Source organism: Neotabrizicola paludis (genome assembly GCF_044142105.1).
In the GTDB taxonomy this organism is placed as follows: Bacteria; Pseudomonadota; Alphaproteobacteria; order Rhodobacterales; family Rhodobacteraceae; genus Pseudogemmobacter.
The window spans coordinates 677,406-896,398 of the sequence record NZ_JBGTYM010000001.1 but is presented as its reverse complement, the minus strand read 5'-3'; the positions used below and the strand labels follow the sequence as shown (position 1 = coordinate 896,398).

Here is a 218,993-nt window from a genome sequence, read left to right as displayed (position 1 = left end):
ACAAGCCAGCGCACCTCCGCCTCGGTCAGCGTGCCGCCGAAATCGCGGCCAAGGTCCTGAAGCGATTTGGCATCGCCCAGAACCTGTACCGCCTCGCCGCCATAGGCGCGGATCAGGCGCGTGGCCCAAGGCTTTGTTAGGAAGGGATATTTCACCAGAAGCGCCTCGATCAGCGCGGCCACGCCATCGGTTGGGAAATCGCCACCCGGCAGGGCAGCGCGCGCGGTCCAGGCGGGTTTCAGACCGGGGAAATGCGGGCCAAGTTTCGACAGCGCGCTTTCGGCGAGGCGGCGGTAGGTGGTGATCTTTCCGCCGAAAACATTCAAGAGCGGTGCGGCCGCCCCGGATTGGGGCGAATCCAGCGACAGCACATAGTCGCGCGTCGCCGCCGTGGCCGATTTCGCCCCGTCATTATAGAGCGGGCGCACCCCGGAATAGGTCCAGACCACATCGGCCGGGGTGACGGGCCGGACGAAATACTCGCTGGCGAAGCGGCAGAGATAGTCGCGTTCCTCATCGGTGCAGCGCGCCTCGGACGGGGCGCCGTGATGGTCCTTGTCGGTGGTGCCGATCAGGGTGAAGTCCTGCTCATAGGGGATGGCGAAGATGATCCGGCCGTCCGAGCCCTGGAAGAAATAGCAGCGGTCGTGATCGTAGAGCTTCTTCGTCACGATATGGCTGCCGCGCACCAGCCGCACGCCCTCGGTCGAGTTGATGCGGGCGACGTTGCGGATCACATCCTCGACCCAGGGCCCGCCGGCATTGACCAGAGCGCGGGCACTGTGCGTCTGCGGGCCGTCGGGGCCACGCGTGGTGATCTTCCACAGCGCGCCGTCGCGCCGAGCCTCGGTCACGCGAGTGCGGGTCAGGATCTGCGCGCCGCGCCGGGCGGCATCACGGGCATTCAGAACGACAAGGCGCGAATCCTGCACCCAGCAATCGGAATATTCATAGGCTTTCGCGAAACGCGGTTGCAGCGGGCCGCCCGCGGGATCGCGTTTCAGGTCGAGCGTGCGGGTGGCGGGCAGGATCTTTCGCCCGCCCATCGTGTCGTAAAGGAAAAGGCCCAGCCGGATCAGCCAGTCGGGGCGGCGCCCGCGCAGCCAGGGCATGGTCCAACCCAGAAGTCGGGCCGTGGGCGTGTCGGTGTCAAAGCGCATCTCGGGCGAAAGCGGCAGGACAAAGCGCATCGGCCAGGAGATATGCGGCATGGCGGCGAGAAGCGTCTCGCGTTCCTCCAGCGCCTCGCGGACAAGGCGGAACTCGAAATATTCCAGATAGCGCAGCCCGCCGTGGAACAGCTTGGTCGAGGCGGAGGAGGTGCCCTGTGCCAGATCGCCCTGCTCGGCCAGCGTCACGGAAAGCCCGCGTCCGGCGGCGTCGCGGGCGATGCCGCAGCCGTTGATGCCTCCGCCGATGATGAAGAGATCGACCGTTTCCGGTCTGTCGCTGGCTGGCACGTCGGGTCTCCTGTTCATGGCCAAGGCTGCGGCATCGCGGGCCGCGCTGTCAACAGGTTCATTTTCGTTTTTTTTCGTTTTACCAGTCAAGCGAAACTTTGCGCGCGCAGAAACTGGTGTCAGCCGTGCAATCAAAGGGTTGTTGGCGATGTCTTCGCGCGCGCAGCGAAAATCCGCGCGAAAACGAAGCTGTGAATGCCGCACGGCACGGGTGACAGAAGGCGCGAAAGGTGCGAAAACGCGGGAATACGCGACGACGAGGGTGCAATGGCGCTGAGTTTCCGGCAGGGCGAGATTCTCGAAATCGCACGCAGCGAGGGCAGGGTGATCGTGGAAGATCTGGCCCAGCGCTTCGATGTGACCTTGCAGACGATCCGCCGCGATCTGGCCGAATTGTCCGAAGCGGGGCATCTCGACCGCGTCCATGGCGGGGCGGTGGCGCGGATGGGCGTGGCCAATATCGCGTGGGAAAGCCGCCGCCGGATGAACGAGGATGCAAAAGCCGCCATTGCGCGCGCCTGTGCGGCGGCGATCCCCGACAATTCCAGCCTGATCCTCAACATCGGCACCACGACCGAGGCGGTGGCGCGGGCACTGTTGAATCACCAGAACATCACCGTCATCACCAACAACATGAATGTCGCCAATATCCTGGTGGCCAATCCGGCCTGCGAGGTCGTGGTGGCGGGCGGTGCGCTGCGCCGGCAGGATGGCGGGCTGGTGGGCGAGCTGACGACGCAGTTCTTCGCGCAGTTCAAGGTCGATATCGCCGTGATCGGCACTTCGGCGATCGACGCGGATGGCGATCTTCTGGACTTCGATCTGGCGGAAGTGCGGGTTTCGAAAGCGATCCTTGGCCGGGCGCGCAAGAGTTTCCTGGTCACCGACCATTCCAAGTTCGACCGCTCGGCCCCGGCGCGCCTTGCCTCGTTGTCGGAGATCACGGCCGTCTTCACCGACCGCGCGCTTCAGCCCGATCTGGCGCGGAAATGTGCGGAATGGGGCACTGAGGTGCATATTGCCGGGGCGTGATTCTCCCCTGGGTTGTTCTTGACCCGCATCCTCCGACCGATGCGCGCAAAGTCGCGCGGAATTGTTGCATCCGGGCGGTCTGGGCCATGCGGGATCAATTGACAGGTCGGGGGGCGCCGTCTCAATCTGACGCCGCAGGCGCCCGCCTCCGGGGGCTGCATGGCGGGGCTGGTCTCCGTCCTGTGGACCGGAGACGGGGCAAGCCAAAAAACGCATAACAGGCGGGATCCACCCGCCATGACAGACCTGCGCGTCCCAATGGACGCCGACATGTGTCAACCAGGGAGAACGACCTTGACCATGACTTCCAATCTCAACCGCCGCCGCTTCCTCAAGGCTTCGGCGGCCGGTGCCGGCATTTTGGCCGCGCCTGCGATCATCTCGTCCAAGGCGCTTGCGTCCTCGGGCGAGCTGAACTTCACCGGCTGGGCGGGCTATCCGCTGTTCGCCGAAAAGGTGTTTCCGGCCTTCGAGGCCGCCACCGGCATCAAGATGAACTTCTCGGAACTGCCCGATCAGGACACGATGTTCGGCGCGGCCAAGGTCGCCCTGGAAGCGGGCGGCATCGACATGATCGAGCCGACGATCGACCGTTGGGGTGGCTGGAACTCGAACGGGCTTCTCGGCCCGTGGGATCCGGCCAAGCTGGCCATGGACAATTATCTGCCCGGTCTGGCCGACGGCTCGGCGGGCGAGCGGTCGCGCGATGGCGACAAGCTGATGTATATCCCCTCGGTCTGGGGCACCGAATCCCTTGTGGTCAACGAGGCAGATGCCAAGCTGTCCTCGCCGCCCTCGCTGGGCGATCTGTTCAGCCCCGACAACCAGGCCGTGTTGCGGCCGCATTCGGCGCTGGCCGCGATGGGCCGCTGGCTGGACGCGACCGGCAAGCTGCCGCGCCCGTGGATGGATGGCTATTCCGACATGGCCGCGATGACCGAGCTGTGGGACATCGCGCTGGCCGAGGCGATCAAGGCCAAGGGCAATGTGGTGCAGTGGTGGTCGGGCGAGAACGAGGCCAATGCCGGCTTCACCGCCAATGGCGCGACCGTGGGCCTGTGCTGGGATTCGACCGGCTACAACCTGCGCCAGGACGGCTACAAGTACATCGCTCCGGTCGAGGGCGCCTTCGCCTGGCACCAGGGCTTTGTCCTGATGAAGAACGCCAAGAACGTCGACCAGGCGCATGAATTCGCCAAGTGGATCTCGACCGGCGAAGGGTCTGCCATGTGGGCGACCGCCTTCTCGGCCAACCCGGTCGGCAAGGGCTCGGGCGAGTTCATGGACCCGGCGGTTTCGGAATATTACAACGGCACCTTCAATGACGAGGCGCTGGCGAAGCTGTGGTGGTGGCCGGAACAGTCGGCCGATTTCATCGCCAAGCGCACCGAATACGCCGACAAGTACAAGGCGGCCTGATCCGGTGCAGGGAATGGCGCCCGGGGTCCGCCCCGGTGCGCGAAAGGGCGGCGGGATTCTCCCGCCGCCTGTTTTTTGTTCACTTCCCCGACACATGCCGGTTACACAGGCTTGGCAGAAGGGCGCGGCACGCGCGCCCCTCGCGCCTGGAAGGAGAAACCGAAATGATGACCACCCTGAATCGCCGCCGCTTTCTGGCGGGCTCTGCCACGCTGCTTGCCGCCCCCGCGATCGTCTCGCGCGCGGCGCTTGCCTCTTCGGGCGAACTGAATTTCATCGGCTGGGCCGGATATCCCGAACTGGTCGAGAAGATCCTGCCGGCCTTCACCGCCGCGACCGGCATCAAGGTGAACTTCAAGGAAGTTCCCGATCACGAGACCATGTATGCCGAATCGAAGATCGCCATGGAGACCGGCGGCATCGACATGATCGAGACCACGATCGACCGCTGGGGCAGCTACAATGCCAATGGCCTGCTGCAAGCCTGGGATGAATCGAAGCTGGATCTCGCCGCCTATCTGCCGGGCCTGGCCGACGGCGAAGCAGGCGAGATGTCGCGCCTGGATGGCGCCCTGATGATCGTTCCCTCGGTCTGGGGCACCGAAGCCTTGGTCGCGTCGGAAGCCGATGCCAAGCTGTCCTCGCCCGCCTCGCTGGGCGATCTGTTCAGCGCCGACAACCAGGCCGTGCTGCGTCCGCATTCGACCCTGGCCGCGATGGGCCGCTGGCTTGAGGCCACCGGAAAGCTGCCGAAGCCCTGGCGCGAAGGCTACAAGGACATGGCGGTGATGACCGAGCTGTGGGACATCGCGCTGGCCGAGGCGATCAAGGCCAAGGGCAACGTGATCCAGTGGTGGTCGGGCGAGAACGAGGCGGTCGCGGGCTTCCAGGCCAATGGCGGCACCATCGGCCTGTGCTGGGATTCGACCGGCTTCAACGTCCGCAATGACGGCTTCAAATACATCGCCCCGGTCGAAGGCGCCTTCGCCTGGAATCAGGGCTTCTCGGTCCTGAAGAACGCCAAGAACGCCGATGCGGCCGCCGAACTGGCCAAGTTCGTCGCCACGCCCCAGGCGGCGGCCGACTGGGCGACCGCTTTCAAGGCGAACCCGGTCGCCAAGGGCGCGCCTGAATTGATGGATGCCGATATCGCGGCCTATTACGCTGGCACCTTCGACGAGACCGCGCTGAAATCGCTGTGGTGGTGGCCTGAGCAGACCGCTGAATTCGTCGCCAAGCGCGGCGAATATGCCGACAAGTACAAGGCAGCCTAAGCGGCAACCCGAGAGGCGCCTTGCGCCCTGAGGTTGAGAAAGCGCCGGGCCTTTGGCCCGGCGTGCCCTTATTCTGGGCAGTCACGTCGGCCCCGAGTGGACAAGTGCCGTGAAAGCCATTGCGGTCGCCGGAACACTCGGCATAGCCTGCCAAAAAAAGCGTCAATCATGACCAGACGACGGGGAGACACCGCGCGATGAGCGCCGCAATTGAACTCGATAATGTCTGCTGCGATTTCGGAACCTTCCGGGCCGTGGACAATGCGAATGTCGCCATCAAGCCGGGCGAATTCTTTTCCTTCCTTGGCCCGTCGGGCTGCGGCAAAACCACGATCCTGCGCATGATCTCGGGCTTTATCGAGCCGACGGGCGGGGTAATCCGAATCGGTGGGCAGGATGTGAAGGGCAAACGCCCGAACCAGCGCCCCACCGCGCTGATCTTCCAGAACCTGGCGCTGTTCCCGCTGATGCCGATCTGGGAGAACATCTCGTTCGGGCTTGAGGTGCGCGGCGTCGACAAGGCGGCGCGGCGGGCCAAGGCCGAGGAACTGCTGCGGCTGGTCGATCTGCCCGGGGCTGCCGACAAGATGGTCAGCCAGTTGTCCGGCGGCCAGAAGCAGCGCGTCGCCATCGCCCGCGCCCTGGCGGTGGAGCCGAGCGTGATGCTGCTGGACGAGCCGCTGTCGGCGCTTGATCTCAAGCTGCGCCAGCATATGCGGGCGGAATTGCGCGCCATCCAGAAGCGGACCGGCGTGACCTTCATCTACATCACCCATGACCAGGGCGAGGCGCTGGCCATGTCGGACCGGGTGGGCGTCATGTCCCAAGGCCGCATCCAGCAGATCGCCGACCCGCGCGAGATCTACAACAATCCGGTCAACGGCTTCGTCGCGAGCTTCGTGGGCGAGAACAACATATTCGAGGGCACGCCCGGCCCGGTGGCCGATGGCTTTGCCGGCTTCGACACGCCCGAGGGCCGCTTCCGCGCCCGCATCGCCCCCGAGGCGGTGGGCAAGCCGGTGAAGCTTTATGTCCGTCCCGAACACACCGTGCTGACGACCGCGCCGGGGACCGAGAACTCGGTGCCGGTGACGGTGACCGAAGTGTCCTTTGAAGGGGCCTTCATCTCGGTCCTGAGCGAGACCGAGACCGGCAAGAGCGTGGTGGCCGAGATCCGCAATGATGGCGCCGCGACGGTGCCGCAGATCGGTACGCAGCTTCACGCGGGTTTCGCGGCGGAACGGGCGGCGCTTTTGCCCGACGCCAACGTGCGGGGCTGACGCCATGCAGGACATGCTGCGCCGCTATGGCATGGGGCTGACGCTGACGATCTGCCTCCTCGTCGCCTTCTGGCTGTTGATGCTGGTGATCGTTCCCAACATCACGCTGTTCGAACAAAGCTTCCGGCCCTATCTGCCGGTGACCGAGATCGGCGGGCCGAAGGATGTCTATTCCTTCAACAACTTCCTGAAGGTCTTCAACGGAGACACGCAGGTGACGCTTCTGGGCTTCACCTTCAACATTCCGGTCCATGTGCTGACCTTCTCGCTGACGATCCTGTACTCAATCCTGGTGACGGTGCTGTGCTTCTGCCTGGCCTATCCGCTGGCCTATTACATGGCCAAGATCGTCAACCCCAAGACCCTGCCGACGCTTCTGCTGCTTCTGTTCATCCCGCTCTGGGTGTCCGAAGTGCTGCGCGCCTTTGCCTGGTGGATCATCCTGGCGCTGAAGGGGCCGTTGAACTCGCTGTTCCTGTTCATGGGCGTGATCGACAAGCCGGTGCGCTGGATCGTCGACTATAATGGCGTGATCATCGGCCTGGTCTATACCTATGTCCTGTTCATGCTGTTCCCGATCTACAACGCGATCCAGTCCTTGGACACCAACCAGATCGAGGCGGCGGAAGACCTGGGCGCACCCTGGTGGAAGATCCACCTCAAGATCGTGATGCCCCATGCCAAGCCCGGCATCGCCAGCGGATCGGTCATGGTGTTCATGCTGTCGGCCGGTTCGCTTCTGGTGCCCTCGATCCTGGGGTCCACCACGTCGCAATGGTTCACCCAGACCATCGACCAGTGGTTCAAGGACGCGCTGGACTGGAACACCGCCTCGGCCTATGCGCTGCTTCTCCTCATCCTCTGCACCGTCTTCGTCTCGCTGGCCATGTGGGTCTTCAAGGTGAAGCTGTCGGACATCGCGAAATAGGGGCGGGCACATGCACAAGTTCAGATTGGGGCTTGCCCATCTTTATACCTTCCTCTTCCTGATCTACCTGCTGGCGCCGCTGGCGGTGATGTCGGGGGCGGCGTTCAATGACAGCAAGCTGCCCTCGATCGTGCCCTGGCGCGGCTTCACCTGGCGCTGGTTTGCCGAGCTTTGGGCCGATGAGCGGATGCTGATCGCCTTTGGCAACACGCTGGTCGTGGCTGTGGCCGTCGCGGTCCTGTCGGTGATCGTCGGCACCGCTTCAGCCATCCTGATCAACTCGATCTCGGGGCGGCTGCGCACGGCGCTGTATGGCATGATGATCTCGACCATCCTGATCCCGGGCGTGGTGATCGGCATCTCGACGCTCTTGATGTGGACCAAACTGGGCGGGCTGATCTTCGGGGCGGATGACAGGATGTTCCCCTTCATACCAGGCCTGCATCTGAGCGTGCTGGGCCAGGTCAGCTATATCGCCGCCATGGTGATGCTGCTGGTTCTGGCGCGGCTGCAAAGTTTCGATGGCGGGTTGGAAGAGGCGGCGCTGGATCTTGGCGCGAGCCATGCCCAGGTGATGCGCCGCATCCTGCTGCCGCATCTTTACCCGGCGATCGGGGCCGGGGCGGCGGTGGCCTTCTTCCAGTCGATCGAGAATTTCAACGTCACCCAGTTCACCCGCGGCGGCAAGGACACGCTGACCGTCTATGTCTTCTCGAAAGTGCGGGCGGGGATCACCCCCACGATCAACGCGCTGGCCTTCCTGCTGATCTGCATCACACTGGTGCTGGCGGTCTGGTACGAAATCGCACGGCGCAGGCGCGCCCGGATCGAGGCGGCGCGTGAGGCCGAGGCGCGGCGGGCCGAAGCCATGGCCGAGATCACCGGGGCGGCGTGATCGCGCGAGCGCCCGGGGGCACACCCCCGGGCCTCCGTGGAGACTTTCGACCAAGACGAAGGGGTCAGCGCGCGAGGAGCGTGCTGACCAGGTCTGAACCGGGATCGGCCAGCGCGTCGATCACGTCGAAATGGTGCCGGTCCGGCGCGGCGGTCCAGGGGCAGGACCATTCTTCCGACAGCGTGCGGGCCTGCCAGAGAAAGGCAGGCCTTTCCTGCGCGCCGACCCAGACATGGGCGCTGGTGCCAGGGCGCAGGGTCAGGCGGGCAGGGCTTTCGCTGGCCGCCTCCTGCGCATCGATCCGCAGGGTCTCGTTCATCCGGGTGGCGATCAGCGGCCCAAGCTCGGACAGGGGCGAGATCGGCACGACGCGGGCGACGGGCAGATCTAAATCGGCGCAGCCCATCCGGGCGGCAAGGTGCCCGCCCGCGCTGTGCCCGGTGACATGGATCGGGCCGGGCGACAGCGTCGCGACATGGCGGATGGCCCTGGCGATCTCCTGCGTCATGTCCGCGATGCGGGCCGCGGGGGCCAAAGTATAGCCGGGCAGGGCGACGGCCCAGCCGCGCGCCAGCGCACCGGCGGCGAGATGCGAGAAATCGGCCGGCGCGAAGGCCATCCAATAGCCGCCATGGACAAAGACCAGCGTGCCCTGCGATGTGCCCTCCGGCACGAATAGGTCGAGCCTCTGGCGCGGGGCCGGGCCATAGGGCAGGTCGAGCCGCGCGCGCCGGCCAAGGGCGGCGCGGAACGCGGCGGCTTCGGACTGCCAGCGGAGCGGAACCGCTTCGGCGCCGGAGATGAAGGCGCCGTTCGCATAGTCGCGGTCGGCATCGGGCCAGGCATAGGGGATCATGGTTTGCGCGCTGCGAGATGGGTGGGGCAATGTTCGCCCGTGTCGAGAACCGGGATCATCCGCTGCCAGATCGCGATATTCTGGGCGACGAAATCCGGCCCGACGATCTTTGCCGCCTCGGCCCCCGTCGCGCCCTGCATCCGCGCGACCTCGCGCCGCGCCTCGTCGCGATACCAGGCATTGCGCGAGGTGATCGTGATGTCGGTGAAGCCATTGGCCTCGAAGGCCTGCCGGTAGCGGGCGGGCGTCGCCATGCCGAAATCCAGCCCCTCGGCGGCGATATAGGCGGCCATCTGGGGCGAAATCTCTTCCGTGCCGATCAGCCAATCCGAGGCCAGCAACCAGCCACCGGGCTTCAGCACCCGGGCGACCTCGGCCATCAGGGCGTGCTTGTCGGGGATATGGACGATGGAATCTTTGGAAAAGACCACATCGAAGGTTCCGGGCGGAAAGGGCAGCGGACCGGGCGCGGCTTTCACCAGACCGATCCGTGCGGTCAGCCCGGCAGCCTGCACCAGCGCCCGGGCGCGCGACAGGACCGGGTCTTCCACATCCAGCCCGGTGACGAAGCCTGCGCCATGATCCTGCACCAGCGCCAGATCTATGCCGCCCGCGCCACAGCCGATATCCAGCACCGATTTGCCGCGCAGGTCATGGCCTTCCAGCACGCGGGCCACCTCGGCCTTGCCGCCGGGCGACAGGAAGCCAATCCCCCAGACCGCCTCGAGCATGGCGATCATCCGGGGCGGGTAATGGTCTTCCGATGCGCTCACATCACGGCTCCGATCTGCCAGGGCACGAATTCCGCCCCGCCAAAGCCGAGCTGTTCCGACAATGTCCGCTCGCCCGAGGCGACCGCAATGATTTTCTCAAGGATCTCGCGGCCCTTTTCCTCGATGCTGGTGCCGTCAAGGATATCGCCGCAATTGATATCCATGTCCTCTTTCATGCGGCCATACATCTCGGAATTGGTGGCAAGCTTGATGCAGGGGCTGGGCTTGTAGCCGGAAACCGAGCCGCGCCCGGTGGTGAAGACGATCATCGTCGCGCCACTGGCGATCTGGCCGGTGACCGAGCAGGGGTCGTAGCCGGGGCTGTCCATATAGGTGAAGCCGGGCGTGGTGATCGGTTCGGCGAATTTGTAGACGCCGGACAGCGGCGCCGTGCCGCCCTTGGCGACCGCGCCCAGGGATTTCTCAAGGATCGTCGTCAGCCCGCCGCGCTTGTTGCCGGGGCTGGGATTGTTGTCCATCTCGCCCTCGTTGCGGGTGGTGTAATCCTCCCACCACCGGATCCGGTCCAGCAGCTTTTCGCCCACCTCGCGGCTGACCGCGCGGCGGGTCAGCAGATGTTCGGCGCCGTAGATTTCCGGGGTTTCCGACAGGATCGTCGTGCCACCCATCGCGACCAGCAGGTCCGAGGCATGGCCGAGGGCGGGGTTCGCCGTGATGCCGGAATAACCGTCAGAGCCGCCGCATTGCATGCCGATCATGAGATGCGAGACCGGGACGGGCGCCCGCCGCGCCCGGGCCGCGACCTGCGCCATTTCGCGCAAGACGCCAAGCGCGCGGTCGATGGTGGCCCGCGTGCCGCCTTCGCCCTGGATCGTCATGTAGCGGAAATTGCCATCAGGGCGCAGGCGGCCCTGACCGACAAGGTCTGGCACCTGCATGACCTCGCATCCCAGGCCGACCAGAAGAATGCCGCCGAAATTCGGGTTACGGGCATAGCCCTTCAACGTGCGCATCAGGGTCTGGTAGCCCTCGTTCGAGCCGGACATGCCACAGCCGGTCTGGTGGACGATGGGGACGATGCCATCCAGTCCGGGCAGGGCGGACAGATAGGGGTCGCGCTCGGCCGCCTCGGCGATGAAGCGCGCGACCGAGCCGGAGCAGTTCACCGAGGTGAGGATGCCCAGATAGTTGCGGGTGCCGACCGTGCCGTCGGCACGATGATAGCCCTGGAAGATGCGCGGCGGCAGCGGCGTGACCGGGCGCAGATCGGCGCCGATGGCATAATCGTCGCTATGCGGCGCCATGCCCAGATTGTGGCTGTGAATATGGGCGAAGGCCGGGATTTCCGCCGTCGCCTGGCCGATGATCTGGCCATAGCGGATGACATTCTCGCCCTTGGCCAGTGCATGGGTTGCAATCTTGTGCCCCCTTGGTATGGGCTGCACCAAAGGGCCATCCAGCCCGGCTGGCCGGCTGCCCGCCGCAAGATCGGAAAGTGCTATGACCACATTATCCGCGGCGTTGAGCCGGATGATCCCCTCGGCCATCTTGTCCCCTTTCTTGACAGGCGACTGCGTTCGCCTAACATGTTAGCATGTTACAGCCGATGTCTCCCGCTTCTCAAGTGGAACCGCAGCGCGCCCTGATGCCGCTGGACAGGTTTGTCGGCTCTTTGGGGCAACGGGTCTATCAATGCCTCCGCCAGGCGATCCTGTCCTTGGTCTATGGACCCGGAGAAATCCTGCGCAAGCCCGAGATCTGCGAGGCTCTGGGCGTCAGCCGCAGCCCGGTTTCGGATGCAGTGGCGCGGCTGGCGGCCGAGGGGCTGGTGGATGTGGTGCCGCAGGCGGGCACTTTCGTCGCGCGGTTCTCGATGGAGGAGATCCGCGAGGGCGTCTTTCTGCGCGAGGCGATCGAGCTGGCCGCGATCGAACGGGTGGCGGACACCGTGACGGAAGAGCAGTTGCAGCTTCTGCGCCGCAATCTGACGGTCCAGGCGGCCTTGGTTCGGGATGGCGATATCCCCGGCTTCTATCAGTCTGATGCGGCGATGCACGAGCTGCTTTTGTCCTTCACCGGCTTTCGCAAGCTGGCGCAGGTGTCGGAAACTGCCTGGCTGCATGTGAACCGGGCGCGGCAGCTGATCCTGCCGGTGCCCGGCCGGGTCGAGGCGACGCTGGAGGAGCATCGGGCGATCCTTGCAGCCCTGGAATCGCGCGATCCGGCGGCGGCGCGGGCGGCGGTGAAGCTGCATCTGTCGCAGCTTCTGCGCTATCTGGAACCGCTGGAGCGCGACCGGCCCGATCTTTTCCGTCCGGGGAAATGACCAGCTGGGGATGATCCTGCCATGACATTGCTCAACCGCCCCCGCTATGCCACCAGGCTGAACGCCTTCAAGACGCGGGGCGGCGGGATTGCGCAGATGCTGGCGGCGGCGGGGCAGGTGGGCGGGCTGGATGCGGCCGACCTGAATTATCCCGACCATTTCGACGGGCAAAGCCCGGAAAGCCTGTCGCGGCTGCTGGCCGATCAGGGCATGGCGCTGAACGGGCTGGCCATGCGCTATTACACTGATCCCGGCTTCCGGCTGGGGGCCTTCACCCATCCCGAGGCAAGGGTGCGCCGCGCCGCCATCGACCAGACCAAACAGGGCATCGACGCCTGTGCCGCGATGGGCGGGCAGGTGATGACGCTGTGGATGGGGCAGGACGGGTTCGACTACGCATTTCAGGTCGACTACGCCCGGCTCTGGGATCTGACGCTGACGGCCCTGGCCGAACTGGCCGACCACCTGCCCGCGATGGACATCGCAATCGAATACAAGCCCAACGAGCCGCGCGCCTTCGCTCTGATGCCCGATATGGCCAGCACGCTTCTGGCGCTGCGCGATCTGGACCGGCGCAATCTGGGGGTGACGCTGGACTTCGCCCATGTGCTTTATGCCGGAGAGATGCCCGCGCAGGCGGCCGAAATGGCGCTGCGTCACAGCCGCATCCTGGGGGTCCATCTTAATGATGGCTATGGCAAGCGCGATGACGGGTTGATGGCGGGCGCGGTGCATCCGGTGCAGACGGTCGAGCTTTTCGTGGCGCTGATGCGCGGCGGCTATGACGGGGTGATCTATTTCGACACTTTCCCCGACCATTCCGGCCTGAACCCAGTGGACGAGGCGCGCGAGAACATCCGCCTGACCGAGAGGCTGCGCGCGGTGGCGGCGCGATTGGCCCAAGATGCCGCTCTGGCCGAGGCGCAGGCCCGGCAGGATGCGGCGGCGGTCAGCCGGATCGTCACGGGGACGCTCTATGGCTAGGCCGGTCGTCCTTGTCGCGGGCTCGCTGCATCTGGATACGATCGTCGCGGCGCCGCATCTGCCCGCGCCGGACGAGACGGTGACGGGCAGCAGCGTGACGCAGGCTTTCGGCGGCAAGGGCGGCAATCAGGCGGTGGCGGCGGCCCGGATGGGCGCGCGGGTCATCATGGCGGGTGCGGTGGGCATGGATGCTGCCGCGTCCGTGCTGCGCGCGACCCTGCAAGCGGCAGGGGTGGATCACGCGCCGGTGCAGGCTGTGCCCTGCGCCTCGGGCATGTCTGTCGCCATCCTTGACCCGCAGGGGACGTATGGCGCGGTGATCGTTTCGGCGGCAAATTTGGTCTTCGATCCGGCGCAGGTGACGTTCCCCGCAGGGCTGTCGGTGCTGGTCTTGCAGAACGAGATCCCCGAGGGGGCAAACCTTGCGCTGGCGCGGCGGGCGGCAGGGGCGGGCGCGCGGGTGATCCTAAATGCCGCCCCAGCGCGTGCGCTGTCGCCCGAGCTGCTGGCGCTGTGCGACCTTCTGGTGGTGAACCGGGGCGAGGCGGCGGCGCTCCTGGGCGGAACCCACAGCCCGCGCGCTGCGGCGCAGGCTTTGGCCAAGCTGGGGCCGAAGGAGGTGATCGTGACCCTGGGGGGTGACGGCGTGGCGGCCTTGTCCTTCGTGCAACCGGCCTTCCCGACCCGGGTCGTCTCGACCCATGGCGCGGGCGACATGTATGTGGGCGCGCTGGCGGCGGAATGGGCGCGCGGCGTCGGGCTTGAGGCCGCCAGCCGCTTTGGCCAGGCCGCAGCGGCGCTGCATGTCGCGGCAGGGCCTGAGGGGCGCGAAACGATCACCGAGGCGCGGGTGCGGGCACTGGCGGATTAGCCGATCGGCGCCTCCGGCGCGATCAGCCCCTCGTCGCGCAAGGCCCGCCAGAGATCCCCGGGGATCTCTGCCGTCGCGGCGCGCAGATTGCCTGCCATCTCAGCCGGGCTTTGTCCGCCCGGAATCACACTGACCACGGCGGGGTGCAGCAGGGGAAAGCGGAAGGCGGCGTCGATCAGCCTTGTGCCATGGGCGGTGCAGAGCGCCTGCAAGCGGGCCGCACGCTCCAGCACCCATTCCGGCGCCGGGCCGTAATTCCAGGTCGCCCCCGGATGCGGCCCGCGTGCCAATATGCCGGAATTATAGGGCCCGCCGATCACCACACCCACGCCCCGGCTTGCGGCAAGCGCCATGAAGGGCAGGCTCTCTTGTTCCAGCAGCGTGTACCGTCCGGCCAGCAGGAAAAGATCGAAATCGCCGCGCTCCAGCAGCCACAGACCCGGCTGCCAGTCGTTGATCCCGGCGCCGAAGCCCGCGATCACGCCTTCGTCACGCAGGCGCAGCAGCGCGCGGTAGCCGCCGGCCATGAACTGGTCGAGCCGCGCTTGCAGCGCCTGCGGCGTGCCATGGTTGAAAAGGTCGAGATCATGGGCATAGAGGATGTCGATGCGGTCCAGCCCCAGCCGTTCAAGGCTGAACTCGACGCTGCGCAGCACGGCGTCATGGCCGTAATCATATTCCTCGCGCCGCGAGGGCACCTCGAACCATTTCCCGGCACCATCACCCTGGCCCGGCGGCACCGCATGCAGGATGCGCCCGACCTTTGACGACAGGACATATGAGCTGCGGTTCTTGCCGCGCAGGAACGGGTTCAGCCGCGTCTCGGCCAGGCCCAGGCCGTAAAGCGGCGCCGTATCATAATGCCGCACGCCGCCCGCCCAGGCAGCATCCAGCGTCTCGCGCGCCTCGCTTTCCGAGACCGCGCGGAACAGGTTGCCGATCGGGGCCGAGCCGAAACCCAGCTCGGTGAAGCGCAGCCCGCCCGTGCCATGGCGGTCCCATAGTCTTGTTGCCAGCATCGCGGCCTCCCTGTCGCTGACATGCTAGTGTGCAAGCCCTTCCCGGCCAATCCCTTTCGCGTTAGCGTGGTCGAAGCAGGGAGGATCACATGTCGCGTTTCAAGGCCGTTTTCGGGACGGGTAAGCCTGTTATTGCCATGGTGCATCTTGGCGCGATGCCTGGCACACCGCTGTATGATGCCAAAGCCGGGGTGGAGGGCATCGTCGCGGGCGCAAGGGCCGATCTGCGTGCCCTTCAAGCGGCAGGCGTTGATGCGGTGATGTTCGGCAACGAAAATGACCGGCCCTATGAACTGAAGGTCGATATCGCGTCGACCGCCACGATGGCGGCGGTGATCGGCCGGTTACGCGACGAGATCACCGTGCCTTTCGGGGTGAATGTGCTATGGGATCCGATGTCGACCATGGCGTTGGCCGTGGCGACGGGCGCCGCTTTCGTGCGCGAGATTTTCACCGGCACCTATGCCAGTGATATGGGCGTCTGGGCACCCGATGCGGGCGCGGCGCGACGCTATCAGGCGCGGCTGGGTATTTCCGGTGTGGCGACATTGTACAATGTTTCCGCCGAGTTCGCGGGATCTCTTGATCCACGTCCTCTGGCGGACCGGGCACGGTCTGCGGTGTTTTCCTCGGTCCCGGATGCGGTTCTGGTCTCGGGCGCCATCACCGGCGAGGCGGCGGAGATGCGCGATCTTGAGGCGGTGAAAGCCGCGCTGCCGCAGGTGCCGGTGCTGGCCAATACCGGCGTGAAGCACGCGACCGTGGCCGATGTGCTGCGCGTGGCGGATGGCTGCATCGTCGGCTCGGCCCTGAAGGTGGGCGGCGATACCTGGGCGGCGGTCGATCCCGACCGGGCCAAGGATTTCATGGAGCGGGTGCGCGCGGTGCGGGGGCGGTGATGGGCAAGGTTATTGGAAGAAATTCGCAAACTCCTTCGAAGGAAGCTGCGGGAAGCGCCCGATGATCCGCGATATTCTGAAGGAGCTGATGTTGATCCCCGGGCTCTCGGGCCATGAAGATCGGGTCGCGGCGGCCATCGCTGCCCATCTGGACCGGCTGGGCCTGGCGCATCGGTCGGACCGGCTGGGTAATCTGTCCTGCGATCTGCCCGGCGATCCGGCCCTGCCGCGGGTGATGATCTTCACGCATATGGACCAGTTGGGCTTTGTGGTGCGCAAGATCGAGGCCGACGGGCTGATCCGGCTGGAGCGGCTGGGCGGCGTGCCGGAACGCGCGCTGGCGGCGCAGGCGGTGGTTCTGTGCACCGCGCAGGGCGACCTGCCCGCCGTGATCGCCAACAAGTCGCATCACGCCACCACGCCCGAGGAGAAATACCGCGTCCTGCCCTATGCAGAGCTTTACGTCGATGCCGGATTCTCAAGCCGTGACCAGGCCTTGGCCGCCGGAGTTCAGATCGGTTGTCCGGTGTGCTACGCCCCCCGCGTGCTGGATCTGGCGCAGGGCCGTATCGCAGGCACCTCGGTTGATGACCGGGCGGGCTGTGCGGCGCTTCTGGCGCTGGCGGCGGCGCGGCAGGGCAAATCCGGCCCGCCCCTGACGCTGGTCTGGTCGGTGCAAGAGGAATACAACCTGCGCGGCGTCCTGCCCGCGGCCCAGGCGGCCGCACCCGATATCGCCCTGCAGATCGACCTGCTGCTGGCCTGCGACACACCGGATATGGCGGCGCGCGGCGAGGTGACGCTGGGCGGCGGTCCCGGCATCTCGCTCTATTCCTTTCACGGGCGCGGCACGCTGAATGGCGTGATCCCGCATCCCGCCCTGGTCCGGCTGGTCGAGGACGCGGCGCAGGGCGCCGGGCTGCCCTTGCAGCGCAGCGCCCATACCGGCGCGCTGACCGACCTGTCCTATGTCCAGTTCCTGGGCGCGCAGGGTGTGGCCTGCCTCGATGTCGGTTTCCCGATGCGCTACACGCATTCCGCTCTGGAAGTGGTTGATCCTGAAGACATATCAGGACTTGTCGTCCTCTTGGGCGCGGTGCTGGATGCCATAGGGCCCGACCTGAAGCTGGAGCGTGGCGCATGACGCTGTTCCTTGGCCTTGATATCGGAACCTTCGAATCCAAGGGTGTGCTGGTCGATGAGACCGGTGCGATCCGCGCCGAGGCCCGCCATCCGCACAAGATGCTGGTGCCGCAGCCCGGCTGGGCGGAACACCGGGCAGAGGAAGATTGGTGGGGCGATTTCGTCAGCATCACCAACGCGTTGCTTACCACTCCTGACATCAGGGCAGAAGAGATCGCCGCCATCGCCTGTTCCGCCATCGGTCCCTGCATGTTGCCGGTCGATGCCACCGGCGCGCCCTTGACGAATGGTGTCTTGTACGGTGTCGACACCCGCGCCATCGCGCAGATTGCGCGGCTGAATGCCGAGATCGGCGAGGCGCGCATCTTCGCAAGCTGCGGCAATGCGCTGACCTCTCAGGCCGTGGGGCCAAAGATCCTCTGGCTGCGGGACACTTCGCCCGAGATCTTCGAAAAAACCGCCATGGTGCTGACTTCGACAAGTTATCTGGTCTGGAAGCTGACCGGCGCCTATGTGATCGACCACTACACCGCCGCCAATTTCGCGCCGCTTTACGATGTACGACAGCAGGGCTGGACCGATGCGCTGGTCGATATCCTGCCGCTGGATCGGCTGCCGCGCCTGATGTGGTCGACCGAGATCGCGGGCCACGTCACCGCCGAAGCCGCCGCCGCCACCGGCCTGCCTGCGGGCATCCCCGTCACCTGCGGCACGATCGACGCGGCGGCCGAGGCGGTCTCGGTCGGCGTGGCCAGCCCCGGCGAGATGATGGTGATGTATGGCTCGACCATCTTCACCATCATGGTCACCGACCGGCCGCTGCGCGACGCGCGGCTGTGGTATGCGCCCTGGCTGTTTCCGGGCATGCATGGCTCGATGGCGGGGCTGGCGACAAGCGGCACCCTGACCCATTGGTTCCGCGACACGCTGGCGCCCGGCGCGGATTTCGGCATCCTTGCCGCCGAGGCGGCGACCAGCCCCAAGGGGGCGAAGGGCCTTCTGTGCCTGCCGCATTTTTCGGGCGAGCGCACGCCGCTGCATGATCCTGCGGCGAAAGGCGCCTTTTTCGGCCTGAACCTGACTCATACGCGCGGTGATCTCTATCGCGCCGTGCTTGAGGGCATCGCGGCCGGCACGGCGCAGATCCTGGACTGCTACCAAGAGCTTGACGCCGTGCCGGACCGCCTGCGCGCCGTGGGTGGTGGGGTGCAAAACGCGGTGTGGTTGCAGGCGACCTCGGACTTTGCGGCCCTGCCGCAAGAGCTCTGCGCCCGCTCGATCGGGGCCAGCTACGGCGATGCCTTCCTGGCCGCCCTTGCCATCGGCGCCGCCAGGCCCGCTGATATCGCAACCTGGAACCCGGTCGCGCGGCGGGTCGAGGCGGAAAGGGTCCCGGCCTATGACCGGCAATATCCCTTGTGGAAAAGGCTTTACACGCAGACGCGGGACATCTCCGCCGAGCTTTAGGCCTGCCCCATCACTTTGGCTGCAAATATACCCGCCAGGGCCGCCGCCCTTTCCGCGGGGGCCGCGGGCCGACTTATTTCACCGCACCGGCCGCCATGCCCTTGATGATATAGCGCTCCAGCGCCACGCCGATCACGATCAGCGGCAGGATCGCGGCGAAACTCAGCGCCGCCATGCTCCACCAGGAAATGCCCTGACTGCCGGTCTGGCTGGCGACCATCACGGGTAAGGTATTGGCATGGGTCGAGGTCAGCAGCGCCGCGAAGAAATATTCGTTCCAGGTCAGCACCAGCGACAGGATGAAGGCCGCGACCATGCCAGGGAGCGCGATGGGCAGGATGATGGTCAGGAAGGCCCCCCAGATCGACAGGCCGTCGACCAGGGCCGCCTCTTCCAGCTCGGTCGGGATGGTGGCGAACTGGTCCTTCATGATCCAGATGACGATGGGCAGGACCGACAGCGTATAAAGCAGGATCAACCCGATCCGCGTGTCATGAAGCGCAAGCTCGCGGTAAAGCACCAAGAAGGGCAGCGCCAGCACGACCGGCGGCAGGATCAGCTGCGAGAGGAAGAAGAAGGAGATATCCGAATTCTTCATGAAGCCGAAGCGGTAGGAAAACCGCGACAGGCCATAGGCGGCAAGGCTGCCCAGAGCCACGGCCAGCGCCGAGGAGGTCAGCGACACGATGGCGGAATTCCAGAACCGCTTGAGGAACTCGGCCCGCACCGTGCTTTCCTGACCGATGGTCTTGGGCGACAGGCCGATCGATTCCCAGCCTTTCCATTTCGGCGCGAAATCGACATAGGGAACCATGTTCCCCTTCATCACATCCGGCGCCATCTTGAAGCTCGTAGTGGCGGTCCAGTAGATCGGGAAGAGGCAGATCACCGCCCAGAGGATCAGCGCGCCATAAATCGCGCTGCGGCTGGCCCACCATTTGATCCGATAGCCGCGATCAGCCTCGGCATCCTTGAAGATCTGGGTCGTGTCGGTTCCGGTCACAGGCGCGGCCTCATCCAACGGTCGGCAAGTTTCATCAAGACGGTCATCAGGATCACGATGATCACCAGATAGACCATGGCCAGCATCGTGCCGTAACCGACATTCGAGCGCTCGCGATATTCCCGGAAGATGAAGCTGGTGACCGTATCGGTCGCGCCCCCGGGGCCGCCGCTGGTGATGTTGATCACGATATCGGCGAGCTTCAGCTTGAAGATGATGCGGATCATCACGGCGGTGATCGAAACCGGCAGCATCAGCGGGAAGGTGACCTCCCAGAAACTTTTCCACCCGGTCGCGCCGTCCACGCGCGACGCTTCCTGCAATTCTTTGGGGATCGCCTGCAAACCCGCCAGAAGCATGATCATCATGAAGGGGATGAAGGTCCAGGCGTCGAGGATCATGATCGTTGCCTTGGCCATCCAGGCGGTCTCGAAAAAGGCCGGATTCTCCCATCCCAGGGCGCGGGCAAGCCGGGCAAGGGGGCCGAAGCGCGGTTCCAGCATCGACTTGCCGATCATCCAGGACACCGCGACGGGCGAGAGCATCAGGGGCAGCAGGAAGGCGACGCGAAAGAACTTGCGCGCGCGGATCTGCCCCGCAAGCAGCAGGGCAAGGCCGAAGGCGATGGCATATTCGACAAGGATCGCCAGCAGATACCAGACCATGTTGCCAAGGGCGTTCCAGTAGAACGGGTCGTGCCACATCTGCACCAGGTTGTCGGTGCCGTTGAAGACGCGGCCCGTGGGCGACGACAGGTTCCAGTTGGAAAAGGCGATCATCAGCCCGAAGAGAAGCGGGAACACCGTCAGCGAGACCACGAACAGCGCCGCGGGCAGCACGAAGAGCGTGCGCTTGCCGCGCTCGCCATGGATCAGCACCTGACCGGCGCAGAGGCAAACCGACCACAGGACGTAGGCGTAAAGCGTGGGCCGCCAGTTCTGGAAACCGAAATCGTGCTGGCCCAGGGCCTGGAGCATCTGCGCGCAGCCAAGCCCGGCCAGCAGCGCCGCCGAGCCCCAGATCAACCCCTGGCCCAGCATCCGCCGGGCTGGGGAAATATTGTCGTTGGTCACGACATGGAGAAGGTCGCCTTCGCTCATGACTAACATGTTAGCAACCGCGCTTCAGCCTATCTAGGGAAATCCTTCGCGCGCTTGCCTTTTCTGCTGCGCGCTCATAAATGATATATTATAACAGTATGATTGGGGTGCGACGATGGAAAACAGCTGCGATGTGGCAGTGGTGGGCGGCAGTTTCGCGGGGCTGAGCGCGGCCCTCATGCTGGGGCGGGCGCGGCGCCGGGCGGTGGTCTTTGATACCGGTCTGACCCGCAACCGCTTTGCAAGCCACGGCCATGGCGTAATCGGGCTGGACCATCGCGCCCCGGCCGAAATCGTAGCGGCGGGACGGGCCGATCTGGCGCGCTATCCCACGGTGCAGGTCGTCGATCTTGCAGTCACGGGGATCACGGGAGGCGAGGGGGCGTTTGCCCTGACCGATGCGGAGGGTAGGGTGTGGCAGGCCAAGCGGGTGATCCTGGCCCATGGCATGCGCGACATCCTGCCCGACCTGCCGGGACTGGCCGAAGGCTGGGGCCATTCGGTTCTGCAATGTCCCTATTGCCATGGATTCGAGGCGGCCGACCTTCCGACCGCTGTGCTGCTGACCCATCCGGGCGTCCTGCATATTGCCCAGATCGTCACCGACCTGACCGCCGACATGGTGCTTTTCGCCAACGGTCAGGACCTTGCGCCGGAGGTGGCGCAGATGCTGGCCGCCCGTGGCATCGCAGTGGAGCCTGAGCCCGTGGTCGCGGTCGAGGCGCCGGGCGGGGCGCTGCGCGCCGTCGTTCTGGAAGGCGGGCGGCGCGTGCCGCGTGCGGTTCTGTATCTGACGACGCGGCCCGAGCTTTCCGTACCTTTCGCGGCGGAACTTGGCGCTGCGCTGGACGAGGGCCCCTTCGGCCGTCACCTCAAGGTGGACATGCTGCAACGCACCAGCATTCCCGGTCTGTTCGCCGCGGGTGACATCACCCGGCCCTTTTACGGCGCGCCGGTTTCCTTGGCCGAAGGCAATCGGGCCGGGGCGGCGGCGCATCAGTCGCTGCTGGGCCTCTTGCCACCGATGCAATAGGAAAGGGCGCGCCGAGACGCGCCCTTCCGGCCTGCCAGGGATCGGAGGTCACATCCCCAGGCTGGCCTTATACAGCTTGATCTGGCTGTCGCGGCCGATCTGATCGGTGATCTTCTCCCAGGCGGCGGCGATGGCATCTGCCGTCTCCTGTGCCGATTTGTACTGCCCGGCATAGCCCTTGGCCAATTCGTCCTCGGCCACCGAGTAATATTGGAAGATGCCCGGAATCCGCGGCTCGATCGCGGCATTGGGGTGGTTGTAGCTGTCGAGATTCGAGCCGAGATAATCCTCGATGAAGGCGCGGTCATAGCCCGCCGCTTCCCATTCGTCGTACTGGAAGTGGCTGTTGCGATAGGGCTGGAAGCCCGACGGGTAGGCCGCCGTCCACAGCGACAGGTCCTTGCCGCCCAGATGCGCTGCCGCCGACCAGGCCGCCTTGCGCTTCTTCTCGTCGCCCGAGACGCGGCTGGTCACATAGACGCCCCAGCCGATATAGGCCATCAGCGGTGCCTCGTTCGCGGTCTCTTCCCAGGCGGCGGCGGTGTGGTTGTAGCGCCGGTCCGAGCCGGGGTTGATGCCGAAGCCGACCACATCGCCCACGACCGACGTGTCCGAGGTGCGGGCCGAGGATCCGACATCGCCCCACCACATCAGCATCGAGCCGGTGCCGGCCAGGAACTGGCTGAAGGCGGTGGTGCCGGGGTCGGCATTGATCTGGTCGGGCGGGTAGACGCCGGCGGCGATCAGGTCCATCACGTCCTGGAAGGCCTGCACCCAGCCCGGGTTGTTGACCATGGGCTTCATCGTGTCCGGCTCGAACAGCCAGGCGCGGTTGTCTGGCATCTTGACATAGGATGTCGCCCGGTTGGCCACGAAGTAGAAGCCGAAGCCGCCCCAGCCTTTCAGCGGGTCAAGATAGCCATAGGCGGGCAGGCCGGTCAGCGGGTCGGTCTGGCCCTTCAGCGCCTTGGAGACTTCGTTCACCTGCTGCCAGGTCTTCGGCACCTCGGCCCCGCCGATCGCGCCCTCGCCGAAGTAATCCTTGCGATAGCTGAAGGTGTGGCAGTCGCCGTCGATGGTGACGCGGTATTTCTTGCCATCCCAGGTGCCGACCGGCGGCTGCAGATAGCCCACAAGGTCGGTATCGTCGATCTGTGTTGCCACCCAGTCGGGCATCTCGTCCAGCAGGCCGCGGCCCGCCGTGTCGCCCTCGAAAGGCGCGCCCATTTCGATGATGTCGAAATCGACCGTGCCGGTCGCGATCGACTGCTGCAGGCGCGCGTTGTAATCGGCTTGCGCCAGGTCGATCCAGTTGATCTTTGCGCCGGTATAGGTCTCCCACGGCTTCAGGAAGCCGCGGAACAGCAGGTTGTGCAGGTTCTGGTTGTTGAGCCCCATGAAGGTCAGCTCGACCCCCGCGAATTCGCCCTCGGCCACATTCGCCTTGGTGGCGGCCAGGCACAATTCACCCACCTTCTGCCAGTCGGCATCCGTCGGGCTGCCCGCGCCAACGCCCGGAATGGCCAGGATCTGGGCGCGGATATCGTCTTGCGCCAGCGCGCGGTTGGCGGACAGCGGCACGGCGGCCAAAGCCCCCAGCGCCGTCGCGCCTTTCAGGAAGCGGCGGCGGCTCAGGCTTGCGGCATAGCGGTAGAGTTCGACTTTCACTTCAACTTCCTCCCATTGGCCCCCGTCCTGGCCGGATGCGGCTGGCGGGTCTGTTGTGGTTGACGTGTCTGGGTCTGGCAGGGCGGGGGCCGGGGGGCGGCGATCCATGCGCCGAAGCCCGGCAACCAGCGGCATGCGGGGCCTCCCCTCCCCATCTGTCCCCTGTCCTTGAACGCAGCTTCGCAGGGGCGCGGCATATCTGTCAAGCATCTAACATGTTAGTATGTTCAGCCGGGCTGGACAGGGCTTTCGCCGCTGGCTTACAGTCGGGGCAAGGGATGGGGGGCAGGGATCATATGGCCGAAGTGACGATCCGCGCGCTGCGCAAGATGTATGGCGGGCTACAGGTCATTCATGGTCTGGATCTCGACATTGCCGATGGCGAATTCGTCGTTCTGGTCGGGCCTTCGGGCTGCGGGAAATCCACGCTGCTGCGCATGATCGCCGGGCTTGAGGAAGTGTCGGCAGGCGACGTGATGATCGGACCGCGCCGGGTGAACAACCTGCCGCCCTCGGAACGCGACATCGCCATGGTGTTCCAGAGCTACGCGCTTTACCCGCACAAGACCGTGGCGGCCAATATGGGCTTTCCGCTGAAGATGCGCGGCATGGCCAAGGGCCAGATCGACGCACGGGTGGCGCGGGCGGCCGAGATCCTGGGCCTGACGCCCTATCTCGACCGCTATCCCCGCGCCATGTCGGGCGGCCAGCGCCAGCGCGTCGCCATGGGCCGCGCCATAGTGCGCGACCCGCAGGTGTTTCTGTTCGACGAGCCGCTGTCGAATCTGGATGCCAAGCTGCGCGTGCAGATGCGGGCCGAGATCCGCGAGCTGCACCAGCGGCTGAAGACCACCACCGTTTATGTGACCCATGACCAGATCGAGGCCATGACCATGGCCGACAAGATCGTTGTCATGCAGGGCGGCAGGATCGAGCAGGTCGGTGCGCCCTTGGACCTCTATGACCGCCCCGCCAACACCTTCGTCGCCAGCTTTATCGGCAGTCCGGCGATGAACATGCTGCCCGGTGTGGCTGAGGCAGGGGGCGTCCGCGTCGCCGGCGGTGCCCTGCTGCCGGTGCCGCCCGCGGTCAAGCTCGCCGCCGGGCGCGAGGTGATCTATGGCATCCGCCCCGAACATCTGGCCGTCGGGCCGGGCCTGTCGGGCAAAGTGGCCGTGGTTGAGCCCACGGGTTCGGAAACCCATGTCATCCTGCGCCCCGAGGACGGCGGGGCAGAAGTGGTCGCGCTGTTCCGCGACCGCGTGGCGTTCCGCCCCGGCGACACGCTTGCCCTGGCGCCGGAAGCGGGCAAGGTGCATCTCTTCGACAAGGGTTCGGGAGTGCGGCTCTAGGGGCTGACCCCGGGGGCTCTGCCCCCGGACCCGCAGGATTTCGACCAGGATGAAGGGGCAGGGAGGGGGTTTCTGATGCTCAAGGGAATAGACAACCGGCTGAATGCCGAGGTTCTGGCCTGCCTGCGCGCCATGGGCCATGGCGATGTGCTGATCGTGGCGGATACCAATTTCCCCTCGGATTCCGTGGCGCGGGCCACGGTGACGAGAAAGCTTCTGCGCATGGAGAACCTGACCTGCGCCGAAGCGGTGGAGGCCATCCTTTCGGTGCTGCCGCTGGACACGTTCGTCGAGGATTTCGCGGGGCGCATGGAAGTGGTGGGCGCGCCGGAGGAGGTGCCGCCGGTGCAGGCCGAGGTGCAGGCCGCGATCGACCGCGCCGAGGGCAAGCCGCGCAGGATGGTCTCGATCGAGCGATTTGCCTTTTACGACATGGCGCGACAGGCCTATGCGGTGATCCAGACCGGCGAGCGTCGCTTCTACGGCTGTTTCATGTTCCGCAAGGGCGTGATCCCGCCCGAAGCCTGACAGGAAAGACCAACATGACCAAACCCATCGTGATCCTCGGCATCTTCGTCGCCGACACCGCCTATCGCGCCGAGCGCATGCCGAAGATGGGCGAGACCATCCTTGGGCGCAGCTTCGTGCTGGGGCCGGGTGGCAAGGGCTCGAACCAGTCGGTCGCCGCCGCCATGGCGGGGGGGCGGACCCATTTCATCACCCGTCTGGGCAAGGACGATTTCGCTGCCATCGCGCGTTCGACCTGGGAAAAGGCGGGGGTGCGGCCCGAAGTGAGCGAAGATGGCGAAAGCTATACCGGGGCCGCTTTCATCTTTCTGGAAGAGGCCACCGGCAACAATGCCATCATCGTCTCGCCCGGCGCTGCCGCGCGGATCTCGGCGCAGGATCTGGAGGAGCGGGCCGATCTGATCCGCGGCGCCTCGGTCTTTGTCACCCAGCTGGAACAGCCGATCGAAGCGGCGCGGGCCGGGCTGAAGATCGCGCGCGCGGCCGGGGTGACGACGATCCTCAACCCAGCCCCGGCGGCGGCGCTGGATGATGCGCTCCTGGCGCTGTGCGACTACCTGACCCCCAATGAATCCGAGGCCGAGGGTCTGACCGGCCTGCCGGTCACCACCCTGGCCGAGGCCGAAGCGGCGGCGGATGCGCTTCTGGCGCGCGGCGTCGGCGCGGTGATCATCACCCTGGGCAGCAATGGTGCGCTGTACCGCGACAAGACCCGTTCAGTCCATGTGCCGGTGATCAGCGCCGGGCCGGTGGTGGAAACCACGGGCGCGGGCGATGCCTTCAACGGCGGCTTCGCCGTCGCCCTGTCGGAAGGCCGTGACGTGGTGGAGGCGGTCCGCTTCGGCTGCGCCACCGCCGGGATCAGCGTCACCAGGCCCGGCACCGCGCCCTCGATGCCGTCCCGGGCCGAGATCGACGCGCTTCTGGCGCGGCAGTGACGCCGGCGCGCTGCCGCCCGATTTTTATAGAATTGTCACACAAGAGTTACAGAACCGCAGCAGAACCACCGCAGAACGGACGGGCCCGGGAATCGGGCTCCTGAAACCCCGAAAGCGGATGGTGCCATGACGGTCCTCCTTGTCATTCTTGTACTGCTGGCCCTTTCGGCTGCAGGCTTCGTCCTGGGGCGGCAGCGCGCGCTGCTGCTGTCCGGGCGCAACCCCAGGCTCCTGCATTCGCTGCCGGGCTATTACGGCTGGCACGCCGCGCTGATGGCGCTGATCCCGGCCATGCTTCTTCTGATCCTCTGGGTCATCGTGCAGCCGATCCTCGTGCAGCGCGACGTGACCGATACGCTGCCTGCGGCGATGGTCAGTGACCCGGCCGCGCTGGAGCTGACCATGGCCGATGTGCGCCGCCTGGCCGGGGGGCTGGATGCCGCCGTCGCGGGCGGCAAGATGACCGAGCAGGAAGCGGCCATGCTGCGGACCGAATTCACCGATGTGCGCGGCAAGCTGGCCTCGGTCGGCGTCGCGCTGGGCTCGGATGTCAACAAGGATGTCCTCGCCGCCGCGCAGGAATATCGCGAGATCACCAAGACCGTCTCCTTCTGGCGCGCCGTGATCGTGATCGGAGCGGGCGTGATCGGCCTTGGCCTGGCGCTCGCCTGGACCAAGCCCGATTTCTGGGCTCGCAACCGGGTGGAAGCGGCGCTGATGGGCCTGCTGATGCTGGCCTCGACCATCGCCATCCTGACCACGGTCGGGATCGTCTGGTCGCTCTTCTCGGAAAGCGTGAACTTCTTCCGGCAGTATCCGCTCAGCGAGTTCTTCTTCGGCCTGACCTGGAGCCCGAACTTCCGCGGCGGCTCGGAGCTTGGCTTCCTGCCGCTCCTGTGGGGCACGCTGTACATCACCGTCATTTCGATGATCGTCGCGGTGCCACTGGGTCTTTTCGCCGCGATCTACCTGGCCGAATATGCCTCAAAGCGCGTCCGCGCCTGGATCAAGCCGCTGATCGAGGTCATTGCCGGCATCCCGACCGTGGTCTTCGGCCTTTTCGCGCTTGTCACCGTCGGCCCCTTCCTGCGCGATTACTTCGCCCAGCCCCTGGGTCTTGGAAATTCCGGCTCTTCGGTGATGACGGCGGGGATCGTGATCGGGATCCTGAACATTCCTTTCATCTCCTCCCTGTCAGATGACATCATCAACTCGGTGCCGCAATCGCTGCGCGATGGCAGCTACGGCATCGGTGCCACCCGCGCCGAAACCATCAAGCAGGTGATCCTGCCCGCCGCGCTGCCGGGCATCATGGGCGCGGTGCTTATGGCCGCCTCGCGCGCCATCGGCGAAACCATGATCGTGACCATGGGCGCAGGCGCCGCCGCCAAGCTCAGCCTCAATCCCTTCGAGGCCATGACAACGATGACGGTGAAGATCGTGGGCCAGCTGACCGGCGACACCGATTTCGCCAGCCCCGAGACGCTGGTGGCCTTCGCTCTTGGCATCACCCTTTTCGTCATCACGCTAGCGCTGAACATCCTGGCGCTGTGGATCGTGCGCAAATACCGGGAGCAATACGAATGACCGATCTTTCGTCAGCAGGCGCAGCCCCCCTGCGCACGGTCACGAAGCGGTCCATCCTGACCGCCTCGCCCGAGATGAAGCGCCGCAACGCGGTGGAAAGACGGTTCCGTCTCTACGGGCTTGTCGCCATCGCGCTCAGCCTCTCGATCCTGGCGCTGATGCTTTTCATCATCTTGCGCGACGGCAGCTCGGCCTTCGTGCAGGCCAAGCTCAGCTTTCCTGTCACGCTGGACGCCGCCGTGCTTGACCCCAAGGGCAATGGCAACCGCGACGAGATGACCAAGGTCACCACCATCGGATATGGCAAGGTTCTGGGCAAATCCTTCGTGGCCGCGCTGGCTGCCAAGGGGATCGACACTGCCGACATGCCGGAAAAGGACGTCGTCGCGATGATTTCCAAGGATGCAGCCGGCGATTTGCGCGCCCGCGTCCTGGCGGATCCCGCGCTTCTGGGCCAGACCATCGACGTGACCGTCCTGGCCGGTGGCCGCATCGACGGCTACATGAAGGGCCGCGTCACCAAGATCACCGCGAAGCGCGACGGCAATGTCACCCCGGAACAGCTCGAGCTTGCCGACCGGCTGATCGCCGCCGGCATGCTGGCGAAGAAATTCAACCTGCAATTCCTCACGCTGCCCGATGCCTCGGACCAGCGGCCCGAGGCGGCGGGTCTGGGCGTGGCGCTCGTGGGCTCGCTGTACATGATGCTTCTGGTCGCTGTGATGTGCGTGCCGGTCGGCGTCGCGGCCAGCATCTATCTTGAGGAATTCGCGCCCAAGAACCGCTGGACCGACCTGATCGAGGTGAATATCTCGAACCTCGCCGCCGTGCCCTCGATCGTGTTCGGCATTCTGGGTCTTTCGGTCTTCATCAACTTCATGGAGTTCCCGCAATCCTCCGCGCTGGTCGGCGCGCTGGTGATCTCGCTGATGACCCTGCCCACGATCATCATCGCCACCCGCTCGGCCATTAAGGCGGTGCCGCCCTCGATCCGCGACGCGGCCCTGGGCATCGGTGCGTCGCGGATGCAGACCGTGTTCCACCATGTCCTGCCGCTTGCCATGCCCGGCATCCTGACCGGCGCCATCCTTGGCCTGGCCTCGGCCCTTGGCGAAACCGCGCCGCTGCTTCTGATCGGCATGGTGGCTTTCGTCGACAACTACCCGGGCGCGCCGATCGAGGGCTTCGGCGATCCGGCCACCGCGCTGCCGGTGCAGGTCTATTCCTGGGCCTCGCGCTCGGACCCCGCCTTCATCGAACGCTCGAATGGCGCGATCATTGTGCTTCTCGTCTTCCTCCTGGTCATGAACGTGGCCGCCATCCTCCTGCGTCGCAAATTCGAACGCCGCTGGTAGGTCACACAGGAACAAACGGATATGAACATGAACGACATGCGAATGACGGACGCTTCCGTGGACATGAACCAATCGAAAATCTCGGCCAAGGATGTGCAGGTCTATTATGGCGAGAACCACGCCATCAAGGATGTCTCGGTCGAGATCCTCGACAAGGCCGTGACCGCCTTCATCGGGCCGTCGGGCTGCGGGAAATCCACCTTCCTGCGCACGCTGAACCGGATGAACGACACCATCCCGATCTGCCGCGTCGAGGGCAAGATCCTGCTGGAGGGCGAGGATATCCGGGATCCTCGCGTCGATCCCGTGCAGCTTCGCGCCAAGGTCGGCATGGTGTTCCAGAAGCCCAACCCCTTCCCGAAGTCGATCTATGACAATGTCGCCTATGGCCCGCGCATCCACGGTCTGACCCGCAACAAGGCGGAACTGGACGAGGTGGTCGAAAGCTCGCTGAGGAAAGCCGCGCTGTGGAACGAGGTGAAAGACCGTCTCCACGCGCCCGGCACCGGCTTGTCGGGCGGACAGCAGCAGCGCCTCTGCATCGCCCGTGCCGTGGCGACCTCGCCCGAAGTCCTGCTCATGGACGAACCCTGCTCGGCGCTTGACCCGATCGCCACCGCCCAGGTGGAAGAGCTGATCGACGAGCTGCGCACCAATTTCTCGGTGGTGATCGTGACCCATTCGATGCAGCAGGCCGGGCGCGTCAGCCAGAAGACCGCCTTCTTCCACCTGGGCAACCTCGTGGAATATGGCGACACGACCCAGATCTTCACCAATCCGCATGACCCGCGGACCGAAGCCTATATTTCCGGCCGGATCGGCTGACGGGAGACAGTTGATGGAACAGCATATCGTGTCCGCCTTCGACCGCGACCTCGAAGGGGTTCAGGCGCAGGTGATGAAGATGGGCGGCCTGGTCGAGAAGGCGCTTCTCGACGCCGCCGAGGCGCTCGAGCGCCGCGACGAGGCGCTGGCCGAAAAGGTCCGCGCCGCCGACAAGGCCATCGACGAGATGGAAGAGCTGATCCAGACCGATTGCGCCCGGATCATCGCGCTGCGGGCGCCCAATGCCACCGACCTGCGCACCGTCCTCACGGTGATGCGCATGGCCTCGGCGCTGGAACGCTCGGGCGACTATGCCAAGAACCTGGCCAAGCGCAGCCTGGTCCTGATGCAGATGTCGCCGGTGAATGGCGCGCCGGGCGCGGTGCGCCGCATGGCCAAGGCCGTGGTTTCGCAACTGTCCGACGCGCTTGACGCCTATATCGCCCGCGATGCCCAGAAGGCGGCCGAGGTCCGCCGCCGCGACCAGGAAGTCGACCAGATGTATAACGGGCTCTTCCGCCAGTTCCTGACCTATATGCTGGAAGACCCGCGCACGATCTCGGCCTGCATGCATCTGCATTTCATCGCCAAGAACATCGAGCGCGTCGGCGACCACGCCACCGCCATCGCCGAACAGGTGATCTACCTGGTCGACGGCAAGATGCCCGTCGACGAACGGCCGAAGCTCGACAGCGTCGGCACGGCGACCGACTGATCGGGCAGGGAAGGGGAAGTCAGCCAATGGCTCAGGACAGCAGACCGACCGTGCTACTGGTCGAGGACGAACCCGCGCAGCGCGAGGTTCTGTCCTATAATCTCGACGCCGAAGGGTTCCGCGTCGTCTCTGCCGACAATGGCGAGGACGCGCTGATGCTGGTGGACGAGGAAGCGCCCGACATCATCATCCTTGACTGGATGATGCCGAAGCTCTCGGGGATCGAGGTCTGCCGGCGGCTGAAGATGCGGCCCGAGACGCGGGCGATCCCGATCATCATGCTTTCGGCCCGCGCCGAAGAGGTCGACCGCATCCGCGGGTTGGAAACCGGTGCCGATGACTATGTCATCAAGCCCTATTCGGTCCTTGAACTCATGGCCCGCACCCGCGCCCAGTTGCGCCGCGTGCGGCCCTCGACCGCCGGGGTGGTGCTGGAATTCGACGATATCCGTCTCGATCCCGAAACCCATCGCGTCTACCGCTCGGACAAGGTGCTGCGCCTTGGCCCCACCGAGTTCCGCCTGCTGACCACGCTGATGGAAAAGCCGGGCCGGGTCTGGAGCCGCGAGCAGCTTCTCGACCGGGTCTGGGGCCGCGACATCTATGTCGATACCCGCACCGTCGATGTCCATGTCGGCCGCCTGCGCAAGAGCCTGATGCAATTCGGCGGCGAAGATCCCGTGCGCACCGTGCGCGGCGCGGGCTACGCGCTGGGCTGAATGCGGCCCAGGCTGACGAAGGCAGGGCCGCAGGTCTTTCTTCTGTTCGGAAATATCCCGGGGGTGCGGGCCGCAGGCCCGAGGGGGCAGCGCCCCCTTACGCCGCCAGCGTCTCGCGCAGGGCCTGCAGGAAGATCCCGGCATGGTCGGGCTGGAAGGGCAGCGGCGGGCGGATCTTCAGCACATGGCCCTGTGGGCCGGTGGCCGAGATCAGCGCGCCGCGATCGCGCAGCCCGTTGACGATCCGCGCCGCCTCCGGTGCCGAGGGCGCGCCGTCGCGCAAGATGTCGACCGCAAGGAACAGACCCGCGCCGCGCACCTCGCCCAGCCGGTCATCGGCGCGCGCCATGGCCTCCAGCCCGTCGCGGAAGATCTGGCCCGTCGCCGCCGCATTCTGCCGCAGGCCTTCCTCCTCGATCACCGTCAGCACCGCCAGCGCCGTTGCCGCCGCCACGGCATTGCCGCCGAAGGTGTTGAAATAGCGCGCCTGCACACCGAATTCCGCAACGACCTGCGGCTGGATCACCAGCCCCGCCACCGGATAGCCATTGCCCATCGGCTTGCCCAGGGACACCATGTCGGGCAGCACGCCATGGCGCTGGAAACCCCACATCTGCCCGCCCGTCCGGCCAAATCCCGGCTGGACCTCATCGGCCAGGAAAAGCCCGCCCTCGGCCCGGATCGCCGCTGCCGCCGCCGCCAGGAAACCCGGCGGATCAAGCCACAGCCCGTCCGAGGAAAACACGGTATCGAGGATCAGAAGCGCGGGCTTGATGCCCCTGTCCCGCATCCGTGCGCAGGCGGCGGTGACGGCTGCGGCAAAGCCCTGCGCCACGCCCTGCGGGTAATTGGCGGGCGAGGGGGCGGGGATGGCGAAGACCTCGGGGCCGGGTGCCACCGCCGGGCCGATCGACATCGACATCTGCGCCGTGGCCAGCGTCACGCCGTGATAGGCATTGTCGGTGACGATCACCCCGGTCCCGCCGGTCGCCGCACGGGCGATGCGATAGGCCAGGTCATTGGCCTCGGACCCGGTGCAGGTAAACATGACATTGGAAAGTTCAGCCGGGAAATGCGCCAGCAGCCGCTCGGCATAGGTCAGGACCGTGTCATGCAGATAGCGGGTATGGGTGGCCAGCACCGCGGCCTGCCCGGCCATGGCCTGCACCACACGGGGATGGGCATGGCCCACCGAGGCCACGTTGTTGTAACAGTCCAGATAGGCCCGTCCCGCCGCATCGTAGAGCCAGACCCCCGCGCCGCGCACCAGATGCAGCGGGCGTTCGTAGAACAGCCGATAGGCCGGACCCAGCAGCCGCGCCCGGCGTTCGACCAGCGCGGCTTCCTCGGGCGGCAGGGCGGTGCCGGGGACAAAGGCATTCACCATCTGGACGGGGCGGTCAGTCATCATTCCTCCGGTCTGGCGGCAAGGGTCAGGGCATGGGCCAGCGCGTCGCGGCCCAGGTTTTCGAAAGCGGCAAGCCCCGCCCTGGCATTGGCGGAATTGCGCAGGATGTATTCGGCATTCGACGGATAGCGCGCCGCGCGCCAGCCCGAGATCACGAGGCTCGTCACCATCCGCGCGGCGATCAGCTCGGGCAGCAGCGCAACTTCGGTCCCGGACAAGGCGATCCGCGCCGCATAGCCCTGGATCAGCGCACAGGGGCCGCCCAGAGGGTCGGCGGGATCAAGCTGATAGGCCGCGGCCACCGCCAGATCGCAGATGCGCGGCGTGCGCACCATGTCGCCAAAGTCGATGACGCCGGTGATGCGGTCGGGGTCGTCCGCCGCGGTCAGGATATTGTGGCGGTTGAAATCGCTGTGGCAGACCTGCCGGGGCAAAAGCGCAAGCTGCGGCGCGACCTGCGCCTCGAATCTCTCGATGAAATCCCCGGCCCAGGCCGCAAACCCGCGATCGGGCAGATCGGGCAGCATCGCCGCAAGGCGCGGCAGGCGCTGGATGTCCCACAGGATCACAGGATCGGCCCCGGCGCCGTCATAATCGGCCAAGGCCAGCGTCAAGCGCGCCAGCAGCGCCCCGATGGCCCGCGCCTGCGGGGCCGAAAACGGGGTCTGCGCCTGCGGCTTGCCCTCCAGCCAGCTCATCAGCCGCAGCCGCCCCTGGGGCAGATCGACCCAGAGATCGCCCGTCGCCGTCGGCACCACGCGCGGGACCGGCAGGTCGGGATCGGCCTTGGCCACATGCATCAGGGCCTTGCTTTGAAAGGCCGTCAGCGCCATCGGCTCGGCCGGATTGGCCAGCTTCACAGTGAACCGCCCCTGCGGCCCGTCGAGCCGGTGGTTCAGGTCGCGCTCGGCGGTCAGCGCGGTGAGATCGCCCTCCAGCCCCCAATGCCGTGCCAGATGCCCAAGAATCTCTGTCTGCGACAGGCGGGGCGGCGGGTGCGAAAGGATGTCGGAGAATGCTTCGGATGCGGTATCGGGGGACATGGTCTGCCTGTGCTGTCGCGGCAGATGATCACAGGCCAAGCCACAGCGCCAGCCCTTGGCTTGCCGTCCGGCGCAGTCTGGGGCAGGCAGGACATGCAGGGGAGGGGCAGGATGGACTGGCTGGAATTCGGGTTTGCGCTGGCGCTGTTTTTGGTGTCGCACCGCCTGCCGGCGCTGCTGGGGATCAAGGATCGCCTGATCGCGCGTTTCGGACGGCGGGCCTATGGCCTGGCCTATTCGGTTCTGTCGCTGGCGCTGTTCGCCTGGGTGATCGCGGCGGCGGGCCGCGCGCCTTTTGTGCCGCTCTGGGACCAGCAGGGCTGGATGCGCTGGCTCGTGAACCTGACCATGCCCGCCGTTTTCCTGCTGGGAAGCTGCGCCGTCGCCGCCGCGAACCCCTTTGCCTTCGAAGGCAGGAAACAGGGCTTCGATCCGGCCCATCCCGGCATCGCGGGCCTGACGCGCCAGCCGCTTCTTTGGGCCATGGCGTTTTGGGCCAGCGCCCATCTTGTCGCCAATGGCGATCTTGCCCATGTGATCCTGTTCGGCGCGATGCTGGCCCTGACGCTCAGCGGCATCGCCCTGATGGAGCGCCGGTCGCGGCGCAGCCTCGGCCGCGACTGGCCGCGCCTTGCCGCCCATACCGCGCTGATCCCCGGCGCGGCCCTTCTGTCCGGCCGCTGGCGCCCGCGCTTTCGCCCGCCCTGGCGCCGCCTCGCCGTGGCGCTGCTGATCTGGGCGGCGGCGTTCCACCTGCATGAACCCCTGATCGGTCTCTGGCCCGGCCCCTGATCGCGCCCTGATCACCCTATGCCGGCGCATTCCGTCTTGCCTCTGCCGCCGGGCCTGTCAGGAATGGCGGCAACCAGCAAAAGGGGCGTTTCATGAGCATGGTTCAGGTCTTCGACGGGCATAACGATCTTCTCCTGCGGCTCTGGCAGGATGCTGCCCGACGCGACGAGATCTTCCTGACCGGCGAGGGCAAAGGCCATCTTGACCTGCCCCGCATGAAGGCGGGCGGCTTCGCGGGTGGGCTTTTCGCCATCTACATCCCCTCGCCGCATGAGGGCGATGCGCCCGATTACATGCACATGATGGACAACCCGCCCTATGACCTGCCCTTGCCCGCCTTGATCGAGGCCGCGGCGGCGCAGCCCTGCGCCCTGGGGCAGGCCGGGTTGTTCCACTGGATGGCGCGGGCCAGCCAAGGCGCCTTCCGCGCCTGCACCACCGCCGCCGAGATCCGCCGGGCCGCGGCCGACGGCGCCGTTGCGGGCGTGCTGCATATGGAAGGGGCCGAGGCGATCGGCCCCGATCTGGATGCGCTGCATGTTTTCCATGCCATGGGCCTGCGCTCGCTTGGCCCGGTCTGGAGCCGCCCGACCATTTTCGGCCATGGCGTGCCCTTCCGCTTTCCCGGTGACCCCGACACCGGCGACGGCCTGACGGCCGAAGGCGAGGCACTGGTCCGCGCATGCAACGCGCTGAAGATCATGCTCGACCTCAGCCACATGAACGCCAAGGGCTTCCGAGACGTGATGCAGCTCTCCGACGCGCCGCTGACCGCCACCCATTCCAACGCCTGGGCCGTCACCCCGTCGACCCGCAACCTCACCGACTGGCAGCTTGACGCCATTGCCGAGACCGGCGGCCTCGTCGGCCTGAACTTCGCCACTGTCTTCCTGCGCGAGGATGGCCGCGATTCGGCCGAGATGGGCTGGGAGCCGGTGATGCGCCATCTCGACCATCTCCTGGCGCGTCTGGGCGAGGACGGCGTGGCGCTGGGATCGGATTTCGACGGGGCGACAGTGCCGCAGGGCATCACCGATGTCGCGGGCCTGCCGAATCTGATCCAGGCCATGCGCGATCACGGCTTCGGCGAGGCGCTGATCCGCAAGATCGCCTTCGACAACTGGCTTGCCCATCTGGAGCGCACCTGGGGCGCCTGACACCCCGTATGTCCCGCATCCTTTAATCCAAAGTCTTTTACTCGGGATTGACAAATCCAAGTCAATCGGTCAGGAATTGACCGAACCGCCCAGCCATGTCCGTCCCGGTCAAGCAAGGCCCGAACGCGTAAGACCAGGACCCGATGGAGAGCGGCAATGACCAAGATCGAAAGGGCCGGGCGGAGCCATCCGCTGGCCGAGATGCTGATGGATCTGACACCTTCGGCGGGGGCCTTCCCGCTGTCGCTGATCGAAGCGCTGATCGAGCGCAGCCAGATGCCGGCCCTGCCGGCGGGGGGGCAGAAATGAACATGCGCCCCGAGCCGATGCTGACCCCCTGGCTGAGCGCCGATGCCTCGCCCGTGCATGAGGCGCGGGTCCTGACCGAAGGCGGAAGTCTCGCGAAAATCCTGCTCGACGGGCAGGTCTATACCTTGCGGATCACCCGTCAGGGCAAGCTGATCCTGACGAAATAGGGGGCTTCTGATGATCGTCTGCCACTGCATGGCCATCTCGGACCGCGACATCACGGCGGCGGTCACCTGGATGCGCGCCGCCGACCCTGCGACGATCATCACCCCCGGCAAGGTCTACCGTGCCCTTGGCAAGCGCGCCGATTGTGGCGGATGCCTGCCCCTTTTCCTTGACACGATGCGCGGCTGTGCGAGTTTTGCGGTAGCCACGGGCAGCATCGCGGATGCGCCCCAGCCGATCCCGATGCTTCGCAGGACAAAGGAAGGGCAGCATGAAGGGCGACCCGAAAGTCATCGAATTTCTGAACGCGGCCTTGCGCTCTGAGCTGACGGCGGTCAGCCAGTACTGGCTGCATTTCCGGCTGCAGGAGGATTGGGGCTATGGCCGCATCGCCGCCAAAAGCCGCGCCGAATCGATCGAGGAAATGCATCACGCCGACAAGCTGATCGCGCGGATCATCTTCCTTGAGGGCCATCCCAACCTGCAAAAGCTGGACAGCCTGCGCATCGGGCAAAACCTGCGCGAGACGCTTGAGGCCGATCTTGCGGGCGAACATGACGCGCGCACCCTCTATATCGAGGCGCGCCAGCATTGCGACAAGGTGGGCGACTATGTCAGCCGCGCCTTGTTCGACGAGCTGCTGACGGATGAGGAAGGCCATATCGACTTCCTCGAGACCCAGCTTGCCCTGATGGATGACATCGGCCCGCAGATGTATGGCCAGTTGAACGCCAAACCGGCCAACGAGGCGGAATAGTCGGAAAGGCGGCGGTGCGTGTTCGTTTGCCCCGCCGCTCTCCGGCCGCTTACGTCACCCCATATTTCTGCCGCGCCTCGGCAAAGGACAGAAGCCGCCCCTGCGCCTCGTCCCACAGATGCAGCCGCGCCTGCGCGATGCTTTCGCGGATGGTCAGGCGCTGCGCCTCGGCCAGGCTGCGATGTTCGCGCAGCACTTCCGGCAGCCGGTAGAACGGGATGCGCGAATAGAGGTGGTGAACATGGTGGATGCCGATATTCCCGGTCAGCCAGCGCAGGGGTTGCGGCAGGACGTAATGCGAACTGCCCTCCAGCGCCGCATCATGCAATTGCCAGTCCTCGCCCTTGGCCCAATGCGTCTCTTCGAACTGATGCTGCACATAGAACAGCCAGACCCCGATCGTCGCCGCGATCACCGAGGTCGGCAGAAAGATCAGGAGCACCGGAAGAAACCCGCCGAACCAGACGATCAGCCCCAGCGCGATGGCGATCATCGCATTGGTGCCCATGGCCGAGGTCCAGTAGCGCCAGCCCGCCCGCATCAGCCCATAGGGCAGGCGGTTCTGCAGGATGAACAGATAGCTCGGACCCAGCACGAACAGGACAAGGGGATGGCGATAGAGCCGATAGGCCAGCCGCCCCAGCGGCGATCGCGCACGGTATTCCTCGATCGTCAGCGTCAGCACATCGCCGATGCCGCGCTGGTCCAGATTGCCGGCATGGGCATGGTGGATCGAATGCGACCGCCGCCACACCGCATAGGGCGTCAGCGTCAGCACCCCGAGGACGCGACCGAGCCAGTCCTGCGCCTTGCGGTTGCGCAGGAAACTGCCATGGCCGCAATCATGCTGGATGATGAAAATCCGTACCAGAAAGGCCCCGTTCAGAATGGCCAGCGCCAGCGCGAGCCAGGGGCTGACCGAGAGCGCCATCCAGGCCAGCGCCCAGAGCGCCAGAAAGGGCGTCACGGTCGCCGCCAGCTCGAACAGGCTGCGCCCGGTCGAGGGTTCACGGTAGCGGGCAAGGGTGGAAAGCCAGTCGCGGGCAGAGCGGGTCGGTTCGGGTCTGTCGGTCATCAAGGCCTGTCAGGTATCGCCAAGGCGGCTTGGCGGTTTCATTGGCGCACCCGAAGGGTGGCCCCCAGCGGTTAAGGAATGCTGACCCGTCTGACAACCGCCAACATGTCGCGGCCCCCGCGCCGGGCGGCGGCGAAGGCCGTTCAGCCGCCGGTATGGCTCATGTGCCGGGTCATCTGGCCGCGGATCACCTGCCGGGAATAGTCGAAGTCATGGCCCTTGGGCTTGCGCGCGATGGCGGCGCGGATCGCGGCTTCCAGCGGCGCATCGTCGCCCGGATGCGCGCGCAGCGGTGCGCGCAGATCAGCCATGTCTTCCTGCCCGAGGCACATATACAGCTCGCCCGTGCAGGTCAGCCGCACCCGGTTGCAGCTTTCGCAGAAATTATGGGTCAAGGGCGTGATGAAGCCGATCTTCTGCCCGGTCTCCTCCAGCCGCACATAGCGTGCCGGCCCGCCCGTCCGCTCGGCCAGGTCTTCCAGCGTGTAGCATTGCGCCAGCCGCGCCCGCAGATCCTTGAGCGACCAGTATTGGTCCAGCCGCCCCGGTTCGATCTCGCCCATCGGCATGACCTCGATCCAGGTCAGATCATGGCCCTCGCGCGCGCACCATTCGGTCAGCGGGATCAGCTCATCCTCGTTGAAGCCTTTCAGCGCCACGGCATTGATCTTGACCCGCAGCCCAGCCGCCTTGGCCGCCGCGATCCCGTCCAGCACCTGCGGGAGCCGGCCCCAGCGCGTGATCTCGGCAAATTTCTTCGCATCCAGCGTGTCGAGCGAGACATTGATCCGCCGCACGCCCAGATCGACAAGCGGCTGGGCGTATTTGGCAAGCTGGCTGCCATTCGTCGTCAGCGTCAGTTCCTTCAGCGCGCCGCTTTGCAAATGTCGCGCCATGGCTTCGAAGAAGGTCATAATCCCCTTGCGCACCAAGGGTTCGCCCCCGGTGATGCGCAACTTCTCGACCCCCAGCCGCACGAAGTTGGAACACAGCCGGTCCAGCTCCTCAAGCGTCAGCAGCTCGGCCTTGGGCAGGAAGGTCATGTGTTCCGCCATGCAATAAGTGCAGCGGAAATCGCAGCGGTCGGTGACCGAGACCCGCAGATAGGAAATGGCGCGGGCGAAGGGGTCGATGAGCGGGGCGCGGGTCATGGCAAGGAAAGTAGGCCCGGCGGGGCGCTGCCACAAGAGGAAAGCCCGTGGTTGCGGGGCAGGGGCCTTGCGACTATCGTCTTGGCCATGATCACACGCATCGCCCCCCTCCTCGTGCTCCTTGCCGCCCTGCCGGGCTGCGAGGCCCTGAAATCGCTGGGCAAGGGGGAAGACAAGGCCCCGCCCGGCGATCTCGCCACCGAATTCGCGGCCCCGGTCGAGACCACCTCGCTTGAAGGCATGGGGGCGGGACAATCCGTCGCGGCGCTTGACCAGACCAGCGCGGCCGAAAAGTCCGCCGCCCTCGCCGCGCCCGCGCAAGGCGGCGAACGCGCGCTCGGCAAGGCCGTGGTGGCGCTGGGATCGCCCGCCGAACAGGGGCTCTGGGTGCAGACCGCGCTGGTCAGCGCGCCGACGAAGGGCCGTGTGACCGCCTCCAACGGCCAGTCGCTTGCGGTCGAGCTGCGCCCGGGCACGGGCGGCGCGCTGATGTCGCTTGCCGCCTATCAGGCGCTGGGCATCGCGCTGACCGAATTGCCGGAAGTGACCGTCTACGGGCCGTAGGCCCCAGACCGCCGCAGCAATGCCGCACCGCACCGGGACTTCGGGGCAGGGGCCTCTGCCTCGCGGCGTTCTTCTGTTCCTCAAATATCCCCGCCGGAGGCTCCCACCGCAGCGGCAGGCGCCCGGGATCAGTATTCCGCGCCGCCGCCCTGCCATTCGCGGGCAAGATTGCCGAAGCGCGTGAAGCGGCCCTCGAAGGACAGCGGCACTGTGCCGATCGGGCCATGGCGCTGCTTGCCGATGATGACCTCGGCGACGCCATGGCATTTCTCCATGATCTCCTGCCAGGCCGCCATCTTGTCCAGCTCGTGATCGGCGGGCTTTTCCCGCTCGCGGTAATATTCCTCGCGGAAGACGAACATCACCACATCGGCATCCTGCTCGATCGAACCCGATTCCCGCAGGTCCGACAGTTGCGGTCGTTTGTCCTCGCGGCTTTCGACCTGGCGCGACAGCTGCGACAGGGCGATCACCGGGATGTTCAGCTCTTTGGCGATGGCCTTCAGGCCCTGGGTAATCTCGCTGACTTCCTGAACCCGGTTCGCCTCGGACGATTTGGACGAGCCCTTCAGAAGCTGAAGATAGTCGATCATCAGCACGTCCAGACCATGCGTCCGCTTCAAGCGCCGCGCCCGCGCCGCAACCTGCGAAATCGGCAGGGCGGGGGTGTCGTCGATGTATAGCGGGCAGCTTTCCAGATCCTTCGCCGCATCCACGAAGCGGCGGAACTCGGTCTCGGTCATGTCGCCGCGCCGGATTTGTTCCGAAGGCACTTCCGAGGCTTCCGACAGGATCCGCGCCGCCAACTGCTCGGCGCTCATTTCCAGCGAGAAGAACCCGACCACCCCGCCTTCGACCGCGCCTTCCGACCCGTCGGGCTTGCGGCCACGGCGATAGGCCTTGGCGACGTTGAAGGCGATGTTCGTCGCCAGCGAGGTCTTGCCCATCGAGGGGCGCCCGGCCAGGATCAGGAGGTCGCTTTCGTGCAGGCCCCCCAGCTTCTTGTCCAGATCCACGAGTCCGGTCGAAATCCCGGCCAGCCCGCCGCCGCGCTGATAGGCGGCGTTCGCCACATTCACCGCATCGGTGACGGCCTTGAGGAAGGACTGGAAGCCGCGCTCGGCCACGCCCTGTTCGCCCAGCTTGTAAAGCCGCTGCTCGGCTTCGGTGATCTGCTCGCGCGGCTCACTGTCAAGATCGACCTTGCCCGCCCGGTCTGAGATGTCGCGGCCCAACTGGATCAGCTCCCGCCGCACCGCGAGGTCATAGATCATCTGGGCATAGTCGCGCGCGGCGAAGCTGGAAATCGCCGCCCCGGCCAGCCGCACCAGATAGGCCGGCCCGCCCAGTTCCTTCAGCCCGGCATCCTCTTCCATGAAGGCTTTCAGCGTGACGGGCGAGGCCAGCGCGTTCTTCTGGATGCGCGCGGCGGCGATCTCATAGATGCGTTGATGGACCGGGTCGAAGAAATGCGCAGGCTTGATCAGCGCCGCCACCCGGTCATAGATGTCGTTATTGACCAGGATCGCGCCCAGAAGCTGTTGTTCCGCCTCGATATTATGCGGCAGCGCCTCGGTCGCCGATGCGTCCGAGACTGCCGGAACGCCCGGTCGCAGGGTTGCGACTTCGCTCATGCCTTGACCCCTAACTTCCCTCCGGCGCGTCTTTTCATCCGCGCGCCTCGGGTCCTGTGATGCTCTGATCCGCCCGCCGCGACAACCGCTGATAAGTCAGGGGGTAAGTCGGGGGACAGCTTCATTTTAGGCGAAATGCCCCGAGTCGGCCACAAGCGATTGCGGCTGCCTGGTGTAAAGATCACAAGCCGCAGCGCGGCGACTCGTGATTGCCCACAAAGCGTCCCCAGCGTCGCCCCCAGGGCGGCACCCGCTCAGGCGGGTTTCCGCGCGTCCTGCCAGGCGCGCGGCGCCTTGAGGAAGGCTTCGACCCCGTCCAGCGTCTCGGCATCGAACGACCCTTGCGCCCGCGCCTCGGCCAGCATGTCCCACCAGGTGCAGAGATGGATCAGCTTCACGCCATGCTCGCCCAGCCGCGCCTCGACGCCGTCGAAAATGCCGTAATAGAAGATCACCGCCGTATGGCCGCAGGTCGCGCCGGTCTCGCGGATCGCATCCACGAACGAAAGTTTCGAACCGCCATCCGTGGTCAGATCCTCGACCAGAAGCACCCGCTGCCCCTCGGTCATCGCACCTTCGATCCTTGCATTGCGGCCATAGCCTTTCGGCTTCTTGCGCACATAGGTCATCGGCAGGGCCAGCCGTTCCGCCACCAGCGCGGCAAAGGGAATGCCCGCAGTCTCGCCGCCCGCGATATTGTCGAAGGCCTCGAACCCCGCTTCGCGCAGCACCGTGACCGCCAGGAAATCCATCAGCATCGACCGGATGCGCGGATAAGAGATCAGCTTGCGGCAGTCGATATAGGTCGGCGAGGGCAGGCCGCTCGCCAGGGTAAAGGGCTCGCGCGCATTGAAATGCACGGCGCCGATTTCCAGGAAGGCGCGGGCGGTCAGCCGGGCAATCTCTTCCTTCGGCGGGAAGCTGGCTTGGATCATCTTCGTCCTTTCCGGTTTGGCCCGAATTCTGGTGGAAAACTCACAAATACCTGATTTTCGCAGAAAATCAGAACTCAGCTCTCCACCTGCCAATGCACGGGAAAGCCGGGATCAAAGACGGTCACCGGACCGGCCTCGGTAAAGATTTTCTCGGGGAAGCCATAGGCCACCTCGCGCTTGACCAGCCGCAGCCTGGCCTCGTTCACCGGCAGCCGGTAGAAGGCGGGGCCGCTCAGGCACGCGAAAGCCTCCAGCCGGTCCAGCGCACCCTCTTCCTCGAAGACATGCGCCAAGAGGGGCATCGTGTTCGTCGCGGTGAAACAGCCTGCGCAGCCGCAGGCATGTTCCTTCAGCGCATCGACATGCGGCGCGGAATCGGTGCCAAGGAAATAGCAACCCTTGCCAGAGGTCGCGGCCTTGCGCAGCGCCAGCCGATGCTTTTCGCGCTTGGCGACCGGCAGGCAATAGTAATGCGGCTTGATGCCACCGACCAGAATATGGTTGCGGTTGATGATCAGGTGATGCGTGGTGATCGTCGCCGCCAGAGTGTCGCCGCCCGAAGCCGCATAATCCGCGCCTTCTTCGGTGGTGATATGCTCCATCACCACCCGCAACCCTGGCAGGCGGCGGCGCAGCGGGTCCAGCACCGTGTCGATGAACACCGCCTCGCGGTCGAAAATGTCGACTTCGGGCGTCACCACCTCGCCATGGGTGCAAAGGGGCAGGCCGATCTCGGCCATCTTCTCCAGGACCGGCATCACCTTGGCCAGATCGCGCACCCCGCCATGCGAATTGGTCGTGGCACCCGCCGGATACAGCTTCACCGCCTTGACCAGACCCGAAGCCGCCGCCGCCGCCACATCCGCCGGATCCGTGTCCTCGGTCAGATAGAGCGTCATCAAGGGCTCGAAATCCGCGCCCTCGGGCAGGGCGGCCAGGATGCGGTCGCGATAGGCGGCGGCCTGATCGCCCGTCACCACCGGCGGCACGAGATTCGGCATGATGATCGCGCGGGCGAAATGGCGCGCGCTTTCGGGCAGGACACCCTGAAGCATCGCGCCGTCGCGCAGATGCAGGTGCCAGTCATCGGGGCGGCGGATCGTGATCTCTTGCATGCCGCCCGCCTAGCGCAAAGTGCTCCGATTGGCGAGAGGCAAAAGCCGCCGCGCGGGCATGCAAGGTCAGGCCAGCCCGCCCTTTCCCCCGACGCCAGATCCGGGGCAATCTGGACGCGACCCAATGCCGGAGCCCCCATGACCAAAACCCGCCTCGCCGCGCTTGCCGCCGCCCTTCTGCTGCCCTTGCCCGCCCAGGCCCTTGACCCGGTCTGCGATGATGTCACCACTCAGGCGGGCATGAATGATTGCGCCTATGACGATTGGCAGACCCAGGATGCCCTGCTGAACGACGCCTATGCCGAAGCCATGGCGCTGCTGAAAAACTGGGATGCGGATCTGCCGGCCAATCTTCAGGGCGGCGCCGACAAACTGCGCGAGGGGCAGCGCGCCTGGATCACCTATCGCGATGCCGCCTGCGCCGCCGAAGGCTATGCCATGCGCGGCGGCTCGGCCGAACCCCTTCTGGTCTATGGCTGCATGGCGCGACTGACCGAATCCCGCACCAAGGATTTGCAGGATATGGTCGCGGCCTATCGCTAGGCCGCCTCAGCCGCCCGTCAGCTCGGCCAGCCGCCGGGCGAAGCGCGGCGCCTTCATCCGTCGCGTGACCGAGCGGCAGATCATCGCCTCAAGCCGCGGCCGCTTGGCTGCTGCGGCATCGGCAAGAATCTGTTTCAGATAGGCTGGATAACTGCGCCGCGCCCGCCACAGCCTTGCATATCCGCTGCGATCCAGCATGCCGGCCATCGCGATCTGCAGCAGGGGATCGAGAATCCCCATCGCCGCCAGCGCGGCCTGCGTCGCCTCGCCCGTGCGATGCGCGTTCAGCACCGTTGTCCAGGGGCGGCGGAACAGCGCGGCATGCGCGGCATCATTTCGGTTCAACGGGTCATGCACCAGCCAGACCCGCGCCGCGCCTTCGGTCATGTCGGGCGCATAGCCATAGCGCGAGGTGAAATCCAGCCGCCGCGCCGCAAGATCGCGCCGGTCCCAGCCGACCATGGCGGGGTCCATCGTCGCCCGCGGCGCGACCAGAAGCGCCCGCGCGCCCGGTGCCGCCACCACGTAGGCCGCTGCCGCATAGCCGCCCGCGCCTGCGCCATGGAACAGCACCTGGTCGAAATCGTCGAAGAACGCGTCATCGACCAGACGGTCGAAATAGCCCCAGACCGCCCGGTCGCGCCAGAATGTCTCGCCCTCGGCCAGAATGGTCAGCAGGGACCAGCCATGGCGCTGACACAGCGACCAGGCGGCGGGCATGTTGCCCGCCCGCGCCCGCAGATCCTCGGCCCGTTCGAATGTCACCAGAAGGCTGGTGCCCGTCTCGGCAAAAAACGCCCAATGGCGGCTGCCCAGACGTTCGAGATAGCCATCCTCCTCGGCCACCTCTTCCATGGCGGACATCCAGCTGTCGGGGGTCTCGATGTCTTTCTCCACTAGATCGGCCATCAAAAACGCTTTCGGGCTTGCAGGTCCGGACGAGGCAGGGCGTGCTGCCCTTTTCGCAACTCGGCAGGCTGACGGCAAGCCATTTGCACCGCGTCCGGCCAATCGCCGCCCAGACAATCGCGCAAAATTGTTTCGCTTGCCTTAAGCCCCGGCGGGGTCGTCGCGCCTTGCCTTTTCCCGCGCCGCCACGCCATGCGACCAGACCAGCCGCGCCGCCTCTGCCGTCAGCACGCGGCTGGGCGCGGCCATCAGCAGGCGGCCGAAAAACGCCCGCCACGGCTCCTGCACCATCAGCTCGGCGAATTTCGCCCGCCGCCAGGCAAAGGCCGCCTCATGCAGCGGCCCCAGCACCTTGTCGGCCCGCAGCGCCGCGCGCAGCCCGGCACTGTCCAGCGCCAGGATCGAACGGTCCTCCTCGGCGCTGAAATTGCGCTCGACCCAGTAGCCCAGATCGGCGACCGAGGAATCGCGATTGGCCCGGCCCCGGTCGGCCTTGACCAGAAACCCTTCCATCGACCCCAGCGCATAGTGATTGAGCTGGCACAGCGCATAGTGATCTTCGCCCAGATCCGAGAAGATGCGCGCCGCATGAAAGGCCGCGGGCAATTCCGCGCCTGAACCGTCGATCCAGCGCTGCCCCGCCATCCGCGCCCGGTCCGGCGCGCGCGGGCGATGGACGCCCAGCTTGCCGTAAGCCCCGTCATTGCGGAACAGCGTCTTGACCAGCATCGCCCGCCAGGGCCAGTGCAGCACACGCGGCGCGGCGCGCAGGAAGGTTTCGGTCACCGGGCGGTCCGCCTGTGCCACCACGCCGCCATTGCCGAAAAGCCGCCATGTCAGCGGAAAGGCCGTGGCCTGCGGCGCCGCCGCGATCAGCGCCGGGACGGTGCGGTCCCCGGCATGGATGTTCACGAACTCGTCGATATCCAGCACCAGTACCCAATCGGCGGCGCGGGTCAGGGCATGGCGGTCGGCATGTTTCAGCGCGGCCCATTGCGGCCCTTCCTCATGCGGGCCGTCATTGCGCACATGGGTCAGCCAGCCCATCTCTTGCAGCCGGTCCAGCATCAGATCGGTGCCGTCGTTGCAATCATTGGAAAAGACAAGGAAATCGGTAAAACCGCAGGCGCGGTGATGCGCCAGCCATTCCAGCAGGAAGGCGCCCTCGTTGCGCAGCACCGTCACCGCCAGACAACGCATCACGCCGCCCCCCGGATATTCGCCGCAAATTCGCGCCCGATGGTCAATGCTGCGCCTCGCCCTCATGCTGTACGGTAAAGAAGAAATCCGGCGCGATCTCGCGCTCATGCAGATCCGCCGGAATCACCTGCGGCCCGGCATTGAACACGGCCGAGCCGAAATGCGCCTGCATCCGGCACAGTCTTTCCATGCGCGGCCCGGTCAGTTCCTCATAGAAGCGCTGATAGGTCTCGGTCGCGCGCAGTTCCGCGATCTTCGCCCTGTGGCAGCGCACCGAATACGCATGCGCGGCGGCGATCTCGGGGTCGGCCATCAGCCGGTCCCATTCCGCCTGCAAGGCCGGGATCATCCGCTGGATCGAGCGGTCCTCCTGCGCGTTGTGATTCATGCGGAACCAGTAATTCAGCCCCTGGTCGCGGTCGACATGGTTGACCCGCCCGCGGTCGCGCTTGACCAGAAAGCTCTCTGCCGAGCGCACCGCGTAATGGTTCAACTGCACCCAGTCATAGCCATAGGTCTCAAGCGTCGAGCGCCAGCCATTGCGGAACATCTCTTTCGGCATTTCGCGGCCCGACCCGTTCAGCCAGCGCACCTGATCCCAAAGATCGGGCTTCAGCCCCTTGGGCCGGTGCACGCCCAGCTTCTTGTAAATCTCCAGCGTGCGGAACAGCGTCTTGAAGCCCCAGGCCTGATGCGGCTTGCGCACCAGTTCCGGCGCGCAGCGGGTGAATTGCTCCAGCAGGAAGCGGTCCTCATAATCCCGCACCTCGCCATTGCCGAACAGTCGCCAGGTCAGCGCGATCATGTTGGCGCCGGGCAGGGCGGCCTCCATCGCCGTGAAAAGCGCTTTCAGCGTTCCGTCGCCCAACTTGACGTCGATGAATTCATCGACATCCATGCAGATCGCCCAATCCGCCGCCTGCAAGACCGCCTCACTCTCCGCCGCTTGCAGCGCCGCATGCTGCGGCTTGAGGTCCATGTCGCGAAACGGGTTTTCACGCCATTGGCACAGGCCCTTGCCGGCCAGCATCTGCAGCATCGTGTCGGTGCCGTCGCTGCAATCATTGGTGTAGATCAGGAAATCCGTCACCCCGATGGCGCGGTGATAGGCCAGCCATTCCAGGATGAACGGCCCCTCATTCTTCATCGTGGTGACGATCGCCACCCGTCGCGTGGCGGGCGCCTGGCCAGAATCCGGGGCAGGGGCCGCTTTGCGGGCCGAGGCCGGGGGGCGCACCGGCCGCGCGCCCAGGGCTTCGGCCAAAGCCAGAAGCCCCGCATCCTCGATCAGGGCGGTCTTCGGGGCCAGAGGCGCGCCGTCGGCCGCCGCAACCCGCAGCGCCATGCAGCGCCAGAAGGGCAGCACCTGCCGGGGATTGGCGAAGGAAATCCGGGTCTGCCGCCAGGTCTGTTCCAGCCCCAGCTTTTCCGGCGCGCAGGCCCAGCGGGCGCTGCCCCGCCGCATGTCGAAGGGGCGGCAGACATGATCGCCGAACCCCGCCGCCTGTCCCGCCCGCAGCCGCCAGGGATAGGCCCGCCGCCCGGCCAGCAGCACCGTCCCCGCCGTTTCCGCCGCCTCGAACGCGCTTGGCCCATCAGGCGGGGGCAGGATATCGCAAGCTTCAAGACTGACAACCGACCGCGCCCGCGCCAGGTAGCGCCATTTCATCCATTCATAAAGCACCGCCTCGTCCAGCGGCGATCGCCATTCATCCGGCTCGGGCGGCGCCATCCGGTCCTTGCCCGGCGCATCGGGCGCAAGGAACGGGTGCGTCTCCGGCCCGATCCCGGCCTTGCCCGAAGGCAAGGTCAGCTGCAACAGCCGCAGCGGCATGATCCCGGCGCAGGCCGCGCACAGCGCTTCGGCAAAGCCATCCCCCTCTGGCGCGCGATTGACCACCAGCGCCGCCTCGGCCCCCATTTTCCCATGCCAGCTCAGGCTTTCGGCGATCTGTCCCGGCGTCTCGGCCACCCGCAGCAGCAAGAGCACCCGCTTGCCCACGAAAAGCCCGTCCTGTGCACTGGCCACCGGCACCACCACATCAGAGCCATCCGCCAGTCCCAGCCGCAGCGCGCCTTCGCGCCCCGGCAGCACCGCCATCAGCCCGCCGGAAATCTCGCGCAGTTCCGCAATCCCGGCGGGCAGCAGCGCGGAAGACTGCGCCCCGCCGCCAAAGAACAGCCGCAGCCGCCCGTCGCAGCACAGAAGCCCGTCGATGAAGCGCGGCAGACCGGGCACATCCAGGGCAAAGGACGGCGCCCGGTCGACGCCGAACCCTGCTTCCCTGTCACCCTGATCCGCCACCGGCCCGCCCCCTGTCCGACCGGGCGATCTGCCGCCGCCCTGATCCTGTCCTAGCACCAACCGCGCCGCCGTCCCAGCATCTTGCCAATCCAAGCCCGCAAAACCCGCCGAAAATCGCGCCGATTCCTGCGCATTTCCCCTTCGCGCTGCCAGATCCGCCCGCTATCGTGCTGCAAAAGGAAACAATGCCCGAAGGGCCGCACCCGATCATGACCCCCGAATACCGCATTGCCGCGCTCTGGATCGGCGGGCCGCTCAGCTTTCTCGAACAGCTCTGCCTCGTCTCCTTCGCCCATGCCGGCCAGCATGTGACGCTTTACAGCTACGAGCCGGTGCAGAACGTGCCTTCGGGGATCGAGCTGGCCGATGCCAATCAGATCCTGCCGCAGCAGGGCTATCTGAAACATGCCAAGACCGGCTCGCCCGCGCTGCATTCCGATGTCTTCCGCTATCACCTTCTTGCGAAATGCGACCGCACCATCTGGGCAGATACCGATGCCTATTGCGTGAAGCCCTTCACCACGCCCAACGGGCATTTCTACGGCTGGGAATCGAAGAAGCATATCAATGGCGGCGTGCTCGGCCTGCCGCGCGACAGCGAAACCCTGCGCCTGTTGCTCGAGCACACCTCCGACGCCTGGTCGATCCCCTCCTGGTATGGCCCGGAATACGAGGCCGATCTGCGCGAAAAGCTGGCCGCCGGAATCCCCGTCTCCGCGGCCGACCAGCCCTGGGGCGTCTGGGGGCCGCACGCGATCACCCACTTCCTGCACCGGACCGGCGAGGCGCGCTTCGCCCTGCCGCGCGTGGCGCTTTATCCCGTCGCCTTCAAGGACCGCCGCCTGATCCTGCGCCCGGCCTGGGACGCCTCGGAGATGATCACCGGCGAGACGCTCTCGATCCATTTCTACGGCCGCCGGATGCGTCGCCGCATCGTCAGCCACGAACCGGGCGGCATCCCCCGGCCGCGCAGCCTCTTCGGCCAGCTGTTGAAGAAACACGGCATCGACCCGCGCGCGGCGCCCATCCCCCTCAAGCCCGGCGATCCCGGCTATGGCGCCGATGACGACGGGGACGAGGACGCCGCCTGATCCCTTGCCGATGGCACGTGGCGGAGGAGAAAGGTCTTCCGAAGCGGAAGACGTTCGGAAGACCTGCGGAAGACGTTCGGAAGACACAGGGGGGCGGGGCGGTTTTCGCCCTCGGGCAGGCAGGGGCATGAGCTTTCCTCATGCCCGGCCCGGCCCCTTGGCTTAGTAAAAAGCCTGCAAGCCGGTGATCGCCCGGCCCAGGATCAACGCATGAACATCATGCGTGCCCTCGTAGGTGTTCACCGTCTCCAGGTTCACCATATGGCGGATCACCTGGAAATCCTCGGAAATCCCGTTGCCGCCATGCATGTCGCGCGCCCAGCGGGCGATATCCAGCGCCTTGCCGCAATTGTTGCGCTTGATCAGCGACACCATCTCGGGCGCGGCATTGGCCTCGTCCATCAGCCGCCCCACCCGCAGGCAGGCCTGCAGGCCCAGCGAGATCTCGGTCAGCATATTGGCAAGCTTGAGCTGGAACAGCTGCGTCTGCGCGATCGGCTTGCCGAACTGCTTGCGGTCCAGGCCATAAGCCCTTGCCGCGTCGAGGCAAAACTCGGCAGCGCCCATCACGCCCCAGGCAATGCCATAGCGGGCACGATTCAGGCAGCCAAACGGGCCCTTCAGCCCCTCGACATGCGGCAGCAGCGCCTCTTCGCCCACTTCCACATTGTCCAGGACAATCTCGCCGGTGACCGACGCGCGCAGCGAAATCTTGCCGCCCACCTTGGGCGCCGACAGGCCCTTGGTGCCCTTGTCCAGCACGAAGCCCTTGATCTTGCCGCCATGCGCCTCGGACTTGGCCCAGACCACGAAGACATCGGCGATGGGCGCATTGCTGATCCACATCTTGGACCCGTTCAGCACATAGCCGCCCGAGGTCTTCTTCGCGACGGTCTTCATCCCCGCTGGGTCCGATCCGGCATCCGGTTCGGTCAGGCCGAAACAGCCGATCCATTCGCCCGAGGCCAGCTTGGGCAGGTATTTTTTCCGTTGTTCTTCCGTGCCATAGGCATAGATCGGATACATGACCAGCGAGGATTGCACCGACATCATGCTGCGATAGCCGCTGTCGACCCGCTCCACTTCGCGCGCCACCAGCCCATAGGCCACATAGCCGGCACCCAGCCCGCCATATTCCTCGGGGATCGTCACGCCCAGCAGCCCCATCCCGCCCATCTCGGCAAAGATCGCCGGATCGGTCTTTTCCTCGCGGAAGGCGGTGATCACGCGGGGTTGCAGCTTTTCCTGCGCATAGGCGCGGGCACCGTCGCGCAGCATGCGTTCTTCTTCCGTCAGCTGGTCCTCCAGCCGGAACGGATCGCTCCAGTCGAAACGGCCCAGATCGGGGGCATCCTTGGATTTCAGCTTGGGACGGTCGGTCATTGGCGCGCGCTCCGGCAGGGAATGTCAGTCACTCTCAGGATAGACTTGCCGCATCCCCGGGCGAAAGGCTATCGAAACCGCGTCACATCACTATGAGGAAAGCTCATATGATCCCGCGCCGCTATCTGCCCTCTCTACCCTCGCTCCTTGCCCTCGAAGCGCTGGACCGTCTCGGCACCGCTTCGGCCGCCGCCACCGAATTGGCGCTGACCCAGGGCGCGATCTCCAAACAGCTGCAGGTGCTGGAAGGTCAGTTGGGCGTGGCCCTGATCCTGCGCGAAGGCAACCGGCTGATCCTGACGCAAGCCGCGCGGGAATTCGTGGCAGAAGCACGCAAGGCGTTGAAAATAATGACGGACGCCTCGCTTGCCCTGCGGGCCAATCCGCGCGGCGGCACGCTCAACCTTGCCATCCTTCCGGCCTTCGGCATGCGTTGGCTGGCCCCGCGCCTCGCCGGCTTCGCCCGCGCCCATCCCGAGGTGACGGTGAACCTCTCGACCCGCCTGCGCCCCTTCGATTTCGCGCAAAGCCCCTTTGACGCCGCCATCCATTACGGGCGGCAGGATTGGCCCGGCGCGGCATATCTAAAACTCATGGACGAATCGATCCTTGCCGTTGGTACGCCCGCGCTGGTGCCGCAGCCCCTGGCCCGCGCCGAAGCGGTTCTCGACCTGCCGCTGATGCAACTTGAAAGCCGCAGTGGCGATTGGGCGCGCTGGCTTGCGACGCAGGGCGCGGCCCGCCCGCGCCCGCCCGCCATGCTGTTCGACCAATATGCCACCATGACCCAGGCGGCGATCCACGGCCTTGGCCTTGCCCTGCTGCCGACCTTCCTGATCGAAGAAGATCTGGCGGCGGGCCGCCTTGTCCCGGCCTTTGGCGGACCGATCCCGGCTCATGCCTATTGGCTGGTCTGGCCTGAGGCGCGTCCCGAACGCGCACCTCTGACCTCCTTTCGCCGCTGGCTGGCGGCAGAGGCCGCCCAGGAAACGACCGCATGACACCTTGGTCGCAAGCGCGCATCTGCCGCCTTGACCCCGGCGCATGGCCGCAGCAGCATCGCGGCCCGAGGAGCCCGTGATGACCAGCCTGCCGCAATCCATCGACGCCACCGAGACGCTTCTATCGGGTCAGGGCTATGTCGCCTCGCGCGCGCTGGCGACCGTGGTATTCCTCGCGCTCAAGCTTGGTCGCCCGCTGTTCCTGGAAGGCGAGGCCGGCACCGGCAAGACCGAAATCGCCAAGACCCTCGCCGCCGCCCTCGGCCGCCGCCTGATCCGGCTGCAATGCTACGAAGGGCTCGATGCCACAACTGCCGTCGCCGAATGGAATTTCGCCGCCCAGATGATCGCGATCCGCACCGCCGAAGCCGGTGGTGGCACCGACCGCGACCAGTTGCAGACGGAACTCTTTACCGAAGATTACCTGATCGCCCGCCCGCTTCTGGAAGCCATGCGCCCTCAGCCGGGCGGCGCGCCCGTCCTTCTCATCGACGAGATCGACCGCACCGACGAACCTTTTGAAGCCTTCCTGCTCGAGGCCCTGTCGGATTTCCAGGTCACCATCCCTGAATTGGGCACGATCCGCGCGCCCGAACCGCCCATCGTCATCCTGACCTCGAACCGCACCCGCGAGGTGCATGACGCGCTGAAACGCCGCTGCCTCTACCACTGGGTCGACTATCCGGGTTTCGCGCGGGAGTTGCAGATTCTCCATGCCCGCGCCCCCGAGGCACAAGAGGCGCTGAGTCGGGAAGTCGTTGCTTTCGTTCAGAAACTTCGCGGCGAAGACCTGTTCAAGAAGCCGGGTGTGGCCGAAACCATCGACTGGGCCAAATGCCTTCTCGCGCTCGATGTCATCTCCCTTTCGCCCGAAGTCATCGCCGACACGCTGGGCGCGATCCTGAAATACCAGGACGATATCCAGAAGCTTCAGGGCTCTGAGGCCAAGCGCCTGCTCGATGAGGTGAAGAAGGAACTCGCCCCGGCATGACCGGGACCCGCCCCTTCTTCTCTTTGAAACTATCCCAAGGGGGTCCGGGGGTGTGAACCTCCCGGGACATCCGCAAGCGCCATGGTAGATTTCCGCGATCTTCCCCTTCCTGAAGACGGCAAGCTGGCCGAGAACATCGCCCATTTCGGCCGGGCCCTGCGCCGGGCAGGCCTGCCGGTCGGCCCCGGCCGGGTGCTGGACGCGATCCGCGCCGTCGCGGCGGCGGGCTTCACCCGGCAGGACGATTTCTTCCATACGCTTCAGGCGATCTTCGTCTCGCGCCCCGAGGAGCGGGTGCTTTTCGCCCAGACCTTCCGCCTGTTCTGGCGCGATCCGCGCTATCTTGAGCATATGATGAACCTCATGCTGCCCCAGGTGCGCGGCGTGCAGGAGGAAAAGCCCGCCGCCCCGGCCGAGAAACGCGCCGCCGAGGCACTTCTGGCCGATGCGCCGCGCCCCGACCTGCCGGGGGCCGAGCAGGAACCGCCCGAACAGATCGAGGTCGATGCCACCGCCACCGCCTCTGCCGAGGAACGGCTCAGGACGCTCGATTTCGAACAGATGTCGGGGGCCGAGATCGCCGAAGCCAAGCGGATGCTGGCCAAACTGTCGCTGCCGGTCGCGCCCCTCCGCACCCGCCGGGCAAGTCCCGCCGCCCAAGGCGCGCTGCCCGATCTGCGCCGCACCCTGCGTCAAAGCCTGCGCCGGGGCGGCGAGATCACCGAGATCGCGCGCAAAACGCCGGGCGAGCGCTGGCCGAACCTTGTGGTTCTCTGCGATATTTCCGGCTCGATGGCCGATTACAGCCGGATGGTGCTGCATTTCGTTCATGCTGTCGCCAACCGCAAGGGCCAGGGCTGGGCGCGGGTCCATGCCTTCACCTTCGGCACGCGGCTGACCAATATCACGCGCCACCTGCGCGCGCGCGACGTCGATGCCGCGCTCAAGGCGGCCGGGGCCGAGGCCCAGGATTGGTCGGGCGGCACAAGAATTGGCGCGGCGCTGCATGCCTTCAATCGCGACTGGTCGCGCCGTGTGCTGGGGCAGGGGGCGGTGGTCCTTTTGATCACCGACGGTCTGGATCGCGACGATACCGGGCTTCTGGCGCGGGAAATCGAGCGGCTGCATCTGTCCTGCCGCCGCCTCATCTGGATCAACCCCTTGTTGCGCTGGACGGGTTTCGCGCCGAAAGCCGCCGGCATCCGCGCTATGCTGCCCCATGTCGACTGCTTCCGGGCGGGCCACTCCATCGCCTCGCTGCAGGCGCTGGGAGAGGCGATCTCGCAGGCAGGCGACAGCGGCGACAAGGCAAGGCTGATGGCGGCGCTGCGCGATCACGGCGGCGATCACGCGTCGCTCACGGATAGGCGATAACCGATTGGAACCTGCTGTAAGTTTAGGCGTTGATATCGCATAGCGACCGCCCGCGGCCCATCTTCGGTCCGGCAAACACGCAATCAGCCGGGCGGTCGGCGGGTGACCCGTCACCCTCTCGCCGCCCCCGCAACGAAGGAAATGGAATGCGCAAGCTTCTGACCTGCACGACGGCCCTGTCGATGGCGCTGTCGTCTTTCTCAACCCTCCCCGCCAGCGCCCAGACCCTTGTCGAAGACGGTTCTGTGCTTGGGCCGGATGGGGCTGTGCTTTGCGTGCCGACGACCGATGTGCCCTGCGATCTTGACGCGATCACCAAAGAGCTGAAGGAAAAGGCCGATGCTGAGGCAGCGGCCCAGGCCGAGGCGGAAGCTGCCGCCAAGGCCGAAGCCGACGCGCAGGCTGCGGCAGAGGCCCAGGCTGCGGCCGAAGCGGCCGCCAAGGCCGAAGCCGACGCGCAGGCTGCGGCAGAGGCCCAGGCTGCGGCCGAAGCGGCCGCCAAGGCGCAGGAAGAGGCCGATGCCGCGGCCAAGGCGGCCGCCGATGCAGCGGCCCAGGCTGAAGCGGAGGCACAGGCGAAGGCCGAGGCTGATGCCCAGGCGGCTGCCGAGGCGGCGGCACAGGCCGAAGCGGAAGCCCAGGCCAAGGCGGAAGCAGAAGCCCAGGCGGCCGCCGATGCAGCGGCCCAGGCTGACGCGGATGCTCAGGCCCAGGCTGAAGCGCAAGCACAGGCCGACGCCCAGGCCCAGGCGGATGCCGAGGCGCAGGCCCAGGCCGAAGCCGATGCCAAGGCGGCGGCGGATGCCGCGACTGCGGCCAGCGAGGCCGAGGCCACCCCGGCCCCCGAAGCCGCGCCCGAGCCGACCCCGATGCCCGAAGCCACCGCCGAAACTCCGGCTGCGGAGCCCGAGGCCACTCCGGCCCCCGAAGCCCCTGCCGAAACCACGGCCGAGGCCCCCGAACCGACGCCCGTGCCGGAAGCCACGACCGAGGTCGAACCCGTGCCAGGCGCCGATGTCGCAACCGAGGGCACTGTCGAGGGCGAAGTGACGGGCGATACCGCCGGTCAGGCCACGGTCGATGGCCAGGTCTCGACCGAGGCTGAAGCCACGGCCGAAGCGACCGCACCGACCGAACCGGTCGATGTGCCGGAAGTCTCGGAAGAGGCTGCCCAGACTCTGTCGGAGATCTTCGCGATCCCGTCCTCGGAACAGGGTGAATCGGCCACCAGCGTCGAAGGCCTTGCCGCCGCCGCCGCTGTTGCCGCCGCTGGCGCGGCTGCCGCTCCGGGCACCGAAGCAGCCCCGGCAGATGGCAGCACGGCGGAAGGCACTGCTGCCACCGACGCCAGCGCCACGGCCCCGGTTTCGGTGCAGGAAGAAACCGTGACCGCCGAAACCGCCCGCTCTTCGGCCGAGGAATTCACCGCGGCCCCGGTGGCGGTGGCGAGTGCGGATGGTAAGAAGAAGAAGGACAAGCTGTCGGATCTGGAAAAGGTCGGCCTGCTTGCTCTGGGCGCGCTTGTCGTTGGCGCGGTGATCAACCAGGGTCAGAAGGACCAGCGCGAGGTTGTCCAGAACACCGGCGACCGCGTGATCGTGCAGAACCCGGATGGCAGCTACACCGTCTACAAGGACGATGACGCCATCCTGCGCCAGCCCGGCGTGCAGACCCGGACGGAAACCTATCGCGACGGTTCGACCCGCACGGTGGTCACGCGCGAGGATGGCAGCCAGGTCGTCACCGTGCGCGACGCTTCCGGCCGCGTGCTGCGTCGTTCGGTCTTTGACCGGCAGGGCATCGAGCGCATCCTGATCGACGATCTGGCGCCGGAAGAGCCGATCATCATCTCCGAACTGCCGCGCCCGCGCGAAGATCGGGTGACGATCTCGACCTCGGACAGCGATGCCGCGCTCAAGGCAGAACTGGCCGCGCTGGATGCCGAGAATATCGGCCGCAAGTTCAGCCTGCGCCAGATCCGCGACATTCGTGAAGTGCGGGCGCTTGCAGCGACGGTCGAGGTCGATTCGATCACGTTCGACACGGGCTCGTCGGTCATTCGTACCACCGAGGCGAAGAAGCTGGCCGATCTGGGCCGCCTGATGCAGCAGCTCCTGGCGCAGAACCCGCGTCATGTGTTCCTGATCGAGGGCCATACGGATGCCGTGGGCTCGGCTTCGTCGAACCTGCTTCTGTCCGACCGCCGCGCGGAATCGCTGGCCAAGGCGCTGACCGAATATTTCGACGTGCCGCCGGAAAACCTGGTCGTGCAGGGCTATGGTGAGTCGGAGCTGAAGGTCGAGTCGCTGGGTGACGAGCGGGCGAACCGTCGCGTAAATGTGCGCCTGATCACGCCCCTGATGCGCACCGCCGATCTGTAAAGATCGATACCTCATGAGACCCGAAGACCCCGCACCGCCAAGGCGCGGGGTCTTCGACCTTTTGACACTGTGAAACATGGGGCCAAACGCCCATATTCTCCGGGCAAGGGAGACCCGCCATGACCGCCGATCACGACAGCATCCCCGAAATCGCGCTGGGCTGGCATCGCGCCGGCAAGGGTGCGGCGCTGGCGACGGTGGTCGAGACCTGGGGCTCTGCCCCGCGCCAGGCCGGCTCGCAACTGGCGATTTCCGGTGAAGGCGAGATCATGGGTTCGGTCTCGGGCGGCTGCGTCGAAGGCGCGGTGGTGACCGAAGCGCTTGAGGCGCTGGCCGATGGCCGCCCCCGGCTTCTGACCTTTGGCGTCAGCGATGACACGGCCTTCGCGGTGGGCCTGGCCTGTGGCGGCACGATCCGGGTTCTGGTCGAACCCGTGGGGCAGGGCGCGCAGGCGCTGCCCGAGGCGATGCTGGCCGAACTGGTCGCGGCGCGGGCCAAGCGGCAGGCGCTGGCCTATGGCATCACCCTCGACACCTGGGCGCGGCAGATTCTGCAGCCCGGGCAGGACGCGGCGGCGGATGCCCGTTTTCGAAGCGACCGTTCAGGGATCGAGGAAGACGGCCGCTTTACCGCCATCCACAACCCGCCGCTGCGCCTGATCGTGGTGGGAGCGGTTCACATCGCCCAGCCGCTTCTCGCGATGGCGCGGCTGGCGGGGTATGACCCGACCCTGATCGATCCGCGCGCGGCCTTTGGTTCGGCGGCGCGCTTTCCCGGCGAGACCATTGTCGAGGAATGGCCGGACGAGGCCCTGGCGGCCCTTGCCCCCGATGCGCGCACGGCGGTGGTCACACTGACCCATGACGCCAAGCTGGACGATCCGGCCATCCGCCTCGCACTGCGCGCGCGGATCTTTTATCTCGGCTGCCTTGGGTCGACCCGCACCCATGCCAAGCGGGTGGAACGTCTGCGTGCCGAAGGCTTTACCGAGGACGAGATCGCCCGCATCCATGCGCCGGTCGGCCTCGACATCGGCGCCAAGACCCCGGCCGAAATTGCCGTCTCGATTCTTGCGCAGATCACCCAGCGGCTGCGGCAGGGCTGAGATGCGCTTCGGATCAGTGCCTTTGGATCAGGCCGAGGGGGCGATCCTTGCCCATTCCGAACATTTGCCGCAGGGCCGGTTGCGCAAGGGGCAGGTGTTGGGGCCGAAGGAAATTGCAGCGCTTCGCGAGGCGGGTATTCCCGAGGTTGTCGTGGCCCGGCTGGAACCCGGCGACGTCACCGAAGACTTGGCCGCCGCGCGGCTGGCCGGCGCGCTGGTGCCCGATCCGGCGGGGCAGGGGCTGATGCCGTCGGCCGCCTTCACCGGGCGGGTGAACCTGAACGCGACCGGCCCCGGCGTGGTCGAAATGGATGTGGCGGCGATCCATGCGCTGAACCTGATCCACCCGGCGATCACGCTGGCAACCCTGCCGCCCCTGCATCGGGTCGAGTCCGGGATGCTTGTTGGCACTGTAAAGATCATCACCTATGCCGTGCCGGATTCCGCGCTGGGCTCGGCCTGCGCCGCTGCCCGCGAAGCGATCCGCATCCGTCCCGTGGCTCTTGCTACTGCGGGGCTGCTGCTGACCGAAGTGCCCGGCATGGACGACAAGCTGATCCGCAAGGGGCGCCGCGCGATCGAAACGCGTCTCAAGGCCCTGGGCGTGTCGCTGGCCGAATGCCGCAGCGTGGCGCATGACGAAGCGGCGATCGCGACGGCTTTGAAGGGCCTGCCGGGCGAGATGCTGCTGATCCTGACCGGATCGGCAACGTCCGACGCCCATGACACTGCGCCCGAAGGGCTCCGCCAGGCCGGGGGCGTGGTGGAGCGTTTCGGCATGCCGGTCGATCCCGGCAATCTGCTGTTCCTTGGCCATCTGGACGAGCGCCCGGTGATCGGCCTGCCTGGCTGCGCGCGCAGCCCCGCCTTGAACGGGGCTGACTGGGTGCTGGAGCGGATCGCCTGCGGGCTGCGTCTGGATGGCGATGCGATTTCCGCCATGGGGGTGGGGGGGCTGTTGAAGGAAAGCCCCGTCCGCCCGCAGCCGCGCGAGCCGCAGGACTAAAGCGCCTGCACAAGCTGGGCCAGGATAGAGGTCCAGCCCTTGATATGGCCATCCCGCGCGCCTTCATTGGCAAAGCGGTCCTGCCGCAGCACCAGCCGCGTGCCGTCGCCCTCGGGCGTCAGGGTCAGCGTCACCACGCTTCCCTCGACCGAATGGGGCGATTGCCACGTGAAGCGCAGCCGGTGTGGGCGCTGCAGTTCCAGATAGGTGCCGTGATGCGGAATGTCCTTGGACCCGTCATTCATCACGATGCGATAGGCGCCGCCCACGCGTGCGTCGACCGAGGCTTCCGGCACTGACCCGCCCTCGCAGGGTGACATGAAGCGGGCCAGGAAATCGGGGTCGAGCCAGGCGTCATAGACGCGGCCGGGCGGGGCGGGAAGAAGCTGATCCAGCGTCAGGCTCAGTTCGGCGGTCGCGATCTGGGTCATCGGAAAACTCCTGTGTCAAAGCGGTGGACAGCGCCTCAAGCCGAAGCGCCCAGATCGAACGCAGCCCCGCAAACCATTGATCCATCTTCGCCAGGGGCGCGAGGTCGATCTCGATCATATGGGTCCGCCAGACCGTGCGCCGCCGCACCAGCCCCGCCTTTTCCAGCGCCATGATATGGCGCGAGATGGCGTTCAGGCTTTGCGCGAATTGCGCGGCGATCTCGGTCACCCGCGCCGGGCCATGCTGGGCGAGATAGGTCAGGATCGCCCGGCGGGTCGGGTCGGCGGCGGCCCGCAGGACATCGCCCAGCGGATCGGTCTCAGGAGAAGGGGGGATTCGTTCAACCATTCATGTGAATTACAGCGGATCACGCCATCGTTCAACTTATTTTGTGAATGAAGGCGGGTGCGCAGCAAAAAGGGGCCCCGAAGGGCCCCTGCGTGTCGTCAACATGTCGCGTGCCGTCAGCGCGGCGCGACCATCATCACCATCTGGCGGCCTTCGAGCTTGGGCATCGACTCGATCTTGCCCTTCTCGGCCACGTCGGCGGCCACACGGTTCAGAAGCTCAAGCCCAAGCTCCTGGTGGGCCATTTCGCGGCCGCGGAAGCGCAGCGTGACCTTCACCTTGTCGCCTTCCTCAAGGAACTTCACGACCGAGCGCATCTTCACGTCATAATCATGCGTGTCGGTGCCGGGGCGGAACTTGATTTCCTTGATCTCGATGATCTTCTGCTTCTTGCGCGCTTCGGCTTCGCGCTTCTGGGTCTCGTACTTGTATTTGCCGAAATCCATGATCTTGCAGACCGGCGGTTCGGCATTCGGGCTGATCTCGACCAGATCTAGCCCCGCCTCTTCGGCCAGCGCCATGGCACGCGCCGGTGTCACCACGCCGATGTTTTCGCCGTCTGCCCCGATCAGGCGGATTTCCGGTGCGCGGATACGGTCATTGATGCGCGGCCCGGTTTCGCGTTGCGGCGGGGCGTTGTGAGGTCTGCGTCCTATGGCGGTCGTCCTTCATTCGTTGCAAAGATCGGCGCAATCTATCGCCGCCGTCCGGGCCTTTCAACCCGCGTTCCTTGGGGAATCGCGGCCAAATCGGGGAATCTGCGCTGGCTCTGCCCGGCAAGCATCTGGACTTCCGGTCTTTTCAACCGTCCCCGCAGATGCCATATGCTGTGTCATCCGGCCCTCCTGCCGGGATAGGGAGCATGACACATGAACAAAAGCGTGATCATCGGGGCCATCGTCATCATCCTGGCGGCGGGTGGCTACTATCAGTTCAGCTACAAGCCGGCGCAGGAAGCGGCCGCGGCAGCTGAGGAAGCGGCCAAGAAGGCCGCGGAGGAGAAGGCCGCCGCCGAGAAGGCCGCAGCCGAAGCGACGCCCGCACCAAGCGCAGAAGCGACCCCCGCACCGACCGCAGAAGCGACGGCCGCTCCCACCGCGGAACCCACGGCAGAGCCGACCGCCGCCCCGACCGCAGAGCCCACTGCGGCGCCCACGGCGGAACCGACGGCAGCCCCCACGGCCGAGCCGAGCGCGGCGCCCGCCGCCGATCCGGCGGCCGCCCTTGATCCGGCCAATTTCAACGCCGATGCGGTGATCGCGGTCATCGACGGTTCGAGCCTGGACGCGGCCACCAAGACCACGCTGAAGACCGCGGTCGAAGCGGCGAAGGCCAATCCGGCCCTGGTGGCCGACACGATCGCGCAAGTGAAGACCGCGCTGGGGATGTGATCCTCGCGCGATAGGCAAAGAAAAGGCCGCAAGGATTTGTCCTTGCGGCCTTTTTCTTTGTAGGAAAGCCTTGGTTCAGATGCCGTCGCCGACGAAGGCCTTTTCGACAACAAAGTCCAGCGGCTCGGAATTGGCGCCCTCTTGCAGGCCGAAGCCTTCCAGCACCTTCTTGACGTCATGGTTGAACGCCAGGGAACCGCAGACCATGGCGCGGTCTTCCTCGGGGTCCATGAGCGGCAGGCCAAGATCGGCAAAGACCTTGCCGGAGGTCAGGTTGTCGGTGATCCGGCCCATATATTGCGACGGCTCGCGCGTCGTCGTCGGGTAGTATTTCAGCTTGTCGCCCACCATCTCGCCAATCAGCGGATCGTCCTTGAGGCTTTCCACAAGCGTGCGGCCATATTCCAGCTCGGCCACTTCCCGGCAGGTATGCATCATGATGACCTGGTCATATTTCTCCCAGGTCTCGGGTTCGCGCAACAGGCTTGCGAATGGGGCAAAGCCGGTGCCGGTCGCCAGGAACCACAGCCGCCGCCCGGGCAGCAGCGCGTCATGCACAAGCGTGCCGACGGGTTTGGGGCGCAGGATGATCTCGTCGCCCGGCTGGATATGTTGCAGCTTCGAGGTCAGCGGCCCGTCCGGCACCTTGATCGAATAGAATTCCAGTTCGTCATCCCAGGCGGGTGAGGCGATGGAATAGGCGCGCAGAAGCGGTTTGCCATTGTCGCCCATCAGCCCGATCATCACGAATTCGCCCGAGCGGAAGCGCAGGGACGCCGGGCGCGTCACGCGGAAGGAAAACAGCCGGTCGGTCCAGTGCTTGACCGAGGTGACGGTCTGGGCATCGGGAAGATGCGGCTTGGCGGGGCGTTCGGCGGGGGCGGCAGGGGCATTCATCGGGGCAAGCTCCGTCATCGGGCGGGTCTTTCTTAGGCCGAGGCCGGTCCTGAGGCCAGCCCGTTTACCTGCGGCAAATTTCATTTGCACGCATACAATATTTCCGGGGACAGGTCTATGCGTCAGGCGCGCAGCCGGGCCTGATAGTCATGCGCCTTCCAGTTCGCGCGGAAGAGCCACTGGTCCTGCGGCTGGCGCGCGGCGACCTCGTCCGGGATCTCGGCCCCGTCAAAGCCCACCCGACGCAGCATGGAATACTGGTCCGCGATCACCGGACCGATGGCCAGAAGCTGCCCGGTATAGCCCACCATGCGCAGCCGTCGCCCGATGGTGAAGGCACGGCCGTCGTTGAAGGCCGGAAAGGCCACGCGGATCAGGGTTATACCATCCAGACGGCCTTCAAGCGCTGCGGGATCGTCGGTATGGGCCAGATCCAGCGCCGGGACGCCGGGCGTCCAGTCGGCCAGCGCCGGAATGTCGCGCGCGGGCGCCGGTGCAAAGCCGGTATCGGTGACGATAACGCTCATGCCGCGTTCTCCTTCGGTAATCTTACGGCCTTGCCGTCGATGAAATGAATTCCGCATTCTGTCTTGTCCTGCCCGCGCCAGCGTCCCGCGCGCGGATCCTCGCCGGGTTTCACCGGGCTGGTGCAGGGGGCGCAGCCGATCGACGGATAGCCCTTGGCGACCAGCGGGTGCCGGGGCAGGCGGTTGTTGACGATATATTCCTCAAGATCCTCGCGGCCCCAATGGGCCAGCGGGTTCACCTTGATCCGGAAATCGCCCTCATTCTCGAAGAAGTCGAGCGTGCCGCGTTCGGAATTCTGGAACCTCTTGCGCCCGGTGATCCAGCCGTCAAAGCCTGCCAGGGCGCGCTCCAGCGGCTCGACCTTTCGCAGGTTGCAGCAGCTGTCGGTGTTGAACTGGTGCAGGGTATTGTCGGGATCCTCGAAATCCAGCTTTTTCGGATTGGCGCGGATGGTGCGGATGTCGCACAAGGGCAGGCTTTCGGCCAGCTGGCGCTGATAATCCAGCGTCTCCTGGAACAGCATCCGCGTGTCGACGAACAGCACCGGCGTCTCGGGCGCGATGACGGAGACGAGATGCAGCAGCACCACCGATTCCGCCCCGAAGGACGAGACCAGCGCCACCCGGCCCAGATCGACATCCTTAAGCGAATGCTCCAGAACCGCCGTGGCCGAATGGTGGCGATAGCGCGCATTCAGCGCCGCCACCCGATCGGCCACCGGCCCGGGGTGAAGATCACGCGGCATCGCGCGCGCTTTCGCCATAGAGAGCTTCCTTGAACGGCTCCAGCCCCAGACGGCGCACCGCCATCAGGAAGGTCTCGCCCGCGCCATCGCGCTTTTCCAGATAGGTGCGCACCAGCCGTTCGATGGCAGGCACAACCTGATCATAGGCAAAGCCCGGCCCCATCTTGTCGCCGATGGCGGCGGTCTCGGTGCCGTCGCCGCCCAGGGTGATCTGGTAATTCTCCACCCCCGCGCGGTCGAGACCCAGGATGCCGATATGGCCGACATGGTGATGGCCGCAGGCATTGATGCAGCCGGAAATCTTGATCTTCAGCGGCCCGACTTCATGCTCCAGATCCAGTGCCTGGAAACGCTCGGCGATCTGCGTCGCGATCGGGATCGACCGGGCCGTGGCCAGCGCGCAGTAATCCATGCCCGGGCAGGCGATGATGTCGGAGATCAGGCCGACATTCGCCGTGGCAAGCGCGGCCTGCGACAGCGCCGCATGCAGCGCCGGCAGGTCCGACTTGTGGACATGCGGCAGGATCACGTTCTGCTCGTGGCTGATGCGGATTTCCGAATGGCCAAAGCGCTCGGCCAGATCAGCGATCAGCCGCATTTGGTCGGACGAGGCATCGCCTGGGGTCTGGCCATGGGCCTTGAGGCTGATGGTGACGATGGCATAGCCCGGCGCGCGGTGGGGGGCGAGATTGGTGTCGGCCCAGGACCGGAAGGCGGGGTCGGCCTTGTAGAAATCGTCATAGGCGCCGTCGGGCGCATTGCGGAAGGCAGGCGTCGCAAAGGCGGCGCGGATGTCGTCCAGAAGACGCTGGTCATTGCCGCCGAACAGCGGGCGCAACTCGGCAAAGCGTTCCTCGATCATCCGGGAAAGCTCTTCTTTCCCGGTCTCATGCAGGGTGATCTTGATGCGCGCCTTGTACTTGTTGTCGCGTCGGCCCAGCGTGTTGTAGACGCTGAGCACCGCCTCGACATAGGGCAGCAGATCGGCCACCGGCAGGAAGTCGCGGGTGACCTGGCCGATCAGCGGCGTGCGGCCAAGCCCGCCGCCCACCAGCACTTCAAAGCCCGGTTCTCCGGCCGCATTGCGCACCATCCGCAGCCCGATGTCATGGGCGCGGGTCACGGCGCGGTCATTCGGCGCGCCGGTGATGGCGATCTTGAACTTGCGCGGCAAGAACTGGAATTCCGGGTGATCGGTCGACCATTGCCGCAAGAGCTCCGCATAGGGGCGCGGATCCTCGATCTCATCCGCGGCGGCACCGGCGAAATGGTCGGCCGTCACGTTGCGCACGCAATTGCCCGAGGTCTGGATGGCATGCATCCCCACATCGGCCAGCGCCGACAGGATCGCGGGCACATCGGGCAGTTTCGGCCAGTTGAACTGGATGTTCTGCCTGGTGGTGAAATGGCCATAGCCCTTGTCCCAGGTGTCGGCGATATAGGCGAGTTGCCGCATCTGGCGCGGATTGATCGTGCCATAGGGGATCGCCACCCGCAGCATATAGGCGTGCAGCTGCAGATAGAGCCCGTTCATCAGCCGCAGGGGGCGGAACTCGTCCTCGGTCAGGCTGCCATCCAGGCGGCGTTCCACCTGATCGCTGAACTGGGCGACGCGGGCGCGGACGAAGGCTTCGTCAAAATCGGCATAGTCATACATTGCGATAGTCCGCCTGTTTGCCATGGGCATAGTTCGAGGGGCCGCGGGTGCGGAATTCCTCGCGGAAATGGGTGGGTTCCGGGCCGTTCGGGCCGGGCCGGGCATCGGCCAGATAGGCGCCGACAACCTGCAGCTTCTGGGCCGAGGCATGCAGCAGCCGAAGCTGGGCATGGGCCTCGTCCTCGATCAATTCGGCCTCGTGGTGAAAGGGCGACCAGCGGTCATCGACGGTCTGATAGACGACATCGCCTTCGCGCAGGCGGTTGGCGGTGATGACTTTGGGAATGTAGCGGCGGCTCATGCCTGGGCCTCGGACAATTGGGAGAGGGCGTCAATGGCCGCGCGCGGGGCGAGGCCGAGAAGAAGGATGGCGGGGCCGGTCGCGGCGGCGGCAGAGGCGGCAAGGCTCGCCAGCGTCGCCGCGCGGATACATTGATCGGCACGGCCGGCGTTTTCCACGATGGTCACCGGCGTCTCGGGGCGCGCGCCATGCATCATAAGGCGGCCCTGAAGGAAACGCGCGGCGCGCTTTGCCATATAGATCGCGGCCACTTCGCCGGGGCGGGCCAGCGCCTTCCAGTCCTGCTCGGCAAAACCTTCCATCACATGGCCGGTGACGATGCGCAGCCCGGTGTTGCGGCCGCGCTGGGTCAGGCCCTGGCCGATGGCCGCGGCGGCGACCGATGCCGTGGTCAGCCCCGGCAGGATGCGGAAGGTCAACCCGGCGGCGGTGATCGCCTCGATCTCTTCGTCCAGCCGGGCGAAAATGCCGGGATCGCCGCCCTTCAGGCGCACGACCCTGCGCCCCGCCAGGCCCTCAGCCACCAGCACGGCATGGATATCGGCCTGCGCCGTCGAGGGGCCGAAGCCCTCCTTGCCGACATCAACACGCCGCGTGCCTTCGGGGATCAGCGCCAGAACCTCGGCTCCGACCAGCCGGTCATGCACCACCACATCGGCCGCCCGCAGCGCATCAAGCGCGCCCAGCGTCAGATGCTCGGCCGCGCCCGGGCCGGCGCCGACGAAAAGGATGGGGGGGCTGATTGTCATTTCCGGGACCCTTTGCTTGTGCAGAATATAGGACATTTTCCCGCATCTGCGCCATTCCCCCTTGCAGATAAGGATGATTGTTCTGATACTTTCGCCTGCGGGAACCAGAGTTCCGCCACAAGGGGGATTTCGGGAATGGCAGCCGCGCTGGACGATCTGGACCGGAAAATCCTGTCCGAACTGCAGAAGGATGCGGAACAATCGCTGGACGAAATCGCCCGCAAGGTGGGCTCGTCGAAGACCCCGGTCTGGAACCGCATCAGGCGGATGAAGGAGCAGGGCGTGATCGCCCGCACCACCGCCATCCTCGATGCCGAGGCGCTGGGGCTTGAGGCCTGCTTCTTCGTCCTGATCCGCACTTCGGAACATGAGGCGGACTGGCAGCGCCGCTTTCTCAAGGCGTTGAAAGAGCGGCCCGAAGTGCTTGAAGCGCATCGGCTGGCCGGCGATATCGACTATATCCTGAAAGTGCGCGTCAAGAACGCGCGCGCCTATGACACCTTCTATCAGGCGCTCATTTCCGAAGTGCGGATCTACAACGTCACGGCGCTGCTGAGTATGGAAGAGATCAAGTCGACCACCGTCCTGCCGCTGTGATCCGGCACCCCTTCATTTTGGCCTGAAATACTCCGGGGAAGGCCGGGGGGCAGAGCCCCCCTTACCGCGCCACCATGAGGCGTTTCAGCCCGTGGAAATGGTAGACATCGGCATAGCGCGGCGGTTCGGTCATGCGCAGATCCGGGCAGCGTTGCAGCAGGATGGGCAAGGCGATCTGCAATTCCAGCCGGGCCAGCGGCGCGCCGACGCAGAAATGCAGGCCCGCGCCAAAGCTGGACGAGGGTTTCACCGGGCGGTCAGGCTGGAATTCGCCGGGCTTCTCCCATTGGCCGGGGTCGCGGTTCGCCGCCCCCAGCAGAAGCCCGACCTGGTCACCGCGCTTGAAGCGGTGGCCCATGGCGTCGATGTCGTCATAGGCCCAGCGGGTGAACATGTGCAAAGGCGGGTCGTGGCGAAGGATTTCCTCGACCGTGGCCTCGACCTTCTCGGGCATCAGCAGCGCGGCGGCATCGGGCCGCGACAAGAGCGTTTTCATCCCGTTGCCGATGGTGTGCACCGTCGCCTCATGGCCCGCATTCAGCAGAAGAATGCAGGTCGAGATCAGCTCGTCGGTCGACAGCTTGTCGCCTTCGGCCTCGGCGGCGATCAGATGGGTGATCAGGTCATCTGCGGGGCGGGCACGGCGCGCCTCGACATAGTCGCGCAGGAAGGCCACGAAAGCCTCGGTCGCGGCCACCGCGGTCACTTCATCCGCCGCGCTGCGCCCCGCGCGATACATTGTGACCATGGCGTTGGACCAGGCAAGAAGATCGGGTGCGCGTTCTTCCGGTACGCCCAGCAACCGCGCGATGATGCGCACCGGCAGGGGTTGGCCGAAAGCGGCAAGAAGGTCGAACGGGCCCGAGGGGAAGGCGTCGATCAGCTCATGCGACAGGGCCGCGATCTCGGGCGCCAGCCCCGCGATGCGGCGCGAGGTGAAGGCGCGCAAGACAAGGCTGCGCAGGCGCGTGTGGCGGGGCGGCTCCAGTTCCAGCATGGAATGGGCCTCGACCGCATAGAAGGGCGCCAAATGCGGCGGGATCGCGGGCGCGAAGTCCGGCGGCGCCTCGCGGCCGAAGCGGCGGTCGCGGAAGATCGCGTTCACGGCCGCCCAGTTGCCGCTGCAGACGAGATTGTATTCTTTCCACAGGAAGAAGGACCCGGTTTTGCGGGCGCGGTCATAGAACGGATAGGGGTTCTGGACGAAGTCGGGATCGGCAGGGTCTTGGGACAGGATGGGCAGGGTCATTTCTTGGGTCCGTGGGGGACGCGCGGACGGCTCTGGGCGATGATCACCCCCAGGACGACGACCGCCGCGCCGGCCGTCTGCGCCCAGTTCCACGGACCGTTCATCAGGAAGACGATCAGCATGACGTAGAATGGCACGGCGTTCATATGCATGGAAGCCGCGCCGATGCCAAGACTGCCCACGGCGATGATCCAGAGAAGCTGGCTGATCGCCAGAGAGCCGACCGAAAAACCGAGAAGCCCGCCGATTTCGCGCCAGCCCATCGCTGCCCAATCGGGTGCGGGCGCGCCAAGCGCGGCATGAAGCAGGGCGGCGACGCTGGCGCAGATCGCAGCTCCCATGACGGTAATAGCCGATCGGCCCAGCGGCGTCAGTTCGGGAAAGCTTTTCACCGTGGCGCGCGAGCCCCAGGTATAGGCCAGGACCGAGGCGAGCGCGGCGGCGGCGCCAAGGCCAAGCGACAGCCCGCCCAGGCCGGTGGCAAAGGCCATAACGCCCCCGGCAAGCGAAAGCAGCAGGCCAAGGGCCAGCCGCAGGGTGAATTTCCGCCCGTCGAGCAGGCATTCCAGCGTGATGCCGATCACTGGCATCGTGGCCGAAACGACGGCGACGGTGACGGCATCGGTGGCGGCCTGCGCGGTGACGATAAAGACTGAAGCCAGGCCGATCGCCACACCGCCCACCATCATGCCGCGCCGCCAGGGCGCCGAGATTACGGCGCGCGGCCCCTCGAGCGCGATCCAGAGCGCGACAAGGACGCTGCCCGCCAGCAGGCAGCGCAGCGCGGTCAGCACCAGCGGCGGAAGATGCGGGATGACCAGATCGGCGGCGGGCAGGCCCGCGGCCCAGACCAGCATCGACAGAAGGCAGATCACATTGGCGCCGACCGGACCCAGGCGGGGTGGCGTGGCGACAGGAAGCGGCGCGGCGGCGGGATTGAGCGACATATCCAGCAGGTCGCATGGCCGCGTACGCCGGTCTGGCCCGGGCGCGACAGATCGTGTCGGGCTTATGCCGCGGCGAGGGCCGCGACGATCGCGCCGAAATCGGCGGCCTTCAGGCTGGCCCCGCCCACCAGCGCCCCGTCGACATCGCCGATGGCGAAGATCTCGGCCGCGTTCGAGGGCTTGACCGAGCCGCCATAGAGCAGCCGCATCTCTGCGGCCTCCTCGCCAAAGCGGGCAGCCAGGCGGTTGCGCAGGAAGGCATGGACTTCGGCGATCTCGGCCAGGGTGGGGGTGCGGCCGGTGCCAATGGCCCAGACAGGTTCATAGGCGATGACGGTATTGGCCCCCGTGGCGCCTTCGGGCACCGATCCGGCCAACTGGCTGCCCACCACGTCCAATGTGCGGGCATCGTCGCGCTCGGCCTCGGTCTCGCCGACGCAGATCACCGCGCTCAGGCCGGCAGCCCAGGCGGCCTGGGCTTTGGACAGGACAAGCGCATCCGTCTCGCCATGGTCGGCGCGGCGCTCGGAATGGCCAAGAATGACATAGGATGCCCCGGCATCGGCCAGCATGGCGGCGGCAATGTCGCCGGTATGCGCGCCCGAGGCCTTGGGGTGGCAATCCTGACCGCCAAGCTTCAGGGCAGACCCCTTGGTAGCCCAGGCGGCCTGGGCGATCAGCGTGGCGGGGGGGCAGAGCAGCATCTCGCAGGCGGGATCGGGATGGGCGGCAAGCAGCGCCTTCACTTCGGCCAGCGACGCCGCCATGCCGTTCATCTTCCAGTTCCCTGCCGCAAGCTTGCGCATCCTGTTCTCCTGCCCCTCGGTGTCGGGGCGACACTAGCCCGGCGTGGCAGCCAGAGGCAACGCTTTGGGCCGCAAGACGGCCAACGGAACGGATTTTTGCGCGAAAACGGGGCGCGGGTCGCTCAGACGGCCGGACTGTCCTTGAACTTGATCGACTCGCCGCAACCGCAGGCTTCGGACACGTTCGGATTGCGGAAGGTGAACTTCGATTCCAGCAGCGAGGTTTCGTAGTCGATCTCGGTGCCGATCAGGAACATCTGCGCCATCGGCGCGATCAGCACCCGGGCGCCATCCTGTTCCACCACCTCGTCCAGCGGGTTCACCTCGGACACATAGTCCATTGTGTATTCCATTCCCGCGCAGCCGCCCTTCTTGACGCCGATGCGCAGGCCCTGTTTGCCGTCGCGCGTCATCAACCGGGCGATGTGCCTGGAGGCGGTGGGCGTCAGGGTGATGGCGGCCTTGCCGGGAATGCCGAACATGCGTGTTCTCCTTCTGCGTCCAATTTAGGGCTTTGTGGACAGAATTCCAAGCGGGGGAAGAGAGGTCAGCAAGGCAAGCGTGGCATATCCCGCGATCAGCGCCCAGCCGACCGAGGCGAGCGTGCCAATGATGACATATTCCGACAGCGCCCGGTCATCGCGCACCGCGCCGAAACGCAGGATCGACTTGGCGGCGATCAGAAGACCCACACCTTCGGGCTGGCGCAAGACGAGGAAGGCGAAGATCAGGCCGCGCTCCATCAACCCGATCAACCGACCGGCACCGGGCAGGCTTTCTGCGGTGACGGTCGCGGGCAGGCGCTTGGCCAGGGGCGCCATCAGGAAGCCCACGGCAAATCCGCCCGCGCGGGTGGCCAGGATGCCGCCGGCGACAAGCGCCATCAGCGGCGGCAGCAGGGACAGGTTGGCCCAGAGGCCGCTGGCGAAAAGCTGGGGCTGCCAGTAGGCGAGGCAGCAAAGCGTGACGAGATGCAGCGCCTGATCGGCGAGATAGGCGGTCAGGCCCTCGCGCACCCGGGTCTTGCCAAGGTCGATGGCGGCATGGAGCGCCGCGAGCCAAACCAGTGAGAGAGCGAAAAGCCCGGTCGTGGCGATGGCGGTCGCCAGGATGATCGCACCATGGGCCGCCAGCCCCTGCCAGCGGTGCTTGTTCGCGACCATCCAGCCGGTCTGAAACACGAAATCGGCAAGGACATGGGCGAGAAGGAGGGCGGCGAGGGTCTCAGCCAAGGCGGGTCTCTTCCGGGAGGTAGGCCGCGAAGAACGCCGCCATGGTCTCATCCAGCAGAGGGTAATCCGCAGCCTTCAGGCGGGCATCCACGGCCTGTCGGGTGATGCCCAGTTGGCGGGCGATGGCCTCGTTCGAAAGGCGTTCGTCGGCGGGCGTCGCGGGATCGAGCTTCAGGGCGATGGCTTCGGCCTGGCTGCGCGACCAACGGGCGACCAGTTCTGAGGCGACGGTCAGGGCAAGCTGGCGGAACCTGTCGACCCCTTCGCCCGCCATGGCGAGAAGCCGCCCCTGCGGCATCGCGTCAAGCGCATGGCCCGAGGCAGTGAAGGCGGGACCCATGGCGGTGGAGAGGTCGCGCGCATCCGTCGGATATTCCTCGCCGATTCCGATGGCGATGCGGCTGCCAAGGGCGGCGTCATCGGCCCGCAAACGGGACAGGATCAGCAGGCTCGCCCAGAGAAAATCCGCAGGCTGAAGCAGGCGTATTTGCCAGCCGTCGCCGCGATAGCGGGTGAAATCGGTGCGGGGGCCGATTTGCGTGGCGCAGCTGCGTATGATGGTCATCGAAGCCTCGATCGCCGCGGGCGGGGCGGAGGTCGAGCCGATCAGATCGCCGGTCAGAATGGCTACGGTCTGCGTCATGTGCAAAGTATTTCCCTTGCGTCTTTGTGATGCAAGGAAAAATGTTTGCTTTTCGAATATGCAAGCCAGAACGTTTGCGTAAGGGGTCGATTCGGCCCTACATGAACCCAAGTTCCAGCCGCGCCTCGTCGGACATCATGTCCATGCCCCAGGGCGGATCGAAGCTCATATGGACATCGACCTGTTTCACCCCGGCGATGGGTTCCACGGCATCCGAGACCCAGCCCGGCATCTCGCCCGCCACGGGGCAGCCCGGCGCGGTCAGGGTCATGGTGATGTCGACGTCATTCTCGGGGCTGATCTCGATCGTGTAGACAAGGCCGAGGTCATAGATATTCACCGGGATTTCCGGGTCGAACACGGTGCGGCAGGCCTCGACCACCTGGTCGTAAAGCGGGTGGTCCGTGGTGGAGGGCCGGATGAGCGGCGCGCCTTCGACCTGGCTGTCCATGGGTTCGGATCCTGCGGCAATGCGGTGGGTAGTTGACCGATTATATAGGGAATGTACGGCCAAGGTCCAGATGCGGACCTAAAGCAGGTGACGCGCAAGGCCTGTGCGGCGAAGAACAAGGGTCACCACGACCGATCCGGCGACGGCGAGAAGCCAGACCACCGGATTTGACAGGTCGGTATGGCGGAAGAGAAGCGCCACGAAGCCGACATGCAGGAAGTAAAGCCCATTGGCGAGATCGGCGGTCAGGCGGGTCTGCGCCGCGCCAGGCGCCGTGAGCGCCCAGAGCGCCAGGGCGGGGGCCGCGAGGGCCAGGCTGGCCAGTGTGTCATGCGAAACGCTTTGCGGCAGGCGCGCGAGGAGGAGGGATTCCGTCACGACCGCCGCAATGCCGACAAGGGCTGCCACCCCGGCCGCGCGGTTCGAGACCTTCGCGGGCCAGTCCTGCCGGGCCATGAGGAGACCCAGAGCCGCATAGGGCAGGCAGAGGAACAGCGCGTTGCGGTTGGGCGAAAGCGGATCGGCGAAGACGTCGGGGATGCTGATGAGGTCAAGCGCCCGCAGATAGGGGATGGCCGCTCCGATGGCCCAGGTCAAACCGGCCAGAGCGAAAAGCGCTCGGTCAGAGATCTGGCGCAGCGCGACAAGGAGCGCTGCCGCGATGGCCAGTCCCATCAGATACCACAGATGCCAATAGCCCAGGGCAAGAAGGAGGCCTTGCCGCCACGGCTCCAGCCCCATCAGGAGCTTCCAGTAGACCGGCAGGTAAAGTGCCATCCAGATCAGGTAGAGCGCCAGCACATGGCGCACCACCCGCCAGCTGCGCCCAGAGACGATGGCCGCGTGCAGGAAATAGCCGTTGAAGACCAGAAAGACCGGAACGGCGAGGCGATAGAACCCCTCGCCGGTCAGAAGAATGGCGGTGCGGCCGAGATCGGCGAAGGGATTGGCGTGGATGCCCACGACCAGAAGCGCCATCGCCAATTTCAGCAGATCGACCGCGTACGCGCGTCCTGCGGCCATGTTCGGGCTCGCTTCGTTGTATCTTGAAGCCCTGGTTCAGCCTGCCCTAGAACGGAATCTCGTCATCCATGTCGGAGGACCGGCCACCGCCACCGCCCTGGCCACCGCCCGAACCGCCACCATAGCCGCCCCGGCTGCCGCCACTGCCGCCCGCGCCACCGCCCGAGCCGCTGCCGTAATCGTCGTATCCGCCGCGGTCGTCATAGCCGCCGCCCCCGGCACCGCCGCCGCCTTCGCCGCGGCCGCCCAGAAGCGTCAGCTCGCCCCGGAACTGGCGCAGCACGACCTCGGTCGAATAGCGGTCGGCCCCGGACTGGTCCTGCCATTTGCGGGTTTCCAGCGCGCCCTCGATATAGACGGTCGAGCCTTTGCGCAGATATTGTTCGGCGATTTTTGCAAGGTTTTCGTTATAAATCGCAACGGTATGCCATTCGGTCCGCTCCTTGCGTTCGCCCGAGCTGCGGTCGCGCCAGGTTTCCGATGTGGCGATGCGCAGGTTCACCACCTTGCCGCCGTTCTGGAAGCTACGCACCTCGGGATCGCGGCCGAGATTGCCTACGAGAATCACCTTGTTGACCGATCCGGCCATATCTGTCCCCCTGTCTGGTCTCATGCCGCTGGCAGCATCGCGCGGCGTGGTTAACGAAAGGCTTACACGGGCGGGGGAAGCCCTGCAACCAAGCTGCCATCCGGGTGGCGGGGCCTGGCGCGTGAGGGCGATGAGCGGTCTGTCGCCGATCCGGGTGGGGTAGGGAAGCCCGTTTTCGGTCATTCCCCGCTGGAAAAGCAGGCAGCTTTCCGTATAGTGCGGCAGCGCAGGGGCGGGGGCTTCTGCCGATCTTGCTTTTGCCAATCGCCAGAGAAAGTGCCGCTCCGCATGACGCGCCCCAGGTTCTCGATTGTTCTTGCGGCCGGTGCGGCGCTGATGACGGCTGCGCCTGCCGATGCCGACCAGTTGACGCTGTTCGGCGGCACCAAGTCGCGCAATACGATCTTCAAGTCGCAGACCGCGCTGCTGGATGGCAAGCTGGCCAAGCAATATTCCGGCTCGGTCAAGCTGACGCCCGAATACAAGGCGGGCAAGGCCACGAAATCGGACGAGACGGTCCCGACCTATCGCGGCAATTACAAGGGTCAGTATCTGGAGGTTGCCCGGGCGGCGGCGGCCAAGCATGGTGTGCCGGAAGACCTTTTCCTGCGTCTGGTTCAGCAGGAAAGCGGCTGGAATCCGGGTGCGGTCAGTCACAAAGGGGCTTCGGGCCTGGCACAGCTGATGCCTGCCACGGCGGTGAAGCTGGGCGTCGACATCGACGATCCGAATGAAAACCTTGAAGGCGGCGCGCGTTATCTGCGCATGATGTACGACAAGTTCGGCAGCTGGAAACTGGCGCTGGCGGCCTATAATGCCGGGCCTGGCGCGGTCGAGAAGCATGGCGGCGTGCCACCCTTTGACGAGACGCAGAATTACGTCAAGGCGATCCTCGGCTGAGACCGGGCGCAGACCTTCGATCAATCGGAATGGGGCAGGTATGGGCGCGGGACCGCGCCCGGTTACATCCCCTTGTGTTGCGTGGGCGCGCGGGCGCGTGTATCACCTCCTCGACGCTTAGAAGAACCAAACGGGGTGCAGGATGCGCAGGGTTGTCGTCACGGGACTGGGGATGGTCACGCCGCTGGCAAGCGGGGTCGAGGAAACCTGGTCGCGGCTGATCGCCGGGCAATCCGGCGCAGGCGCGATCACGCGGTTCGACACTTCGAACGTGACCACGACCTATGCCTGCGAGATCCCCTTCGGCGATGGCACGAACGGCACGTTCAATCCCGATGAGTGGATGGAGCCGAAGGACCGCCGCAAGGTCGATGATTTCATCCTCTACGGCATGGCCGCCGCCGCGCAGGCGGTGAAGGATGCCGGGATCGAGGATCTTTCGGCCGAGGAAAAGCTGCGTACCGGGGTCATGATCGGCTCGGGCATCGGCGGCCTGGGCTCGATCGCCGAAACCGCCAAGCTGATCGAGGAGAAGGGGCCGAAGCGGGTCTCGCCCTTCTTCATTCCGGGCGCGCTGATCAACCTGGTCTCGGGCCAGGTGTCGATCCGCTTCGGCTTCAAGGGGCCGAACCATTCGGTCGTCACGGCCTGCTCGACCGGCGCCCATGCCATTGGCGATGCGGCCCGGCTGATCATCTTCGGCGATGCCGATATCATGGTGGCGGGCGGGGCCGAGAATCCGATCAGCGAGATCGGCATCGCCGGGTTCAACGCCTGCAAGGCGTTGTCGACCAAGCGGGCGAATGAACCCGAAAAGGCCAGCCGGCCCTACGATGCCGATCGCGACGGGTTCGTGATGGGCGAAGGCGCGGGCGTTGTGGTGCTTGAGGAATACGAGCACGCCAAGGCGCGGGGCGCGAAGATCTATGCCGAGGTTTTGGGCTATGGCCTCTCGGGCGACGCCTATCACATCACCGCGCCGTCGGAAGATGGCGAGGGCGGCTATCGCAGCATGGAAGCGGCGCTGAAGCGCGCCGGGCTGACGCCGGACCGGGTGGATTACATCAATGCCCATGGCACGAGCACCATGGCGGACACGATCGAGCTGGGCGCAGTGGAGCGGCTGATGGGCGACGCGGCGGCCAAGGCGACCATGTCCTCGACCAAATCCTCGATCGGGCATCTGCTGGGGGCTGCGGGCGCGGTGGAGGCGATCTTCTGCGTCCTGGCGATCCGCGACCAGGTGGCACCGCCCACGATCAACCTGGACAATCCGGCCGTGACGCCGAAACTTGACCTGGCGCCGAACAAGGCGGTCCAGCGCAGGATCGAGGTGGCGCTGTCGAACAGCTTTGGCTTTGGCGGAACCAATGCGAGCCTCGTGCTGGGCCGGGTCGGCTGATCCATGTGGAAATCCATCGCCTCGAATGCGCTGACGCTGTTCATCGTTCTGCTGGTGGCAGCAGCCGCGCTCGTGGCCTGGGGCCGGAATGAGTTCAAGAAACCGGGACCGCTGACCCAGGCGATCTGCGTGCAGGTGGACCGGGGCGCGTCGCTTTCCGCGGTGAGCCGGCAGCTGGCAGAGCGCGGGGCAATCACCGATCCGCGCATCTTCCGCATCGGGGCGGATTATTCGGGCAAGGCGAGCGATCTGAAATTCGGCTCCTATCTGATCGTGGAAGGGGCCTCGATGGCGGATGTTCTGGCCGCCGTGACGGCGGGGGGGCAATCGACCTGCGGGCAGGAGGTGAATTTCCGCATCGGCGTGGCGAGCGCGGATGTGATCCTGCGCGAGTTGGACCCCGCCACCAACCGTTTCGTGGAAGTGGCGAAATTCGACCCGGCAAGCGAGGCTTTGCCTGCCGCGTATCTGGAAGCGCGCGAGGATGCCGATCTGCGCTATCGCGTGACCCTGGCCGAGGGCGTGACCAGCTGGCAGGTGGTCGATGCGCTGAAGCGGGCCGATTTCCTGGACGGGACCGTGGCGACCGTTCCGGCCGAGGGCGCGCTTGCCCCGGACAGCTATGATGTTGACAAGGGCAGCGGCCGAGCGGCGCTGATCGCGCGGATGGAGGCGGAGCAGACGGCGGTGATGGCCGAGCTGTGGCCGCTGCGCGCCGAGGGCCTGCCCTATGACACGCCGGAAGAGGCGATGATCATGGCCTCGATCGTCGAGAAGGAGACCGGCATCGCCGATGAGCGCCCGCATGTCGCAAGCGTCTTTGTCAATCGGTTGCGGCAAGGGATGCGGCTGCAGACGGACCCCACTGTCATCTATGGCATCACCAAGGGCGAGGGCGTGCTGGGCCGCGGGCTGCGCCAAAGTGAACTGCGCCGCGAGACGCCGTACAATACCTATGTCATCAATGGCTTGCCGCCGACGCCGATTGCCAATCCGGGGCGACTGTCGATTCAGGCTGCGCTGAATCCCTTGCAGACCGAGGATCTGTTCTTCGTCGCCGATGGCTCGGGTGGACATGCTTTCGCCAAGACCTTGGAAGAGCACAATCGCAATGTCGAGAAGTGGCGGGCGATCGAGGCCGAACGGGCAGCGGCGGGCGAGGATGATGGCGCGACCGGCGTGCAGGGCGAGTAGTCCGGGACGGAAAGTTAACAGGGTCTTACCGGAGCGTTCGGGTAAGCTGTTGGTATCGTTGTATTTTGAGCTTGACTTGGCGCGCGGTCTGATGTAGACCTTGTGACATGATAGCAGAAGTGTCGAAAGCGGCCGGGGGCGACCCCGGGCCGCTTTTTCTTTTCGCGGTTCCCATGGCGGTGGAGAGCGGCACGAAGGGCGGGCGCAGATGACCATCAGGTTCAGCGATGGAGAGGATGGGTCCGACAAGGCAGGAGGGGCCCAGGGGGCGGCGGCGAGCGAAGGTCTTGATCCCTTTGCCGAGGATGTCCTGGCGTTCACCGAGGCGCTGTTTCGCGTCGCGCAGGATGACTTGAATTCCGCTTTGGGTGCGATCCGCGAAGGCCGCTTCGAGGCCGCCAAGGCGGGCAAGGTCGCGGCACACGATCTGGCCGAGATGGGCCGTCAGGTTCTGGAGGGACGAAGGAATGTTGACAAACTCCGCAAGCAGATTGCCGGGGCTGTCGGAACCTGGGGCGAGCTGGATCTCGACCAGGCGCGCGATGAAATCGGGCGCCGTCTGGCTTGCCTCCGCGACGCCAGAGGAGATTGACGATTTCCTGGGCGGCTTGAGCGAGAACGCGCTGCTGGCTCTGCCCTGGATCTTCGACTTCTGGGCCCTGCCGCATCAATTGCCGCCCGAAGGAGCGTGGAAGAGCTGGGTGATCCTGGGCGGTCGCGGGGCGGGTAAGACGCGGGCCGGGGCGGAATGGGTGCGGGCACAGGTCGAGGGGCCGACGCCGACTGCGCCGGGACGGGCGCGGCGCATCGCTCTGGTTGGCGAGACATTCGATCAGGTCCGCGAGGTGATGGTCCTGGGGGAAAGCGGCATCCTGGCCTGTTCGCCGCCCGATCGGCGGCCGAAATGGGTGGCAACGCGACGCAGCCTGGAATGGCCGAACGGTGCGGTGGCCACGGCCTTTTCGGCCCATGACCCGGACAGCCTGCGGGGGCCGCAATTCGATGCGGCCTGGGCCGATGAACTGGCGAAATGGCCCAAGGCGCAGGACGCCTGGGATCAGCTGCAATTCGCGCTGCGGCTGGGTGAGCATCCGCAACAGGTGGTGACGACGACGCCGCGGAATGTGGGGGTGCTGAAGTCGATCTTGCAGAACCCCTCGACCGTGATCAGCCGCGCGCCGACCGAGGCGAACCGGGCCTATCTGGCCAAGAGCTTCCTGGCCGAAGTGGAGGCGCGCTATGGCGGGCAGTCGCTGGGGCGGCAGGAATTGCAGGGCGAGTTGATCGAGGAAATCGAAGATGCGCTGTGGACGCAGGCGATGATTGTCAGCGCACAGGGGCGCGACGAGCCCGAGCAGATGCGGATCGTCGTGGCGGTGGACCCGCCGGTGACCTCGGGGCCGAAGTCGGATGCCTGCGGGATCGTGGTGGCCGGGGCGGACACGCGGGGGCCGCGCAAGGACTGGCGCGCGGTGGTGCTGGCGGATCGCTCGGTGCGTGGCGTCTCGGCCGATGGCTGGGCGCGGGCGGCCCTGGCGGCGATGGAAGAATTCGGCGCCGACCGTCTGGTGGTTGAGGTGAACCAGGGCGGCGATCTGGTCGAGCAGGTGATCCGGCAGGTCGATGACACGGTGCCGGTGCGCAAGGTGACGGCGATGAGGGCCAAGCGGCTGCGAGCCGAGCCGGTGGCGGCCTTGTATGAGCAGGGGCGTATCGCGCATCGCCGGGGGCTGGGGGCGCTGGAGGACCAGATGGCGCTTATGGCGCGGACTGGCTGGCAGGGGCAGGGCAGCCCCGACAGGCTGGACGCGCTGGTCTGGGCGCTGACCGAGTTGATGATCGCACCCTCGAGCGGCGCGCCGGGGGTGCGGAGCCTGGGGAGGTAGCGCAGGCGGATGTCGCCGGTGCTCAGCCCCGGACCCCGGGCATTGGGGCCAAGATGAAAGTGCTGCGGCTGTCGACCAGGCGGCCCGGTATCGGCTTGCCGGTTGAAAGGAGCGGAACGTGTTCGATTTCCTGAGAAAGAGCGGGCCAATGGCGGCGGACCGCGCCGAGAAGAAGGCCAGCGCGACGGGCCGGGTGATCGCCTGGGGCAATGCGGGCCGGGTGGCCTGGAGCCCGCGCGATGCGGTTTCGCTGGCGAAGAACGGGTTTCAAGGCAATCCCATCGGCTTTCGCGCGGTGCGACTGATCGCAGAGGCGGCGGCGGCATTGCCGGTGATCTGCCAGGATGCCGAACGGCGCTATGACGCGCATCCGGTGCTGGCGCTGCTGTCGCGACCCAATGCGGGGCAGGGGCGGGCCGAGTTGCTGGAGGCGGCCTATGGGCATCTCTTGCTGTCGGGCAATGCCTATGTCGAGGCGGTGCCAGGGGCGGAAAAGCTGCCGGGCGAGCTGCATGTTCTGCGCGCCGACCGGATGTCGCTGGTGCCGGGGGCGGATGGCTGGCCCGTCGCCTATGACTATTCGGTGGGCGGGCGGACGCATCGTTTTCCAGTCTCAGAGGGGCTGAGCCCGATCTGCCACATCAGGAGCTTTCACCCACAGGACGACCATTACGGTCTGTCGCCGATGCAAGCGGCGGCAGTGGCGGTGGATGTGCACAATGCCGCAAGTGCCTGGTCGAAGGCCCTTCTGGACAATGCGGCGCGGCCCTCGGGGGCGATCGTCTACAAAGGGTCGGATGGGTCGTCGGTTCTGACGCCCGAGCAATATGACCGGCTGGTGGGCGAGATGGAATCGCATCATCAGGGCGCGCGCAATGCCGGGCGGCCGATGCTGCTGGAAGGCGGGCTGGACTGGAAGCCGATGGGGTTCTCGCCCAGCGATATGGAGTTCCATGAGACCAAGCTGGCGGCGGCGCGCGAGATCGCCATCGCCTTTGGCGTGCCACCGATGCTGTTGGGGATACCGGGAGACGCGACCTATGCGAATTATCAGGAGGCGAACCGCGCCTTCTACCGGCTGACCGTGCTGCCCCTGGCGCAGCGGGTGCTGGCGGCACTGGCGCATTGGCTGGCGATGTTCAGCGGCGACGCGGTGGAGTTGCGGCCCGATCTGGACCAGATCCCGGCACTGGCGATCGAGCGGGATCAGCAATGGGCGCGGGTTGGCGCCGCCGAATTCCTGACGGTCGCGGAGAAGCGGGCGCTTCTGGGTCTGCCGCGGGTGGCGGACGAGGAATGACGACGCGCAAGGAGGGCAATGGCTCGCGTTTCGTGCTGGACAGTTTCGATAGCGCCCATGCCCGGATCGAAGCGAATGAGCGGGTGATGGAAGAACGCTGGGCGGCGCTGGATTACCGGCTGACGCTGATCGATGCGGCGCTGGAGCGGCTGGAGCGGCGCCTGTGGCTGGGCGTCTATGGCGTGGCGGCCTTTCTGCTGACGCAGGGGGTCGAGGTTCTTCTCAGGGCGGCGACGAAGTGAGGTGAGGTGATGGACGGCATATCGGGCGCGCCCGAGCGGAAATACCACCGGCCCGAAGCGGGGCTGGAAGTGACCGAAGGTCGGGTCGTGGCGGGCTATGCCTCGCTTTTCGGCGTCAGGGACCAGGGCGGTGACGTGGTGGCAAAGGGGGCGTATGGCGCCTCGCTGGCACGGCTGATCGCCAAGGGTGGGCGGGTGAAGATGCTCTGGCAGCATGACCCGGCCCAGCCCATCGGGGTCTGGGATGAGGTGCGGGAAGATGCACAGGGTCTGTGGGTCAAGGGCCGCATCCTGACCGAAGTGGACAAGGGCCGCGAGGCGGCGGCCCTGTTGACGGCGGGGGCGATTGACGGGCTGTCGATCGGCTATCGCACCGTGAAGGCGGAGCGCGATGGCAAAGGACGCCGCCTTTTGCAGGAGCTGGAGCTGTGGGAGGTTTCGCTGGTGACATTCCCCATGCTTCCCGAGGCGCGGGTGGCGGCCAAATCTGAAGATCTGGCTTGTCTGATGCGCGAATTGGCAGACGTCTTCGAGGACGCGCGCCGGAGCCTGGCCGAGCGCGGATAGCGCAAGGGACCTTTTCCTTCAACACGAGGGTTCGACGATGACCGAGAGAGAGGCTCGGGCCGGGGAAGGCTTGTCCCAGGTCCATTCGCCGGCGGCGGAGGTGAAAACCGCGATGTCCGGTTTCTTGCAGGAGTTCAAGGGCCTGCAAGCCGAAGTGAAAAAAGCGCTGCAACATCAGGAAGAGCGACTGACCATGCTGGATCGGAAAACCATCACTTACGGCCGCCCGGCCCTTTCGGCCGCGTTGGAGCTGGATGCGCCGCACAAGAAGGCGTTCGATGCCTATCTGCGGACCGGCGACGATGACGGGCTGCGCGGCCTGACGCTGGAAGGCAAGGCGATGTCGACCTCGGTCGCGGCGGATGGTGGCTATCTGGTCGATCCACAGACGGCGGACCGTATCCGGTCGATGCTGGTCTCGACCTCATCGCTGCGCGCCATTGCCACTGTGGTGCAGGTCGAGGCGGTGTCGTTCGATGTGCTGATTGACCGCTCGGAAGTCGGCTCGGGCTGGGCCACGGAAACCACTTCGACGGCTGAAACGGCGACGCCGACCATTGAGCGCATCTCGATCCGCCTGCACGAACTTTCGGCCATGCCGAAATCGAGCCAGCGGCTGCTGGATGACAGCGCCTTCGATGTGGAAGGCTGGCTTGCGGGCAAGATCGCCACGCGCTTCATCCGTGCCGAGGCCGCCGCTTTCGTCAATGGCGACGGCATCGACAAGCCCAAGGGCATCCTTCTGCCTGCCAAGGTCGCCAATGCGTCTTGGAGCTGGGGATCGCTGGGCTATATCGCGACCGGCGCCGCGGCGGATTTCGCGAGCAGCAACCCGGCTGATTGCATCATCAACCTGGTCTACGCGCTGGGCGCCGACTACCGCGCCAATGGCACTTTCGTGATGAATTCGAAGACGGCCGGTGCCGTGCGCAAGATGAAGGATGCCGACGGTCGCTTCCTGTGGTCGGACGGTTTGGCGGCGGGTGAGCCGGCGCGGCTGATGGGCTATGCCGTCCTGATCTGTGAAGACATGCCCGATGTTGGCGCCAATACCTTCCCCATCGCCTTCGGAGATTTCGCGACGGGCTATACGGTGGCGGAGCGCCCGGATCTGCGTATCCTGCGCGATCCCTTTTCGGCCAAGCCGCATGTCCTGTTCTACGCCACCAAGCGTGTGGGCGGCGATATCACCGACTATGCCGCGATCAAGCTTCTGCGGGTCGCGGTCTCGTAAGGCCTCACATCCTCCGTGCCGGTTCGGACGCAGATCCGGGCCGGTCGCGACGTGGCGAGCGAGGAGCGAGGGACCAGAGATGATGTTGACCGAATTGACGACCGTGCCGCGGGCGGCGCTGCCGCTGGCCGAGCTGAAAGAGCATTTGCGGCTGGGGGCGGGGTTCACGCTGGCAGCGAACCAGGATGGCCTTCTGGAGAGCCATTTGCGGGCGGCGATGGCGACGATCGAGGGCCGTATCGCCAAGGTGCTGATCGAGCGGCAGTTTCTCTGGCAGATCGATGATTGGCGCGACCCGGCCGAACAGGCTCTGCCGGTGGCTCCGGTAAGCGCCATCGTCAGCCTGACGCTGGTGGATGGGAACGGGGTGTCCGCCTTGGCCAATGAGGCGACCTACCGGCTGGTTGCGGACATTCACCGGCCACGGATCGCGGGGCGCGGCTTGGCCTTGCCCGCGGTGCCGGTCGAGGGACGGATCGAGCTGGTATTCGCTGCGGGTTTCGGCCCGGTCTGGAGCGACGTGCCCAGCGATCTGCGTCAGGCGGTACTGCTGCTTGCGGCGGAATTCTACGAACATCGCAACGATGATGGTACGGCGCAGCCGGGATTGCCGTTCGGAGTGATGGCGCTGATCGAGCGGTGGCGGCAGGTGCGCATCCTTGGGGGTGGGACGTCCGGGGGGCGGACATGAAAACCCCGCATCTGAACCGAGCGCTGGTGCTGGAGCAGGAATCGCGCAGCTCGGACGGCGCGGGCGGCTATGGGCGGAGCTGGCAGGCTTTGGGCACGCTTTGGGCAGAGATCGTGCCGGGCAGCGGGCGCGATCCGAGCGGAGAAGAGGTCATCCTGTCTTCGGTGCCCTACCGGATCACCGTGCGGGCGGCCCCGCCCGGAGCGGTCACCCGGCCGAAACCAGAGCAGAGGCTGCGCGAGGGCAGCCGCGTCTTCACCATTCTTGCGGTGACCGAGTGCGACGCGGATGGGCGCTGGCTGGTGTGCTTTTGCCGTGAGGAGGCCCCGAAATGAGTTACGGCGCTGCGGCGGCTTTGCAGTCCGCTGTTTTCCAGTCGCTGACATCGGCGCCCGCGCTGGCGGGGGTGGCGGTCTATGATGCAGTGCCTCCCTCGCCCGCCGGGACCTTTGTTCTGGTCGGTCCTGAAGAGGTGCGGGATGCAGGCGACAAGAGCGGCGCGGGGGCCGAGCATCTGGTGCAGATCAGCGTTATCAGCGATGGGACCGGGTTTCTGGCGGCCAAGACGATCGCGGCGGCGATTTCCGACAGGCTGCTCGGAGCGGCACTGGTGTTGGCGCGCGGCAGGTTGGTGTCGTTGCATTTCCTGCGGGCGAGGGCGCGGCGGATCGACGAGGGCGAAGTCCGCCGGATCGACCTGATTTTCCGCGCGCGGATCGAGCTTTGACGGGCCGGTTGCGGCCAGAGTTTCACCCAAATCCAGGAGATGCGCCATGGCAGTTCAGGCGGGCAAGGACCTTCTTCTTAAGATAGATCAGACCGGTGACGGGATGTTCGAGACCATCGCGGGTCTTCGGGCCACGCGGGCGGCCTTCAATGCCGAAACGGTGGACGTGACCTCGCTGGAATCGACCGGCGGCTGGCGCGAGCTTTTGGCTGGCGCGGGGGTGAAATCGGCGACGATTTCCGGTTCGGGCGTGTTTCGCGATTCCAATACCGACGAACGCGCCCGACAGATCTTTTTCGATGGCGAGATCCCGGATTTCCAGGTGGTGATCCCGGATTTCGGCGTGGTCGAGGGGCCGTTCCAGATCACCGCGCTGGAATATGCGGGCAGCCACAATGGCGAAGCGACCTATGAGGTCACGTTGGCCTCGGCCGGGATGCTGACCTTTACGGCGCTGTGATGGCGAATCCCTGGGCGGGAGAGGTGGCGATCACGCTGGATGGTGTGGCGCATGTGGCGAAGCTGACGCTGGGGGCGCTGGCCGAACTTGAGGCGACGCTGGAGACAGGGTCGCTGGTCGATCTGGTCGAACGGTTCGAGGGCGGCCGCTTCACCACGCGCGACGTGCTGGCGCTGATCGTGGCGGGGCTGCGGGGCGGCGGATGGCAGGGCACGCCGCGCGATCTGATGACGGTCGAGATCGGCGGCGGCCCGGTCGAGGCGGCGCGCGCGGCGGCGGAACTGCTGGCGCGGGCCTTCGCGCTTCCGGGGCAGGAATGACGGCGCGGTTCGACTGGCCGGGGCTGCTCAGGGCCGGCCTGCACGGATTGGGCCTGGAACCGGCGGTCTTCTGGCGCCTGACGCCGGTCGAATTGCGGATCATGCTGGGGGTGGAGCAGGCAGCGCCGCCCCTGACGCGGGCGCGGCTGGCCGAACTGGCCGCGGCCTTTCCCGATACAGGACAGGGGGCGGACGATGACCGACGCGGCGGATCTGACGGAACAACTGGCGGCGCTGGAGGAAAGGCTTGGCACCTCGGCGGCGATGGTGGCGGCCTTTGACGGCGAGTTGGTCCGGCTGCGGGATTCGGCCACCTTCACCAACCGCGAGGTGAGCACGCTGTCGAGCGGCATCTCGGGCGGGCTGCGGCGGGCGTTTGACGGGCTGATCTTCGACGGGATGAAGCTGTCGGACGCGCTGAAGGGCGTGGCGCAGAGCATTGTGGACACGGTCTACCGGGTCGCGACCAAGCCGATCACCGATGCCTTCGGCGGGGTGCTAGCGCAGGGGATCAATGCCCTGACCAGCGGCATCCTGCCCTTCGCCAAGGGGGGCGGTTTCGCGCAGGGGCGGGTGATGCCCTTTGCCCAGGGTGGGATCGTCGCGTCGCCGACCATGTTCCCGATGCGCGGTGGACGCGGGTTGATGGGCGAGGCGGGGCCGGAGGCGATCATGCCGCTGACGCGCGGGGCCGATGGCCGGTTGGGCGTGCAGGCGGCGGGGGGCGTGCGCCCGGTCAATGTGGTGATCAACATCTCGACGCCGGATGTGCAGGGGTTCCAGCGCAGCCAGAGCCAGATCGCGGCCCAGGTCGGGCGGGCGCTGGCGCGTGGCCAGCGCAACAGGTGAGGATGGAAGATGGCGTTTCACGAAGTGCGTTTCCCGGCCAATCTGAGCTTCGGCTCGGTCGGTGGGCCTGAGCGGCGGACCGAGATCGTCACGCTGCAGAATGGCCATGAAGAGCGCAACACGCCCTGGGCTCACGCGCGGCGGCGGTATGATGCCGGGGTGGGCCTGCGATCGCTGGATGATGTCGAGACGCTGATCGCCTTTTTCGAGGCGCGGCGTGGACAGTTGCACGGGTTTCGCTGGAAGGACTGGTCGGACTTCCGCTCCTGCCCCGCCTCGCGCAGCGCGGGGCCACTCGATCAGGTTATCGGCACGGGTGATGGCGTGACCGCTGCCTGGCCCCTGGTGAAGACCTATCGCTCGGGTGAGGAAGCCTATGTACGCCCGATCGCGAAGCCCGTTCTTGGCACGGTGACGGTGGCAATCGCCGAAGACCCGAAGGTGGAAGGCGTGGAGTTCACCGTAGATCCAGCGACGGGCGTGGTCACTTTTGAAACTCCGCCGCCGTTGGGAGCGCAGATCACGGCGGGGTTCGAGTTCGACGTGCCGGTGCGCTTTGATACGGAGGCGATCCAGGTCTCGGTTGCGTCGTTCCAGGCTGGGGATGTGCCAGCCGTCCCGGTGGTGGAGATAAGACTGTGAGCGCTGGTGATCTAGATATCCATCTCTCCAGCGGGGCGACGACGGTTTGTCGCGCCTGGATGGTGACGCGGGCCGATGGGCTTGTGCTGGGCTTTACCGACCATGACTGCGACCTGACCGTCGCAGGGGTGCTTTGCAAAGCGGGGTCGGGTCTGACGGCGCGCGCGCTGCAGCAGGTCACAGGGCTTGCGGTGGACAACAGCGAGGCGCTGGGCGCCCTCTCGGGTGCGGCGATCACCGAGGCCGATCTGGCGGCGGGACGCTATGATCGTGCGGAAGTGCGGGTCTGGCTGGTAAACTGGGCCGATCCCGGCGCGCGGGCCGAGATCTTTCGGGGCGCCCTGGGCGAGGTGACGCGGCGCGGCGCCGAATTCCGCTGCGAATTGCGGGGTTTGAGCGAGCCTTTGAACCAGCCGATCGGCTTTGCCTATACGCGGGGCTGTTCGGCCGTATTGGGCGACAGTCGCTGCCGGTTCGATCTGGCGCAACCGGGATATTCCGCCGAGCGCGCGGTTGAAGCGATCGCGAGCGACGGGCTGATCCTGAGCTTCGCCCATTTCACAGGATTTGATGACCGCTGGTTCGAAGGCGGGCGGCTTATTGTCCTGACAGGCTTGGCCATGGGGCTGAGTGTGATGGTCAAGTCGGACCGGCTGTCGGGTACGGCGCGCCGGATCGAATTATGGCAGACCCTGCGTGCACGGCTTGCGCCGGGCGATCTGCTGCGGCTTTTTGCGGGATGCGACAAGCGCGCCGAGTCCTGCCGAGTAAAATTTAACAATTTCATGAATTTCCGGGGGTTTCCGCATCTTCCAGGCGAAGATTGGCTGACCGCTTATCCCCGCGCAGGGCGACCGGCAACGGGAGGCAGCCTCTTGATCGCGCCGGCATATGGGGCAGCGCCATGACGGTTGCGAAAATCGCCGTGGCGGAAGCGCGTCTGTGGATTGGAACGCCCTATGTTCATCAGGCCAGTTGCCTTGGCGCGGGGGCAGATTGCCTGGGCCTGATCCGGGCGATCTGGCGGCGCCTTTACGGGCATGAACCCTGTGCGGTGCCTGCCTATACGGCCGACTGGGCTGAGGCGACCCGGGAGGAACGGCTGCTGTGCGCGGCAGAGTATTGGTTGCGACCCAAGCCGCTGGGTGAGGCGGATCTCGGCGATGTGCTGCTGTTTCGGATGCGCACGGACGGAATGGCCAAGCATCTGGGCGTTCAATCCGGCATCGGCGCTGAGGCGAGGTTCATTCACGCCTATTCCGGCCATTTCGTTACCGAAAGTGCCTTGAGCGCGCCTTGGCTGCGCCGTGTCGCCGCCCGATTTGCCTTTCCCGAAGGAGCCAACTGAGCATGGCGACGCTTGTCTTTTCAGCGGTTGGCGCAGCAATCGGCTCGGGCTTCGGCGGAACGGTGCTTGGCCTGTCCGGGCTGGTGATCGGTCGGGCGATCGGGGCCACGGTCGGACGGGTCATCGATCAGAAGTTGTTGGGGGCCGGGTCCGATCCGGTCGAAGTCGGGCGCCTGGACCGGTTGCGTCTTACCGGCGCGAGCGAAGGTGCCTCCATAGCGCAGGTCTGGGGCCGGATGCGTGTCGCGGGACAGGTGATCTGGGCGACACAGTTCCAAGAATATGCGCGCCGTCGCGGCGGAGGCAAGGGCACACAGCCAAAGGTGACAGAATTCAGCTATTCGATCAGCCTGGCGATCGGGCTGTGCGAGGGCACGATCCTGAAGGTCGGCCGCGTCTGGGCGGATGGCGCTGAAATTGAGCCGGGGAGTCTGACCCTGCGGATCTACGATGGCGCCGAAGATCAGTTGCCTGATCCGAAGATCGAGGCTGTCGAGGGTTTTGGGAAGGCGCCAGCCTACCGGGGCCTGGCCTATGTGGTGATCGAGGATCTTGACCTGACGCCCTTTGGCAACAGGGTTCCGCAATTTTCCTTCGAGGTCATGCGAGCGGCACAGGGGCCGGGGCTTGGCGATGAGATCAGCCTGGCTGATGCCATTCCTGCGGTGGCAATGATCCCCGGCACGGGCGAATATGCCTTGGCCGCGACGCCGGTGCATTATGCCCGGGCGCCTGGTCAAAATGTCTCGGCAAATGCGAACACCCCTTCGGGGAAGGCAGATTTCCCAGTCAGTCTTGGTCATTTGACCTCTGAGTTGCCGAATGTTTCTTCGGTTTCACTTGTCGTGGCCTGGTTCGGGAATGATCTGCGATGCGGATCCTGCGCCGTTCAGCCCAAGGTTGAACAGAAGGATCGTGACGGCGTTGGAATGCCATGGCGCGCCGGCGGCATAGACCGTGCGGCTGCCGGACTTGTGCCGCGCATCGATGACCGGGTGGTCTATGGCGGCACCCCGGCTGATGCGTCGGTGATCGAGGCGATCCGCGCCATTCGCGCGGCAGGCCGGGCCGTCATGTTCTATCCTTTTGTCCTGATGGATCAGCTTGAGGGCAACAGTCTGCCCGATCCCTGGACCGGCGGCGCCGGCCAGCCTGTTTTGCCGTGGCGTGGCCGGATAACCACGTCGCTGGCGCCCGGGTTGCCCGGCACCACCGATCGCACGACAGCGGCCGAGGCAGAGGTTACCGCCTTCTTCGGCACTGCCTTGCCAGCGCACGTCACGGCTGCCGGCGAGACGATTGGCTATGCAGGTCCAAGCGAATGGAGCTTTCGCCGTTTCATCCTGCATTATGCCCGTCTGTGCCAGATTGCCGGCGGCGTCGACGCATTCTGCATCGGCTCGGAACTTCGGGGCATCACCCGGATTCGCGGCGCCTCGGACAGTTTTCCAGCCGTTGCGGCCCTTCGACAGCTTGCGGCGGATGTGCGGTCTGTCCTGGGTCCCGACTGCAAGATCAGCTATGCCGCAGATTGGACCGAGTATGGCAGCTATGTGGCTGATGAGAATGTCTATTTCCCGCTCGACGCGCTTTGGGCGGACACAAGTATCGATTTCGTCGGCATCGACAACTACATGCCGCTGTCTGATTGGCGGAACCGGGACGGCGAAGCAGATGCGGCATGGGGCTCGATCTACAACCTTGACTATCTGACCGCCAACATCGCCGGGGGCGAGGGCTTTGACTGGTACTATGACAGCCCTGAAGGCGAGGAGGTTCAGACAAGGTTGCCCATCGAGGACGGCGCTTTCGACGAGCCATGGCTGTTTCGCGTCAAGGATCTGAGGGGCTGGTGGGGCAACGAACACCACGCGCGGACAGGTGCGGTGCGAGCGGCACTGCCAACGGCCTGGGTGCCGCAGTCGAAACCGATCTGCTTTACCGAATATGGCTGTGCGGCATTGGACAAGGGGGCGAACCAGCCGAACAAGTTCATCGATCTGACGTCGTCGGAATCCGCCTTGCCGCGCGCTTCGAACGGGCGGCGCGACGATCTGATGCAGTTGCAATATTTCAGGGCGATGGCGCGCTACTGGACCGATCCCGCCAACAACCCCGTCTCCTTGATCTATGGCGCCCCGATGCTTGATTTCGCGCGTGCCCATGCCTGGGCCTGGGATGCGCGACCCTTCCCGGCTTTTCCGGGCCGTACCGATCTGTGGAGCGATGGCGAAGCCTACGCGCGCGGCCATTGGCTGAACGGTCGCGCGACGAACCAACCCCTCGCGGCCGTGGTCCGCGAAATCGCTGCCCGGGCGGGCGTGGGGGGGGTGGAAACATCGCAGCTATACGGATTGGTCCGCGGCTATGTGCAGGATCAGTCGCAGAGTGCGCGCGCCAGTTTGCAGCCGCTGATGCTGGCCTTCGGCGTCGATGCCGCGGAGCGCGAGGGAAAGATCGCCTTTTTGTCGCGACGCGGTGGCGTTGATCATGAATTGCAGGAAGAGGCTTGCGCCCAGACAGCGGATACAGACGGCTATGCGGAACTGACTCGAAGTGCTGCGCCTGAGACGAGCGGCATGGTTCGACTGAATCACGTCGACGCCGAGGGCGACTACGAAGTGCGGAGCAGCGAGGCGCGGTATCCTGACGAGGAACAACGCAGTGTCTCGGCCAGCGAGGTGCCATTGGCCTTGACGCCTGCGGAGGGGCGGATCATCGCGCATCGATGGCTGGCGGAAAGCCGCATCGCGCGCGACAGTCTGCGTCTGGCGCTGCCACCGTCGCGGCGAAGCGTGGGCGCGGGCGACCGGGTGCGGTTGGAGGACGGCAGCACCTATCGGATTGACCGGGTTGAGCAGGCTGAGGCCCGCCTGATCGAAGCCACGCGCATCGAGGGCGGGGTCTATGACAGTGGTGACGTCCTGGAAGAGCCGGGACTTCAGCGGCCATTCGTGTCTCCCGTGCCGGTCTACCCCGTCTTCCTAGATCTGCCGATTTTGACGGGCACAGAGGTGCCACATGCTCCGCATGTCGCTGTGACGGCGGAACCCTGGCCGGGGGCTGTGGCGGTATGGTCAGCGAGCGCTGACACGAGTTTCGAGGTAAACCGGTTGGTAGCGGCACCCTCGATCATCGGTATTACGGAAACGGAGTTGGCGGCTGCGCGGCAGGGGCTTTGGGATCGCGGCAGCGCGTTGCGGGTGCGAGTCACGGGCGGGGCGCTATCGTCGGCCAGCGCATTGGCGGTTCTGAACGGCGCCAATGCGATGGCGATTGGCGATGGCAGCGGCGGCAACTGGGAGGTGTTCCAATTCGCGCAGGCAGCACTGGTTGCGCCACAAACCTATGAGATTTCTATGCGTCTTCGCGGGCAATTGGGAACCGATGGTATCATGCCGCCGGTCTGGCCGGTCGGAAGTACGGTTGTCCTGCTCGATCAGGCGCTCGTGCAGATCGATCTCGCCGCCAGCGCCCGTGGCTTGGCGCGCAACTACCGAATTGGGGTTACCGCGCGGGGTTTTGACGATCCGAATGTGGTATCCATTGCTTCGGCCTTCGACGGGATCGGCTTGCGCCCCTATCCTGTCGCCCATCTCGAGGCGCAGGGTGCCGCCGGAAGCGACCTTCATATAAGCTGGAACCGCCGGACAAGGATCGAGGGCGACGGCTGGCAACAGATCGAAGTGCCTCTTGGCGAAGAGACCGAGGCCTATCTGGTGCGTGTTCTTTCGGGTGCGACGGTTCTTGTCGAATACACTGTGTCGGACCCGGAGTTCGACTACCCAGCCGCCGCGCAGACGGTCGACGGTGCGGTCGCCCCATTCGGCATCGAGGTGGCGCAGTTGTCACAGCGCTTTGGGGCAGGCCCGTTCCGCCGAGTTGAAATCCCGGCGTGATCTTGACATGTACATCAGACCGCTGCCGCATGAACTCACGGCCTTGGCGCGGCATCTCATGCTTTGCCCCGAGCAGACGCGACCTTGCGCCGCGCTGCGTGTGCTGGCCGAGACCGAGGCGGCTGCGCTTCGGATGGCGCAAACCGGCCGCCCGCATCCACGTCATGGCGACGGCAGCCTGATCGCGCGCGTTCTGGCCCAACCCCTGCCGCCCGAAACCTATGCCGATACGCCGGAATTCCTGCGCGCTTTGCAGATTGCCGCCGACGCGCTCTTGAAACATATTGTCCGCAGTCAGATTTCTTCCCGGATGACCGAACGCGACTCGTACGTTCCATTCGGGTCGGCTGCAGGAGAAGATCATGGCAGAGACAAGACAGCGCGTCACCACAGTCGATCCGGTCTGGACACGCATCTGTGACGAGGCGCAGGAAGCCGTTCGATCCGAGCCGCTCCTGGGAGCGCTGATCCATTCCGGCCTTCTGCACCATGCCACCTTCGAGCGCGCGCTTGCCTATCGCTTCTCGCTGAAACTGGCGAGTGGCGAGATGAGCGAGCAGATCCTGCGCGAGATTGCCGACGCGGCCTATAGCGACGATCCCGACATCGGCGCCGCCGCGCGTGCCGACTTGATGGCGGTCTATGAGCGTGATCCGGCGTGCCATCGCTTCCTTCAGCCCGTGCTGTTCTTCAAGGGCTATCAGGCGATCCAGGCCTATCGGATTGGGCACTGGCTCTGGGTGAAGGGGCGCAAGGACCTTGCCTATTTCGTACAGATGCGGGTGTCGGAGGCCTTTGGCGTGGACATTCACCCCAATGCCCGCATCGGCCGCGGTATCATGATCGACCATGCTCATTCCATCGTGATCGGCGAAACGGCGGTGGTTGGCGACAATGTCTCGATGCTGCATTCGGTCACGCTGGGCGGAACTGGCAAGGAAGACGGCGACCGTCATCCGAAGATCGAAGACGGTGTGCTGATCGGGGCGGGGGCAAAGGTGCTGGGCAATATCCGCGTCGGTCATTGCTCGCGCATTGCGGCGGGGTCGGTTGTGCTTGAAGATGTGCCGCGCAACACCACGGTCGCGGGTGTTCCGGCGCGCGTCGTCGGCAAGGCGGGCTGCGCCCAGCCAGCGCTGACAATGGATCAGCTTTTGCAGGCAAAGTGACAGGGCAGGCATGACCGCCGGCCTTCCCGCCACGATCACCCGCCCGGTCCGCGCCACGGTCGCGTTCTTCGTCGGCAAGGCGATCTCGCTGTTTGCCAGGATCGTCACGGCGCCCCGGGCGATCTGGGCTGGGATCGAGCCGGTGCCGCGTCAGCGCGTCTATTTCGGCAACCACACCTCCAACGGCGACTTCGTCCTGATCTGGACGGTTCTGCCGCGTGCCTTGCGAGCGCGGACCCGGCCCGTCGCGGCTCTGGACTACTGGCTGACCTCGCCGCTGCGGGCCTTCATCGGGCGCGATGTGTTCAACGCCGTGCTGATCGACCGTCGCCCGGAGGAGCGTGTCGCGGACCCGGTGGCACAGATGGCCACGGCGCTGGACGAGGGGTCGTCGCTGATCATTTTCCCCGAAGGCAAGCGCAATTCCTCTGACGAGTTGCTTCTGCCTTTCAAGTCCGGCCTTTATCATCTGGCGACGCAACGCCCCGAGGTTGATCTTGTCCCCGTCTGGATTTCAAACCTCAACCGCGTCATGCCAAAGGGTGAGGTGATCCCGGTGCCGCTGATCTGCACGCTGACCTTCGGCGCACCGCTGCATATTCACCCGGGCGAGGCGAAAGAGGCCTTTCTCGGCCGGGCGTCCACCGCCCTTCTTGCCCTTGCCGAAAGGCCGAAGGCATGACCTCACCTCCCGATCTGATCTGGCTTCTGGCCGCCGTTGGCGCGATCCTGATTCTCGCCACATTGATTGGCGAAGTGCTCCGGGCGCAGCTTTCGCCCGATGGCGCCAACCCGGTGATCGAGAACCTGAATGCCCGGATAGCCGCCTGGTGGGCCATGGTGATCCTGCTTGCCATCGCCTTCCTGGCCGGGCGCACGGGGGTCGTTCTGCTTTTCGCCATCCTGTCCTTCGCGGGACTGCGGGAGTTCCTGACCCTTACCGAGAAAGCCCCTGCCGACCATTGGGCGCTGGCGGCGAGCTTCTTTCTCATCCTGCCGGTGCAATACTGGCTGATCGGCGTCGACTGGTACGGGTTCTATTCCATCTTCGTGCCGGTCTACGCTTTTCTTCTGCTGCCCGTCGTCTCGGCCCTCCGGGGCGGTACGCAGGATTTCCTGACCCGGGTCGCGGAAACTCAATGGGCCTTGATGATCTGCGTCTATTGCGCCAGCCACGTGCCTGCGCTTCTGACCCTGCATATCCCGGGCTATGAGGGGCGCAGCGTCATTCTGATCGCCTGGTTGATCTTCACCGTGCAATTCTCGGACGTGATGCAATATGTCTGGGGCAAGCTCCTCGGACGGCACAAGATCGCCCCGCAGGTGTCGCCGTCGAAAACCTGGGAGGGGTTTCTGGGAGGCGTTGCCACCGCCGTCGGCGCGGGAACCGCGCTGTATTGGATCACGCCCTTCACGCCCTGGCAGGCGGCGGGCATGGCGCTGGTCATCTGCCTGATGGGCTTTTTCGGCGGGCTGGTCATGTCGGCGATAAAACGTGACAAGGGCGTCAAGGACTGGGGCCATCTGATCGCCGGGCATGGCGGGTTCCTTGACCGGCTGGACAGTGTCATCTTCGCCGCCCCGATCTTCTTCCATCTTACCCGCTATTTCTGGTCCGCGACATGACCGGTCCCGCCTCGCGCCGCCCGCTTTCCTCGCGTGATACGAAATGGGCGCGCAGCCTCGCGCAGAAGCTGGCGGACAGCGACGTCACCCCAAACCAGATTTCCGCCGCCTCAATCGGTTTCGCGATGCTTGGTTGCCTGCTGTTCTGGGCCGCCGGAAGCGGCGGGCCGGTCGTGACCAGCCTGGGCCTGATCCTGGCCGCCGCAACGATCCAGCTGCGCCTTCTCTGCAATCTCCTGGACGGGATGGTCGCAATAGAGGGCGGCAAGCAATCTGCCACGGGGCCGTTTTGGAACGAGGCGCCAGACCGAGCGGCGGATCTTCTGTTCTTCTGGGGCGCGGGCCTCGCGGCGCACAATCCCGCTTTGGGGCTGGGCTGCGGCGCACTGGCGCTTGGTACGGCCTATCTGCGCGAGCTTGGCCGCGCCGAGGGCTTTGCTGCCGATTTCTCCGGCCCCATGGCAAAGCAGCACCGTATGGCGGCCCTGACGCTTGCTTGTCTGCTGGCCGCGCTGCTCCCGATACAGCAAAGCGCCGCGACCCTGATGACCGCGGCGCTCTGGATCATTCTCATCGGCACCGCCGCGACCATCCTGCGCCGCGCCTTCCGCCTCTTGGACCTGCTCTCGCAGCGCCCCTGACCTTGGCTTGGACCAAATCCTCCGGCGGGCCGGGGGCAGCGCCCCCGGACTTCCCGCCCGCGATCAGGCCAGCATGGAAATCGGGTTCTCCAGCGCCTCGACGATCACCTTCATCAGCTGCGCGCCCAGGGCCCCGTCGATCACGCGGTGGTCGACCGACAGCGTCATCGACATCACCGTCGCCACGCCGACCGATCCATCCGCCAGCACGACCGGCTTCTTCAGCCCCGCTCCGACCGCCAGGATCCCGCCATGCGGCGGATTGATCACGGCATCGAAATTCTCGATCCCGAACATGCCCAGGTTCGAGATCGCGAAGCTTCCGCCCTGATATTCATGCGGGGCGAGCTTCTTGGTCTTCGCGCGCGTCGCCAGGTCCTTCATTTCCGCCGAGAGCGCCGAGAGCGTCTTCTTCTCGGCGTCTTTCAGCACCGGCGTGAACAGCCCGCCATCGACCGCCACGGCCACCGCAACATCGGAAGGCTTCAGCTTCAGCACGCGGTCGCCCGCCCAGACGGCATTGGCATCCGGCACCGCCTGCAGGGCCAGCGCGCAGGCCTTGATGACAAAGTCATTGACCGACAGCTTCACGCCGCGGCTTTCCAGCCCCTTGTTCAGCTGTTCGCGGAAGGCCATCAGCGCATCCAGACGCACCTCGCGGCGCAGGTAGAAATGCGGGATGGTCTGCTTGGCCTCGGTCAGCCGCGCGGCAATCGTGCGGCGCATGCCGTCCAGCGGCACTTCCACATACTCGCGCCCGGCATACATCTTGATCACCGTCTCGGCCGACATGCCCGAAGCGACCGCCGCTTTGGCCGGAGCCGCAGCGGGCGCTGCTGCCTGCGCTGGCGCCGCCGCCGGTTTCGCCGCCGCGGGCTGTGCGCCTTCGACATCCGCCCGGACGATGCGGCCATGCGGACCCGAGCCCTTCACGGCGCCCAGGTCCAGACCCTTTTCCTTGGCGATCCGCCGCGCCAGCGGCGAGGCAAAGACCCGCGCGCCGCCCGCGACCGCCGCCGGGGCAGGGGCAGGGGCCGCGGCAGGCGCTGTCATCGCAGGGGGGTCAGCCTTCGCAGCTTCGGGTTTCGCGGCCTCGGCCTTGGGCGCCGCTGCCGGGGCCGCAGCGGCCGAGGCATCCTCGCCTTCCTCCAGCAGAACTGCGATGGGCGTGTTGACCTTCACCCCGGCGCTGCCCTCGGCGATCAGGATCTTGCCGACCGTGCCTTCATCGACGGCCTCGAACTCCATCGTCGCCTTGTCGGTCTCGATCTCGGCGATGATCTGGCCCGACTTGACCACATCGCCCTCTTTCACCAGCCATTTCGCCAGCGTGCCTTCCTCCATGGTCGGAGACAGCGCGGGCATCAGGATCTGCGTTGCCATGTTCCCCTCCCTCAGCGGTAGCAGACGGATTTCACCGCGCCCACGATCTCGGGCACCGTGATCAAAGCGAGCTTTTCAAGGTTCGCCGCATAGGGCATCGGCACGTCCTTGCCGGTGCAAGTGATGACGGGCGCATCCAGGTAATCGAAGGCGCGCTGCATGATCGTGCTGGCCAGATGGTCGCCGATCGACCCGACCGGGAAGCCTTCTTCCACCGTGACGCAGCGGTTGGTCTTCTGCACCGAAGTCAGCACCGTGTCATAGTCGATCGGGCGCAGCGTGCGCAGGTTCACCACTTCGGCGCTGATGCCTTCCTTCGCCAGCTCCTCAGCGGCGGCCAGGGCGTGCGAACAGCCGATTCCGAAGGAGACCAGCGTCACATCGGTGCCCGCCCGCAGGATCGAGGCCTTGCCGAAGGGGATGGTGAAATCCTCGACGGCCGGCACCTCGAACGAGCGGCCATAAAGGATCTCGTTTTCCAGGAAGACCACCGGGTTCGGATCGCGGATCGCCGATTTCAACAGGCCCTTCGCGTCCGCCGCCGAGTAAGGCATGCAGACTTTCAGCCCCGGGATCGCCGCGTACCAGGCGGCATAGTCCTGGCTGTGCTGGGCACCCACCCGCGCCGCTGCGCCGTTCGGGCCGCGGAACACCATCGGACTGCCCATCTGGCCGCCCGACATATACAGCGTCTTCGCCGCCGAGTTCAGGATATGGTCAATCGCCTGCATGGCGAAGTTGAAGGTCATGAACTCGACGATCGGCTTCAGCCCGGCCCAGCTGGCGCCGGTGGCGATGCCGGCAAAGCCCATCTCGGTGATCGGTGTGTCGACCACGCGCTTGGCGCCGAACTCGTCCAGCAGACCCTGGCTGATCTTGTAGGCACCCTGATATTCGCCCACTTCCTCGCCCATCAGGAAGACAGTCGGATCGGCGCGCATCTCTTCGGCCATGGCTTCGCGCAGGGCTTCGCGCACCGTCATGGTCTTGGTGGAGACACCTTCGGGCAGGTCGCTATGCGGCCAGCCCTGCGCTGCCTTGACAGGGGCAGGGGCCACAGCCGCCGCCGCGACCGGAGCCGCCGCTTCCGCCTTGGCGGCGGGCGCGGGGGCGGCCGCAGCCGGGGCAGGGGCCGCGTCCGAGACGCTTTCGCCCTCTTCCACCAGCACTGCGATCGGCGTGTTCACCTTCACGCCCGCCGTGCCTTCGGCCACCAGCAGTTTGCCGACCGTGCCTTCATCGACGGCCTCGAACTCCATCGTCGCCTTGTCGGTCTCGATCTCGGCGATGATCTGGCCCGACTTGACCACATCGCCCTCTTTCACCAGCCATTTCGCCAGCGTGCCTTCCTCCATGGTCGGAGACAGCGCGGGCATCAATACTTGTACCGCCATGATTCCCCTCCCTCAGGCGTAAATATCGGTCCAGAGCTCGTCCACCGGCGGCTCGGGGCTTTCTTTCGAGAACTCGGCGGCTTCGTTCACCAGCGCCTTGATCTCCTTGTCGATGCCTTTCAGATCCTCTTCCGAGGCATGACCGCCCTGCAGCAGCAGATCGCGCACCTGTTCGATGCAATCTTTCTCGGACTTGATCTTCTCCACCTCCTCGCGGGTCCGGTATTTCGCCGGGTCCGACATGGAATGGCCGCGATAGCGGTAGGTCATCATTTCAAGGATGTAAGGGCCCTTGCCGGCCCGGCAGTGCGCCACGGCCTTTTCCGCCGCCGCCTTTACCGCCAGCACATCCATGCCGTCGACCTGCTCGCCCGGAATGCCATAGGCCACGCCCCGTTCGAACAGTGTCTTCGACTTGGTCGAGCGCTTCACGCTCGTGCCCATTGCATACTGGTTGTTCTCGATCACGAAGATCGCCGGCAGGTCCCAAAGCTCCGCCATGTTGTAGGTCTCGTAGACCTGGCCCTGATTGGCCGCACCATCGCCGAAATAGACGAAGGTCACATTGTCATTGCCCAGATATTTGTCGGCAAAGGCCAGCCCCGCGCCCAGCGGCACCTGCGCACCGACAATGCCGTGCCCGCCATAGAAATGTTTCTCTTTCGAGAACATGTGCATCGAGCCGCCCTTGCCCTTGGAATAGCCCCCGATGCGCCCGGTCAATTCGGCCATCACGCCCTTGGCATCCATGCCGCAGGCCAGCATATGGCCATGGTCGCGATAAGAGGTGATCCGCTTGTCACCCTCTTTCGCGGCGGCTTCCAGCCCGACGACCACCGCTTCCTGCCCGATATACAGGTGGCAGAAGCCGCCGATCAGGCCCATGCCGTAAAGCTGGCCCGCCTTTTCCTCGAAGCGGCGGATCAGCAGCATGTCGCGATAATACTGAAGAAGTTCGTCCTTCGAGACATTGGGTCTCGGCTCTGGCTTCTTCGCCATGTGCTCCTCCCTGAGCTATATCGGGACCAAGAATGGTTCAACCTTAAACCATCCTTACAGTATCGGAGAAAAAAGGCGAGTCACAACTTGGCCGACAGCCATGCAGCGGCGGAATGGGCCTCACGCATCCGTGTGGGGGCAGGGGAACCGGATCAGATTGCGCCGCGCCGCAGCGCCAGGTCAGCGCGCGTCAAAGGCCGCGCGCGCGGCATTGATGGTCGCCAGATTCTCTTCGGCCCAGGTCCAGACCCCGCAAAAGGCCGTACCCAGCGTCAGTCCCAGATCCGTCAGCCGATACTCGACCCGTGGCGGCACCACGGGATGCACGGTCCGGGTCAGCAACCCGTCGCGTTCCATCAGCCGCAGCGTCTGGGTCAGCATCTTCTGGCTGATCCCCGGCACCTGATCGGCCAGCCGCGAAAAGCGCAGCGTCCCGGCTTCGGCCAGCACTTCCAGCACCGCCATGGTCCATTTGTCGGCGACCCGCCCGATCAACTCCATCACCAGCGCATTCACTGCCGGATCGACCTCGCGCAGCGCCGGGGCAAGAGGATCGGCCGAAGGGGCAGGGGGCATCACACTTTCCTTTTGGTAAGTACAGAACTTTTCGGTGCCTTCTTTCGAACGGTAACCTATCCCCTATCTTCTGCCAAGCTGCGGCAAACCGCATCTCACAATTCTTTCAGGTCACAATCAGCGGAGACCGACATGACCCCGAACAAGAAAATTCTCATCACCGGCGCCACATCGGGCATCGGTCTCGCCCTGGCCAGCCGCCTGCACGCGCTTGGCCATGGCGTGATCATCACCGGCCGCCGCAAGGCGCTTCTCGACGCCGCGACCAAGGCCCATCCCGGCATGATCGGGCTGCAGAATGACATCAGCGATCCCGCCGCCATTGCCGCACTGGCCGTAACCTTGGCCAAGGATCACCCGGACCTCTCCATGGTGCTGCACAATGCAGGCATCATGAAACCCGAACGTTTGGGGGCGGATGCCACCGGCTTGAGCATTTCGGAAGAGACCATCACCACGAACCTGCTGGGTCCGATCCGCCTGACCCATGCCCTGATGCCGCTGCTTCTGGCCCAGCCGAAAGCCGCTATCGTCACCGTTTCTTCCGGTCTGGCCTTCGTGCCTCTGGCCGCGACCCCGACCTATTCCGCCACCAAGGCCGCGATCCATTCCTGGACCCAGGCCCTGCGCTGGCAGTTGCGCGACACAGGGATCAGCGTGCATGAACTTGCACCGCCCGCCGTGCAGACCGACCTGATGCCGGGCCATGCCACCAGCCCGCATGCCATGCCGCTTGGCGATTTCATCGACGAGGTCATGGCGATGCTGACCGCCGATCCGGTACCGGAGGAAATTCTGGTCGAACGGGTGGGCTTCCTGCGCCGAGCCGAGGCCGAGGACCGCCATGCCCAGACCTTCCAGAGCCTCAACGCCAATTACCGCAGTCTTGACTAGGGCAGGGCTTTCCCCGCCGCCTTACCGGATGGCGATCTCGTCGCCGCGCATATAGCCCAAGACGTCGCGCGCCTGCTGGTCCAGCAGGTCCAGGTCCAGATAGGCGTCCGACAGGCGATGGGTCAGGTTCTGAATTGTGGCCAGTTCTGCCGCCAGCCGGTCGCGCTCGGCGGTCAGATCTTCCGCCTCGGCGGTGATCTCGACCCGGCGGAAAACACCATAATCGCCTTGCACGGCGGCAAAGGTGAAATAGAGGCCTAGAGTGAAAGCCAGGGCGAAATAGATCAATCCGCCCAGATTGTTCCGCGCTGCCGCGTTTGTCATATGCCTGCCGCCTCTGATGCCCCTCTTTGCGGGGGCATGGTGGAATCATTGCATATAACCTGGTCCAAGGGAATCCCCCAAACAGCGGGATTCCCTTGATTTTCGCGTGATCAGCCCGCGATGGACGCCGCGTGGATGCTGTCGACCGCGCCTTTCAGCATCGCGTCGAACTCGGCATCGGTCTGCTGCGCGCTCAACCCCTCGCTCAAGGCGCGGCTGAAAGATGCGATGATGCCGCGGTTGCGGGCGAGAATGGCATTTGCCGCCTCGCGCGAATGGCCGCCCGACAGGGCCACGACCTTCAACACTTTCGGATGGTCGACCAGGGGCGCATAGAAATTGTCCACCGTCGGCAGAGACAGTTTCAGCATGACCTGCTGGCCTGCGGGCAGCGCGTCCAGACCCTTGAGCAGCGCCTTCTGCAACAGATCCTCGGCTTCGGCCTTGTCTGCGATCGAGATCGTCACTTCCGGCTCAAGGATCGGCATCAGGCCATGCGCAATCACCTGTGCGCCCACGGCGAATTGCTGGTCGACCACCGCCTGAATGCCCTTGGCATTGGCGGCCGAGATCACCGAACGTTCCTTGGTGCCGAAGATCCCCGCGTTCGCCGCGCGGTCCAGCAGCGCATCAAGGCCCGGCATCGGCTTCATCAGCTGGCAGCCATCGACCTCGGCCTCCAGCCCCTTGTCGATCTTCAGGAAGGGCACGACATGGCGCTTCTCCCACAGATAGGTCGCCGTCGGGATGCCATCCACCGTGCGGTCCATGGTCTGTTCGAACAGGATCGCGCCCACCACCTTGTCGCCCGAGAAGCCCGGCGACTTGATGATCCGGCTGCGCATGGCGTGGATGAGGTCGAACATGCCCGCCTCATCGGCCCAGGCGCCCTCGGCAATGCCATATTGCTTCAGCGCCTTGGGGGTCGACCCGCCCGACTGGTCAAGGGCGGCGATGAAACCCTTGCCGTTGCGGATCTGTGCGGTCATCTCAGCCTTGCTCATCATCCATTCCCTCGGTGAAGATTTTCCCCGGCATAGCGCCGCCCCCGCCACGGGGCAATGAAGGTAACGCTAACGCGGCGGCTTATTCGCTTTGGCGCACCGCCGATCAGCGCATCAGCGCCGCAACGCCCGGCAATTCCTTGCCTTCCATCCATTCCAGAAACGCGCCGCCCGCCGTCGAGATGAAGGTGAACTGGTCCGCGGCGCCCGCCTTGTTCAAGGCCGCCACCGTGTCCCCGCCACCCGCGACCGAGACCAGCTGCCCCGCCGCCGTCAACCGCGCCGCTTCCTCGGCAGCGGCATTGGTGCCCTGATCGAAAGGCTCGATCTCAAAGGCCCCCAGCGGGCCGTTCCAGATCAGCGTCGCGCATTGGCCCATCACCGCCCGGATGCGCGCCACCGATTCCGGCCCGGCATCCAGGATCATCGCATCTGCCGGGCAAGCGCTGGCCACCACGATCTCGCTGGCCGCGCCCGCCTTGAACTCGCGCGCCACGACCACATCGACCGGCAGAAGGATGCGGCAGCCGACTTCCTTGGCTTTCTCAAGGATCGCGCTGGCCGTCGCGGCCATGTCGCGCTCGGCCAGCGATTTGCCGACCTCGATCCCCTGCGCCACCAGGAAAGTATTCGCCATGCCGCCGCCGATCACCAGATTGTCGACCTTGGTCACCAGGTTCGACAAAAGCTCCAGCTTGGTCGAGACCTTGGCCCCGCCCACCACCGCCATCACCGGCCGTTTCGGGTTGCCCAGCGCCGCGTCCAGCGCCTTGAGCTCCGCCGCCATCAGCCGCCCCGCCGCCTTGGGCAAAAGCTTGGCCACGCCTTCGGTCGAGGCATGGGCGCGATGCGCGGCAGAGAAGGCGTCATTCACATAGACATCGCCCAGCTTGGCCATCTCGGCAGCCAAGGCGGCGTCGTTCTTCTCTTCGCCGGGGTGGAAGCGGGTGTTCTCCAGCAGCACCACATCGCCGGCAGCCGCCTGGGAAATTGCCTCGGCGGCGGGGGCACCAACCGAATCCGGCCCGAACACCACCTTCCGCCCCAGCGCCTGCGACAGCGGCCCGACAAGCTGGCGCAGGCTCATCTCTGGCACCACCTTGCCCTTCGGCCGGTCGAAATGCGCCAGAAGCACGGGCTTGCCACCCTTGGCCAGAATATCCAGGACCGTCGGCACGATCTTGTCGATGCGCGTCATGTCGGTCACCCGACCGGCTTCCATCGGCACGTTGATGTCCACCCGGCACAGTACCGTCTTTCCGGCCAGATCCAAATCGTCCAACGTGTTCCAGCCCATGCGCCACTCCTTTGTCCCTTGCGCCCCTGTTTCGGCGGTTCTGGCCTAGCCGTCAACAGATCACGGGCTTTTGCCCTTTTCCTTGCGGCGTGTCGTCGCTACCTTCGCGCCCGACCCGAACCCAAAGCCCCCGAAAGGTATCCCGATGGCCGAGATCAAGGACCCGGAAAACACCATCATCATGACGCTGAAGGACGGCGAAGTGGTGATCGAGCTTTTGCCGAGCGTTGCGCCGAAACATGTCGAGCGCATGAAGGAGCTGGCCCGCGCCAAGGCCTATGACAATGTCGCCTTCCACCGCGTGATCGACGGCTTCATGGCCCAGACCGGCGATGTCGAGAACGGCAACATGGAAAAGAACTTCAACATCCGCCGCGCCGGGACGGGCGGGTCGGACCTGCCGGACCTGCCGGCCGAATTCTCCAAGATCCCGCATGCCCGCGGTTCGCTGGGCGCCGCGCGCTCGCAGAACCCGAACTCGGCCAACAGCCAGTTCTTCATCAACTTCACCGACAACAACTTCCTCAACGGCCAATACACCGTCTATGGCCAGGTCATCTCGGGGATGCAGTTCGTCGACAAGATCACCCGGGGCGAGCCGCCGGCCACGCCCGACCGCATGATCACTGTCCGGGTGGCCGCCGATGTCGCGTAAGCTTGTCTTCGCCGCGGTCGCGGCGCTCCTTGCCGGGCCCGCTCTGGCCCAGGACGCGCCCGACACGCCCGGCCCGAACCTGGTGATCACGGTCGACGGCGCCGCCAAGGGCGAGGTCGTGATCGACCTTCTGCCCGATGTCGCGCCCAAGCATGTCGCCCAGATCACTGCCCTGGCCAAGGAAGGCGCCTATGACGGGGTGATCTTCCACCGCGTGATCGACGGTTTCATGGCCCAGACCGGCGATGTTGAATATGGCAAGAAGGGCGGCGACACCTCCTATGCCGGCATGGGCGGTTCGTCCTTGCCCGACATTCCGGCCGAGTTTTCGAACCTGTCCTTCCAGCGCGGCATCGTCGGCATGGCGCGCTCGCAAGACCCGAACTCGGCCAACAGCCAGTTCTTCATCATGTTCGACGATGGCAGCTTCCTTGACGGCCAATACACCGTCGTCGGCCGCGTGATCAAAGGCATGGATGTGGTCGATGCCATCACCCGGGGCGAGCCCCCGGCCAATCCCGATGTGATGGAAAAGGTCACCGTCGCCGAATAGCGCGGGAACCGCCCAGGACCGGCATAGAGAAGGGGCCCTAGGGCCCCTTTTTCCTGCGCCGCCGTCAAGGTACAGCGTTCATCTTGGCCCGGATAGGCCAGGGCCCGGGGCAGCGCCCCGGACGCCGGCCAGATGTCTCGGCTCAGTCGATCACGACCAGCGCATGGCGCTTCTTGCCCGCGGTCAGCTTCACCGGCTCGGCCAGTTCCCCGGCCCCGATCCGCAGCCCCGCATCCAGCACCGGCTCGTCATTGATCCGCGCTCCGCCTTCCGAGATCAGCCGCTTGGCATCCTTGCCGCTGGCCGCCAGCCCTGTGCGCACGAAAAGCTGCACGATGCCGATGCCGTCGGCCAGTTCGGCAGGCGCCAGCCGCACCGTGGGCAGGTCCTCGCCGATGCCGCCCTTTTCGAACACTTCCCGCGCGGTGGCTTCGGCCGCCGCTGCCGCCTCGGCCCCGTGCAGCAGGCCCGTCGCCAGATTGGCCAGCAGCACCTTGGCCGCATTGATCTCGGACCCGCCCAAGGCACCCAGACGGTCGCATTCCTCGACCGGCAGTTCGGTGAAGATCTTCAGGAACCGGCCGACATCGGCATCGGTCGTGTTGCGCCAGAATTGCCAGAACTCGTAGGGCGAAAGCATCTCGCCATTCAGCCAGACCGCGCCCGAGGCCGATTTCCCCATCTTCCGCCCGTCCGACGTGGTCAGCAGCGGCGTCGTCAGCCCATAGATTTCGCGGTCGCTCACCCGCCGCGTCAGGTCGACGCCGTTGACGATATTGCCCCATTGATCCGAGCCGCCCATCTGCAACAGGCAACCATAGCGGCGGTTGATTTCCAGGAAATCATAGGCCTGCAGGATCATGTAGTTGAATTCAAGGAAGGACAGCGACTGTTCGCGATCCAGCCGCGATTTCACCGATTCAAAGGACAGCATCCGGTTGACGCTGAAATGCCGCCCGATATCGCGCAGGAAATCCAGGTAGTTCAGGTGATCCAGCCATTCGGCATTGTTCAGCATGATCGCGCCATTCGGCGCATCGGAATAGTCCAGATAGCGCGCGAAGACCCGCTTCAGCCCTTCGATATTGGCGTCGATCGCGGCGGGCGTCAGCAGGGGCCGTTCCTCGCTGCGGAAGGACGGATCACCCACCTTGGTCGTGCCGCCGCCCATCAGCGTGATCGGCTTGTGCCCGGTCTTCTGCAACCAGCGCAGCACCATGATGTTCATCAGATGGCCGACATGCAGGCTGGGCGCGGTCGCATCATAGCCGATATAGGCGGGCACCACCCCGGAGATGAGCGCTTCGTCCAGCGCCTGATAATCCGTGCAATCGGCGACGAAGCCGCGCTCGAACATCACGCGCTGGAATTCGGATTTCGGGTGGTAGGCCATGCTGCCCTCGTGTTTAGCTGCACCGCGATATAGCCGGGCAGGGGGCCAAGGGGAAGATGCGGAAGCGGGGGGCGAAGTCCGGGCCGATCTGGGCCCTGGGGGCGATGTCCGGCACCTCGCTGGACGGGGTGGATGCCGCGATGATCCTCACCGACGGCCATGAGGTCATGGAATTCGGCCCCCATGCCTACCGCCCCTATGCCCGGCCCGAGCAGGATGCGATCCGCGCCGCCCTGGGCCGCTGGCCTGACGATCCCGGCGTGGCCGAAGCGGCGGAGGTGGTGGAAACCGCCCATGCCGAGCTGATGTCGCGCTTTTCCGGCGCGGCGCTGGCGGGGTTCCACGGCCAGACCCTGGCCCATGACCCGCGCGGGCGCGGCACGCATCAATGCGGCGATGGCGCGCTGCTGGCCGAGGTTCTGGGCCTGCCCGTGGTCTGGGATTTCCGGTCCGCTGATGTGCGCTTCGGCGGGCAGGGCGCGCCTCTTGCGCCATTTTATCATTTTGCGCTGGCCCGCCATATCGGCGCGACCGCCCCGATCGCCTTCCTCAATCTCGGCGGCGTGGGCAATGTGACCTGGATCGACCCCACGGCTGCAGCGCCCGAGGTCCCCGGCGCGCTGCTGGCCTTCGATACCGGCCCGGCCAATGCACCCGTCAATGACCTGATCCGCGCCCGTCTGGGCGGCGAGTTGGACGAGGGCGGCGCGCTGGCCTTGCAGGGCCGGGTGGATCAAGCCGCGCTTGACCGCTTTCTCGCCCATGCCTTCTTTCACCGCATCCCGCCCAAATCGCTGGATCGCAACGATTTTCACGCCTTGCTGGCCGAGGTCGCGCCGCTGTCCACCGAAGATGCCGCCGCCACCCTGACCGCCGCCGCCGCCGCCGCAGTGGCGCGCGGAGCCGAGCATTTCCCTGCGCCCGTCACCCGGCTTCTGGTCACTGGCGGCGGGCGGCACAACAGGGCGATGATGGCCGAACTGACCCGCCGGATGAATTGCACCGTCCTGCCGGTGGAAGAGGCGGGGCTGAACGGCGACATGCTGGAAGCCCAGGCCTTCGCCTTCCTCGCCGTGCGCGTAGCGCGCGGCCTGCCGACCAGCTGCCCCGGCACGACCGGGGTGCCCGCCGCCGTGGGGGGGGGGCAGATCAGCCGCCCCGAGGGAGAAGAGTAAGATGCAGGATCTTTGGCAGCTTTCCGCCCCCTGGTGGCATTTCGTCCTGCGCGGCGTGGTGATGTATGGGCTGGTCACCGTCCTTCTGCGCGTCTCGGGCAAGCGCGCCATCGGCCAGTTCACCCCTTTCGACATGATCCTGCTGATCCTGATCGGCAATGCCGTGCAGAACGGCATCAACGGCGGCGACAATTCCCTGACCGGGGCAGGCATCATGGCCGTGACCTTGATCGGGCTGAACTATCTTGTGGCGCTGGGATCGGCCCGCTCGCAGCCTTTCCGCCATCTGGTCGAAGGCCGCCCGACGCTTCTGGCCGAGAATGGCGTGGTCGATCAGCAGGCCCTGCGGCGCGAACTGGTCAGCCATGAGGATTTCCTCAACGCCATGCGCATCGCCGGTTGCAGCGAAGTGGCGCATATCCGCCGCGCCACACTGGAAACCAACGGCCATATCCTGATCGAGACGCGCGAAACGACCAATTGAATGGCCGGGCGCAAAGCAAGAGGGCGGCCGAAGCCGCCCCCGCGCCGTAAATCCTCAGGTCTTTAGAGCATCGCCTTGGCGGCAGCCACGGTCGCCTCGGCGGTGATGCCGAATTCCTGGTAGAGCCGCTCATAGGGCGCGCTGGCGCCAAAGGACGACATGCCGATGAAGGCCGCCTTCTGTTCGCGCCCGCGCTCGCCCAGAAGCCAGCGGTCCCAGCCCTGGCGCACGCCAGCTTCCACCGCCACGCGCACCGGCCCGGCCGGCAGCACCTTCTTGCGATAGGCCTCGTCCTGCGCCGCGAACAGCTCCATCGACGGCATCGACACGACGCGGGTGCCGATCCCCTCGGCCTCCAGCGCCTCGCGCGCCTTCATGGCGATCTCGACCTCGGAGCCGGTGGCGATCAGGATCACCTGCCGCTTGCCCGTGGCGTCGGCCAGCACATAGGCGCCCTTAGCCGAGAGGTTCTGGTTCGTATGCGTCTTGCGCACCGCCGCCAGGTTCTGCCGCGACAGCGCCATGACCGAAGGCGTCGCCTTTTGCGTCAGCGCCACTTCCCAGCATTCCGCCACTTCGACCAGGTCAGCCGGGCGCAGCACCAGCGTGTTCGGCGTCGCGCGAGAAATCGCCAGATGCTCGACCGGCTGGTGGGTCGGACCGTCCTCGCCCAGACCGATCGAGTCATGCGTCATCACATAGACGACCGGCACGCCCATCAGCGCCGACAAGCGCATTGAGGGGCGGGCATAATCGGTGAAGGCCATGAACGTGCCGCCATAGGGGCGGATGCCGCCATGCAGCGCCATGCCGTTCATCGCGGCGGCCATGCCATGCTCGCGGATGCCCCAATACATGTAGCGGCCCTTGCGGTCCTCGGGCGTGAAGACGCCCAGATCGCCGGTCTTGGTGTTGTTCGAGCCGGTGAGGTCGGCCGAACCGCCAAAGGTTTCCGGCAGGACCGGGTTCACCGCCGCCAGAACCTTCTCGCTGGCCGAGCGGCTTGCCATCTTGGCCCCGGCCTCCGCCGCCGCTTTCTTCACGCCGCGAATGGCGGAATACAGCTTCTGCGGAACCTCGCCCGCGAACATGCGCTTGAATTCGGCCTGCTTGCCCGTGGGCTGGGCGGCAAGACGGGCCTCCCATTCAGCCCGTGCCTTGGCCCCCTTGGCCCCAAGCCCTTCCCACCACGACTTCACATCGGCGGGCACTTCGAACGGGCCACCCGGCCAGCCATACAGGTCCTTGGTCGCCTGAAGCTGCGCCTTGTCGGTCAGCGCGCCATGGCCTTTCGAGGTGTCCTGCGCCGCATGTCCCAGCGCGATATGCGTCTTGCAGGCGATCATCGCCGGGCCGCTGCTGGCCTTAGCCGCGGTCAGGGCGCGGTCGATGTCTTCCGGGTCATGGCCGTCGCAGTTGAACACATCCCAGCCGGCGGCGGCAAAGCGCGCGCGCTGGTCTGTGACGTCGGACAGCGACACCTTGCCGTCGATGGTGATGCCATTGTCATCCCACAGCAGGATCAGCCGCGACAGCTTCTGCTTGCCCGCGATGCCGATCGCCTCATGGCTCACGCCTTCCATCAGGCAGCCATCGCCCGCGATGACATAGGTGAAGTGATCCTGCAGCTTGGCGCCCAGCCGCGCGCGCAGGTTCTCTTCCGCCATGGCAAAGCCCACGGCGTTGGAAATCCCCTGGCCCAGCGGGCCGGTGGTGGTTTCCACGCCCGAGACATGGCCATATTCCGGGTGGCCCGCCGTGATCGCGCCCCATTGGCGGAAATTCTTGATCTGCTCCAGCGTCACATCGGCATAGCCGGTCAGATACAGGAGCGAATAGATCAGCATCGAGCCATGGCCGGCCGAAAGGATGAAACGGTCCCGGTCGGGCCAGCGCGGTGCCTTGGGGTCGAATTTCAGGTGCTTCTCGAAGAGCACGGTCGCCACATCGGCCATGCCCATCGGCATCCCGGAATGGCCCGAATTCGCCGCGGCCACCGCATCAAGCGTCAGCGCGCGGATCGCGGCGGCGCGCATCCAGTGATCGGGGTGGCGGCTCTTCAGGGTCTCGATGTCCAAGGCGGTCTCCTCTGGCACGGGGCTTGGCGCTGCGCCGGCGGGATCAGGCACGCGCGCGCGGGACGGTTTGGCGCATAGCCGCCCCGTCCGGCAAGATCAAGCACGGTCGGCAAGGCCTTGGGAAGAAAGGCTGGCCTCGCCCCGCGAGATTCGCTCTATGATGCCAGACAGGCAACCCATGGGCGATTCGCTTCGGGGGCCACAGGCGAAGAGACCGGAAAGGGCGGCGCATGGCGGATATCGTGGAACTGGAACGGCGCATCGCCGCGGCGCTGGACCGCATCGGTCGCGGCCTGGACGGTCTCGCCGCGGCAAAGGCCAATGCCGTGCCAGAAGCCCCGATGCTGGTCGATGCCGAGGCAGAGGCCGCCCCCGGCGCGGAAGACGGCCTTCATGCCAGCCTTGCTGCCGCGACCGAACGCGAGGCGATGATCCGCGCCCAGTATGAGCAGCGTATTGAAAAGCTGACCCGCCAGCTCGATGTCCAGGGTCTGGAATTGCAACGCATGCGCAAGACCGCCGTCACGTTGCGCGAAGAGCTGCGCCGTCTGCGCGAAAGCGAGGCCTCGGGTCTCACCGAACCGGCCCAGATCAACCGCGCCATGCTGGTGGAACTGGACGCCCTGCGCGCCACCCGCCTGACGGAACTGGCCGAGCTGGACGAGCTGGCCGCCGCCCTGGACGACCATCTGACGGAGGCCGAACATGCCTGATCTCGACGTCACCATCGGCGGCAAGGTCTTCACCGTCTCCTGCCAGCCGGGCGAAGAGCATTTTCTGCGCGGCGCGGCGCAACTGCTCGATGCCGAGGCCGCGCCGCTCATGTCGGCCATGGGCCGCCTGCCCGAGGCCAAGATGCTGTTGATGGCGGGGCTGATGCTGGCCGACAAGACGGCGGCGCTGGAAGATGAACTGCGCCAGACCCGCGAGAAACTGGCCGCGCTCGAGGTGCGGCCCGCACCGGCGGCGGAACGGGTCGAAGTGCCGGTGATCCCGGTGCAGGTCATCGAGACCCTGGCCGAGCTTGCGGCGCGGGCCGAGGCCGCCGCCGACCGGGCCGAGGAACTCGCCCGCGCCTGACGGCGTTTGCCCCGGGGGCGGCCCGGCCGGACCCGGACCGCAACGCCTGACCGGGGGCCTGCCCCTGAACCGACCCAACGAAAAGGCCCTGCCCATGTTGAACCGGACGCCCCGTCCCGCCCTGACCCTTGCCCTTTGCGCCAGCCTCGCGCCCCTGCCCGTGCTGGCCGAAGGGGCAGAAACCACGCTGATCACAACCCGGTACACCTGTGCCCGGGGCGTCGAAGTGCCGGCCAGCTATATCAACGCGCCCGACGCCTCGATCGTCGTGATCCATGTCGAGGGCAGCCAGATCACCCTTTACAACGAACCCGCCGCCTCCGGCGCGCGCTACGCCTGGCCTTCGGACGGCGCGGGCTACGTCTGGTGGACGAAGGGGCCGGAAGCCACGCTCTACTGGAAGGAAGCCGGGCAGGAGACCCCGATCCTGGAAGGCTGCGTCGAGCAAGGCTGACGCCGCCCGGAAAAGCAGAAAGGCGGCCAGGGCCGCCTTTCCTCAAGCCTCTTCACAGGAACCCGCGCCGTTCAGGCGTTGGCTTCGCGGATCTTGTCCGCCGCCGCCTTGTCGAAGGCCACGCCCTTGGTCTCGAACAGCGTGTCCAGCTCGCCCGACAGCGTCATCTCGGTGACGATGTCGCAGCCGCCCACGAATTCGCCCTTGACGTAAAGCTGCGGGATGGTCGGCCAATCGGAAAATTCCTTGATGCCCTGACGGATTTCCGCATCGGCCAGCACGTTCACATCGGCAAACTCGACGCCCATGTAATTCAGCACGCCCGCCACGCGGGACGAGAACCCGCATTGCGGCATCATCTTTGTGCCCTTCATGAAAAGGACAACGTCGTTCTTGTTGATCGTCTCGCGGATATCATCCAGCGCGCTCATGGTCTTCACTCCGTCTTGCCGTAAAGCCCCAACCGGCCACGGCGATGTTCCTTTTTTCAGGGCGCGCCCCGTCGCCTTGCGGCTCTGATGGGGCCGCCTTACTCTGGCGCCTTGGTCGTCAGCGCCAGCGCGTGTAATTCGCCATGCGCCCCGTCCATCTTGCCTTTCAGGCTGGCATAGACCGCGCGCTGCTGCTGCACCCGGTTCAGGCCGCGAAAGGCTTCGTCCACCACTTCCGCCGCCCAGTGATTGCCGTCTCCCACCGTGTCGGTCACGGTGATCTTCGCTTGCGGGAACGCGGCGCGGATCAGCGCCTCGATATCCTTGCCTTCCATCGGCATGGGCAGCCTCCTTGGTCTTCCCTAGCAGATGTAAGCCGCAGGGCAGGGGGCTGCAAGATGGGATGGCGTCGCACGCGGGCGGTTCGGGTCTCGAACCCGGTGCGCCGACCGATCCGGGCGCGCCGCCCTGTTTCGTCGCCGACCCTTTGGCCGGGTCGGTCCTTGTGGCTCGGTCCCGGATTTCGGCCTCACACGCCCACGGCAGTGGCGAAGGCGCTGCGATAGGTCTTGGACAAGGCCTCCAGCGGCGCGGCATCGGCGCCCAGGCAGACCGTATCGCCGCCGAACTGGCCGACCAGCGCCAAAGGCACCCCCGCCGCCTCGGCCGCTTCCTCAAGCCCGGCCAGCGCCTCTTGCGACACGGCCAGCAGATAGCGCGCCTGATCCTCGCCAAACAGGAAGGGGATGTCTCCGCGCTCGATCCACAGGCCTTCGCCCGCACGTTCCGCCATCTCGAAGGCCGCCAGCGCCAGCCCGCCATCGCTCAGGTCGCTGCAGGCCCGGATCGCCTTGCGATTGGCACGGATGAAGTCGCCATTGCGGCGCTCGGCCTTCAGATCGACGGCAGGCGCATCGCCCGCCTCCATCCCGAAGGCCTCGGCCAGCAGCGCCGATTGCCCCAGATGGCCCTTGGTCGTGCCCACCAGCACCGCCAGATCCCCGGCGGAGGGCTTGCCCGCGATCAATTCGTCCAGCGATTTCAGCAGGCCCACCGCGCCGATGGTCGGCGTCGGCAGGATCGGCTGGCCGTCGGTTTCATTGTAAAGCGAGACATTGCCCGAGACGATCGGCATGTCCAGAGCCGTGCAGGCTTCGCCGATTCCCTTCAGCGCGCCGACGAATTGGCCCATGATCTCGGGCTTTTCCGGGTTGCCGAAATTCAGGTTGTCGGTCGTGGCCAGGGGCAGCGCGCCCATGGCGGTCAGATTGCGATAGGCCTCCGCCACCGCCTGTCGCCCGCCCTGCACCGGGTTCGCCTTGACATAGCGCGGCGTGACGTCAGAGGTGAAGGCCAGCGCCTTGCCCGTGCCATGCACCCGTACCACGCCCGCAGGAAGGCCCGGCGTCACCATCGTATCGGCGCCGACCTGGCTGTCATATTGCTCGTAGACCCAGGTCTTCGCGGCATAGGAGGGACTGGCGATCAGGGCCTTCAGCCCCGCCATCGCACCAATCTCGGGCAGATCGCCCAGGGGCTTGGCGGCGGGCGTCTCGACATGCGGCCGGTCATATTCCGGCGCCGACGAGGACAGCTTGGACAGGGGCAGATCGGCCTTCACCTCATTGCCATGCAGGATCAGGAAACGGTCCTCGGCAATGGTCTCTCCGACGATGGCGAAATCCAGATCCCATTTGACAAAGATCGCCCGCGCCTCGGCCTCTTTCTCGGGCTTCAGCACCATGAGCATCCGTTCCTGAGATTCGCTCAGCATCATCTCATAGGCGGTCATATTGGTTTCGCGCTGCGGCACGTCATCAAGTTGAAGCTTGATGCCAAGCCCACCCTTGTCGCCCATCTCGACCGCCGAACAGGTAAGCCCCGCCGCGCCCATGTCCTGGATGGAGATGACGGCGCCGGTCTGCATCAGCTCCAGGCAGGCCTCGAGCAGCCGCTTCTCGGTGAAGGGGTCGCCGACCTGCACGGTCGGGCGCTTCTCCTCGATCGTGTCGTCGAACTCGGCGCTGGCCATGGTCGCCCCGCCGACGCCGTCGCGCCCGGTCTTGGCGCCCAGATAGACGACGGGCATGCCCACGCCCGAGGCGGCGGAATAGAAGATCGCATCGGTCCGCGCCAGGCCCGCGGCAAAGGCATTGACCAGGCAATTGCCGTTATAGCTGCGGTGGAACCGCACTTCGCCGCCCACGGTGGGCACGCCAAAGGCATTGCCATAGCTGCCGACGCCCTCGACCACGCCTTTCACCAGATGCGCGGTTTTCGGATGCGAGGGCAGGCCGAAGGACAGACTGTTCATCGCCGCGATGGGGCGGGCACCCATGGTGAAGACATCGCGCAGGATGCCGCCCACGCCGGTCGCGGCGCCCTGATGCGGCTCGATGTAAGAGGGATGGTTGTGGCTTTCCATCTTGAAGATGACGGCATCGCCATCGCCGATATCGACCACGCCCGCATTCTCGCCGGGTCCGCAGATCACCTGCGGCCCCGTGGTCGGCAGCTTGCGCAGATGGATCTTCGAAGATTTGTAGGAACAATGCTCGTTCCACATCGCGCTGAAGATGCCCAGCTCGGTGAAGGTCGGCTGTCGGCCCAGGATGCCCAGCAGGCGCTCCCATTCGTCCGGCTTGATCCCGTGTGCGGCCACAAGCTCGGGGGTGATCTGGGGTTCGCTCATAAGCAGGCTCTCCGCGCGCGTGATCTTGCGCCGCCTCCTAGCCGAAAGGCCGGGAAAGGGGAAGGGCGAAGCGGCGGCAGCCCCGCCCGTGCGGCGCCCTGCCGAATTTTCGCAGAAAATTCGCCTCGGCTCGCAAGGCGACAATATTTTCGCCGAAAATCTTCGCGCCTTGCCGCTAGCCTGTCGAAATCCGGCGCGCCCGTTCGTCCTTGGGTCAGACCCCTGCGCAAGCGCGTGCCGGGGCGACCCGCCACAAGGAGAGAGACAGATGAAATACATGGCCCTGATCTACACCGATCCCGCCCTGACCCCGGAAATGGGCGCCAAGATGAACAGCGAATATCTCGACTTCACCCGCCGTCTGCGCGACGCCGGGGCAATGCTGGCGGGCGACGCGCTGCATCCCGTTTCGACGGCCACTTCCGTCCGCGTGCGGGCGGGCAAGACCGAAACCATGGACGGCCCCTTCGCCGAAACCCGCGAACATCTGGCGGGCTTCTACATGATGGACTGCCCTGATCTCGACGCCGCCATCGCCTGGGCCGCGCAGATTCCCGGCGCGCGCCATGGCACGGTCGAGCTTCGTCCGGTCGTGGTCTTCGAATGATCGCCACCGCGCTGGAGCGCGTGATGCGGCAGGACAGGGGGCGGCTTCTGGCCGCCCTCATCGCCCGCACCGGAGATTTCCAGCGCGCCGAAGATGCGCTGCACGAGGCCGCGGCTTCGGCCCTGGTCCATTGGTCGCGCACGGGCCTGCCCGACCGGCCCGAGGCCTGGCTTCTACGCGCCGCGCTGCGCAAGGCCATCGACGCCTGGCGCCGCGACGACCGCGCCGCCCGGAACAGCGCCGATCTCCTCCATCTGGCCGAGGAAGAGGCCATCGCCCCCGATCCCGACCAGATCCCCGACGAACGCCTGCGCCTGATCTTCACCTGCTGCCATCCGGCGCTGGAGCAGAAGACCCGCGTCGCCCTGACGCTGCGCACGCTTTGCGGTCTCACCACCGCCCAGATCGCCGCCGTCTATCTTGATGCCGAGCCGACCATGGGCCAGCGCCTGTCGCGCGCCAAGGCCAAGATCGCCGCCGCCGGCATTCCCTTTGCCGTGCCGGGCCCCGAGGCCTGGGCCGAGAGGCTCAACTCGGTCCTGACCGTCATCTATCTTGTCTTCACCTCAGGCTATGCCGCCGGTCCCGCCGCCGGGCGCGATCTTTGCGAAGAGGCGATCTTCCTCGCCCGCATGGTGCTTGCCCTGCGCCCAGGCGAAGCCGAGGCCGAAGCCTGCCTCGCGCTTCTCCTCCTGACCCATGCCCGCCGCAAGGCCCGTACCGGCCCCGATGGCGCCACCGTTCCACCCGCGAAACAGGATCGCGCGCTCTGGGATGCGGCCGCCATCGCCGAGGCGGGGGCGCTGCTCGCCGGGCATCATCCTGACGCGCGCTTCCGCCTCAAGGCCCTGATCGCCCGCGCTTCCATGACCGCTCCGCCCGACTGGCCCGCAACTGCCGCGCTCTATGCACGGCTTCTGGCGTTCGAGGACACGGCCGTCACCCGCCTGAACCATGCCGTCGCTCTGGGCGAGGCCGAAGGTCCCGCTGCTGCCCTGTCGGCCCTGCTGCCGCTCGCCCCCGCCCTTGCCGAGTTTCAACCCTGGCACGCCGCGATGGCCGAATTCCTGTCGCGCGCAGGGGCGGCGGAGGCGGCCCGCGCCGCCTATGATCAGGCGATCCATCTGTCGGAAAACCCCGCCGACCGCGCTTTTCTTGCCGCCCGTCGCGCGGCACTGGCGGGCGAATCGCCGCCCTAGCCGATCAGGGGTCGGAAAAAAAGAAGGCCGAGCAGAAGCTCGGCCCAAGTCCAACAGGGAGGTATGAAGCGCGAAGAGTTGCCTCGTTCAGCGCCTCGTCGCCTGATTTATGAGCCAAAGATGAATCGATCAAGGGATCAATTGCCGCAGGTGCAGCATGTCCGCCATGCGATTTCTGCATGGCTGTATCAGCCCTCGTGCCGGCGGCGGAAATTGGCGATCTCTTCCATGACGAAATCGCGGAAGGCCGCCACCCGTTTCGAGTGGCGCAGCTCCTCGGGATAGGCAAGGAAGACCGGCACCTCGCCCGATTCCACTTCGGGCAGGACGCGCACAAGATGCGGAAATTCCTCGGTGATGTAATCGGGCATGACCCCGATCCCCAGATGGTTCAACACCGCCTGCAAGACGCCGAAATAATTGTTCACATGCAGGGTCGAGGGGATGTCATGGCTCATCAGCTCGGCCACCAGCAGCGCGCCCGCCGCCACTTGCGGCGTGCCGGGATGCTGGCAGATCAGCCGGTGCTGGCTCATATCCGCCATGGTCTGGGGCGTCCCGGCCTTGGCCAGATATTCCGGCGTCGCATAGAGCCGCATCTTGATCTGCATCAGCCGCTTGCGGATCAGATCCGCTTGGCTGGGTTCCTTCATGCGGATCGCCACATCGGCCTCGCGCATCGGCAGATCCAGCACGCGCTCTTCCAGCATCAGGTCGATCTTCAGCGCCGGGTAGCGCTCGTACAGCCGCGCCAGACGGGGGGCGAGCCACAGCGTCCCGAAGCCCATCGTCGTCGTCACCCGCAATTCGCCGAAGACCTCGTCCTCGCTGTCGCGGATGCGGGCGGCGGTGGCATCCAGCCGCTTCACCATCGCCTGGGTGGCGTCGAACAGCAGTTCGCCCTGTTCCGTCAGGATCAGCCCGCGGGCATGGCGATGGAACAGTGTGACATTCAGGCTTTCCTCCAGCGCGCGGATCTGGCGGCTGACCGCTGATTGCGACAGATGCAACACTTCGCCCGCATGGGTCAGCGAGCCGCGCTCGGCCACCGCATGAAAGATGCGCAACTTGTCCCAATCCATGATCTGTTCACCCTTCGCGAAACCCGGCGCATCCTATCACACGCTATGCAGCCGACGAAAACCTGACCCCGCAAAAAAGCCGTGTCATGCGCGGAAAAATTGCCGCAGGCGGGGCAGGGCGGGGCCTGCCCCTTCCGCCCGGGCCTGCTTTCTGCCTATGATTGCGGCTGAAAGGGGCCGCCTCGGGCGAAAGACCCCTCCCACGGCATCGGGCAGCACCGGAAAGGATCAGCCATGGCGGTCGGAATCTTCGATTCGGGGCTTGGCGGCCTGACGGTGCTCGATGCGGTCTCGCGCCGCCTGCCCGAAGTTCCCTTCGTCTATTTCGGCGACAATGCCCATGCCCCCTATGGCGTGCGCGACGCCGATGACATCTTCCGCCTGACCTGTGCGGCGACCGAGCGGCTTTGGGCCGAAGGCTGCGATCTGGTCATCCTCGCCTGCAACACCGCCTCTGCCGCCGCGCTGCGCCGGATGCAGGAAACCTGGGTGCCCACCGACAAGCGCGTTCTCGGTGTCTTCGTACCGCTGATCGAGGCGCTGACCGAACGGCATTGGGGCGACAATTCCCCCCCGCGCGAAGTCGCGGTCAAGCATGTCGCGCTCTTCGCCACCCCCGCCACCGTCGCCTCGCGCGCCTTCCAGCGCGAGCTTGCCTTCCGCGCCATCGGCGTTGATGTCGAGGCCCAGCCCTGCGGCGGCGTGGTCGACGCGATCGAGCAGGGCGACGAGATCCTGGCCGAAGCCCTGGTCAAAAGCCATGTCGAGGCGCTCAAGCGCCGCATGCCCAAGCCCGAGGCGGCGATCCTGGGCTGTACCCATTACCCGCTGATGGAAAAGACCTTCCAGGACGCGCTGGGGCAGGGGGTCAAGGTCTATTCCCAGGCCAATCTGGTGGCCGAAAGCCTGGCCGATTACCTGATCCGCCGTCCCGAGATGCTGGGCCGCGGCACGCAGTCCAAGTTCCTGACCACCGGCGATCCCGGCTCGGTCTCGGTCCATGCCACGCAATTCCTCAGACGCCGGATCGCCTTCGAGCAGGCGTGACGCAGGCACGGACATCATGCAATCCCTCCCCGACTTCCGCGCCGCCCGGCTTGCCGCCCTCACCGCCGAAGATGGCTGGCTGAACCTGACCGACCGCATCGACCTTGCCCCCGGCACCTACCAGGTCGGCGCGGCGCAGGAGGTGCGGCTGTCTTCCGGCCCCGATCTTCTGGGCACGCTCACCATCGCCCCCGACCTTTCGGCCACATTCACCCTGCCGGATGGCAGACCGCAGCCCTTCACGCCCATCCCCGACGTCTTCCCGCAACTGCGCGCCGATCCCTTCTTGCTGGATCTCCACACCGTCGACGGCATTCCCGCCCTGCGCGTCCGCGACCTGCGCCTGCCGCGCCAGATCACCCTGTCGCATTTCCCCGACAGCCCCGACTGGGTGATCCGCGCCACCTGGGAAACCCTGGCGCCGCAAGCGGCACAGGTGCCGATGGTCGATGGCTCCTTCGCCCCTGTCACCCTGACCCACCGCGCCCGCTTCAGCCATGCGGGACGCGAGATCACCCTGACCCCGACCCATTGGAAGTCCGGCAAGCCGATGTTCGTCTTCCGCGATGCCACGGCGGGCGAGACCTATCCGGCCTGCCGTTTCCTTGTGGCCGAGGACATCACCGACACCGCCATCACCCTCGATTTCAACCGCGCCATCTCGCCGCCCTGCGCCTTCACCGACCTCGCCGTCTGCCCGCTGCCGCCGCCCGGCAACATCCTGCCCTTCCGCATCGAGGCGGGCGAGAAGGCTCCGCCGCGCGGACCTTGATCCCCGGCTCCGGGCTGCTATATCTGGCCCGGCGAGGACGACCTCCCCCAATGGACATCACGCCGGGACGGCCCGGCCACATTTCCGGCAGGTCGCCATGCGTTCCCCCCTCGACCGTCTGCGCCACGCGCTCAGTTTTGAAATCATCGCCCTTCTTCTGGTCGTGCCGCTGGCTGCCCTGCTGATGGGCCTGCCGATGCAGGACATGGGCGTGGTCGGCGTGGTCAGCGCCACGCTCGCGACGCTGTGGAACATGGTCTACAACTGGCTCTTCGACCATGCCCTGCGCCGCCTGACCGGCACCACCCGGAAAACCCCGCGCATCCGCATCCTTCATGCGATGCTGTTCGAGGGCGGGCTTCTTCTGGTGCTGATGCCCTTCATCGCCTGGTATCTTCAGATCAGCCTCATCGCGGCCTTCCTGCTGGATGCCGGGCTGGCGGGCTTCTACCTGTTCTATGCCTTCGGCTTCAACTGGGCCTATGACCGGCTCTTTCCTTTGCCGGAATGGCAGAAGACCCCGGCATAAAGCAAAAGGGCGCGCCGGTCCCGGCACGCCCTCTCCAAATTCCCAGAACTGGATCACTCAGTCCTTGGCGCGTTCCACATAGCTGTCATCGTCGGTGTTGATGACGATGCGGGTGCCCGCGCCGATATGCGGCGGCACCATCACGCGCAGGCCATTGGCGGTCATCGCGGGCTTGTAGCTGGACGAGGCGGTCTGCCCCTTGACCACCGGCTCGGTCTCGGTGATCTCGACCGTGATCTTCTGCGGCACTTCGATGGCGATCGGCGCGCCTTCGAAGGTCTTCAGGTAGCAGCGCATGCCTTCCTGGATATAGGCCTTGTTGCCACCCATCACGTCGTCGGTCACGACGACCTGCTCATAGCTGACCGGCTCCATGAAGTGGAAGCCTTCGCCATCCTCATACAGGAAATCGTATTCGCGCTCGTCCACCGTGGCCTTTTCTACCTGGTCGGTGGTCTTCCAGCGCTCCGAGACCTTCACCCCGTCCGAAATCCGGCGCATGTCGACGCTGGTCGTCGGCGTGCCCTTGCCGGGGTGGAAGTTGGCGGCCGAGAGAACGACGTAAAGACGTCCGTCCATCTCGACGACATTGCCCTTGCGGAGCGAGGAAGCGATGACTTTCACGGGGCGTGATCCTTGTGGTAGGCCCCGGTCGGGGCGTGATATGCGCGCGGCAGGCGCGGATTGTCGCGCCCTCTAGCGCACCTTTTCCCAGATTTCCAGCCGGAACCGTCCGAAATGACCGATACGCAATGGTGGCAGCCCGTCCGTCACGTCGACCGCCGCCCGCTTCTTCTGGCGCGAAACCGCATCCAGGCCGCGATCCGCGCCTGGCTGGCGGATCGGGATTTCACCGAGGTCGACCCCGCGGGCCTGCAAGTCAGCCCCGGCAATGAGGCGCATCTGCACGCCTTTGCCACGACCGCCATCGGCAATGACGGCCAGGGGGTGCCGCGCTATCTGCACACCTCGCCCGAATTTGCCATGAAGCGGCTTCTGGCGGCGGGCGAGACCCGCATCCACGCCTTCGCCCATGTCTGGCGCAACCGCGAAAGGGGCGTGCTGCACGAGCCGGAATTCACCATGCTGGAATGGTACCGCGCGGGCGAAGATTATGCCGTGCTGATGCAGGACCTGGCCGCCTGGGCGCAGCTTGCGGCGCGGGAGGCAGGCGGCATCCTGCGCTTTCGCGACCGGACTTGCGACCCTGCGCTGCCCTATGAACGGCTGTCCGTGGCCGAGGCCTTCCAGCGCCATGCCGGGATCGATCTGCTGGCGACCATGGGGCAGGGCGGCGAAACCGACGCACCCGCCCTTGCCGCCCAGATGGATGCGCAGGGCATCTCGCATATGCGGGGTGAGAACTGGTCCGATCTCTTCAGCCGCGTCCTGTCAGAGCGGATCGAGCCGCAGCTGGGGCAGGGCCGCCTGACCGTGCTTGACCGCTATCCCGCCGCCGAAGCGGCCCTGGCCCGCCGCTGTGCCGACGACCCGCGCTGTGCCGAAAGGTTCGAGCTTTATGCCTGCGGTGTCGAGCTGGCGAATGGCTTTGGCGAGCTGACCGACCCCACCGAACAACGCCGCCGATTTGAGGCGGAGATGGCGCTGAAGCAGGACCGCTATGGCGAGACCTATCCGATCGACGAAGATTTCCTCGCGGCCCTTGCGCTGATGCCTGCCGCTTGCGGCTGCGCCCTGGGCTTCGACCGGCTGGTCATGCTGGCGACCGGTGCGCCGCGCATCCGCGATGTGATCTGGGTTCCGGCAGGCTGAAATCCCCCACCGGGTGGAAGACAGAACGGAAGACGTTTGGAAGACATTTGGAAGACAGTCACAACCCCGTGTTTTCACGGCCCGCCTGCGTCCTTTGGACGGTTTCCATCGCCCCGGTTTTGCCCTATGTAGCGGCACGCAAGTCGCAAGAAGAAGGCCGCGCCATGACCCATCGGATCGCCATTCTCGGAGCCTCCGGCTATACCGGTGCCGAGCTTGTCCGCCTGATCGCCACCCATCCCGATATGCGCATCACCGCGCTGTCCGCCGACCGCAAGGCCGGCATGGCCATGGCCGAGGTCTTCCCCTTCCTGCGCCACCTTGACCTCCCGCGTCTGGTGAAGATCGATGAGATCGATTTCTCTAATGTTGACCTATGCTTCTGCGCACTTCCTCATGCAACATCTCAGGAAGTGATCGCCAAGCTGCCCAAGGACCTGAAGATCGTTGATCTGTCGGCAGATTTCCGGTTGCGCGATCCAGCGGACTATCAGAAATGGTATGGCCAGCCCCATGCCGCGGTCGAGTTGCAGAAAGAGGCGGTCTATGGCCTGACCGAGTTCTACCGTGACGAAATCCGCAAGGGCCGCCTGATCGCCGGCACCGGCTGCAACGCCGCCACCGGCCAATATGCCCTGCGGCCCCTGATTTCGGCCGGGGTGATTGATCTTGACGACATCAAGATCGACCTCAAGGCCGGGGTGTCCGGCGCGGGCCGCAGCCTCAAGGAAAACCTTCTGCACGCCGAGCTTTCCGGCGGCACGCATACCTATTCCGCGGGCGGAAAGCATCGGCATCTTGGCGAATTCGATCAGGAATTCAGCAAGTTGGCGGGCCGCCCGGTTCTGGTCCAGTTCACGCCCCACCTTCTGCCGATGAACCGCGGCATCCTGGCGACGGTCTATGTGAAAGCCGATCCCAAGCTGGTTCACGAGACGCTGGTGCAGGCCTATATAGAAGAGCCCTTCCTTCAGGTGCTGCCTTTTGGCGCACTCCCCTCGACACGCGACATTGCAGGCTCCAATTACTGCCATATCGGCGTGATCGGCGACCGGGTGCCGGGCCGGACGGTGGTGGTGGCGGTGCTGGACAATCTGACCAAGGGATCTTCGGGCCAGGCGATCCAGAACGCCAACCTCATGCTCGGCATCGAGGAAACCACAGGCCTCATGCTTGCTCCGGTCTTCCCCTGATCCGGGCTTGATCCGCATCAAGGCGACCAGGGGGCCGGCGGAATAGGAAGCGCGCGAAGGAGAGGGCGCAACATGGCGGCAAGGCAGGAATTTCGCGGCCTCAAGGGGCTCAAGAAACAGCGGCGCATCCAGGTGATCGCGCTGGCTTTCGTGGCGCTTGCCGTGGCGACCGGCCTGATCGGCTATGCGATGAAGGACGGGATCAACTTCTTCCGCACCCCCAGCGAAGTCGCCGCCATGCCCCCCGGCCCGGATGAGGTCTTCCGCATCGGCGGTCTGGTCGAGGAGGGCAGCGTCAAGCGCGGCGAGGGCACCACCGTCTCCTTCCGCGTCACCGACACCAATGCCAGCGTCCCGGTCGAATTCACCGGCGTCCTGCCCGACCTTTTTGCGGAAGGCGAAGGCATGGTCGCCTTGGGCCAGATGCAGGGCGGCACTTTCGTCGCCAGCGAAGTGCTTGCGAAACATGATGAAACCTACATGCCCAAGGAAGTCATCGACGCTCTGAAGGATCAGGGCATGTATGTCGATCCGAAGGCCAAGCCCGAAAGCTGACATAGGCCCGTCCCGATCTTTCGCCGAAATATCGCCCCTCCGGCTCTGCCCAAAAGCCTCCGAACGCCGCGCCCAAGCACGATTAACCAATTGGGAAGACCCTGACCGAGCCCAGTGCTCGGCCAGAGGAGCCCGCCATGCTATCGGTTCAGGAGATTGCCCGCGAGATCGTCGCCCGCGAGGGCGGCTTCGTCGATGACCCCGACGATCCGGGCGGTGTCACCAATCACGGTGTCACCCTGCACACGCTGCGCCGCCTTGGCCTGGATGTGACTCGCGACAGCCGGATTGACGCCGCCGATATCCGCGCCCTGACCGCCGATCAGGCGGTGCAGATCTATGTCGAGCATTATTATACGCGCACCGGCATCGCCGCCTTGCCCGAAGTGCTGCAACCCTCGGTCTTCGACATGTATGTCAATGCGGGCGGCAATGCGGTGAAGATCCTCCAGCGCCTGCTGACCCAGATGGGCTATCCCTGCGACCCCGATGGCCAGATCGGCCCGCAGACGATCCGCGCAGCACAACTGGCCTATGACGCGGCGCCCGCGCATCTGGCCGACGCCTATGGCATCGCGCGGCGCAACTATTACTACGCGCTGGCCGATGCCCGCCCCGCCAGCCGCAAATATGCCCGCAGGCGCGATGGCGGCAAAGGCGGCTGGGTGCTGCGCGCCGAGACATTCATCGACAGGAAATACTGGCTGACCGACGCCCAGCACCAAGCACGCGTCGCAGGATGGGAGTAGGGCCATGGGCGTGATCGACAAGGTGCTGGGTGGGCCGGGCGCGGTTTCGGCGCTGGGGCAGGCGGCCAAGGGCGTGGCCGAGGTTTTCGTGCCATCGGCCACGCGCAGGATGGAATTGTCGGCCGAGGCGCAGATGGCGGCGCTGCGGCAATTGGGCGAGGAATACCAGCACCCCGCGCTGTCCCGGTTCGACCGGCTGGTCAATGGGTTGAACCGCCTGCCGCGCCCCTTCCTGGCTTTCGGAACGCTGGGCCTATTCGTCTATGCCATGGTCGATCCGGTGGGCTTCGCCGCCCGAATGGTCGGTCTCAACGCCGTGCCGGAACCGCTCTGGTGGCTGCTGGGCGCCATCGTTGCTTTCTATTTCGGCGCGCGCGAGACCTGGTATTTCCGCAACCGTCCGGTCGCGGCACCCGGTGGCGCGGCGGCCCTGGGTGGTGCCGCCATGGTCGAGGACAATGCGGCGCTTGACGATTGGCGGGCCGAGGGGCGCTGATCCGGGCTGGAAAACCGGGGGAAACTTGACCTGTCCTGCCGCCTCTGGCATGGCCTTGCCTCAGGATAGGGATTTGATCAGATGAACCTCTTCGCGGAAATCCGCAACGCGGTGACCGATGCTCTGGGCCGGATGGCGGCCGAGGGGCAATTGCCTGCGGGCATGGACCTTGCCGCCGTCGCGGTCGAACCGCCACGCGACCCCGCCCATGGCGACATGGCGACCAATGCGGCCATGGTCCTGTCGAAACCCGCGGGCAAGGCCCCGCGCGAGATCGCCGACGCGCTGGCGGTGAAGCTGCTGGAAGACCCGCGCATCGCGGGCGCCGATGTGGCCGGGCCGGGCTTCCTGAACCTGCGGCTTGCGGCCGCGCTCTGGCAGGGCGTGCTGCGCGACATCCTGACATCGGGCACCGATTACGGCCGTTCCGGCATCGGTCAGGGCCAGAAGGTCAATGTTGAGTTCGTCTCGGCCAATCCCACCGGCCCGATGCATGTGGGCCATGTTCGCGGCGCGGTCGTGGGCGATGCGCTGTCGAACCTTCTGGCCTTTGCGGGCTATGAGGTGACGCGGGAATATTACATCAACGATGGCGGCGCGCAGGTCGATGTTCTGGCCCGCAGCGCTTTTGAGCGCTACCGCGAGGCCCACGGGCTTGAGCCGGAAATCCGCGAGGGGCTTTACCCGGGCGATTACCTGATCCCGGTGGGCGAGGCGCTCAAGGAGAAATACGGCGACACGCTTCTGGATCAGCCGGAATCGGTCTGGCTGGCCGATGTGCGCGAATTCGCCACCGAAATGATGATGCAGATGATCCGCGAGGATCTGGCCGCCCTTGGTGTCCGCATGGATGTCTATTCCAGCGAGAAGGCGCTGTATGGGACCGGCAAGATCGAGGGCGCGATCGAGACATTGCGCGCGGCGGGCTTGATCTATGAAGGCGTGCTGGAGCCGCCCAAAGGCAAGACGCCGGAAGACTGGGAACCGCGCGAGCAGACCCTGTTCCGCAGCACGGCCCATGGCGACGATGTCGACCGTCCGGTGAAGAAATCGGATGGCAGCTGGACCTATTTCGCCCCCGACATCGCCTATCATTTCGACAAGGTGCAGCGCGGCTTTGACCAGCTCATCGATATTTTCGGCGCCGACCATGGCGGCTATGTCAAGCGGATGAAGGCGGCGGTGGCCGCCCTGTCCGGCGGGCGGGTCCCGCTGGACATCAAGCTGATCCAACTGGTCAAGCTGTGGAAGGACGGCGCACCGTTCAAGATGTCGAAACGGGCGGGCACTTTTGTCACCCTGCGCGACGTGGTGGAAATGGCGGGCACCGATGTGACCCGCTTCATCATGCTGACGCGCAAGAATGACGTGGCCCTGGATTTCGATTTCGACAAGGTGCTCGAGCAATCCAAGGACAATCCGGTCTTCTATGTCCAATATGCCAATGCCCGGATCAATTCGGTTCTGCGCAAGGCGGCCGAGGCCGGAATTGCCGTGGACAAGGCCGCATTGACCGCGGCGGATCACGCCATTCTCGACCATCCGGCCGAGCTTGCGCTGATGAAGAAGCTGGCGGAATGGCCGCGCCTGGTGGAAATCGCTGCGCGCAACAACGAACCGCATCGCGTGGCCTTCTACCTGTACGAATTGGCCTCCGACTTCCACGGTCTGTGGAATCGCGGCAATGACGAGGTCAGCTTGCGGTTTGTGCAGGATGACAAGGCCATTTCGCAGGCGAAAATCGCCCTTGCGCAAAGCGTGGGCGTTGTCATTTGCGCTGGTCTTGCTATCCTTGGTGTAACGCCGGTCGAAGAAATGCGCTGACAAAACGCGCCGAGGCCGGCCCTGACGGGCGGAAAAGGGCGGGATCAACCCGTCCGGGGCAGAGGCAGGCATGGCGGACGCAGATTACGGCGAATTCAGCGCACCCCCTTTGACCAGAGGGCGATCATCGCGTCCCGACGGGTATCCCGCCGCGACGGTACGGCAGGAACCGGGCGCAAGGGCGCAGGCCTATGCGCCGCATCCAACCGGCGGGTCCGCGGACGGAGCGCTGCGCCGCTATGCCGGCCACCCGGCCGAGGATGACGGCTATGATGCCCCCGCTGCCCTGCGCGGCCTGTCCCTGAAGGGTCAGAAGATCGTCAATATCGCCGGCGGCATCGGCTCGGTGGCGCTGGTGCTGGGTCTCGCCTGGTGGGGCTATGATCTTGCCATGCGCGATCTGCGCGGCGTGCCCGTTGTGCGCGCATTGGAAGGGCCGATGCGCATCGCCCCGGATGATCCCGGCGGCGAGGTTGTGGAACATCAGGGTCTTGCAGTGAACGATGTCGCCGCCGAGGGCGGGGCCGCCCCGCCCGCCGAACGGCTGATCCTGGCGCCGAAGCCGGTGGAACTGTCGCTTGAGGATGCGGCGGGCATGACCGCAGCCCCCGCCGCGCCGGAAGGCACGATGCAGCCCGCCGCGCTGGCCACGACCTTGGGCGATACGGTGGAAAGCCCGGCCCCCATCGTCGAGCCGTCCGTCCCCGAGGCCGCCACGGTCGAGGAGGCGGTCGATATCGCCTTGGCCGAGGCCCTGGGCGAGACCGAAGCCACGCCGGAAGAGCCTGTCGAGGCCGCTGCCCTTGACGCCAACGGCAACCCGCCGCCTGAAGGCGCCATCACCCGCTCGCCCCGCCCGATGGCCAAGCCCGCGACAGGGGCCCGCGCGACGGCTGTGGCCGCCGTCACGCCCGCCAAGCCGCAGGTCATCGACCCCGCCACCCTCGCGCCCGGCACGCGCCTGGTGCAGTTCGGCGCCTTTGACAGCACCGCCGAGGCCGAGGCCGAATGGATGCGCATCACCGGGCGGTTCCCCGAATTGATGGCGGGCAAGGCCATGGTGATCCAGGCCGCTGAAAGCGGCGGCAAGACTTTCTACCGGCTGCGCGGCCATGGCTTCGAGTCGGAAGACGATGCCCGCCGCTTCTGCTCAGCCCTGGTCAGTGACGGGGCGAATTGCATCCCGGTGGCGCATAGATGAGCGATGCGACAGGCCGCATGGCGGCGGTTTTCGGCTGCGCGGGACCCGTTCTCCTGCCCGAAGAGCGCGCCTTCTTCCGGGACGCCGACCCGTTTGGCTTCATCCTTTTCGCCCGCAATGTCGAAAATCCTGATCAGCTTCGCCGTCTGACCGCCGATCTGCGCGAGGCGGTGGGACGTGACGCCCTGATCACCATCGACCAGGAAGGCGGCCGCGTGCAGCGTCTGCGCGCGCCGCATTGGCGCGAATGGCAGCCGCCGCTGGACCTTGTCCGCGCGGCAGGGCCGAACGCTGCCCGGGCGCTGGGGGTGCAGGCCCGGATCATCGCCGCCGAGCTTCGCGCCCTCGGGGTCGACAGCAATTGCGCCCCGGTGGCCGATGTGGCCCGGTCCGAAACCCATCCTTTCCTGAAGAACCGCTGCTATGGCAGCGATCCTTCGACTGTCGCCCAGGTTGGACGCGCCGTGGCCGATGGCTATCTGGCCGGGGGCATCCTGCCGGTGGTCAAGCATATGCCCGGCCATGGCCGCTCCGCCGCCGACACCCATTTGGACCTGCCAAAGGTTATCGCCGCGCGTGAGGAACTGGAGTCCATCGATTTCGCGCCCTTCCGGGCACTGTCCGACCTGCCCATGGCGATGACGGCCCATATCGTCTTCACCGCCTATGACAGCCGCCCGACCACGCAAAGCCCCGAGATGATCCGGGTGATCCGCGAGGAGATCGGCTTTCGCGGTCTTCTTCTGACAGATGATCTGAACATGGAGGCGCTGTCGGGCACGCTGGCCAGCCGCACCGCCGCCTCGCGGGCGGCGGGCTGCGACATCGCGCTCCACTGCAAGGGTGATATGGCGCAGATGGTCGAGGTGGCCGGGGTCTGCGGCGCCATGGGGCCCGACACTTTGGCACGGGCCGCGGCCGCGCTGGCCCGCCGCTGCGATCCCGGCCCGGTTGACATCGCCGCACTCGAGACCGAATTCTATGCCCTTGTTCCCGGGGCTCCGCATGTCTGAACCCAGCGCCGAAGACTGGTCCGCACCCGAATTGCTTTCGCCGACTGACCGTATGGCGGCCGAGGCGCTGATCGTCGATGTCGACGGGTTCGAGGGTCCGCTTGATCTGTTGCTGACTCTGTCGCGCACCCAGAAGGTCGATCTGCGCAAGATTTCCGTCCTGCAGCTGGCCGAGCAATATCTGGGCTTCGTGTCCCGCGCCCAGAAGCTGCGGATCGAGCTGGCGGCGGACTATCTGGTAATGGCGGCCTGGCTTGCCTATCTGAAATCCCGCCTGCTTCTGCCGCCCGAGCCGGGCGAAGAGGGACCGTCCGCCGAAGACCTTGCGGCGCATCTGGCCTTCCAGCTTGAGCGGTTGCAGGCGATGCGCGAGGCGGCGGCGCGGCTGATGGCGCGTGACCGGCTGGGGCGCGACTTCTTTTCCCGCGGCCTGCCCGAAACGGTCAGCTTGCACCGCAACGTCACCTGGGACGCCACGCTTCTTGATCTGATGCGCGCCTATGCCCGCATCCGCACCAAGGACGAGTTCCGCCCCTTCGTGATGGACCGCGAGCATGTCTTCACCATGGAACAGGCGCTCGAGCGGATGCGCGGGCTGATCGGCTATGTCGGGGACTGGGCCGAATTGACTTCTTTCCTGCCCGAAGGCTGGGATGCGACGCCCATGGCCCGCCGCTCCTCGACCGCCGCGCATTTCGCGGCGGTGCTGGAAATGGCCAAGCGCGGGCAGTTGTCGCTGCGCCAGGGCGAGACCTTTGCGCCGATCCAGATTCGCCGGACAGTGTCATGAGGGCCCTTGCGTGAGCGGCGAGACCGAAGAACGCACGCTGTTCGAGGCGCCGCCGATTGCCGAGCAAGAGCGCATGGTCGAGGCGGTTCTTTTCGCCAGCGCCGAGCCGGTGACCGTGGCCGAACTGGCCGCCCGGATGCCGCATGGCTGCGATCCCGCCGAGGCGCTGGTCTATCTGCGCAAACGCTATGAGGGCCGGGGGGTGAATGTGGTGAAGGTGGGCGATGCCTATGCCTTCCGCACCGCGCCCGATCTGGGCCATCTGATGCGGCGCGAGACCACCGAGACCAAGAAACTGTCCCGCGCCGCGATCGAGACTCTGGCCATCGTCGCCTATCACCAGCCGGTGACACGCGCCGAGATCGAGGAAATCCGCGGCGTCGCAGTCTCGCGCGGGACCATCGACCAGTTGATGGAGATGGAATGGATCCGGTTGGGCCGCCGCCGCATGACGCCGGGCCGCCCGGTGACTTTCGTGGTGACCGAGGGATTCCTGGACCATTTCGGGCTGGAATCGGCGCGCGATCTGCCGGGAATCAAGGAATTGCGCGCCGCGGGCTTGCTGGAAAGCCGCCCCGGCCCCAGTTTCGGATCGCAGCCCGAGCCGCCCGACGAAGACGAGGCCCAGAGTGGGCAAAGCGAACTGTTCGAGGATTGAGGCGAGGAGCCCGTCGATGGACCTGAACCGGCTGATCCAGATGGTCGTGAACATGTTTGTCCGCAAGGCGGTGAACAAGGGGATCAATGCGGGCATCGACTATGCAAGCCGCCGGGGCAAACCCGCAGGCGAGATGACGCCCGAAGAGCGCAAGCAGGCGCAGGATGCCCGCGCGCTGGCCAAGCGTGCGCGCGAGGCGGCGCGGATCACCCGCAAGCTGGGACGCTAGCGTCGGGCCTGCGCGCTTGGCTTCTGCCTTTGGCCAAGGACGCTCTGCGGGAAGGATTGGCAACAGGATGAAGGGGCAGGGCCGTCGGGTGGGCGGTCAGCGGAACTGCTTGGCCAGCTTCAACCCTTGACCCTGATAATTCGAGGCGATGCCCGCGCCATAAAGCCGATCGGGGCGGGCGGCCATCTTCTCATAGACCAGGCGGCCCACAACCTGCCCGTGCTCAAGGACGAAGGGCGCCTCGTGGCAGCGCACTTCCAGAACGCCCCGGCTGCCATGGCCACCTGCCGAGCCATGGCCGAAACCCGGGTCGAAGAAACCGGCGTAATGCACCCGGAACTCTCCCACCATGGCAAGATAGGGCGCCATTTCGGCAGCATAATCGGGCGGGATCGTCACCGCCTCGCGGCTGACCAGAATGTAAAAGGCGCCGGGGTCAAGGATGATGCGGCCATCGTCGCTATGCACTTCTTCCCAGAAGTCACGCGCCGGGTAATAGCCGATCCGGTCCAGATCGACGACGCCGGTATGCGGCTTGGCACGATAGCCGACCAGCGTGCCTTTCGCCGGATGCAGATCGACCGAGAAGCCAAGCCCTTCCGAGATCACCGGCGCGCCATCGACCAGAGGCTCTTGTCTGTGCAATGACTGAAGGTCGGCATCGGACAGCCGCGCCTCGCCCTGTCGGAAGCGGATCTGGTTCAGCCTCTGGCCCTGGCGCACCAGGACCGAAAAGCTGCGCGGGCAGACTTCGGCCCAGAGAGGACCATGATACCCCTCGGGGATACGGTCGAATTCCGTGCCGCCATCGGTGATGGTGCGGGTCAGAAGATCCAGCCGGCCGGTCGAGGATTTCGCATTGGCGACCGCGGTGATGCCGGGCGGCAGGGCAAGGCTTTCGGCCAGCGGAATCAGGTAGACGCAGCCCTTTTCCAGCACCGCGCCCTGCGCCAGATCGACCTTGTGCATCTCGAATTCCGGCAGGCGGCTTTCGACGCTGCGGCCATGCCCGGCCAGGAACGAGGCGCGCACCCGATAGGCCACCGGTCCCAGCCGCAGATCAAGGCTCGCAGGCTGCACCTGCGCTTCGGTCACCTCGGGGGTGGCGGCGATGCCGCCTTGTGCCAGAAGCGCGCGGATCGCGCTGTCGGGAAGGACGCCGGGACTAGTCATTTGGGCGCCTCCTTGGGGCCGAAAGAAAAACCGCCCGCACTGCGGCTGCAGGCGGGCGGTTTTACGATGGTCGGGCCGGAGAGATTCGAACTCTCGACCTCCCGCCCCCCAGACGGACGCGCTAACCAGGCTGCGCTACGGCCCGACACGGGGCCTACATAGCGGTTTTCAGGCCGGGGGCAAGCGGGAAAGTTCATGTGCCGGAAGAGGTTTAGTCCTGACCCGGGCCGGGCTGTGCCGGGGCCGCAAGCCGGGCGCGCAGCGCAGAGAGGCGGGCGGAAATCCGGGTCAATCCGTCGCGATGCCCGGCAAGGCTGCCCCGGGGCAGGGCGCGCAGGCGGGCGGCCAGCGTGGCACTCGGCTGGGCCTGGGAAAGCGGCGATTCGACCGGGGGCGCCGCTGCGGGCAGTGCCTGCGGCTGTGCCGGGGCCGCGTCCGCCGTGGGTTTCGCCTCGGTGCTTTCAGTCGCGATCACCCGTCTGATCAGATCGTCATCCGCGGTCTCTTGCGCCGCAGGGTAAAGCGGCACCACCACGGCCTGGACCGGAGGCGCCAGCGCCGCTTCCAACGCCGCAGCCGTGGCCTCGCCCGCATCCTCGGCCGCCGGATCGGTCTCGGTGTCTTCCGTCGCAAGGCCGGCCAGGGCCGCACCCAGTTCCAGCTCCTCGGGGCTCGCTTCATCGCCGCTCAGGCCCGCGACATGGCGGATGCCCTGCTCGCGCAGGATCTTCTGAACACCGCGGATCGTCATGCCCTCGTCATGCAGAAGCCGCTTGATCCCGGCCAGCAGCGCCACATCCGAGGGCCGGTAATAACGCCGCCCGCCCGCCCGCTTTACGGGCCGGATCTGCGGAAACCGGCTTTCCCAGAAGCGCAGCACATGGGCAGGCGTCTCAAGCGCCTCGGCCACCTCGGAAATGGTGCGGAAGGCCTCGGGCGACTTGTCCATCGGACGGAATCCTTACTTCTTTTTCCCCGCCGCCACGCGATCCTTCATCAGATGCGAGGGCCGGAAGGTCAGCACCCGGCGGGGCGAGATCGGCACTTCGTCGCCGGTCTTGGGGTTGCGCCCGACGCGGGCCGATTTGGCGCGCACCGAGAAGGTGCCGAAGGAAGAGATCTTCACCGTCTCGCCCGCCACAAGCGCATCGGACATGTGTTGCAGCACGGATTCGACCAGATCGGCCGATTCGTTGCGGCTGAGGCCGACTTCGCGGAACACCGCTTCGGTCAGGTCCATGCGGGTCAGGGTCTTGTCGCTCATCCGTGCATCCCCCCGGGGTTGTGTCGGGGCAGGATGGGCGCGAAGATTTTACGAGTCAATATCAAAGGCTTGAGGCAGGGCCTTCACACGCGATTGCAAGCCGTTACCAGCGCAGCACGACCGAGCCCCAGGCCAGTCCGCCGCCGATCGCCTCGGTCACGACCAAATCGCCCTGCTTGATCTGGCCGCGCGCGCGCCCGACAGACAGCGCCAGGGGAATCGAGGCGGCGGATGTATTGCCATGATCCTGCACCGTCACGACCACGCGATCCATCGGCACCTGCATCCGCTTGGCCGTGGCTTCAATGATGCGGATATTGGCCTGATGCGGCACGATCCAGTCGACATCTTCGCCCGAAAGCCCGGCCTTCTCGAGCGCGGCATGGGCGGTTTGGGCCAGTTTTTCAACGGCATGGCGAAAGACCTCGCGGCCTTCCATGCGCAGATGGCCGGTCTTGCCGGTCGACACGCCGCCATCGACATACAGGATGTCACGATGGCGGCCATCGGAATTCAGATCGACCGACAGGATACCGCGATCAGCCGTCGTGCCCGTGCCCTCGGCCGCTTCCAGGATCAGCGCGCCTGCGCCGTCGCCGAACAGCACGCAGGTGCCGCGGTCGGTCCAGTCCATCAGCTTCGAGAAGGTCTCGGCCCCGATGACCAGAACGCGCCTGGCCTGGCCTGACAGGATCATCGCATTGGCATTGGACAGCGCAAAGACGAAGCCCGCGCAGACTGCCTGCACATCATAGGCAAAGCCGCGCGTCATCCCCAGCGCGGCCTGCACCATGGTCGCGGCGGAGGGAAAGGTCAGATCGGCGGTCGAGGTCGCCAGAATGATGGCGTCGATGTCATCGGCCTCCAGCCCTGCATCGGCAAGGGCCGCCCGCGCGGCACGGGCGGCAAGGTCCGAGGTGGTCTGGCCTTCGGCCGCGAAATGGCGCCGCTCGATGCCCGAACGCGACCGGATCCATTCATCCGACGTGTCGATGGTCTTTTCAAATTCCGAATTGGGGACAATGCGGTCGGGCAGGTAATGCCCGACGCCCCTGACCACGGCGCGTGTCGTCATCTTGCTGGATCGCTCCCTGCGCCGGTCTTGGTGTCGGCGGGCCCCACTGCGGCGGCATCCTGCCCCGCGGGCGCGAAGGATGCAACCCGGGCCGCAAGCCTTTGGGTAAACTCGCTGCGGGCCAGCCGATAGGCCAGCCCGACGGCCGCGCTGACCCCCGTCGCATCGGCGCTGCCATGCGATTTCACCACTGCGCCATTCAGCCCCAGAAAGACCCCGCCATTCACCCGGCGCGGATCGATGCGCTTTTGCAGCCGCTTGAGCGAGTTCAGCGCCAAGAGGGCGGCGAAGCGCGACAGGATCCCGGCGGTGAAGGCTTCGCGCAGGAAATCCCCCACCAGCTTGGCCGTACCCTCGCCGGTCTTCAACGCGATATTGCCGGTGAATCCGTCGGTAACGATCACATTGACCCGGGCGGATGGCAGGTCAGAGCCTTCGACGAAGCCCGCATAGTCGAACCCGGCCTGGCCGCCCGCGACCAGCGCGGTCAAAAGCTCATGCGCTTCCTTCAGCTCGGTCCGGCCCTTGTGCTCTTCCGTGCCAACGTTCAGCAGGCCGACCTTGGGCCGCTCCAGCGCCAGCGCGTTCGAGGCATAGGCCGCACCCATGACGGCATATTGCACCAGGTCTTCGGCATCGGCCTTGATGTCGGCCCCCACGTCCAGCATCACGCTCCAGCCCGCCTCGCTGCGCGAGGGCCAGAAACAGGCGATGGCGGGGCGGTTGACGCCGGGCAGCTTGCGCAGGCGCAGCATGGATACGGCCATCAGCGCGCCGGTATTGCCGCAGGACACGGCCACCGTTGCGGCGCCATCCTTGACGCTGTCGATGGCCGCCCACATCGACGTGCCCTGGCCATGGCGCATCACCTGGCTGGGCTTGTCTTCCATGGTGACGATTCGCTCGGCATGGCGCAGCGTCACCCGGCCCTTCAGCGCGGGCTCGCGGGCCAGAACCGGCGCGATCTGCGCCTCGTCGCCATGCAGGATGACATGCAGGTCAGAATGCTCGCGCATGGCAAGCACAAGGCCGGCAACCACGGTCGCCGGCCCGCGGTCGCCGCCCATGGCGTCGACCGATATGACGATGGACCCGCGCGCTTGCGAGGAGACCATGGGGGACGCGGGAGTGCTCGACGTGCCGGGGGCCATGGTTCAGGCGTTCGCGCGAGCGCGGGCTCAGGCCGCGTCTTCGTCGATGTCGACTTCCTTGGCGGTCGCGACAACTTCACGCGAGTCATAGTGACCACAGGCGCCGCAAACGTGGTGCGGGCGCTTCAGCTCGCCGCAATTCGGGCATTCATTGGGGTTCGCAGCAACCAAAGCGTCATGAGCACGGCGCATGTTGCGGCGCGAACGGGTGGTGCGGTTCTGAGGGACGGCCATGTCACAACCTCGGGGCTAGGCGGGGACAGGCCCCAGTTTTTCTTTACGGTTCCGCCGGTTGCGCCTGTATCGGACATGCGCTGACCGCGGAGATTCCGCAGTTTGGATGAGGCGCGGAACATACTCGGATTCCGTGCGGGCGCAAGGGGGGTGGCGGAGAATTTCCGCCTTGCCGGAAAGGCCCGGAGCCCGGGTCAATCCTTGCCGGGGGCCTTCTGCCCGCCCTCGACCAGAGTTGCAAGCCCGGCAAAGGGTTTCAGATCCTGATCGCGCAGGGCCTCGGTCCCCGGCGCGGCAAAAACCGCCTCGCCCAGTTCGGCACCCGGCGCCCGCGGATAAGGGGGCAGGGCCAGCGCCAGTTGCTCTAGCGCCACTTCGGCCAGATCGATCCGCTCGGGCAAAGGCTCGGCGCTGTCATCTTCAGGGATTTCGACCTCGTCGCCCTCGGGCCAGGCGAAATCGGCCAGATAGCGGCGCAGGACCGGCTCGTCGATCCGGGCGGGGACGGCGGCAAGCGTCACGACGCAGGATTGCGTCACCTCGGCTTCAAGCCGGGCGGCGAGCAGGAAATCGGCGCGGCCTTCGGGGCGAATCTCACCTTCGAGCCGCAGCCTGGCGATTCCCTGCAGATCAAGCGCCTGGGCGAGATCCTGCCGCGCCTGCGGTCCTGCGCTCCAGCCGAAGCGGGTGGGTTTGCGATGCGACAGCGCGCCCGTGCGCCAGACAGGGGCCGGGCTGTCTTCCACAGGGGTTTTGGGGTCGGTTTTCGCCATCGGGGTCTGCCTGGGCCTGAGAAGGACTGGTTTGCCGCACCGCTGCCGGACGGACCGGTTGCGCTGCGTTCTTGAACATAGGGCGTGGCATCTGCTATCCCAAGGCGCAAGGGTCAATCCCGGTCTTCAGGGCCGGAAAGGACTTGCCGGAAGAAAATGGGGCGGGAATGACAGCAGCGGACAGGGGCGCGCAGCGCCAGAGCGGCACAGCCGCGCGCGCAGGGGCGCGGCTGTTGCCGACGATGCGCTGGACCGCGGCGGCGCTCTGCCTTCTGGCAGCCGCCTGTACGGCGATCTATCGCAATCATGGCTATGTGCCCTCGGAAGACGAACTGGCACAGGTTCAGATCGGCAAGGACACGCGCGAGATCGTCGCCGAGAAGATCGGCCGTCCGTCGGCGGAAGGGCTGCTGAACGATCAGGGCTGGTTCTATGTGCAAAGCCGGTTCAAGGCTGTCGGCCCGCGCGAACCGGAAGAGATCGAGCGCGAGGTGCTTGCCGTAACCTTCTCGGATAATGGTACGGTCGAGAATATCGCCCGCTACGGGCTCGAGGATGGCCGTGTCATCGAGATTTCGCGCCGCGTGACCGAGACCAATGTCAAAGGCATTGGCTTTATCCGCCAGCTTCTGTCCAATTTCGGTCGCATCCGGCTGGACCAACTGGGCGGTGGCTGATCGGGCCGGGCGCGCGATGGAGGCGTTCCGGCGCGGCAGATACAGCGCAAGACTGGCCGAAGGCCGCGCCGATCTGGCGCGGCTTTTGTCCTTGCGGGGCAGGGCGTTCGGCCGCGCACCGGGCGTCAGTGACGAAGATCGCTTCGATTCCCGCTGCCTGCATGTCCTGATCGAGGGCGCCGAGGGCGCGCTGGCCGTGGCGTTCCGCGTGCTGATCCTGCCATCGGGCGGCGCGTTGCGGCAAAGCTATTCCGCCCAGTTCTACGACCTGTCTCCGCTTTCGGCTTGTCTGGCCCCGGTGGCCGAGATGGGCCGCTACTTCCTTGCCGGCGAACGCCCAGAGCCGGACGCCTTGCGCCTGGCCTGGGCGGCGATGACCCGGATCGTGGACGGGGCAGGGGCCGCGCTGATGCTGGGCTGCTCCTCCTTCCCGGGCGTCGACTGGCGACCGCATCGCCAGGCGCTGGCGTTGCTGGCCGAGCGACATCTCGGGCCGCAACCGCTGCGTCCGGGGGCAGGTCCGGTGGAGGTGGTGCGCTATCCTGCGCTTGTCGGCCCGATGACCGACCGCAAAGCAGCGCTGGCAGGCCTGCCGCCGCTTTTGCGCAGTTATCTGGCCATGGGCGGATGGGTCGGCGACCATGCTGTCGCAGACCCCGACCTGAACACATTGCATGTCTTCACATGTGTCGAGACCGCCCTTGTGCCTGCGGCACGGGCGGCCTCGCTGCGGTCGATCGCGTCGGCCTAGGCCCTGTTCACGCTCTGGCGCGACGGCCCCCGCGGCGGCCCCCGGCGGCCTGGGTGGCCGCGGCCGAGGCATCGGCGAAGGACAGGCCGCCCTCGGTTGCCTCGATCACCTTCGAGAAGCGGATCCATTCGCCACCATTGGCATCGTGGTTCATCAGGAAGTTGGCGGCGCGGATCGCCTCCATCTCCTGCTGGCGCACCGGGTTCATGATGGCGCTGGTCATGCCCGCGCAGATCGCCATGGGCAGGAAGGCACCATTGATGCCATGGCGGTGGGGCAGGCCGAAGGAAATGTTGGACGCACCGCAAGTGGTGTTCACGCCTAGCTCGTCGCGCAGGCGGCGCACCAGGGTAAAGACCTGCTGCCCGGCGCTGGCCATAGCGCCCACCGGCATGACCAGCGGGTCGACCACGATGTCATGTGCGGGAATGCCGAAATCGGCGGCGCGCTGGACGATCTTCTTCGCCACCGCGAAGCGCACTTCCGGGTCGGGCGAGATGCCAGTGTCGTCGTTCGAAATCGCCACGACCGGCACATTGTACTTTTTCACCAGCGGCAGGACGAGTTCGAGGCGTTCCTCTTCCCCGGTCACCGAGTTCAAGAGCGGACGGCCCTCGCAGGCGGCAAGACCTGCTTCCAGCGCGGCAGGAACCGAAGAGTCGATGCAGAGCGGCACATCGACCGTCTGCTGCACGATCTCGATCAGCTGCTTCATCAGCGGTGGTTCGACAAAGTTGTTGTCGGCATAGCGCGGATCCTTGGCCATCATATTGGTGAAGACCGCGCCCGAGTTCACGTCCAGCACGGTCGCCCCGCAGGCGACCTGTTCCAGCGCGTCCTTGATGACAGTCTCGAAATTACCGGCCTCAAGTTCGGCCGCAAGTTTCTTGCGGCCGGTCGGGTTGATCCGCTCGCCGATGACGCAGAAGGGCTCGTCAAAGCCGATGATGACGGTTTTCGTTTTCGATTCAACGACGGTGCGGGTCATTCCCGGTCCTCTCCCTCAACTTATTCAGGCGGCGCGGGCGGGTTTGCCAGCGGCGCCGCCATGGGCCGTGACCCATTCGGCATTTGTCTTGATCCCGCCCAGCGGGAAGAAATGCACCTGCTCGATGCCGAAGCCCGGATTGGCGGCCTTGTGCGCGGCCAGTTCGGCGATGAAATCCGCCGGCTCATAGGGCAGGAGAAGCTTGGTCACGTCCAGCGCGCGCTTCTGCAGCACCTTGAGCGACGGGCCAACCCCGCAGGCGATAGCGAATTTGATCAGCGTTTGCAGCTTGGCCGGGCCTGCGACGCCGATATGGACCGGCAGGGCCACGCCTTCGGCTTGCAGGCGGTTGACCCATTGGATCACAGGGCCCGCGTCAAAGCAGAATTGCGTCGCCATCGCCATCTTCGCATCGGTCCGTTCGGCAAAGGCCGATTTCCAGCGCGCGGCTTCCATGACCATGTGGTCCGAGCCATCGGGATCGATATCCTTGTTGCCTTCCGGGTGGCCGGCGACATGCAGCCGTTCGAACCCGTCGAAAGCGCCCGATTCCAGAAGCTGCATCGAGGTCGAGAAATCGCCGACCGGCTGGGCCACGCCGCCCGCCAGCATCAGGCCCTGACGGACGCCGACATCCTTGTAGCGCGCCACCCAGTCCTGCAGCGTCGCCTTGTCCTTGATGATCCGCGCCGGGAAATGCGGCATCACCGTATAGCCCTCATCGCCGATGCGCTTGGCGGTGGCGACCATGTCCTCGATCGGCGTGCCGTCGATATGGGCGATGTAGACGCGGGTGCCCACGGGCAGAAGCGTGCGGAAATCCTCGATCTTCTCGGCGGTGCGGGGCATCACCTCGATCGAATAGCCTTGCAGGAAGGACTCGACCTGAGCGCCCGGCGCGCTGGGGGCGGCGGAAGTTTTGGAGCGGAAGTTGAACAAGGCCATCAGTCTCTCCCTCAAGCGCATGATGATCAGCTGCGGTTCCAGCCTTCGGCGTCGATCAACGCCTTCAGCCTTGCCGTGTCATAGTCGGTCTCAAGCTTCGCCGCGATGTCGCGGGCGATTTCGTCCTGCTCGCCTTCGACCGAGCCCGAGGGCACTTTGCGCCATTCGGCCAGGTAGCTGTCGCTGTCCTTGGCCCCGATCTTCATGGCGCAGCGGTCGATCGCCTGCTCGAAACGCTCGGTGAGTTTCACCTTGGCGCCACGGCGGCTGTTGCCGACGATCACCTGGGCGGGGATGTCTCTCCAATAGACGATGGTGATCTCTGGCATGGCGAATCCGGTCTTGCTTGTCACATCTGATAGTCGTCGCGATCCGACAAGCGCTGTCGGTTTTCGACATGGCGCGCGCACTGAGCGACGTGGCCCCACGCGGGTTGCATAGCGTGGCGCGGCGGCCATGGCGACCGGTTGCAGCCCCGGGCGCGCCCAATTTTCTTCATGCAGATGTTGCAGCCGCTTCATCGACGGCTTGCAAGGCGGGGGGTGGGCGTCTACCTTTGGTCTCAACCACAGTTGGAGGGCGGCCATGACGCCCGCGCGTCCCAAAGGGGAGGACGCATCGCCCGCGCTGGTCGAGTTCGATCTGGACTCCCGCGGGGGGGAGGAGTCATCCCCTGTTCCGTCGGGGTCGGCGCTTTATGCAGCGCTGGACCTTGGCACAAACAGTTGCCGGATGCTGATTGCCCAGCCGAGGGGCAGTCAATTCATCGTGGCAGACAGTTTCTCGAAGACCGTGCAGCTTGGCGCGGGACTCGAGAGCAGCGGTCGCCTGTCGCGCGCCTCGATGGCGCGCACGATCCAGGCGATGCGCATCTGCCAGAAAAAGCTCGAGAAGCACGGCGTTCAGCGTATGCGTCTGGTTGCGACCGAAGCCTGCCGCCGCGCCCGCAATGCCAAGGAATTCATCCGCCAGGTCCGACGCGAGACCGGGCTGGCGCTGGAGATCATCGCGCCGGAAGAGGAAGCGCGCCTGGCCGTGATCTCCTGCGCGCCGCTGGTCAGCGCGCGCACCGAGCAGCTGCTGGTCGTGGATATCGGCGGCGGCTCGACCGAACTGGTCTGGATCGACCTTGCCGGGGTCGAACCCAAGGAGCGCGGCCGGGCGATCATGCGGTTGCATATGGGCTTCAATGCCCAGGGCGAGGGGCCTTCGGCGCGGGTGGTGGACTGGATTTCGGTGCCCCTTGGTGTCGCAACGCTGAAAGAACAGTTCCAGGATGTCGAGGATGACGCTGCCCGCTTTGCCCTGATGAGCTGGTTCTTCGAAGAGAACCTTGCCAATTTCAGCCCCTATCACGCCCAGGCCCCGCGCGCGGGCTTTCAGATCATCGGCACATCCGGCACCGTGACCACGGTTGCCGCCAGCTATCTGGGTCTGCGCCGCTATGACCGCGCCAAGGTGGACGGGTTGCAGATGTCGAGCGCGCAGATCGACGCGGTGATCCGCGACTATCTGGCGCTTGGCCCCGAGGGCCGCCGCCATGACCCGCGCATCGGGCGCGACCGGCACACGCTGATCATGTCCGGCGCGGCTATCCTTCAGGCGCTGATGCGTATATGGCCGACCGACCGGCTGTCGGTCGCTGATCGCGGGCTGCGCGAGGGTCTCCTCTACGCCCAGATGAGCGCCGACGGCGTCTTGGAAGACGGACCCTATCTATGAGCGAGAAGAACACATCGGGCCGGGGCACGCGCGAGCTGCGCGTGCGGGTCAAGACGGCGAAGGGGCGAAAGCTCTCGTCGACGCTCTGGCTCGAGCGGCAGTTGAACGACCCTTACGTCCAGCGCGCCAAGCGCGAGGGCTATCGTGGTCGCGCGGCCTTTAAGATCATGGAGCTGGATGACCGCTATGGCTTTCTCAAGCCGGGCGCGCGCGTCGTTGACCTTGGCTGCGCGCCGGGCGGCTGGTGCCAGGTTGCCGTGCCGCGCATCAATGCGCTGGGAGAGAATGCGAAGAAGCCGCAGGGCAGGATCATCGGCGTGGATTTGCAAGAGGTCGAGCCGATCGCCGGGGTCGAGCTGCACCAGCTCGACTTCCTGTCCGACGGCGCGGATGAGAAGGTGAAAGGTTGGCTGGGCGGCAAGGCAGATGTGGTGATGTCGGACATGGCCGCAGCCGCCAGTGGCCACAAGGGCACCGACCATCTGCGCATCATCGGCCTGATCGAGGCGGCGCTGGAATTCGCCTATGACGTGCTGGACGAGGGCGGCACCTTCGTCGCCAAGGTCCTGGCCGGCGGGGCGGAAAACCAGATGCAGGCCGAGCTGAAGCGCAACTTCACCAAGGTCGCCAATGTGAAGCCGCCGTCAAGCCGCCAGGATTCGTCCGAGAAATTCGTCGTGGCGATGGGGTTCAGGGGACGGAAGGACGCGCCCGAAGCGAATGAGGACGGCGACCCGCGGGATTATCTCTGATCCCGCACCGCGGAAAGGAAGCTGTCCTGACCCGGATGATCTCGCAGGAAGGCGGACGCATTCTCTGCCGCGAAGGACGGGTGCCCTGGCCATTGCGGCTGTTCGCCCTGGTGCTGGCCCTGGGATGCGGCGGGATGATCCCGGCGGTGTTTCTGACCCATCTGCGCTGGGAGACGCCGCCCCTTGTGATGCTCGTGGTCTTCGGCTGCGTGGCCTTCGCGCTTTTTGTCGGCGGGGTGATGCTGCTGGTCGCGCTGGTCCGGCCGATGGATCTGGTGCTCGATGCGGCGACGGGCGAGGTCACGCAGCTGCGGCACGGCGCTTTGCGCGAGGCGGTGGACAGGTTCAGGCTGGCCGATCTGCCGCTGCCCCAGGTGGTGATGCGCGACAGTGAGGACGGGGTCTATCCTGCGCTGCGCCTGACGATGCCGCGCGGCCGGGCTTTCGAGGTGACCGATCTGCGCGACCGGGCCGAGGCAGAGATGTGGCGCGACCGTATCGGCGCCATCATCAAGGCCGCCCGATGAATGAAAAAGGCGCCCGCGAAGGGGCGCCGCTTTTCGTGATTTGACCAGGGTTTACGGCTACTCAGCCGCCCCAGTGCCGCACCGGGCCACAGTCCATATGGACAAAATCCGACCGCGAATACCGCCCGACGCCACCGGCCGCACAGGCCGCCGCCGCCTTGGCCATCTGGCCCACCGAGCGCGACTTGAGCCGCAGATCGGCCGCCTGGCCCTTCATATGCAGAGAGTTCTTGGCGACGCCGCCCGACTTCGAGCGCAGCATCGCGTTCGTCTTCGGGCTGCGATAGCCCGAGAGCAACATGTAGGGCTCGCTCACATCCATCAGGCGATGCGCGGCCGCCATGATATCGAAGTTGCGCGGATCCATCTTGATCGTGTCAGCCGTGCGCCAGTCGCGCATGAAGCTGTTGATTTCCTTAAGGACTTCGGGGATGTATTCCCCTTCGACCCAGTAGATCGTGTCCATGCTCTCGCCGGTGCGGCCCGAGTACATCCGCAACCTGCGGATGTCGCCTGCGCCCTTGGCATAGGCCGGAGCCCCCTGGAAGAACGGTGCTGCGGTGATCGCGGTTGCCGCAAAGGCGCCCAGCAAGCCACGTCGCGTGAACCCAAGCGATGCTATGTCAGTCATTCCGAAAAGCCTGTCCCGTTTCCGTCGTCGGCCACCTGTGCGGCAGCTTCTGTGGTCACTTCCCCAAGTGTGCGGTCTTTATGGCACGGCACGATTCGAAGCCCAAGCAAAGATTGTCCTCGCCGCGGCGATGATGGAAGCAATCGGCAAAAATTTGCTGAACGCGAAAGAGGCGTGGCAGCGTGGCGCCGATGCAACGGCTTGGGGAAAACACGTGCCGCCTTGATCTATCCCGCCTCGAATCCCCGGCTTTTCCAATGTTGTGAATGGACAGCATCGGCCAAAGCCGCGATCCTTGGATCAAACGCGCGCAATTGCGCTGAATTTTCCGAGGATTGGATGAGTTTTTCCGTCGCTGCCGCCGCCCCGTCCCACTCTCTCCGGCCGCTGCGCCGCAAGCTTGGCCGTCTGGTTGGCACGGTGGCTTTTTCGGCGCTGATGGTCCTGTCAGCCCCATTGGGGGGTGCGGCGGCCTGGGCGGCGGGGCCATCGGCCTTTGCACAATCCCTGGCTGCGGCGGCGGGTGCGGACGAGGCCATCGCCGCTTTCTACCGCAGCCATGATTACGCGACGCTCTGGACCGGCGCGCAGGATGCCGACCGCCGTGCCGCGCTGTTCGCGGCCCTTGCGACGGCCAATGATCACGGCCTGCCGCCCGCGCGCTATGATGCCGAGGGTCTGAAGGCCGCCTTCCGCAGCGCCCAGACCGAAGGCGATCTGGGCCGGCTGGAAGTGGCCATGTCCAAGGCCTATCTGACCTGGGCGGGCGATCTTACCTCGGGTATGTTGGAACCGAAGAAGATCGACGCCACCATCGTGCGCGAGATCACCCATGCCGATCCCGCGCTGCTGATGGCGGCGATCGCGGGCGGCGATCCGGTCGCGGTGCTGCAGGGCTTTGTGCCGAAGAGCGACGTCTATGCCCAGTTGATGAAAGCGAAATTCACCCTCGAGGCCGCGCTGGCCAATGGCGATTGGGGGGCGACGGTGCCGGGCGGGTCTTTGAAGCCGGGCGACACCGGTGACCGCGTCATCGCCCTGCGCGACCGGCTGGTGCGCATGGGGTACATGTCGCGCAGCGCAGCGGCCAGCTATGACCGCGCGATCCAGGGCGCCGTCCAGGCGTTCCAGCTCGCCCATGGCCTGCCCGCCGATGGTGTTGCGGGCGAGGGGACGTTGCGCGAGATCAACCTTTCGGCCGAAGACCGTCTGGCATCGGTGATCGTCGCCATGGAGCGCGAGCGCTGGATGGACATCGACCGGACCGAGCGGCACATCTGGGTGAACGAGCCCGATTTCACCGCCCGTATCGTGGACCATGGCCGCACGGTCTTTCGCACCCGCGTCGTGATCGGCAAGAACGTCCCTGACCAGCGTAGCCCCGAATTCTCCGACCAGATGGCCTATATGGTCATCAACCCGTCCTGGGGGGTGCCGCGCTCGATCACCGTCAAGGAATACCTGCCTCTGCTGCAACGCAATCCGAATGCTGTCGGCCATTTGCAGGTCGTCGATGGCAAGGGCCGGGTGGTGCCGCGTGGCGCGGTGAACTTTGCCGCCTACAGCGCCAAGACCTTCCCCTTTGCCCTGCGCCAGCCGCCGTCGGATGGCAACGCGCTGGGGAAGGTGAAGTTCATGTTTCCCAATCAATACAACATCTATCTGCATGATACGCCGTCGAAATCCCTGTTCAAAGAGGATGTACGCGCCTTTTCGCATGGCTGCATCCGCGTGGCCGACCCGTTCGATCTGGCCCATGCACTGCTGTCGGTTCAGACCGACAATGCCGAGGAAGAGTTCGAGGCCGATTTGAAGACCGGCCGGGAAACTATTGTGAAGTTTGAGAAAACCATTCCGATTCATCTGGTCTACTTCACCGCTTACCCCGAGGCGAAGGGCCGCATGGGCTATCGTCGCGATGTCTATGGCCGCGACGCCAAGCTGTGGGAGGCGCTGAAGGATGCCGGGGTGGCACTGGGGCCGGTTTCGGGCTAAGACTCTGCCCCGCCGCAGGCCTCCTTGCGGCCTGACCGGAGGTTCCATGGCCCATAGCATCCGCGACATCGCCGCCGCCTTGGGCGCCGAGGCCGAAGGCGAGCTTGACCTGACCGTCACTGGCGCATCCGAACCGCAGGTGGCCGGGCCGGACCAACTCGCCCTGGCGATGGACCCGCGCTATGGCGAAGGCATGGCCAAGGGTCAGGCGCGTGCCGCGATCCTCTGGCCCGGGGCAGATTGGCGCGGCATGGGGCTGAAGGCCGCGATCTTCGCGCCGCGCGGCCGCCTTGCGATGGCGGGCCTGAGCCGGATGATGGATCCCGGCCCGGACATCGCGCCCGGTCTCCATGTCATGACGGTGATCGACGCAACGGCCGAGATCGGCGAGGGTGCGGCGATCGGCCCCTTCGTCACCATCGGCGCGGGCGTGAGGATCGGCCCCGGCGCGCGGATCGCCAGCCATGTCTCGATCGCCGAGGGCGCGCAGATCGGGGCTGAGGCCCTGATCCTGCACGGTGCGCGGATCGGCGCGCGGGTGCGCATCGGCGACCGCTTCATCTGCCAGCCCGGCGCCGTGATCGGCGCGGACGGGTTTTCTTTCGTGACGCCCGAGAAATCAGGGGTCGAGGAAATTCGCGAGACCCTGGGGGCGCGGGCGGAAATCCGTGCGCAAAACTGGACGCGGATCCATTCGCTTGGCGCCGTAACCATTGGCGATGACGTAGAGATCGGCGCAAATGCCTGCATCGACCGCGGCACGGTGCGCGATACCGTGATCGGCGCTGGCAGCAAGCTCGATAACCTTGTTCATGTCGGCCACAACGTCCAAGTCGGGCGCGACTGTCTGCTCTGCGGTCAGGTCGGCATCGCCGGATCGGCGCGGATCGGCGACCGGGTGGTGCTGGGCGGCCAGTGTGGCGTCAGTGACAATATCTTCATCGGCGATGACGTGATCGCAGGTGGAGCGACCAAGATCCTGACGAATGCCCCGGCTGGCCGGGTGTTGCTGGGCTATCCTGCGGTCAGGATGGAAACCCATGTCGAGATGCAAAAGGCGCTGCGGCGCCTGCCGCGGCTGGCAGCGCGGGTGGGTGAGATCGAGAAGTCCCTGATGCCGGATCTGGACAAGGGCTAGCGGGCGGAAGGTCCGGGGGGCGCATGAACGGGGAGATTGCGGAAAAGGTGATCGGCATCCTTGCGGCGCAGGCCCTGATCTCGCCGCAGGACATCGCCGTCGAGGCAACGGTTGAAAGCCTTGGTTTGGACAGTCTGGGTCTGGTCGAGGCGATCTTCGCCATCGAGGAAGAATTCGACATCGCCATCCCCTTTGACCCTGCCGATCCCTCCGAAGCCCCGGCCTTCGACGCAGAAAGTGTTGAAAGCATCATCCGCGCCGTCAGCACATTGGTGGCGCGGAAAAACGCATGAGACGGGTCGTCATCACCGGGGCGGGCACGGTGAACGCTTTGGCAAAGGATGTGCCGGGCACGTTGGCGGCGCTGGCTGGCGCGCGATCCGGTATCGGGCCTTTGGTTTTTCCTGATGCCGATAGGCTGGCGATCCGCATTGGCGCCCAGGTTGCGGACTGGCCGCCCGAAGGCCATTTTTCCGCACGGGATCTGACCCTTGCCGACCGTTTCTCACAATTCGCTTTGACGGCCTCGCAAGAGGCGCTGACGATGGCCGGGCCCGGGATCGGGCCTGAAACCGGCGTGGTGATCGGCAGTGCGGCGGGTGGCATCGGCACTTGGGAAGACAGCTATCGCGCGGTATTCGAGGGAGGAAAGACCCGAGTGCCGCCGCTCACCGTGCCCCGGCTGATGCTGAACGCGCCCGCCTCGCTGGTCTCGATGCGCCACGGCTTGCGCGGGCCTTCTTTCGCCCTGTCCTCGGCCTGTGCCTCGTCCAACCACGCCATCGGTCTGGCCTTCCGCATGATCCGCGACGGCGCGACCCCCGCGATGCTGGCGGGTGGGGCCGAGGCCATGCTCTGTTTCGGCGGCGTGAAGGCCTGGGAAGGCTTGCGCGTCCTGTCCCCCGATGGCTGCCGCCCCTTCGATGCCAGGCGCAATGGCATGGTGATGGGCGAGGGTGCGGCGGTCTTCGTGCTGGAAGAAGCCGGACAGGCCGCGGCGCGCGGGGCCATTGCCCTAGCCGAGATCGTAGGTTTTGGCATGACTGCGGACGCAGGCGATATCGTCGTTCCAAGCGGCGAGGGCGCGGTGGCCGCGATGCGGCAGGCGATGGCAGAAGCGCGGCTTGCACCCGATGACATCTGCTATATCAACGCCCATGGCACGGGTACCGCCGTGAACGACAGGGTGGAAGTGGCTGCGATCAAAGAGGTTTTCGGACCCAAGGCGCAAGGGTTGATGGTCAGTTCCACCAAGGCGGCGCATGGCCATGCCATCGGGGCAACCGGCGCGATCGAGCTTTTGGCCTGCCTGATGGCGCTGCGGGACGGCATCGTGGCGCCGACCCTGGGCCTGACCACGCCCGACCCGGATTGCGATCTGGACCATGTTCCAAACGAAGCGCGCCGCGCCCCTGTGGGCGCGGCGCTGTCGAATGCCTTCGCCTTTGGCGGACTCAACGCCGTTCTGGCGCTGCGCGCCGTCTAGGCCATCGGGGGTTAGGCGATCAGGGAGCCGGCGTCGGTGTCGGCGCTGCTGCCTTGTCGGCGGCATCGGCCGCCTTGTTGTCGGCCGCGACCGCATCCATCCCGGCTGTGAAGCCCTTCAGCGACACATCGAGCAGCACTTTCTGGTCCGGCGCGACGAAAGGCACGATGCTCATCGTGGCCTTGGCGCCTTTCTTGAACATCGCCATTTCCTCGGCGGTAAAGCCAAGACGGGCGACGCAGCCGATCTGGGTGCAGAAGGTGAACGGATAGGCACGTTCCTTGCTGCCATCGATCGACAGGCGCAGGCCTTCGGTCAGCAGCGTTTCCAGCGGCGCGATCAGGTTCGCACCGGCCGCGGCGGGGCCGGTCTGGCCCTCCGGCAGGGTGAAGACCGAGAATTCGGCGACCGAATTGCCGTTGCTGTCCTTCAGAAGCTGGTAGAGCTGGCAGGGATCGGCGCCCGATTGCGTCTTGATGCAGCGCTGTTCCCAGGCATCGAACTTGGCCTTGATGTAGGTGTCGCCCACCTTGGCCCCGGCGCTGCCCACCTCGATCCCCATGCTCAGGCCTTCGGCCGAGCTGCCATCGGCCTGAACGGTCGCCCCGTCAGCGGGTGTCGGCGTGGCGTCCTGAGCTGCCGCCGCCATCGGCGTGGCAAGCGCGGCAAGCAGGGCAAGAAGCGGAAGCGGTCTGGTCTTCATCGCGCGAAGGTCCTTTTGGCCTGTACGGTCCGGGTCGTTGCTGCCCGGGGTCGCGGCGGTGTTAGCATGGGGCGACACGGGTGTCAGGTCGGAAAAGCGTGATCGGCGGAGAGGGCGCGTGACCGGGCCTCTGGGCAAAAGATGTAAAAAAGGGCCGGAAAACCGGCCCTTTCATCGCGCGATCACGCGTTTTTCTTATGCTCCCTGTCGGACTGGCCGACTTCATGTCAGGACGCTATTGCGCTTTTCATGGCAGGTCAACGGGATTTTTCAAGACTGTTACTGACCGAAAGATCAAAAAAAACCGCACATTTTCAATGCTGCGGCCAGATCGCCAAAGAGGAAGGGCCGCTTGGTCGCCGGCAGGTGTGCAGAAGGGAACAAGACTGGCGGGACCTGCTTAAGAATGTATGTTCAGGGCAGATGCGCTGCTGCGACGGGCGGGCGTCACAGGCAAAGTCTTGACCGGGGGATGGGCAGAGTGGGCGATCAGGGTGCGGTGGACAATATCTTCGTGGGCGGCGGTGGCGAAGGCTATGCGGTGCCGCAGGATCTGCTTCTGAAATTCGGCAACCGCCACGGTCTGATCGCCGGGGCGACCGGCACGGGCAAGACGGTGACGCTTCAGGTTCTAGCCGAGGGCTTTGCCGCCGCCGGGGTGCCGGTTTTTCTGGCGGATGTGAAGGGCGATCTCACCGGGCTTTGCGAGGCGGGCGATCCATCGGGCAAGCTGCATGAGCCCTTCACCAAACGCGCCGCCACCATCGGCCTTGACCTGCGCTATCGCGCCTTCCCTGTGACCTTCTGGGATCTCTTTGGCGAAAAGGGCCATCCGATCCGCACGACGGTGGCCGAGATGGGCCCCTTACTGCTGTCGCGCCTGCTGGAACTTTCCGAGCCCCAGGAGGGCGTCCTCAACGTCGCTTTCCGACTGTCGGACGAGGAAAACCTTCCGCTTCTCGACATGAAGGACCTTCAGGCGCTTCTGACCTTCGTGGCCGAGAATGCCGAAGACCTTTCGGCCCGCTATGGTCTGGTCGGCAAGGATTCGGTCGGCGCGATCCAGCGCCGACTTCTGGTGCTGGAGAACGAGGGCGGGGCCAAGCTCTTTGGCGAACCCGCGCTGGACCTGGCCGATCTGATGCTGGCCGATGCGAATGGCGATGGCCGGATCAACATCCTTGCCGGCGACCGGCTGATGAACTCGCCCCGGCTTTACGCAACCTTCCTGCTCTGGCTCCTTTCCGAACTGTTCGAGACCCTGCCGGAAGTGGGCGACCCCGATAAGCCCAAGCTCGTCTTCTTCTTCGACGAGGCGCATCTGCTGTTCGACGACGCGCCCAAGGCACTGGTCGCCAAGGTGGAACAGGTGGCGCGACTGATCCGCTCGAAGGGCGTCGGCGTCTATTTCATCACCCAGAACCCGGCGGATGTGCCCGAGGCGATCCTGGGCCAGTTGGGCAACCGGGTGCAGCATGCCCTGCGGGCCTTTACCGCCAAGGATCAGAAGGACCTGCGCCTTGCGGCCGAGACCTATCGGCCCAATCCCCGGTTCAAGATCGAGGATGCGATCCGCGATGTCGGAACGGGAGAGGCGGTGACCTCGTTCCTGGAACTGAAGGGCATCCCAGGCATGGCCGAGCGCACGCTGGTGCGCCCGCCTTCCAGCCGCCTTGGCCCGGCCGATCCGCAGGCGCGCGCGGCGGCGATGGCTGGCTCTCCTGTCGCGGGAAAATATGACACCCTTGTCGACCGCGAAAGCGCCTGGGAGAAGCTGCGGGCACGATCCGAGAAGGCGGCGCGCGCCGCCAAGGACCCCGAAGACGATGGCGCAAGCGGCGGGACCGTCGTGGCCGATGACGGTTTCAGCCATGCCCGGCGCTATGACGGGGGGCGGGCAAAACCCGTGGCGCAGAAATCGACCACCTCCGCGCGCCGGTCGGATTCGGTGACCGAAGCTTTCGCCAAGAGCTTTGCCCGTCAGCTTGGCACCAAGTCGGGTCAGGCCATCGTACGCGGGGTTCTGGGTACACTTTTCGGAAAGCGCTAGGGGCTTCTTCGCGCTTTGCCCGCACAAGGGCACGCGCGGGACATTTCACCGCCGCAATCGGGACAGAAGGTGCAGCCCTGTCCCGCTGCCGCGAGCCCTGCCATGACCCTGACTGCCGACGAGCAAGTCCTGCTGGAACTGATCAACCGGGCGCGGCTTGATCCGATGGGAGAAGCTGCGCGCTATGGCATCGACCTCAATGCTGGACTGGCGGCTGGTACGCTTTCGGGCGGCTCTCGCCAGGTGCTGGCACCGAATGCACTGCTGGAAGAAGCGGCGCGGCTACATTCCGTCTGGATGCTGAATGCGGATATCTTCAGCCATACCGGCGCGGGCGGCTCGCAACCCTGGGACCGCGCAACCGACGCGGGCTATAACTGGCGCACCATCGGCGAGAACATCTCCTGGCGCGGCACGACCGCCGCGGCCCAGGATGCGGTTGGCATGGTCCTGTCGCATCACGAAGGCCTGTTCCGCAGTGCGGGCCACCGGGTCAACCTGCTGAACGATTCCTTCCGCGAAATCGGGCTCAGCCGCGAGCAGGGCCGGTTCCTGCAAGGCGGCACAAACTGGAATGCGTCGATGCTGACCGAACTTTTCGGCACGTCGGGGACACCGCGCTACCTGACCGGCGTGGTCTATAGTGACTTGAATGCAGACAAGTTCTACAGCCTCGGCGAAGGCAAGGGCGGCGCGCTGTTTGCGCTTGGTGATGCCACGACGGTCACCGCCGCGGCGGGGGGCTATTCCATCGGCACCTCGGCGACGGGCGCGGTCGGCGTCACTGGCCGGACGGCCGAAGGCATCACATTCACCGCCACGGTCGATATGAGCCTTGGCAACGTGAAGCTCGATATTGTCGATGGCAACATCTTCTATGCCTCAGGGTCGCTGACGCTTGGCACAGGTATCCATCGCGGCCAGCTTCTGGGCACCAATGCCCTGTCGCTGACCGGAAACGGGGCCGACAACATCCTCGCTGGCAATGCCGCCGGAAACCTGATCGTCGGGCAGGCCGGCAACGACCGGATCTGGGGGCTCGATGGCAACGACCTGATCGGCGGCGATGCCGGCAACGACCAGATTTACGGCGGCCCCGGCCATGACACGCTGTTCGGCAATCAGGGCAATGACCTTGTCGATGGAGGTTGGGGCAATGACCGCCTGGTCGGCGTCGGCGGCAATGACACGCTGACCGGCGGGCCCGGGGCGGACAGATTCGAATTCTATGCCGCGACAGGCAGCGACCTGGTTACCGATTTCAAACTGGCAGATGGGGATCGGCTCGCGCTGGACGACGGGCTGTGGAGCAATGCCGCTTTGACCAAGGTGGAAGTCGTGGAGAGCTATGCCACCGTTACCGGGAATGGCGTCCTGCTCGATTTCGGCAGCAGTGGCACGATCTTCCTCGCCGGAGTGACAACCTTGAACGGCCTGTCCAACGCCATCGACATCATCTGACCCAAGGTCAGAGCGGGCGGATCTTCAACTTGGTGATCCGGTTCTCGCGCCGTGTCACCACTTCGAAGCGGAAGCCGTGGAAGCTGAAGACCTGGCCCTCGGCCGGGATCATCATCGCCTCATGGATCACCAGACCCGCGATCGTATTGGCCTCGTCATCCGGCAATTGCCAGTCGGTCGCGCGGTTCAGGTCGCGGATCGTCATCGCGCCATCGACCAGATAGGCGCCATCCTCAGCCTGGGACAGGCTGCCCTCGCGTGAGACCACGTCATGTTCGTCGGTGATCTCACCGACGATCTCTTCAAGGATGTCCTCCAGCGTGATCAGGCCCTGCAAGCCGCCATACTCATCGACGACCAGCGCGAAATGGGTGCGTCGCTTAAGGAATTCGCGCATCTGTTCGTCAAGGCTGGTGGTTTCGGGAATGAAATAGGGCTTCATCGCCACCTTGGCGATGTCCAGAGCCTCCAGCCCCTCGGGTGTCTCGCCGCGGACCAGCCGGTCCACCTCGCGCAGGAGGTCCTTGGCATGGACGACGCCCAGGATATTGTCATCCGACCCGCGATAGACCGGCAGGCGCGTGTGGGGTGAGCCGAGCACCTGCGTCAGCAGCGCGCCGGGCGGCTGGTCGGCATCGAGCATTTCGATCTGGCGGCGGTGGCGCATGATCTCGTCCACCGTACGCTCGCCCAGATCCAGCGCGCCCAAAAGACGGTCGCGGTCTTCCTTTTCCACCGCGCCCTCGGAATGGCCAAGCGCGATGGCGCCGACGATCTCCTCGCGCAGGGCCAGCGGATTGTCCTCGGGATTGGTCTTGACGCCGAAAAGGCGCAAGAGAAACCGCACCAGGACCTGCACCAGGGCGACGATGGGCGCCAGAAGGAAGGTCAGGATACGGATGATTGGTGACACACGCGAGGCAACGGTCTCGGGATAGGTGATTGCAAGCGTCTTGGGCATGACTTCGCCGAAGATCAGCACCAAGGCCGTCATCACCAGCGTCGCCAGCGCCACGCCGCTGTCGCCGAAGAGCCGGGTCAGCAGCGCCGTGGCCAGCGCCGAGGACAGGATGTTGACGACATTATTGCCCAGAAGCAGGGCGCCGATAAGGCGTTCGCGATCTTCAGTCAGCTTCATCGCCGCGCCTGCGCCGACCGATCCCTTGTCGGCCTGGGTCTTGAGCTTGGCACGCGAGGCTGCCGTCAGCGCGGTTTCCGAGCCCGAGAAGAATGCGGAAGCCAGGATCAGGGCAAGGATGGCGGCGGTGGTGATCCAGAAGGCGGTGTCCATGGCGGGTCTAAACGGGCTTTCTTGTCAGGAAAATGCAAGGGGAACGGGCCCTTATGGGCGGGATTTCGGTTTGTGCGCAAGCGGGTGGTGGGTCAGCACCAGATCGCGCAGATGTTCGTCCAGCACATGCGTGTAAATCTCGGTCGTCGCGACATCGGCATGGCCAAGCAGCGTCTGGATCACCCGCAGATCGGCACCGCCTTGCAACAGATGCGTCGCGAAGGCATGGCGCAGCACGTGCGGCGTGACCTGGGCCGGATTGATTCCGGCGTCCAGTGCGAAGGCTTTCAGCAGCAGGAAGAAAGCCTGTCGGCTCAGATGCCCCGCCTTGCCGGAGCCGGGAAAGAGGTGTTTCGGCACTGCCTCTCCCGATTTGCGCAGCGCCTCGGCCTGGCTGTCAAGCTCGGCCAGCCAGGCCTGTGCCGCAGCGCGGGCCGGGGCCGACAGCGGCACCAGCCGTTCCTTGTCGCCCTTGCCCCGCACGAGGATCATGCGCGGATCGCCCCGGAGCGCCGACTGTGGCAGGCTGACCAGTTCGGTCACCCGCAGGCCCGTCGCATATAGCAATTCCATCAGCGCCGCGTTGCGCAAACGCTCGGCAGGCGTCTTGCCATGGGCGCGGGCCGCCTCGATCAGAAGGGTGCAGTCCTGCGGCGACAGGGTTTTGGGCAGCCGCTGCGCGCGACCGGGGCCCGAGATGCGCAAGGCGGGGTTGTCGGCGCGCCAACCCTCGTCGAAGGCAAAGCGGAAGAGGCCCCGGATCGCGGAAAGGCGGCGCGCGCGGGTGGCCTTGGACAGGCCCTGCGCATCGCAGAAGATCAGGTAGTCCTCGATCCCGGCCCGGGTCACGCTGGCCAGCGCATGACCCTTGCGGTCCGCCCAGCCGATGAAATCCAGCGCGTCGCGGCCATAGGACAGCCGCGTGTTCATCGCGGCACCGGCCTCGGCGGCCAGCGCGTCCAGCCAGGCGGAGACCCATGCTTCGGCGGTTGCGGGCGCGGCCATCAGCCGCGTCGCTCCAGGATCATCAATTGCAGCGCCGTGCGCCGCGCGACCCCTTCCAGCCGCACCATCCGCAGGAGCGATAGGCCCTGCGTCACGCCCTGAAGATTGCCCTCGACCCCGCGCGCCACTTCCTCGATGGCCAGCAGAAGCGCCTCACCAAAACGGTCACCCTGGATCAGCGCGCGGGTCTGTTCTGACGGTGCCGGCGCAAGGAAGGCGGGGGCAATTGCGCGCGCCATGCTGTCCGGGGCGGTCAGCCCGTCGATCTTACCGTTGGCAAGACCGGCAAGAAAAGCCTCGGTCGCGTCGGCCGGCTTGTGCGCCGCGGCGATGGCTTCGTAGCCCGGCGACAGAAGACCCACGCGAAAGGCAATGGCTGCGGCATCGCCGGTCAGCGGCACCTCGGCCAATTGTTTGCCGAAGAGCATGGCGAAGGGCACTTCCAGCTCGACCTCCTGCATCCGCGCCCAGACCGGTGGCAGGGTCTGCGCGATCCGGTCAGTATCGCCACTGCGCAGCGCTGCGTCGAATTCTTGAAAGGCATCCACCCGGTCCCAGACCCCGCCCGAAGCGGCGGCGTCGCGCTGGGTGTAAAGGCCAAGCAGCACATTGGGCGCGATGGTTCCGGCCCGCGTCAAACGCTCGGCGGCCTCGATCTGCGCCTTCCAGCCCGCCGTGTCGGAAATCTCGGCATAGGCAAAGGCCACGGGCAGGCTCGCGGTCGGAAGCGTCTCGCCGACGGCTTCGTAGATTTTCCAGTCAAGCGGCGTCACCGGACTGGGCGGCGGCAGCATCGACTGGCCCTCGGCCAAGGCGGGGTCAAGGAATCGCGCCAGAAGATCTGCCTGTGCTTCGGAGACCTGCCCCAGCGCGGCGGCGGTTTGCAGGGTCAGCGCCGCGGCGTCCCATTCCCCCGCCCGCGCAAGACAGAAAACGCGGGCCTGGAAGGTGGGCGCCAGCCCGGGCGCGGCCTGCATCGTCTCGCAGGCCCGGTTCTCGTCGCCGGTCAGAAGCGCGATGTCGAAGGCGCGGCGGAACAGCTCGGGCGTCTCGGCCCCGGCAATGTCGATCAACGCCGCGGCCTGTTCCAGCGCGCCCAGGGCCAGCAGCTTGTCGATGCGCAACTGCAGCAACCGCCCGGTTGTGCCCGCATCTGCGGGGGGCGTGGCCTCGGCCAGCAGCACCGTCAGGAACAACTGGCGCAGGGCGGGAAGGCTGTCCATCCGGTCGTCGGTAAGGGCGCGACCGATCTCTTCCGTCCGGCCCGCGCCCCAGAGATTGCGCGGCAGGCCCGAGACGGCAGGCGCGATCAGCCCGACCGCATCGGGCGAGGCGGCATCAAGCGGCGTTGTCGCCACAGCGGCGGGCAGGGCGCCCCCCTTGCTGACCGGCGGCTCGTTCGGCACTGCGACCGGCACGGCGGCGGGTGTCGTGGGCGGCGCGGTCACCGATTGCGACAGCCAGTCGATCGCGGATAGAGGATCGCCCCCCGCCGCCAGCACGGGCGCAGCAGAGACCAGCAGCACCAGTGCGGGCGGGGCAAGCCTAATCGGCATTCAGCACCACGGGTTTCTTCACCTCGTTCTGCGCCGGGGTCAGATCGCCCAGATAGGCAAAGGCCGTCAGCCCGGCGAATCCGATAATCGCCAGCACGATCAAAGCCTTGAAAATACGTCCCATCCGTTCTGTTCCCGTCCTGCCCGTGCCTTGCCTGCACTGTTGTCGCCTCGCGGCCCCGTGCCGGCGGCTCGGTCCGCGTTCAGGGGTCCTGACCTTTCACCGGGCCGGGTTCCCCTGCTTCGCGTGCGAATATATATGGCTTTCCGGCGAAGATCACGCCATTGAGGGGAGAAAAGCGCCGGTTCGGCAGTGCAGCGCCCGGGGCTTCACGACAAGGTGAAGGGTGATGCTTCGGCTGCAAAAGACCGTTGTGATGGTTGGGATGATGGGCGCTGGAAAAAGCGCTGTGGGGGCGGCGCTGGCGCGGCTGCTCAAGGTGCAATGCCTTGATTCGGACGAAGAGATTGTTCGGGCCGCCAATGCCACCATTCCCGAGATCTTCGAACGCGATGGCGAACCCTTTTTCCGCGACCGCGAGGCCGAGGTGATCGGGCGGCTACTTCGGGGCACGCCCTGCGTGCTGTCGACCGGCGGCGGTGCCTTCATGTCGGAGCGCAACCGAGACCAGATTCGTGCGGCAGGTGTTTCGGTCTGGTTGCGAGTCGACCTTGACCTTTTGTGGCAACGGGTTCGGCACAAGAACACGCGGCCGCTTTTGCGGACCGCCAACCCGCGCGAGACGCTGCGCAAGCTCTACGAGATGCGGGTGCCCGTCTATGCCCTGGCCGATCTTGCAGTGGATGCCGCGCCCGAATACTCGGTCGAACAGATGGCGGTCCGGGTGATCGAAGCGCTGAAGACCCGGCCGGATGTGCTGAAAGCGGAGTAGGACATGCTGAACACGGTGCCGGTGAACCTGGGCGAGCGCAGCTATGAGGTGCGCATCGGCACCGGGCTGGTCGCGCGCGCGGGGGCCGAGATCGCGCCCTTGCTGCGGCGCAAACGCGTGGCGGTGGTGACGGATGAGACCGTGGCCGCGGCACATCTGCCTGCGCTCGAGGCCGCTTTGGCGGCCGAGGGCATCGCGGTACAATCGCTGGCCCTGCCGCCCGGCGAGGGGACCAAGGGTTGGTCCCAGTTCGCGCGCTGCGTCGAATGGCTGCTGGAGGCCAAGGTCGAGCGCAAGGATGTGGTCATCGCTCTTGGCGGTGGCGTGATCGGCGATCTTGTCGGCTTCGCGGCCGCAGTGCTGCGACGGGGGGTGCGCTTCGTGCAGATCCCGACGACCCTTCTGGCACAGGTCGATTCCAGTGTGGGCGGCAAGACCGGCATCAACACCGCGCAGGGCAAGAATCTTGTTGGAAGCTTCCACCAGCCTTCGCTGGTGCTGGCCGATATCGGCGTGCTGGAAACGCTTCCGCCGCGCGATTTTCTGGCCGGGTATGGTGAGGTGGTGAAATACGGGCTGCTGGGTGATGCCGATTTCTTCGATTGGCTGGAAAAGGCCGGTCCGATCCTGGCCAGCGACCGGACCGCTCGGCTGCGGGCCGTGACCCGCTCGGTCGAGATGAAGGCCGGAATCGTCGAGCGCGACGAGACCGAAGAAGGCGAGCGCGCCCTTCTGAATCTGGGCCATACCTTCTGTCACGCGCTTGAAAAGGCGACAGGATATGGCGACCGGCTCTTGCATGGCGAGGGGGTGGCCATCGGTTGCGCCTTGGCTTTCGAGCTGTCGCAGCGGCTGGGCCTCTGTGCGCAGGAAGCGCCCAGCCGGGTCCGCGCCCATCTGCGCGCCATGGGGATGAAGGTCGATCTGGCGGATATTCCGGGCGACCTGCCAGGACCCGAGGCGCTGATGGCGCTGATGGCGCAGGACAAGAAAGTGGTGGATGGCAGGCTGCGCTTCATCCTGGCGCGCGGCATCGGTCAGGCCTTCGTGGCCGAAGACGTGCCGGGCAATCTGGTGTCCGGCCTTCTGGCCGAAGCGCTGGCGCGGCGCTGAACAAGCGGTGCGGGGCGAGGAAGGCCCCGCATATCAACGCCTTGGCGTCGCATCTGCATGTTGTGTGGAAGTTGGCTGGGGCGCCAGGATTCGAACCTGGGAATGGCGGTACCAAAAACCGCTGCCTTACCACTTGGCGACGCCCCAACCGTGCGGCGGTGTTTAGCGGGTGGTCTCGGGGGCTGCAAGAGGGGTTTTGAGGCAAATGGCGTGGGATGTGATCGTTCTTGGGGCCGGGGCGGCCGGGATGATGGCCGCGATCGAGGCTGGACGGCGCGGAAGGCGGGTTCTGGTGGTGGAACACGCGGCGAAACCGGGTGAGAAGATTCGAATCTCGGGCGGGGGACGCTGCAATTTCACCAATCGCGAAATCGCGGTGGATCGATTCCTTGGGCAAAATCCGCGCTTTGCGCTGTCGGCGCTGAAGCGGTTCACCCAATGGGATTTCATCGCGCGCATGGATGCGGCGGGAATCGCCTGGCATGAGAAGACCTTGGGACAGCTGTTCTGCGACGGACCGGCGACGCAGGTTGTAGACTGGCTGCGCCGCGAGATGGCAGAGGCGGAGGTGACGCTTTGGACGGGGTGCACCCTGGGCGCCGTAAGCCGCAAAGGTCCTGATTTTGCTGTGGAAACTGCCAGAGGGGTTCAGGAAGCCGCGGCGGTCGTGGTGGCGACCGGTGGCAAATCCATCCCGAAGATGGGGGCGTCGGGGCAGGGGTATCAGATCGCGCGCGATTTCGGGATGGCGGTGACCGAGACGCGGCCTGCGCTGGTGCCGCTGACCTTTGCCGAGCAGGAGCTGGACTGGCTGCGGCCTCTGGCGGGCGTCTCCTTGCCCGGGCGGGTGAGTTGCGGGCGCAAGGGCTTTGACGAGGCGTTGCTTTTCACCCATCGCGGGCTGTCTGGTCCGGCGGTGCTGCAAATCTCAAGCTATTGGCGCGAGGGCGAGGAGATTTCGGTCAATCTTCTGCCAGGCGTCGATGCGGCGGGGGCCTTGCGGGCGGCCAAGGCGCGGTCGGGCAAAGCGCAGCTTTCCACCGCGCTGGCGGGGCTGCTGCCGGAACGCCTGGCGCGACATATGGCTGAAATTTCAAGGCTTTCCGGCCCCTTGGCCGAGATGCGCAGCGATGCCCTGGACCGCGTGGCGCAGGGCTTGCAGGATTGGCGGCTGAAGCCTGTCGGGTCTGAAGGATACCGGACGGCCGAGGTTACGCTGGGCGGCGTGGATACCGAGTGTCTGGATGCCCGGACGATGGCGGCCAAGGCGGTGCCGGGCCTGTATTTCGTGGGCGAAGTCGTCGATGTGACCGGGTGGCTGGGCGGGTATAATTTTCAATGGGCCTGGTCGAGCGGCTGGGCGGCGGGGCAGGTGGCCTGAGGGGCGCAAGCCCTTGGGAACGCGGCGTTAACTGGCGCTTACGGGCATCTGGCGACGGTCTTCCGAACGTCTTCCGATTGTCTTCCAAACGTCTTCCGCCGCGCCGTTCACGGGCGCGGGGCGCGGGCATTCACCAAGGGGCACGAATCGCGCCGGATCAGACGTGCAGCGGATCGGCCTTGGCCAGCCGGTCGAAGGCCATCAGGCTGGCGACCAGTGCGGGCATCTGGGCTAAGGGCACCATGTTCGGTCCGTCGGATGGCGCCCGGTCAGGGTCTTCATGGGTTTCGATGAAGACGCCCGCCACGCCCAGCGACACGGCGGCGCGGGCCATGACCGGCGCGAATTCGCGCTGGCCGCCGGAAGAACCGCCTTGGCCACCGGGTTGCTGCACCGAATGGGTGGCGTCCATGATCACCGGCCAGCCGGTACGGGCCATGATCGGCAGGGCGCGCATATCGGCGACGAGGGTATTGTAGCCGAAGCTGACCCCGCGCTCGGTGAGAAGGATGCGCTCATTGCCGGTCGAGGCGACCTTGTCGGCGACATTCGCCATGTCCCAGGGCGCGAGGAACTGACCCTTCTTCACATTGACCACCGCGCCGGTCTTTCCGGCGGCCAGCAGCAGGTCGGTCTGGCGGCAGAGGAAGGCCGGGATCTGGATCACATCGACCACCGTCGCCGCCTCGACCGCCTGACCGGCATCATGGACATCGGTCAGGACGGGAATGCCCGTGGCACGGATCGCGGCGAGAACCTTGAGCCCCGCCTCCATCCCCATGCCGCGCCGCCCCGAAAGTGAGGTCCGGTTCGCCTTGTCATAGCTGGCCTTGAAGACATAGCCCGCGCCGGCCGCCTTGCAGGCCTCGGCCATCTGCCCGGCGATCATCTGGGCATGGTCGAGGCTTTCCAACTGGCAGGGCCCGGCGATCAGCACCAGGGGCAGGTCATTGCCGGCGGTCAAGCCGCCGATCTTCACGCGTTTCATCGCATCAATCCCGATCTGTCAGGACGAGACCTGCTCGCGCAGGATCGCCACGGTCATCGAGACCATGAGGTAGATGCCCAGAAGGATCAACAGCGTGACGAGGGTATTCTCGAAGACGCGCGGATAGGTGGCGACATCCGGCGCAACGGGCGAGACAGAGGGCGTCAGATAGCGGACCTGGCGATTGGCCTCGACCCTGGCATTCTCCATCGCTTGCAGGGCCTGGCCCAGGATGGCCTGACGCGTGGTCACATCGGCCTGGGCGACGAAAAGATCGCCCTGCACTTCGGCAAGCCCGGCATCCGTGCCGTTGCCTTCGGTCAGCCGCGCCCGCAGGCGGGCAATCTCGTCTTCCAGCGTGACGATGCGGCGCTTGACCGGCTCCATCCGCGCCTGGTTCGGGGTGGCGTTGGCCTCCATCTGCGCAAGAGCCAGCTTTTCCTGGGTGAGCTGGGTTTCCAGTGCGCCGATCTGCGTCGTCAGCAGCCCGACTTCGACATCCGAGGACAGGATCTTGTATTTCTCCTGCAACTCGACCACGCGGCGCTGCGCATCCCGCACCGCCTGTTCGGCCTCGTTATAGCTTTCCTGTGCTCCCTGCATCTGGTCTTCGCGCAGGCGTTGCGTCAGGTGATCGACCTGTTCCTCGGCATAGGCGATCAGCTGTTTGGACCATTCCTCGGACAAAGCGGGATCGGCCGCCATGACATCCATCTTGATGATCCCTTCGGTGGGATCATAGGAGATCTGAACGTATTTCCGGTACAGTTTATAGGCGGCTTCCAGCGTGGCATCGGCGGGCAGGCGCAGGAGCGGGTCGATCCCCGGCCCCTGGAAATGCGTGCGGAAGCCAAGATCCGCCTCGAGCCGCTGCAGGGCCTCGCGGCTTTGCAGATAGCCCTGCACGGCGATGGAATCCTGCGCCGCGGCCATGGGCGTGCCCGACAGCATGCTGCCCATGCCCGCGGCGGCCGGGGGTTCCGATTGCTTGATCTGGAATTCGGAATGGGTGGAATAGAACGGGGTCGCGACATAGGCGAAATACCAGCCCGCGACGATCGTCGGGAAGAAGACGAAGACGAACATCCGCGCGAAGAGGAGCGCCAGCCGGCGGCGGCGGCGTTTCGCCAGTTCGGCCTGCATTTTCAGGATTTCGGCGGCGTGGTTGACCTCGGCCCGCTGCTCGGTCGAGGGAAGCTGGATCGGCTTGACGGTCTGCGGCAGGCGGACGCCATCGCCGGGCAGCGGGGTCAGGGCACGGCCCGTGGCGGCGGACGCGGCGGGATCGCCTTCGGCGGTGACGAGTTCCAGCATCGAGGCGCGCTGGAACGGGTCGATCCCGGCCTCGCGCAGCAGGCGCACGGCATCGTAATCGGACGTGGCGGGCAGGTTGCGGCGCTGTGCGATGCGGCGGGCGGCGCGCAGCTGGCGCCCGGTCAGCCCTTCGCGGCGGATGGCGTCGAGCGAGGCTTCGACCGGATCGGCGGGGCTGACCGCCTCGACCGGGGCCGCGTTCGCCGCCGCGGTCGGGAAGACCTGGTTGCCGAAACCGTCATCATGGTTGTCGAAGAGCATCTCGGCCGCCGGGCCGGAGGCGGCTGCCGCGCGCGCGGCCTGGGGCGGCGTGGCGGGGTCCGCGGCCGGGGCGGCGGGCGGCGGGCTGGCCGGATCGGGCCGGCGGATATGGAACCGGGCGGCCTTAAGCATAGTCATAGAGACGCTTCGCTTCTTCGAGAGTGTCGAACATATACATCTGGCCATTGCGCAGCACCGCGGCCTGGCGGCAGAATTTTTCAAGCGTGCCGGGCTGATGCGAGACGATGACCACGGTGGAATTCTTCAGCCGCTCGCGCAGGATCGTGCCGGCCTTGCGGTTGAACTCGACATCCGAGGTCGAGGGCATGCCCTCGTCGATGAGGTAGATGTCGAATTCGATCGCCAGCATGAGCGAGAAGGTGAAGCGCGATTTCATGCCCGAGGAATAGGTCGAGATCGGCATCTCGAAATATTCGCCAAGCCCGCAGAGCCAGCGGCAGAAGCTTTCGACGTAATCGGGGTCGAGAGAATAGAGGCGCGCGATGTCGCGGCAATTCTGCAAGGCGGAATGCTTGCTGGAGACGCCCCCCATGAAGCCCAGCGGGAAGGAGACGCGGCAGGACTTGGTGATGCGGCCTTCATCGGGTTTTTCCAGCCCGGCCATCATCTGGATGATCGTGGTCTTGCCCGCGCCATTATGGGCGAGGATGCCGAGGGAGCGGCCCAGCTCGACCCGGAAGCTGGCGCGGTCGAGGATGACCTTGCGGCGCTTGCCGGTCCAGAACGACTTGGAGACAGTGTCGAACTCGATCATCTCGCCCCTTGCGCCGACCGGCGGTTGCGCCGCCGTCCGGCCTGCCCCTGATGCGGGTGATGCGGTTGGCCCGCCCGACCCTGCCAGACCTTCGTTAAGGTCCGGTTCCTGCCTTCCTTGCAGCGATGACAGGCTTTTGCGGCCTCATTATGTCGAGAAAATGGGGGGGCTGGCAATGGCGCAGCGGCGGCGGCGGTCACGTCGATGCGGCGTTGCGACCGGCGGGCCGCAGCAGAAGAAGGGCGGCGGGACCGGCAAGGAGGCTGAGGGCGAGGCCAAGGCGGGCGGCTTCCTGCATGGCGCCGCCGGGCAGGGACGCGTCGATGGCGATGGCCGGGACGGTGAAGCCCATGGCAAGGATCACGGCGATGCGGCCAAGATCGGCCAGGCTGACGCCGGGCGGCAAGCGCTCGCCGGTGGCGGCGGCGAGGGCGACGGCAGCGGCGATCATGCCCAGGGGCTTGCCGATCCAGAGGCTGCCCAGCAGGACAAGCGTGGTGGGCGCGAAGGCCATGAGGTCGACGCCGCCGCGCAACAGGCCGAAAAGGAAGAGGATCGCGGCCAGCGGCCGGGCGAGCAGATGGGCGAGCCGGTTGAGCGGGTCGTGCAGGAAGCCCTCGGCCTCGGCGAAAAGGCCGAAGCTGCGGTCGGCATGGGCAATGGCGGGGATCACCGGCAGAAGGCCAAGCGCGCCGGGCAGGCCCGACGCCGCGACCCCGAACCACGACAGCGCGCCCGCGACGAGATAGGGCCAGAGGGCAAGGGCGGCGCGCCTGTCGCGCTCGGTTGCCTGGGGGCCAAGGCGGCGGGCATGGAACCGCCAGACGGTCAGGCTGGCGGCAAGGGGAAGGGCCAGCCAGAGCAGCCGAATCGACAGATGCGGGTTGGCGAGGCCCAGGGTCACGAGGGCCAGGATGTCGGTGGCGATGGCAAGAAGGAGAAGGAGGTGCAGGGCAGGGTGGCCGGGGCCGAACAGCCGGCGCCCGATCAGATAGGCCAGCACCGTGTCGCTGCCCAGGGGCACGGTCCAGCCGCCGCCGGGCACGGCCTCGGCCGCGGTTTCGATCAGCGCCTGGAGGATCAGCCAGACCAGCGCCGCCCCCAGCATGCCACCCAGGGTCATCGCGGCGGGCAGGGCGGCGCGGCGGCCCGAAAGCGCGCCGCGTTCCAGGATCAGCGCCTCCCACAATTCCTTGCCGATGAAGAAGAAAAAGGCGGCCATGAGGATGTCGGTGACGATCATCAGCGGCGTCAGGCTGACGGCCATGTGCCACATCCATGCGGGGAGGGGCAGGTCGGCCAGCCGCCATTCGATGAAATCGTAGTAGCTTTCCGGCGCGAGATTGACCCAGAGCGTCGCAAGCCCGACGCCTGCGAGCAGGGCCTGGCCGAAATGGCGGACATGGGGAGAAATGCGATACATCGCGACACCTGTCTTTCGCCCCGGTCTAGCCGATCGCGGCGGCGGGGTGCAAGAATGGCGACCGCTAGGAATGGGGGGACGTGATGCAGGCTCCGCAGCATCTGGAGGAACTCGCGGCAGAGATCCGCGCCTGCCGACTGTGTGCGGCGCGCTTTGCCGCGACGGAAACGCATCATGAGCCGCGCCCGGTGGTCTGGTTCGCGCCGCAGGCGAGGGTGCTGATCGCCGGGCAGGCGCCGGGGGCGCGGGTCCATGCCTCGGGCAAGCCCTTCACCGACCCCTCGGGCGACAGGCTGCGGGCCTGGACCGGGCTGTCCGAGGCGGAATTCTATGACCTGAACCGGGTGGCGATCGTGCCGATGGCCTTCTGCTTTCCCGGCTATGACGCCAAAGGGGCTGATCTGCCGCCGCCGCCGATCTGCGCCGCGACCTGGCGGGCGCGGGTGATGGCGGGTCTGCCGCGGCTGCGGCTGGTTCTGGCGGTGGGCGGGGCGGCGATGCGCTGGCATCTGGCGCCGGGGCCGGTTTCGGCCCATGTCGGCAATTGGCGGGCGCTGGCGGCGCGCGGCACCTTCCCCTTGCCGCATCCGTCCTGGCGGAATACGGGGTGGCTCAAGCGCAATCCCTGGTTCGAGGCCGAGCTTGTGCCCGAATTGCAAGCCGCCGTGCGTGCGGCGCTGGAGGATGAATGACCGTCGCCACGCTTCTGGATGCCGCCCATGCGGCCCTGTCGGCCGATCCCGAGAACGAGACCCTGCGCCTGCGCTTTTTCGAGCGGCTGGCCGATGGCGAGATGTTCCTGCTGCTGGCGCGCGAGGCGGAGGGCGAGACGATCGACCCCCGTATCTTTCCACTGGAAAGCGGTCCGGTGGTTCTGGTCTTTGACCGCGAGGAGCGTCTGGCCGAGTTCTCGGGCGGCATCGCGCCCTACGCGGCGCTGCCTGGACGGGTGATCGCGGCGCAGCTAGCGGGGCAGGGGATCGGGCTGGGGGTGAATCTGGGCGTGGCGCCTTCGGAAATGCTGCTGCCGCCCGAGGCGCTGGACTGGCTGGCAGGCACGCTGGAAGGCGGGCCGGAAGAGGCGGAGGGCGTGCCGGAAGAAGTGCTGCCGCCATCGGCCCCGGAAGCCTTGGTCACCGGGCTGGATGCGAAACTGGCGAAGGCGGGCGGGCTGGCGCAGGCGGCGCTGCTGGCGGGGGTGCGCTATCAGGGCGGGCGGCGCGGGCATCTGCTGGCCTTTGTCGCGGCCGCCCCCGGCGCGGAACCTGCCTTGGCGCAGGCCGTGCGCGAGGCGCTGATCTTTTCCGGCATCGAGGCGGGCGAGCTGGATGTGGTCTTTCCGGCGGCGGACAGCCCGCTTGTGGCGGTGCTCATGCGGGTGGGCCTGCGCTTCGACCTGCCCGAGCCGGAGCGGGCCAGGCCGGTGCCTCTGGCGCCCGGGATGGATGAGGCGAGGCCGCCAAAGCTGCGTTGATTTGGGGTAAATTAATACCTCACATGTCAAGTTATTGATTTTTATAAATATTATATTCCGTTCTGCGCTTGACCCTATGCAGGGCTTCGGCGATAAGCCCGCATCCGAGATTCCGGGGGCCAACCCCTCGCATTTTCCGTAGGAACCACGATGAAAACCTTCACCGCTACTCCGGCGGACATCGAGAAGAAGTGGATCCTGATCGACGCCGAGGGCGTCGTTCTGGGCCGCCTCGCCACGATCGTCGCCAATATTCTGCGCGGCAAGAACAAGCCGACCTTCACCCCCCATATGGACATGGGTGACAATGTCATCGTCATCAACGCCGACAAGGTGCAGATGACCGGCAAGAAGCGCGACGACAAGGTCTATTACTGGCACACCGGCCATCCCGGCGGCATCAAGCAGCGCACCGCGCGGCAGGTGCTGGAAGGTGCCCACCCCGAGCGCGTGGTGGAAAAGGCCGTCGAGCGGATGATCACCCGCAACCGTCTGGGCCGTCAGCAGATGTCGAACCTGCGCGTCTATGCCGGCGCCGCCCATCCCCATGAAGCTCAGCAGCCGACCGTCCTGGACGTGAAGCCGCTGAACCCGAAGAACACCCGGAGCGCGTGAAGCCATGGCTGATATCAAGTCTCTCGACGATCTGAAATCGGCGGTGGGTGCGGTTGCGGCCCCGGCCGAAGCCGCCGCCCCCCGTGCCCCGGTCCGCGACAAGCTGGGCCGCGCCTATGCCACCGGCAAGCGCAAGGATGCGGTCGCCCGTGTCTGGGTCAAGCCGGGTTCGGGCAAGTTCCTGATCCGGAACAACAAGGGCAAGTTCATCGACTATTCGGAATACTTTGCCCGTCCGGTGCTGCAGATGATCCTGCGCCAGCCGTTCCAGATCGCCAATGTCGAAGGCCAGTTCGATGTGATCGCCACGGTTTCCGGCGGCGGTCTGTCGGGTCAGGCCGGTGCGGTGAAGCACGGCATCTCGAAGGCGCTGCAACTTTACGAACCCTCGCTGCGCCCGGCGCTGAAGGCCGCGGGCTTCCTGACCCGCGACAGCCGCGTGGTCGAGCGGAAGAAATACGGCAAGCCGAAGGCGCGCCGGTCCTTCCAGTTCTCGAAGCGCTGAGTTTCGGACAATCTTGCGAAAGGCCCGCCGTTCTGGCGGGCCTTTTTCTTTGGCCCGGATGGCGCCAGCGTTCGGGCATAAAAAAGGGGCCGGTTTCCCGGCCCCGAAGTCTGCTCAGGGGAGCATGGCGGAAGGCGCGGTCATTCGCGCCAGAAGGGTTTCGCGGTCTCATCCGCGCGCGATTGTACCGAAAGGCCGACATCGCGCAGCATATGGGTGTCCAGACGCGACAGGGCGCGGCGCGAGAGGCGGCGCTGTTCCCAAGCGGCGAGTGTCATGGCGACGGCCACAAGGGCGCGCGACACGGGCGGCAGGGCGGTGGTCGGGGCGGGCGAGAGCGCGGTGCTGCGGGGCATCTTGCCCCTCCTTCTGTTTGTGTTGATACAATCTTTGATATCTGGTACATCCCCTATAACAAATCCCCGGATTGAGTCGCCAGAGATACATTGTGACGGATACAAGTTGGAAACCTGACCTCGACGCCTATCCGGGACCCAAATATCAGGGCCTGTCCCGCGCGTTGCGCGACGCGATCCGTCAGGGCGACTTGCCGCAGGGCACGCAATTGCCGACGGTGCGTGACCTGGCCTGGCGGCTGAACCTGACGCCGGGAACGGTGGCGCGTGCCTACCAACTCGCGACACAGGAAGGACTTTTGGCCGCGACGGTCGGGCGCGGCACCTTTGTCGCAGCGCAGCGCCCGCGGCTTGGACCGACCCAGCCACTTTATACCGAACGGGTGAGCGGCGGCAGCACCGGCATTGTCGATCTGCGCCCGCCGCAAGTGCCGGAAGTGGGGCAGGCCGAGGCCTTTCGGACTGTATTGATGCAAATGGCGGATTGTACCGATACAGGCTGGCTCGATTATACCACCCAGCGCGGCGAGGCGGCGCTGCGGGCGGAAATCATCCGCTGGATGGGCGACCGGCTGCTGGGACCCTGTGGGCCAGAGGACGTCGCGCTGACCCATGGTGGACAGAACGCGGTCACGCTGATCCTGGACTGCGTCCTGCGCGGGGACCGGCCGGTGGTGCTGATCGAGGAACTGGCCTATCCGGGCTTCCGCTATGCCGCGCGTTCGGCCCGGGCAGAGGTCGTCGCGGTGGAGATCGACGATCAGGGCATCGTGCCCGAGGCACTGGAAGCCGCCTGCCGCCGCCATGGCCCGCAGCTTCTGTGCCTGACGACCGAGGCGCAGAACCCGAGCACGGGCCGGATGCCGGTCGAGCGACGGGCACGGATTGCGGCGATCGCGCGCAGCTACGACCTTCAGATCCTGGAAGACGATTGTTACTCGGTCGCGGAAAGCGACATTCCCAGCCTGCGCGCCCTGGCGCCCGAGCGGGTCTGGCTGGTTTCATCCGTGTCGAAGACGCTGTCGGCCGCGCTGCGCTTTGGCTTCGTGATCTGCCCGGTCGGCATGGGCGAAGCGGCACGGCTTTCGGCGCAATACGGGTTCTTCGCCCTGGGCCGCCCGGTTTCGGAAATGTGCCTGCGGCTGTTCTCGAGTGGCGCCGCGCATGAGATACGCACGCGGGTCCAGTCGATCTTTGCCGAACGCTTGCAGACCATGGTGAACCTGCTGGGCGGGTATGACCTGCGCTGGCAACAGGGCGTGCCCTTCGTCTGGCTGTCACTGCCGCTGGGCTGGCGCGCCTCGACCTTCACCCGCATGGCCGAGGCGGAGGGTGTGCTGGTGCGCCCCGCGGATGAATATGCGCTGGTCGGAGGGCGCGCGCCCAATGCCGTGCGGGTCGCGGTGGCGGGACATCTGCCCAAACACGAATTCGAGCGCGCGCTGGCAACGCTGGCCCGGCTGCTGGCCCATCCGCCCGCCGATCTGGCGGTCTGAGCCGGGCGAAATTGTGGCAAGATTGTGGCGCCACCGTGGCCAGATTTCGGCGGGCGTGGCGGAAATGACTCGATTTCCCATCCCCGGTCGGGCCTCGCGCGGCGATCCCGCGTATGTGATGCGCGGACGAATTGACGGCAGGGGCTGCGGCAAAGAATGGTGATGATGCGGGCAGATCCGCATCGATTGCAGTCAAAAGAGATCCTGAAAATGGGACACCAAACGTCTTTCCACGCGCCCCATGGGGGCGCGGATTTCCTGGGCTGGCGCAAGCGCAAGGGCGAGACCGAAATCGTCTATGACGATGGCGTCGCCCGCCGCATGGTCTGGCGCGTGGCCGCCGCACTGGCCAATGAAGAACGGCTCTCCGACGCGCTGCGTGTCGCCGTGTCCAGCCATCGCATCGTGCCGACGCTGTATGACGAGCTGAAAAAGCGGGCAATCGCCATCGAGCGCGTTGGCAGCTAGGCTGTCGCATCCCATCGGGCGGCAGCGGCCCCCTGCGCCGCAGGATTTTCGCTAGGACATTTGGCAAGGCCAGCCGAAACTGGCTTGCCAAGGCGATATTGCGGCGGCAAGATTTGATCAAACAAAGACGTCCGGCACCGGGAATCCGGGCCTCAGGGGGGCTGATGGCGCAGACGAACTCATCCGAGGCGAAGTCGGGCTGGCTTCTGATCTCGCCGCCCGCGATCTATGCCGCGCTGCTGCTGGCCGCGCCGCTGGCGACCGTCGTGATCTATTCGGTCCTGACCGGCGAAAAGGGCGCGGTCTCCTTGCCCTTCACCATCGAGAATTATACCGAGCTGGTGCAGAAGCCGATCTATCGCGTGCTGATGGGCCGGTCGCTGATGATCTCGTTCCTGGTCACACTGGCGACGGTGCTTCTGGCCTATCCGATCGCCTACTATGTCAGCTTCTATGTCAAGCCGTCGAAAAAGGCGCTGTGGCTGTTCCTGATCACCATCCCGTTCTGGACCAGCTACATCATCCGCGTTTCGCTGTGGCGCACGATCCTGGGCTATGACGGCATCGTCGACTCGATCGTCATGGGTCTTGGCCTGTCGGACACGCAGCTCAATATCCTGTCGAACGGCGTCGCCTCGATCATCATCACGCTCGCGCATGCCTATGCGCCCTTCGCGGTGCTGCCGATCTTTGTCAGCCTGGAGAAGGTCGATCGCTCGCTGCTTGAGGCGGGGCAGGATCTGGGCGAAAGCCGCTGGATGACCTTCCTGCGCGTGACCTTGCCCCTGTCCTTGCCCGGCGTGATCGCGGCGGTGCTTATCGTCTTCATCCCGACCGTGGGCGATTATGTGACGCCCGAACTGATCGGCGGCGGCAAGACCCCGATGATCGCCAACCTGATGGAAACGCAGATGCTCAAACAGCGCGATCAGGCCATGGGGTCGGCCATCGCCGTGGCGGCGATGACCATTGTGGCGGTGATCTCGCTCATCTTCGTCCTGTTGAACCGCCGCTTCCTGGGAGGCCGCAAATGAAACAGGGCCTCGGACTGAAGACCTACGCGCTGATCTATCTGTTCTTCCTCTATGCGCCGATCCTGATCCTGCCCCTGTTCGCCTTCAACGCGGGCACGGTGGTGGCCTTCCCGCTGAAGGGCTTTACCACGCAATGGTTCGGCGAGATGTGGGCCGACCAGAACCTGCGTCAGGCGCTGGGGCGCAGCCTGATCATCGCCTTCTCGACCGCGACCATCTCGACCGCGCTCGGCATCTTCGCCGCCCGGGCCTCGGTGCGCTACAATTTCCCCGGCAAAGCGCCTGTGATGGGCATGATCATGCTGCCCATGGTGCTGCCCGATATCGTGGTGGCGCTGGCGCTGCTGGTGGTTCTTCTGTCGCTGGGCGTCACGCTGTCGATCGGCACGGTCATCATGGGCCATGTGCTTCTGTGCATGCCCTTCGCCGTCGCCATCCTGACCTCGGCCTTCCAGTCGCTGGACAAGTCGCTTGAGGAGGCGGCGCTGGATCTGGGCGAGACGCCGTGGTCGACCTTCCGGCTGATCACCCTGCCGCTGGTCATGCCCGGCATTATCGCAAGCTTCCTGATCTGCTTCACGATCTCGATCGACGAGTTCGTCGTGGCCAACTTCCTCGGCTCGGGCAAGCCCGTGCTTTCCGTCTATATCTTCGGGCAGTTCCGCTTTCCGGCGAAAGTGCCCGCCATGCTGGCGCTCGGCACGATCCTCGTCGCCTTCTCGATCTGCCTGCTCGCCATCGCAGAATATTTCCGCCGCCGCGGCATCGCCCGCACAGGGGGCAAGGATTCCGGAGGCTTCCTGTGACAACCGACGAAAAACCCACGATGATCGAGTTCAAGGACGTCCATAAATACTATGGCGACTATCACGCGCTGCGCGGGATCAACGGCACGATCCGGGCGGGCGAGTTCTTCTCGCTTCTGGGCCCCTCGGGCTGCGGCAAGACCACGCTTCTGCGCACCATCGCGGGGTTCGAGGACATATCCTCGGGCGCGGTGCTGATCGACGGCAAGACCATGGCCAATGTCCCGGCCAATGCGCGGCCGACCAATATGGTGTTCCAGAGCTATGCGATTTTCCCGCATATGTCGGTGGCCGAGAATGTGGGCTTCGGCCTGCGCCGCGATCCGCGCTCGAAGGACGAGAAGGCCAAGGCCGTGGCCGAGGCGCTGGAGATGGTCGGCCTCAAGGGCTATGGCAACCGGGCGGCCCATGCGCTGTCGGGCGGGCAGCGGCAGCGGGTGGCCCTGGCCCGGGCGCTGATCCTGAAGCCCAAGGTCCTTCTGTTGGACGAGCCGCTCAGCGCGCTGGACAAGAAGATGCGCGAGCATATGCAGGTCGAGCTGATCAAGCTGCAACGCCAGGTCGGCATCACCTTCATCCTGGTGACGCATGACCAGGAAGAGGCGCTGGTCATGTCGGACCGTATCGCGGTGATGTTCGAGGGCGAGATCGCGCAGCTGGCCGATCCTGAAACCCTCTACCGCCGCCCGAATTCCAAGAAGGTGGCGGATTTCATCGGCACGATGAATTTCATCCCCTGCGAGATCGTCTCGGAAAGCGGCGGCAAGGTCACGGTCGATGCCAAGGGGCTGGGGCGGGTCGATCTGGATGTCGCGCAGGCGCCGCCCGCGCGTGGCGAGGCACCGGTCGTCGGCCTGCGCCCCGAGACGCTGACGCTATTGTATCCCGGCCAGACCACGACCGAGCGCACGACTGCGGGGCTGATCGACGAGGTGATCTATTTCGGCGACATGACCTATTACGACGTCTATCTGGGCGGCACCGATGTCGAAGTGCGCCTGTCGATGCGCAATGTCCCGGGCCGTCCGGTGCTGGAGGTTGGCACCAAGGTCGAGGTGACCTGGAGCCCCTCGGCGCTGGTGCTGTTCCGCTAGGCGGCTGGGCCGCCGGCGGAGATATCTGCGCAGAGTGGGGCGCGCGCCCTCTCTGCTCTTCGCCGTTCTTCTGTTCGCAAATATCCCGGGGGTCCGGGGGCAGCGCCCCGGGAGGGTCCCTCTCGCCTATCTGTCAGGCGGCAGCAGCCCCAGCCCGCGCAGATAGATGCCGATCCCGGCTTCCAGCAGGTCTTCGGGCGCGAAGGGTCCGGGGGCGGGGCCGCGGGCGTAAAGTTCCACCACGCCATGCGAGAAGGCGCGGACATGGGCCGAGACCATGGCGGCGGGCGGCCGGCGGTCGGGGGGCAGGTGGCGCGACAGGCCCGCAGCGGCGGCATCCAGCGTTTCCGAGGCCTTGCGCGACACCTGCGCCAGGTCGGGATGGTCGGCGAAGGACAGGCCGCTTTCGAACATCGCCTGATAATGGCCGGGATATTTGCGCGCGAAGGCCAGATAGGCGCGGCCCGTCGCCTCGAAGGCCGCCAGCGCCGTTGGGCGGCCCTGATCATAGGCATATTCCATCAGCGCGCCGAAAATGTCGAAGCCCTGCCGGGCCACTTCGGCCAGAAGCTCGTCACGCCCGGTGAAATGGCGGTAGACGGCGGCGGGGGTCACATCGGCGGCCTTGGCCGCTTCGGAAAGGGTAAAGCCCTGCGGCCCCTTTTCCGAGATCAGCGACAGGGCAGCCTCGACCAGGGCCTGGCGCAGATTGCCGTGATGGTAGCCGCGCTTCAACTTCAGCCCTGCTGCCTGAGCTTTGGCCCGCCGCAGATGGCGGGGTCGGGCGTGCCGATCTTGGCCAGGTCGCGGCCCTTGTAATCGACGGCCTGCAGGATCGACTGGATCGCCGCGATGCGGGCGCGCTTCTTGTCATCCGACAGGATCACCGTCCAGGGCGCGCGCTTGCGGCTGGTCTTCTCCATCGTCTCGTCGATCGCGGTGCAATAGTCATCCCATTTCGCCAGACCGTCGATGTCGATCTGCGACAGTTTCCACTGTTTCAGCGGGTCCTCTTCGCGGTCGAGGAAACGCTTGAGCTGTTCGGCCCGGCCGACCTCGAGCCAGATCTTCAGGAAGATGATGCCCTCGTCGACAATCATGTCCTCGAAGTCAGGCAGTTGCCGGAAGAACTTGGCGCGCTGCTCATCGGTGCAGAAGCCGAAGACATGCTCGATCACGGCGCGGTTGTACCAGCTCCGGTCGAAGAGCGCGATCTCGCCCTTGGCGGGCAGCCAGTCGATATAGCGCTGGAAATACCATTGCCCGGCCTCGCGTTCGGTCGGTTTTGACAGCGCCACGACAAAGGCCTGGCGCGGGTTCATATTCTCGGTCACGGCCTTGATGGTGCCACCCTTGCCGGCGGCATCGCGGCCCTCGAACAGCACGACCAGCCGCTTGCCGCTGGCCTTGATATCGGCCTGCATCCGGGCAAGTTCCAGTTGCAGCTCTTCCATCTTGGCAAGGTATTCCTTGCCCTTCATTTCTTCCCGATAGGGATAGGATTTGGACAGGATCGCATCCTTGTCGGCCGTTTCGATGGCCTTGCGCACCTCTTTCGGGGCGCCTTCCTTGAAGTAGCGGCTGATCGCGCTGTCGAAAGGCAGGGTCATCTTGGCCTCCATGGATGTGCCGCCAGTATGGCGGCGGTCAGGCGCCCAGGCAACGGGCGCCTGCTGTCAGCCGTGCCCGATCTTGCCAATGTCAAAGGGCGTGGTCTGGTAGATTTCGTTGATCCAGTTGCCATAGAGCAGATGGGCATGGCTGCGCCAGCGGTTCAGCGGCGGGCGCGCGGGATCGTCGTCGGGGTAATAGTTCATCGGCACGTTGATCGGCGTGCCATTGGCAACGTCGCGATCATATTCCTGCTTCAGCGTGTCGCTGTCATACTCGAAATGGTTGAAGATGTAGAGCGCGCGATGCGCCGGGTCCTCGACCAGACAGGGGCCGACCTCGTCGCTGCCCAGGAGCGTGCGCAGGCCGGGCGCGGCCGCGATCTCGGTCTCGCGCATCTCGGTCCAGCGGCTGACCGGGATGACGAAATCATCCGAAAAGCCGCGCAGATAGGGCGAGGTCGGGGCCAGGTTCTGGTGGCGGAAGCAGCCGAAGGCCTTGGCCTTGAGCATGTGCTTGGGCACGCGATGGAAATGGTTGATCATCGCCATGCCGCCCCAGCAGACGCCGAAGGTGGAATGGACATGGCTTTGCGTCCAGTCCATCACCTGGAGCAGCTCATCCCAATAGGTCACCTCCTCGAAGGCGAGATGCTCGATCGGGGCGCCGGTGATGATCAACCCGTCGAATTTCTCGTCCGAGGCCGCCACGTCCGAGAAGGGGCGGTAGAAGGTTTCCATATGTTCGGCCGCGGTGTTGCGGGTCTGATGTTCCGACATGCGGATCAGGTGCAGGTCGATCTGCAAGGGCGTGGCGCCGATCAGCCGGGCGAACTGGTTCTCGGTCTGGATCTTCTTGGGCATCAGGTTGAGCAGCCCGATGCGCAGCGGGCGGATGTCCTGATGCGCGGCGCGGTCGGGCGACATCACCATGACGCCCTCGTTCCGCAGGACATCATAGGCGGGGAGGGTTTCGGGCAGGGTGATGGGCATGACTTTGGCCTATTGCGAACGAACGGGGTCTATCTGGGGCGGCGGCTGCGGCCGATCAAGCGGCGCGGCGGTCCAGCGCGCGGGCGATCAGGGCGTCGAAATCGCCAGGCATTCGGACGCCGGCCACTTCATCCGCCGTCACCGTGACGCCGCGCCGCGCCATGGCGCGGTAGCGCGGCTGGCGATGGGCCAGCAGGCGGGCATAGCCGAAGCGCAGGAAGGCGTCGGGGTCGATGCGGTCTTCGGGCAGGCCGGTCTGGGCCAGGTATTCGGCCCAGAGGCCCGCCAGGAAGGCCGGATTGTAATAGATCGGCTTCGGCGCACGGTCGAAACGCGCGATCAGCTGGTCGCGATGCGCCTCGGTCCCTTCGATCCAGACCATCAGCAGCGTGTCTTCCAGTTGCGCCAGGACCGGGTCGGCGGGATCGTCGGGGCTGACCACCTCGCAGATCGAGCCGGAGCTGTCGCAGATGAAATTCGCATAGCCATACAGTTCCTGCGCGCGGCTGATGAAGCGCGCCGTGTCCAGCGTCGCAGCCACTTCGGCGGCCCGGTGCTCCTCTTGCCGGCGGCAATATTCGGCAAAGGGCAGGCCACCCTTGGCCGGATCGCCCGGCTTACCGAGATAGGTGGAGAGCGGCGCCAGATTGTCGAAGGTGATGTTCGAGGCGATATAGACGGAGTCCGTCAAGAGAAGCTCGCGCAGGAGCGGCACTTTCATCGCCTCGCGCTTGAACATGTCGGCGATGTATTCGCCCATGTAATGCGTGCCGATGCGGTAATCGACCGAGTAGTGGAACCAGCCGCCCGCCGGACCCGGGCTTTCACGCAGGAGGTTCGACAGATAGGTCTTGCCAAGGCCGGACATGCCAAAGAGGAGAACGCGCTTCTGCGCCGCCTCGAGATAGTCCTTGCCGTCGCGGTAGATCATCGCCTGGTCCCGTAGAGTGCTGCCCCCTGTTAGCGCCGCGCGGGCAGGGCGGCAATGTGAAAACCCCGCCCGGGCCCGCCGGACGGGGTTTCGATCGCACAGTCAGGCAGGATCAGAAGGACCAGCCGACCTTGATGCCGACACCGACGGCGGTGTTGTCGCGCATGTCGGCAACCGCCGTGTCGGGCGTGCCGACCTCGGCATAGGCATCGCCAAGCTTGGTGTAGTTCACCCCCATGGTGAGCTTCATGTTGTCGCGGGTATAGACCGCACCAAGGGTCACGCCCATCTTGCCATTGGTCGGCGCCAAGGGCGAGACGAGGCGATCGGAACCGCCATCTTCATAGCTGAACGAGATCGAGCCGGCCCAGTTGTCGTTGAACTTGCGGCCCACGCCCAAGGTGTAGGTCGTGGTATCTTCAAGGTCGATCAGGCCGCCGCCGGTGGCGCCGGTGAACCAGACCGGATCGACGCGGAAGGCCGACCAGTCCGCCCAGCGGATCTGGCCGAAGACGAGCGTGTCCTTGGCCACGCCCGACTGGAAGTCGAGGTTGACGCTTTGCGGCAGTTCCACTTCGGTCACAGAAGTGGGCGCGACCTGCACATTGCCCATGCGTTCGGTCGTGTCGAATTCGTGCTTGATGGCCGAATTGTAGGTCAGCGCGACGCGCAGCGCGATCTCGGGCTTTTCATAGGCGATGCCGACCAGGTATCCGGGGGCGATGTCGCTGTCGAGCGTCACGTTGTAGCCATTGACCGGGCCATAGGCGAGACCGCCCAGGCCGATGAACCCGTCGCCTTTGTCGGCGCGGACGCCGCCATGGACCGAGAAGCCGCCGTCGAACTTGTAGCGCAGGATCGCCGCCAGGCTGGTCGCGCTGGCCTCGGCCTTGGTACCGCCCAAGAGAAGTGAGGTCGGCGCATAAAGAACGTCTGCGCCGAAGGGCTGATCCAGGTTCAGCGCGAACGACACACGGTCGTTGATGTCGTATTTATAGCTCAGCGCGATCTGGGAGTAGTCATTCCCAACGCTTCCGGTCGGGCCGCCTAACAGGTCGGTGCCATCGACCGACGGCGTGACCGAGCCGAAGGACAGCTCGAAATAGCGGCCGGTCTCGAACAGCGCGCCCAAGCCCTGACCGGAGCGGTCGATGCCACCAGCCATGGCGCCGGAAGCGGAAAGGGCGACCAACGCGCTCGTCAGATAGATCTCTCTCATATGTCCTCATCCCATGGTGCAGGATTTCCCCTGCAGAAAGGCTAGCACTGGTCGGCCTTTGTACAATCCGTGACGCCGCGTCACGGTTCCGTTACCCTACGTTGATGTTGCAGTTCGGCCAGCCGAAGCGCCGCGCAGTGACAGCCAGTTGGCGAAAAGGATCAGCAGCGCGCCGACAGCCAGACCCAGGGTCAGCGGTTCGTCAAAAATCAGCGCGGCAAGCACGGCGAGAAGCGGCAGGCGGGCGAAGTCGATCGGTACGACCTGGCTTGCAGGCGCCAGCGCAAGCGCCGAGGTCAGGCAGAAATGCGCGGAAAGCCCGGTGGCGCCGATGACCAGAAGCCAGGGCAGGGTCCTGCCATCGGGCAGGGTCAGTTGCCCGTCCCATCCCGCCAGGATAAGACCGAATCCCGCCTGGAACACCACCAGCCAGAACAGGATGGTGACGATGTCCTCTTTGCGGGTCAGCCGCTTGGTGATGATGGTCGTGGCGGCGAAGAACAGGGCGGCGGCAGCGGCGGCAAGGAGTCCCGGCTCGATATCGCCGAAATCGGGCCGCGCGACGACCATCACGCCGCCCAGGCCGATCAGCGCTGCGATCAGCCGCGTCACGGTCAGCCTTTCGCCGAGGAACAGCGGCGAGAACAGAACGACCCAGAGCGGTGCGGAAAACTCAAGCGCGATCACCTGCGCCAGCGGGATCGAGGCAAGGGCGAAGAACCACAGCGATTGCCCGGAGAAATGCACGGCGTTGCGGAAGGCATGGGCATGAAGACGCCGCGCCCGGATGCGGTGCAACTGGCCGAAGGCGGCGGTGACGGCCAAGACGATCACGATGCCCAGAAGCGAGCGAAAGGCCAGAATCTCGAACGTGTCGTGACGGTCCTTGACCATGCGCCCGGCAATCGCCATGGCCGAGAAAGACGCGATGGAGCCGAGCATCCACAGCCCGGCGCGCAGAAGCTGCGGCGCGGCGGCGGCGGTTGCGGACTGGGCGGCAGGGGATTGCATGGCGACCATCTCTGGTCAGCGCCGCAGGATTGTCCAGAGCGCCCGGGCCATTGTCGCTAAGGCCCTGTTTTATATCCAACGGGTGCTGCGCCTGGGCCACGCCCGCCTGCGGTCAAAGACCAGTGATGCGATAGTCGCGGCGAATGCCCGCGGTGGCGGCGTGCCAGGCGCTTGCGCGTGCCCGGGTCTGATGCGCCTCGAAGGCCGCCTTGTCCGTGAAGCTTTCCGCAACCTGCCAGACCAGCGGGTCATCGGTTTTCGTCACCGAGAAGGACAGGCAGCCCGGTTCTGCCCGCGTCAGCCACAGATGCTCGGGCAAGTGCTGGCGCACCAGATCGGCCTCGTCTGCAGTGGCGCAGATCAGACGGCCCGATAGGCTGATCACGCCTGATCTTCCAGCGCGGCGATCATGTCGACGCGGCGGCCATGGCGCCCGCCCTCGAATTCGGTCGCAAGGAAGGCGTCGACGATCTCAAGCGCAAGCCCCGTGCCGACCACCCTGGCGCCCAGAGCCAGCATGTTCGCGTCATTATGGGCGCGGATCATGCGGGCCGAGAATGTTTCGGAACAGACGCCGCAGCGGATGCCGCGCACCTTGTTCGCCGCCATCATGATGCCCTGACCCGTGCCGCAGATGATGATTCCCAGCGCGCAATCGCCCGAGGCGACGCGGCGGGCGGCGGCCTCGCCATGTTTCGGATAGTCGGTGCTTTCGGTCGTGACCGGGCCGATATCGACGATCTCGAAACCCTTGGCCGCGACATGGGCGGCAATGGCCTGACGCAGGTCGATGGCGGCGTGGTCCGAGGAGAGGACGATGCGTTTGGTGTTCATGGTCATTCCAGCTCGATCGTGCCCGGGGGCTTCGAGGTCACGTCATAGAAGACGCGGTTCACGCCCTTGACCTCGTTGATGATCCGCGTCGCGGTTTCACCAAGGAAATCATGGGTGAAGGGGTAGTAATCGGCGGTCATGCCATCGACCGAGGTCACGGCGCGCAACGAGACGGCATAGTCATAGGTGCGCCCGTCGCCCATCACGCCCACGGTGCGCATCGGCAGGATGGCGGCGAAGGCCTGCCAGATCTCGTCATAAAGCCCGTGCTTGCGGATCTGGTCGATATAGACCGCATCGGCGCGGCGCAGGATTTCCAGCTTCTCACGGGTGATCTCGCCGGGGCAGCGGATCGCCAGGCCGGGGCCGGGGAAGGGGTGGCGGCCGATGAAGCTGTCGGGCAGGCCCAGTTCGCGGCCCAGGGCGCGGACTTCGTCCTTGAAGAGCTCGCGCAGGGGTTCGACGAGCTTGAGGCCCATCTTTTCCGGCAGGCCGCCGACATTGTGGTGCGACTTGATGGTGACCGAGGGGCCGCCCGAGAAGGAGACGCTTTCGATCACATCGGGGTAGAGCGTGCCCTGGGCCAGAAACTCGGCGCCCTCGATCTGGTTGGCGTATTTCTGGAACACATCGATGAACAGGCGCCCGATGGTCTTGCGCTTGACCTCGGGGTCCGACACGCCTTCCAGCGCGCCCAGGAACAGGTCGCTTTCATCGGCATGGATCAGGTTCAGGTTGTAGTTCTCGCGGAACATCCGCACGACCTGCTCGGCCTCGTTCAGCCGCAGCAGCCCGTGATCGACGAAGACGCAGGTCAGCTGGTCGCCGATCGCCTCATGCAGCAGAATGCCGGTGACGGACGAGTCGACGCCGCCCGAGAGCGCGCAGATGACCTTCTTGTCGCCGACCTGCGCGCGGATCTTCTCGATCATCTCCTCGCGATAGGCGCCCATGGTCCAGTCGCCCTTGAACCCGGCCAGCTTGACGAAGTTCTCGTACAGCTTCGCACCGTTCGGGGTGTGGTGGACCTCGGGGTGGAACTGCACGGCATAGAAATTGCGTGCAGTATCACCGGTGATGGCGAAGGGCGCATTGGGCGAGGTGCCATAGACCTCGAAGCCCGGCGCGATCCGGCTGACATGGTCGCCATGCGACATCCAGACCTGTTCGGGGCCGTTCTGGAACAATCCCGCCAGAAGCGGAAGCGTCGCGTCGGTCTGCGTCACCTTTGCCCGGCCAAATTCCGCCGTGCCATGGCCGCCTTCGACATGCCCGCCCAGACAGTGCATCATCACCTGCTGGCCATAGCAGATACCAAGGATCGGCACGCCCAGATCGAAGACGCCCGCGGGCGGCATCGGCGCGTTCTCCCAATAGACCGAGGCCGGCCCGCCCGAGAAGATCACGGCCTTCGGCGCGAAGCTGCGCAGGAAGGCCTCGTCGACGCGGTTATAGGGATGGATCTCGCAATAGACCTTCAGCTCGCGCAGGCGCCGCGCGATGAGCTGGGTGACTTGCGAGCCGAAATCGATGATGAGAAGGCGATCATGCTGGGTCATGCGGTTCGCTAGCTTCTTGGTCGGAGAATCGCAAGAGGGCCAGAAGGCGCGCGTCTGGGCGATCCCGGAGGTTTTCCACCCCCGGTTCCCTAGAGGATCTTGGGGCCAGGATACCGGGCGGCGTCGTTTTCGACCCGGGGCGAGGTCGCTTTCGGCGGGCATGTGACGCAATCGGGGGGCGGGCGGCGGCGCTTTGGCGGCATAAGGGGCCACGAAGAAGGCTCTGCGGGAGGCAGCAATGAGCGATGTGGATATGGCGGTTCAGGGCGGTCGGCGGGCGCGCGGCGGCGGATCGGCACGCCGGGCCGAGCGGACGGCGATCTCCTTCGAGACGGCGCGGTACATCGAGCGCAACATCCCGAATTTCGAAGTTCTGAACGAAGAGGCGCTGGCCGTGATCGAGGCCAATGCCGAGACGGTGCTGGAAGAAATCGGCGTCAATTTCGTGGAAAACCCCGGCGCGCTGGCGCTGTGGCGGGCGGCGGGTGCCGATGTGCGCGGTGAGCGGGTGCATATCCCGCGCGGCCTGGCCCGCAAGCTCTGCGCCACCGCGCCGAAAAGCTTTACCCAGCACGCCCGCAACCCCGAGCGCAATGTCGTGGTGGGCGGCAAGGGCCTTGTGCTGGCGCCGGTCTATGGCCCGCCCTTCGTGCGCGACGCCGAAGGCGGCCGCCGCTATGCGACGATCGAGGATTTCCGCAATTTCGTGAAGCTCGGCTATATGTCGAAATGGCTGCACCATTCCGGCGGCACGGTCTGCGAGCCGACCGATGTGCCGGTGAACAAGCGCCATCTCGACATGCTGCATGCGCATATGACGCTGTCGGACAAGCCCTATATGGGCTCTGTCACCGAACCCTCGCGCGCGGCGGATTCGGTCGAGATGTCGGAGATCCTGTTCGGCGGGCTGAACGACCGTACGGTGATGACCAGCCTGATCAACATCAACAGCCCGATGACCTTTGATGGCATCATGATGGGCGCGCTTGAGGTCTATGCCAAGGCCAATCAGGCCACCATCGTCTCGCCCTTCATCGTCGGCGGCGCCATGGCCCCGGTGACGGTGGCGGGCACCTTGACCCAGGTGCTGGCCGAGTGCCTGGCCGGGGTCGCCTATTCCCAGCTGGTCCGCCCTGGCGCGCCGGTGATCATGGGGGCCTTCGTGACCTCGATCGACATGAATTCGGGCGCGCCCACCTTCGGCACGCCGGAAGCGGCGCTGATCACCTATGGCGTCGGCCAGCTGGCACGGCGTCTGGGCCTGCCCTACCGCTCTGGCGGGGCCTTCTGCGGCTCGAAGCTGCCCGATGCCCAGGCGGCCTATGAATCGGCCAACAGCCTGAACATGGCGCTTCTTGCCGGTGTCAATTTCATGCTGCACGCCTGCGGATGGCTGGAAGGCGGGTTGGTCTCGTCCTACGAGAAATTCGTGATGGATGCCGACCAGCTTGGCGCGCTGCATGGTCTGGCCAAGGGCGTGTCTGTGGATGAAAACGCCCAGGCGATGGACGCGATCCGCGAGGTCGGGCCCGGCGGCCATTACCTTGGCTGCGCCCATACCCAGGCGAATTTCAAGACCGCCTTCTGGCGCAGCGATGTGCTGGACTACAAACCTTTCGAGACCTGGGAGGAAGAGGGCGCGCGCGACACCCAGGCGCTCGCCTCGGTCCGGGTCAAGAAGATGCTGGCCGATTACCAGCAGCCCGTTCTGGACGAGGGCATCCGCGAGGCGCTGGACGCCTATGTCGCGAAGAAGAAGGCCTCGATGCCGGACGCCTTCCTGTAAGCGCGCCTGACCGGCTGACCGGCAAGACGAGAAGATGGCCCGCGCCGCATCCCGGCTGCGGGCCTTTTCGTTCAGGCGGGCCGGGCAGGCGCCTGCAACCGCGCCTCGGCGATCAACGCCACCAGAACCTCGATATGGGCCGAGATCGAATAGGCCGCGTCGCCGCGCAGCCGCGTGTCCTCAAGCGCCGCCTCGGCAGCCAAGAGGCGCGGCAACACCTGTTCGGGACTGGTCTCGCCCGGCGTCAGCCGCCGCAGGTCGTGTGACCGGCGATACTCGGTCAATCCGAAGCGCACGGCGCGCATCAGAAGGCAGGGGCGCCGCATCTCGGCCAGGGTCTGTGTCACATCACGCATCGGAACCTCCGTCAGTGCAGCCGCCATGATGGGGCGCTGCAACCCAGCGTTGCGATACGGTCTGTTTCTCCGTTCTGCGGTTTCGCAGATGTTTAGGATTTGGTTACCATTTTGGCCCGGTGGCTTGAAGGCGCCGGAAGGCTGACGATCCGATAGCCAGCGCATGTTCAGGTTGAAAATTGTCGGCGCGCGGCTGCCAGCCGTCCGCGGGCGCCAATTCGGGACGACTGGTGTGACAGCACATGCCCCCCTTCCACCCTGGCTTCCCCCGCGGGTCAAGCTCTACCTCAATCATACCGAAAGCGGCACATCCCTCAGGGCGCTGGCCCGCGAGGCGGGGGTCAACGCCTCGACCGTGCTGCGCCAGGTTCGCCGCTACGAAAGCCGCCGCGATGATCCGCTGATGGATGGCGCCCTTGCCGCCTTGTCGCAGGCGGCGGGCGAAAAAGACCCGCAGGACATTCAAGAGAAGGACCAGCCGATGACCGCTCCGATCCGCGATCTCACTGCCATGCCCGATGAGGCCCATCTTCTGCGCGAAGGGCGTCGCGTGCTGCGCCGGTTGGTCGAGCCTGGTTCGGTGCTGGCCTTCGCGCCAGAGATGGAAAAGGCTGTGGTGATGCGCGAATTCCCCGACGGGCGTTCGGCGCGCACGGCGATCCTTGATCGCAGCATGGCCCAGGCCTTCAGCCTGAAAGACTGGATCGCCTGTCGCAAGCCGGGGCGGATCTCGACCTATGAAATCACCGCGGCGGGGCGGGCTGCGCTGAAACGCATGCTGGACGAGGACGATCGCTTGCGCGACGGTGCCGGGGCGGGCGGCTTGGCTGAGGCGGCGCAACCCTTTGCTGATCAACACAGAAGCTGGGGGCAGCGCAGGATTGTCGAAGACGGTGCCGTGCGCCGGACACGCTGCAACATCGCCGAAAGCCCGGTCGCGGTGCTGGGGCGGCGGCGCGACAAGGATGGCAAGGTCTTTCTCGAGACTGCGCTGGTCGAGGCGGCCGAACGGCTGCGCGAGGATTTCGAACTGGCGCAGATGGGGCCGCGCGTGGCGCAGAATTGGGAGCGATTTCTCACCGGCGGCGAAAGGGGCGGCTTCCGCCCTGAAAGCGGCGGTGCGGAAGGCCCGGCCCGCGCGCGCGAGCGGGTGGCGGCGGCGCTGCGCGATCTCGGTCCGGGGCTGGGCGATGTGGCGCTGCGGGTTTGCTGCTTCCTGGAAGGGATCGAGACGGCCGAGCGCCGCATGGGCTGGGCGGCGCGGTCAGGCAAGATCGTGCTGCGCATCGCGCTGATGCGCCTGCGGCGGCACTATGACGAGACCTATGGCCGCGCCGGGCCGCTGATCGGCTAGGCGGATGCGGTCGTGGGCGGGACGGAATCGCCCTGCACGGGGAAAGACCGACCTGTGCCTGCGAAATGTGCAGAGTTGCGGTTTCCGCGCAGATCGGGTGAAAACCTGGTCCCCGTCAGAGGAAAAACTGCGTTTCCATTCCAGACCATGGCAGTAGATGCAGTCCCGGCAGACCGGCCGGGGCTGCGCTCGTTGTTCTGACGATGACCCGTCAGTCGGCGCGGGTCAGGCCGATGCGGTTCACCATCCCGGCCAGCAGCCCGCCCGCAAGCGGCGCAAGGATGAAGACCCAAAGCTGCGACAGGGCGCGGCCGCCTTCGAGCAGCGCCGGTCCGATCGACCGGGCCGGATTGACCGAGACGCCGGTGACCTTGATGCCGACCAGATGGATCGCCGTCAGCGTCAGACCGATCGCCAGTCCGGCAAAGCCCGCGCTGGCGCCGGGGCCGGTGGCGCCCAGGATCACGGTGACGAACAGGAAGGTCATCACGACTTCGAAGGTCAGGGCAGAGGTCAGGCTGTATTCACCCAGGTAGCCCGGCCCATAGCCATTCGTGCCAAGCCCGCCCGTCCAGCCAGCGCTGCCCGAGGCGATCAGCCACAGCACCGTGGCTGCGGCCAGCGCGCCGATCACCTGCGCGATCACATAGGTCACGAAAGCGGCGGGCGTCATCCGACCCGCCACCAGCACGCCCAGCGACACGGCCGGGTTCAGATGCGCGCCCGAAATCGCGCCCAACCCATAGGCGGCGGCGACGATCGACAGGCCGAAGGCCAGGGCGATGCCGGTCAGGCCGACGCCACTGGTGCCATCGGCCCCTGCGATGACTGCTGCGCCGCAGCCGAAGAAGACAAGAATGAAGGTGCCGATCAGCTCGGCGGAAAAGGTTCTGGGCATGCGTCCCTCCTGTAGCCGGGTTGCGTCCCGGACATGGCCCCCCGGCGCTGTTGCGCAGGAGCTTTGGTTGCCTTGCGGCCAGGTTCAGCTTATGTCGGAGGACATCGCCCGGTCAGGGGGAAATTCTGGGGGGAAGCCACCATGCGTGACCTGAAACTGCCCGAAGAGCGCCATCCCGAAAAGGCGCATCGCCCCGACCAGTCGCAGCCCAAGAAACCGGCCTGGATCCGCGTCAAGGCGCCGACCTCGGAAGGTTATCGCAAGACCCGCGACATCCTGCGCGAGAAGAAGCTGGTCACCGTCTGCGAAGAGGCCGGCTGCCCCAATGTCGGCGAATGCTGGAGCCAGGGTCACGCCACCATGATGATCATGGGCGAGATCTGCACCCGCGGCTGCACCTTCTGCAATGTGGCGACCGGCAAACCGCAAAGTCTTGACGCTTTCGAACCGGGCCGCGTGGCGCATGCGGTCAGCGAACTGGGCCTGTCGCATGTCGTGGTGACCAGCGTCGACCGCGACGATCTGGACGATGGCGGGGCCGAGCATTTCGCCCAGACCATCCGCGCCATCCGCCATCGCAGCCCGACGACCACGATCGAAGTGCTGATCCCCGATTTCCTGAAATCGGCGCCGGGCGCGCTGGAAGCCGTGGTCGCGGCACGGCCCGATGTGTTGAACCACAATCTGGAAACCGTGCCCGGGCTTTATCCCGGGGTTCGGCCGGGCGCGCGCTACTTCCATTCCCTGCGGCTTTTGCAGCGGGTGAAAGAGCTTGACCCGGCGATGTTCACCAAATCCGGCATCATGGTCGGCCTGGGCGAGGACCGTCAGGCCGTCGGGCAGGTGATGGATGACATGCGTGCCGCAGATGTGGATTTCCTGACCATCGGCCAGTATCTGCAACCGACGCCCAAGCATCACCGGGTCGACCGTTTCGTCACGCCCGAGGAATTCGCCGCCTATGAGAAGGCCGCCTATGGCAAGGGTTTCCTCATGGTTTCGGCCACGCCGCTGACCCGGTCCTCCTATCATGCGGGCGATGATTTCGCCCGGCTGCGCGACGCGCGGCTGGCGAAACTGGGGCGCGCGTAAGTCGATCCTTCGCCGACGGATCGAAGCCGAGATTTCGTCAAAAACGCGACTGCGGATTTTCGGAGATACTCCGGCGCGTCAGAACAGCTTTTCCACCGGATCGCGGTTGCAGACCACGATGGACGGGTTGCGGGTCTCTAACAGGTGAAAGCCCCGGCGGCGCACCTCTGTGATGAAAAACCCGCGCCGGATCTCGTGATCAACCCCGGCAATCGAGCGGCGGACCACGCCGCTCCTCTCGGCGCGTGTCAAGAAAATCTGGGCGATCCAGGCTTCTGCGCTCGGATCGGCGGGGGAAGCGGAAAGGGCGGAACGCTGTCGCATCCCCCGATCCTGCGCCCGCAAGGAAACCCCGCTCAGGCCGGAGCGACGAAGGGCTGGCTGATCTCGGCAAAGACCGGCAGCGCCTCGGCCCGCGCCGCATGGGCATTGAGCGCCGGATAGCGGGTCGCGTCGAAGAGGTCGGGCAGGCTCTCGCGCAGATGGCGCAGCGCGCAGGCCAGGGCGATATCGGCATGGCTGATCTGCGCACCATACAGCCAGTCGCCTGGCGCGGCGGCGCGGGCTTTCTCCAAAGCCTGCAAGGTCGCGGCAATCTGCGCCTCGCGGCGCTGCACCAGGACGGGCGAGGCATTGTCATGCAGCCTCCGCTCGTAGAACAGGCTCACGAAACGGTCGGCCAGGCCGGTGACCAGTGCCGTCAGACGCCGCGCCTCGAAGGCCGTGTCGGGATCGGCGGGCCAGAGCCGGCGTTCGGGCCCGACCAGCCGGTCAAGATGGTCAAGGATGGCCTTGCTGTCGGTCAGCGCCACGCCGTCATCGGTGATCAGCACCGGCACGCCGCCCAGCGGGTTCACCTGCATCAGCATCTGCGCATCGCCAAAGACCGACCAGGGCCGGTGCTCGAAATTCAGGCCGTACAGCCGCAGCGCAATGCCCACCCGGCGCACGAAGGCGCTGTCATATTGCCCGATCAGGATCATCATTCCGCTGGCTCCACCCGCTTCAGATAGGCCGCCACCGCCACCGCATCCTCAACCGGCAGCTTGGCGTAATTTTCGACCACATGGGCCATATGGCCCCCGACCGAGTCATATTCCGGCGTGAAGCCGGTGGTCAGATAGGCCACGATCTCTTCCTCGCTCCAGCTCAGCTTGGCCGGCGTGATGTTCGGCACGCGGCCCTTGCCGGTCGGGTCGGAAGGATCCGCTGCCCCCGCCAGCCAGCGCGTGGTTTCCAGCCCGCCCAGCATGTCGCGTGGCGTATGGCATTCGGCGCAATGCGACAGCGCCTCGGCCAGATAGCGGCCGCGATCCTCGGTCGGCGTCAGATTGCCCGGCAGCGCCCAGTCCTGCGACAGATACAGCAGCTTCCAGCCGCCCAGCGCCATGCGGATGTTGAAGGGAAAGCCCAGTTCATGCACGGCGCTTGGCGTCGGGTCGGCGGGCAGGGTCTTCATATAGGCGAAAAGATCGGCCACGTCCTGCATCTGCATCTTGGCATAGGCGGCATAGGGGAAGGCCGGATAAAGATGCTCGCCCTCGGGCGACACGCCGCGCTTCACCGCCGAGGCGAATTGCGCCAGCGTCCAGCCGCCGATTCCCTGTTCGGGATCCTGGCTGATGTTCGGCGCGACGAAAGTGCCGAAGGGCGAGGGGAACTTCTGCCCGCCCTTCAGCACCAGCTGCGCCTCGCCCGTGGCCCCATCGGCCATATGGCAGGAGGCGCAGCCTGCGGCGGTAAAGATGCGCTGGCCCTTTTCGGCATCGCCTGTCAGCCCGGCAACATCCTGATCCGAAAGAGACTTTGGCAGGGTCAGCCAGAACAGCGCCCCCCCTCCGACAAGGGCCAGCAGCAGAAGGGTGCGGATCGGACGCATGGGCGGCTCCCGGGTCAGTATCGTTGCGGTTGTGCGTCAGCCTAGCCGCGCTGGCCGCCAATGTCAGTTGCCGAGCCGAAGCTTTGGCGAAGAATTGACCGTCAGCCAGTCGGGCCAGCCCCAAAACCATTCAATTCCTGCCAGCAACAGCGCCAGCGCCACGATTCCCAGCACCATCACAACCATCCGCTCCGAAGGCGGATGGGCCGCCCAGCGCTTGGCGCGGATCAAGAGGCGTGTGATGTTCATGCCTCGTCGGTGAAGCGCACCTTGCCGATATAGGGCAGGTTGCGGTTCCTCTGGGCAAAGTCGATGCCATAGCCCACGACGAATTCATCGGGGATCTCGAATCCGGTCCAGGTCGCCTTGATCGGCACTTCGCGCCGCGACGGCTTGTCCAGAAGCGCGCAGATCTCCAGCCGCTTCGGTTCGCGCGTCATCAGAAGCTTCTTCACATGGGTCAGCGTAAAGCCGGTATCGACGATATCTTCGACCACCAGAACGTCGCGGCCCGCAATCTCGCCGCGCAGGTCCTTGAGGATGCGCACCTCGCGCGAGGATTCCATCGCATTGCCATAGGAACTGGCCTCCAGGAAATCGACCTCGACCGGCAGGTCGATCTCGCGCACCAGATCGGCGATGAAGACGAAAGAGCCGCGCAGAAGACCCACCACCACCAGCTTGTCCGTGCCCCTGAAATGCGCCGTGATCTCGCGTGCCAGCGCCTCGACCCGCGCCGCGATGGCCTTGGCCGAGATCATCTGGTCAATCACATAGGGGCGTTGCGGCATGGCGGTCTGGTCCTGGCTGGGGCATCGGCCCCGCTTGCGGGACATCGTGGCCAAATTACAAGCGCAGGCTTTGCAAGGTCAATCGCGCGCCACGGCCCGGTGTGGCTGCCGTCATGCCGCAGCCTGGTTCCGGCCCGGCCGCGCCCTTCGGCCTTGATCTTCGTGGCCCCACGGGTCAAGGGAAAGGCAGACGCCTGAAAGCCCCAGAACGCCGATGCCAACCCATCACGAGACCAAGCGCCTGCCTTATACGGCCCAGCAGATGTATGATCTGGTGGCCGATGTGGCGCGTTACCCGGAATTCCTGCCCTGGAACGCCGCGGCCCGAATCCGGTCGCGCCGGCCCATCGAGGGCGGCGAAGTGATGGAGGCGGATCTGGTGATCTCCTTTAAGGTCTTCCGCGAGAAATTCGGCAGCCGGGTCACGCTTCTGCCCGGCGAAAAGCGCATCCTGACCGAATATCTCGACGGCCCGTTCAAATACATGAAATCGACCTGGGCCTTCCGCGACCAGGCCGAGGGCGGATGCGAGGTCGAGTTCTTCGTCGATTTCGAGTTCCGCAATGCGATCCTGCAGGGGATCATCGGGCTGGTCTTCAACGATGCCATGCAACGCATCGTGCGCGCCTTCGAACGCCGCGCGGCCGAATTGCACGGGGCGAAATAGCGGCGACGGAAGCGGGCAGGGCGGGCGTATCACGGTCAGGTGACCTTGCCGGAGGGCTGTGATGCCTCGACCAGAAACCGTCCACCTTGGTCTTGCCCAGGGCCTGCGCGCCTGTGCGGGCTATCTTTTTGTCCTTCTCCTTCTCGCCCTGCCGGTCTGTGCGCAGGATCGGGTTGCGATCGGAGATCGCTACTACCTTGCCGATCTGCCCGACAATTCCAAAGGCGCTCCTCTGATCGTGGCGCTGCATGGCGGTGGCGGCGATCCGGCCCAGTTCCGCAGGGCCTCGGGTCTGGCGGCCGAGGCGGTACTGCGCGGCTATGCGGTGATCTTCCCCGCCGGATCATCGCGGCGCGGCGGCGACAGGCTTCTGACCTGGAATGGCGGCTATTGCTGCGGCTATGCCGCCCGCACCGGCGTGGCGGATGAGGCCTTCCTCAAGGCGGTGATCGCCGATGCGGTGTCGCGCTACGGGCTGGACCCCGACCGGGTCTTCGTGACCGGCATGTCCAACGGCTCGATCCTGGCCGAAACCTTCGCGGCAACGAATCCGCGCGCGATACGGGCGGTGGCCGGTGTCTCCGGCTCGATGGATGCGGCGCACCTGAAGCTCCGCGCCCCGGTGCCGGCGTTGCTGATCCACGGCACTGCCGACGCCATGGTGCCCTATGGGGGCGGAGTGGGCGAGGACAGCCTGACCCGCACCGATTTCGCCTCGGTCGCCCAGGTGGTGGGCGCCTTTCTTGCGCCTTGGCCCGGTCCCTTGGCCCGCACCGACCGGCGCGTGGATCACGTGGCGGATGACGGCACCGCCCTTGCGATCAGCGACTGGACCGACGGCGGGCGCCCGCGCCTGCGGCTGATCACCATTGAGGGCGGTGCGCATCACTGGCCGGGCGGGCACAAGGCACGTCTTACCAGTGGAAAGACCCGCGAACTCACCGCCAATGGCGCGATCCTCGACTTTTTCGACCTTTACCGCTGAGGTCCCCGGGCCGTCACCCAGGATGTGAAACGGGGCCCCGCAGGGCCCCGAGCGTCGTACCGAGAAGATCGGGACGCCTCAGCCGTCCTTGCGCTGGCCATCCACGATCTGCCGCATCCCATCCAGCGGCACATAGCCGCGCACCATGGTCTGGTCGATCACGAAGGTCGGGGTGCCGTTGATCTCCATCGTCGTCGCCAGCTCGTGATTGGCCTTGATCACATCCATCACCGCCGGATCGGCCATCTTGGCCGAAACCGCCGCCGGATCATGGCCCAGCTGCGTGGCCAGCGTCGCCAAAGTCTCGGGCGTGGCATCGCCGCGCAGCGTGATCAACGCGTCATGCGCCGCTTTATAAGCCTCTTCGCCATACAGCATCTTCACCGCCAGCGCGAATTGCGACGACAGCAGCGACTGCTCGCCCAGGATCGGGAATTCCTTCATCACGAAGCGGATATTGCCATCCGACTTCACCAGCTCCTCGACCTCTTCATAGGCTTTGCGGCAATAGCCGCAGCGGTAATCCATGAACTCCACCAGCGTGATGTCGCCCTGCGGATTGCCACCGACCCAATCCGCCGCGCTGTTGAAGATCGAGTCCTTGTTGTCTGCCAGCATCTGAAGGTCGCGATCCGCCGCCGCCGCATCCTCGCGCTGCTGCAGCACGGTCATCGCCTCGATGATCACATCGGGGTTTTCCAGCAGATAGGCCTTCACCTCTTCGCGAAAGGCGGCGCGTTCGGCATCGGTCATGTCGGTCAGGCCATCGGCAAGAACGGGCGAGGCGGCCAGCAGGGCCGCGGCGAACAGGGAAAGGCGCATGAGCACTCCGATGCAGGGTTGACCAGACCCCCAAGCACGGGCAGGGAGCGGGGCATTCGCGGCGAAGTTTAAGGGGCGGGCGATGACAAGCGCAAGTCGGGGATCCCTGCGGGGGAATGTCGATCCCTTCATTGTGATGGACGTGCTGGAGCGCGCCCGAATGGCCGAGGCCGCGGGTCGCCACGTCGTGCATATGGAGATCGGCCAGCCCGCCACACCCGCGCCCGCAGGCGCCCGTCAGGCGCTGGCCCGCGCGCTGGAAACCCCCTTGGGTTATACGGTGGCGCTGGGTCTGCCGGAACTGCGCCGCGGCATCGCCGCCCTCTATGCCCGCTGGTATGGCGTCGATCTCGACCCGGCCCGTGTCGTCGTGACCACCGGATCCTCCGGCGCCTTCCTTCTGGCTTTCACCGCGCTTTTCGACGCCGGCGATCGCGTGGCCCTGGGCGAACCCGGCTACCCCAGCTACCGCCAGATCCTGCGCGCGCTGTCACTGGTGCCGGTCGGCATTCCCAGCCGCCCCGAGAACCGCTTGCAACCCGTGCCCGAGGACCTGCACGGCATCGACGCCCAGGGCCTGATCGTCGCCTCGCCCGGCAACCCCTCTGGCACCATGCTGTCGAAGGGTGCCCTTGCCGCCCTGATCCACCATGCCGAAGCGCGCGGCATGGGCTTTGTCTCGGACGAAATTTATCACGGCCTCCATTACGGCGACCGCGCCGTCTCGGCCCTGGAAATCAGCCAGAGCCCCTGGGTCATCAACAGTTTCTCCAAATATTTCAGCATGACCGGCTGGCGCGTCGGCTGGATGGTCGTGCCGGAAGACCAGATCCGCCGGGTCGGGCGTCTGGCGCAGAATCTCTTCATCTGCCCGCCCCATGCCAGCCAGATCGCCGCCCTCGCTGCCCTCGATTGCGTGCCCGAGCTCGAGGCCAACCGTGCCGCCTATGCCGAAAACCGCCGCCTGATGCTGGAGCGCCTGCCCAAAGCCGGCTTCACCCGCATTGCCCCGCCGGATGGCGCCTTCTACGTTTATGCCGATGTCTCGGACCTGACCGAAGACAGCCTTGCCTTCGCCGCGCAGATTCTGGACGAGGCCGGGGTCGCCGTCACGCCGGGTCTGGATTTCGATCCGATACGGGGGCGCCAGACCCTGCGCTTCTCCTATGCCGGGGCGACGGATCAGATCGCGCTCGGCCTTGATCGCCTGACCGCCTTCATGCAGGCGCGCGGGCTGGCGGCGAAGTGAATGGACATGCAGCGCGCGTCCCCGAATAGTCACCTGATAGCCCAGGCGCAAAGACCGGGCAGGGTGCAGGCCTTCATCGCTCTCCTTCTCGCTGTTTTCCTCTCGCTGCCCGGCGCGGCGGGGGCAGAAGAACTGTCGGCGATGGCGCGTCTTGATGCCAAAGCTTCGGCCATCACCGCCCAAGGCGAGACCGGACAGGATGTCGTTGTGGCGCTGGCGATCAGCCAGCCGGTGCCCTGGCGGGTCCGCCTCCTCGACAATCCGCCCCGGCTGATCCTCGACGTGCGCGAGGTCGACTGGTCCCCCATCGCCCAGGTGTCGCAATCAGCCCCCCAGATCGCGGGCCTGCGCGCGGGCATCTTCCGTGCTGGCTGGTCGCGGCTGGTCCTCGAACTGAAGACGCCCATGCTGGTGCAGACGGCGGCGATGGAAACCGCGAAGGGGCAGGGCGGGGACAGCGCGGTGATCCGCATCGGCCTGGTCCCCGCCACGCCGGATGATTTCGCCGATGCCGCCGCCCTGCCGGAACCGCCCGACTGGTCGCTGCCCCAGGCCGTGGCCCTTCCCGATCCGCTGCCCGGACGCAAAGACGGTCCCGTCGTAGTGGTCCTTGATCCCGGCCATGGCGGCATCGACCCCGGCGCCGAGCGCGACGGCCAGAAAGAAGCCGATCTCATGCTGGGCTTCGCGCGCGAGCTGAAAGAGCTCTTGCTGCGCGATGGCCGCTTCCAGGTCGTGATGACACGCGAGGAAGATATCTTCGTGCCGCTGGAAACCCGCATCTCGATCGCCCGCGCCGCCGGGGCCGAGGTCTTTCTCTCGCTCCATGCCGATGCCATCGCCGAGGGCGAGGCGCAGGGCGCAACGATCTACACCCTGTCGGACGAGGCGACCGATGCCGCTTCTGCCGCTTTGGCCGAACGGCATGACCGCGACGACCTTCTGGCCGGTGTGGACCTCCGCGATCAGGATGATCTGGTGGCCAGTGTGCTGATGGACATGGCCCGGACCGAGACCGAGCCGCGCACCGCAAGGCTGGCGGCGGCGCTGGAAACCGCGATCAAGGCCGCGGGGCTGAAGATGCACCGTCACCCGCATCAGGAAGCAGGCTTCTCGGTGCTGAAATCGCCCGATATCCCTTCGGCGCTGCTGGAACTGGGCTTCCTTTCCTCGGCGCGCGATCTCAAGCGGCTCGAGGACAAGGACTGGCGCGCCGGCATGGCCGAGGCGCTGCGCCAGGCGCTGATCGCCTGGTCCGACGAAGACCGCGCCCTGCGCGCGTTGCGCGACAAGTAATCCGTCCGGCGCGGGGGATGAGTGTCGGACGGCCCCCGCGCTGCCGGGCGCCGCAGAAAGCCGCCGCCGCCATCACTTTTCCGGGCCAAGGTTTTGACCTCTGCCCGCGTCTGATATACTGGGGCACATCACCTTTTGGGCAGGGGGCACGATCCGTGCTGCGATTCATCGGTTCCTTCTTCGGGGCCATCTTCACCGCGCTGACCTTGGGCGTTTTTTTCGGCGCCCTGACCGTCGGCGCGATCTTCTGGATGTATTCGCGCGACCTGCCCAGCCATGAAAGCCTGGCGCAATATGCCCCGGCCACGATCAGCCGGATCTATACTGGCGAGGGCAGCATCCTTGACGAATTCGTCGACAATGGCGAACGCCGCCTTTTCGTGCCCGCCGAGGATATTCCCGATCTGGTGAAGGAAGCCTTCATCAGTGCCGAGGACAAGAATTTCTACAGCCATCACGGCTATGACGCGGGCGGCATGATCGCGGCCCTGGTCGAGGCGGTGAAGACCCGGGGCCGCGACGTGCGCGGGGCGTCCACCATCACCCAGCAGGTGATGAAGAACATGCTGCTGGATGGCACCCGCGACGGCACCAAGGGGATCGAGCGCAAGATCAAGGAAATCATCCTGGCGACGCGGCTCGAGGAAACGCTGTCCAAGGACCGCATCCTCGAGATCTACCTCAACGAGATCTTCCTCGGCCAGAATTCCTATGGCGTGGCCGCCGCCGCCCAGACCTATTTCAACAAGTCGCTCGCTGACCTGACCCCGGGCGAGGCGGCCTATCTGGCGGCCCTGCCGAAGAAACCCACCGACCTGCATCCCGTCCGGCAATATGAAGAGGCCGTCGACCGCCGCAACTATGTGCTGCGCCAGATGCATGAGAACGGCTATCTCGACGATGCCAGCTATGAGGCCGAGCGCGCCCTCCCTCTCAGGACCGTGCAGAATGGCGACTTCCCCTCCTTCCGCGAAGCCATGCCCGAGCGGACCTATTTCACCGAGGAAATCGCCCGCCAGCTGTCCAAGAACTTCGGCAAGGACGAATTCTTCACCGGCGGCCTGACCATCCGCGCCACCATCGACCCCGAGCTGCAAGCCGCTGCCGAAAAGGCCCTGCGCACCGCGCTTGAAAAATACGACCGCGGCCGCGGCCGCTGGCATGGCACCGGCAAGAGCATTGCCGAAGACAAGCTGGGCGCCGAATCCGACTGGCGCGCCGCGCTGGCCGCGACCGACGTGCCGCGTGACATCGACGGCTGGTTCCCCGCCGTGGTGCTGGAGATCGGCGACAAGTCGATGCGCATCGGCATCGAGGGCCTGCGCGAGACCGAGGCAGAGCCGCAGGTCATTCCCCGCGCCGATATCGACTGGATGAAGGGCAGCTTCGCCGACAATTTCAAACCCGGCGACGTGGTGCTTGTCCGGCGCATGATCAAGGATTCCGACAACAGCTTCATCCGCTGGACGCTGCGCCAGGTCCCCGCCGTTCAGGGTGCCTTCATGGCGATGGATGTGAACACCGGCCGCGTCCTCGCCATCCAGGGCGGCTTCTCCTACCAGTTCTCGGTCTTCAACCGCGCCACCCAGGCCACCCGCCAGCCCGGCTCGTCCTTCAAGCCCTTCGTCTATGCCGCAGCCCTGGATTCGGGCTTCTCTCCGGCCACGATCGTGGTCGACGCGCCGATCGAAGTGGACACGGCCCAGGGTCTGTGGACGCCGAAAAACGCCTCGGGCAAATATTACGGGCCCACGCCCCTGCGCACCGGGATCGAGCAGAGCCGCAACCTGATGACGGTGCGGATCGCGCAGGAAATCGGCATGGAGACGGTCGCGGCCTATGCCGAACGCTTCGGCGTCTATGACCGCATGTCGCCCTATCTGGCCAATGCGCTCGGCGCGCAGGAAACCACGCTCTACAAGATGGTCGCGGCCTATGCGATGTTCGCCAATGGCGGCGAGCGGGTGGAACCCACCCTGGTCGACCGGGTGCAGGACCGCTATGGCCGCACCATCTATCGCCATGACCAGCGCAATTGCGAAGATTGCAGCCTGGCCAGCCTGCCCTCGGGCGAGGGGGTGCGCATCACCTCGAACCGCGAGCGTGTGATGGATGCGATCACGGCATATCAGCTGACCTCGATGCTGGAAGGCGTGGTCCAACGCGGCACCGCCCGTGGCATCAACCTGCCCGTGCCGATCGCCGGCAAGACCGGCACCACCAATGACGCCAAGGATGTCTGGTTCATCGGCTATTCCTCGAACATCGTCGCCGGCTGCTATATCGGCTATGACAACCCGCAATCGCTGGGCAATGTCTCGGGCGGCGGCTTCTGCGGCCCGGTCTTCGAAAGCTTTATGAAGACCGCGATCAAGAAATACGGCGGCACCAAGTTCAAGGTTCCGCCGGGCGGCTATTTCGTCAATATCGACCGTTTCACCGGCGCGCGCTTGCCCGATGGCGTGACCGGCGACAATGTCGTGGCGGAATATTTCCGCGAAGGCGAAGACCCGATCTTCGGTCTGGGTGCTCTGGTCGATGGCGGCTTCGCCATGGGCCAGAACCTGCCGCTCTTCGCCTATGGCGAAACAGATGCCGACAGTGGCAGCACCGTCACCACCGCCACAGGCGAACGTGCCGTCATTCCGGGCAAGGCCGATTTCGGCACCGTCTCAGCGGGCGGGCTTTACTGACAGACACTGGCCCACGGCCCCGCCGCGCCCTTGCCGGGGCGCGGCGCAGGCGCTATCAGGCCGCGATACGCGAAGAGGGAACGGCAAGATGCGGGCGGAAACCCAACAGAATGTCGAGGCGATCCGCAAGTCGCTGGCGCTGCTGGCGCAGCGTTTGGATTGGGAAACCGCGCCGCACCGGCTTGAGGAATTCAACGCCCTGATCGAAGACCCCGATCTGTGGAACGATCCGCCCCGCGCGCAGAAGCTGATGCGCGAGCGCCAGTCGCTGATGGATGCGGTCAATGGCTACAAGCTGATCGAGAGCGGGCTGAACGACAGCATCGGCCTAATCGAACTGGGCGAGATGGAGGGCGAGGAGTCCGTCGTCCAGGAGGCCGAGACGGCACTGAAGGCGCTGCTGGAGACGGCGGCGCAGAAGGAGCTTGAGGCGCTTCTGAACGGCGAGGCCGATGGCAACGACACCTTCCTGGAAATCAATGCCGGGGCAGGGGGCACGGAAAGCCAGGACTGGGCCGAGATGCTGGCCCGCATGTACACCCGCTGGGCCGAACGGCGCGGCTTCACCGTCGAGATGCTGTCGGAAGAAGCGGGGCAAGAGGCGGGGATCAAATCCGTCGCCTACAAGATTTCCGGCCACAATGCCTATGGCTGGCTCAAGACCGAAAGCGGCGTGCATCGCCTGGTGCGCATCTCGCCCTTCGGCTCGGGCGACAAGCGCCAGACCTCTTTCGCCTCGGTCTGGGTCTATCCGGTGGTCGATGACAATATCGACATCGAAGTGCAGGACAAGGACATCCGCATCGACACCTACCGCTCCTCGGGCGCGGGCGGCCAGCACGTCAACAAGACCGACTCGGCGGTGCGGATCACCCACTTCCCGACCGGGATCGTCGTAACCTCCTCGCTGAAATCGCAGCACCAGAACCGCGAAATCGCGATGAATGCGCTCAAGGCACGGCTCTATCAGATGGAGCTGGACAAGCGCTCCGCCGCGATCAACGAGGCGCATGACGCCAAGGGCGATGCCGGCTGGGGCAACCAGATCCGCAGCTATGTCTTGCAGCCCTACCAGATGGTCAAGGACCTGCGCACCAACCACGAGACCAGCGACACCCAGGGCGTGCTCGACGGCGATCTCGACCCGTTCATGGCCGCGACGCTGGCAATGGACATGTCGGGCAAGGCGCGGCTGGACTGACACGGGACCTGGATGTTTCGCGATGATCGGGCGCTTTGCCCGATCACCGTCGAAACGGTGCCCCTTTTCCCTGCCAGGCTGCTTGCTGTGATTGTGGCGCGGAGCGGTGGATGACATTCGATTGGAGGAAGGCGGCGGCGGTGGCGCTTGTCTGTGGTTCGACAGGGCTGGCCTCTCTGGGCAGCGCCAATGCCGAGCCGCGCAATCCGCTGCTGATCGCGGATGTGCAGGCCGCCGCACGGCTGGGCATGGAAGCTTGCCTCGCCTTTCTGCGCGGTATCCCTCTGTCCGGGCTCGAGCCGCGCGGTTTTGCCCCATTCCGGGTCAAGATCGACAATCCGAAGATTTTCTCCGGAGGTTCCCAGGTCCGGGTGACGGGCGACCGCCGCGATTGCCGGGTGCTGGCCGGGCCTGCATATCCAGCCGAGGTCCAGACATTGCAGTGATTGGCCGCGGGCGTGATTGCGGCACAGGGCGTCGAGGTGTCTTTCTGGCGTCGGGGCGATATTCTGGAAGTCATCCTCAAATAGCGGCGGCCAGCTGGCATCCGATTCCGGGGAAACCGGGGCCGGGCCTCTCGGTCGTTCGCGCGCTTGCACGGAAGGACCGCCATGTTCGACCATATCGGAATCGTCGTCACCGACCTGAAAGCCGCGCGCCGCTTCTATGATGCCATCGCCGCCGCGCTCGAGGTGCAGACCAAGGAGAACGGGCCGGACTCTTTCCAGTTCGGCAAAAGCGCCGAACAGCCGATCCCCTATCTCTGGATCGGCACGCTGATCCCCTCCTACTGGGTGGAGGGATCGAAAGCCGGTCGCAACCAAAGCCATATCGCCCTTCGCGCGAGGGACCCCGCCATGGTCCGCGCCTTCCACCGCGCGGCGATCGGGGCGGGCGGCAAGGACCACGGCCCGCCGGGGCGGCGCAAGGGGGTGCCGTCTTACTACGGGGCCTTCGTGCTGGACCCGGATGGCAACAATATCGAGGCCTGTTACCGGGGCGCCGTGGCAGAGGCCGTTTGATCGCGGGCAAACCATGGCCCGGCCGCTTAGCCCGGATGGCCAGTTGCGAAGGCGGTGGTCCTGACCGGCAGCGCCCGGCAGTCGAGCCGACCGCAACCGCCCCGGCCAGGCCATATGCCGTGCTGGCTCCCGCGCCTGTGCCGCGCGTTCCGGCCTGCCGTCCCGCAAATCCCCTTTGCGCCTGTCGCTGCCGCGCCTTAGCCTGACCCCGGAAACAGCGGGGGCGGGCGATGAGCGCAGAGGCGACGACAGGCAGCAAAACGCCGGAAATCAACCAGATGGAATGGATCGATTTCCGCGACAGCCTGCGGGCGGGCTGGGCCGATTTCCGCGCCGCGCCGGTCTACGGCTTGTTCTTCGCCCTGGTCTATGTGCTGGGCGGCTGGCTGGTCTTCTGGGCGGTCACGACCAAGGGCCAGTTCTGGTGGACGCTGCCTGCCGCGGCGGGCTTTCCCATTCTTGGCCCCTTCATCGCCTGCGGCTTCTACGAGGTCTCGCGGCGGCGCGAGGCGGGCGAGGCGCTCGACTGGCAGAGCGTGCTCGGCGTGATCTTCCGCCAGAAGGATCGCCAGATCCCCTCGATGGCGGCGGTGATCGTGGTCTTCTTCCTGTTCTGGAATTTCCTGTCGCACATGATCTTCGCCCTGTTCCTCGGCAGCGCGACCATGACCAATGTCTCCTCCAGCCTGACGATCTTCACAACGCCGCAGGGCCTGGCGATGCTCGCCATGGGCACGCTGGTCGGCGCCTGTTTCGCGACGCTGATCTACAGCCTCACCGTGGTCAGCCTGCCGCTGCTCCTTCACCGCGACGTGGATTTCGTCACGGCGATGCTGACCAGTTTCGCCCTGGTCCGCGACAATCCGGTGGTGATGCTCGGCTGGGGCGCCCTGATCGCCGCCTGCCTGTTCCTCGCCATGCTGCCGGGCTTCCTGGGCCTGTTCCTTGTCCTGCCGCTTTTCGGCCATGCCAGCTGGCACCTCTACCGCCGCGCGCTGGATTGAATGAAAAAGGGCGCCCCGGGGCGCCCTTTCCGTTCTGGCAAAAGCGGAAGGCTCAGAGCGTCTCGCCGCCCGGCGCGACCTCGGCCGTGCGCATCGCGGCGGGGATGGCGCTCGGCCGGCCCGCAGCCAGCGGGTCTTCCTGGCGCTGCACCGAGCCCTCGAAATGCGCGCCCGATTCGATCGCGATGGTCTTGTGGATGATGTCGCCCTCGACCCGCGCGGTCGAGGTCAGCCGCACCTTCAGCCCGCGCACCCGGCCGATCACCCGTCCGTTCACCACGATGTCATCAGCAACGATCTCGCCCCGGATCGTGGCGCTTTCGCCCACGGTCAGCAGATGGGCGCGAATGTCGCCTTCCACCGTGCCTTCGACCTGGATGTCGCCCGTCGTGCGCAGGTTGCCGACCACCGTCAGGTCCGAGGACAGGACCGAGGCCGTGGCCTTGCCCTTGGGCGCAGAGGGCGTGAATTCCATGGCAGGTTTCGACACTTGGGTCTCCGGGGTCTTGGGTTTGTCAGCCTCGGCCTTCGGACCCGGTTCGTTGATACGGCTCTTAGAAAACATTGCTGGCTGCCTTTATGAACTTGATCGGATTGACGGCGCTGCCCCCGATCCGCACCTCATAGTGAAGATGGGTTCCAGTCGACCGGCCTGAATTGCCCATATCACCGATCTTGTCCCCGCGCGAGACCCTTTGGCCGACCTCGACACGGATCTGTGACAGATGGCCGAAGCGGGTCTCGATGCCGAAAGCGTGCTGGATCTTGATCAGGCGGCCATAGCCGCTTTGCCAGCCCGCATAGGTCACCACGCCATCGGCCGTGGCATAAATCGCGGTGCCGTAATCCCCCGCCAGATCCTGTCCCTCATGCTGGCGGTAGCCGCGCCCCAGCGGGTCGTCGCGCCCGCCGAAGCCGCTGGTCCAACGCACCGAGGCCTTGACCGGCATTCCCAGCGGCACGCGGACGGCCGCCATGCGGTAGACGTTCATCTCGTCCAGATCGCGCAGGATCGCATTGGCCCGGGTTTCATCGGGGGTCAGCGTGCCGCCCTTGGTCGAGACGGTGATCGGCGCCAGCGGGCCGCCCTGGCCGGAATAGCCCTTGCGGACCGAGGCGATCAGATCCTCCGGGTCAAGCCCGACCGAACGGAACATCTTGTCCAGCGGTTCCATCGAGACGGTGACCGCCTCCTCGAGCTTGGCAAATATGGCGTCGTTGCGCGCGCCTTCCAGCCGGATCGCGTCTTGCAGCGCCAGGATCTCGCCCTGCGCGGCCAGCGTTTCCGCAGCCTTGGCATCGCGTTCCCTGGCGGTGCCTTCCAGCGCCGCTGTCAGGAAATCCAGCGTCGCCGCCGTGTCATGCATCCGGCCCATCTCGGTCGCGCCGGCCTCGCCATGCTGATCCAGCGCCAGGGTCAGACGGGCGATCTCGGCCCGCGCCTCGTCGCGTTCCTTGATGGTACGGCGCAGCGTGTCCTGTACCACGTCGATGCCGGTCTCAAGCTCGCGGCGGCGGTCTTCCGAGCCGAGAAGCATCTCCTGCATCTCCGAGACCTGTTCCAGCGCGCCGGAAAAGCGATCTTGCGCCGCAGTCGCCTCTTGCAGCCGCAGGTCGCGATCGGCGGAAAGCTGGGTCAGGCGGCGCTCGAAGACCACGGCCTGACGCTGCGACTGTTCGCGCGCCGATCCGGCGCCGATCGTCTCCATCATCAGGATCGCCGTGGCGACAATGGTCCAGGACAAGGCCAGCCCGCCCGCCACCGCCATCACCGCCTGGGTGGCGGGGCGCAAGCGGATGAAATGGGTGCCATGGTCAGATTTCAGAAAGACCCGCTGCTCGGGAAAGACCCGCTCAAGCTGGGTGTTGATCCTTAAGGCAAGGCGTGCAAGCAACTGGGCAGTCCGATTGTTGTTCTCGCTCAACCCGTTAGGCCGCACCCCCGCGCGATCCCTGCAAGGCCTGCTCCTGATTAGCCAAGCCGCCCCTTTGTCGCAAGGTTTTTGGCCCGGCAGAGGGGGAAGTCGCGTTTCGCCCGCCGCATATCGGCGAGAATCTGCCGACAACGGCTGTTCTCGGGAACCGGCTCAGCCCGGCCCGGCCTGATCGGCCAAGGGCCAGTAGAAATCCGGCGGCAGGCCCGCCTCGGCGCGCTTCTCCTCGTTGAAAGGCGGTTTCAGCGCGCCATGGAAATAGCGCCGGACCAAGGCATGGAACACCTCCTTGGGGTCTTCGCCATCCCGGCCGCAGAGCCAATTGAACCATTTCGAGCCATAGGCGACATGGCCCACTTCCTCGGCATAGATCACCTCCAGCGCGGCGATGGCCTGCATCTCGTCGGCTTTGCGGAATATCTCGATCATCCCCGGCGTCACATCCAGCCCGCGCGCCTCAAGCACCATCGGCACCACGGCCAGGCGTCCCTTGAAATCCTGCGCCGTGTCTTCGGCCGCGCGCCACATTCCGGCATGGGCGGGCAGGGCGCCGTAATGCGACCCCAGCGCCTCGAGCAGATCCGAGAGTAGGGTGAAATGCTTCGATTCCTCATCCGCCGCTTTCACCCAGTCGTCATAGAAGCCCAGGGGCATCGGCTGGTCGGCGAAACGGGCGATGATATCCCAATGCAGGTCGATGGCGTTCAGCTCGATATGCGCCACGGCGTGCAGCAGCGCGATCCGTCCCTGGGCCGATCCGGGGCGGCGGCGCGGCACGTCGCGCGGCGGCAGAAGATCGGGTTTTACGGGCCGGGCAGGGGCATCGGGCGGGCTGGCCCGGCCCACAGGCAAGGGCCTGCCCGCCGCCCGCGCCGCGACCCAGGTGGCGGCATGGCGGCGGCTCAGCGCCGCCTTCTCGCGGCCGCCTGCCGTGGTCAGGATCTCGACGGCCATTTCGGCAAGGCTCTGGGTCATGGCGGTCCTCATTGCGCGATGCGTTGCGCCCCTTGGAAACCCTGGAGGGGTTTTGCACCCCTCCAGACCTCCCCGCAGGATATTTTTGAACAGAAGAAGGGAAAGGAAGAAAGGGTCACAGGGCCCTGAGCGCGGCGAGAACCTCGGCCGCATGGCCCTTGGCCGAGACTTGCGGCCAGACCTTCTCGACCCGGCCATCGCCGCCGATCAGGAAGGTCGAGCGCAGGATGCCCTGATAGACCTTGCCATAAAGCTTCTTCTCGCCCCAGGCGCCATAGGCCTCGCAGGTGGCGCTGTCCTTGTCGGACAGAAGCCGGATCGCCAGATCCTGGCGGGCGCAGAACCCTTCATGCACCTTGGCGCTGTCCTTGGAAATGCCCAGGATCTGCGCGCCCGCTTTGGCAAAGTCATCGGCCAGCGCCGAGAAGTCGCGCGCCTCGAGCGTGCAGGCGGGCGTGTTGTCCTTGGGGTAGAAGAACAGCACGACGCGCTGGGGGCGCAGCGCCGACAGCGTCAGCGTGCCGCCGCCGGTGACGGGAAGGGTGAAATCTGGGGCCATCTGTCCCGGTTCGATCATGCGCGGCTCCTTGCCTTGTGAGCACCTTTGGCTTGGTCTGCGGGTTGCCTTGCGGCAAGGATAAAGGCAAGGGGGCGCGAAGAGCAGGCGGGACGGATCAGGTCTTGGCGGAAGGCGGCATTTCGGGCGGGGTGGACGGTGCGGCAGCGCCGCAACGGCCCGTGCCCGCCGCCCGGACAAGACGCCGCTGGCGCCATCGCCATGTGCCGCGCCTTGGAGTGCGGCTGATCCTCTTTCTTGTGCTTCTGTCGCTGGGCGTTCTGGCCGCGGGCATGGTGCTCACGGGGCGCACGCTGCATCTGCCGGTCTGGGCCGTGGCCGAGGTCGAGGACCGGTTGAACCGCACGCTGGGCGCCGTCCATCTGCCGCCGGGAAGCGCCCTGTCGCTGGGCGGGGTCGAGATCGCCGTCGACCGCGATCTGGTGCCGCGCTTCGTGCTGCGCGACCTGCGCCTCATGGATGGCGCGGGCAAGGCGCTGCTGGGCCTCAGCGAGGCGCGCCTCTCGCTCGATCCCGGCGCGCTGCTCTCGGGCGAGGTCAGGCCGCGCAGCCTGCGCCTCTCTGGCGCGCGCCTGGCGCTGGAACGCGATGCCGAGGGGCGGCTGGGCCTCAGCTTTGCCGGCCTCTCCGGCAGCCCCGGCCTTCAGGACCCGGCACAGCTTCTCGACGCGCTGGACCGCATGTTCGCGCGGCCCGCCCTGTCGGGCCTGACACTGGTCGAGGCCGATGCCCTGACGCTGACCCTGCAGGACGCCCGGGCCGGGCGGCGTTGGGAAGTGGGCGATGGCCGCCTTGTGCTGGAAAGCCGCGAGAGCGGCCTCGCCGCCGAACTGTCACTCACCCTGCTCGACGGGGTGGACCCGGCCCAGGCCCGCGTCGTGATCGAGACCGCCAAATCCGACAGCTCCGCCCGGATGACCGCCACCGTCACCCGCGTGGCCGCCGCCGACCTTGCCGCCCAGGCCGCGCCCCTGGCGCCGCTGGCCGTCCTTGATGCCCCGATCTCGGGCGAGATCAGCGGCGCGCTGACCGCCGAGGGCCAGGTCGGCCAGCTCGAGGCCCGCCTGCAACTGGGGCAGGGCGCGCTGCGCCCCGATCCCGAAGCCGCGCCGGTGCCCTTCGACAGCGCCGACATGGCGCTGCATTACGATCCCGCGACCCAGCGCGTCACCCTGAAATCGCTTTCGGTCGAAAGCCCCTCGCTGCGCCTCAAGGCCACCGGCCACAGCGATCTGCTTGACGCCTCCGGCGCCCCGGTCGCCCGCGGCGCGCTGCCCCGCGCCCTCGTCACCCAGCTCGACTTTTCCGAAGTCATGGTCGATCCCGAAGGCGTCTTCGCCAGCCCGGTCCGCTTCTCGGACGGCGTCCTTGACCTGAAACTGCAGTTCCGCCCCTTCCGCCTCCAGGTCGGCCAATTGGTCCTGACCGAGGGCGAAGAGCGCCTCTCCCTGACCGGCCGCGCCGAGATCGCCGAGGATGGCTGGAAAGGCGGTCTCGATGTCGCGCTCAACGCCATCGAGGCCCAGCGCCTGATGCGGCTCTGGCCGGTTTCTGCCGTGCCCGGCACCCGCAAATGGCTTTCGGAAAACGTGGGCCAGGCCGAGTTCACCAATTTCAAGGCCGCCCTGCGCTTTGCCGAGAACACGCCGCCCCGCTTCGCGCTTGGCTATGAGTTTTCCGGCGCCGAGGTCCGCTTCATCCGCACCCTGCCGCCGATCCAGGAAGGCCATGGCCGCGCCACGATCGAGGGCAATGTCTACACCGTCGTCGTCGATGGCGGTCATGTCACCGCCCCGCAGGGCGGGCGGATCGCTGTCGGCGGTTCGGTGATGACCGTGCCAGACATCACCAAATTCCCCGCCACCGCCGAGGTCCGCCTGATCACCGACGCGCCGCTGACCGCAACCCTGTCGCTCCTGGATCAGGAACCCTTCCACTTCCTGCAAAAGGCCGAACGTCCGGTCGATCTGGGCCAGGGCAGGGCGGTTCTCGCCTCCGACCTGCGCTTTCCGCTGATCGCCAAGATCACCGCCAAGGATGTCGAGTTCAACGTCTCGGGCCGCATCCTCGATTTCGCCTCCGACAAGATCGTGCCCGGCCGCAGCGTCACCTCGCCCGACATGGCGGTGAAAGTCACCAATGACGGGCTCAGCCTCTCGGGCGAGGGTCTGCTTGGCCCGATGCCCATCGTCGCCCGCTATGACCAGCGCTTCAACGCAACCGTCAAGGGCCAGGCCACGGTGCGCGGCTCGGCCCGGATCAGCGACGCCTGGCTGCGCGCCCTTGGCATCTCGCTGCCCCAGGGCTGGCTCAGGGGCGAGACCGGGGCCGATGTCACGCTCGATCTGGCCAAGGACCAGCCCGCCCGGCTGCATCTGGAAAGCGACCTGGTCGGCGCCACGCTCTCGGTCGCGCCGCTAAGCTGGTCCAAGGGCGCCAAGGCCAAGGGCAAACTCGCGCTGGACGCCATGCTTGGCACCGCGCCCGAGGTGACGGCGCTCTCGCTCAGCGCGCCGGGTCTTGCCGCCGAAGGCCGGATCACCACCAAGGCTGGCGGCGGGCTGGACCTCGCCAGCTTCTCGCGCCTCAAGGCCGGGACCTGGCTGGACGCGCCGGCCGACATTCGCGGCACTGGCAAGGCGGGCATCACCGTCACGCTGAATGGCGGCACGCTGGATCTGCGCAATCGGCCCCCCGGGGGCGACGGCAGCGGCAGCGGTGGCGGCGCCAGCGTGCCGATCAAGGTCAACCTTGACCGGCTTGTCGTCTCCTCGGGCATCGCCATTACCGGCTTTTCCGGCAATTTCCGCCAGCGTGCGGGCGGGCTGGACGGCACCTTCGTCGGTGCGGTCAATGGCGCGGGCCGCATCGAGGGGGCCACCGTCCCGGTCAAGGGCGGCACCGCGATCCGGATCCGCTCGGGCAATGCCGGTGCCGTCATGGCCGCGGCGGGCATCTTCGACAAGGGCCGTGGCGGCAGCATGGACCTCACGCTGCAACCGCGCGGGGCCGAGGGCAATTACCTTGGCATCGGGACGTTCAAGAACCTTTCGGTGCAGGGCGCCCCTGCGCTGGCCGAACTGCTTTCCGCCGTCTCGGTCGTGGGCTTGCTCGAGCAATTGAATGGCAATGGCATCCTCTTCGGCGAAGGCGATGTGGAGTTCACCCTCCAGCCCGAAGGTGTGCAGGTCCGACGCGGCGCGGCAGTGGGCGCTTCGATGGGGATTTCCTTCGCCGGTCTCTACCGCTCTGGCTCGGGGCAGCTCGACATTCAGGGCACGATTTCACCCCTTTATCTCCTGAACGGCATCGGGCAGATCTTCACCCGCAAGGGCGAGGGGCTGTTCGGCTTCAACTACCGGATCACCGGCACATCGGACAACCCGCAGGTCAGCGTCAACCCGCTCTCGATCCTGACCCCGGGCATGTTCCGCGAGATCTTCCGGCAGCCGCCGCCGGTTCTGGAACAGGGCGGCTGAGTGGGGGACCGATGCAGCTTTCGGATTTCGATTTCGACCTGCCCGAAGGGCTGATCGCCACGCGGCCTGCGCGCCCGCGCTCCTCGGCGCGGCTCTTGCTGGCCGAAGGCACGGCGATCAGCGATCTGCATGTCTACGACCTGCCGGGGCTGTTGCAGCCCGGCGACCGGCTGGTCCTGAACAATACCAAGGTCATTCCCGCACGCTTGTTCGGAAAGCGGCAGCGCGGCGAGGCCGAAGCGAAGATCGAGATCACCCTGCTGGAACCCGCGGCGGCGGGCGGCTGGCGCGCGCTTGCGAAGCCGCTGCGCAAGCTGAAGCAAGGCGAGACCATCACCTTCTCGCCCGACCTTTCGGCCATGGTCGCCGAAAAGGGCGAGACCGACCTGCGCCTTGTCTTCGACCGCGCGGGCGAGGCTTTCGATGCCGCGCTGGCCGAAGCCGGGGCCATGCCGCTGCCGCCCTATATCGCCGCCAAGCGCGCGGCGGATGCGGCGGACAAGCAGGATTATCAGACCGTCTTCGCCCGCCATTCCGGTGCCGTGGCCGCGCCCACCGCCAGCCTGCATTTCGACGCCGCGCTGCTCGCGGCCCTGCGCGATCGGGGGGTGGATTTCACCGAAGTCACCCTCCATGTCGGCGCGGGCACCTTCCTGCCGGTCAAGGTCGAGGACGTGACCACCCACAGGATGCATTCCGAATGGGGCCGCGTGACGGCCGAGGCCGCCGCCGAGATCGCGGCGACCAAGGCCGCCGGGGGCCGGGTGATTCCCGTCGGCACCACCGCCCTGCGCCTGATCGAGACGGCGGCCCGGGCGACCGGGCAGATCGCGCCCTGGGAAGGCCCGACCGACATCTTCATCTATCCCGGCTTCCGCTTTGCCGTGACCGACGCGCTGATGACGAATTTCCATCTGCCGCGCTCGACGCTTTTGATGCTCGTCTCGGCGCTGATGGGCAAGTCCTGCATCGACCGCATCTACGACCATGCGGTAAGGTCGGGCTATCGCTTCTTCTCCTATGGCGATGCCTCGCTTCTGATCCCTGAGCCGGGGCAGGGCGGTGCTGCGCGGTAGCCTATCACCCCATCTGCGGAAGACAGTCGGAAGACGTTCGGAAGACAATCGGAAGACGCGAAAGGTAGCACGATGATCAGGGTTCTCGCCACCACCTGGCCACTGCTCATGGGGGTCATGCTGCTGATGGTCGGCAATGGCGTGCAGGGCACAATCCTGGGTATCCGCGGCTCGGGCGCGGGCTTCTCGACCTTTCAGCTCTCGATCGTCATGTCCTCGTATTTCCTGGGTTTTCTCTTCGGCTCGGTGCTGGCGCCCCGCATGATCCGCCGCGTCGGCCATGTCCGCGTTTTCGCGGCCCTGGGCTCGGCGATCTCGGCCATCCTGATCGTCTACCCGGTCGTGCCCGACTGGATGGCCTGGAGCCTTCTGCGCGTCCTTGCCGGCTTCGCCTTCTCCGGCATCTACATCACCGCCGAAAGCTGGATCAACAACACCGCCACGAACGAGACGCGGGGGCAGGCGCTCTCGGCTTATATGATCACCCAAATGCTTGGAATCATTGCCAGCCAGGTGCTTTTGAATCTGCCCGACGCCAGTGGCTTCACCCTGTTCATCCTGCCTTCCGTGCTGGTCTCTCTGGCCTTTCTGCCCCTGTTGCTGGCCCCCACACCCGCCCCCGCCTTCGACAGCGCCCGCCGTCTTTCCTTCCGCAGCCTCTTCGCCATTTCCCCCCTCGGCTGCGTCGGAATGTTCCTGACCGGCGGCATCTTCTCGGCCATGTTCGGCATGGCCTCGGTCTGGGGCACGCAAGCCGGGCTAAGCCTCTATCAAATCTCGATTTTCGTCGGTGCCATGTATGTCGGAGGCCTTCTCCTGCAATATCCGGTCGGCTATCTGAGCGACCGCAATGACCGCCGCACCCTGATCATGGGCCTTTCCTTCGTCGCTGCCCTCGCCATGGTTGTCGCCATGCTGCCGGGCCTGCCCTTCGCGGGCCTGATCGGCGTAGCGCTTGTGCTCGGCGGCATCACGAACCCCATCTATGCCCTGCTGATCGCCTATACCAACGACTTCCTGACCCGCGAGGACATGCCCGGCGCCAGTGCCGCGATGATCTTTCTCAACGGGTTCGGCGCGATCTTCGGGCCTCTGGTCACCGGCTGGATCATGGGCCTTGTCGGCCCCTCCGGTTTCTTTTTGTTCATCGGTGTGTTGTTCCTTGGCCTTGGCGGCTATGCCGCCTGGCGGATGACCCGCCGTGCCGCGCCCGCCGTCACCGGCGCCTTCCGCGGCGTCTCGCCCACCGCCTCGCCCGTCGCCGTGGGCGCCGTGATGGAAGAGGCGGATCTGAGCCCGCGCTGAGCATGGTTGCCAGTCGGGCGCGCATTTGTCAGGCTGGCCGTCCAAGGGAGGTGCCGCATGTCCGATCCGGTGGAAGTGCTTGATTTCTGGCTGGGCGAAATCGGCCCCGAGGGCTGGTATGCCGGCACCGAGGAGATCGACGATGCCTGCGCGGTCCGGTTTTCCGAGCTGCTGGATGCCCTGCGCGAGGGCGGCCTTGAGCATTGGGTCGAAAGCCCGGCGGGCGCGCTGGCCTATATCGTGATCGCCGACCAGTTCTCCCGCAACATCCATCGCGGCACGGCCCTTGCCTTCGCCACGGATCCGCAGGCCCGCGCGGCTGCCCGCAAGGCGGTTGAGGCCGGCTGGGACATGCAGGTTCCAGAACCCGAACGGCAATTCTTCTACATGCCGTATGAACATTCGGAGGATCCCGACGATCAGGCCCGCGCGGTGGAATTGATGGAAACCCGCCTGGCTTCGGATCCCGAGATGGCGCTCCATGCCCGCGCGCATCAGGAAATGATCCGCCGCTATGGCCGTTTTCCCCTGCGCAACGCGGCGCTCGGGCGCGAGAATACGCCGCAAGAGGCGATCTTTCTGGCCGAGGGCGGCTATGGCGCTCTGGTGCGGCAGCTGAAAGCCAGCCATGCGTCAGGCGAATAGGCCCATGCGGCAGGCTTCGTTGCTGGATTGAACATGATGGTTTAAGGGTAAACCAGTTTTATGTGGGCCGGTTTTTCCAAGGGAGGGGAAGATGGCAGACCAGACATTCGACGTGGTTGTGGTGGGCGCAGGCCCGGGCGGCTATGTCGCGGCCATCCGCGCCGCGCAACTTGGCCAGAAGGTCGCCATTGTCGAGCGCGAGCATCTGGGCGGCATCTGCCTGAACTGGGGCTGCATCCCGACCAAGGCGCTGTTGCGCAGCGCCGAGGTTTTCCACCTCATGCACCGCGCCAAGGAATTCGGTCTTAAGGCCGATGGCATCGGCTATGATCTGCCCGCGGTGGTGGCGAGATCGCGCGCTGTCGCCAAGCAATTGTCGGGCGGCATCGGCCATCTGATGAAAAAGAACAAGGTTACCGTTTTCATGGGGGCGGCCACGCTGCCGAAACAGGGCGAAGTCCTGGTCAAGACCGACAAGGGCAGCGAAACGCTGCGCGCCAAGGCCATCATCCTGGCCACCGGCGCCCGCGCCCGCGAATTGCCGGGGCTTGAGGCCGATGGCGATCTGGTCTGGTCCTACAAGCACGCGCTGGTAGCGAACCGGATGCCGAAAAAGCTCCTGGTCATCGGCTCGGGTGCGATTGGCATCGAATTCGCTAGCTTCTTCAATACTTTGGGCGCCGACACCACCGTGGTCGAGGTGATGGACCGCATCCTGCCGGTCGAAGATGCCGAAATCTCGGCCTTCGCCAAGAAACAGTTCGTCAAGCAGGGCATGAAGATTCTGGAAAAGGCCGCGGTCAAGAAGCTGGACCGCAAGCCGGGCGTGGGCGTCACGGCGCATATTGAGCAGGATGGCAAGGTCACCACCGCCGAATTCGACACGGTGATTTCCGCCGTGGGCATCGTCGGCAATGTCGAGGATCTCGGCCTCGAAGCGCTTGGCGTCAAGATCGACCGCACCCATGTCGTCACCGACGAATATTGCCGCACCGGCGTGCCCGGGCTTTTCGCCATTGGCGACATCGCCGGTGCTCCCTGGCTTGCGCATAAGGCGTCGCATGAAGGCGTGATGGTGGCCGAACTCATCGCCGGCGGCCATCCGCACTCGATCAAGCCCGGCTCGATCGCCGGCTGCACCTATTGCCACCCGCAGGTCGCCAGCGTCGGATTGACCGAGGCCAAGGCCAAGGAACAGGGTTACCAGATCAAGGTCGGTCGCTTCCCCTTCATCGGCAATGGCAAGGCCATCGCACTGGGCGAACCCGAGGGCATGATCAAGACCGTCTTCGACGCCAAGACTGGCGAGTTGCTGGGCGCCCATATGGTTGGCGCCGAGGTGACCGAGCTGATCCAGGGCTATATCGTCGGGCGCACGCTGGAGACGACCGAGGAAGATCTGATGAACACCGTCTTCCCGCACCCGACCCTGTCCGAGATGATGCATGAGGCGGTGCTCGACGCCTATGGTCGGGCGATTCATTTCTAGACAGTGGAAAGATTTACTCGGATGGAAAGATACGGGGGCGCATTGCGCCTCTGGCATCCTCCTTTGCGGCTTGCTAGGCAGGGCGCATGACACGCCTGCCGCCCATGATCCTGGTCTTCCTTCTGTGGTGCGCGGGCCTGGGTGCCGCGGCGCAGTTCGGCAAGATTTCCATTCTGTATGAAGACCTTCGCGCGATCTACGGCGGTTCGGGCGAGGTGGCGCTGGGGCTGGTTGTCTCGGTCGTCGGCATGGTCGGGTTGATCTTCGGCACCACGGCTGGCCTGCTGGTCGCCCGGATCGGGCCGCGCCGTGCCATCGTGGCGGCCTTGATTCTGGGGGCGGCGGTTTCCTCTCTCGAGGCGCTTTTGCCCCCCTATCCGCTGATGATCGCCGCCCGTGTGCTGGAAGGCGTCTCGCATCTGACCATCGTCGTTGTCGGCCCGACCATGATCGCGACCCTGGCGCCCGAGGCGCAGCGACCCTTTGCCATGACGCTCTGGTCCAGCTTCTTCGGCGTGACCTATGCGATTCTTGCCCTGATCGCCCCGTTCATCCTGGCCCATGGCGGGGCCCCCGGCCTGTTTGTCGGCCATGCCATCTGGATGGCCGCCCTGGCGCTGATCCTGCGGGTCGTCCTGCCACCCGACCCGCGCCACAGCGCGACCGGGCCTGCGGGAAACCTGCTGGAGCAGCATCTTCGTATCTACCGCTCGCCCCGTATCGCTGCCCCGGCCATGGGCTTTTTTTGCTATACCTTCCTCTATGTCGCCTGTCTGACGCTCTTGCCGCCCGAAGTACCCCTGGCACAGCGCGCCCTGATGGCCACGGGGATGCCCCTGATCTCGATCGCCGTGTCACTCTCCCTTGGCGTGCGCCTGCTGCGGGTGGTTCCGGCGGTCCGGCTGGTGCGCTGGGGCTATGGCGCGGCGATCCCCGGTTTTCTGATCTTGGGCCTGTTCTGGGGGCAGGGCGCGGGCATGGTGCTGGGCGGCTTCTGGCTGGCGGCGGCTTTGGGGATCGTGCAGGGCGCGAGTTTCGCTGCCATCCCCGAGCTGAACGCAACGGCCGAGACACGCGCCGGAGCATCGGGCGCCATAGCGCAATTGGGCAATGTCGGAACGACCAGTGGAACACCCGCCTTGGCCGCGCTCTTGGCCGCTACCGGGCCGGCCGGGCTTGTCAGTGCCGCGGTCCTGCTTTGTGGCCTCGGCATCGCCCTGCATCTGTGGCAGGCGCGTCGGCGTCAGGCGCTTTCGACCTGACCGCCCCCGGCGATCCAGTCCTTCAACCCGCCCAGGTTCCAGACGGGATCATAGCCCAGACGCCGCAGCACCTCGGCCGCCTTGGCCGATCGCGCGCCCATCACGCAATAGACTGCCACCGGCTTGCCCGGCCGGATCAGCGCCCCGGGCAAGGAAGGATCGGCCAAAGCCGCGATCTGGCCCAACGGCAGATGCAGCGCACCTTTGGCCTTGCCGGTCTGCGCCAGCTCCTGCGCCTCGCGCACATCGACCAGCAGGATCTCGCCCCGTGCTGCCGCTTGGGCCAGTTCGGCAGTCGAGGGCGAGGCGGCCTTCTTGCCTCGGCGCAGGAATGAGAACATGTGACCTTCCCCCTGTGATCCGCCGCAGCATAGGGCAGCCTGTGCATAGCGGAAAGTCGATCCGGGCAAGTTCGCGCTTCGTTCGCAAAATCCAGTTGGATACGGCCCCGAATTGCCCTATCTCTGGCGTGTTCCCCGGGGGTCAGCCATGCCTGAGCACAAGTTCATCGAAGTCCGCGGCGCGCGCGAACACAATCTCAAGGGCGTCGACCTGGACATCCCGCGCGACCAGCTCGTGGTGATCACGGGCCTGTCGGGCAGCGGCAAATCCTCGCTGGCCTTTGACACGATCTATGCCGAAGGCCAGCGCCGCTATGTCGAAAGCCTGTCGGCCTATGCGCGGCAGTTCCTGGACATGATGGGCAAGCCCGATGTCGATCATATCTCGGGCCTGAGCCCGGCGATTTCCATCGAGCAGAAGACGACCTCGAAGAACCCGCGCTCGACCGTGGGGACCGTGACCGAGATCTACGATTACCTGCGGCTTCTCTTCGCCCGTGTTGGCACGCCCTATAGCCCGACGACCGGCCTGCCGATCACCGCGATGCAGGTGCAGGATATGGTCGATGCGGTCATGGCGATGGAAGAGGGCACACGCGCCTATCTGCTGGCGCCGATCGTGCGTGACCGGAAGGGGGAATATAAGAAGGAGTTTCTTGAGCTTAGGAAGCAGGGCTTCCAGCGCGTCAAGGTGGATGGCCAGTTTTACGAACTGGAGGAGCCGCCGACCCTGGACAAGAAGTTCCGTCACAATATCGACGTGGTGGTCGATCGGATCGTGGTGCGCGAGGGGCTGGAAACGCGGCTGGCCGACAGTTTCCGCACCGCCTTGAATCTGGCGGATGGTATAGCCGTGATCGAGACGGCACCCGCCGAGGGCGAGGGCGCGCGCATCACCTATTCCGAAAAATTCGCCTGCCCGGTCAGCGGTTTCACCATCGCCGAGATCGAGCCACGGCTGTTTTCCTTTAACGCGCCCTTCGGCGCCTGCCCGGTTTGCGATGGGCTGGGGGTGGAGCTCTTCTTCGACGAACGGCTGGTCGTGCCCGATCAGGGCCTGTCGATCCCGCAAGGGGCGATTGCGCCCTGGGCAAAGTCGAAATCGCCCTATTTCACCCAGACCGTCGACTCGCTGGTCAAGCATTACGGCTTTGACAAGAAGACCAAATGGCGTGACCTGCCCGAGGCGGTTCAGCAGCTTTTCCTATACGGATCAAAGGGTGAGGAGATCAACTTCACCTATGACGAGGGCGGGCGCAGCTATAAGGTGTCCCGCGTCTTCGAGGGCGTGATCCCGAATATGGAGCGGCGCTACCGCGAGACCGACAGCGCCTGGAGCCGCGAGGAGATGGAGCGCTTCCAGAACAACCGTGACTGCCATGCCTGCGGCGGCTACCGGTTGCGGCCCGAGGCGCTGGCGGTGAAGATCGGCGGGTTGCATGTCGGCCAGGTGGTGCGCATGTCGATCCGCGAGGCGCATGACTGGGTGGGAACCGTGCCCGAGGCGCTGACCAACCAGAAGAACGAAATCGCCCGCGCCATTCTGAAGGAAATCCGCGAACGGCTTGGCTTCCTTGTGAATGTCGGTCTCGACTATCTGACGATGAGCCGCAATGCCGGCACGCTGTCGGGCGGGGAATCGCAGCGGATCCGGTTGGCCAGCCAGATCGGCTCGGGCCTGACCGGGGTGCTGTATGTGCTGGACGAACCTTCCATCGGCTTGCATCAGCGCGACAATGACCGGCTGCTGACCACGCTGAAGAACCTGCGCGACCAGGGCAATTCGGTTCTGGTGGTGGAACATGACGAGGATGCGATCCGCGAGGCGGATTATGTCTTCGACATGGGGCCGGGCGCGGGGGTGCATGGCGGGCAGGTGGTGGCGCGCGGCACACCCGCGGAAATTGCCGCCGATCCCGCCAGCCTGACCGGGCAGTATCTCTCGGGCGCGCGCGAGATCGCCGTGCCGAAGACCCGGCGCAAGGGCAATGGCAAGAAGCTGACCGTGGTCAAGGCGACCGGCAACAATCTCAAGGAGATGACGGCCGAGTTTCCGCTGGGCCGCTTCGTCTGCGTGACCGGGGTGTCCGGTGGCGGCAAATCGACCCTGACGATCGAGACCCTGTTCAAGACCGCCGCGATGCGCCTGAACGGCGCGCATGAAACGCCCGCGCCTTGCGAAACGATCAAGGGTTTCGAGCATCTGGACAAGGTGATCGATATCGACCAGCGGCCGATCGGGCGGACTCCGCGTTCGAATCCAGCCACTTACACCGGGGCCTTCACCCATATCCGCGACTGGTTCGCGGGTTTGCCCGAGGCCAAGGCGCGTGGCTATCAGGCCGGGCGGTTCAGCTTCAACGTGAAAGGCGGGCGCTGCGAAGCCTGTCAGGGCGATGGCGTCATCAAGATCGAGATGCATTTCCTGCCCGATGTCTATGTCACCTGCGAGACCTGCAAGGGCCATCGCTACAATCGCGAGACGCTGGAAATCAAGTTCAAGAACAAGAGCATTGCCGATGTTCTTGAAATGACCTGCGAAGATGCGCGCGAGTTCTTCCAGGCCGTTCCGGCGATCCGCGAGAAGATGGACGCGCTGTGCGAGGTGGGACTTGGCTATATCAAGGTCGGCCAGCAGGCGACTACGCTGTCCGGCGGCGAAGCGCAACGGGTGAAGCTGTCGAAAGAGCTGAGCCGCCGGGCCACCGGGCGGACACTCTATATTCTCGACGAACCGACCACCGGCCTGCATTTCGAGGATGTTCGGAAACTACTCGAAGTGCTTCATTCTCTTGTCGAGCAGGGCAATACGGTTGTGGTGATCGAGCACAATCTCGACGTGATCAAGACCGCGGACTGGCTGATCGACATCGGCCCGGAGGGGGGGGATGGCGGCGGCAAGATCGTGGCCACAGGCACGCCGGAAGAGGTGGCGAAAGTCCCGGAAAGCCATACGGGGCGCTATCTGAAAGATATGCTGCGCCCGAGACGCAGAGAGGCGGCCGAATAGGCCGCCCCCTTTTCAGATCAAGATGTTAAGACGTTTAGTTCAGCAAGGCTGAGAGAAGGCCCAGCGTCGCCAGGACGCGGCCATTCTGGCCATCGACCCGGAACAGGTTGTCGCCGACGCGCCAATAGGTGCCGCGCGGGTCCAGCCCGTAGCGATAGGGATCGCGCAAGACTATATAGTCGCGTTCAATATAGTCGCCGACGCGGTAGCTGCGATAGCGATCATGGTCATGCGACCGGTCGTCGTCCTTGGACCATTTTTTCGCCTGACCCGGCGGGACGCAGGGCGGATTCTTCTTGGCCAGGCCGGGCGGGCAGAAACTCTGCGCGGAATGATGGCCGTTCTTGTGCTTCTTGCCCTTGTTGCCATCGGCCAGAACCGGGGTCGCCGCCAGCGTCAGCGCAAGCACGGGCATGAGGAACTTGCCATACATCGCGGGAATCCTTTTCATTTCGTCGCGCCACTAACGCACGAAGGGCGGGCAGGGTTCCAGTGGGGGGAGAAGGCGGCGCGCGGGGCGCCGCCGATCACTCGTTGCGCGAGGCGCGTTTCCGCTCATGCGGATCAAGGTGGCGCTTGCGCAGCCGGATGATCTTGGGCGTGACCTCGACCAGCTCGTCATCGTCGATATAGGCGATGGCCTCTTCCAGAGACATGCGGATATGCGGCGTCAGGCGGACGGCTTCATCCGTGCCGGAGGCGCGGATATTGGTCAGTTTCTTGCCCTTGAGCGGGTTGACCTCAAGATCATTGTCGCGCGAATGCTCGCCGATGATCATCCCGACATAGATCTGTTCCTGCGGGCCGATGAACAGCTTGCCGCGATCTTCCAGGTTCCACAGCGCATAGGCGACCGAGACCCCGGTCTCCATGCTGATCAGCACGCCCTGGCGGCGGCCCTGGATCGGGCCCTTATGCGGCGCCCAGCCGTGGAAGATACGGTTCAGCACGCCGGTGCCGCGGGTGTCGGTCAGGAACTGGCCCTGATAGCCGATCAACCCGCGCGAGGGCACATGGGCGATGATCCGGGTCTTGCCCACGCCCGCGGGCTTCATCTCGACCAGATCGCCCTTGCGCTCGCCCGTCAGCTTGTCGATCACGGCGCCGGAATATTCGTCATCGACATCGACGATAACTTCCTCGATCGGCTCCAGGCGCTGGCCGTCCTCCTCGCGCATGATGACGCGCGGGCGGCTGATCGACAGCTCAAAGCCCTCGCGGCGCATGTTCTCGATCAAAACACCCATCTGCAATTCGCCGCGGCCGGACACTTCGAACGCCTCGCCGCCGGGCGTGTCGGCGATCTTGATCGCGACATTGACCTCGGCTTCCTTCATCAGCCGGTCCCGGATGACGCGGCTTTGCACCTTGTTGCCATCGCGGCCCGCCAAGGGCGAGTCGTTGATGCCGAAGGTGACGGTGATGGTCGGCGGGTCGATCGGCTGGGCCGGAATGGCGGTGTCGACCTCGGGCGCGCAGAGCGTGTCGGCCACGGTGGCCTTGGTCATGCCCGCGAGGGTGACGATATCGCCGGCGACGGCCTCGTCGATCGGGGCCTGCGACAGGCCGCGGAAGGCGAGGATCTTGGTGACGCGGAACTGTTCAAGCCGCTCGCCATCGCGCGACAGCACCTTGAGTGTGGTGCCATTGGTGATGCGGCCGGATTCGACGCGGCCGGTCAGGATGCGGCCCAGATAGGGGTCGGCCGAAAGCGTGGTCGCCAGCATGCGGAAGGGTTCGCCATCCTGGGCCTGCTGCTTGGGCGCGGGCACATGGCGGACAATCAGGTCGAACAGCGCCGAAAGGTCCTTGCGCGGCCCGTCCAGCTCCAGATCCGCCCAGCCCGAACGGCCCGAGGCGAAGACATGCGGGAAGTCGAGCTGCTGGTCATTGGCGCCAAGATTGGCGAAAAGGTCAAAGACCTCATTCAGGGCGCGGTCGGGTTCAGCATCGGCCTTGTCGACCTTGTTCAGCACCACAATGGGGCGCAGGCCCAGGGCAAGCGCCTTGGCCAGCACGAATTTCGTCTGCGGCATCGGGCCTTCGGCGGCATCGACCAGAAGGCAGACGCCATCGACCATCGACAGGATGCGCTCCACCTCGCCGCCGAAATCGGCGTGGCCGGGCGTGTCGACGATGTTGACGCGGGTGCCCTTCCATTCGACCGAGGTGCATTTTGCCAGAATGGTGATGCCGCGTTCGCGCTCGATGTCATTGCTGTCCATCGCGCGTTCGCTGACCTGCTGGCCCTCGCGAAATGCGCCGGATTGCTTGAGAAGCTCGTCCACCAGCGTGGTCTTGCCATGGTCGACGTGGGCGATGATCGCGATGTTGCGCAGTTCCATTGGGGTTCCGGACGAGGGAGGGAAGGTGCGCGGCACTTACAGGGTTTTGCGGCACAAGGCCAGAGGGCGCTTGCCGCAGTGCCGCATAAGCCAGGGTGCCGGGCGTTCAGGTCGCGATATAGCGGTCGCGGCGGTGGTTTATGGCGATGACGACATTCACGACGACCGCGCCAAGAAAGCTGATCGCCACGGTCTGCACGTCGCGCAGGGCAAAGGCAGCGGTAAAAAGGATGGCGTCAAAGCCAAGCTGCACCCAACCGGCACGCCAGCCCAGCTTGTCCTGCAGGATCAGAGCGACGATCCCCACGCCGCCCAGGCTGGCACCATGGCGGAACAGGGCCAGCAGCGCCGAGCCGGACAGGAAGCCGAACAGGATGGCCCCCAGGACAGGGTCCAGCGTCGCGAAGCTGAGGTGCTGCGGCATCCAGATCGACAGGGCCGAGAGCAGCGCCACCGCCACGAATGTTTTCAATGTAAAGACCAGCCCCATCCGTAGGTAGCCGACAATGTAGAAGGGAATGTTGACCAGGAAGAACACAAGGCCGAAGCTCTGGCCCGTCGCATAGGAGATCAGAACCGCCAAGCCTGCGGTCTGCCCGGTGACAAGGCCGAGATGCGTCAGGATGACGATGCCGAAGGCGGCCATCGTCGCGCCATAGGCAAGGCCCTGGGCATCCTCGAACAGGCTGTGTCTTTCGGTCCGGGTCATGCGCTGCGGCTAGCACCGCGGCGACGGGGCGTCAATCGGGGCCAGGTCGCAGCGTTTCCCGTTTCGCGGCAATAGCGCGGGTATTGCGGGATCGTTCAGCAATTCCAGGGTTCCCTGTCCGCCTTTTTGCCGCAATCCTGTGAAATTGACCTGCGGGATCGCGCAAGGTGCTGATTCTTTGCAAAATTCTCATTTTCCTTGCAACTTTTGGGCGTTCAATTCGTAATTGAGGCATGGGTCGCATGGTGCGGCCTTTGGTTGCGGAAAGGCAAAAAGTTCTTTTGGGGGCTAAGGGCGATGCCGTTGTTCAGGCAAACGAACCCGCAACATTGAATGCGGTTTGCCAGATGAGGTGTTGCAATGTCATGCGTTCTGAAAGGGAATACGCGGAAGACTTTTGCTGAAACCTGTGGCCGGCGCCTTGGTGCGATCTCCGGCCTTGCGCTTGCCCTGATGCTAGGGGCGGGTGCCGCCGGGGCCGCGGGCCTTGGCCTTGATGTCGATGTGGGCATCGGCGGCGGCGATGGCGTCGATGCAGATGTGAATGTCGGCATCGGTGGTGGAAACGGCATCAATACGGGTGTGGATGTGGCCATCGGCGGCGGAACGATCGGCACCGGCGTCGATGTCTCGGTCGGCGGCGGCGGCGTGACCACGGGCGTGGGCGTGACCGTCGGCGGCGGCGGCACCACCGTGCCAGGAGGCGGCACGACCACACCGCCCGGCACCACGACGCCCCCTCCGGGCACCGTCCATGTCAACGCTCCGGCGACCGGCGCGCTGATACCGCCCAAGGGCAAGCTGGCCTGCGCCTCGGGCGGCAATGCCACCGCCTTCAACGGCTTCGTTCTGCGCGACAAGGCGGGGGTTGCGGTGGGCATCGTGCATGACGCCACGATCTCGCTCGACCAGAAACTGGTCGGCATCAGCGTTCAGGGCGGCAACAAGTCCTGCTACCAGCTGAAGGGCGGCAGCTTCCGCGTCGGCAATGGTGAGGTCTGGTCCAACGTCTCGGCCGCATCGTTCCGCTGATTGCGGGACTTCCGGGCCCGGCCCTCTCGTGGCCGGACCCGGAAGGCAAAGGGGATCAGGTCACAACATACCAGTCGCGGCGATGATTGAAGGCGATCACCGCGTTCAGGATCACGGCACCCAGCAGCGACCACAGGACGCGGTCGAAGGGCAGAAGAAACAGCGCGATCGAAAACAGCACGAGATCGTGCAGAAGCTGCGTCCAGCCCGCCTTGAAGCCGAAGCGATCCTGCAAGATCAGGGCAACGATGGACACGCCGCCCAATGAGCCGGAATGACGAAACAGTCCGAGAAGACCCACACCGGCCGAGATGCCGAACAGGACCGCTGCGGCACCGGGATGGATCTGGTCGATATGGACCAGCGGTTTCAGAACCTCGGCCATGATCGAGACCAAGGCCACGGTGACCAGCGATTTCAGGCAGAAGATCGGCCCGCGGGCATACCAGGCAAAGCCGAAGAACGGGATGTTCATCAGGAAGAACGTGGCCGAGAAGTTCCAGCCGAAGGCATAGGTCAGGATCAGCGCCGTGCCCGCCGTTCCGCCGGTGACCAGCCCCGCCGCGCGCAGAAGGTGGATGCCCAGCGCGGCCTGCGCCGAAGCGATGACGAGGCCCTGGATATCCTCGAAGAGCGAATAGCGGCGCGGGGCAGAAGGGTCAACATGCATGACCTTATTCTGCGCCCCTTTGGGCTTGCCGTAAAGGGGATCCGAGCGGTGATAGGCCGATCCGGTGCCGAAGCGGGCCGAATGATCCAGGTGTTGCAGCACCGCAGCACCGCCATGCCGTTGTGAATTTGCCGTCTTGCCTGACACGGGCGGGCTGCGGCATTCAGCACAGCATCCGGCGCATCGACACGAGGAGGGGCGGAAATGACTGCATTTGCATACGCCCCGTCGACCGGAGGCAACCGACGCCCAGGACAAAGCGTCCGCGGCTGACCTGTCTGTCCCCTTAGCGGGGCATCCTCGCAACCCTTCCCGGCCTGTATCTTTTTGGTTGCCCCTGCATGGGGAAGTCTGCCCCGGGCCGGGCTTTCCCAACCCAGACCAGAGGCCGGCCCCGGGAGAACCGGGCCGGGATGACGATGATCCTGACTCCGTCGCAGGCAAGCCTGCGCAAGCCCACTGCCATCGAGACGGCAAT

General features: G+C 65.7%; 230 protein-coding genes and 2 tRNA genes (2 of these 232 cut by a window edge). 132 read left to right on the top strand and 100 right to left on the bottom strand.

The window, feature by feature from the left end; genetic code table 11:
* On the bottom strand, nucleotides 1-1,460 hold the 5' portion of the coding sequence (gene glpD / locus ACED67_RS04355) for a glycerol-3-phosphate dehydrogenase (protein ID WP_395540307.1). 148 nt of this gene lie to the left of the window's left edge; 1,460 of the gene's 1,608 nt are visible here — the first part of the coding sequence; the start codon lies at nucleotides 1,458-1,460; the stop codon falls past the left edge of the window.
* A 267-nt stretch (nucleotides 1,461-1,727) separates the two neighbouring features.
* Between glpD and ACED67_RS04350 the strand changes: the two genes are divergently transcribed.
* From ACED67_RS04350 to ACED67_RS04325, 6 genes are all read left to right on the top strand, one after another.
* Nucleotides 1,728-2,492 carry a DeoR/GlpR family DNA-binding transcription regulator gene (locus ACED67_RS04350; protein WP_395540306.1) on the top strand — a complete coding sequence of 255 codons (765 nt, stop codon included), beginning with the start codon at nucleotides 1,728-1,730 and terminating at the stop codon, nucleotides 2,490-2,492.
* Nucleotides 2,493-2,792: 300 nt separating this feature from the next.
* Nucleotides 2,793-3,911 (top strand): extracellular solute-binding protein, encoded by a 1,119-nt coding sequence (locus ACED67_RS04345; RefSeq protein WP_395540473.1) that lies wholly within the window; start codon nucleotides 2,793-2,795, stop codon nucleotides 3,909-3,911.
* A gap of 164 nt (nucleotides 3,912-4,075) precedes the next feature.
* Nucleotides 4,076-5,185 (top strand): extracellular solute-binding protein, encoded by a 1,110-nt coding sequence (locus tag ACED67_RS04340; protein WP_395540305.1) that lies wholly within the window; start codon nucleotides 4,076-4,078, stop codon nucleotides 5,183-5,185.
* Nucleotides 5,186-5,382: 197 nt separating this feature from the next.
* Complete coding sequence (locus ACED67_RS04335) at nucleotides 5,383-6,465, top strand: ABC transporter ATP-binding protein (RefSeq protein ID WP_395540304.1); 1,083 nt, start codon at nucleotides 5,383-5,385, stop codon at nucleotides 6,463-6,465.
* Nucleotides 6,466-6,469: 4 nt separating this feature from the next.
* Nucleotides 6,470-7,393: an ABC transporter permease gene (locus ACED67_RS04330; protein WP_395540303.1), complete on the top strand. Its 924-nt coding sequence runs from the start codon at nucleotides 6,470-6,472 to the stop codon at nucleotides 7,391-7,393.
* A 10-nt stretch (nucleotides 7,394-7,403) separates the two neighbouring features.
* Nucleotides 7,404-8,288 (top strand): ABC transporter permease, encoded by an 885-nt coding sequence (locus ACED67_RS04325; protein WP_395540302.1) that lies wholly within the window; start codon nucleotides 7,404-7,406, stop codon nucleotides 8,286-8,288.
* Between the two features lie 64 nt (nucleotides 8,289-8,352).
* On the opposite strand, the gene ACED67_RS04320 is transcribed toward ACED67_RS04325, so the two are convergent.
* Genes ACED67_RS04320 through ACED67_RS04310 form a run of 3 tightly spaced genes read right to left on the bottom strand, consistent with a single transcriptional unit; the run spans nucleotide 8,353 to nucleotide 11,425 of the window.
* Nucleotides 8,353-9,144 carry a hormone-sensitive lipase gene (locus ACED67_RS04320; RefSeq protein ID WP_395540301.1) on the bottom strand — a complete coding sequence of 264 codons (792 nt, stop codon included), beginning with the start codon at nucleotides 9,142-9,144 and terminating at the stop codon, nucleotides 8,353-8,355.
* Nucleotides 9,141-9,917, bottom strand: coding sequence for a methyltransferase domain-containing protein (locus tag ACED67_RS04315; protein WP_395540300.1), 777 nt, complete (start codon nucleotides 9,915-9,917; stop codon nucleotides 9,141-9,143). Before ACED67_RS04315 ends, ACED67_RS04320 begins: the two co-directional genes overlap by 4 nt.
* Complete coding sequence (locus tag ACED67_RS04310; protein ID WP_395540299.1) at nucleotides 9,914-11,425, bottom strand: UxaA family hydrolase; 1,512 nt, start codon at nucleotides 11,423-11,425, stop codon at nucleotides 9,914-9,916. The genes ACED67_RS04315 and ACED67_RS04310 overlap by 4 nt, the downstream gene beginning before the upstream one ends.
* A gap of 59 nt (nucleotides 11,426-11,484) precedes the next feature.
* On the opposite strand from ACED67_RS04310, the gene ACED67_RS04305 reads away from it, so the two are divergent.
* From ACED67_RS04305 to ACED67_RS04295, 3 genes are read left to right on the top strand one after another with little or no spacing between them, the layout of a single operon-like run.
* Nucleotides 11,485-12,204, top strand: a complete 720-nt coding sequence (locus tag ACED67_RS04305; RefSeq protein ID WP_395540298.1) for a GntR family transcriptional regulator — start codon at nucleotides 11,485-11,487, stop codon at nucleotides 12,202-12,204.
* Between the two features lie 21 nt (nucleotides 12,205-12,225).
* Nucleotides 12,226-13,188: a sugar phosphate isomerase/epimerase family protein gene (locus ACED67_RS04300; protein WP_395540297.1), complete on the top strand. Its 963-nt coding sequence runs from the start codon at nucleotides 12,226-12,228 to the stop codon at nucleotides 13,186-13,188.
* Nucleotides 13,181-14,059 (top strand): PfkB family carbohydrate kinase, encoded by an 879-nt coding sequence (locus tag ACED67_RS04295; protein ID WP_395540296.1) that lies wholly within the window; start codon nucleotides 13,181-13,183, stop codon nucleotides 14,057-14,059. The genes ACED67_RS04300 and ACED67_RS04295 overlap by 8 nt, the downstream gene beginning before the upstream one ends.
* Here the strand turns inward: ACED67_RS04295 and ACED67_RS04290 are convergent.
* Nucleotides 14,056-15,078, bottom strand: a complete 1,023-nt coding sequence (locus tag ACED67_RS04290) for an aldo/keto reductase (RefSeq protein WP_395540295.1) — start codon at nucleotides 15,076-15,078, stop codon at nucleotides 14,056-14,058. The two genes, ACED67_RS04295 and ACED67_RS04290, sit on opposite strands and share 4 nt — an antisense overlap.
* A gap of 89 nt (nucleotides 15,079-15,167) precedes the next feature.
* Here ACED67_RS04290 and ACED67_RS04285 point away from each other — a divergent pair, with 89 nt between their 5' ends.
* From ACED67_RS04285 to ACED67_RS04275, 3 genes are all read left to right on the top strand, one after another.
* Complete coding sequence (locus tag ACED67_RS04285; RefSeq protein WP_395540294.1) at nucleotides 15,168-15,977, top strand: BtpA/SgcQ family protein; 810 nt, start codon at nucleotides 15,168-15,170, stop codon at nucleotides 15,975-15,977.
* 61 nt (nucleotides 15,978-16,038) lie between these two features.
* The gene (locus tag ACED67_RS04280; RefSeq protein ID WP_395540293.1) at nucleotides 16,039-17,121 is read left to right on the top strand and encodes a M42 family metallopeptidase; all 1,083 of its coding nucleotides are present in this window, start codon (nucleotides 16,039-16,041) and stop codon (nucleotides 17,119-17,121) included.
* On the top strand, nucleotides 17,118-18,587 hold the full coding sequence (locus tag ACED67_RS04275; protein ID WP_395540292.1) for an FGGY-family carbohydrate kinase: 1,470 nt from the start codon (nucleotides 17,118-17,120) through the stop codon (nucleotides 18,585-18,587). The genes ACED67_RS04280 and ACED67_RS04275 overlap by 4 nt, the downstream gene beginning before the upstream one ends.
* 73 nt (nucleotides 18,588-18,660) lie before the next feature.
* Here ACED67_RS04275 and ACED67_RS04270 read toward each other — a convergent pair whose 3' ends face one another.
* A complete protein-coding gene (locus tag ACED67_RS04270; protein WP_395540291.1) occupies nucleotides 18,661-19,590 on the bottom strand; it encodes a carbohydrate ABC transporter permease in 930 nt (309 codons plus the stop codon).
* Nucleotides 19,587-20,690 (bottom strand): carbohydrate ABC transporter permease, encoded by a 1,104-nt coding sequence (locus tag ACED67_RS04265; protein ID WP_395540290.1) that lies wholly within the window; start codon nucleotides 20,688-20,690, stop codon nucleotides 19,587-19,589. The genes ACED67_RS04270 and ACED67_RS04265 overlap by 4 nt, the downstream gene beginning before the upstream one ends.
* Before the next feature lie 115 nt (nucleotides 20,691-20,805).
* On the opposite strand from ACED67_RS04265, the gene ACED67_RS04260 reads away from it, so the two are divergent.
* A complete protein-coding gene (locus ACED67_RS04260) occupies nucleotides 20,806-21,723 on the top strand; it encodes an NAD(P)/FAD-dependent oxidoreductase (RefSeq protein ID WP_395540289.1) in 918 nt (305 codons plus the stop codon).
* Between the two features lie 48 nt (nucleotides 21,724-21,771).
* Here the strand turns inward: ACED67_RS04260 and ACED67_RS04255 are convergent, their stop codons facing one another.
* Nucleotides 21,772-23,391: an extracellular solute-binding protein gene (locus ACED67_RS04255; RefSeq protein ID WP_395540288.1), complete on the bottom strand. Its 1,620-nt coding sequence runs from the start codon at nucleotides 23,389-23,391 to the stop codon at nucleotides 21,772-21,774.
* A 296-nt stretch (nucleotides 23,392-23,687) separates the two neighbouring features.
* Here ACED67_RS04255 and ACED67_RS04250 point away from each other — a divergent pair, with 296 nt between their 5' ends.
* The 8 genes from ACED67_RS04250 to phoB all read left to right on the top strand — a co-directional run bounded on the left by ACED67_RS04250 (nucleotide 23,688) and on the right by phoB (nucleotide 31,410).
* Nucleotides 23,688-24,743 (top strand): ABC transporter ATP-binding protein, encoded by a 1,056-nt coding sequence (locus tag ACED67_RS04250; RefSeq protein ID WP_395540287.1) that lies wholly within the window; start codon nucleotides 23,688-23,690, stop codon nucleotides 24,741-24,743.
* Between the two features lie 75 nt (nucleotides 24,744-24,818).
* Nucleotides 24,819-25,271 carry an RbsD/FucU family protein gene (locus tag ACED67_RS04245; protein WP_395540286.1) on the top strand — a complete coding sequence of 151 codons (453 nt, stop codon included), beginning with the start codon at nucleotides 24,819-24,821 and terminating at the stop codon, nucleotides 25,269-25,271.
* A 14-nt stretch (nucleotides 25,272-25,285) separates the two neighbouring features.
* On the top strand, nucleotides 25,286-26,209 hold the full coding sequence (gene rbsK, locus ACED67_RS04240; RefSeq protein ID WP_395540285.1) for a ribokinase: 924 nt from the start codon (nucleotides 25,286-25,288) through the stop codon (nucleotides 26,207-26,209).
* A gap of 126 nt (nucleotides 26,210-26,335) precedes the next feature.
* Complete coding sequence (gene pstC / locus ACED67_RS04235; RefSeq protein ID WP_395540284.1) at nucleotides 26,336-27,796, top strand: phosphate ABC transporter permease subunit PstC; 1,461 nt, start codon at nucleotides 26,336-26,338, stop codon at nucleotides 27,794-27,796.
* Complete coding sequence (gene pstA, locus ACED67_RS04230; RefSeq protein ID WP_395540283.1) at nucleotides 27,793-29,151, top strand: phosphate ABC transporter permease PstA; 1,359 nt, start codon at nucleotides 27,793-27,795, stop codon at nucleotides 29,149-29,151. The genes pstC and pstA overlap by 4 nt, the downstream gene beginning before the upstream one ends.
* A 27-nt stretch (nucleotides 29,152-29,178) precedes the next feature.
* Nucleotides 29,179-29,976: a phosphate ABC transporter ATP-binding protein PstB gene (gene pstB / locus ACED67_RS04225; protein WP_395540282.1), complete on the top strand. Its 798-nt coding sequence runs from the start codon at nucleotides 29,179-29,181 to the stop codon at nucleotides 29,974-29,976.
* Between the two features lie 13 nt (nucleotides 29,977-29,989).
* Nucleotides 29,990-30,691, top strand: coding sequence for a phosphate signaling complex protein PhoU (phoU, locus tag ACED67_RS04220; protein WP_395540281.1), 702 nt, complete (start codon nucleotides 29,990-29,992; stop codon nucleotides 30,689-30,691).
* A gap of 26 nt (nucleotides 30,692-30,717) precedes the next feature.
* Nucleotides 30,718-31,410, top strand: coding sequence for a phosphate regulon transcriptional regulator PhoB (gene phoB / locus ACED67_RS04215; protein ID WP_395540280.1), 693 nt, complete (start codon nucleotides 30,718-30,720; stop codon nucleotides 31,408-31,410).
* Nucleotides 31,411-31,507: 97 nt separating this feature from the next.
* Here the strand turns inward: phoB and ACED67_RS04210 are convergent, their stop codons facing one another.
* Together ACED67_RS04210 and ACED67_RS04205 are read right to left on the bottom strand one after the other, a co-directional pair.
* Nucleotides 31,508-32,818 carry an aspartate aminotransferase family protein gene (locus ACED67_RS04210; protein ID WP_395540279.1) on the bottom strand — a complete coding sequence of 437 codons (1,311 nt, stop codon included), beginning with the start codon at nucleotides 32,816-32,818 and terminating at the stop codon, nucleotides 31,508-31,510.
* Nucleotides 32,818-33,861, bottom strand: a complete 1,044-nt coding sequence (locus ACED67_RS04205) for a phosphotransferase (protein ID WP_395540278.1) — start codon at nucleotides 33,859-33,861, stop codon at nucleotides 32,818-32,820. Before ACED67_RS04205 ends, ACED67_RS04210 begins: the two co-directional genes overlap by 1 nt.
* 111 nt (nucleotides 33,862-33,972) lie before the next feature.
* Here ACED67_RS04205 and ACED67_RS04200 point away from each other — a divergent pair, with 111 nt between their 5' ends.
* The 6 genes from ACED67_RS04200 to bfr all read left to right on the top strand — a co-directional run bounded on the left by ACED67_RS04200 (nucleotide 33,973) and on the right by bfr (nucleotide 37,041).
* Entirely contained in the window at nucleotides 33,973-34,653 is a 681-nt protein-coding gene (locus tag ACED67_RS04200; protein ID WP_395540277.1) for an NnrU family protein, read from the top strand.
* 92 nt (nucleotides 34,654-34,745) lie between these two features.
* Nucleotides 34,746-35,810 carry a dipeptidase gene (locus tag ACED67_RS04195; RefSeq protein WP_508436215.1) on the top strand — a complete coding sequence of 355 codons (1,065 nt, stop codon included), beginning with the start codon at nucleotides 34,746-34,748 and terminating at the stop codon, nucleotides 35,808-35,810.
* A 156-nt stretch (nucleotides 35,811-35,966) separates the two neighbouring features.
* The gene (locus ACED67_RS04190; protein ID WP_395540276.1) at nucleotides 35,967-36,119 is read left to right on the top strand and encodes a hypothetical protein; all 153 of its coding nucleotides are present in this window, start codon (nucleotides 35,967-35,969) and stop codon (nucleotides 36,117-36,119) included.
* Between the two features lie 17 nt (nucleotides 36,120-36,136).
* Nucleotides 36,137-36,286, top strand: a complete 150-nt coding sequence (gene hemP / locus ACED67_RS04185; protein ID WP_395540471.1) for a hemin uptake protein HemP — start codon at nucleotides 36,137-36,139, stop codon at nucleotides 36,284-36,286.
* 10 nt (nucleotides 36,287-36,296) lie between these two features.
* Nucleotides 36,297-36,608, top strand: coding sequence for a (2Fe-2S)-binding protein (locus ACED67_RS04180; RefSeq protein WP_395540274.1), 312 nt, complete (start codon nucleotides 36,297-36,299; stop codon nucleotides 36,606-36,608).
* Nucleotides 36,556-37,041: a bacterioferritin gene (gene bfr, locus ACED67_RS04175; RefSeq protein WP_395540273.1), complete on the top strand. Its 486-nt coding sequence runs from the start codon at nucleotides 36,556-36,558 to the stop codon at nucleotides 37,039-37,041. Before ACED67_RS04180 ends, bfr begins: the two co-directional genes overlap by 53 nt.
* 49 nt (nucleotides 37,042-37,090) lie before the next feature.
* On the opposite strand, the gene ACED67_RS04170 is transcribed toward bfr, so the two are convergent.
* Nucleotides 37,091-38,116 carry a fatty acid desaturase gene (locus tag ACED67_RS04170; RefSeq protein WP_395540272.1) on the bottom strand — a complete coding sequence of 342 codons (1,026 nt, stop codon included), beginning with the start codon at nucleotides 38,114-38,116 and terminating at the stop codon, nucleotides 37,091-37,093.
* A gap of 143 nt (nucleotides 38,117-38,259) precedes the next feature.
* Nucleotides 38,260-39,267, bottom strand: coding sequence for a GTP 3',8-cyclase MoaA (moaA, locus tag ACED67_RS04165; RefSeq protein ID WP_395540271.1), 1,008 nt, complete (start codon nucleotides 39,265-39,267; stop codon nucleotides 38,260-38,262).
* Nucleotides 39,268-39,354: 87 nt separating this feature from the next.
* Here moaA and ACED67_RS04160 point away from each other — a divergent pair, with 87 nt between their 5' ends.
* Nucleotides 39,355-39,831 carry a hypothetical protein gene (locus ACED67_RS04160; RefSeq protein WP_395540270.1) on the top strand — a complete coding sequence of 159 codons (477 nt, stop codon included), beginning with the start codon at nucleotides 39,355-39,357 and terminating at the stop codon, nucleotides 39,829-39,831.
* 128 nt (nucleotides 39,832-39,959) lie between these two features.
* Here ACED67_RS04160 and ACED67_RS04155 read toward each other — a convergent pair whose 3' ends face one another.
* From ACED67_RS04155 to pyrC, 3 genes are all read right to left on the bottom strand, one after another.
* Nucleotides 39,960-41,465: a replicative DNA helicase gene (locus tag ACED67_RS04155; protein ID WP_395540269.1), complete on the bottom strand. Its 1,506-nt coding sequence runs from the start codon at nucleotides 41,463-41,465 to the stop codon at nucleotides 39,960-39,962.
* Nucleotides 41,466-41,719: 254 nt separating this feature from the next.
* On the bottom strand, nucleotides 41,720-42,400 hold the full coding sequence (locus tag ACED67_RS04150; RefSeq protein ID WP_395540268.1) for an orotate phosphoribosyltransferase: 681 nt from the start codon (nucleotides 42,398-42,400) through the stop codon (nucleotides 41,720-41,722).
* A 74-nt stretch (nucleotides 42,401-42,474) separates the two neighbouring features.
* Complete coding sequence (gene pyrC / locus ACED67_RS04145) at nucleotides 42,475-43,515, bottom strand: dihydroorotase (protein ID WP_395540267.1); 1,041 nt, start codon at nucleotides 43,513-43,515, stop codon at nucleotides 42,475-42,477.
* Nucleotides 43,516-43,653: 138 nt separating this feature from the next.
* On the opposite strand from pyrC, the gene ACED67_RS04140 reads away from it, so the two are divergent.
* The gene (locus ACED67_RS04140; RefSeq protein WP_395540266.1) at nucleotides 43,654-44,058 is read left to right on the top strand and encodes a lysozyme inhibitor LprI family protein; all 405 of its coding nucleotides are present in this window, start codon (nucleotides 43,654-43,656) and stop codon (nucleotides 44,056-44,058) included.
* A gap of 6 nt (nucleotides 44,059-44,064) precedes the next feature.
* Here ACED67_RS04140 and ACED67_RS04135 read toward each other — a convergent pair whose 3' ends face one another.
* The 3 genes from ACED67_RS04135 to ACED67_RS04125 all read right to left on the bottom strand — a co-directional run bounded on the left by ACED67_RS04135 (nucleotide 44,065) and on the right by ACED67_RS04125 (nucleotide 48,472).
* A complete protein-coding gene (locus ACED67_RS04135) occupies nucleotides 44,065-44,967 on the bottom strand; it encodes a phosphoadenosine phosphosulfate reductase (RefSeq protein WP_395540265.1) in 903 nt (300 codons plus the stop codon).
* Nucleotides 44,968-45,108: 141 nt separating this feature from the next.
* On the bottom strand, nucleotides 45,109-46,167 hold the full coding sequence (locus ACED67_RS04130; RefSeq protein WP_395540470.1) for a glycosyltransferase family 2 protein: 1,059 nt from the start codon (nucleotides 46,165-46,167) through the stop codon (nucleotides 45,109-45,111).
* 43 nt (nucleotides 46,168-46,210) lie between these two features.
* Nucleotides 46,211-48,472, bottom strand: coding sequence for a glycosyltransferase family 2 protein (locus tag ACED67_RS04125; RefSeq protein ID WP_395540264.1), 2,262 nt, complete (start codon nucleotides 48,470-48,472; stop codon nucleotides 46,211-46,213).
* Nucleotides 48,473-48,657: 185 nt separating this feature from the next.
* Here ACED67_RS04125 and ACED67_RS04120 point away from each other — a divergent pair, with 185 nt between their 5' ends.
* Nucleotides 48,658-49,563 (top strand): hypothetical protein, encoded by a 906-nt coding sequence (locus tag ACED67_RS04120; RefSeq protein WP_395540263.1) that lies wholly within the window; start codon nucleotides 48,658-48,660, stop codon nucleotides 49,561-49,563.
* 162 nt (nucleotides 49,564-49,725) lie between these two features.
* Here the strand turns inward: ACED67_RS04120 and ACED67_RS04115 are convergent, their stop codons facing one another.
* Nucleotides 49,726-50,946 (bottom strand): acyl-CoA dehydrogenase, encoded by a 1,221-nt coding sequence (locus ACED67_RS04115; RefSeq protein ID WP_395540262.1) that lies wholly within the window; start codon nucleotides 50,944-50,946, stop codon nucleotides 49,726-49,728.
* A 107-nt stretch (nucleotides 50,947-51,053) separates the two neighbouring features.
* Here ACED67_RS04115 and ACED67_RS04110 point away from each other — a divergent pair, with 107 nt between their 5' ends.
* The 6 genes from ACED67_RS04110 to ACED67_RS04085 all read left to right on the top strand — a co-directional run bounded on the left by ACED67_RS04110 (nucleotide 51,054) and on the right by ACED67_RS04085 (nucleotide 58,805).
* Nucleotides 51,054-51,947: a LysR substrate-binding domain-containing protein gene (locus ACED67_RS04110; protein WP_395540261.1), complete on the top strand. Its 894-nt coding sequence runs from the start codon at nucleotides 51,054-51,056 to the stop codon at nucleotides 51,945-51,947.
* Between the two features lie 79 nt (nucleotides 51,948-52,026).
* Nucleotides 52,027-52,938: an AAA family ATPase gene (locus ACED67_RS04105; RefSeq protein WP_395540260.1), complete on the top strand. Its 912-nt coding sequence runs from the start codon at nucleotides 52,027-52,029 to the stop codon at nucleotides 52,936-52,938.
* 81 nt (nucleotides 52,939-53,019) lie between these two features.
* Nucleotides 53,020-54,312 (top strand): vWA domain-containing protein, encoded by a 1,293-nt coding sequence (locus ACED67_RS04100; RefSeq protein WP_395540259.1) that lies wholly within the window; start codon nucleotides 53,020-53,022, stop codon nucleotides 54,310-54,312.
* Nucleotides 54,313-54,458: 146 nt separating this feature from the next.
* The gene (locus ACED67_RS04095) at nucleotides 54,459-56,693 is read left to right on the top strand and encodes an OmpA family protein (RefSeq protein WP_395540258.1); all 2,235 of its coding nucleotides are present in this window, start codon (nucleotides 54,459-54,461) and stop codon (nucleotides 56,691-56,693) included.
* A gap of 119 nt (nucleotides 56,694-56,812) precedes the next feature.
* Nucleotides 56,813-57,799 carry an XdhC family protein gene (locus ACED67_RS04090; RefSeq protein WP_395540257.1) on the top strand — a complete coding sequence of 329 codons (987 nt, stop codon included), beginning with the start codon at nucleotides 56,813-56,815 and terminating at the stop codon, nucleotides 57,797-57,799.
* Between the two features lies 1 nt (nucleotide 57,800).
* Nucleotides 57,801-58,805, top strand: a complete 1,005-nt coding sequence (locus ACED67_RS04085; protein WP_395540256.1) for a molybdopterin-binding protein — start codon at nucleotides 57,801-57,803, stop codon at nucleotides 58,803-58,805.
* Here the strand turns inward: ACED67_RS04085 and ACED67_RS04080 are convergent.
* From ACED67_RS04080 to infC, 3 genes are all read right to left on the bottom strand, one after another.
* Nucleotides 58,802-59,236: an SRPBCC family protein gene (locus ACED67_RS04080; protein WP_395540255.1), complete on the bottom strand. Its 435-nt coding sequence runs from the start codon at nucleotides 59,234-59,236 to the stop codon at nucleotides 58,802-58,804. The two genes, ACED67_RS04085 and ACED67_RS04080, sit on opposite strands and share 4 nt — an antisense overlap.
* Nucleotides 59,160-59,585, bottom strand: a complete 426-nt coding sequence (locus tag ACED67_RS04075) for an ArsR/SmtB family transcription factor (protein ID WP_395540254.1) — start codon at nucleotides 59,583-59,585, stop codon at nucleotides 59,160-59,162. Before ACED67_RS04075 ends, ACED67_RS04080 begins: the two co-directional genes overlap by 77 nt.
* Before the next feature lie 116 nt (nucleotides 59,586-59,701).
* A complete protein-coding gene (infC, locus tag ACED67_RS04070; RefSeq protein ID WP_508436216.1) occupies nucleotides 59,702-60,154 on the bottom strand; it encodes a translation initiation factor IF-3 in 453 nt (150 codons plus the stop codon).
* A gap of 300 nt (nucleotides 60,155-60,454) precedes the next feature.
* On the opposite strand from infC, the gene ACED67_RS04065 reads away from it, so the two are divergent.
* Nucleotides 60,455-60,976 (top strand): PT domain-containing protein, encoded by a 522-nt coding sequence (locus ACED67_RS04065; protein ID WP_395540253.1) that lies wholly within the window; start codon nucleotides 60,455-60,457, stop codon nucleotides 60,974-60,976.
* Nucleotides 60,977-61,051: 75 nt separating this feature from the next.
* Here the strand turns inward: ACED67_RS04065 and ACED67_RS04060 are convergent, their stop codons facing one another.
* The 6 genes from ACED67_RS04060 to cobA form a co-directional block, all read right to left on the bottom strand.
* Nucleotides 61,052-61,873, bottom strand: a complete 822-nt coding sequence (locus ACED67_RS04060; protein WP_395540468.1) for a ferredoxin--NADP reductase — start codon at nucleotides 61,871-61,873, stop codon at nucleotides 61,052-61,054.
* Nucleotides 61,874-61,995: 122 nt separating this feature from the next.
* Nucleotides 61,996-62,400: a DUF934 domain-containing protein gene (locus tag ACED67_RS04055; RefSeq protein WP_395540252.1), complete on the bottom strand. Its 405-nt coding sequence runs from the start codon at nucleotides 62,398-62,400 to the stop codon at nucleotides 61,996-61,998.
* Nucleotides 62,397-63,164, bottom strand: coding sequence for a phosphoadenylyl-sulfate reductase (locus tag ACED67_RS04050; protein ID WP_395540251.1), 768 nt, complete (start codon nucleotides 63,162-63,164; stop codon nucleotides 62,397-62,399). The genes ACED67_RS04055 and ACED67_RS04050 overlap by 4 nt, the downstream gene beginning before the upstream one ends.
* A complete protein-coding gene (locus ACED67_RS04045) occupies nucleotides 63,136-64,803 on the bottom strand; it encodes a nitrite/sulfite reductase (RefSeq protein WP_395540250.1) in 1,668 nt (555 codons plus the stop codon). Before ACED67_RS04045 ends, ACED67_RS04050 begins: the two co-directional genes overlap by 29 nt.
* Nucleotides 64,796-65,104, bottom strand: coding sequence for a DUF2849 domain-containing protein (locus ACED67_RS04040; protein WP_395540249.1), 309 nt, complete (start codon nucleotides 65,102-65,104; stop codon nucleotides 64,796-64,798). The genes ACED67_RS04045 and ACED67_RS04040 overlap by 8 nt, the downstream gene beginning before the upstream one ends.
* Complete coding sequence (cobA, locus tag ACED67_RS04035) at nucleotides 65,101-65,853, bottom strand: uroporphyrinogen-III C-methyltransferase (RefSeq protein ID WP_395540248.1); 753 nt, start codon at nucleotides 65,851-65,853, stop codon at nucleotides 65,101-65,103. The genes ACED67_RS04040 and cobA overlap by 4 nt, the downstream gene beginning before the upstream one ends.
* A 135-nt stretch (nucleotides 65,854-65,988) precedes the next feature.
* Here cobA and ACED67_RS04030 point away from each other — a divergent pair, with 135 nt between their 5' ends.
* Nucleotides 65,989-66,450, top strand: coding sequence for an Lrp/AsnC family transcriptional regulator (locus ACED67_RS04030; RefSeq protein WP_395540247.1), 462 nt, complete (start codon nucleotides 65,989-65,991; stop codon nucleotides 66,448-66,450).
* Between the two features lie 61 nt (nucleotides 66,451-66,511).
* Here the strand turns inward: ACED67_RS04030 and ACED67_RS04025 are convergent, their stop codons facing one another.
* The 9 genes from ACED67_RS04025 to ssb all read right to left on the bottom strand — a co-directional run bounded on the left by ACED67_RS04025 (nucleotide 66,512) and on the right by ssb (nucleotide 73,390).
* Nucleotides 66,512-67,699 carry a cytochrome P450 gene (locus ACED67_RS04025; protein ID WP_395540246.1) on the bottom strand — a complete coding sequence of 396 codons (1,188 nt, stop codon included), beginning with the start codon at nucleotides 67,697-67,699 and terminating at the stop codon, nucleotides 66,512-66,514.
* Nucleotides 67,696-68,646 (bottom strand): DMT family transporter, encoded by a 951-nt coding sequence (locus tag ACED67_RS04020; RefSeq protein ID WP_395540245.1) that lies wholly within the window; start codon nucleotides 68,644-68,646, stop codon nucleotides 67,696-67,698. The genes ACED67_RS04025 and ACED67_RS04020 overlap by 4 nt, the downstream gene beginning before the upstream one ends.
* Nucleotides 68,647-68,708: 62 nt before the next feature.
* Entirely contained in the window at nucleotides 68,709-69,452 is a 744-nt protein-coding gene (tpiA, locus tag ACED67_RS04015) for a triose-phosphate isomerase (protein WP_395540244.1), read from the bottom strand.
* 122 nt (nucleotides 69,453-69,574) lie between these two features.
* Nucleotides 69,575-69,934 (bottom strand): HesB/IscA family protein, encoded by a 360-nt coding sequence (locus ACED67_RS04010; RefSeq protein ID WP_395540243.1) that lies wholly within the window; start codon nucleotides 69,932-69,934, stop codon nucleotides 69,575-69,577.
* 24 nt (nucleotides 69,935-69,958) lie between these two features.
* Nucleotides 69,959-70,684, bottom strand: a complete 726-nt coding sequence (locus ACED67_RS04005; RefSeq protein ID WP_395540242.1) for a DUF3307 domain-containing protein — start codon at nucleotides 70,682-70,684, stop codon at nucleotides 69,959-69,961.
* On the bottom strand, nucleotides 70,677-71,327 hold the full coding sequence (locus tag ACED67_RS04000) for a hypothetical protein (RefSeq protein ID WP_395540241.1): 651 nt from the start codon (nucleotides 71,325-71,327) through the stop codon (nucleotides 70,677-70,679). Before ACED67_RS04000 ends, ACED67_RS04005 begins: the two co-directional genes overlap by 8 nt.
* A gap of 97 nt (nucleotides 71,328-71,424) precedes the next feature.
* Nucleotides 71,425-71,778: an SUF system Fe-S cluster assembly protein gene (locus ACED67_RS03995; protein WP_395540240.1), complete on the bottom strand. Its 354-nt coding sequence runs from the start codon at nucleotides 71,776-71,778 to the stop codon at nucleotides 71,425-71,427.
* 78 nt (nucleotides 71,779-71,856) lie between these two features.
* A complete protein-coding gene (locus ACED67_RS03990) occupies nucleotides 71,857-72,801 on the bottom strand; it encodes an acyltransferase family protein (protein ID WP_395540239.1) in 945 nt (314 codons plus the stop codon).
* Nucleotides 72,802-72,847: 46 nt separating this feature from the next.
* On the bottom strand, nucleotides 72,848-73,390 hold the full coding sequence (gene ssb / locus ACED67_RS03985) for a single-stranded DNA-binding protein (protein WP_395540237.1): 543 nt from the start codon (nucleotides 73,388-73,390) through the stop codon (nucleotides 72,848-72,850).
* Nucleotides 73,391-73,678: 288 nt separating this feature from the next.
* Here ssb and ACED67_RS03980 point away from each other — a divergent pair, with 288 nt between their 5' ends.
* From ACED67_RS03980 to ACED67_RS03860, 25 genes are all read left to right on the top strand, one after another.
* Complete coding sequence (locus tag ACED67_RS03980) at nucleotides 73,679-74,290, top strand: lytic transglycosylase domain-containing protein (protein WP_395540236.1); 612 nt, start codon at nucleotides 73,679-73,681, stop codon at nucleotides 74,288-74,290.
* A gap of 142 nt (nucleotides 74,291-74,432) precedes the next feature.
* Nucleotides 74,433-75,692 carry a beta-ketoacyl-ACP synthase II gene (gene fabF, locus ACED67_RS03975; RefSeq protein ID WP_395540234.1) on the top strand — a complete coding sequence of 420 codons (1,260 nt, stop codon included), beginning with the start codon at nucleotides 74,433-74,435 and terminating at the stop codon, nucleotides 75,690-75,692.
* A gap of 3 nt (nucleotides 75,693-75,695) precedes the next feature.
* A complete protein-coding gene (gene mltG, locus ACED67_RS03970) occupies nucleotides 75,696-76,886 on the top strand; it encodes an endolytic transglycosylase MltG (RefSeq protein ID WP_395540233.1) in 1,191 nt (396 codons plus the stop codon).
* A 208-nt stretch (nucleotides 76,887-77,094) separates the two neighbouring features.
* Nucleotides 77,095-77,478 (top strand): hypothetical protein, encoded by a 384-nt coding sequence (locus ACED67_RS03965; protein ID WP_395540232.1) that lies wholly within the window; start codon nucleotides 77,095-77,097, stop codon nucleotides 77,476-77,478.
* Nucleotides 77,429-78,772, top strand: a complete 1,344-nt coding sequence (locus ACED67_RS03960; protein WP_395540231.1) for a DNA-packaging protein — start codon at nucleotides 77,429-77,431, stop codon at nucleotides 78,770-78,772. The genes ACED67_RS03965 and ACED67_RS03960 overlap by 50 nt, the downstream gene beginning before the upstream one ends.
* Before the next feature lie 148 nt (nucleotides 78,773-78,920).
* Complete coding sequence (locus ACED67_RS03955) at nucleotides 78,921-80,072, top strand: phage portal protein (RefSeq protein ID WP_395540230.1); 1,152 nt, start codon at nucleotides 78,921-78,923, stop codon at nucleotides 80,070-80,072.
* Nucleotides 80,069-80,314, top strand: coding sequence for a GTA head formation protein, RCAP_rcc01685 family (locus ACED67_RS03950; RefSeq protein WP_395540229.1), 246 nt, complete (start codon nucleotides 80,069-80,071; stop codon nucleotides 80,312-80,314). The genes ACED67_RS03955 and ACED67_RS03950 overlap by 4 nt, the downstream gene beginning before the upstream one ends.
* Nucleotides 80,315-80,323: 9 nt before the next feature.
* On the top strand, nucleotides 80,324-80,881 hold the full coding sequence (locus tag ACED67_RS03945; RefSeq protein ID WP_395540228.1) for an HK97 family phage prohead protease: 558 nt from the start codon (nucleotides 80,324-80,326) through the stop codon (nucleotides 80,879-80,881).
* A 37-nt stretch (nucleotides 80,882-80,918) separates the two neighbouring features.
* A complete protein-coding gene (locus ACED67_RS03940; protein WP_395540227.1) occupies nucleotides 80,919-82,115 on the top strand; it encodes a phage major capsid protein in 1,197 nt (398 codons plus the stop codon).
* Between the two features lie 79 nt (nucleotides 82,116-82,194).
* Entirely contained in the window at nucleotides 82,195-82,806 is a 612-nt protein-coding gene (locus ACED67_RS03935; RefSeq protein WP_395540226.1) for a head-tail connector protein, read from the top strand.
* The gene (locus tag ACED67_RS03930; protein WP_395540225.1) at nucleotides 82,803-83,141 is read left to right on the top strand and encodes a head-tail adaptor protein; all 339 of its coding nucleotides are present in this window, start codon (nucleotides 82,803-82,805) and stop codon (nucleotides 83,139-83,141) included. The genes ACED67_RS03935 and ACED67_RS03930 overlap by 4 nt, the downstream gene beginning before the upstream one ends.
* The gene (locus tag ACED67_RS03925; RefSeq protein WP_395540224.1) at nucleotides 83,138-83,533 is read left to right on the top strand and encodes a DUF3168 domain-containing protein; all 396 of its coding nucleotides are present in this window, start codon (nucleotides 83,138-83,140) and stop codon (nucleotides 83,531-83,533) included. Before ACED67_RS03930 ends, ACED67_RS03925 begins: the two co-directional genes overlap by 4 nt.
* 46 nt (nucleotides 83,534-83,579) lie before the next feature.
* Nucleotides 83,580-83,993, top strand: a complete 414-nt coding sequence (locus ACED67_RS03920) for a phage major tail protein, TP901-1 family (RefSeq protein WP_395540223.1) — start codon at nucleotides 83,580-83,582, stop codon at nucleotides 83,991-83,993.
* Entirely contained in the window at nucleotides 83,993-84,313 is a 321-nt protein-coding gene (locus ACED67_RS03915) for a gene transfer agent family protein (RefSeq protein ID WP_395540222.1), read from the top strand. Before ACED67_RS03920 ends, ACED67_RS03915 begins: the two co-directional genes overlap by 1 nt.
* A complete protein-coding gene (locus ACED67_RS03910; protein WP_395540221.1) occupies nucleotides 84,310-84,594 on the top strand; it encodes a rcc01693 family protein in 285 nt (94 codons plus the stop codon). Before ACED67_RS03915 ends, ACED67_RS03910 begins: the two co-directional genes overlap by 4 nt.
* Complete coding sequence (locus ACED67_RS03905) at nucleotides 84,509-85,162, top strand: RcGTA-type gene transfer agent tail tape measure protein (RefSeq protein WP_395540220.1); 654 nt, start codon at nucleotides 84,509-84,511, stop codon at nucleotides 85,160-85,162. The genes ACED67_RS03910 and ACED67_RS03905 overlap by 86 nt, the downstream gene beginning before the upstream one ends.
* A 9-nt stretch (nucleotides 85,163-85,171) precedes the next feature.
* The gene (locus tag ACED67_RS03900; protein ID WP_395540219.1) at nucleotides 85,172-85,804 is read left to right on the top strand and encodes a phage distal tail protein, Rcc01695 family; all 633 of its coding nucleotides are present in this window, start codon (nucleotides 85,172-85,174) and stop codon (nucleotides 85,802-85,804) included.
* On the top strand, nucleotides 85,801-86,712 hold the full coding sequence (locus ACED67_RS03895; RefSeq protein ID WP_395540218.1) for a phage/gene transfer agent baseplate hub protein: 912 nt from the start codon (nucleotides 85,801-85,803) through the stop codon (nucleotides 86,710-86,712). The genes ACED67_RS03900 and ACED67_RS03895 overlap by 4 nt, the downstream gene beginning before the upstream one ends.
* Nucleotides 86,709-87,152, top strand: coding sequence for a C40 family peptidase (locus tag ACED67_RS03890; protein ID WP_395540217.1), 444 nt, complete (start codon nucleotides 86,709-86,711; stop codon nucleotides 87,150-87,152). The genes ACED67_RS03895 and ACED67_RS03890 overlap by 4 nt, the downstream gene beginning before the upstream one ends.
* 2 nt (nucleotides 87,153-87,154) lie before the next feature.
* On the top strand, nucleotides 87,155-91,051 hold the full coding sequence (locus ACED67_RS03885; protein WP_395540216.1) for a baseplate multidomain protein megatron: 3,897 nt from the start codon (nucleotides 87,155-87,157) through the stop codon (nucleotides 91,049-91,051).
* A 7-nt stretch (nucleotides 91,052-91,058) separates the two neighbouring features.
* On the top strand, nucleotides 91,059-91,472 hold the full coding sequence (locus ACED67_RS03880) for a DUF7742 family protein (protein ID WP_395540215.1): 414 nt from the start codon (nucleotides 91,059-91,061) through the stop codon (nucleotides 91,470-91,472).
* Nucleotides 91,414-92,220, top strand: a complete 807-nt coding sequence (cysE, locus tag ACED67_RS03875) for a serine O-acetyltransferase (protein ID WP_395540214.1) — start codon at nucleotides 91,414-91,416, stop codon at nucleotides 92,218-92,220. Before ACED67_RS03880 ends, cysE begins: the two co-directional genes overlap by 59 nt.
* A gap of 10 nt (nucleotides 92,221-92,230) precedes the next feature.
* Entirely contained in the window at nucleotides 92,231-92,902 is a 672-nt protein-coding gene (locus tag ACED67_RS03870; protein ID WP_395540213.1) for a lysophospholipid acyltransferase family protein, read from the top strand.
* Nucleotides 92,899-93,846, top strand: a complete 948-nt coding sequence (locus tag ACED67_RS03865) for a phosphatidate cytidylyltransferase (RefSeq protein ID WP_395540212.1) — start codon at nucleotides 92,899-92,901, stop codon at nucleotides 93,844-93,846. Before ACED67_RS03870 ends, ACED67_RS03865 begins: the two co-directional genes overlap by 4 nt.
* Nucleotides 93,843-94,487 (top strand): CDP-alcohol phosphatidyltransferase family protein, encoded by a 645-nt coding sequence (locus ACED67_RS03860; protein WP_395540211.1) that lies wholly within the window; start codon nucleotides 93,843-93,845, stop codon nucleotides 94,485-94,487. Before ACED67_RS03865 ends, ACED67_RS03860 begins: the two co-directional genes overlap by 4 nt.
* Before the next feature lie 63 nt (nucleotides 94,488-94,550).
* Here ACED67_RS03860 and ACED67_RS03855 read toward each other — a convergent pair whose 3' ends face one another.
* From ACED67_RS03855 to ACED67_RS03840, 4 genes are all read right to left on the bottom strand, one after another.
* Nucleotides 94,551-95,870, bottom strand: a complete 1,320-nt coding sequence (locus ACED67_RS03855; protein ID WP_395540210.1) for a pyruvate dehydrogenase complex dihydrolipoamide acetyltransferase — start codon at nucleotides 95,868-95,870, stop codon at nucleotides 94,551-94,553.
* Between the two features lie 11 nt (nucleotides 95,871-95,881).
* A complete protein-coding gene (locus ACED67_RS03850; protein WP_395540209.1) occupies nucleotides 95,882-97,264 on the bottom strand; it encodes a pyruvate dehydrogenase complex E1 component subunit beta in 1,383 nt (460 codons plus the stop codon).
* Between the two features lie 12 nt (nucleotides 97,265-97,276).
* Entirely contained in the window at nucleotides 97,277-98,263 is a 987-nt protein-coding gene (gene pdhA / locus ACED67_RS03845) for a pyruvate dehydrogenase (acetyl-transferring) E1 component subunit alpha (protein WP_395540208.1), read from the bottom strand.
* Between the two features lie 180 nt (nucleotides 98,264-98,443).
* Nucleotides 98,444-98,839 (bottom strand): winged helix-turn-helix transcriptional regulator, encoded by a 396-nt coding sequence (locus ACED67_RS03840; protein ID WP_395540207.1) that lies wholly within the window; start codon nucleotides 98,837-98,839, stop codon nucleotides 98,444-98,446.
* A 132-nt stretch (nucleotides 98,840-98,971) separates the two neighbouring features.
* Between ACED67_RS03840 and ACED67_RS03835 the strand changes: the two genes are divergently transcribed.
* On the top strand, nucleotides 98,972-99,733 hold the full coding sequence (locus ACED67_RS03835) for an SDR family oxidoreductase (protein WP_395540206.1): 762 nt from the start codon (nucleotides 98,972-98,974) through the stop codon (nucleotides 99,731-99,733).
* A 21-nt stretch (nucleotides 99,734-99,754) separates the two neighbouring features.
* On the opposite strand, the gene ACED67_RS03830 is transcribed toward ACED67_RS03835, so the two are convergent.
* From ACED67_RS03830 to ACED67_RS03820, 3 genes are all read right to left on the bottom strand, one after another.
* Complete coding sequence (locus ACED67_RS03830) at nucleotides 99,755-100,057, bottom strand: FtsB family cell division protein (RefSeq protein ID WP_395540205.1); 303 nt, start codon at nucleotides 100,055-100,057, stop codon at nucleotides 99,755-99,757.
* A gap of 110 nt (nucleotides 100,058-100,167) precedes the next feature.
* A complete protein-coding gene (locus ACED67_RS03825; RefSeq protein WP_395540204.1) occupies nucleotides 100,168-101,061 on the bottom strand; it encodes a fructose bisphosphate aldolase in 894 nt (297 codons plus the stop codon).
* A gap of 106 nt (nucleotides 101,062-101,167) precedes the next feature.
* On the bottom strand, nucleotides 101,168-102,358 hold the full coding sequence (locus tag ACED67_RS03820; RefSeq protein WP_395540203.1) for a phosphoglycerate kinase: 1,191 nt from the start codon (nucleotides 102,356-102,358) through the stop codon (nucleotides 101,168-101,170).
* A 145-nt stretch (nucleotides 102,359-102,503) separates the two neighbouring features.
* On the opposite strand from ACED67_RS03820, the gene ACED67_RS03815 reads away from it, so the two are divergent.
* Both ACED67_RS03815 and ACED67_RS03810 read left to right on the top strand, forming a co-directional pair.
* Nucleotides 102,504-103,013, top strand: coding sequence for a peptidylprolyl isomerase (locus tag ACED67_RS03815; protein WP_395540202.1), 510 nt, complete (start codon nucleotides 102,504-102,506; stop codon nucleotides 103,011-103,013).
* A complete protein-coding gene (locus ACED67_RS03810; protein WP_395540201.1) occupies nucleotides 103,003-103,566 on the top strand; it encodes a peptidylprolyl isomerase in 564 nt (187 codons plus the stop codon). Before ACED67_RS03815 ends, ACED67_RS03810 begins: the two co-directional genes overlap by 11 nt.
* Before the next feature lie 142 nt (nucleotides 103,567-103,708).
* Here the strand turns inward: ACED67_RS03810 and tyrS are convergent, their stop codons facing one another.
* Nucleotides 103,709-104,959: a tyrosine--tRNA ligase gene (tyrS, locus tag ACED67_RS03805; protein WP_395540200.1), complete on the bottom strand. Its 1,251-nt coding sequence runs from the start codon at nucleotides 104,957-104,959 to the stop codon at nucleotides 103,709-103,711.
* 56 nt (nucleotides 104,960-105,015) lie between these two features.
* Here tyrS and ACED67_RS03800 point away from each other — a divergent pair, with 56 nt between their 5' ends.
* Both ACED67_RS03800 and ACED67_RS03795 read left to right on the top strand, forming a co-directional pair.
* Entirely contained in the window at nucleotides 105,016-106,134 is a 1,119-nt protein-coding gene (locus ACED67_RS03800) for an anhydro-N-acetylmuramic acid kinase (protein ID WP_395540199.1), read from the top strand.
* Nucleotide 106,135: 1 nt separating this feature from the next.
* Nucleotides 106,136-106,618 (top strand): DUF421 domain-containing protein, encoded by a 483-nt coding sequence (locus tag ACED67_RS03795; protein WP_395540198.1) that lies wholly within the window; start codon nucleotides 106,136-106,138, stop codon nucleotides 106,616-106,618.
* Between the two features lie 62 nt (nucleotides 106,619-106,680).
* Here ACED67_RS03795 and tkt read toward each other — a convergent pair whose 3' ends face one another.
* A complete protein-coding gene (gene tkt / locus ACED67_RS03790) occupies nucleotides 106,681-108,696 on the bottom strand; it encodes a transketolase (protein ID WP_395540197.1) in 2,016 nt (671 codons plus the stop codon).
* A gap of 230 nt (nucleotides 108,697-108,926) precedes the next feature.
* Here tkt and ACED67_RS03785 point away from each other — a divergent pair, with 230 nt between their 5' ends.
* The 3 genes from ACED67_RS03785 to ACED67_RS03775 all read left to right on the top strand — a co-directional run bounded on the left by ACED67_RS03785 (nucleotide 108,927) and on the right by ACED67_RS03775 (nucleotide 110,230).
* Entirely contained in the window at nucleotides 108,927-109,409 is a 483-nt protein-coding gene (locus ACED67_RS03785) for a hypothetical protein (RefSeq protein ID WP_395540196.1), read from the top strand.
* Complete coding sequence (locus ACED67_RS03780) at nucleotides 109,402-109,776, top strand: cell division protein ZapA (protein WP_395540195.1); 375 nt, start codon at nucleotides 109,402-109,404, stop codon at nucleotides 109,774-109,776. The genes ACED67_RS03785 and ACED67_RS03780 overlap by 8 nt, the downstream gene beginning before the upstream one ends.
* 94 nt (nucleotides 109,777-109,870) lie before the next feature.
* Nucleotides 109,871-110,230: an MliC family protein gene (locus tag ACED67_RS03775; RefSeq protein WP_395540194.1), complete on the top strand. Its 360-nt coding sequence runs from the start codon at nucleotides 109,871-109,873 to the stop codon at nucleotides 110,228-110,230.
* 71 nt (nucleotides 110,231-110,301) lie between these two features.
* Here ACED67_RS03775 and grxD read toward each other — a convergent pair whose 3' ends face one another.
* From grxD to purL, 3 genes are all read right to left on the bottom strand, one after another.
* Nucleotides 110,302-110,661, bottom strand: a complete 360-nt coding sequence (gene grxD, locus ACED67_RS03770; RefSeq protein ID WP_395540193.1) for a Grx4 family monothiol glutaredoxin — start codon at nucleotides 110,659-110,661, stop codon at nucleotides 110,302-110,304.
* Nucleotides 110,662-110,759: 98 nt separating this feature from the next.
* Nucleotides 110,760-111,002 carry a BolA/IbaG family iron-sulfur metabolism protein gene (locus ACED67_RS03765; RefSeq protein WP_395540192.1) on the bottom strand — a complete coding sequence of 81 codons (243 nt, stop codon included), beginning with the start codon at nucleotides 111,000-111,002 and terminating at the stop codon, nucleotides 110,760-110,762.
* Between the two features lie 188 nt (nucleotides 111,003-111,190).
* Entirely contained in the window at nucleotides 111,191-113,353 is a 2,163-nt protein-coding gene (gene purL, locus ACED67_RS03760) for a phosphoribosylformylglycinamidine synthase subunit PurL (protein WP_395540191.1), read from the bottom strand.
* Between the two features lie 268 nt (nucleotides 113,354-113,621).
* Between purL and ACED67_RS03755 the strand changes: the two genes are divergently transcribed.
* Together ACED67_RS03755 and ACED67_RS03750 are read left to right on the top strand one after the other, a co-directional pair.
* Nucleotides 113,622-113,960: a YciI family protein gene (locus ACED67_RS03755; protein ID WP_395540190.1), complete on the top strand. Its 339-nt coding sequence runs from the start codon at nucleotides 113,622-113,624 to the stop codon at nucleotides 113,958-113,960.
* Nucleotides 113,957-115,159 (top strand): RNA polymerase sigma factor, encoded by a 1,203-nt coding sequence (locus ACED67_RS03750; RefSeq protein ID WP_395540189.1) that lies wholly within the window; start codon nucleotides 113,957-113,959, stop codon nucleotides 115,157-115,159. The genes ACED67_RS03755 and ACED67_RS03750 overlap by 4 nt, the downstream gene beginning before the upstream one ends.
* Nucleotides 115,160-115,347: 188 nt before the next feature.
* On the opposite strand, the gene ACED67_RS03745 is transcribed toward ACED67_RS03750, so the two are convergent.
* A complete protein-coding gene (locus ACED67_RS03745) occupies nucleotides 115,348-116,241 on the bottom strand; it encodes a LysR family transcriptional regulator (protein ID WP_395540188.1) in 894 nt (297 codons plus the stop codon).
* Between the two features lie 234 nt (nucleotides 116,242-116,475).
* Here ACED67_RS03745 and ACED67_RS03740 point away from each other — a divergent pair, with 234 nt between their 5' ends.
* From ACED67_RS03740 to ACED67_RS03730, 3 genes are all read left to right on the top strand, one after another.
* Nucleotides 116,476-117,288, top strand: coding sequence for a glutamate racemase (locus tag ACED67_RS03740; protein WP_395540187.1), 813 nt, complete (start codon nucleotides 116,476-116,478; stop codon nucleotides 117,286-117,288).
* A gap of 16 nt (nucleotides 117,289-117,304) precedes the next feature.
* A complete protein-coding gene (locus tag ACED67_RS03735) occupies nucleotides 117,305-118,060 on the top strand; it encodes a DUF1684 domain-containing protein (RefSeq protein WP_395540186.1) in 756 nt (251 codons plus the stop codon).
* 97 nt (nucleotides 118,061-118,157) lie between these two features.
* Nucleotides 118,158-118,589 carry a PACE efflux transporter gene (locus tag ACED67_RS03730; protein WP_395540185.1) on the top strand — a complete coding sequence of 144 codons (432 nt, stop codon included), beginning with the start codon at nucleotides 118,158-118,160 and terminating at the stop codon, nucleotides 118,587-118,589.
* A gap of 57 nt (nucleotides 118,590-118,646) precedes the next feature.
* On the opposite strand, the gene efp is transcribed toward ACED67_RS03730, so the two are convergent.
* Nucleotides 118,647-119,213, bottom strand: coding sequence for an elongation factor P (gene efp, locus ACED67_RS03725; protein ID WP_395540184.1), 567 nt, complete (start codon nucleotides 119,211-119,213; stop codon nucleotides 118,647-118,649).
* 114 nt (nucleotides 119,214-119,327) lie between these two features.
* Here efp and epmA point away from each other — a divergent pair, with 114 nt between their 5' ends.
* From epmA to ACED67_RS03670, 11 genes are all read left to right on the top strand, one after another.
* Nucleotides 119,328-120,362 carry an EF-P lysine aminoacylase EpmA gene (epmA, locus tag ACED67_RS03720; RefSeq protein ID WP_395540183.1) on the top strand — a complete coding sequence of 345 codons (1,035 nt, stop codon included), beginning with the start codon at nucleotides 119,328-119,330 and terminating at the stop codon, nucleotides 120,360-120,362.
* 164 nt (nucleotides 120,363-120,526) lie between these two features.
* Entirely contained in the window at nucleotides 120,527-121,555 is a 1,029-nt protein-coding gene (gene argC, locus ACED67_RS03715) for an N-acetyl-gamma-glutamyl-phosphate reductase (protein ID WP_395540182.1), read from the top strand.
* Between the two features lie 72 nt (nucleotides 121,556-121,627).
* A complete protein-coding gene (ccmE, locus tag ACED67_RS03710) occupies nucleotides 121,628-122,110 on the top strand; it encodes a cytochrome c maturation protein CcmE (RefSeq protein WP_395540181.1) in 483 nt (160 codons plus the stop codon).
* A gap of 137 nt (nucleotides 122,111-122,247) precedes the next feature.
* The gene (locus ACED67_RS03705) at nucleotides 122,248-122,859 is read left to right on the top strand and encodes a holin-associated N-acetylmuramidase (protein ID WP_395540180.1); all 612 of its coding nucleotides are present in this window, start codon (nucleotides 122,248-122,250) and stop codon (nucleotides 122,857-122,859) included.
* Nucleotides 122,860-122,863: 4 nt separating this feature from the next.
* Nucleotides 122,864-123,355, top strand: coding sequence for a holin family protein (locus ACED67_RS03700; protein WP_395540179.1), 492 nt, complete (start codon nucleotides 122,864-122,866; stop codon nucleotides 123,353-123,355).
* Nucleotides 123,356-123,436: 81 nt separating this feature from the next.
* Nucleotides 123,437-125,179 (top strand): arginine--tRNA ligase, encoded by a 1,743-nt coding sequence (gene argS, locus ACED67_RS03695; RefSeq protein WP_395540178.1) that lies wholly within the window; start codon nucleotides 123,437-123,439, stop codon nucleotides 125,177-125,179.
* A 70-nt stretch (nucleotides 125,180-125,249) separates the two neighbouring features.
* Nucleotides 125,250-126,380 (top strand): SPOR domain-containing protein, encoded by a 1,131-nt coding sequence (locus ACED67_RS03690; RefSeq protein ID WP_395540177.1) that lies wholly within the window; start codon nucleotides 125,250-125,252, stop codon nucleotides 126,378-126,380.
* Nucleotides 126,377-127,393 (top strand): glycoside hydrolase family 3 N-terminal domain-containing protein, encoded by a 1,017-nt coding sequence (locus tag ACED67_RS03685; protein ID WP_395540176.1) that lies wholly within the window; start codon nucleotides 126,377-126,379, stop codon nucleotides 127,391-127,393. Before ACED67_RS03690 ends, ACED67_RS03685 begins: the two co-directional genes overlap by 4 nt.
* A complete protein-coding gene (locus ACED67_RS03680; protein WP_395540175.1) occupies nucleotides 127,386-128,183 on the top strand; it encodes a segregation and condensation protein A in 798 nt (265 codons plus the stop codon). The genes ACED67_RS03685 and ACED67_RS03680 overlap by 8 nt, the downstream gene beginning before the upstream one ends.
* 73 nt (nucleotides 128,184-128,256) lie before the next feature.
* Entirely contained in the window at nucleotides 128,257-128,841 is a 585-nt protein-coding gene (gene scpB, locus ACED67_RS03675; protein ID WP_395540467.1) for an SMC-Scp complex subunit ScpB, read from the top strand.
* 16 nt (nucleotides 128,842-128,857) lie between these two features.
* The gene (locus tag ACED67_RS03670) at nucleotides 128,858-129,070 is read left to right on the top strand and encodes a hypothetical protein (protein ID WP_395540174.1); all 213 of its coding nucleotides are present in this window, start codon (nucleotides 128,858-128,860) and stop codon (nucleotides 129,068-129,070) included.
* Between the two features lie 96 nt (nucleotides 129,071-129,166).
* On the opposite strand, the gene ACED67_RS03665 is transcribed toward ACED67_RS03670, so the two are convergent.
* The 8 genes from ACED67_RS03665 to ACED67_RS03630 form a co-directional block, all read right to left on the bottom strand.
* Entirely contained in the window at nucleotides 129,167-130,243 is a 1,077-nt protein-coding gene (locus tag ACED67_RS03665) for a 2'-deoxycytidine 5'-triphosphate deaminase (RefSeq protein ID WP_395540173.1), read from the bottom strand.
* A 67-nt stretch (nucleotides 130,244-130,310) separates the two neighbouring features.
* A tRNA-Pro gene (locus ACED67_RS03660) sits at nucleotides 130,311-130,388 on the bottom strand.
* A 66-nt stretch (nucleotides 130,389-130,454) separates the two neighbouring features.
* Nucleotides 130,455-131,192, bottom strand: a complete 738-nt coding sequence (locus ACED67_RS03655; RefSeq protein WP_395540172.1) for a MerR family transcriptional regulator — start codon at nucleotides 131,190-131,192, stop codon at nucleotides 130,455-130,457.
* 12 nt (nucleotides 131,193-131,204) lie between these two features.
* The gene (gene ihfA / locus ACED67_RS03650; protein ID WP_395540171.1) at nucleotides 131,205-131,507 is read right to left on the bottom strand and encodes an integration host factor subunit alpha; all 303 of its coding nucleotides are present in this window, start codon (nucleotides 131,505-131,507) and stop codon (nucleotides 131,205-131,207) included.
* Between the two features lie 103 nt (nucleotides 131,508-131,610).
* Nucleotides 131,611-132,582 carry a beta-ketoacyl-ACP synthase III gene (locus ACED67_RS03645; protein ID WP_395540170.1) on the bottom strand — a complete coding sequence of 324 codons (972 nt, stop codon included), beginning with the start codon at nucleotides 132,580-132,582 and terminating at the stop codon, nucleotides 131,611-131,613.
* A complete protein-coding gene (plsX, locus tag ACED67_RS03640) occupies nucleotides 132,579-133,697 on the bottom strand; it encodes a phosphate acyltransferase PlsX (protein ID WP_395540169.1) in 1,119 nt (372 codons plus the stop codon). Before plsX ends, ACED67_RS03645 begins: the two co-directional genes overlap by 4 nt.
* A 63-nt stretch (nucleotides 133,698-133,760) precedes the next feature.
* Nucleotides 133,761-133,967 (bottom strand): 50S ribosomal protein L32, encoded by a 207-nt coding sequence (rpmF, locus tag ACED67_RS03635; protein ID WP_395540168.1) that lies wholly within the window; start codon nucleotides 133,965-133,967, stop codon nucleotides 133,761-133,763.
* 194 nt (nucleotides 133,968-134,161) lie between these two features.
* Nucleotides 134,162-134,740 carry a YceD family protein gene (locus tag ACED67_RS03630; RefSeq protein ID WP_395540167.1) on the bottom strand — a complete coding sequence of 193 codons (579 nt, stop codon included), beginning with the start codon at nucleotides 134,738-134,740 and terminating at the stop codon, nucleotides 134,162-134,164.
* A gap of 167 nt (nucleotides 134,741-134,907) precedes the next feature.
* On the opposite strand from ACED67_RS03630, the gene ACED67_RS03625 reads away from it, so the two are divergent.
* Both ACED67_RS03625 and ACED67_RS03620 read left to right on the top strand, forming a co-directional pair.
* The gene (locus ACED67_RS03625) at nucleotides 134,908-135,417 is read left to right on the top strand and encodes an outer membrane protein assembly factor BamE (RefSeq protein ID WP_395540165.1); all 510 of its coding nucleotides are present in this window, start codon (nucleotides 134,908-134,910) and stop codon (nucleotides 135,415-135,417) included.
* A complete protein-coding gene (locus tag ACED67_RS03620; protein WP_395540164.1) occupies nucleotides 135,410-136,168 on the top strand; it encodes a GNAT family N-acyltransferase in 759 nt (252 codons plus the stop codon). The genes ACED67_RS03625 and ACED67_RS03620 overlap by 8 nt, the downstream gene beginning before the upstream one ends.
* Nucleotides 136,169-136,175: 7 nt before the next feature.
* Here ACED67_RS03620 and ACED67_RS03615 read toward each other — a convergent pair whose 3' ends face one another.
* Genes ACED67_RS03615 through ACED67_RS03605 form a run of 3 tightly spaced genes read right to left on the bottom strand, consistent with a single transcriptional unit; the run spans nucleotide 136,176 to nucleotide 138,430 of the window.
* Nucleotides 136,176-137,156 (bottom strand): methyltetrahydrofolate cobalamin methyltransferase, encoded by a 981-nt coding sequence (locus tag ACED67_RS03615; protein WP_395540163.1) that lies wholly within the window; start codon nucleotides 137,154-137,156, stop codon nucleotides 136,176-136,178.
* A gap of 24 nt (nucleotides 137,157-137,180) precedes the next feature.
* Complete coding sequence (locus tag ACED67_RS03610; RefSeq protein WP_395540162.1) at nucleotides 137,181-138,101, bottom strand: methylenetetrahydrofolate reductase; 921 nt, start codon at nucleotides 138,099-138,101, stop codon at nucleotides 137,181-137,183.
* 26 nt (nucleotides 138,102-138,127) lie between these two features.
* Nucleotides 138,128-138,430: a virulence factor gene (locus ACED67_RS03605; protein ID WP_395540161.1), complete on the bottom strand. Its 303-nt coding sequence runs from the start codon at nucleotides 138,428-138,430 to the stop codon at nucleotides 138,128-138,130.
* Between the two features lie 256 nt (nucleotides 138,431-138,686).
* Here ACED67_RS03605 and ACED67_RS03600 point away from each other — a divergent pair, with 256 nt between their 5' ends.
* The 3 genes from ACED67_RS03600 (at nucleotide 138,687) to ACED67_RS03590 (ending at nucleotide 141,102) form a co-directional block, all read left to right on the top strand.
* On the top strand, nucleotides 138,687-139,823 hold the full coding sequence (locus tag ACED67_RS03600; protein ID WP_395540160.1) for a Ppx/GppA phosphatase family protein: 1,137 nt from the start codon (nucleotides 138,687-138,689) through the stop codon (nucleotides 139,821-139,823).
* Entirely contained in the window at nucleotides 139,820-140,575 is a 756-nt protein-coding gene (locus ACED67_RS03595; protein ID WP_395540159.1) for an RlmE family RNA methyltransferase, read from the top strand. The genes ACED67_RS03600 and ACED67_RS03595 overlap by 4 nt, the downstream gene beginning before the upstream one ends.
* Nucleotides 140,576-140,667: 92 nt before the next feature.
* Nucleotides 140,668-141,102 (top strand): hypothetical protein, encoded by a 435-nt coding sequence (locus ACED67_RS03590; RefSeq protein ID WP_395540158.1) that lies wholly within the window; start codon nucleotides 140,668-140,670, stop codon nucleotides 141,100-141,102.
* 61 nt (nucleotides 141,103-141,163) lie between these two features.
* On the opposite strand, the gene mepK is transcribed toward ACED67_RS03590, so the two are convergent.
* Nucleotides 141,164-141,733: a peptidoglycan L,D-endopeptidase MepK gene (mepK, locus tag ACED67_RS03585; RefSeq protein WP_395540157.1), complete on the bottom strand. Its 570-nt coding sequence runs from the start codon at nucleotides 141,731-141,733 to the stop codon at nucleotides 141,164-141,166.
* Between mepK and ACED67_RS03580 the strand changes: the two genes are divergently transcribed.
* From ACED67_RS03580 to ACED67_RS03560, 5 genes are all read left to right on the top strand, one after another.
* On the top strand, nucleotides 141,723-141,959 hold the full coding sequence (locus ACED67_RS03580; protein WP_395540156.1) for a hypothetical protein: 237 nt from the start codon (nucleotides 141,723-141,725) through the stop codon (nucleotides 141,957-141,959). The genes mepK and ACED67_RS03580 overlap by 11 nt on opposite strands.
* 113 nt (nucleotides 141,960-142,072) lie before the next feature.
* Nucleotides 142,073-143,728 (top strand): L,D-transpeptidase family protein, encoded by a 1,656-nt coding sequence (locus tag ACED67_RS03575; protein ID WP_395540155.1) that lies wholly within the window; start codon nucleotides 142,073-142,075, stop codon nucleotides 143,726-143,728.
* A gap of 46 nt (nucleotides 143,729-143,774) precedes the next feature.
* Nucleotides 143,775-144,866, top strand: coding sequence for a UDP-3-O-(3-hydroxymyristoyl)glucosamine N-acyltransferase (gene lpxD, locus ACED67_RS03570; RefSeq protein WP_395540154.1), 1,092 nt, complete (start codon nucleotides 143,775-143,777; stop codon nucleotides 144,864-144,866).
* Between the two features lie 23 nt (nucleotides 144,867-144,889).
* Nucleotides 144,890-145,159, top strand: a complete 270-nt coding sequence (locus ACED67_RS03565) for a phosphopantetheine-binding protein (RefSeq protein WP_395540153.1) — start codon at nucleotides 144,890-144,892, stop codon at nucleotides 145,157-145,159.
* A complete protein-coding gene (locus ACED67_RS03560; protein WP_395540152.1) occupies nucleotides 145,156-146,352 on the top strand; it encodes a beta-ketoacyl-[acyl-carrier-protein] synthase family protein in 1,197 nt (398 codons plus the stop codon). Before ACED67_RS03565 ends, ACED67_RS03560 begins: the two co-directional genes overlap by 4 nt.
* 19 nt (nucleotides 146,353-146,371) lie before the next feature.
* Here ACED67_RS03560 and ACED67_RS03555 read toward each other — a convergent pair whose 3' ends face one another.
* The gene (locus ACED67_RS03555; protein WP_395540151.1) at nucleotides 146,372-147,055 is read right to left on the bottom strand and encodes an invasion associated locus B family protein; all 684 of its coding nucleotides are present in this window, start codon (nucleotides 147,053-147,055) and stop codon (nucleotides 146,372-146,374) included.
* Nucleotides 147,056-147,536: 481 nt separating this feature from the next.
* Between ACED67_RS03555 and ACED67_RS03550 the strand changes: the two genes are divergently transcribed.
* Together ACED67_RS03550 and ACED67_RS03545 are read left to right on the top strand one after the other, a co-directional pair.
* Nucleotides 147,537-149,105, top strand: a complete 1,569-nt coding sequence (locus tag ACED67_RS03550) for a helicase HerA-like domain-containing protein (RefSeq protein WP_395540150.1) — start codon at nucleotides 147,537-147,539, stop codon at nucleotides 149,103-149,105.
* Between the two features lie 102 nt (nucleotides 149,106-149,207).
* Nucleotides 149,208-150,566, top strand: coding sequence for a CAP domain-containing protein (locus ACED67_RS03545; protein ID WP_395540149.1), 1,359 nt, complete (start codon nucleotides 149,208-149,210; stop codon nucleotides 150,564-150,566).
* Between the two features lie 7 nt (nucleotides 150,567-150,573).
* Here ACED67_RS03545 and ACED67_RS03540 read toward each other — a convergent pair whose 3' ends face one another.
* The 4 genes from ACED67_RS03540 to ACED67_RS03525 are packed head-to-tail and all read right to left on the bottom strand — an operon-like array spanning nucleotide 150,574 to nucleotide 154,542.
* Nucleotides 150,574-151,857 carry an HlyC/CorC family transporter gene (locus tag ACED67_RS03540; protein ID WP_395540148.1) on the bottom strand — a complete coding sequence of 428 codons (1,284 nt, stop codon included), beginning with the start codon at nucleotides 151,855-151,857 and terminating at the stop codon, nucleotides 150,574-150,576.
* Nucleotides 151,858-151,908: 51 nt separating this feature from the next.
* Complete coding sequence (locus tag ACED67_RS03535; RefSeq protein ID WP_395540147.1) at nucleotides 151,909-152,862, bottom strand: tyrosine recombinase; 954 nt, start codon at nucleotides 152,860-152,862, stop codon at nucleotides 151,909-151,911.
* A complete protein-coding gene (locus ACED67_RS03530) occupies nucleotides 152,862-154,418 on the bottom strand; it encodes a hypothetical protein (protein ID WP_395540146.1) in 1,557 nt (518 codons plus the stop codon). Before ACED67_RS03530 ends, ACED67_RS03535 begins: the two co-directional genes overlap by 1 nt.
* Nucleotides 154,408-154,542 (bottom strand): hypothetical protein, encoded by a 135-nt coding sequence (locus tag ACED67_RS03525; protein WP_395540145.1) that lies wholly within the window; start codon nucleotides 154,540-154,542, stop codon nucleotides 154,408-154,410. Before ACED67_RS03525 ends, ACED67_RS03530 begins: the two co-directional genes overlap by 11 nt.
* Before the next feature lie 223 nt (nucleotides 154,543-154,765).
* Between ACED67_RS03525 and ACED67_RS03520 the strand changes: the two genes are divergently transcribed.
* Both ACED67_RS03520 and aroB read left to right on the top strand, forming a co-directional pair.
* The gene (locus tag ACED67_RS03520) at nucleotides 154,766-155,311 is read left to right on the top strand and encodes a shikimate kinase (RefSeq protein ID WP_395540144.1); all 546 of its coding nucleotides are present in this window, start codon (nucleotides 154,766-154,768) and stop codon (nucleotides 155,309-155,311) included.
* 3 nt (nucleotides 155,312-155,314) lie between these two features.
* Nucleotides 155,315-156,424, top strand: coding sequence for a 3-dehydroquinate synthase (aroB, locus tag ACED67_RS03515; protein ID WP_395540143.1), 1,110 nt, complete (start codon nucleotides 155,315-155,317; stop codon nucleotides 156,422-156,424).
* 72 nt (nucleotides 156,425-156,496) lie between these two features.
* Here aroB and ACED67_RS03510 read toward each other — a convergent pair.
* Nucleotides 156,497-156,571: transfer RNA gene (locus tag ACED67_RS03510), tRNA-Gln, on the bottom strand.
* Between the two features lie 58 nt (nucleotides 156,572-156,629).
* Between ACED67_RS03510 and ACED67_RS03505 the strand changes: the two genes are divergently transcribed.
* Nucleotides 156,630-157,805, top strand: coding sequence for a BaiN/RdsA family NAD(P)/FAD-dependent oxidoreductase (locus ACED67_RS03505; protein ID WP_395540142.1), 1,176 nt, complete (start codon nucleotides 156,630-156,632; stop codon nucleotides 157,803-157,805).
* Between the two features lie 157 nt (nucleotides 157,806-157,962).
* On the opposite strand, the gene kdsA is transcribed toward ACED67_RS03505, so the two are convergent.
* The 4 genes from kdsA to ACED67_RS03485 form a co-directional block, all read right to left on the bottom strand.
* Nucleotides 157,963-158,793: a 3-deoxy-8-phosphooctulonate synthase gene (gene kdsA / locus ACED67_RS03500; RefSeq protein WP_395540141.1), complete on the bottom strand. Its 831-nt coding sequence runs from the start codon at nucleotides 158,791-158,793 to the stop codon at nucleotides 157,963-157,965.
* Between the two features lie 18 nt (nucleotides 158,794-158,811).
* Nucleotides 158,812-160,506 carry a KpsE/RkpR family capsule polysaccharide export protein gene (locus ACED67_RS03495; protein WP_395540140.1) on the bottom strand — a complete coding sequence of 565 codons (1,695 nt, stop codon included), beginning with the start codon at nucleotides 160,504-160,506 and terminating at the stop codon, nucleotides 158,812-158,814.
* Nucleotides 160,493-161,143 (bottom strand): ABC transporter ATP-binding protein, encoded by a 651-nt coding sequence (locus ACED67_RS03490; protein ID WP_395540139.1) that lies wholly within the window; start codon nucleotides 161,141-161,143, stop codon nucleotides 160,493-160,495. Before ACED67_RS03490 ends, ACED67_RS03495 begins: the two co-directional genes overlap by 14 nt.
* Before the next feature lie 196 nt (nucleotides 161,144-161,339).
* Nucleotides 161,340-162,566: a Na+/H+ antiporter NhaA gene (locus ACED67_RS03485; protein WP_395540138.1), complete on the bottom strand. Its 1,227-nt coding sequence runs from the start codon at nucleotides 162,564-162,566 to the stop codon at nucleotides 161,340-161,342.
* A gap of 83 nt (nucleotides 162,567-162,649) precedes the next feature.
* On the opposite strand from ACED67_RS03485, the gene ACED67_RS03480 reads away from it, so the two are divergent.
* From ACED67_RS03480 to rpsI, 4 genes are all read left to right on the top strand, one after another.
* Entirely contained in the window at nucleotides 162,650-163,258 is a 609-nt protein-coding gene (locus ACED67_RS03480; RefSeq protein ID WP_395540137.1) for a uracil-DNA glycosylase family protein, read from the top strand.
* Nucleotides 163,255-164,040 (top strand): SseB family protein, encoded by a 786-nt coding sequence (locus ACED67_RS03475; protein WP_395540136.1) that lies wholly within the window; start codon nucleotides 163,255-163,257, stop codon nucleotides 164,038-164,040. Before ACED67_RS03480 ends, ACED67_RS03475 begins: the two co-directional genes overlap by 4 nt.
* A gap of 150 nt (nucleotides 164,041-164,190) precedes the next feature.
* Entirely contained in the window at nucleotides 164,191-164,655 is a 465-nt protein-coding gene (rplM, locus tag ACED67_RS03470; RefSeq protein WP_395540135.1) for a 50S ribosomal protein L13, read from the top strand.
* Between the two features lie 4 nt (nucleotides 164,656-164,659).
* Nucleotides 164,660-165,160, top strand: a complete 501-nt coding sequence (gene rpsI, locus ACED67_RS03465; protein ID WP_395540134.1) for a 30S ribosomal protein S9 — start codon at nucleotides 164,660-164,662, stop codon at nucleotides 165,158-165,160.
* A 140-nt stretch (nucleotides 165,161-165,300) separates the two neighbouring features.
* Here rpsI and ACED67_RS03460 read toward each other — a convergent pair whose 3' ends face one another.
* Nucleotides 165,301-165,516, bottom strand: coding sequence for a YjiS-like domain-containing protein (locus ACED67_RS03460; protein ID WP_395540133.1), 216 nt, complete (start codon nucleotides 165,514-165,516; stop codon nucleotides 165,301-165,303).
* A gap of 92 nt (nucleotides 165,517-165,608) precedes the next feature.
* Between ACED67_RS03460 and ACED67_RS03455 the strand changes: the two genes are divergently transcribed.
* The 5 genes from ACED67_RS03455 to ACED67_RS03435 all read left to right on the top strand — a co-directional run bounded on the left by ACED67_RS03455 (nucleotide 165,609) and on the right by ACED67_RS03435 (nucleotide 170,414).
* On the top strand, nucleotides 165,609-167,012 hold the full coding sequence (locus ACED67_RS03455; RefSeq protein WP_395540132.1) for an aminotransferase-like domain-containing protein: 1,404 nt from the start codon (nucleotides 165,609-165,611) through the stop codon (nucleotides 167,010-167,012).
* Between the two features lie 210 nt (nucleotides 167,013-167,222).
* The gene (locus tag ACED67_RS03450; RefSeq protein WP_395540131.1) at nucleotides 167,223-167,480 is read left to right on the top strand and encodes a hypothetical protein; all 258 of its coding nucleotides are present in this window, start codon (nucleotides 167,223-167,225) and stop codon (nucleotides 167,478-167,480) included.
* A gap of 164 nt (nucleotides 167,481-167,644) precedes the next feature.
* A complete protein-coding gene (locus ACED67_RS03445; protein WP_395540130.1) occupies nucleotides 167,645-168,514 on the top strand; it encodes an ABC transporter permease in 870 nt (289 codons plus the stop codon).
* Nucleotides 168,511-169,320, top strand: a complete 810-nt coding sequence (locus ACED67_RS03440) for an ABC transporter permease (protein WP_395540129.1) — start codon at nucleotides 168,511-168,513, stop codon at nucleotides 169,318-169,320. The genes ACED67_RS03445 and ACED67_RS03440 overlap by 4 nt, the downstream gene beginning before the upstream one ends.
* Complete coding sequence (locus ACED67_RS03435) at nucleotides 169,317-170,414, top strand: ABC transporter ATP-binding protein (RefSeq protein ID WP_395540128.1); 1,098 nt, start codon at nucleotides 169,317-169,319, stop codon at nucleotides 170,412-170,414. The genes ACED67_RS03440 and ACED67_RS03435 overlap by 4 nt, the downstream gene beginning before the upstream one ends.
* Before the next feature lie 126 nt (nucleotides 170,415-170,540).
* On the opposite strand, the gene ACED67_RS03430 is transcribed toward ACED67_RS03435, so the two are convergent.
* The 9 genes from ACED67_RS03430 to guaA form a co-directional block, all read right to left on the bottom strand.
* Nucleotides 170,541-171,155, bottom strand: coding sequence for a TetR/AcrR family transcriptional regulator (locus ACED67_RS03430; RefSeq protein WP_395540466.1), 615 nt, complete (start codon nucleotides 171,153-171,155; stop codon nucleotides 170,541-170,543).
* On the bottom strand, nucleotides 171,152-172,024 hold the full coding sequence (gene ppk2, locus ACED67_RS03425; protein WP_395540127.1) for a polyphosphate kinase 2: 873 nt from the start codon (nucleotides 172,022-172,024) through the stop codon (nucleotides 171,152-171,154). The genes ACED67_RS03430 and ppk2 overlap by 4 nt, the downstream gene beginning before the upstream one ends.
* Before the next feature lie 66 nt (nucleotides 172,025-172,090).
* Nucleotides 172,091-173,017, bottom strand: a complete 927-nt coding sequence (gene metA / locus ACED67_RS03420; RefSeq protein WP_395540126.1) for a homoserine O-acetyltransferase MetA — start codon at nucleotides 173,015-173,017, stop codon at nucleotides 172,091-172,093.
* 55 nt (nucleotides 173,018-173,072) lie between these two features.
* The gene (locus ACED67_RS03415) at nucleotides 173,073-173,948 is read right to left on the bottom strand and encodes an ATPase (RefSeq protein WP_395540125.1); all 876 of its coding nucleotides are present in this window, start codon (nucleotides 173,946-173,948) and stop codon (nucleotides 173,073-173,075) included.
* Between the two features lie 112 nt (nucleotides 173,949-174,060).
* Complete coding sequence (locus ACED67_RS03410; protein ID WP_395540124.1) at nucleotides 174,061-175,167, bottom strand: OmpP1/FadL family transporter; 1,107 nt, start codon at nucleotides 175,165-175,167, stop codon at nucleotides 174,061-174,063.
* 96 nt (nucleotides 175,168-175,263) lie between these two features.
* On the bottom strand, nucleotides 175,264-176,178 hold the full coding sequence (locus ACED67_RS03405; RefSeq protein WP_395540123.1) for a DMT family transporter: 915 nt from the start codon (nucleotides 176,176-176,178) through the stop codon (nucleotides 175,264-175,266).
* A gap of 112 nt (nucleotides 176,179-176,290) precedes the next feature.
* Nucleotides 176,291-176,563 carry a putative quinol monooxygenase gene (locus ACED67_RS03400; RefSeq protein ID WP_395540122.1) on the bottom strand — a complete coding sequence of 91 codons (273 nt, stop codon included), beginning with the start codon at nucleotides 176,561-176,563 and terminating at the stop codon, nucleotides 176,291-176,293.
* Nucleotides 176,560-177,018 (bottom strand): ribose 5-phosphate isomerase B, encoded by a 459-nt coding sequence (rpiB, locus tag ACED67_RS03395; protein WP_395540121.1) that lies wholly within the window; start codon nucleotides 177,016-177,018, stop codon nucleotides 176,560-176,562. Before rpiB ends, ACED67_RS03400 begins: the two co-directional genes overlap by 4 nt.
* Nucleotides 177,015-178,571: a glutamine-hydrolyzing GMP synthase gene (gene guaA / locus ACED67_RS03390; RefSeq protein WP_395540120.1), complete on the bottom strand. Its 1,557-nt coding sequence runs from the start codon at nucleotides 178,569-178,571 to the stop codon at nucleotides 177,015-177,017. Before guaA ends, rpiB begins: the two co-directional genes overlap by 4 nt.
* 253 nt (nucleotides 178,572-178,824) lie before the next feature.
* Between guaA and ACED67_RS03385 the strand changes: the two genes are divergently transcribed.
* Complete coding sequence (locus ACED67_RS03385; RefSeq protein ID WP_395540465.1) at nucleotides 178,825-180,357, top strand: trimethylamine methyltransferase family protein; 1,533 nt, start codon at nucleotides 178,825-178,827, stop codon at nucleotides 180,355-180,357.
* A gap of 71 nt (nucleotides 180,358-180,428) precedes the next feature.
* On the opposite strand, the gene ACED67_RS03380 is transcribed toward ACED67_RS03385, so the two are convergent.
* The gene (locus ACED67_RS03380; RefSeq protein ID WP_395540119.1) at nucleotides 180,429-180,713 is read right to left on the bottom strand and encodes a DUF6477 family protein; all 285 of its coding nucleotides are present in this window, start codon (nucleotides 180,711-180,713) and stop codon (nucleotides 180,429-180,431) included.
* A gap of 232 nt (nucleotides 180,714-180,945) precedes the next feature.
* Here ACED67_RS03380 and ACED67_RS03375 point away from each other — a divergent pair, with 232 nt between their 5' ends.
* Nucleotides 180,946-182,067, top strand: a complete 1,122-nt coding sequence (locus ACED67_RS03375) for a DUF6456 domain-containing protein (RefSeq protein ID WP_395540118.1) — start codon at nucleotides 180,946-180,948, stop codon at nucleotides 182,065-182,067.
* A gap of 211 nt (nucleotides 182,068-182,278) precedes the next feature.
* Here ACED67_RS03375 and ACED67_RS03370 read toward each other — a convergent pair whose 3' ends face one another.
* Nucleotides 182,279-182,965, bottom strand: coding sequence for an aquaporin (locus ACED67_RS03370; protein WP_395540117.1), 687 nt, complete (start codon nucleotides 182,963-182,965; stop codon nucleotides 182,279-182,281).
* A gap of 141 nt (nucleotides 182,966-183,106) precedes the next feature.
* Between ACED67_RS03370 and lipA the strand changes: the two genes are divergently transcribed.
* Nucleotides 183,107-184,057 carry a lipoyl synthase gene (lipA, locus tag ACED67_RS03365; protein WP_395540116.1) on the top strand — a complete coding sequence of 317 codons (951 nt, stop codon included), beginning with the start codon at nucleotides 183,107-183,109 and terminating at the stop codon, nucleotides 184,055-184,057.
* Nucleotides 184,058-184,135: 78 nt separating this feature from the next.
* On the opposite strand, the gene ACED67_RS03360 is transcribed toward lipA, so the two are convergent.
* The 5 genes from ACED67_RS03360 to hpt form a co-directional block, all read right to left on the bottom strand.
* Nucleotides 184,136-184,381, bottom strand: a complete 246-nt coding sequence (locus ACED67_RS03360) for an N-(5'-phosphoribosyl)anthranilate isomerase (RefSeq protein ID WP_395540115.1) — start codon at nucleotides 184,379-184,381, stop codon at nucleotides 184,136-184,138.
* A gap of 32 nt (nucleotides 184,382-184,413) precedes the next feature.
* Nucleotides 184,414-185,043 (bottom strand): glutathione S-transferase family protein, encoded by a 630-nt coding sequence (locus tag ACED67_RS03355; protein ID WP_395540114.1) that lies wholly within the window; start codon nucleotides 185,041-185,043, stop codon nucleotides 184,414-184,416.
* The gene (locus tag ACED67_RS03350; RefSeq protein WP_395540113.1) at nucleotides 185,040-185,936 is read right to left on the bottom strand and encodes a cytochrome c; all 897 of its coding nucleotides are present in this window, start codon (nucleotides 185,934-185,936) and stop codon (nucleotides 185,040-185,042) included. The genes ACED67_RS03355 and ACED67_RS03350 overlap by 4 nt, the downstream gene beginning before the upstream one ends.
* 63 nt (nucleotides 185,937-185,999) lie before the next feature.
* Nucleotides 186,000-186,185 carry a hypothetical protein gene (locus ACED67_RS03345; protein ID WP_395540112.1) on the bottom strand — a complete coding sequence of 62 codons (186 nt, stop codon included), beginning with the start codon at nucleotides 186,183-186,185 and terminating at the stop codon, nucleotides 186,000-186,002.
* Entirely contained in the window at nucleotides 186,182-186,727 is a 546-nt protein-coding gene (gene hpt / locus ACED67_RS03340; RefSeq protein ID WP_395540111.1) for a hypoxanthine phosphoribosyltransferase, read from the bottom strand. Before hpt ends, ACED67_RS03345 begins: the two co-directional genes overlap by 4 nt.
* 214 nt (nucleotides 186,728-186,941) lie before the next feature.
* On the opposite strand from hpt, the gene ACED67_RS03335 reads away from it, so the two are divergent.
* Together ACED67_RS03335 and ACED67_RS03330 are read left to right on the top strand one after the other, a co-directional pair.
* Nucleotides 186,942-187,394, top strand: a complete 453-nt coding sequence (locus tag ACED67_RS03335) for a type II toxin-antitoxin system RatA family toxin (RefSeq protein ID WP_395540110.1) — start codon at nucleotides 186,942-186,944, stop codon at nucleotides 187,392-187,394.
* A gap of 61 nt (nucleotides 187,395-187,455) precedes the next feature.
* Nucleotides 187,456-188,379, top strand: coding sequence for a CE1 family esterase (locus ACED67_RS03330; protein ID WP_395540109.1), 924 nt, complete (start codon nucleotides 187,456-187,458; stop codon nucleotides 188,377-188,379).
* 78 nt (nucleotides 188,380-188,457) lie between these two features.
* Here ACED67_RS03330 and ACED67_RS03325 read toward each other — a convergent pair whose 3' ends face one another.
* Nucleotides 188,458-189,201 carry a DsbA family protein gene (locus ACED67_RS03325; protein ID WP_395540108.1) on the bottom strand — a complete coding sequence of 248 codons (744 nt, stop codon included), beginning with the start codon at nucleotides 189,199-189,201 and terminating at the stop codon, nucleotides 188,458-188,460.
* A gap of 82 nt (nucleotides 189,202-189,283) precedes the next feature.
* On the opposite strand from ACED67_RS03325, the gene ACED67_RS03320 reads away from it, so the two are divergent.
* The 7 genes from ACED67_RS03320 to ACED67_RS03290 all read left to right on the top strand — a co-directional run bounded on the left by ACED67_RS03320 (nucleotide 189,284) and on the right by ACED67_RS03290 (nucleotide 197,666).
* Nucleotides 189,284-190,450, top strand: coding sequence for a pyridoxal phosphate-dependent aminotransferase (locus ACED67_RS03320; protein ID WP_395540107.1), 1,167 nt, complete (start codon nucleotides 189,284-189,286; stop codon nucleotides 190,448-190,450).
* A 6-nt stretch (nucleotides 190,451-190,456) separates the two neighbouring features.
* Nucleotides 190,457-191,746, top strand: a complete 1,290-nt coding sequence (locus ACED67_RS03315; protein ID WP_395540106.1) for an N-acetylmuramoyl-L-alanine amidase — start codon at nucleotides 190,457-190,459, stop codon at nucleotides 191,744-191,746.
* 155 nt (nucleotides 191,747-191,901) lie between these two features.
* On the top strand, nucleotides 191,902-194,439 hold the full coding sequence (locus ACED67_RS03310; RefSeq protein ID WP_395540105.1) for a penicillin-binding protein 1A: 2,538 nt from the start codon (nucleotides 191,902-191,904) through the stop codon (nucleotides 194,437-194,439).
* A gap of 88 nt (nucleotides 194,440-194,527) precedes the next feature.
* On the top strand, nucleotides 194,528-195,640 hold the full coding sequence (gene prfB / locus ACED67_RS03305; protein ID WP_395540104.1) for a peptide chain release factor 2: 1,113 nt from the start codon (nucleotides 194,528-194,530) through the stop codon (nucleotides 195,638-195,640).
* 110 nt (nucleotides 195,641-195,750) lie between these two features.
* Nucleotides 195,751-196,086 (top strand): hypothetical protein, encoded by a 336-nt coding sequence (locus ACED67_RS03300; protein ID WP_395540103.1) that lies wholly within the window; start codon nucleotides 195,751-195,753, stop codon nucleotides 196,084-196,086.
* Nucleotides 196,087-196,251: 165 nt separating this feature from the next.
* Nucleotides 196,252-196,662, top strand: a complete 411-nt coding sequence (locus ACED67_RS03295) for a VOC family protein (RefSeq protein ID WP_395540102.1) — start codon at nucleotides 196,252-196,254, stop codon at nucleotides 196,660-196,662.
* A gap of 230 nt (nucleotides 196,663-196,892) precedes the next feature.
* Nucleotides 196,893-197,666 (top strand): DUF2189 domain-containing protein, encoded by a 774-nt coding sequence (locus tag ACED67_RS03290; protein ID WP_395540101.1) that lies wholly within the window; start codon nucleotides 196,893-196,895, stop codon nucleotides 197,664-197,666.
* A gap of 52 nt (nucleotides 197,667-197,718) precedes the next feature.
* On the opposite strand, the gene ACED67_RS03285 is transcribed toward ACED67_RS03290, so the two are convergent.
* The 4 genes from ACED67_RS03285 to ACED67_RS03270 form a co-directional block, all read right to left on the bottom strand.
* Nucleotides 197,719-198,231: a bactofilin family protein gene (locus ACED67_RS03285; protein WP_395540100.1), complete on the bottom strand. Its 513-nt coding sequence runs from the start codon at nucleotides 198,229-198,231 to the stop codon at nucleotides 197,719-197,721.
* The gene (locus tag ACED67_RS03280) at nucleotides 198,221-199,561 is read right to left on the bottom strand and encodes a DUF5930 domain-containing protein (protein WP_395540099.1); all 1,341 of its coding nucleotides are present in this window, start codon (nucleotides 199,559-199,561) and stop codon (nucleotides 198,221-198,223) included. The genes ACED67_RS03285 and ACED67_RS03280 overlap by 11 nt, the downstream gene beginning before the upstream one ends.
* 192 nt (nucleotides 199,562-199,753) lie before the next feature.
* Complete coding sequence (locus ACED67_RS03275; RefSeq protein ID WP_395540098.1) at nucleotides 199,754-200,575, bottom strand: ferritin-like domain-containing protein; 822 nt, start codon at nucleotides 200,573-200,575, stop codon at nucleotides 199,754-199,756.
* A gap of 115 nt (nucleotides 200,576-200,690) precedes the next feature.
* Nucleotides 200,691-201,152, bottom strand: a complete 462-nt coding sequence (locus ACED67_RS03270) for a peroxiredoxin (RefSeq protein WP_395540097.1) — start codon at nucleotides 201,150-201,152, stop codon at nucleotides 200,691-200,693.
* 104 nt (nucleotides 201,153-201,256) lie between these two features.
* Between ACED67_RS03270 and ACED67_RS03265 the strand changes: the two genes are divergently transcribed.
* From ACED67_RS03265 to ACED67_RS03240, 6 genes are all read left to right on the top strand, one after another.
* Entirely contained in the window at nucleotides 201,257-204,631 is a 3,375-nt protein-coding gene (locus tag ACED67_RS03265; RefSeq protein ID WP_395540096.1) for a hypothetical protein, read from the top strand.
* A gap of 11 nt (nucleotides 204,632-204,642) precedes the next feature.
* On the top strand, nucleotides 204,643-205,707 hold the full coding sequence (queA, locus tag ACED67_RS03260; RefSeq protein ID WP_395540095.1) for a tRNA preQ1(34) S-adenosylmethionine ribosyltransferase-isomerase QueA: 1,065 nt from the start codon (nucleotides 204,643-204,645) through the stop codon (nucleotides 205,705-205,707).
* A 72-nt stretch (nucleotides 205,708-205,779) separates the two neighbouring features.
* Entirely contained in the window at nucleotides 205,780-207,012 is a 1,233-nt protein-coding gene (locus ACED67_RS03255) for an MFS transporter (RefSeq protein ID WP_395540094.1), read from the top strand.
* Between the two features lie 57 nt (nucleotides 207,013-207,069).
* Nucleotides 207,070-207,657 (top strand): DUF924 family protein, encoded by a 588-nt coding sequence (locus ACED67_RS03250; RefSeq protein WP_395540093.1) that lies wholly within the window; start codon nucleotides 207,070-207,072, stop codon nucleotides 207,655-207,657.
* A gap of 91 nt (nucleotides 207,658-207,748) precedes the next feature.
* On the top strand, nucleotides 207,749-209,146 hold the full coding sequence (lpdA, locus tag ACED67_RS03245) for a dihydrolipoyl dehydrogenase (RefSeq protein WP_395540092.1): 1,398 nt from the start codon (nucleotides 207,749-207,751) through the stop codon (nucleotides 209,144-209,146).
* 86 nt (nucleotides 209,147-209,232) lie between these two features.
* On the top strand, nucleotides 209,233-210,408 hold the full coding sequence (locus tag ACED67_RS03240) for an MFS transporter (RefSeq protein ID WP_395540091.1): 1,176 nt from the start codon (nucleotides 209,233-209,235) through the stop codon (nucleotides 210,406-210,408).
* On the opposite strand, the gene ACED67_RS03235 is transcribed toward ACED67_RS03240, so the two are convergent.
* The gene (locus ACED67_RS03235) at nucleotides 210,390-210,749 is read right to left on the bottom strand and encodes a rhodanese-like domain-containing protein (protein ID WP_395540089.1); all 360 of its coding nucleotides are present in this window, start codon (nucleotides 210,747-210,749) and stop codon (nucleotides 210,390-210,392) included. The genes ACED67_RS03240 and ACED67_RS03235 overlap by 19 nt on opposite strands.
* A 148-nt stretch (nucleotides 210,750-210,897) precedes the next feature.
* Here ACED67_RS03235 and uvrA point away from each other — a divergent pair, with 148 nt between their 5' ends.
* Nucleotides 210,898-213,759, top strand: coding sequence for an excinuclease ABC subunit UvrA (gene uvrA, locus ACED67_RS03230; RefSeq protein WP_395540088.1), 2,862 nt, complete (start codon nucleotides 210,898-210,900; stop codon nucleotides 213,757-213,759).
* Nucleotides 213,760-213,793: 34 nt separating this feature from the next.
* On the opposite strand, the gene ACED67_RS03225 is transcribed toward uvrA, so the two are convergent.
* The 3 genes from ACED67_RS03225 to ACED67_RS03215 form a co-directional block, all read right to left on the bottom strand.
* Entirely contained in the window at nucleotides 213,794-214,210 is a 417-nt protein-coding gene (locus tag ACED67_RS03225) for an excinuclease ABC subunit A (RefSeq protein ID WP_395540087.1), read from the bottom strand.
* Nucleotides 214,211-214,286: 76 nt separating this feature from the next.
* A complete protein-coding gene (gene typA, locus ACED67_RS03220) occupies nucleotides 214,287-216,104 on the bottom strand; it encodes a translational GTPase TypA (RefSeq protein ID WP_395540086.1) in 1,818 nt (605 codons plus the stop codon).
* 106 nt (nucleotides 216,105-216,210) lie between these two features.
* A complete protein-coding gene (locus ACED67_RS03215; RefSeq protein WP_395540085.1) occupies nucleotides 216,211-216,813 on the bottom strand; it encodes a YitT family protein in 603 nt (200 codons plus the stop codon).
* Between the two features lie 453 nt (nucleotides 216,814-217,266).
* On the opposite strand from ACED67_RS03215, the gene ACED67_RS03210 reads away from it, so the two are divergent.
* On the top strand, nucleotides 217,267-217,845 hold the full coding sequence (locus ACED67_RS03210; RefSeq protein ID WP_395540084.1) for a hypothetical protein: 579 nt from the start codon (nucleotides 217,267-217,269) through the stop codon (nucleotides 217,843-217,845).
* A 55-nt stretch (nucleotides 217,846-217,900) separates the two neighbouring features.
* Here the strand turns inward: ACED67_RS03210 and ACED67_RS03205 are convergent, their stop codons facing one another.
* On the bottom strand, nucleotides 217,901-218,617 hold the full coding sequence (locus ACED67_RS03205; RefSeq protein WP_395540083.1) for a YitT family protein: 717 nt from the start codon (nucleotides 218,615-218,617) through the stop codon (nucleotides 217,901-217,903).
* A gap of 311 nt (nucleotides 218,618-218,928) precedes the next feature.
* Here ACED67_RS03205 and ACED67_RS03200 point away from each other — a divergent pair, with 311 nt between their 5' ends.
* Nucleotides 218,929-218,993 carry the 5' portion of a hypothetical protein gene (locus ACED67_RS03200; RefSeq protein ID WP_395540082.1) on the top strand. The gene runs 190 nt beyond the window's last position, so the window shows 65 of its 255 coding nt (coding positions 1-65); the start codon lies at nucleotides 218,929-218,931; its stop codon lies beyond the right edge, outside the window.

Bases quoted from the DNA above. Each gene is read 5' to 3' on its own strand.
- ACED67_RS03325 (WP_395540108.1), bottom strand. From the start codon at position 189,201: ATGCGCCTTTCCCTGTTCGCCGCGGCCCTGCTGGCCGCCTCGCCCGTT.
- ACED67_RS03440 (WP_395540129.1), top strand. From the start codon at position 168,511: ATGAAACAGGGCCTCGGACTGAAGACCTACGCGCTGATCTATCTGTTC.
- tyrS (WP_395540200.1), bottom strand. From the start codon at position 104,959: ATGGCCTACCACCCGAAATCCGAATTCCAGCGCGTGATGTTCGAGCGC.
- ACED67_RS04135 (WP_395540265.1), bottom strand. From the start codon at position 44,967: ATGGCCGATCTAGTGGAGAAAGACATCGAGACCCCCGACAGCTGGATG.
- lpdA (WP_395540092.1), top strand. From the start codon at position 207,749: ATGGCAGACCAGACATTCGACGTGGTTGTGGTGGGCGCAGGCCCGGGC.
- ACED67_RS03350 (WP_395540113.1), bottom strand. From the start codon at position 185,936: ATGCGTCCGATCCGCACCCTTCTGCTGCTGGCCCTTGTCGGAGGGGGG.
- ACED67_RS03560 (WP_395540152.1), top strand. From the start codon at position 145,156: ATGAGACGGGTCGTCATCACCGGGGCGGGCACGGTGAACGCTTTGGCA.
- aroB (WP_395540143.1), top strand. From the start codon at position 155,315: ATGCTGAACACGGTGCCGGTGAACCTGGGCGAGCGCAGCTATGAGGTG.
- phoB (WP_395540280.1), top strand. From the start codon at position 30,718: ATGGCTCAGGACAGCAGACCGACCGTGCTACTGGTCGAGGACGAACCC.
- ACED67_RS04140 (WP_395540266.1), top strand. From the start codon at position 43,654: ATGACCAAAACCCGCCTCGCCGCGCTTGCCGCCGCCCTTCTGCTGCCC.
- ACED67_RS03545 (WP_395540149.1), top strand. From the start codon at position 149,208: ATGACCCTGACTGCCGACGAGCAAGTCCTGCTGGAACTGATCAACCGG.
- ACED67_RS03680 (WP_395540175.1), top strand. From the start codon at position 127,386: ATGTCTGAACCCAGCGCCGAAGACTGGTCCGCACCCGAATTGCTTTCG.
- ACED67_RS03460 (WP_395540133.1), bottom strand. From the start codon at position 165,516: ATGCCCCGCAGCACCGCGCTCTCGCCCGCCCCGACCACCGCCCTGCCG.
- hemP (WP_395540471.1), top strand. From the start codon at position 36,137: ATGCTGACCCCCTGGCTGAGCGCCGATGCCTCGCCCGTGCATGAGGCG.
- ACED67_RS03625 (WP_395540165.1), top strand. From the start codon at position 134,908: ATGACAGCAGCGGACAGGGGCGCGCAGCGCCAGAGCGGCACAGCCGCG.
- typA (WP_395540086.1), bottom strand. From the start codon at position 216,104: ATGGAACTGCGCAACATCGCGATCATCGCCCACGTCGACCATGGCAAG.
- metA (WP_395540126.1), bottom strand. From the start codon at position 173,017: ATGCCCATCACCCTGCCCGAAACCCTCCCCGCCTATGATGTCCTGCGG.
- ACED67_RS03225 (WP_395540087.1), bottom strand. From the start codon at position 214,210: ATGAAAAGGATTCCCGCGATGTATGGCAAGTTCCTCATGCCCGTGCTT.
- ACED67_RS03815 (WP_395540202.1), top strand. From the start codon at position 102,504: ATGGCCGAGATCAAGGACCCGGAAAACACCATCATCATGACGCTGAAG.
- kdsA (WP_395540141.1), bottom strand. From the start codon at position 158,793: ATGAAACGCGTGAAGATCGGCGGCTTGACCGCCGGCAATGACCTGCCC.
- ACED67_RS03945 (WP_395540228.1), top strand. From the start codon at position 80,324: ATGGACGGCATATCGGGCGCGCCCGAGCGGAAATACCACCGGCCCGAA.
- ACED67_RS03335 (WP_395540110.1), top strand. From the start codon at position 186,942: ATGCCAACCCATCACGAGACCAAGCGCCTGCCTTATACGGCCCAGCAG.
- ACED67_RS03355 (WP_395540114.1), bottom strand. From the start codon at position 185,043: ATGATGATCCTGATCGGGCAATATGACAGCGCCTTCGTGCGCCGGGTG.
- ACED67_RS03750 (WP_395540189.1), top strand. From the start codon at position 113,957: ATGATCGCCACCGCGCTGGAGCGCGTGATGCGGCAGGACAGGGGGCGG.
- rbsK (WP_395540285.1), top strand. From the start codon at position 25,286: ATGACCAAACCCATCGTGATCCTCGGCATCTTCGTCGCCGACACCGCC.
- ACED67_RS03530 (WP_395540146.1), bottom strand. From the start codon at position 154,418: ATGCCGATTAGGCTTGCCCCGCCCGCACTGGTGCTGCTGGTCTCTGCT.
- ACED67_RS03740 (WP_395540187.1), top strand. From the start codon at position 116,476: ATGGCGGTCGGAATCTTCGATTCGGGGCTTGGCGGCCTGACGGTGCTC.
- ACED67_RS03880 (WP_395540215.1), top strand. From the start codon at position 91,059: ATGTACATCAGACCGCTGCCGCATGAACTCACGGCCTTGGCGCGGCAT.
- ACED67_RS03380 (WP_395540119.1), bottom strand. From the start codon at position 180,713: ATGCGTGATGTGACACAGACCCTGGCCGAGATGCGGCGCCCCTGCCTT.
- cysE (WP_395540214.1), top strand. From the start codon at position 91,414: ATGGCAGAGACAAGACAGCGCGTCACCACAGTCGATCCGGTCTGGACA.
- ACED67_RS03990 (WP_395540239.1), bottom strand. From the start codon at position 72,801: ATGGCCGCAGGACGCGCGTACGCGGTCGATCTGCTGAAATTGGCGATG.
- ACED67_RS03270 (WP_395540097.1), bottom strand. From the start codon at position 201,152: ATGATCGAACCGGGACAGATGGCCCCAGATTTCACCCTTCCCGTCACC.
- ihfA (WP_395540171.1), bottom strand. From the start codon at position 131,507: ATGAGCGACAAGACCCTGACCCGCATGGACCTGACCGAAGCGGTGTTC.
- ACED67_RS04095 (WP_395540258.1), top strand. From the start codon at position 54,459: ATGCGCAAGCTTCTGACCTGCACGACGGCCCTGTCGATGGCGCTGTCG.
- ACED67_RS04260 (WP_395540289.1), top strand. From the start codon at position 20,806: ATGGAAAACAGCTGCGATGTGGCAGTGGTGGGCGGCAGTTTCGCGGGG.
- ACED67_RS03670 (WP_395540174.1), top strand. From the start codon at position 128,858: ATGGACCTGAACCGGCTGATCCAGATGGTCGTGAACATGTTTGTCCGC.
- ACED67_RS04280 (WP_395540293.1), top strand. From the start codon at position 16,039: ATGATCCGCGATATTCTGAAGGAGCTGATGTTGATCCCCGGGCTCTCG.
- ACED67_RS03445 (WP_395540130.1), top strand. From the start codon at position 167,645: ATGGCGCAGACGAACTCATCCGAGGCGAAGTCGGGCTGGCTTCTGATC.
- ACED67_RS03540 (WP_395540148.1), bottom strand. From the start codon at position 151,857: ATGGACACCGCCTTCTGGATCACCACCGCCGCCATCCTTGCCCTGATC.
- ACED67_RS03855 (WP_395540210.1), bottom strand. From the start codon at position 95,870: ATGGCAACGCAGATCCTGATGCCCGCGCTGTCTCCGACCATGGAGGAA.
- ACED67_RS04295 (WP_395540296.1), top strand. From the start codon at position 13,181: ATGGCTAGGCCGGTCGTCCTTGTCGCGGGCTCGCTGCATCTGGATACG.
- ACED67_RS03755 (WP_395540190.1), top strand. From the start codon at position 113,622: ATGAAATACATGGCCCTGATCTACACCGATCCCGCCCTGACCCCGGAA.
- scpB (WP_395540467.1), top strand. From the start codon at position 128,257: ATGGTCGAGGCGGTTCTTTTCGCCAGCGCCGAGCCGGTGACCGTGGCC.
- ACED67_RS04350 (WP_395540306.1), top strand. From the start codon at position 1,728: ATGGCGCTGAGTTTCCGGCAGGGCGAGATTCTCGAAATCGCACGCAGC.
- ACED67_RS03315 (WP_395540106.1), top strand. From the start codon at position 190,457: ATGCAGCGCGCGTCCCCGAATAGTCACCTGATAGCCCAGGCGCAAAGA.
- ACED67_RS04335 (WP_395540304.1), top strand. From the start codon at position 5,383: ATGAGCGCCGCAATTGAACTCGATAATGTCTGCTGCGATTTCGGAACC.
- ACED67_RS04120 (WP_395540263.1), top strand. From the start codon at position 48,658: ATGCCCGAAGGGCCGCACCCGATCATGACCCCCGAATACCGCATTGCC.
- ACED67_RS03535 (WP_395540147.1), bottom strand. From the start codon at position 152,862: ATGGCCGCGCCCGCAACCGCCGAAGCATGGGTCTCCGCCTGGCTGGAC.
- ACED67_RS03730 (WP_395540185.1), top strand. From the start codon at position 118,158: ATGCGTTCCCCCCTCGACCGTCTGCGCCACGCGCTCAGTTTTGAAATC.
- ACED67_RS04110 (WP_395540261.1), top strand. From the start codon at position 51,054: ATGATCCCGCGCCGCTATCTGCCCTCTCTACCCTCGCTCCTTGCCCTC.
- ACED67_RS04040 (WP_395540249.1), bottom strand. From the start codon at position 65,104: ATGAGCCGCCGCTACATTCCCAAAGTCATCACCGCCAACCGCCTGCGC.
- ACED67_RS03405 (WP_395540123.1), bottom strand. From the start codon at position 176,178: ATGCAATCCCCTGCCGCCCAGTCCGCAACCGCCGCCGCCGCGCCGCAG.
- cobA (WP_395540248.1), bottom strand. From the start codon at position 65,853: ATGACAATCAGCCCCCCCATCCTTTTCGTCGGCGCCGGCCCGGGCGCG.
- ACED67_RS03910 (WP_395540221.1), top strand. From the start codon at position 84,310: ATGACGGCGCGGTTCGACTGGCCGGGGCTGCTCAGGGCCGGCCTGCAC.
- ACED67_RS04310 (WP_395540299.1), bottom strand. From the start codon at position 11,425: ATGGCCGAGGGGATCATCCGGCTCAACGCCGCGGATAATGTGGTCATA.
- ACED67_RS03665 (WP_395540173.1), bottom strand. From the start codon at position 130,243: ATGACTAGTCCCGGCGTCCTTCCCGACAGCGCGATCCGCGCGCTTCTG.
- ACED67_RS04020 (WP_395540245.1), bottom strand. From the start codon at position 68,646: ATGTCGCTCAATCCCGCCGCCGCGCCGCTTCCTGTCGCCACGCCACCC.
- ACED67_RS03615 (WP_395540163.1), bottom strand. From the start codon at position 137,156: ATGACCCGCACCGTCGTTGAATCGAAAACGAAAACCGTCATCATCGGC.
- ACED67_RS03235 (WP_395540089.1), bottom strand. From the start codon at position 210,749: ATGTTCTCATTCCTGCGCCGAGGCAAGAAGGCCGCCTCGCCCTCGACT.
- ACED67_RS03410 (WP_395540124.1), bottom strand. From the start codon at position 175,167: ATGAGAGAGATCTATCTGACGAGCGCGTTGGTCGCCCTTTCCGCTTCC.
- ACED67_RS03320 (WP_395540107.1), top strand. From the start codon at position 189,284: ATGACAAGCGCAAGTCGGGGATCCCTGCGGGGGAATGTCGATCCCTTC.
- ACED67_RS03800 (WP_395540199.1), top strand. From the start codon at position 105,016: ATGCGGAAGCGGGGGGCGAAGTCCGGGCCGATCTGGGCCCTGGGGGCG.
- ACED67_RS03275 (WP_395540098.1), bottom strand. From the start codon at position 200,575: ATGACCCAGAGCCTTGCCGAAATGGCCGTCGAGATCCTGACCACGGCA.
- ACED67_RS04105 (WP_395540260.1), top strand. From the start codon at position 52,027: ATGACCAGCCTGCCGCAATCCATCGACGCCACCGAGACGCTTCTATCG.
- ACED67_RS03605 (WP_395540161.1), bottom strand. From the start codon at position 138,430: ATGCCAGAGATCACCATCGTCTATTGGAGAGACATCCCCGCCCAGGTG.
- ACED67_RS03835 (WP_395540206.1), top strand. From the start codon at position 98,972: ATGACCCCGAACAAGAAAATTCTCATCACCGGCGCCACATCGGGCATC.
- ppk2 (WP_395540127.1), bottom strand. From the start codon at position 172,024: ATGACCCTGCCTTTCGACAGCGCGATCAGCCGCTACTTCAAGGAAGGC.
- ACED67_RS03300 (WP_395540103.1), top strand. From the start codon at position 195,751: ATGACATTCGATTGGAGGAAGGCGGCGGCGGTGGCGCTTGTCTGTGGT.
- argS (WP_395540178.1), top strand. From the start codon at position 123,437: ATGAACCTCTTCGCGGAAATCCGCAACGCGGTGACCGATGCTCTGGGC.
- ACED67_RS03940 (WP_395540227.1), top strand. From the start codon at position 80,919: ATGACCGAGAGAGAGGCTCGGGCCGGGGAAGGCTTGTCCCAGGTCCAT.
- ACED67_RS03825 (WP_395540204.1), bottom strand. From the start codon at position 101,061: ATGAGCAAGGCTGAGATGACCGCACAGATCCGCAACGGCAAGGGTTTC.
- ACED67_RS03775 (WP_395540194.1), top strand. From the start codon at position 109,871: ATGTTGAACCGGACGCCCCGTCCCGCCCTGACCCTTGCCCTTTGCGCC.
- ACED67_RS03450 (WP_395540131.1), top strand. From the start codon at position 167,223: ATGGGACACCAAACGTCTTTCCACGCGCCCCATGGGGGCGCGGATTTC.
- ACED67_RS04065 (WP_395540253.1), top strand. From the start codon at position 60,455: ATGAACAAAAGCGTGATCATCGGGGCCATCGTCATCATCCTGGCGGCG.
- ACED67_RS03485 (WP_395540138.1), bottom strand. From the start codon at position 162,566: ATGTATCGCATTTCTCCCCATGTCCGCCATTTCGGCCAGGCCCTGCTC.
- ACED67_RS04190 (WP_395540276.1), top strand. From the start codon at position 35,967: ATGACCAAGATCGAAAGGGCCGGGCGGAGCCATCCGCTGGCCGAGATG.
- mepK (WP_395540157.1), bottom strand. From the start codon at position 141,733: ATGACTGACATAGCATCGCTTGGGTTCACGCGACGTGGCTTGCTGGGC.
- ACED67_RS03250 (WP_395540093.1), top strand. From the start codon at position 207,070: ATGTCCGATCCGGTGGAAGTGCTTGATTTCTGGCTGGGCGAAATCGGC.
- purL (WP_395540191.1), bottom strand. From the start codon at position 113,353: ATGAGCGAACCCCAGATCACCCCCGAGCTTGTGGCCGCACACGGGATC.
- ACED67_RS03850 (WP_395540209.1), bottom strand. From the start codon at position 97,264: ATGGCGGTACAAGTATTGATGCCCGCGCTGTCTCCGACCATGGAGGAA.
- ACED67_RS03580 (WP_395540156.1), top strand. From the start codon at position 141,723: ATGTCAGTCATTCCGAAAAGCCTGTCCCGTTTCCGTCGTCGGCCACCT.
- ACED67_RS03700 (WP_395540179.1), top strand. From the start codon at position 122,864: ATGGGCGTGATCGACAAGGTGCTGGGTGGGCCGGGCGCGGTTTCGGCG.
- ACED67_RS03505 (WP_395540142.1), top strand. From the start codon at position 156,630: ATGGCGTGGGATGTGATCGTTCTTGGGGCCGGGGCGGCCGGGATGATG.
- ACED67_RS04010 (WP_395540243.1), bottom strand. From the start codon at position 69,934: ATGTTCGGCATTCCCGGCAAGGCCGCCATCACCCTGACGCCCACCGCC.
- ACED67_RS03810 (WP_395540201.1), top strand. From the start codon at position 103,003: ATGTCGCGTAAGCTTGTCTTCGCCGCGGTCGCGGCGCTCCTTGCCGGG.
- ACED67_RS03965 (WP_395540232.1), top strand. From the start codon at position 77,095: ATGACCATCAGGTTCAGCGATGGAGAGGATGGGTCCGACAAGGCAGGA.
- ACED67_RS03495 (WP_395540140.1), bottom strand. From the start codon at position 160,506: ATGACTATGCTTAAGGCCGCCCGGTTCCATATCCGCCGGCCCGATCCG.
- ACED67_RS04090 (WP_395540257.1), top strand. From the start codon at position 56,813: ATGACCGCCGATCACGACAGCATCCCCGAAATCGCGCTGGGCTGGCAT.
- rpsI (WP_395540134.1), top strand. From the start codon at position 164,660: ATGGCTGATATCAAGTCTCTCGACGATCTGAAATCGGCGGTGGGTGCG.
- ACED67_RS04245 (WP_395540286.1), top strand. From the start codon at position 24,819: ATGCTCAAGGGAATAGACAACCGGCTGAATGCCGAGGTTCTGGCCTGC.
- ACED67_RS03980 (WP_395540236.1), top strand. From the start codon at position 73,679: ATGACGCGCCCCAGGTTCTCGATTGTTCTTGCGGCCGGTGCGGCGCTG.
- epmA (WP_395540183.1), top strand. From the start codon at position 119,328: ATGACCGATACGCAATGGTGGCAGCCCGTCCGTCACGTCGACCGCCGC.
- ACED67_RS04265 (WP_395540290.1), bottom strand. From the start codon at position 20,690: ATGAGCGAAGGCGACCTTCTCCATGTCGTGACCAACGACAATATTTCC.
- ACED67_RS04030 (WP_395540247.1), top strand. From the start codon at position 65,989: ATGGCAGCCGCGCTGGACGATCTGGACCGGAAAATCCTGTCCGAACTG.
- ACED67_RS04025 (WP_395540246.1), bottom strand. From the start codon at position 67,699: ATGACCCTGCCCATCCTGTCCCAAGACCCTGCCGATCCCGACTTCGTC.
- ACED67_RS04150 (WP_395540268.1), bottom strand. From the start codon at position 42,400: ATGATCCAAGCCAGCTTCCCGCCGAAGGAAGAGATTGCCCGGCTGACC.
- ACED67_RS03925 (WP_395540224.1), top strand. From the start codon at position 83,138: ATGAGTTACGGCGCTGCGGCGGCTTTGCAGTCCGCTGTTTTCCAGTCG.
- pstC (WP_395540284.1), top strand. From the start codon at position 26,336: ATGACGGTCCTCCTTGTCATTCTTGTACTGCTGGCCCTTTCGGCTGCA.
- ACED67_RS03955 (WP_395540230.1), top strand. From the start codon at position 78,921: ATGGCGGCGGACCGCGCCGAGAAGAAGGCCAGCGCGACGGGCCGGGTG.
- ACED67_RS04320 (WP_395540301.1), bottom strand. From the start codon at position 9,144: ATGATCCCCTATGCCTGGCCCGATGCCGACCGCGACTATGCGAACGGC.
- queA (WP_395540095.1), top strand. From the start codon at position 204,643: ATGCAGCTTTCGGATTTCGATTTCGACCTGCCCGAAGGGCTGATCGCC.
- ACED67_RS03900 (WP_395540219.1), top strand. From the start codon at position 85,172: ATGGCGTTTCACGAAGTGCGTTTCCCGGCCAATCTGAGCTTCGGCTCG.
- ACED67_RS04060 (WP_395540468.1), bottom strand. From the start codon at position 61,873: ATGAATGCCCCTGCCGCCCCCGCCGAACGCCCCGCCAAGCCGCATCTT.
- pdhA (WP_395540208.1), bottom strand. From the start codon at position 98,263: ATGGCGAAGAAGCCAGAGCCGAGACCCAATGTCTCGAAGGACGAACTT.
- ACED67_RS03525 (WP_395540145.1), bottom strand. From the start codon at position 154,542: ATGGGACGTATTTTCAAGGCTTTGATCGTGCTGGCGATTATCGGATTC.
- ACED67_RS03475 (WP_395540136.1), top strand. From the start codon at position 163,255: ATGACCGTCGCCACGCTTCTGGATGCCGCCCATGCGGCCCTGTCGGCC.
- pyrC (WP_395540267.1), bottom strand. From the start codon at position 43,515: ATGCAAGAGATCACGATCCGCCGCCCCGATGACTGGCACCTGCATCTG.
- ACED67_RS04055 (WP_395540252.1), bottom strand. From the start codon at position 62,400: ATGAGCGTTATCGTCACCGATACCGGCTTTGCACCGGCGCCCGCGCGC.
- ACED67_RS03210 (WP_395540084.1), top strand. From the start codon at position 217,267: ATGCTAGGGGCGGGTGCCGCCGGGGCCGCGGGCCTTGGCCTTGATGTC.
- ACED67_RS03780 (WP_395540195.1), top strand. From the start codon at position 109,402: ATGCCTGATCTCGACGTCACCATCGGCGGCAAGGTCTTCACCGTCTCC.
- ACED67_RS03565 (WP_395540153.1), top strand. From the start codon at position 144,890: ATGAACGGGGAGATTGCGGAAAAGGTGATCGGCATCCTTGCGGCGCAG.
- ACED67_RS03870 (WP_395540213.1), top strand. From the start codon at position 92,231: ATGACCGCCGGCCTTCCCGCCACGATCACCCGCCCGGTCCGCGCCACG.
- ACED67_RS03745 (WP_395540188.1), bottom strand. From the start codon at position 116,241: ATGGATTGGGACAAGTTGCGCATCTTTCATGCGGTGGCCGAGCGCGGC.
- ACED67_RS03655 (WP_395540172.1), bottom strand. From the start codon at position 131,192: ATGGACAAGTCGCCCGAGGCCTTCCGCACCATTTCCGAGGTGGCCGAG.
- ACED67_RS03920 (WP_395540223.1), top strand. From the start codon at position 83,580: ATGGCAGTTCAGGCGGGCAAGGACCTTCTTCTTAAGATAGATCAGACC.
- ACED67_RS03915 (WP_395540222.1), top strand. From the start codon at position 83,993: ATGGCGAATCCCTGGGCGGGAGAGGTGGCGATCACGCTGGATGGTGTG.
- fabF (WP_395540234.1), top strand. From the start codon at position 74,433: ATGCGCAGGGTTGTCGTCACGGGACTGGGGATGGTCACGCCGCTGGCA.
- ACED67_RS03215 (WP_395540085.1), bottom strand. From the start codon at position 216,813: ATGACCCGGACCGAAAGACACAGCCTGTTCGAGGATGCCCAGGGCCTT.
- ACED67_RS04045 (WP_395540250.1), bottom strand. From the start codon at position 64,803: ATGTATGACTATGCCGATTTTGACGAAGCCTTCGTCCGCGCCCGCGTC.
- ACED67_RS03995 (WP_395540240.1), bottom strand. From the start codon at position 71,778: ATGGACAGCCAGGTCGAAGGCGCGCCGCTCATCCGGCCCTCCACCACG.
- argC (WP_395540182.1), top strand. From the start codon at position 120,527: ATGACCCATCGGATCGCCATTCTCGGAGCCTCCGGCTATACCGGTGCC.
- ssb (WP_395540237.1), bottom strand. From the start codon at position 73,390: ATGGCCGGATCGGTCAACAAGGTGATTCTCGTAGGCAATCTCGGCCGC.
- ACED67_RS04075 (WP_395540254.1), bottom strand. From the start codon at position 59,585: ATGGTTGAACGAATCCCCCCTTCTCCTGAGACCGATCCGCTGGGCGAT.
- ACED67_RS03890 (WP_395540217.1), top strand. From the start codon at position 86,709: ATGACGGTTGCGAAAATCGCCGTGGCGGAAGCGCGTCTGTGGATTGGA.
- ACED67_RS03860 (WP_395540211.1), top strand. From the start codon at position 93,843: ATGACCGGTCCCGCCTCGCGCCGCCCGCTTTCCTCGCGTGATACGAAA.
- ACED67_RS03930 (WP_395540225.1), top strand. From the start codon at position 82,803: ATGAAAACCCCGCATCTGAACCGAGCGCTGGTGCTGGAGCAGGAATCG.
- ACED67_RS04080 (WP_395540255.1), bottom strand. From the start codon at position 59,236: ATGACCCAGATCGCGACCGCCGAACTGAGCCTGACGCTGGATCAGCTT.
- hpt (WP_395540111.1), bottom strand. From the start codon at position 186,727: ATGCCGCAACGCCCCTATGTGATTGACCAGATGATCTCGGCCAAGGCC.
- ACED67_RS03610 (WP_395540162.1), bottom strand. From the start codon at position 138,101: ATGGCCTTGTTCAACTTCCGCTCCAAAACTTCCGCCGCCCCCAGCGCG.
- pstA (WP_395540283.1), top strand. From the start codon at position 27,793: ATGACCGATCTTTCGTCAGCAGGCGCAGCCCCCCTGCGCACGGTCACG.
- ACED67_RS03735 (WP_395540186.1), top strand. From the start codon at position 117,305: ATGCAATCCCTCCCCGACTTCCGCGCCGCCCGGCTTGCCGCCCTCACC.
- ACED67_RS04275 (WP_395540292.1), top strand. From the start codon at position 17,118: ATGACGCTGTTCCTTGGCCTTGATATCGGAACCTTCGAATCCAAGGGT.
- uvrA (WP_395540088.1), top strand. From the start codon at position 210,898: ATGCCTGAGCACAAGTTCATCGAAGTCCGCGGCGCGCGCGAACACAAT.
- ACED67_RS04345 (WP_395540473.1), top strand. From the start codon at position 2,793: ATGACTTCCAATCTCAACCGCCGCCGCTTCCTCAAGGCTTCGGCGGCC.
- ACED67_RS03595 (WP_395540159.1), top strand. From the start codon at position 139,820: ATGAGCGAGAAGAACACATCGGGCCGGGGCACGCGCGAGCTGCGCGTG.
- ACED67_RS03795 (WP_395540198.1), top strand. From the start codon at position 106,136: ATGCAGGATCTTTGGCAGCTTTCCGCCCCCTGGTGGCATTTCGTCCTG.
- ACED67_RS03330 (WP_395540109.1), top strand. From the start codon at position 187,456: ATGCCTCGACCAGAAACCGTCCACCTTGGTCTTGCCCAGGGCCTGCGC.
- ACED67_RS03905 (WP_395540220.1), top strand. From the start codon at position 84,509: ATGACCGACGCGGCGGATCTGACGGAACAACTGGCGGCGCTGGAGGAA.
- ACED67_RS03490 (WP_395540139.1), bottom strand. From the start codon at position 161,143: ATGATCGAGTTCGACACTGTCTCCAAGTCGTTCTGGACCGGCAAGCGC.
- ACED67_RS04330 (WP_395540303.1), top strand. From the start codon at position 6,470: ATGCAGGACATGCTGCGCCGCTATGGCATGGGGCTGACGCTGACGATC.
- ACED67_RS04180 (WP_395540274.1), top strand. From the start codon at position 36,297: ATGATCGTCTGCCACTGCATGGCCATCTCGGACCGCGACATCACGGCG.
- lipA (WP_395540116.1), top strand. From the start codon at position 183,107: ATGCGTGACCTGAAACTGCCCGAAGAGCGCCATCCCGAAAAGGCGCAT.
- ACED67_RS03295 (WP_395540102.1), top strand. From the start codon at position 196,252: ATGTTCGACCATATCGGAATCGTCGTCACCGACCTGAAAGCCGCGCGC.
- ACED67_RS04300 (WP_395540297.1), top strand. From the start codon at position 12,226: ATGACATTGCTCAACCGCCCCCGCTATGCCACCAGGCTGAACGCCTTC.
- ACED67_RS03645 (WP_395540170.1), bottom strand. From the start codon at position 132,582: ATGACGACACGCGCCGTGGTCAGGGGCGTCGGGCATTACCTGCCCGAC.
- ACED67_RS04160 (WP_395540270.1), top strand. From the start codon at position 39,355: ATGATCACACGCATCGCCCCCCTCCTCGTGCTCCTTGCCGCCCTGCCG.
- ACED67_RS04085 (WP_395540256.1), top strand. From the start codon at position 57,801: ATGCGCTTCGGATCAGTGCCTTTGGATCAGGCCGAGGGGGCGATCCTT.
- ACED67_RS04170 (WP_395540272.1), bottom strand. From the start codon at position 38,116: ATGACCGACAGACCCGAACCGACCCGCTCTGCCCGCGACTGGCTTTCC.
- ACED67_RS04050 (WP_395540251.1), bottom strand. From the start codon at position 63,164: ATGGCGAAAGCGCGCGCGATGCCGCGTGATCTTCACCCCGGGCCGGTG.
- ACED67_RS03705 (WP_395540180.1), top strand. From the start codon at position 122,248: ATGCTATCGGTTCAGGAGATTGCCCGCGAGATCGTCGCCCGCGAGGGC.
- ACED67_RS04115 (WP_395540262.1), bottom strand. From the start codon at position 50,946: ATGACCGACCGTCCCAAGCTGAAATCCAAGGATGCCCCCGATCTGGGC.
- ACED67_RS03960 (WP_395540231.1), top strand. From the start codon at position 77,429: ATGAAATCGGGCGCCGTCTGGCTTGCCTCCGCGACGCCAGAGGAGATT.
- lpxD (WP_395540154.1), top strand. From the start codon at position 143,775: ATGGCCCATAGCATCCGCGACATCGCCGCCGCCTTGGGCGCCGAGGCC.
- prfB (WP_395540104.1), top strand. From the start codon at position 194,528: ATGCGGGCGGAAACCCAACAGAATGTCGAGGCGATCCGCAAGTCGCTG.
- ACED67_RS04305 (WP_395540298.1), top strand. From the start codon at position 11,485: ATGTCTCCCGCTTCTCAAGTGGAACCGCAGCGCGCCCTGATGCCGCTG.
- ACED67_RS03480 (WP_395540137.1), top strand. From the start codon at position 162,650: ATGCAGGCTCCGCAGCATCTGGAGGAACTCGCGGCAGAGATCCGCGCC.
- ACED67_RS03785 (WP_395540196.1), top strand. From the start codon at position 108,927: ATGGCGGATATCGTGGAACTGGAACGGCGCATCGCCGCGGCGCTGGAC.
- ACED67_RS03690 (WP_395540177.1), top strand. From the start codon at position 125,250: ATGGCGGACGCAGATTACGGCGAATTCAGCGCACCCCCTTTGACCAGA.
- pstB (WP_395540282.1), top strand. From the start codon at position 29,179: ATGAACGACATGCGAATGACGGACGCTTCCGTGGACATGAACCAATCG.
- ACED67_RS03285 (WP_395540100.1), bottom strand. From the start codon at position 198,231: ATGTTTTCTAAGAGCCGTATCAACGAACCGGGTCCGAAGGCCGAGGCT.
- ACED67_RS04155 (WP_395540269.1), bottom strand. From the start codon at position 41,465: ATGAGCGAAGTCGCAACCCTGCGACCGGGCGTTCCGGCAGTCTCGGAC.
- ACED67_RS04210 (WP_395540279.1), bottom strand. From the start codon at position 32,818: ATGACTGACCGCCCCGTCCAGATGGTGAATGCCTTTGTCCCCGGCACC.
- rpiB (WP_395540121.1), bottom strand. From the start codon at position 177,018: ATGACCATGAACACCAAACGCATCGTCCTCTCCTCGGACCACGCCGCC.
- rplM (WP_395540135.1), top strand. From the start codon at position 164,191: ATGAAAACCTTCACCGCTACTCCGGCGGACATCGAGAAGAAGTGGATC.
- ACED67_RS03240 (WP_395540091.1), top strand. From the start codon at position 209,233: ATGACACGCCTGCCGCCCATGATCCTGGTCTTCCTTCTGTGGTGCGCG.
- ACED67_RS03685 (WP_395540176.1), top strand. From the start codon at position 126,377: ATGAGCGATGCGACAGGCCGCATGGCGGCGGTTTTCGGCTGCGCGGGA.
- ccmE (WP_395540181.1), top strand. From the start codon at position 121,628: ATGGCGGCAAGGCAGGAATTTCGCGGCCTCAAGGGGCTCAAGAAACAG.
- plsX (WP_395540169.1), bottom strand. From the start codon at position 133,697: ATGGTCTCCTCGCAAGCGCGCGGGTCCATCGTCATATCGGTCGACGCC.
- phoU (WP_395540281.1), top strand. From the start codon at position 29,990: ATGGAACAGCATATCGTGTCCGCCTTCGACCGCGACCTCGAAGGGGTT.
- ACED67_RS04340 (WP_395540305.1), top strand. From the start codon at position 4,076: ATGATGACCACCCTGAATCGCCGCCGCTTTCTGGCGGGCTCTGCCACG.
- ACED67_RS03600 (WP_395540160.1), top strand. From the start codon at position 138,687: ATGACGCCCGCGCGTCCCAAAGGGGAGGACGCATCGCCCGCGCTGGTC.
- ACED67_RS03575 (WP_395540155.1), top strand. From the start codon at position 142,073: ATGAGTTTTTCCGTCGCTGCCGCCGCCCCGTCCCACTCTCTCCGGCCG.
- ACED67_RS03950 (WP_395540229.1), top strand. From the start codon at position 80,069: ATGACGACGCGCAAGGAGGGCAATGGCTCGCGTTTCGTGCTGGACAGT.
- ACED67_RS03370 (WP_395540117.1), bottom strand. From the start codon at position 182,965: ATGCCCAGAACCTTTTCCGCCGAGCTGATCGGCACCTTCATTCTTGTC.
- ACED67_RS03885 (WP_395540216.1), top strand. From the start codon at position 87,155: ATGGCGACGCTTGTCTTTTCAGCGGTTGGCGCAGCAATCGGCTCGGGC.
- ACED67_RS04000 (WP_395540241.1), bottom strand. From the start codon at position 71,327: ATGACGCAGACCGTAGCCATTCTGACCGGCGATCTGATCGGCTCGACC.
- ACED67_RS03820 (WP_395540203.1), bottom strand. From the start codon at position 102,358: ATGGGCTGGAACACGTTGGACGATTTGGATCTGGCCGGAAAGACGGTA.
- bfr (WP_395540273.1), top strand. From the start codon at position 36,556: ATGAAGGGCGACCCGAAAGTCATCGAATTTCTGAACGCGGCCTTGCGC.
- ACED67_RS04285 (WP_395540294.1), top strand. From the start codon at position 15,168: ATGTCGCGTTTCAAGGCCGTTTTCGGGACGGGTAAGCCTGTTATTGCC.
- ACED67_RS04130 (WP_395540470.1), bottom strand. From the start codon at position 46,167: ATGCGTTGTCTGGCGGTGACGGTGCTGCGCAACGAGGGCGCCTTCCTG.
- tpiA (WP_395540244.1), bottom strand. From the start codon at position 69,452: ATGCGCAAGCTTGCGGCAGGGAACTGGAAGATGAACGGCATGGCGGCG.
- ACED67_RS03865 (WP_395540212.1), top strand. From the start codon at position 92,899: ATGACCTCACCTCCCGATCTGATCTGGCTTCTGGCCGCCGTTGGCGCG.
- ACED67_RS03830 (WP_395540205.1), bottom strand. From the start codon at position 100,057: ATGACAAACGCGGCAGCGCGGAACAATCTGGGCGGATTGATCTATTTC.
- grxD (WP_395540193.1), bottom strand. From the start codon at position 110,661: ATGAGCGCGCTGGATGATATCCGCGAGACGATCAACAAGAACGACGTT.
- ACED67_RS04195 (WP_508436215.1), top strand. From the start codon at position 34,746: ATGAGCATGGTTCAGGTCTTCGACGGGCATAACGATCTTCTCCTGCGG.
- ACED67_RS03385 (WP_395540465.1), top strand. From the start codon at position 178,825: ATGGCGGTTCAGGGCGGTCGGCGGGCGCGCGGCGGCGGATCGGCACGC.
- ACED67_RS03840 (WP_395540207.1), bottom strand. From the start codon at position 98,839: ATGCCCCCTGCCCCTTCGGCCGATCCTCTTGCCCCGGCGCTGCGCGAG.
- guaA (WP_395540120.1), bottom strand. From the start codon at position 178,571: ATGACCCAGCATGATCGCCTTCTCATCATCGATTTCGGCTCGCAAGTC.
- ACED67_RS03290 (WP_395540101.1), top strand. From the start codon at position 196,893: ATGAGCGCAGAGGCGACGACAGGCAGCAAAACGCCGGAAATCAACCAG.
- ACED67_RS03255 (WP_395540094.1), top strand. From the start codon at position 205,780: ATGATCAGGGTTCTCGCCACCACCTGGCCACTGCTCATGGGGGTCATG.
- moaA (WP_395540271.1), bottom strand. From the start codon at position 39,267: ATGACCCGCGCCCCGCTCATCGACCCCTTCGCCCGCGCCATTTCCTAT.
- ACED67_RS04200 (WP_395540277.1), top strand. From the start codon at position 33,973: ATGGACTGGCTGGAATTCGGGTTTGCGCTGGCGCTGTTTTTGGTGTCG.
- ACED67_RS04325 (WP_395540302.1), top strand. From the start codon at position 7,404: ATGCACAAGTTCAGATTGGGGCTTGCCCATCTTTATACCTTCCTCTTC.
- ACED67_RS03555 (WP_395540151.1), bottom strand. From the start codon at position 147,055: ATGAAGACCAGACCGCTTCCGCTTCTTGCCCTGCTTGCCGCGCTTGCC.
- ACED67_RS03415 (WP_395540125.1), bottom strand. From the start codon at position 173,948: ATGATCTACCGCGACGGCAAGGACTATCTCGAGGCGGCGCAGAAGCGC.
- ACED67_RS04100 (WP_395540259.1), top strand. From the start codon at position 53,020: ATGGTAGATTTCCGCGATCTTCCCCTTCCTGAAGACGGCAAGCTGGCC.
- ACED67_RS03935 (WP_395540226.1), top strand. From the start codon at position 82,195: ATGATGTTGACCGAATTGACGACCGTGCCGCGGGCGGCGCTGCCGCTG.
- mltG (WP_395540233.1), top strand. From the start codon at position 75,696: ATGTGGAAATCCATCGCCTCGAATGCGCTGACGCTGTTCATCGTTCTG.
- rpmF (WP_395540168.1), bottom strand. From the start codon at position 133,967: ATGGCCGTCCCTCAGAACCGCACCACCCGTTCGCGCCGCAACATGCGC.
- ACED67_RS03360 (WP_395540115.1), bottom strand. From the start codon at position 184,381: ATGCGACAGCGTTCCGCCCTTTCCGCTTCCCCCGCCGATCCGAGCGCA.
- ACED67_RS04290 (WP_395540295.1), bottom strand. From the start codon at position 15,078: ATGCTGGCAACAAGACTATGGGACCGCCATGGCACGGGCGGGCTGCGC.
- ACED67_RS03345 (WP_395540112.1), bottom strand. From the start codon at position 186,185: ATGAACATCACACGCCTCTTGATCCGCGCCAAGCGCTGGGCGGCCCAT.
- ACED67_RS04250 (WP_395540287.1), top strand. From the start codon at position 23,688: ATGGCCGAAGTGACGATCCGCGCGCTGCGCAAGATGTATGGCGGGCTA.
- ACED67_RS04205 (WP_395540278.1), bottom strand. From the start codon at position 33,861: ATGTCCCCCGATACCGCATCCGAAGCATTCTCCGACATCCTTTCGCAC.
- ACED67_RS03765 (WP_395540192.1), bottom strand. From the start codon at position 111,002: ATGCCGATGGAAGGCAAGGATATCGAGGCGCTGATCCGCGCCGCGTTC.
- ACED67_RS03630 (WP_395540167.1), bottom strand. From the start codon at position 134,740: ATGGCGAAAACCGACCCCAAAACCCCTGTGGAAGACAGCCCGGCCCCT.